Origin of the sequence: Saccharothrix sp. AJ9571 (genome assembly GCF_021725495.1) — a bacterium.
In the GTDB taxonomy this organism is placed as follows: Bacteria; Actinomycetota; Actinomycetes; order Mycobacteriales; family Pseudonocardiaceae; genus Amycolatopsis; species Amycolatopsis magusensis.
On sequence record NZ_CP091382.1, the window covers coordinates 57,672 to 283,355 of the forward strand.

The window sequence follows — 225,684 nt, forward strand, 5'->3', positions numbered from 1 at the left end:
CGTCGGCCAGCGCCTCGCGGAACTGGGCGGCGAACTCGTTCGGCGTGGGCCTGGAAGTGGTGACGATGCGCCGCTGCCCCAGCGCCTCGGCGAGGGCGGCGGGCCCCACGTCCGTGCCGTCCAGTGCGGACACCCCGTCGATCAGCACGTGCAGGGGCACCACCCGGATGGCATGCCGGTCGGCAAAACCCTCCGGCAGATGGGCGGTCGAATCCGTCACTACGGCTACCGGCACGGCACCAGCCTACGGGCCCGCGGGTGGTTCCCCGGTGAGCAGCAACCCGCTGACGAGTTTTGCCATTTCGGCACCCACGGAGGCGTGTCCCTCCCAGCCCCAGTGCATGCCGTCCGGGTTGCCGTGCCCGCCGAGCACGTGCTCTCCGACCACCTCGGCGAGGTCGAGCATCGGCACCTCCCGCCGCTGCGCCCACTCGGTCATCGCGGCGGCGGCAGCCGGGCGAGCGGCGTGCACCCGGCCGTACGACTCGGCGCGATGCACTGACGGCAGCATTCCCACGATCGGCAGCGAAGGCCGCAGGGCACGCAGCGCTTCGACCGACATGTCCAGGTACCGCACGGTCAACGCGGCGGGCAGCACCGCGGGCCTGCCGCGGAAGGCGACCGCGAGACGCGGCTGGGCGGCGAGGTAGGCCTGCCGGGCGACGCGGCGCAGGCGGTCCGGGCGCAGGTACCGCAGCCCGGTGCGGAGGTAGGTGGGCAGCGGCGACGGCAGGGTGTCCATGCTGCCGATCGCGAGGATCACCACGTCGGCGTGGTGCAGGTCCGCCCAGACGCGCGGGTCGCCGGTCAGCGACCACCACAGGTCGCGGGCGTTCCAGCCGAAGCCGGCGACCAGGTCGGCGGTGCCGCCGAGCGCGTCGGCGGCGCGGTTCGGCCAGAGCCGGGGTTCGTCGGCCGCGTACTCGTGGTCGGGGCCGTGGAAGCTCAGCGAGTCCCCGAACACCAGCAGCCGCGGGCTCACCCCGTGATGCCGGCGTTGTACACGTGCAGCCGCCACATGTCGTTGCGGCGCCCCAGTTCCACCCAGTGGCAGTTGCCGATACCGCCGAGCGTGGGCCACACCTCGACCGGCAGCCCGAGCAGCCGGGCGGTCAGCGCGATGATCAGGCCGCCGTGCGCGGCCAGCAGCACGGTGGGCCCGGTGCCGGCGGCCACCAGGTCCGCGACCACCTCGTAGGCGCGGTCGGCCACGTCCACGCGCGACTCGCCGCCGGGCGGGGCCCAGGTGGCGTCGGTGCGCCACAGGTCGCGCTCACCGGGGTACGCGGCGTCCACCTCGGCGCCGGTCAGCCCCTGCCACTCCCCCAGGTGGGTTTCGCGCAGGCGCTTGTCGATGCGCAGCGGCACGCCGATGGCCTCGGTGAGCACGGTGGCGGTGTCGGTGGCGCGGTGGAGGTCGGAGGCGATCACCAGGTCCGGGGAGAACCGGGCGAGCGCGGGCGCGGCGAACCGCGCCTGGTTCCAGCCCACCTGGGTCAGCGCGGAGTCGAGGTGCCCCTGCATGCGGCCGGCGGCGTTGTAGTCGGTTTCACCGTGCCGCCACAGCACCAGCCGCTGGGTCACGGGCGCTCCTCGGCCGGTTCCCCTTCGGCGCCGCCCACGGTCAGGCCGTCGACCTCGATGCGCGGGCAGTCCTTCCACAGCCGTTCGAGGCCGTAGAAGGAGCGTTCCTCGTCGTGCTGGACGTGCACCACGACGTCGACGAAGTCGAGGAGCACCCAGCGGCCTTCCCTGGCGCCTTCGCGGCGGACCGGCTTGTGCCCGGCTTCGCGCAGCTTCTCTTCGACGTTGTCGACGATGGCGCCGACCTGGCGTTCGTTGGGGGCCGAGGCGATCACGAAGGCGTCGGTGATGACGAGCTGGTCGGAAACGTCCAGCACGACCACGTTCGAGGCCTTCTTGTCCGCCGCCGCGTGTGCGGCGGCGACGGCCAGTTCCCTGGCTTCGGACGTGGCGGTCAACAGGGCTCCTTCGGGTAAACGGATGCGCCCGATGAGGGTACCCGGATCAATCACGGCACCAGGCGAGCACCCGGGATGCCCGACCGGTTATGGCGTAGGCCACCGCGCGAACGGGGTGCCGGGATCACTCCGGCGCGTCGCGGTAGAGCCCTCGTTTGTCGATGTAGCGGACCACGCCGTCGGGCACCAGGTACCAGACCGGTTCCCCGCGTTCGACGCGTTCGCGGCAGCCGGTGGACGAGATCGCCATCGCGGTCACCTCGACCAGGCTCACCTTGCCGCTGGGCAGGTGGTGGTCGTTGAGGTGGTAGCCGGGGCGGGTGACGCCGATGAAGTGGGCCAGGTCGAACAGCTCCTCGGCGTTGCGCCAGGTGAGGATCTGCTCGAGCGCGTCGGCGCCGGTGATGAAGTGCAGTTCGTCGTGGGGGTAGTGGGCGCGCAGGTCGCGCAGGGTGTCCACGGTGTAGGTCTGCCCGCCGCGGTCGATGTCCACCCGGCTGACCGAGAACACCGGGTTCGACGCGGTGGCGATCACCGTCATCAGGTACCGGTCCTCGGCCTGGGTGACCACCCGGTCGGACTTCTGCCACGGCTGCCCCGTCGGCACGAAGATGACCTCGTCGAGCCCGAAGCGCGACTGCACCTCGCTGGCCGCGACGAGGTGCCCGTGGTGGACGGGATCGAAGGTTCCGCCCATGACCCCGATTCGACGCCGTTCTGGCATGAACAGGCAGGGTACGTGGCCTGTGCCGCGGACGCGGTGCGCGGGTCCGCCCGCACCGGGGCGCCCGCGCACCGCGCTGCGACGGCCTGGGGGAACCGCCGCGTACCGGCGTCTCCCGGGAACGGAGGCGGTACACCCAGGACAGAGGTGCGCGGCCGGGTGACATGACGGCCGGGGCACCGATCGAGTAGTGACCTGCGTCACATGCACTGCCCGCGAACCTGTCGGTGCCATGGGGTAGAGGTGGTGGCGTGAACGCCGAAACCCTGCGCCCGCGCGCCGACGAACTGCTCCGCGCCCTTGCCGGAGAGCACGCCGTCCTGCGCGAAGACCAGTGGACCGCCATCGAGGCGCTGGTCGCGCAGCGGCGGCGCGCGCTCGTCGTGCAGCGCACCGGCTGGGGCAAGTCGGCGGTGTACTTCCTGGCCACGGCGTTGCTGCGCGAGCAGGGCGCCGGCCCGACGGTGATCATCTCGCCGCTGCTGGCGTTGATGCGCAACCAGATCACCGCGGCGAACCGCGCAGGCATCCACGCGGCCACGATGAATTCGGCCAACCAGCAGGACTGGGACGAGGTGCAGGCCGACATCGCGGCCGGGCGCACCGACGTGCTCCTGGTCAGCCCCGAACGGCTGAACAACCCGGACTTCCGCGACACCGTGCTGCCGAAGCTGACCGCCACCGCCGGGCTGCTGGTGGTCGACGAGGCGCACTGCATCTCCGACTGGGGCCACGACTTCCGCCCCGACTACCGCCGCCTGCGCACCCTGCTCGGCGAGCTGCCCGAGGGCGTGCCGGTGCTGGCGACCACGGCCACGGCGAACAACCGGGTGGTCACCGACGTGGCTGAGCAGCTCGGCGTCGGTTCCGGGGATGCCCTGGTGCTGCGCGGCCCGCTCGACCGCGAAAGCCTGCACCTGTCGGTGGTCCGGCTGCCGACCGCCGAAGCCCGGCTCGCCTGGCTGGCCGAACGCCTCGGCGAACTGCCCGGCTCCGGCATCATCTACACGCTCACCGTCGCCGGCGCCCACGACGTGGCGCGGCTGCTCAACGAGCACGGCTACCCAGTCACCGCTTACACCGGCAAGACCGATCCGGCCGAGCGCCAGGCCGCCGAGGACGACCTGCTCGGCAACCGCGTCAAGGCACTGGTCGCCACCTCCGCGCTGGGCATGGGTTTCGACAAGCCGGACCTCGGCTTCGTGGTGCACGTCGGCGCGCCCTCCTCGCCGATCGCGTACTACCAGCAGGTCGGCCGCGCGGGCCGTGGCGTGCACCGCGCCGAGGTCGTGCTGCTGCCCGGACACGAGGACGTGCAGATCTGGCGCTACTTCGGCTCGCTGGCCTTCCCCGGCAGGCGCGTGGTCGACGAGCTGCTCGACGCGCTGGCGATGGCCGACCGTCCACTGTCGACAGCCGCGCTGGAGCCCAAGGTGGAGCTTTCGCGCACTCGCCTGGAAATGGTGCTCAAGGTGCTCGACGTGGACGGCGCGGTGCGCCGGGTGCGCGGTGGCTGGGAAAGCACCGGGCAGCCGTGGGAGTACGAAGCCGAGCGCTACGAGCGGGTTCACGAAGCACGCAACGCCGAACAGCAGGCGATGCTCGACTACCAGAACACCGCCGGCTGCCGGATGGAGTTCCTGCTCGCCCAGCTCGACGATCCGCACGCCGCGCCGTGCGGCCGCTGCGACAACTGCACCGGCAAGCACCTCTCCGCCGAGGTGTCGGAGTCCGTTGTGGACAAGACCGCGCGGGACCTCCGGCGGCCAGGGGTGGAGCTGACCTCGCGCAAGCAGTGGCCGACCGGGATGGCCGGGCTGGGCATCAAGGTCTCCGGCAAGATCGCGGCCGGCGAGCAGACCGAGCCCGGCCGCGCGCTCGGCAGGCTGACCGACATCGGCTGGGGCAATCGTTTGCGCGAGCTGGTCGGCGACTCGGCCGCGGACGGCGAGGTGCCCGAGGCGGTGTTCCAGGCCTGCGTGCAGGTGCTCGCCGCCTGGGACTGGGCCGAGCGCCCGGTCGCGGTGGTCTCGTTGCCTTCGAGCAGCCGTCCGATCCTGGTGCGCGATTTCGCCCAGCGCATCGCGCGGATCGGCAGGCTCGACTACCTCGGTTCGCTCGCCGCCGCGAGTGAACGGCCGCGCCGGGCGAACAGCGCGCAGCGCGTGGCCGACCTGTGGAACCGGCTTTCGCTGCCGCCGGAACTGGCGGAGGCGGTGGCCGGGCTGTCCGGGCCGGTGCTGTTGATCGACGACGTGACCGACACCGGCTGGACGATGGCCATCGCCGCCCGGCTGCTGCGTCAGGCGGGGGCGCCCGCCGTGCTGCCGTTCGCCCTCGCCGCGACCTCTTAGCCGCCCAGGAAGTCGTCGATCAGCGGAGCCATTTCGGGCAGTTTCTCCTCCAGGGCGAAGTGCCCGGTGTCGAACAGGTGCATTCGCGCGTCCGGTAGGTCACGCAGGTACGCCTTCGCGGCGTCCGCACCGAAGAACGGGTCGTTCACGCCCCACAGGATCAGCGTCCGCGGCTGGTGCCGCCGCAGATACTCGTGCCACTCGGGGTAACGCTCCACATTGGACTTGTAGTCGAGCGCCAGCTCGATCTGGATCTCCTCGCGTCCCGGCAGATCCAGGAAGTACTGGTCGAGGATCCAGCCGTCCGGCGCGACGACCGAAACGTCGCCGGTGCCGCCTTCGTACTGGCCACGAGTGGCTTCCAGCGTGAGCACCTCGCGGATGGCGCTGACGTCCTCGCGCCGGCTCGCGATGAAGCCGCGCGCCAGCTCGGTGAGCCCTTCCTCGTAGGCGTTGCTGTTCTGCACCACCAGATCGGTGATCCACCCGGGATGCCGCACGGCCATGCGGAAACCGACCGGCCCGCCGTAGTCGAAGACGTACATCGCGAACCGGTCCAGCCCGAGCGCCACGCAGAAGCCTTCGACGATCTCGGACAGCCGGTCGAAGGTGTAGGTGAACCCGGCGGGCACCTCCGTGTGCCCGAATCCGGGGAGGTCCGGCGCGATCAGCCGGTACCGCGTGCCGAGCACCTCCATCAGCCGCCGGTACTGGTGCGACGCCGACGGGAAGCCGTGCAGCAGGAGGACCACGGGCGCGTCCGGCGGCCCCGCCTCCCGGTGGAACACCCGCACCCCGGCCACCTCGGTGAACCCGTGCCGCACCTGGACGATCGTCATTTCACATGCCTCCATCACTCGAAGATGCATTAGGTATAGCCGTCACCAACCTAATGAGTCAACCCCGTGATGTAGCATTAGCCCATGTTTCCGCTGCTGGGCGAACCGCTGGCGCTGGACCTGGTCAACACCCGGGACTCGACCGGCGAGCTGCTGCCGACCACCGGCGCGCTCGCGACCTGGCTCGACGCGCAGGCCGGACGGCTCACCGCCGCCCCCGCCACCGAGGCCGCGCTCGAGGCGGTCACCGGCATCCGCGCGCACATCGCCACGGCCGTCGAAGAAGCGCGGCACGGCAGGCGTCCGCCGGCGTCCGCGTTGCGCGCGCTGACCGAAGCGCAGCGCGCGGCGCCCGCCTACCGGGAGCTGACCTGGGACGGTTCGACGGTCGTCGTCCGCTCGCGCCGGGACGGCGACCGCGTCGCCCAGCTCGTCGCCGAACTCGCCGAAGCGGCCGCCGACCTGCTCGGCAGCGACTCGATCACCCGTGTCACGAACTGCGAGGCCGAGGACTGCCTGCTGCTGTTCCTGCCCGCGCACCCCCGCCGCCGCTGGTGCTCACCGGCGGTCTGCGGCAACCGGGCCCGGGTGGCGCGGTACTACCAGAAGCACAAGAACTGACTCCGGGCCGGAACGGGGATCTTCCAACTCACCCATCCGTGTGGCAAGGTCCTGCCTCAACCGGACCGAGCGCGGAGGTCAACATGGTCGAGTCGAATCCCCAGGTGCAGCACCGCCTCCCGGTCCGGAAGCTGTTCGCCGCGAGCGTGGGCAACGCGCTCGAGTGGTTCGACTGGACCATCTACGCGACCTTCAGCATCTACTTCGCCGCCGCCTTCTTCCCCGGCGAACTGTCCCAGGTGAACACCTTCGCCACCTACGCGCTGGCGTTCTTCTTCCGCCCGCTGGGCGGCTACCTGCTCGGCCGGTTCGCCGACCTCAAGGGCCGCAAGCCGGCGATGATCCTGACCATCGTGCTGATGGCGGGCGGCTCGGTGATGATCGGCGTGCTGCCCACCTACGAGCAGGTCGGGTGGCTGGCGCCGATCCTGCTGCTGCTGGCCAGGGTGGCGCAGGGCCTCTCGCTCGGCGGCGAGGTGTCCAACGCCTCGGCCTACCTCGGCGAGATCGCCCCGGCCCCGCGCCGTGGCCGGTACTCCTCTTTCTTCTACATCTCCACCGGCACCGCGGTGCTGATCGCCTCCGTGCTCGGTTACGTGCTCGCCGAGACGCTGACCAAGGACGACCTCAACTCGTGGGGCTGGCGCATCCCGTTCCTGCTCGGCGGGGTGATGGGGCTGATCGGGCTGTGGCTGCGGCGCAGCCTCGTGGAGACCGAGCAGTTCGAGCAGAACAAGTCGACCGCGCGCCGGGTGGAGCGCCCGCTGCTGACCACCCTGCGCGAGCACCCGAAGTCGGTCGGCAGGCTGATCGGCTTCACCATGCTCTCCACGCTCTGCTACTACACCTTCTTCAGCGCGCTGACCCCGTTCGCGGTGAAGACCCGCAAGGCCGACGACACCGAGGTGTTCCTGGCGCTGTCGATCGCCACCGCGTTGTTCGTCGCACTGCAGTACCCGATGGGCGCGCTGGCCGACCGCTACGGCCGCAAACCGCAGCTCCTGGTGTGGTCGGCGGCCATCGCGGTGCTGATCATCCCGCTGTCCACTTTGGTCCGGCCGGGCTTCGGGAACCTGCTGGTGGTCTTCTGCGTCGGCCTCGGCCTGTACACCGCGATGACCTCCATCGCGCCCGCGATCATGTCCGAGCTGTTCCCGACCGAGTTGCGCGCGCTGGGCATCGGCGCCTGGTACAACCTGACCGTCGCGATCTTCGGCGGCACCGCGCCACTGCTGATCAGCTGGCTGGCCACGATCGGGCAGCCGAACCTGTTCTTCATCTACGTGGCAGGCGGCGCCGCGGTCGCCTTCCTGGTGATCCTGACCCTGCCCGAGACGAAGGGCAGCGAGCTGCGCTGATCACTCGCGTGCGGCCACCAGCGAAACCGGTGACGGGCGGGTCGCCAGCACCGTGGTCCACACGCTGGTCACGCCCACCGCGGTGAACGCACCGGCGGCGAGGAAACCGAGCAGCCGCCACGGCACCGCGACCACCGGCATGCCGACCAGCACCCCGGCCAGGGTGAGGCAGCCGAGGCCCAGCCCGATCACGGTCACCGCCCACGCCTCGATCAGCGCCATCCACACCACCTGCCGCCGGGTCAGCCCGGTCACCCGCGCGGCGGCGAACTCGACCCCGCGCTCGGCCCCCGCCATCACCACCGCGTTGACCACGGCGACCGCCGCGTAGAGCCCGGAAAGTCCCATCAGCGCGGCCAGGAACGCGGTGTTGTCGCGCTGCTGCTCCTCCACATCGGCGGTGATCCAGTCGTCCAAAGTGGATACCTGTCCGACGTTCACCACGGCCGGGTCGGCGCCGGGCGCCAGCCGGACCAGCGAGACCGCGGGCGCCTCGGCGACGACTTCGGCGGGCACGGCTTCCCTGGGCAGCAGGAAGCTGGCGCCCTCCGCGACGGTCTCCGGCATCACCGCCACCACCCGCAACTGCTTCTCGCCGCCGGGGAACGTGGCGCGCACCGAATCGCCGACCCGGATGCCTTCGCCCACGAGCGCGGGCCCGACCGCGATGGTGTCTCCGCGCAGTTCGGCCAGGTCACCCGCGCGCGGCCGGATCAGGTGCGCCTCGCGGTAGGCGGCCGGATCGACCACCGTCAGGCCGTCGTAGTAGTTCTCCGTGCGTGACCAGCCTTGTTCGCGCAGTCCGGCCTGGATGTGGATGGGCACCGAGACCTCCACCGAAACCCCGGCCACCCCGGGGAGCGCGGCGATCCGGTCGGCCTCGGCGCCGGTCGACTCGACCACCAGATCACCCACCGTGGTGCGCTGCTGCTCCTGCTCGCTCAGCTCGGTCAGCGAGGCCATCGTGCCCGCCAGCCCCAGCACCAGCCCGGTCAGCACGATCAGCGGGGCGGCGGTCGACGCGCTGCGGCGCACGCCGTCGCGCAGGTTCGCCTCGGCGACCTGGCCGAGCACGGTGGACCTCAGCAGCAGCCCGAGCACGCGCCCGGCCAGCGGCACCACCAGCGGGCTCAGCACGCTCAACCCGGCCGCGCCGACGATGGCCACCAGCATGGACATCGCCAGCGCCCCGGCCAGTTCCACCCGTTGCGCGAGCACCACCAGCCCGGCGCAGAAGGCGACCATGGACAGTCCGGTCAGCCAGCGGCCGACGGTCATCACCCGGTGCACGGAACCGCTGTCCCGCAACGCTTCCAGCGGCCGGACCGCGGCCGCCCGGCGAGCCGCGCTGAGCACGCCGAGCAGGGACACCCCGATGCCGACGAAGCCCGAAACCCACAGCACGCGGGGATCCCACGTGGCCGAGAAGTCGTCCGGCACCAGGCCGAGCGCGTTCAGCAACCACGACTGCGGCCAGGTCGCCACCACGCCGAGCGGCACCCCGAGCGCGGTGCCGGTCACCCCAAGCAGCAACGCTTCGGCGAGCAGCAGCCGGTACAACTGCCCGCGCCCGCCGCCGACCAGCCGCAGCAGCGCGAGTTCACGCCGCCGTTGCGCCACGGTGAACGCGAACGTGGAGCCGACGATGAAGAAGCCGAGGAAACCGGACAGCAGCACGGTCATGCCCATCAGCGTGGCCGCGCCGTCGAACCCGGACCGGACGCGATCCGCGGTGGCCGGATCGAGCCCGTCCGGGATCCGCGCCCGTGCCGTCGACCCCATCAGCAGCAGCGAGGACTGCACCAGCGCCACCCCGAGCGCCACGGTGAGCAGCGCACCCCCGAACAACCTGCGCTTGTCCCCGAACGTGCTCACCGAAAGCCGCAGCATCACGACTCCAGGCTCGCGAGCCGGTCGGCCACCTGCCGGGCGGTGGGCCGGTCCAGGCGGTCGACGAGCCTGCCGTCGGACAGGAACACCACCGCGTCCGCGGCGGCCGCCGCCATCGGGTCGTGGGTCACCATCACCACGGTCTGCCGCGCGTGGTCGACCATCTCCCGGAGCAGCCGCAGCACCCCGCGCGCCGACTTCGAATCCAACGCCCCGGTGGGTTCGTCGGCGAACAACACGGCGGGCCGGGTCACCATCGCGCGGGCGATCGCCACCCGCTGCTGCTGCCCGCCGGACAGCTCGCGCGGCCGGTGCCGGATCCGGTCACCCAGCCCGACCGACGCCAGCACCGCGTGCACCTCGTCCTTCGCCACGCGGGCTCCGGCCAACCGCAACGGCAGCGCGACGTTCTGCTCGGCGGTCAGCGCGCCCAGCAGGTTGAAGCTCTGGAAGACGAAGCCGATGGCACTGCGGCGCAACGCGGTGAGCGCGCTGTCGGGAGCGAGGGTGATGTCGTTGCCGAGCAGCACCACCCGCCCGCCACTGACCCGGTCCAGCCCGGCGGCGCAGTGCAGCAGGGTGGACTTGCCCGAGCCGGACGGCCCCATCACCGCGGTCCAGGTGCCCGGCGGGAAGCCGATGCTGACCCGGTCGAGCGCACGCACCCTGGCCTGCCGCTCGCCGTACTCCCTGGTCACCTCCCAGAGCTCGATGGCTGGCACCACGCGTATCCCGGCTTCCGCACTCACCCGCCCAGCAAACCGGGCGGACCGGGGTGCGGGCACTACCGCCAGCGCCCGGATCGGGGGTATAGCCAGGTATACCTACTCGGCGCTGCTCCGATGAGTCCGCTCGGCCTCGCACTGCCCCCGCCCGCGCGCCCCGGCAATGCTATGAGTGGGGGGTGGTCTCAACCGATGGTTGCAACTTAGGTTGGTTGGGATAGTAGTTCACGTAGGCATCGGGCTGGTGTGTGCCAGCCCAGTGTCTGGCGTGGGCGGTTGTTGAGTTCGGTGGCGACGTGGGCGAGGTCTTGGGCGGTGTGGGTCGTCAGGTTGGTGTGTTTGGGGAAGTACTGGCGGAGTAGTCCGTTGGTGTTTTCGTTGGAGCCGCGTTGCCAGGGGCTGGCGGGGTCGGCGAAGTAGATGGGCATCCGGGTGGCCAGGGTGATGTCGGGGTGGCGGGCCATTTCGTTGCCGCGGTCCCAGGTCATGGAGCGGCGTAGATGCTGGGGCAGGGCGGTGATGGCGGGGATCATCGCGTCACGGACCTGTTCGGCGGTGTGCCCGTCGGGCAGGTGGAGCAGGATGACGAAGCGGGTGGAGCGCTCGACCAGGGTCCCGATCGCGGAGGTGTTGGCGCTGCCGAGGATGAGGTCGCCTTCCCAGTGTCCGGGTACTGCGCGGTCGGCGGCTTCGGCGGGGCGCTGGGAGATCGGGATCGGGTGGCCCAGTTTCGAGGTTTGCGCGCGGGCGCGGGCCCGGTTACGCGGGACCCGCAGTGCCCGCCCGGTGCGCAAACAGGCGGCCAGTTCCCGCCGCAGCGCACCCCGGGCCTGGACGAACAGTGATTGGTAGATCGCTTCCGGGCTGATGCGCATGCCGGGGTCGTCGGGGAACTGCTCGGGCAGGGTGGCGCTGATCTGCGCGGGGGACCATTTCTGGTTCAGCCCGGCCTGGACCTGCTCACGCAGTTGCCGGTGCACGGCCAGTTTCGCCGGTTTCGGCCGTTTGCCGCGTTCGCGGGCCAGTTCGTGCGCGACCGAGGCCCGGTAGTGTTCTCGCGCATCGGTGCCGGCGTGTTCGGTGCCCAGCACCCGGCCCACGGTGCGGTCGATCTCCCGGCCGATGGTGGACTTGTCCCGCCCCAGCCGGGCGGCGATCTGCGTGTTGGACTCACCCCGGGCGATCCCCACCGCGATCTCCTCCCGCTCGGCCAGGCTCAAAAACCGGCCCGACCCCGGCCGGGGAATCCTCGCGTTCGCACTCACCCCACCAGCCTGAGCGAACCACCGCCGCCCTGTCTCGTGCGACACGCCCACCACCCGCGACGCCGCCCGCACCGACAACCCCGCCCGCACCCCCTCCCAAAACCCCGCCACCACACCCACCGGCAACAACCGACGACCCATCACAACCCCTCCTCACTCAGGAGTTGCAACCACCGCTAGACACCGCGGGGCATTACTTGCATTCAACGCTAGTAATGCCCCACTCATAGCGTTCGGCCGAGGGAACAGGCGAGGTCGCTTGGGCGCGGAGAGCGCGACCTTGGCTTACCGGAGGAGCGGCTAGGGTCGGCTCGTGACGACGGCGCTCGACGCACTGGGCACGCGGCGGTTCCTGCTCGGCCGCTGGCCGTGGCGCGCGGCTGCCTACCTGCTCAGCTCGCTGGCCACGGCTTCGGCCGCCGCGGGCGCGCTCTGCCTGCTCTGCCTGCCGTGGCTGGTGCTGGTCGCCGAGTCCTTTTCGGACCGCACGGGACCGGCCGCGGTGCTGCTCGCCCTCGGCGCGCTGACCTTCGGCCTGGGCGGGCCGCTGGTGGCGCTGCCGCTGGCCGGGCTGGAACGCCGGCGCCTGCGGCTGGTGGACCCGCGCCCGGTCACCTCGGGGCATCGGCGGCCGTCCGCGCCGGGGCTCGATTCCTGGGTGCGCACCCGGTACACCGAGGCCGCCACCTGGCGCGAACTGGGTTACGCGGTGCTGCTGGGCACGGTTGTGCTCGCCGCCTGCGGGGCGGTGGTCGTGTTCGCCGTGCTGGCCGGGGCGTTGCTGACGAGCCCGCTGCTGGTCGGCGGTGGCGCGGTGTCGGTCGGCTTCCTGACCATCGGCACGCTCGGCGAGTCCGTCTGGGGCGCGCTCGCCGGGCTCGGGCTGCTCGTCGCGCTCGCCTACCTCGGCAGCCTGGTCGCCGGGTTGCACGGCATGCTGGCCAGGACGTTGCTGCAGGGCGATCAGCTGGTCGAGGTGGCGCGGTCGCGCGCCCGGCTGGTCGACGCCTTCGAAGCCGAACGGCGGCGCATCGAGCGCGACCTGCACGACGGCGCCCAGCAGCGGCTGGTGAGCCTGACCCTGCGCCTCGGCCTCGCCCGCCTGGACCTGCCGGCGGATTCGCCTGCCGCGCGGCAACTCGCCGACGCGCACGACGAAGCCAAGTTGCTGATGGCCGAGCTGCGCGAGTTCATCCACGGCATCCGCCCGCAGGTGCTCACCGAACGCGGTCTGCCGGCCGCGCTGGGTGAGCTGGCCGACCGCTCGGCCGTGCCGGTGACCGTCCACAGTGCACTGCGAGGGCGGCTGCCCGGCTCGGTCGAGGGCACCGCCTACTTCGTCGCCTCGGAGGCGCTGGCCAACGCCGCCAAGCACAGCGGGGCCACGGCGGTCGAAATCGACGTGCGGCTTGAACGCGGTTCACTGCTGCTGGAGATCCGGGACGACGGGCACGGCGGAGCCGATCCCCTGCGCGGCACGGGATTGACCGGCTTGGCCGACCGGGTCGCGGTGCTCGACGGCAGAATGGTCCTGTCCAGTCCGGCCGGTGGGCCGACCATTGTGCGTGTGGAGCTGCCTTGTCCTTCCCAGTAGGGGGTCGTCCCCCGTGCGGACCACACCAGGTGGTGCTCGCCGAAGACGGCGTGCTCCTGCGCGAGGGCCTGGCCGGACTGCTCACCCGCTTCGGTTTCGAGGTGGTCGCCGCCGTCGGGGATGCCGGCGAACTGGCTCGCGCGGTCGCCGAACACCGCCCCGACCTGGTGGTCACCGACATCCGGATGCCGCCGGACTTCACCGACGAAGGCCTGCGTGCCGCTGTCGAACTGCGCCGGGCGCATCCGGGGCTGGCGGTGCTCGCGCTGAGCCAGTACGTCGAGCGCAGCGGCGCCGCCGAACTGCTGGACTCCGGGGACGGGCGCGGCGTGGGGTACCTGCTCAAGGACCGCGTGGTCGACGTCGAGGAGTTCGCCACCGCGCTGCGGCAGGTGGTGGCCGGGGGCACGGTGGTGGACCCGCAGGTGGTGCGGCAGTTGCTCAGCCGCCACCGCGACCCGCTGAACCGGTTGTCCGCCAGGGAGACCGAGGTGCTGGCGCTGGTCGCCGAGGGGCACTCCAACACCGAGATCGCGCGGCGGCTGGTCGTCTCCGAGGCGGCGATCGCCAAGCACGTGGGCAACATCCTGACCAAACTGGACCTGCCGCCCGCCGCGGACACCAACCGGCGGGTGCTCGCCGTGCTCGCCTATCTACGGAGATAATCGCGACACTGTTTCAATGACACTGTTTCGATTATGGACAAATCGGCGGACATAGGGGAACGTCCAGGCTCACCGTACGTCTGAGCAGTTACCACCCCTGGCGAGAGGCAGCTGTGAACCACCCGAGCGACCCACCCACCGAGCGTGAGCTGAAAGCCGCGGCCGGGCTGCTCGAAGACGAGCTCGACCGGCTCGTCGACGAGTACAGCCGGATCTCGGCACAGGACCCGGCCGTCGGCGTGCAGCCGAGCCTGGCCAACTACCTGGTGCGGAGCACCGAACCGCCGATCCTGGCCGCGTTGCTGGCCGCCGCGATCGCCCGCCTGGCCTGAGTCAGCGGCCGAACGGCACCAGATCGTCGGCGTGCACGACCTCCCGCCGTTGTTCGGCGGGCAGGTCGTGGCTCGAGCGGCCGATCATCTCCGGCAGTTCCACCGCGTCGAAGGCGACCACCCCGCGCGCGACCACCCGCTGCGCCGGGTCGACCAGGTCCACCACGTCCCCGGCCTCGAAGTCACCGTCGACGCCGGTGATCCCGGCGGCGAGCAGGGACCGGCGCCTGCGCGCCACCGCGGCCACCGCGCCGTCGTCGAGGTGCAGGCGGCCACGGGCGTCCGTGGCGTAACCGAGCCAGAACCGCCGTGCCGAGAGACGACTGTTCGCGGCCGCGAACGCGGTGCCCACTTCGGCTTCACCGAGCGCGTCGGCCGCCTGCGCGGCCCCCGCGAGCAGCACCGGGATGCCCGCCGCGGCGGCGGTCCTGGCGGCGGCCAGCTTGGACACCATGCCGCCGGTGCCCAGCCCCGAACTCGACATGCCGACGGTGATGCCGTCGACGTCGGCCTCGCCGGTCACCTCGTCGATCCGGCGGGTGGCCCCGGAACGCGGGTCCCCGTCGTAGAGGCCGTCCACATCGGACAACAGGACCAGCGCGTCGGCGGCGACCAGGTGCGCCACCAGCGCGGCAAGCCGGTCGTTGTCGCCGAACTTGATCTCCTCGGTGGCCACCGTGTCGTTCTCGTTGACCACCGGGACCGCGCCGAGCGCGAGCAACCGCGAGAAGGTGCGCTGCGCGTTGCGGTAGTGCGCGCGGCGGACCACGTCGTCCGAGGTGAGGAGCACCTGGCCGACGGTCAGGGAGTACCGGCCGAACGACTCGCCGTAGGCGTGTGCGAGCGCGAGCTGGCCCACGCTCGCCGCGGCCTGTTGCGAAGCGAGGTCACGGGGGCGCTTGGCCAGCGACAACGGCGCCAGGCCCGCCCCGATCGCGCCGGACGAGACCAGCACGATCTGGCTGCCCGCGCTGATGCGTGCGGCGATCGCGTCCACCAGCGCGTCGAGCCTGCGCACGTCGAGGCCGTCACCCGCGGTGGTCAGCGCCGAGGAACCGACCTTGACCACCAGCCGCCGGGCGCCCGAAACCGCCCGCCGCGTCTCACTCACCTTCGGACTCCTCGTCCGGGCCGTCACGCCGGACGCGCCGGGCTTCCTTGCGCTCGGACGCGCTGATCCGGTCCGTGCCTTCGAGCCGCACATCGGTGCCGCGGCCGGAAAGGTGCACCGCCGCGCCCGGGGTGGAGGGCTGCCATTCGAACGAGATGTCGCCGATGGTGACCTGGCTGCCCGGCACCGCACCCTTGCGGGCCAGCGCGTCTTCGACGCCGAGCCGGTTCAGCCGGTCGGCGAGGTACCCGACGGCTTCGTCGTTGCCGAAGTCCGTCTGCCGGATCCAGCGCTCCGGCCGGACGCCGTGCACGACGAAGGCACCTTCCTCCTCCGGATCGGGCTCGACGGTGAACCCGCTGTCGTCCACCGCCAGCGGCTTGAGCACCACCTTCTCCGCCTCGGGCGGCGGCTGCTCGGCCCGGTAGCGCTCGACCACCGCGCCGAGCGCGTAGGTCAGCTCGCGCAGGCCCTTGCGCGACGCCGTGGAGACCTCGAAGACCGCCAGGCCGCGCTCCTCGAACTCCGGGCGCACCAGTTCGGCGAGGTCGGCCGCGTCGGGCACGTCCACCTTGTTCAACACCACCACGCGCGGCCGGTCGGCCAGATCGCCGCCCAGGCTCGGGGTGTAGCGGGCCAGCTCCGCCTCCAGCGCGTCCACATCGGACACGGGATCGCGGTCGGGTTCGAAGGTGGCGCAGTCGACCACGTGCACCAGCACCGCGCAGCGCTCGATGTGCCGCAGGAAGTCCAGGCCGAGGCCCTTGCCCTGGCTGGCACCGGGGATCAGCCCCGGCACGTCGGCCATGGTGAACACGGTGTCGCCCGCGGTGATCACGCCGAGGTTCGGCACCAGCGTGGTGAACGGGTAGTCGGCGATCTTCGGCTTGGCCGCCGACAGCACCGAAATCAGCGAGGACTTGCCCGCCGAGGGGAAGCCGACCAGGCCGACGTCGGCGACCGAACGCAGCTCCAGCACCAGATCGCGGGCCTCGCCCGGCTCACCGAGCAGCGCGAACCCGGGTGCCCTGCGGGCCTTGGACGCCAGCGCGGCGTTGCCGAGCCCGCCCCGGCCGCCCTGGGCCGCGACGAAGGTGGTGCCGGGGCCGATCAGGTCGGCGAGCACCTCACCGCGCTCGGTCATCACCACCGTGCCGTCCGGCACGTGCAGTTCCAGGGTCTCGCCCGCGGCCCCGGACCGGTTGCTGCCCTGGCCGATCTTGCCGTTGCCCGCCCGCGCGTGCGGGCGGAAGTGGAAGTCGAGCAGGGTGTGCACGTTGGGGTCGACGATCAGCAGCACATCACCGCCGTTGCCGCCGTTGCCGCCGTCGGGACCGCCGAGCGGCTTGAACTTCTCACGGTGCACCGAGGCGCAGCCGTTCCCACCGTTGCCGGCGGCCAGATGGATCACCGCACGGTCGACGAACCGGGACGCCATTGCCTGCCCTCTCCAGAAAACTGCTGTCTACATGCGAACGGGCGGCGCGGTCCGCGTATGACGCAGACCACACCGCCCGGTGGTGTTCGCTCGGTCGGAGGCTCAGGCCTCGACCGGCACGATGTTGACCGTCTTGCGGCCGCGCTTGGAACCGAACTCGACCGAGCCGTGATCCAGCGCGAACAGGGTGTCGTCACTGCCGCGACCGACGTTCACGCCCGGGTGGAACTTGGTGCCGCGCTGGCGGATGAGGATCTCGCCCGCCTTGACGACCTGGCCACCGAACCGCTTGACGCCGAGGTACTGCGGGTTCGAGTCACGACCGTTGCGGGAGCTGGACGCGCCCTTCTTGTGTGCCATGGCTGCCTGAACCCCTTACTTGGTGATGCCGGTGACTTCGAGGCGGGTCAGCTTCTGCCGGTGACCCTGCCGCTTGTGGTAGCCGGTCTTGTTCTTGAACTTGTGGATGCGGATCTTGGGACCCTTGGTCTGCTCGACGACCTTGCCGGTGACCGAGACCTTCGCGAGCGCGTCGGCGTCCGTGGTGACATCTCCGCCATCCACGTACAGCACGGCGGGGAAGGTGAGTTCGGTGCCCGGCTCGCCCTCGAGCTTCTCGACCTCGACGACGTCGCCGACGGCCACCTTGTACTGCTTGCCGCCGGTCTTGACGATCGCGTACGCCGACACGGGTGTCTCCTGCTAACTCGACAATAGGGTGGGGGCTTGTACGCGCCGCCCGCGAGCTACCGCGTGCTGGTGGGCGCACAATGCTGGCCTGCCACTACGGGCTGGCCGTCTTACAGGTTACGTGCCACCCCGGATCACGGGACAACCGGGGTGGCCTAACCCTGTCTTCTAGCTGTTCTCGTTGGCCGTGACCGGCGGACCCGCCGGCCGGGAGGCCACCCGGCGAGCACGCCGCCGGGTCGTCTTCGCCGCCGGAGCGGGCACGGACACCTCAGGCACCTCTTCGGCGGCCTGAGCGGCCTGGGGCGTCTCAGTTTCGGCCTGCACGGTCGCGGGGGACTCGGCGGGCACTTCCTGTGCCTCCTCGTCCTTCACGGCCTCGGCAGGCTCAGCTGCCTCCTGCACGGCTTCGGGCTGGGCTTCAGGCTGCGCTTCGGGCTGCTCGGCCTGCGCAGGCTCCTGCGCCGCCTCGGGCTGCCCTGCCGTCCCGGCCTTCACCGGCTCGTCGGCCTTCTCGGCCTGCGCTTCCCCGCCCGGCTCGGGCAGTTCGGCCTGCTGTGCCGCCGCGGCCTGCTCGGCCTGGGCGCGGCGCTCCGCCCTCGAAATCCGCTCACGCTTGCGCGTTCCCGGCTGTCCGCCCGTTCCCGCCTTGATCGGCTCGTCGGCCTTCTCGGCGAGCGCGCCTTCCTCGGCGGGCTGCTCCGGAGCGCGCCCGTTCAACGCGGGCGCGGCTTCGGTGCTCTCGGTGTTCTCGGTGCCTTCGGTGACTTCGCCGCCTTCGGACTCGCCGGTCTTCGGCTTCGAGGCCTTCGCCACCGCCTGCACGGCCGTGACCACCGACTCGCGCTGAGGCGCGGGGATCTCGGCCTTCGGGGCCTCGACCGGCTGCTCCTCGGCCTTGTTGCGGCCACGCGAGCGCCGGGACGGCCCGTGCTGGTGCCCGCCGCCACCGTTGTTGCCGCCGGAGGCGTTCTTCTGCTGGTCGGTGGAGACCACCACCCCGCGGCCCTTGCAGTGCTCGCAGGTGGTGGAGAAGGCCTCCAGCAGCCCGGTGCCGACCTTCTTGCGGGTCATCTGCACCAGGCCCAGCGAGGTCACCTCGGCGACCTGGTGGCGGGTGCGGTCGCGGCCGAGGCACTCGGTCAGCCGACGCAGCACCAGCTCGCGGTTGGACTCCAGCACCATGTCGATGAAGTCGATGACGATGATGCCGCCGATGTCGCGCAGCCGCAGCTGGCGCACGATCTCCTCGGCCGACTCCAGGTTGTTCCTGGTCACCGTCTCCTCGAGGTTGCCGCCGGAGCCGGTGAACTTGCCGGTGTTGACGTCGATGACGGTCATCGCCTCGGTGCGGTCGATCACCAGGTAGCCGCCGGAGGGCAGCCACACCTTGCGGTCGAGCGCCTTGGTGATCTGCTCGTCGATCCGGTACTCGGCGAAGACGTCCCCGTTGCCGGTGTAGCGCTTGAGCCGGTCGGCCAGGTCGGGCGCGACGTGGCTGACGTAGCCCTGGATGATCTCCCACGCCGTCGAACCCTGGACCTCGAGCTTCGCGAAGTCCTCGGTGAACAGGTCGCGGACCACCTTGACCAGCAGGTCCGGCTCTTCGTAGAGCAGGGTCGGCGCGCCGGACTTCTTGCCCTTGCTCGCGTCCGCCTTCTCCTTGATGACGTCCCACTGCACCTTCAGGCGGCGCACGTCGCGGTCCAGCTCCTCCTCGACGATGCCCTCGGAGGCGGTGCGGATGATCACGCCCGCGTCTTCGGGCACGATCCGCTTGAGGATGTCCTTGAGACGGCGGCGCTCGTTCTCCGGCAGCTTGCGCGAGATCCCGGTGGCACCGCCGGCTGGCACGTAGACCAGGAAGCGGCCGGGCAGCGAGATCTGCGTGGTCAGCCGGGCGCCCTTGTGCCCGACCGGGTCCTTGGTGACCTGCACCAGCACGCTGTCACCGGTGGACAGCGCCTGCTCGATCTTGCGCGCCTTGCCCTCCAGGCCGGCGGCGTCCCAGTCGACCTCACCGGCGTAGAGCACGGCGTTGCGGCCGCGGCCGATGTCGATGAACGCGGCCTCCATCGAGGGCAGCACGTTCTGCACGCGCCCGAGGTAGACGTTGCCGACGATCGAGCCGCTGCCCGACGAGGTGACGAAGTGCTCGACCAGCACGCCGTCCTCGAGCACGCCGATCTGCGTCTCTTCGCCCTTTTCGGCGACGACCATGGTGCGCTCGACGGCTTCGCGGCGGGCGAGGAACTCGGCCTCGGACAGGATCGGAGCGCGGCGGCGGCCTGCCTCGCGGCCGTCACGGCGGCGCTGGCGCTTGGCCTCCAGCCGGGTGGAGCCGCGCACGCTGCGCACCTCGTCCCTGGCCGGCTTCTCGCCACCGGAGGAGTCGCCGCCGCCCTTGTCCGCCTTGCTCTGGCGGACGTGGACCACGGTGTTGGGCGGGTCGTCGGCGCTGGCGGCGTTCTCGCCGTCCTCCTCGCCACTGGCCTTGCGGCGACGGCGACGACGGCGACGCGAACGGCTGCTTTCCTCGCCTTCGGTGTCGTCGGCGGCCTCGTCGGCTTCCTCGGCCTTCTCGGGCCTGTCAGCCTTCTCCGCCTTGTCGGCGGGGGCTTCCTCGGCCTTGGCCTTCTTGCCGTTGCCGGTGTCCTTGGGCTCCGGCTTGGCTTCGGGCTCGTCGAAGTCGCTGTCGTCCCTGGCGTCGTCGCCACCCTTGCCGCGACCACGGCCGCGACGGCCACGGCGGCGGCGACGGCGACCGGCGGCCTCGTCGTCCTCATCGCCGTGGAGACCCTGGTCCCCGGCGGTGTCCTCGTCGGCCTCGGCCTGCTCCGGCTCGGGCTCCGGTGTGCGCTTGACCGGGGCCGCGGCGGGCTCCGGCGGCAGGAACACCGGCGACGGCGCCGCGAACAGCGGCACGTGCACGGCCGGGCGAGCCGGTTCGGGCTCCGGCTCGGGTTCCGGCTCGGGAGCGGCTTCGACGGCGGTCACCGGGGCAGTGGGTGCCACGGGTGTCTCGGGGGCCTCGGCCACCGCGGCCACCTGCTCCGGCGCGACCTCGTCGGCGGTGACCCCGAGGGCCTCCGCGACCTGGACCGCGACCTCCTTGGGCACGCTGGACTGCGCACTGCGCGCGCTGACGCCCAGCTCCACGAGCTGCTTGAGCACCTCACGGCTGCTCGACCCGAGCAGCTTCGCCAATGCGTGCACCCGGATACGGGCGGGCAGGTCGGCCAGCGGGCCGTTCTCCGATGCGGTCGCAGGTGTGGCGGGATTCCCGCCGGTGTTCTCGGCGGGTGTGTCCGCGTTCGACATATATCTCCTCCGCCCCCGGGCGCGTCTGCCAGCCTCGAACGGCTGGAAGGACGCGGCCGCGCAGGGGCCCCTTCCTGTGCTGTTCCGCCGTGGTGGGCACCGACGGCGGGAATCCTTGCTACCTGGAACGGCGCCGGAACCCGCCCGGCTGCCCGTCCTCGGCAGTCTGCTCGGCGACGCGCCGGCTGGGCACGGGGCGGTCACGCCCCCTGTTTCAGATCGTCTAGCCGCCGGTGGAGGCGGCGACGACGGGCTCGTTCAGCAGGTCACCGGGCCACCGCGCCGGTGGACCCCGCGCGGCGCGCGGCGACTCCCGGCCCAGGGGCCACCCCGAGTATCCCACACACCGCGGTGGATACCGCGTACTCGGTACCAGCTCATCGGGTTACGGCTGGCTGAAGCCCGGCCGGACCCGCGACACGCCAGGTAGTGTGAAAACGGCCACTACCACTTCCGGGCAACCAGCCGGGGGAACTTCGGCCGACCGCTTGTCCGGGGTCGCCGCCGGTGATTACCGTGCGGATCGTGAGGTCGGGGGACCCGCTGAGCTGAACCTTTTTCGCCGAGATGGAGGTACCCGTGCGGCTGCGTGCGAGCACGGTCCTCGCGGGCGCGGTGCTGGTGCTGACCGGCCAGGCGCTGCTCCCGGTTCCCGCCGTGGGCGCGGAACCGGAGTGCGCACCCGGTGCCCGCAACCTGCGCTACGTCGTGCTGTTCGACCGCGGCACCCCCGCCGAGGAAGCCGCGGCCGAGGTGAAGGGCGCGTGCGGGCGGAGCACGGCGTACTACCCGCAGGTCGCGATCGGCGTGGCCACCTCGGCCGACGCCGGGTTCGCCGAGCGGCTGGGGCCGGGCCGGGCGTTCAGCGCGCAGGCCGTGCGGGGGTCCAAGTCGCGGTCCGAAGCGAAAGCCAAGGTGACCACCACCGATCCGGACGCGGTGCCGCGTGCCGACCGCACCGCCGAGCAGTGGGACATGCGCGCGACCGGCGCCGACCGCGCGCGCCGGATCTCGCCGGGCAGCCCGGACGTGGTCGTCGGCGTGCTGGACAGCGGAATCGACGCCGCGCACCCGGACCTGGCGCCCGCACTGGTCCCCGAGGAGTCGGTGAGCTGCCTGACCGGCGCCGCGGACACGAGCGAGAAGGCCTGGCAGCCGACCACGTCCACGCACGGCACGCACGTCGCGGGCACCATCGCCGCCGCGGACGACGGCCGCGGCACCACCGGCGTGGCGCCGGGCGTGCGGATCGCGTCGATCAAGGTCATCGACGACCGCGGGTACGTCGACCCGGAAGCCGCCGTGTGCGGCCTGCTCTGGGCGGCGGACCACGGGATGGCGGTGACGAACAGCAGTTTCTTCGTGAACCCGTGGTCGCTGTCGTGCACGGCCGGGGACCGGGTGCTGCAGGAGGCGCTGGCGCGCACGGTCGAATACGTGGACGGCCAAGGCACCCTGAACGTCGCCGCCGCCACGAACGAGGCGGTGAACCTGGTGCCGTCGCCACGCAACGGGCGGGCCAAGCGGGGTGGCTGCTCAGCGCTGCCCGCGGGCCTGCGGGACGTGGTGGCGGTCTCGGCGGTGAGTTCGGGCGGGGTGAAGGCGGGATACAGCTCGTACGGCCTCGGGGTGATCGACCTGACCGCGCCGGGCGGCGAGGCGGGCGAATGCGTGCTGTCGACCGTGCCGGGCGGGTATGCCCCCTTGTGCGGCACCTCGATGGCGGCCCCGCATGTGACGGGTGTGGCCGCCCTGCTGGCCTCGAACCACCCGGGCTGGGGCCCGGCCCCACTGCGGCGGGCGCTGCAAACGCAGGCGACCCCGATGAACTGCCCCGCCGACTACGACCTCACCGGCGACGGCACCCAAGACGCCTACTGCTCCGGCTACGGCGCCTTCAACGGCTTCTACGGCCACGGCCTCGTAAACGCCCACGCCGCCACCACCCCCTAACCCCCACCCCGCGCCGCTCGGCCCCGCCCCCGCGCAAGTGGGGAACTCAGCTGCACGAGTGCGGAGTTCAGGCGCCCGAACGTGGAACTCGGCTGCACGAACGTGGGGTTCGGGTGCACGAGTGTGGGACTCGCGGCGGCCCCGGCTTCGGCGAACCCCACACTCAGGCAGCCGAACCCCACGTTCAGACACCCGAACCCCACACTCAGGTAGCCGAGTCCCACGTTCCGGCAGGCGAGTCCCACACTCGGGTAGGCGGGCCCCACGTTCAGGCAGCCGAGTTCTGCACTCGGGCACGCGAAGTCCACGTTCGGGCAGGCGAGTCCCACAGTCAGGCGGGCGAAGGCCACGTTGGTGCACCCGAGGTCCGCGTTCGGGCAGCCGAACCCCACGTTGGTGCGGCCGAGTTTCACGTTTGGGCGGGCGGGTCCTCACTCGTGCGGGCGAAGGCCACGTTGGTGCGGCCGGGGTCCGCGGTCGGGTGGGGGGTTAGCGGAGGAGCATTTTGTGTAGGCGGGTGGAGGCCAGCCAGAGGCCGGCGGCGGCCATGGTGAGCAGGTAGGCGAGGTGGCCGAGCATGGACCAGCCGACGAAGCCGGTGGCGAGGCCGCGCATGAGTTCGATGCCGTGGTAGAGCGGCAGGCAGCTGACGACGTACTGCAGGGCTTCCGGGTAGACGCTCAGCGGGTAGAACGTCGTGGAGAACAGGAACATCGGCATCAGCACCAGCTGGATGTAGTCGAACTGGCTGGTGGACCGCAGGAACGTGGCGCACCCCATGCCCACCGCGGCGAAGCCGAACGAGATGAGGATCGCGGCGGGCAGCAGCAGGACGGCCCAAGGCGAGGTGAGCAGGCCCATGGTGCCCATGACGGCGACGAAGGCGGTCGAGTACGAGGCACCTCGCAGGACGGCGAAGCCGATTTCGCCGAGGGCGATGTCCAGCGGGCCGATGGGGGTGGCCAGCATGGCGTCGTACAGCTTCGCGTACCGGAAGCGGAAGAAGACGTTGTACGTCGAGTCGAAGACGGCACCGTTCATCGCCGATGCCGCCAGCAGGCCCGGCGCCACGAAGGCGACGTAGCTCATCACCTGCCCGCCAGGCCCGACCACTTCCCCGACCAGCCTGCCGAAGCCGATCTGGAACGCCAGCAGGTAGAACAGCGGCTCCAGCGCCCCGGAGGCGAACACCAGCCACGCCCGCGAGTACACCAGGATCGACCGTTCGAGCAGGAACTTCGCCCGCCCCGCGTAGAGCGAAGGCGGCAGTACCCGCAGCAGCAGGCCCTTCGACGGGACCTCCGACGACACCACCACGCCTCACACCACCAGCCGCTTGTAGAAGTACCGGCGGGCGAGCACGAAGCCCCCGGCGAACAACGCGATCAGGAACGCCGCGTGTCCCAGGCCCGGCAGCAGGTCCAGCGTGCCGAGCGTGACCCCGCGCGCCAACTCCGTGCCGTGCCACAGCGGGGAAATCCACGCCAGCCACCGCAACGCCAGGGGGATCTGGTCGATCGGGAAGAACGTGCCGGCGAACAGGGTCATCGGCATCACCACGAAGCGGAACAGCGTGGCGAACCGGGTGCCCTCGTCGTAGGTGCTCGCGGCGAACGCGGACACCGGTGCCGCGCACGCCAGCCCGGTGGCCACGCCGACCACCACGACCAGCAGCGCCCCCGCGTTCAGCCAGCCGCCCAGCAGCAGCGCCATCAGCGCGTAGACCGCGCCCGCCAGTGCCAGCCGCAGCGCGACCCACAGCAGGTGCCCGCCGAGCACCTGGCCCGGCGAGATCGGCGTGGCGGTGGCCGCCAGGTAGTCCTTCTGCCACTTGAACCCGGACAGCACCGGGTAGGTCGACTCCCCGACAGCCAGCATCATCGACGCCGACACCAGCAGCGCCGGCGCGACGTAGTGCAGGTAGGACAGCCCGCCGGTGGCCGTGCCCGGCTGCACCTGCGAGCCGAAGCCCAGCCCCATCGCGGCCAGGAAGAACAACGGCTGCAAGCCGGTGGAGTACAGGTTGGACCGCCAGTACCGGCGGTACCACAGCCAGTGCCCCTCCACCCGCAGCACCGCGCCACGCCACGAACCCACCACGCGCCCGGTGGACAGCACCTCGGTCATCAGTCCACCAGCGTCCGGCCGGTGAGCTTGAGGAACACGTCCTCCAGCGTGCTGCGGCGGACCAGGCTCGACACCGGCCGCACCCCGCGCGCGTGCGCCTGCTCCAGCGCGGCTTCCCCGGCCGAGGTGTAGAGCAGCAGCCTGTCCGGCAGCACCTCGATCCGCTCGGCCAGCGACTCCACCTCGGGCACGGCGGCGGCCTGCTCCCCCGGCGCGAACCGCAGCTCGAGCACCTCCCGGGTGGAGAACCGCGCGATCAACTCCGCGGGCGAGCCTTCGGCGGCGATGCGGCCGCCGTCCATCACCACCAGCCGATCGCACAACTGCTCGGCTTCATCCATGTAGTGCGTCGTGATGATGAGCGTGACGCCCTGGGACTTCAGCCGGAACAGCCTGTCCCACAGCAGGTGCCGGGCTTGCGGGTCGAGCCCGGTGGTCGGTTCGTCGAGCAGCAGCAGTTCCGGGTCGTTCACCAGCGAGCGGGCGATGGTCAGCCGGCGCTTCATCCCGCCGGAAAGCGCCTCGACCTCACCGTCGGCCTTCTCGGTCAGCTGCGCGAACTCCATCAGCTCGACCGCCTTCTTCCGCACGTGCGCACGCGAAAGCCCGAAGTAGCGGCCGTAGACCTGGAGGTTCTGCCGGACGGTGAGCTCGGCGTCGAGGTTGTCCAGCTGGGGCACCACGCCGATCCGCGCGCGGATGCGCGGGCCCTCGGCATCCGGATCGAGCCCGAGCACCTTCAGTTCGCCGTCCGAGCGCGGGGAGACGCTCGCGATCATCCGCATGGTCGACGACTTGCCCGCGCCGTTCGGCCCGAGGAAGCCGAACGCCTCCCCGCGCCGGACCTCGACGTCGATCCCCCGGACGGCCTCGAACTCGCCGAAGCGCTTCACCAGCGCCTTGGCCTGGACCATCGGCCCGTCGAAAGTGCTTTCTCCCACACCAGGCACTGTGCCACGCGGCACCGACAGTTTTCGAGCGGTTATCGCAGGCGCTTGCTCATCACCACGTTGGTCTCGGCGTACCCGGCGCCCCGGTAGAGCGCCCGCGCGGTGGTGTTGTCGCCGAAGACGTGGAGCTGGATGGAATCCAGCCCCAGCGCCGTCACCTCGGTCTCGAGCGCGGCCATCATCGCCTTGCCGTAGCCCTTCCCGCGCTCGGCCTCGGCGACCTCGATGTTGTAGAGGTACGCCGAGCGGCCGTGGTCACCGTCCCGCTCGGCGAGCCACAGCGTGCCGACCACGCGGCCGTCGTCCCGCGCGACGAAGAAGTGGTGCGCCGGGCTGGCCAGCCCACCGGGCAACAGGGTCTGGTGCGCCTCTTCGGACAGCCGTTCCGCGTCCGCGGCGGGCCAGTTCCCGGCCTGCACCTTCGCTTCGGCGTACGCCACCACCAGGTGCTCGCGGTAGATCGCGAACTCCTCTTCGGTCATCGGTACGAGCGCGAACCCCAAACCCGGCCCCCAGCGGTCACAGGGTCACCGGGATGGTGACCGTCCGGCGCACCCCGTTGACCTCCAGCGTCAGTTCCGCCGACCCCGGCCGCAGCCCGGTGAGCAGGCCCGTGCCCGGGTCGAACGACGCGACCGCGGCCCCGGCCGGGCCGCCGCCGACGTGGGTGCCGGTGCCGCCGATCCAGTCGGCGCTCACCGGGTAGGCCACCGGAACGGCCCGTCCACCCTGGTTCACCGTACCGAAGACCGCCGCCCGGGTGCCGATCGCGAGCGAAGCGGGCGCGGTCAGCGTCAGGTCGTCCACGTGCGGCCGGGTCTGGATCTCCACCTCGGCACCCAGGTGCAGCAGGGTCCAGCCGGTGAACCCGCCCACGCCGGGGGCCGCGGCGGGTGCCTTGCCCGCGTTGCCGTTGATCAGGAACGGCACACCGTCCACTCGGGACACGTGGAACACCCCGGCGTGGGAGGCGACCGCCGCGGCCGGCTTGCCGGACCGCTCCTCGAACGCGGTCATCCAGGTACGCAGCAGTTCGGCTTCCTTGGCGTCGGCGAGCTGCGAATTCCCGGTCGGGCTCGGGTCGCGCGTCGGGTGGTGCATGGCGACCACGACCCCGCGCACGGCGTTGTCCGTTTCGGCGCTGTCGAGTGCTTCGCGCAGTATCCGCACCTGCTCGAACCCGCCGGCACGCAGGCTGCCGCGCGAGGAGTCGAGCAGCACCAGCCGGACCCCGTTGAGGTCGGTGACCCGGTGCGGGGCCCCGAATTCCGCCTGGAACTCGGCCAGTCCCTTGCCGCCGTCGGCTTCGTGGTTGCCCGGCACGTAGTACCAGGGCACGCGCCCGTCCAGTTCCTCGGTGATGATCCGCCGCGCCAGGTCGAAGTCGGCGGCCAGGCCGCGGTCGACGAAGTCACCGTTGATCACCACGACGTCCGGTTCCGCCGCCACCGCCTCGCGGAGCGTGCGCCGGGCCTGGGTCACCAGCGGACCGGTGGGCGCGTCCGCGGTGAACTGCGCGTCGCTGACCACGGCCACCTTCAGGCCGTCGTCGCCGAGCACACCGTCGGTGAGCACCGCGGGGTCGCGCTCGGCCGGGTCGCCCGGCGCCTCCGCCGAGGCCGCCACCTTCAGCGTCAGGTCGTCGAACACCAGCCTGCCTTCGTACTGCTGGTCCGGCACGTTCTCCACGGCGTAGAACCGGGTCAGCCGCTGCCCGGACGGCAGCCCGGCGGGCAGGCTGCCCTCCACGTACCGCCAGCCGGTCCAGTCCACCGCCAGCGTCAGGTCCACGATGGACGCCACGTTCGAAGCATCCCGCAGTTCGGCGCGCAGCCAGGCGCCCTTGCCGTCCCCGTTGACCCACACGCCGACCTTCTGCGTACCGGCGGGCAGGCTGAACGGCGTGGTCGCGTTGACGTAGGCCGCGCGCGTGGCGGTGGTGCCGCTGAGGCGGTAGTCCAGTGCCAGGCCGCGACCGCCGTCACGCCCCTCGGCCTCGCTCAGCGCCGCGCCGACCGCGGCCGGGTACACCGACGGCGACCACCCGGCCGGACCATCCAAAGGCGACAGTGCGCGCGACTCGCTGCCCACCGAGATGACGAAGTGCGTGACCAGCCCGGCCGCCTTCGCGGTCACCACGGTCGCACCGGCGGGCACCAGCGCGGTCACCGCGAACCGGTCACCGGCGGGGTCGACCCGGACCACCGCCGGGTCGAACTCCAGCCGCACGTCGGCGGGATCGATCCAGGTGCCGTAGCCGTCCGCGTCGTAGCCGTAGACCTGGAAGTCACCGGCCGCACCGGCACCGGACAACGCGACCTGCTCGGTGCTCGTGCCCAGCCGGACGGGCTCGCCCAGCACGGTCAACTCGGTGCTGCCCCGGGTGCCGCGGTAGCTCGCCTCCACCTCGACCCTGGCGCGTTCTCCGGGCGTGGCCAGGAAAACGCCGTCCCGCACGATGCCGCGCGAGCTGCGCCAGATCGGCTTCACCGGCACGGCGGCGCCGCTTTCGTCGTGCGCGCCCGCGACCAGCCGCCGGGACAGGCCGGGCAGCACGCGGTCGGCGTCCTCGGTCTCCTGCTCAGGGTGCGGCGCGAAACCGGTCAGCTTGCCGCTTCCCGGCGTGGTCGCGAAGCCGATTCCGTTGGGCACGGTTCGCTCGCCGCCGTCGGACGGCGAGTTGCGCACGGATGCCGCCGCGTCACCCTCCTCGCGCGCGAGCAGCGTGGACGAGCCACCGCCGTCGAGGTTGATCGCGTCGTCCGCGCCGAGCGACCGCATGTGCCGCGCGAGTTCCAGTTCCGTCATGCCGCGACTGTCCACCTGCCGTCCATCCACTGTGGACAGCCACATCCGGCTGCCGTCGGCGGAGAAGCCGACCGCCGTGCGCGGGTGCATGGCCACCGCGTCGACCGCCTGCACCTGACCGTCGCTCAGCAGCACCTTGTTGCCGCCGACCGCGACCGCGATCTCACCGGCGTCACTGCGGGGTGCGTACGCCACCGGAACGGGGTCGCCGACGGCGAGCCCGGCCAGTGCGTCCACCCCGGCGTCGCGGGCGAGCAGGATCGTGCTGCCCGCGGCGATCGGGCCGTCCACCGGCTGCGGGCGGAGCTGGGCGACCACGCCGTCGCGCAGTTCGACCTCCAGCACCTTCGCCGCTCCGGCGACCGAGGTCTTGCGGGAAGCGCTGCCCCACAACGGGGTGTAGACGCCGATGCCGTCCGGCGGCAGCACCGCGCCGTTGAAGTTGGTCGCCCGCACGGGACCGGCGGGCAGGGTGATCGTGGCGTCGAGGAACACCGAAGCGAGCCGCGCCTTGCCTTCGGCGGTGATCGCGGCGGTGAAGTTGTGCCCCTTCGCGGGCGCGGTGTGCAGCTGCCCGTCACCGATGCCGACGCCCAGCGGCGCGCCGGTCGCGTTGATGTCGAAGAAATCGCCGTTCACCCCGGCGACCGCACCCGCGGACGCGAGTTGCCCGGACAGCGGCGCGCGAGCGCTCACCGAACCGGGACTGAGGTACGCGGGTCTCAGCGAGCCCGTGGCGAGGTCGACCTCCAGCGTGTCGCCCCGGATCCAGCCGAGCGGGTCGAAGCGGTCGAACTCGGTGAGGCTGAGCCCCGGCGCCACCTCGCTGGTCGCGGAGCCGGTGACCAGCCCGTCGTCCGGCGCGGCCGTCGCGACGCGGGCCGTGGCTTCCCCGGACGACGAAGCGGCCGGGGCAGATTCGACCGGCACCGGGCCGAGCGGCGCGGCCAGTGGATCGGCCGCCGCCACCACCGGCGGCATCGCCAGCAGCCCGGCGAGCACCAGCACCGCACCCGAACGTGACTTCCCCACGAGCCGCACCCCTGTCCAGTCGATGGTCTGGACCTCAGCTCAGCGCATGGAAATCGCCAGGGGAAGACGCCGAGGTGAACGTCAGCCGAACCGCGCAGCCGAACCGGACACCCTGGCGCGGATCCCGCGGAAATGCGCCTCCACGGCCGCGTGCAGCGCGGGCTCGTCACGGCGGCGCAACGCTTCGAGGATGTCGCGGTGCCACCCCGCGATCACCGCCGGTGTCTCGCCTTCGCTGCGCGGCAGATCGTCGTCGAGGGAGCGGAAGACGCGCCAGAACACACGCAGCAGTTCGAGCACCAGGTCGTTGCCGAGCGGGCGGTAGAGCGTCTCGTGGAACAGCCAGTCGGCCTCGGGCGCGAACTCCCCGTTGTGCGCGCGCTCTTCCATGGTCCGGACCGCCGATTCCAGCACGTCGAGCTCCACCGCGTCCCCGGCGGCGAGCACCCGGCTGGTCAGCCCGGCTTCGAGCACCTCGCGGACTTCCAGCAGCTCACGGATGTCGGTGAGGTCGCCGCGGACCGACAGCGCGCCGCGGAAGGCCAGCCCCGCCTCCAAACCGGACAGCGACACCCCGCCGACATAGGTGCCGTAACCGTGCCGGATGTCGACGATGCCCTGCGCTTCCAGCGCCTTCATCGCCTCGCGCAACGGGTTGCGGCCGACCTCCAGTTCCCGCATCAGCTCGAGCTCGGTGGGCAGCAGCGCGCCCGGTGGCAGGCCGCGGTCCACGATCAGCCGTTTGACCGATTCACGCAGCGCCCGCTGGTTCGCCGACATTTTGCCCTCCCCTCACCGCGGCACTACCTTACCGCTGAGATAGGACATCCTATGTCCAGTGGCGGAGGAGGGTCGGATGGCGGTCTCGCGCGCCCAGCGCCGGGCGTTCTTCGCCGCCTGGCTCGGCTACCTGCTCGACGGCTTCGACTTCATCCTGATCACCCTGGTGCTCACCGACATCGCCGCCGAATTCCGCCTGGACCTGCCCCAGGCGGCGACGCTGGTCTCGGCGGCCTTCGTCTCGCGCTGGCTGGGCGGGCTGGTGCTCGGGGCGATCGCCGACCGGTACGGCCGCAAGCCCGCGATGATCCTGGCGATCCTGGCGTTCTCGCTCGGCAGCGGGCTGTGCGGGTTCGCCTGGGACTACTGGTCGCTGTTCGCCTTCCGCGCGATCGTCGGCGTCGGCATGGCGGGCGAGTACGGGTCCAGCGCCACGTACGTGATGGAGTCCTGGCCGAAGCACATGCGCAACCGCGCCACCGGGTTCCTGCTGTCGGCCTACCCGGTCGGGACCGTGCTCGCCGCGTTCGCCTACCAGCTGATCGTGCCGTCCGGCGGGTGGCGCTGGCTGTTCTACGCCGGGCTGGTGCCGATCGCGCTGACCCTCTACCTGCGGCGTTCACTGCCGGAGGCGGCCGAATGGGAACGCGAGGGCGGCGGTTCGTCCGTCCTGTTCGCGCCGGGTCGGCGGCTGGTGAACGCCCTGCTCGCGGCGGTGATCACCACGGCACTGGTGCTCGTCTTCAGCCGGACGGCCACCGGCTGGCCGCTGATCGTGCTGGTGGTGGCCGGGCTGTTCGTGCTGACCGTGCAGCTGGCGGGACGCCGGTGGCCGGTGGTGCTCGGGGTGATCGCCACGGTGTTCTGCGCGTTCCTGTACTCGTGGCCGATCCAGTCGCTGCTGCCGACGTACCTGAAGACCGGGCTCGGCTACGACCCCGGTGCGGTGGCGACCGCGCTGACCTGGGCGGGGCTGGGGTACGCGGCGGGCTCGTGCCTGGCCGGGGTGCTCGGCGACCGGCTCGGGACGCGGCGGGCGTACGTGCTGGGGCTGTTCGCCTCGCTGGCGTTCGTCTTCCCGGTGTTCGCGCTGCCCGCGGGGAACGTGGTGCTGCTGTGGGTGCTGCTGTTCGGGATGCAGGCCACCAGTCAGGGCATCTCGGGGCTGCTGCCGAAGTACATCGCCGACCACTTCCCGACCCGGATGCGGGCGGCGGGTCTCGGCTTCTCGTACAACGTGGGCGCCTTGGGCGGGGCGGTGGCGCCACTGGCGGGCGCGGCGATCGCGGAGGACATCGGCCTCGGCAACGCCCTCACCCTGCTGGCCGTGGTGCTCACGCTCGTGGTCGCCGGGCTCATCGGCTTCAACGTCCCGGCCCGGCTGGAACGCTATGAGTGGGGCATTACTTGCAAATAGAAAACCGCGCGCAGCTCCGTTGAGGGTGGAGGTGGGCGACGGGAGGGCGCAAGTAATGCCCCATTCCTAGCATTGGGATCAGTTCGGGAACCAGAGCTTCAGCTCGCGCTCGGCCGACTCGGCGGAGTCGGAGCCGTGCACCAGGTTGTACTGGACCTCGAGCGCGAAGTCGCCGCGGATGGTGCCCGGGGTGGCCTTCTCCACCGGGTCGGTGCCACCGGCGAGCTGCCGGAACGCCGAGATCGCGCGGGTGCCCTCGACCGCGATGGCGACCAGCGGGCCGGAGGTGATGAAGTCGACCAGCTCGCCGAAGAACGGCTTGTCCTTGTGCTCGGCGTAGTGCTCCTCGGCGACCGAACGCTCGACGGTGCGCAGCTCCAGCTGGGCCAGGGTCAGGCCCTTGCGCTCGATCCGGGAGATGACCTCGCCGACCAGTCCGCGCTTGACGCCGTCGGGCTTGACCAGAACAAGGGTGCGCTCACTCACGGGTGATTCTCCTTTAATAGCGTGTTACTTGACGCGAACTGTAGCGACCGGCTTCAACGCCGCTCCGGCCGCAGGGTCTTCGACCACAGCGAAGTACCGGCCGCGTCACGCAGGTCGACGGTCAGCTCGCCGCTCGCGCCGTCCACGTTGACCTCGCCGAAGTGCTGGAAACCGTCCAGCGGCGAGCTGTTCGCCGCGGGCGGCGCGTGCACGAAAACGGCCTCCGGCCCGAACGTCGGATCCAGCGCGTTCGGCCCGAAACCACCGGCGTTGAGCGGGCCGGAAACGAACTCCCAGAACGGGTCGAAGTCGCCGACCGCCGCCCGATCCGGTGAGTAGTGGTGTGCCGCGGTGTAGTGCACGTCGGCGGTCAGCCAGACCACGTTGCGCACCCGCCGCCGCGAGATCTCCCGCAGCACCCAGGCCAGTTCGTGCTCACGGCCGCCGGGCGCGCCGGGCAGCCCGTTGGCCACGCCTTCGATCGCGGTGCCGTCCGGCACGGTGAGCCCGATCGGCAGGTCGGCGGCGACGATCTTCCAGGTCGCCTGGCTGCGATCCAGCCCGCGCACCAGCCACCGCGCCTGCTGCTCGCCGAGGACGTGCCCGACGCCGTTCGGGTCCGAAGTGTTGGCGTCCTTGTAGGTGCGCATGTCCAGCACGAAGATCTCGACGTGCCTGCCGTAGCGGAAGCTGCGGTAGACCCGGCCGTCCACGGCCTGGCGCGCGTCGATCGGCTGCCACTCGTGGAACGCCTGGAACGCCCGCTCGGCCAGCACGTCCACCCGCTTCTCGGTGTACTGCGGCAGGTCGAGGATCTCGCCCGGGTACCAGTTGTTGGTCACCTCGTGGTCGTCCCACTGCACGTAGGCGGGCACTTCGGCGGCGAACCCACGCAGTTTGTCGTCCAGCAGGTTGTAGGCGAACTGCCCGCGGTACTCGTCGAGCGTCTCGGCCACCTTCGACTTCTCCGGGGTGACGAGGTTCCGCCAGGTGCGCCCGTCGGGCAGGGTGACCCGCTCCTGCAGCGGGCCGTCGGCGTAGACGGTGTCGCCGCTGTGCAGGAAGAAGTCCGGGCGCCGGTCGGCCATCGCGCGGTAGATCGGCATGCCGCCGCGGTCGGGGTTGATACCCCAGCCCTGGCCCACGGTGTCGCCGGACCAGAGGAACCGCACGTTCTCGCGGCCGATCGGCGCGGTGGCGAAGCGCCCGGTCAGCGGCTCGCTGGCGGCGCGGCCATCGAGGTCCTCGGCCCGCACGCGGTAGTGCAGTTCGGTGCCGGGCACGAGGCCGGCGACCCGCACCTTGCCGGTGCCGCCGGTCTCCGGGCTGAGCACCGGGCCGGTGATGCGGCGCGCGTGCCGGAACGAGGGGTCGCGCGCCACCTCGACGAGCATCCGCGACGGGCGGTCGGCCCTGGTCCAGACGATCGCCGAGTGGGAGGTGACGTCGCCGGACTGCACGCCGTGCGTGAGCACCGGGCGGTTCTTGCCGAGGGCGAAGGCGGGGGCGGCGCCGAGGGAACCGGCGGCGAGCACACCGGCGCCGAGCACACCGGCGCGCAGCACGGTCCGCCGGTCGTGGTGGTGGGATTCGGTCATTCCGGTGTTCTAGCCGCCATCGCGGACCAGGGGGCCAACTGGGCCTTTCGGCGGGGTGAACGACGGCCTAGGTTGACAGAGGATCACCGGGCGCTCACGGAAGGCGGTCACATGGGGGGACGCAGCAGGTTCAGCCGGATACTCACCGTGGCACTGGTGACCGCCGGGGTGGTCACCACCCCCGCCGCGGCGGACGCGGAGGGCGGCCGCGCGCTGATCCGGTACACCGAACACGGCATCCCGCACATCTCGGCGAGGTCATTCGACGGCCTGGGCTACGGCTACGGCTATGCCGCCGCGAAAGACAACCTCTGCGAGCTGGCGAACGGCTACCTGACCGTGGAAGCGAAGCGGTCGAAGTACCTCGGTCCCGACGGCGCCGCCAACCCCGCGCTCAGCTCGGCGAGCACCAACCTGGCCAGCGACGTGCACTTCCAGCGGATCAACGACGCCGGGGTGGTGGAACGGCTGCTCGGCCAGCCGCGCCCGGAGGTCAAGGAGATCGTCGGGGGGTACGCCGACGGCTACAACAAGTACCTGGAGCGGCACGGCACGCGGGACCCGGCCTGCCGCGACGCGGAGTGGCTGCGGCCGATCACCGAACTCGACGTCTACCGCCACCTGTACGCGATCGCGAGCATTTCCGGGCAGGGCGAGCTGGCGGACGGGACGGTCGGCGCCCAGCCTTCCGGCGCCACCCCGCCCCAGGACACGCTGCCTGGAGACGTCGCAGCACGCATCAGTGCCGCGCTCACGCCCGCCGATTCACCGGCCAGCAACGGGATCGCGGTCGGCAGCGCGGGCACCGCCGAAAGCCACGCCAGCGTGCTGCTCGGCAACCCGCACTTCCCGTGGCAGGGCGGGCGCCGGTTCTGGCAGGCGCAGCTGACCATCCCGGGGCGGTTCAACGCTTCCGGCGCCAGCCTGCTCGGCGTGCCGCTGATCCAGATCGGGCACACGCGGGACGCCGCGTGGACGCACACCTTCTCCACGGCACGCACCTTCGGCCTGTTCGAGGTGCAGCTGGTCCCCGGCGATCCACTGTCCTATGTGGTCGATGGACAGCCGGAGAAGATGAGCGCGCAGAAGGTGTCCGTGGAGGTGAAGCAGCCGGACGGCTCGCTCGCCACGGACACCCGGACGCTGTATTCGACCCGCTACGGCCCGATCATCACCGGCATCGAGGACATCCCGCTGCCGTGGACGCAAACTTCGGCGTACACCCTGCGCGACGGCAACGCGACCAATCTGCGGTCGCTGAACACGTGGTTCGGCCTGAACGAGGCCCGTGACGTCGAGGACGTCTCGAAGGCGCTCAAGTCCACGCTCGGCGTGCCGTGGGTGAACACGATCGCCACCGACCGGCACGGCAAGGCCCTCTACTCCGACGTCCAGGTGGTCCCGCACGTCACCGACGAACTGGCCGAGCGCTGCTCGACCCCGTTGGGGCGCCAGCTCTTCCAAACCGCCCAGGTGTCCGTTCTGGACGGTTCGCGGACCGACTGCCAGTGGGGGTCCGACAGCGACGCGGTGGAGCCGGGCCTGCTCGGCCCGTCGCGGCTGCCGCACCAGGTCCGCGACGATTACGAACTGAACGCGAACGACAGCCCGTGGCTGGCGAACGCCGCCGAGCCGATCACCGGCTACCCCTGGATCGTCGGTGACCTCGGCACCGTGCGCTCACCGCGCACCCGGGAAGCGTTGATCGCCACCGAAGAGCACCTCGGCGAGTTCACCCCGGAAGTGATGAAGGACGTGCTCTTCGGCGACCGCAGCCGGCTCGCGGTGCTGATGGCCGACGCGGTGGCCGAGCTGTGCGGCACCGGCCCGGCCTGCGACGCGCTCGCGTCCTGGGACCACACCTTCCGCCTGGAGAGCCGGGGCGCGCTGCTGTTCCACCGGTTCGCGTTCCGGCTCGGGAGCGCCGACATCTGGAAGGTGGAGTTCGATCCCGCCGACCCGGTCGGCACGCCGAACACCCTCGACGTGCAGCACCCCCGGGTGCGCCAGGCGTTCGACAACGCGGTGGCCGACCTGACCGCGGCGGGCATCCCGCTGGACGCCGAGCTCGGCGACCACCAGTCCGTCACGCGCGCCGGGAAGCGGATCCCGATGCACGGCGGACCCGGGCAGCTGGGCATCCTCAACGCGATGGCCACGGTGTGGGACCCGGCGGCGGGCAACGTCGACGTGGTGCACGGGTCGAGCTTCATCCAGGTGGTGGGACTGAGCGGGAAGGCCTGCCCCGACACCTCGACGCTGCTCACCTACTCGCAGTCCACCGACCCGACGTCCCCGTACTTCGCCGACCAGACGGAACTGTTCTCGCGTGGTGAGTGGGTGCGCGGCCGCTTCTGCGAAGGCGACATCCTCAGCTCACCGGCGCTGAAGGTGGTCGTCCTGCGTTGATCAGCTCGTGCGGTAGGTCATCAGCGCGACCCCGCTGCCGAACACCCGACTGTCCGTCAGGTGGAAACGCGCGGGCGCGAACTCGCCGGTGAACAGCGGGATGCCCGCCCGCGCGATGACCGGGTGGATCTTGACCACGACCTGGTCGATCTCGGGCAGCAACTCCTCGGCCAGCCCGCCGCCACCGCACAGCCAGATGCCGAGGCCGTCCTCGGCCTTCAGCTCGCGCACCCGCGCCGGCGCTTCGCCGCCGATCAACTCGACGTCCTCGTGCGGGGAAGCGGTCATGCTGCGCGAAACGACGAACTGCCGCAGGTGCGAGTACGGACTGGGCGCGCCCGTGGCGACCCCGGCCTCATACGTGCCGCGGCCCATCAGGACGGTGTCGAACTGCTTCGGCGGTACGGAGTCGCTCCGCGACACTGTCCGGACTGCTACAGGTAGAAGTCCGCCTGCCCGGCCGGGCCCGCGATGAAGCCGTCGAGGCTCTGGCCGACGTAGTAGGTGAGTTCGCGCACCCGGGCAGCTTATTCGGCGGGCTGCTGCTGGCTGGGCAACCGGCCCTCGGCCATCCGGCGCGCCACGTCCCGGCGGAGCCAGAGCAACCACAGCCACAGCGCCAGGAAGACGAACCCGATCACCGCGACCGCGGGCAGCAGGAAGAAGAACGCGATCAGCGCGACCTGGAGCACCAGGATCGCGGGCACCGCCCACGGCTTCGACAGGAAGCCGCACAGCACGCCCATCACCACCGCGATGGCGATCACCGCCCAGCCGGTCCCGCTGGTCAGCCCGCCGCCGAGCTGCGCGACCACCGGCAGCGCGAGCGCCACCACGATCGCCTCCATGATCAGCGTGCCCGCCATCACCCCGCGGAAGGACTTCAGCGGGTCCTTCGCCGGGGGTTTCGGCTGCTCGGTCATGCCGGTTCCTTCCCGAACAGGGTGCGGGCCTCACCCGCGGTGAACACCGAGCCGGTGATCAGCACGCCACCCCCGGCCAGCGGCTCCTCGGGATCCTCGGACTCCTCGGCCAGCGCGACCGCGGTCTCCACCGCGGTGTCCAGCCGCGGCGCCGCGTACACGCGGTCCTCGCCGAAGACCGACTTCGCCACCTCGTCCAGCTCCTCCAGCGGCATCGCGCGCGGCGAGCTGTTCTGCGTGACGACCACGTCGGAGATCACCGGTTCGAGTGCTTCGAGGATGCCGTACGCGTCCTTGTCCGACATCACCCCGACCACCGCGACCAGGCGGCGGAAGGCGAACTCGTCGGTGACCGTGGCGGCCAGCGCGCGGGCGCCGTGCGGGTTGTGCGCGGAGTCGAGCATGACCGCCGGTGCCGCGCGCACGCGCTCCAGCCTGCCGGGGTTCTGCACCTCGGCGAAGGCCTCGCGCACCGCTTCGGCCACCAGCTGGCGGTCCTTGCCCGCGCCGAAGAAAGCCTCGACCGCGGCCAGCGCGAGCACCGCGTTCTCGGCCTGGTGCTTGCCGTGCAGGGGCAGGAAGATCTGGTCGTAGACACCGCCGAGGCCCTGCAGCTTGAGCAACTGGCCGCCGACGGCGATCTCGCGTTCGAGCACGGCGAACTCGCTGCCCGCGCGCGCCACCGAGGCGTCGACCTCGATCGCGCGCTCCAGCAGCACGCGCTGCACCTCGGGCTCCTGCTCGGCGATGACCACCACGCTGCCGGGCTTGATCACCCCGGCCTTCTCCCTGGCGATGTCGCGGACGTCGGTGCCGAGGTAGTCGGTGTGGTCGATGGAGATGGGCGCGATGGCGGCGACCTGCGCGTCGGCCACGTTGGTGGCGTCCCAGGTGCCGCCCATGCCGACCTCGAGCACCACGGCCTCGGCGGGCGCGTCGGCGAAGGCGGCGAAGGCCATGCCGGTGAGCACCTCGAACTTGCTCATCCGCAGCTCACCCGCGTTGTCGACCATGGTGACGAAGGGCGCGACGTCGCGGTAGGTGTCGACGTACTTGGCCGCGGAGATCGGGGCGCCGTCGATGCTGATGCGCTCGGTGACCAGCTGCAGGTGGGGGCTGGTGTACCGGCCGACGCGCACGCCCATGCGGGTGAGCAGGGCGTCGATCATCCTGGCCGTGGACCCCTTGCCGTTGGTGCCGGCCACGTGCAGCACGGGGTAGGTGTTCTGGGGGTCGCCGAGCAGGTTGACCAGGGTCCGGATCCGGTCGAGCGAGGGCTCGATCTTGGTCTCGGGCCAGCGCTCGTTCAGCTCGGCCTCGACCACGCGCAGCTCGTAGCGGGCCTCGGGGCCGTTCTCCGCGGGGAGTTCGTCGCTGCCCTGGTCGTCCAGCTCGTGGGTCCCGTCGGTGGACGGCAGGTCGGGCACCGGTCCCAGCGCGAGGTTGTCCCCCAGCTGACCGACGCCACCGACGCCCGCCCCGGCCCCGCCGCCCGCCTCGAAGGCGTGGTCGGTCGCGTGGAAGGTCCCGTCCGGGTTGTCCGGATCGGTGTTGTCGGGATCGTCGATCGCGCCCAGCTCGTCGATCCCGGCGAAACTGTCGAGATCACCCAGCTCAGGCCGCTTCTCCGGCTCTTCTTCGCCTCGCGGCACCCGTGCTCCCAACTTGTGCTGCTACCAACCACCCGAGTCTACGACCGGCCGTCGGAGCAGCTCAGCGGGTGCCGCCAGGAGGGGGGTGGGGCCCAGGGGTCGCCAAGGGAACAGGAAGTGCCGTGAATGTGGCTTTCACGGCGGAATGTGCCGTGAAAGCCACATTCACGGCACCCCCACCGGAGCAACCGCCCACACCCCCCACCCCATCACCCGATCGAGGGGCGGAGTGCACTGAGTGGGGCATTACTGGCGTTGAACGCCAGTAATGCCCCACTCCTGCCACTCACGGGTGGCCGTGTTCCGCCAGTTCTCCCGGCAGGCCTTGGGTGGGCAGGAACACGTGTACGTGCCCCAGGCCCGCCTTGATGCCCGCCAGGTCCAGTTGGTTCGCCGCGACCGACCAGGCCACGACGGCGTCCCGGCGCAGCTGCTCCCCCAGCTCCGCCGAGACCGGGTAGGCCGTCACCGAACGCTGCAGTATCGAGACCGCGCCCGCGAAGCCCGAGCGCGCCAGGTTCACTTCCGTCCCGCCGGAGGGACGGTCGGCGAAGCGCGTCGCGGCCTTGTCGACCGAGGTGCGCCACGCGGTCAACTGCTCCGGGGTGGGCACCGCCGTGGCGGAGACCATCTCCGTGACATCCGTCCGCGCCTGCTCGGCCAGCGAGACCAGGTCCTTGGTCAGCGAGGTGTCCCTGGCCGCGTACTCCTGCTGCAGCTCCTCGACCCGCGAAGGCGAGTCGAACCAGCCGGGCACGACCAGCGCGCCCAGCACACCGAGGACCAGTCCGAGCAGGACCCCGCCGGAACCCCACACCCCCGGAGAGGTGTGGGGCCGGCGCGGGGAGCGATCCGGCAACCGCCCCCGCGACTTGGGGGATCCCATCAGGCGCGCAGCCCGTCGATCAGGGCCTGCGCGTCACGCGCCAGCACCGTGCGAACGGCCGGGTCGGTCACCTTGCGCTCGACCGTGTGCTTGAACAGCGACAGCACCGCCGCCGCGCCCTGCGGGGAGTTCTTGTCCTGCAGGAACTTCGCCGTGGTCAGGGTCAGCTTCAGCTGCGCCGCGGTGAACTGGTCGATCTTGCCCGCCGCGGTGAACTCCTCGACCAGCGCACGCACATCGGTCAGCGAGGTGGTCACGGTGAAGCCGAACTTCTGCGTCACCACGTTGCCCGCCTTGTCCTTGGCGGTCACCACCAGCTCGTGCGCACCCAGGCTGAGGGTGTGCAGCGCGACCGGCGCGCCGTTGGCCACCGGCTTCCCGTCGAGCGCGGCCGCGGCGGTGTCCAACCCGGACACCGGGTCGCCCGCCTCCCAGGAGAAGCCGAGCACCTCCGAGTCGCCGTAGCTGCCACCGGCCTGCACGCCGCTGACGGTCAGCGCGGGCGCACCCGCGTCGATCTTCAGCACCGAGCTGCCTTCGGCCTCGACGTTGCCCTTCTTGTCGGTGGACCGGTACGCGACGACCTGCTCACCTTCACCGGGGACGGCGAACGGTGCGGTGTACGGGGTCCACGCACCGTTGCCGATGCGGTACTCCGTGCCCGCCACGCCGGAACCGGCACCGTCGTCGGCGGTCAGGGTGACCGTCGGGGTGGTGCGGTACCAGCCGTTGGCGCCGTCGGCCGCGGTGAACGCCGCGGTGGTCTTCGGCGCCTGCGCGTCGACCACGGCGACACCGTTCCCGATGAACTTCATCGAGTCCAGGTCGAACGGGCCGACACCGCCGCGGAACACCATGAACAGTTCCGTGGTGCCCTCGAAGTCGGCGAGGTCCACCGGCGGCAGCTGGACGTAGTTGTCCCAGCCACCGGTGCTCGGCACCGGCACGTTCGCCAGCAGCGCGCCGTCGACCGCTCCGGCCCGCAGCTCGACCGAGCCGCCCGCGCCGTCCGGCGCCGAGGCCCGCAGCGAGACCTGGTCGATCCCGGTGAAGTTGACCGGCTTGAACGAGATCCAGTCACCACCGTTGATGTCCCCGATGCGGCGGCCGGATTCGGCCCCCGCCTGCGAGACGATGCGGATGCCCGACGAGCCGGTGAAGAACTCCGCCTGCTTGTGCTTCGGCTGCAGGATCGCGGTGTCGCGGCCGTTGAGCGCCGGAACGCCCTCGGTGCCCTTGTCGGTGTAGCTCGCGTCCACCGAGTAAAGGATGTTCGCGTCCGCGTGCCCATCGTCCACAATGGTCTGGAACTGACCCTCGCAGGCGTTGATCGGGTCGAGCGGGTGCCCGTGCGAGTCGTGCCCGAGCGCCGGCTGCACGACGACGGTGGAGCAGTCGATCGCGCCGTCCTCCGGGTCGGTCACGTTGACGTCGAACGCCACCGTGTCCCCGAAGTCGAACATGCCGCCTTCCACCGGCCAGGCCACGTCCACCGTCGGCGCGGTGTTGCCCACGGTCACCGTTATGTTGGCCACGCCGGACTTCCCGGTCGAGTCCGTGACGGTCAACTGGGCGTTGTAGGCGCCCTTCGCGGCGTAGGTGTGCGTGGGGTTCGCCTCGGTCGAGGTGGCCCCGTCACCGAAGTTCCACGAGAACGTGACGTCGGTGCCCTCCGGGTCCACGGAACCCGCGCTGGAGAAGGTAACCTCCAGCGGGGTCTGGCCGGACGTCGGTGAGGCCGTCGCCTTGGCCAGCGGGGAGCGGTTGCCCTGCGTGTGCTCGATCCGGTACAGCCCCGAGTCCGGGTTGTCGCGGCCGTAGCCGCCACCCCACTCGAGCAGGTACATCGCGCCGTCCGGGCCGAAGCGCATGTCCATCGGCGCCAGCGTGGTCTGGCTGGCGAACCAGGGCGCGATCTCGAGGATCTTGCCTTCGCTGTCGGACGAGAAGGTGTAGACCTTGTTGCGCGCCCACTCGTAGAAGAACGCCTTCCCGTCGTAGTACTGCGGGAACTTGATGTCCGAAGCCAGGTTCGGGTCGAACCGGTAGACCGGGCCCGCCATCGGGGCCGAGCCGCCTTCACCCAGTTCCGGGAAGTTCTCCGACGGGCCGTAGCCGTACCAGACCTCGGCCACCTTCGACGGCGGCAGCTGGGTCAGGCCGGTGTTGTTCGGCGAGGTGTTGACGACGTTGGCGCAGTCGAACTTCGGCCCCGAGGTGCTCGTCGCGAAGTCGAAGTCGTTGTACGGGATGTTGTTGCCGGTGCAGTACGGCCAGCCGTAGAAGCCCGGTTCCTTGATCACGTTCCACTCGACCTGACCGTCCGGCCCGCGGTTCGGGTCGGCGGTGCGGGCGTCGGGACCGTAGTCGGCGGCGTAGATCGTGCCGTCGGTGTCCACGCTGAATCGGAACGAGTTCCGGAAGCCCATCGCGTAGATCTCCGGCAGCGTCTTCTCCGTGCCGGGCGCGAACATGTTGCCCTCGGGCACGGTGTAGCCGCCGTCGGCCTTCGGCGTGACCCGCAGGATCTTGCCGCGCAGGTCGTTCGTGTTCGCCGAGGTCTTCTGCGCGTCGAACAGCTCGCGGCCCACGCGCTCGTCGATCGGCGAGTAGCCGCTCGAGGCGAACGGGTTGGTGTCGTCGCCGACGCCGATGTAGAGGTCACCGGTCGGCCCGAAGGTCAGATAACCACCGGTGTGCCCCGGTTCCTCGCGCCGCGACGCGGGGATGTCGAGCAGCTTGCTCTCCGAACCCGGCACGATCACGTCACCTTCGACGGTGAACCGCGAAACGCGGTTGATCTCTTCGGTGCCCGGCGGCGAGTAGTACAGGTACACCCAGCCGTTGTCGGCGAAGTTCGGGTCCAGGGTCAGCCCGACCAGGCCGTCCTCACCACCGGAGTAGACCGGCAGGTCCAGCGCGGTGGTGGTGCCACCGGTCGCCGGGCTGAACAGCTTCACCTGGCCGAGGATTTCGGTGTAGAACACCCGGCCGTCCGGCGCGATGTCCATCGCGGTCGGTGCCTTGGTGTTGGTGTCCAGCGGCACCTTCTCGAACGCGGTGTCCACGGTGGCCGCGCAGTCGGCGGGTACCACCTTGGCCGCGGTCCGCACGCCACCCAGCAGGTGCTGGATGAACTCCGGCTCGCTGTAGGAACCGATGGGGTGGCCCATCGCGGTCGACCAGACGCGCGAGGTGCCCACGTCACGGCACCAGGAGATCGGGTGGTCGGCCCCCATCGCGTCCTGGCCGGGGTTGTAGGTCTTCTCGTCCGCGGTGACCAGCACGTGGGCCTTGCCGCGGATGCTCTTGTCGAAGTTGTACCACTCTTCGGCGCGGTTCCAGCGTTCCGGCAACCCGGCCGTCGACGGGTGCTGCTTGTCGACCACCTTCGCCGTGCCCTGCAGCACACCCGGCGAGTGCGACGGCATGTGCGTGCCGGCGTTGACCAGCTCGTCCCACCACGGGAACTCGTTTTCGATCCCCATGTCGGTGGCGTTGTGGATGGCCGCGACACCGCCGCCGTCCGCCACGTACTTCTGGATCGCCGCGCGCTCGGCGTCGTTCTGCCACACCATGCCCGAGGTCTGGAACATGATCACCACGTCGTAGGTGGCGAGCGCGGCGTCGTTGAAGACGGCAGAGTCCTCGGTGTGGTCGACCTCGAAGTGGTTGTCCGCGGCGAGTTGCTCGAACATCGCCACACCGGCCGGGATCGAGTCGTGCCGGTACCCGGCTGTCTTGGTGAACAGCAGGGCCCGGAACTCGGGGTCCTGCTCGTGTCCGGGGTGCGCCTGCGCGGCGGCGGGCACCAGGCCCAGCGCGAGCAGCCCGGCGAGCAGGGACCCGCCTACCTTCGGCAGTATTCTTCGTCGAATACTCATGGATTCCTCACGGTTCGGGGTGATGGAGAGGAAAACGTGCTTTCGGCGTGCCGGCGCCGACGAGTGGTCTAGCCCCCTTTCTGAAGCTTCCGCAAGAACGCCAGGCCGTCGGCGGCCAGTGCGTCCTGGCTTTCCGCGAGCGGGCGCCAGATCGACGCCGCGGTGGCGATGCTCGCGTTGTGCGCGGTGAAGGACTCGATGCAGAGCGGGCCGGTGTAGCCCGCGTCCGCGAGCGCGGCGAGGATGCCCGGCCAGTCCAGGTGGTCGGTGCCCGGCGTGCCGCGGTCGTTCGCGCAGACCTGCACGTGCGCGATCCGGCCGGTGGCCGCGCGGATCGCGGCCGGGATGTCGGTCTCCTCGATGTTCTGGTGGTAGACGTCGATCGCCACACCGCAGCCGTCAAGATCGGTAAGCGCTTCCAGAGTTTGCGCGACGGTGTTCAGCAGGCTGGTTTCGTACCTGTTCAGCGGTTCGACGGCCACCGTGACCCCGGCGGCGCGAGCGTGCTCGGCCACCGGGGAAAGGTTGTCCCGCAACTGCTCCAGGCAGTACGCACGGTCCTTTTCGGACATCTTCCAGGTGCGTCCGACCGAGCTGTAGGCCGGCCCGGCGATCACCGGTGAGCCCACCTCCGCGGCGATGTCGGCGACCGCCCGCAGGTAGTCCTGGGTGGACTTGACCGTGGCGTCGCCGGCGGCCACCAGCTCCCGCCCCGGCGGCATCACCAGTGCCACCGAGGCGGACAGGCCGTGCTCGGCCAGCAGCCGGGCCGCCGCACCGGGCTGCCAGTCGCCGAGGTTCTCGACGGGCAGCTCGATGCAGTCGAACCCGGCCGCGGCCACCTTGGGCGCCAGCTCGGCCAGGGCCGCGTCGTCCAGCGGGGACGTCCAGACCCAGGTGTTGACTCCGATGGCGTGCATCAATCCCTTACTTCCACTTGTCCGGGAATCCGGGCATCTCCTTGCAGCCGCAGAGGCCGTAGTGCAGCGGCGGCATGCCCGCGGTCAGGTACTGGTCCAATGTGGAGGTCTCGATCACCGGCTGCGGCAGGATCCACTCCTTGGGCACCTGCTCGCCCTTGAGGATCTTCAGCGCGGCGATCACCGGGGTGCGCCACTGGTAGGTCGGGTAGGTGGGGGCGAAGGCCTTGAGGTTCTCCGACTTCCACTTCTCCAGGAACTGCTGCTGGTCCTCACCGGAGATCGCGGGCGCCTCGGCACCGGCGTCCTCGAAGGCCTCCAGCACCGGCACCGCGGCGGTGCCGTCGTCCATCCAGATGCCGTCGATCTTGCCCTCGCGCTGGAGGTAGTCCGAGACGATGCTCTTGGCCTTGGCGCTGTCGTTGCCGGTGAACTCGGCACCGACCACCTGCACGCCGTTGGCGGCGAAGATCTTCTCCGCGGCGGCCCAGCGGTGCTCCAGCACGTCCACGCCCGGCAGCACGCGCAGGCCGAGCACCTTGCCACCGGCCGGGATCGACTTGGCCAGGAACTCCGCGGCGCTGGCCCCGAAGGCGTAGCCGCCGATCGGGTGGATCGCGGTGACCGGGCACTCGGTGTTCACGCCGCGGTCGAAGGTGATCACCGGGATGCCGGTGGCGCAGGCCTGCTCCACCGCCGGGGTCAGCGTGGCGGTGGTGTTCGGCGAGACGATCAGCGCGTTGCAGCCCTGCGAGGTCAGCGACTGGATGTCACTGATCTGCTTGTCGTCCTTGGCTTCGGCGTCCAGCGTGGTGAACTTGGCGATCTCCGGGTGGAGCTCCGCCTCGGCCTGCATGGTCTTCCAGCCGACCTGGCGCCACGGGTTGTCCACCGAGGCGTTGGAGAAGCAGATGTTGTACGGGCCGTCCTTCTTGTACTTGGCCGTGTCCGTCATCGCCGGCTCGAGCGCCTGCTCCCACGGCTTGTCGGCGGGCCCCTGCGGAGTGGCGGACCGCAGGGCCAGTTGGCGGTCGTACTCGGCCTGGTCGAAGAACTCCGAGTCGGCCGGGGCACCGGCCGCCGTCGTGGTGCCGGTCTGCCCGCCGGTGTCGGCGGGCAGGTCGCTCGAACACGCGGACAGGGCGAGCACGCCCGCGGCCGCGAGGGCGAAGCTACTGCTGCGCAGCAGTTTCTTCTTTGACATTCTTTTTCTCCTGGTTCACCACTTTGTGCCGGAAAAGGTTGCTGCCCGCCGAGGCGTAGGCCACGGCGGCGATGATGATCACGCCCTGCACCGCGGACTCCAGGCCACCGGAGACACCGAGCAGGTTGAGCAGGGAGAACAGGGATTCGAGGGTGAGCGCGCCTGCCATCGCCGCGACCACCGAGCCGCGGCCGCCGCCGAGCAGCACGCCACCGAGCACCACCGCGGTGATCACCCGGAACTCCAGGCCGTCACCGACCTGGGCGGACACCCCGGCGAACCCGCCGAGCAGCACCGCGGCCACCGCCGCGGACAGTCCGGAAAGGACGAAGGCGAGGGTGCGCAGCCACTCCACCCGGCCACCGCCGAGCCGCACGGCCGTCTCGTTGTCGCCGACCGCGACCAGCGTCCGGCCGGTGCCGCCGCGCATGAAGAACACGGCCGCCACCACGATCAGCGCGAGCAGCACCACCGACCAGGGCACCTGGCCCAGCAGCGGCACCTCGAACCCGGACCGCCCGACCGTGCGGAAGGCGTCGGACAGCGCACCCCGCGGCGCGCCACCGGTCCACAGGAACACCGCGCCGTCGAGCACCAGCAGCATGCCCAGGGTGACGATGAACGAGGGCACCAGCAGCCGCGTGGTGATCAGCCCGTTGACCAGGCCGACCAGCGCGCCGAAGCCGAGCATGAACAGCAGCACCCAGGCGGTGGCGCCCTCTTCGCCGTCGATCAGCCGCGCGGCGATCACCACCTCCGCGGTGACCAGCGAGCCGACCGAGAGGTCGAAGCCACCGCTGACGATCACGAAGTACTGCCCGATCGCCAGGATCATCAGCGGGGCCGCGCGCTTGAGCAGCGCCAGGTACCCGGCGGGCTCGCTGTACGCGGGACCCGCGAAAGCCAGTGCCACCAACAGGATCGCGAGCACCACGAGGACCGGCAGGGTGCCCTCGGTGAGTTTGAGCCGGCGCGTCACTTGCCCCTCCTGGAAAGCTGGCGGCGGGCGTAGAGCGCCACGGCCACGATGAGCACCACGCCGCGCACCACGTCCTTGAAGAACGGCGTGACGCCGAGGTCGTCGAAGATGGTGTCCAGGGTGGCCAGGATCAGCACGCCGCCGATCGTCCCGGCGACGCCGCCGCGGCCACCGGCCAGCAGCGTGCCGCCGAGCACCACGGCCGCGATCGACTCGAGGTCGTAACCGGCGTCGGTGCCGACGTACGGCGCGCCGGAGCCGAGCCTGCTGGCCAGGAAGATCCCGGCGAGCCCGGCGGCGACCGAGCACAGCACGTGCGCCTTGACGATGGTGCGGTTCGTGCGCACGCCCGACAGCCGCGCCACGTCCTCGTCACCGCCGACGGCGTAGATGTGGTACCCGCCGCGGGTGCGGCCGAGGTACCACCACGCCAGCCCGGCCAGCGCGAGCATCAGCAGGGTGGAGATCGGGATCGGGCCGATCCGGTCGTACCCGAGGTGCTGGAAGGCCCGCGGCACCTCACCGGCCGGGCCTTCGTAGCCGTTCTCCAGGTAGCCGCGGATGATCAGCGCGGTGCCGAGCGTGGCGATGAAGGCGTTGACCTTGAGCCGGGTGATCACCAGGCCGTTGACCAGGCCGACCACCGCGGCCACCGCCAGGGTGAGCGCCACCGCGAGGACGATGTTGCCCGGGTCGCCCGCCATCGTCTCGGCGGCGATCAGCGAGCACAGCCCGATCAGGTAGGCCACCGACAGGTCCAGCTTGCCGGTCAGGATCACCAGCGTCTGCCCGATCGCGACCAGGCCGAGCGTGGTGCTGCGGGTCAGGATGTTCAGGATGCCGCCCTGGTCGAGCAGCATCCCGCCGTCCACCGCGACCAGCACGCTGCCCACGATCAGCAGCACCACCAGCGCCAGGTAGACCGACACCACCGGCGTCAGCTTCTGCGTCCACTTCGGACGGTCGTGCGCCGGCGGCTTCGGCGCCGCCGGGCGCTCCGCCGCGCCCTCCCGGGGGGAGCCCCCCGGACCCCCCGCCACGGTCCGAGTCATGCTGTTCCCGCCAATTCGTGTCCGGTGGCCAGCGACATCACGGCTTCCTCGGTGGGCCCGGCGGGCAGTTCCCCGGCCAGGCGGCCTTCGTGCATGACCAGGACGCGGTCGCTCATCCCGATCAGCTCGGGCAGTTCCGAGGAGATCATCAGGATGGCGACCCCGCGCCCGGCCAGTTCGCGGAGCAGGTCGTAGACGGCCCTCTTCGCGCCCACGTCGATGCCCCGCGTCGGTTCGTCGACCACGAGCACCTTCGGCTCGACGGCCAGCCACTTCGCCAGCACCACCTTCTGCTGGTTGCCGCCGGAGAGGAAGCGCACTTCCTGGTCCTCGTCGCGGGCCACCACGGTGACCGACTTCAGCAGCGCGGGCAGGTCGAGCTTGCCCAGCCGCCTGCCGAAGGCGGACCGGCGGACGAGCAGCGCGTTGTCCTTGACCGACTGGCGCAGCGCGAGCCCTTCGCCCTTGCGGTCCTCGGTCACGTGCGCGATCCCGCGCCGCACCGATTCGCGCGGCGAGCGCAGGCGTGCGGCCTTGCCGTCCACCTCGACCGTGCCGCTGGTGAACGGGTCGATCCCGCAGACCGCCCTGGCCACCGCCGAGCGCCCGGCGCCCTGCAGCCCGGCCAATCCGACGATCTCGCCCGCGCGCACCTCGAAGTCGATGCCGGTGAGCCGGTCGTTGCCCGCGCCGCGCACGACCAGGCGAACGGCGCCGAGGTCGGATTCCTCGGCCCGGTCGGGGAAGAACGCGTCGAGCGGACGGCCGACCATGTGCCGCACCAGCCGGTCGCTGGTCAGGTCGGCGGTGTGCGCCGAAGTCACCAGCGCGCCGTCCTTGAGCACGGTGATCCGCTGGCTCAGGTCGAACACCTCGCGCATCCGGTGCGAGACGTACAGCACCGCGATCCCGCGTTCGCGCAGCCGCGCGATCAGGGCGTAGAGCAGTTCCACCTCGTGCCCGGCGAGCGCGGCGGTCGGCTCGTCCATCGCGATCACCCGCGCGTCGGTGGAGAGCACCTTCACGATCTCGACCACCTGCTGCAGGGCCACCGGGAGGCGGCGCACGGCGGTGCGCGGCGAGATGTTCTTGACGCCGATGCTGTCGAGCAGATCGGCGGTGTCGGCCTCCATCTTGCGGCGGTCCACCTGGCCGCGGCGGACCGGTTCGCGCCCGAGGAAGACGTTCTCCGCCACCGTGCGATCGCCGAGCAGGTTGAACTCCTGGTGCACGATCGACACCCCGGCGGCCTGCGCGTCCCGCGGTGAGCTGAAGTGCACCTCGTTGCCGTCGACCTCGACCGTGCCCTCGTCGGGGCGGTGGACCCCGGCCAGCACCTTCATCAGCGTCGACTTGCCGGCGCCGTTCTCGCCGACGAGCGCGTGCACCTCGCCCTCGTGCAGTTCCAGGTCGACGCCCTTGAGCACCGGCACGCCGAAGAAGCGCTTGGTGATCCCGGTCAGCCTGACCTTGGCCGGTGCGCTCACCCGGGCACCTCCGTCCACTGCCCGCCCGCCGCGGCGGAGGTCAGCACGGCTTCGGTGAGCCGGGCCGCGCGGAGGCCGTCGGCGAAGGTGGGCAGGCCGTCGGCGATCGGCTCACCGCGCACGGCCGCGTAGGTGTCGGCGATGAAGGAGTCGAAGCAGTCCTGGTAGCCCTGTGCGTGCCCGGCGGGCAGCCGCGAGTAGCGCGAGGCCGCCGGGGAGAGCGTCTCCGGGTCGCGGACCAGCAGCGTGCTGCCGTCGCGACGGCCGATCCACAGCTGCTCGGGCACTTCCTGGTCGAAGCCGAGGCTGGCGTCGGTGCCGGAGATCTCCAGGTGCAGCCGGTTCTTGCGCCCGGCCGCGACCTGGCAGATGACGCCGGTGCCGAGCACGCCGCGCGCGGTGCGCAGGTGCAGGGTCACCAGGTCTTCGGTGGACACCGGGGCCGCGCCGCGGCGCTCCCGCACGGTCGCGCTCTGCGCGGACAACGCCTGGATGCGCTCGCCGAGCACGAACTCCAGGAAGTCGCACCAGTGCGAGCCGATGTCGGCGAAGGCCCGCGAGAGCCCGCCGACCGCGGAGTCCACGCGCCAGTTGTCGTCTTCCGGGCGGGAGAGCCAGTCCTGCAGGTACCCGCCGTGCACGACGGACACCGCGCCTGGCTCCCCCGCCGCGACCCGCGCCCGCATTTCCCGCGCCATCGGGTGAAAGCGGTACACGAATGGGACGGTGGCCACGCGGCCGTGCTCGGCCGCGGCGTTCGCCAGCCGCTCCGCGTCCTCGGCGGAGGTGGCCAGCGGCTTCTCGCAGATCACGTGGGCACCGGCGGCGAGTGCCGCTTCGGCGGCCTCGGCGTGCACCGCGTTGGGGGTGCAGACGTGCACCACGTCCGGCGCCGCGTCGGTCAGCATCGCCCGCAGCTCGGAGTAGCCCTGAGCAGCACCGACGGCTTCCGCGGCGGCGGCCGCGCGCTCCGCGCTGGAGCCCACCGCGCCGACGATCTCGGCACCCGCGCGCCGCGCCGCTTCGGCGTGCACGCGGCCCATGAAACCGCTGCCGACCACGGCCACCCGGGGCCGGGGAACAGCGGAGGGGGTTATCGACGAGGCCTCTGCGGAGAGGTCGGTCACAGCCATGTTTCGGGACACTACGGAGAACTTACGTTCATGGCAAGCAGAAGTATGTCCTTATTGATCTCATTTTGGGTACCGGTGTCCAAATGTCCACCAGTTGGCAGACTTGACAGCGATCCAGGCAACCCAGTGCGATCACATTGTTACGCCAAAGTGATTACCTGCCGTGATTGTCAGCTCACCGAAGTTCACCAGGTGCCGCACCCCATCGGGGGCATCCACATCCCCGCACCCCGGACTAAGCACTAAGGAGATGCCGCGGCGCGAAAGGACCCGCTGATGAGATGGCGACGAAGTACCGGGCTGGCGGTGACGGCCGTGGCGGTCGCCACCGCGCTGACCGCGGCCCCCGCCGGGGCCACCCGGGCGTTCCAGCACTACGTGGCCCTCGGTGACTCCTACACCGCCGGGCCGCTCATCCCGTGGCAGCGCGGCGATCCACCAGGCTGCCGCCGGTCGAGCGCCAACTACCCCGCGGTGCTGGCGAAACAACTCGGTGTCCGGTCCTATGTGGACAAGAGCTGCAGCGGGGCGGACAGCACGCACCTGACCCAGCCGCAGCGGCTGTCCTTCGGCGGCAGCCACCCGCCGCAGGCCGACGTGCTGCGGGCGGAGACGGACTTCGTCACCGTCGGCCTCGGCGGAAACGACTACAACCTGTTCAGCCGGATCACCGAGACCTGCCCGCAACTGCGGGAGGTCAACCCCGCCGGTTCGCCGTGCCAGGAGCACTTCACCGTCGACGGCATCGACACGCTCAAGGCGACCACCGGGCAAATCGAAGGCAACCTCCGCTTGGCGTTCGAGACCGTGCGCTCGAAGGCACCGCGGGCGACGGTGCTGGCCATCGGCTACCCGCGGATCGCCCCGGAAACCGGCTACTGCCCGTCCGTCCTGCCCTTCGCCGACGGCGACTACGCCTGGGTGAACGACATCCAGGAGGCGCTGAACGCGGCCATCGCCACGGCCGCCGGCGCCACCGGTGTGTCCTATGTAGACACCTATGGCCCGTCGCTGGGGCACGACGCGTGCGCCGGCGACGCGGCCTGGATCAACGGGAAGCGGCAGCTGCTGGCCCAGGCCGCGCCCTACCACCCGTTCGCCGCCGGGATGCAGGGCATGGCCGGTGTCGTCCAAGCCCATCTGCGTGGAAGGTGATCACTTGAGGAAGTCGCTCTACGCCGGACTGGCGGTCCTGCTGGCCGCCGTGGTGCCCGCCGCCCCGGCGAACGCCGTGCACGCCTACCAGAACTACGTGGCACTCGGCGACTCGTTCACCGCCGGGCCGCTGATCCCGGAGCAGCGCCTCGACCCGGCCGGCTGCCACCGGTCGTCGGCGAACTACCCGTCGCTGCTGGCGGGCCTGCTCGTGGCGCGCTCGGCGGTGGACGCCAGTTGCAGCGGCGCGGACACCACCCACCTGACGCAGCCGCAGGAGGTGGGTGACGACATGAACCCGCCGCAGCTGAGCGCGCTGCGGCCCGAGACGGACCTGGTGACCGTCGGCCTCGGCGGCAACGACTACAACCTGTTCCAGCGCATCGTCGAAACCTGCCCGGTGCTGCGGGCGCAGAACCCGACTGGCGCGCCGTGCCGCCAGTACTTCACCGTCAACGGCGTGGACACGCTGCGTGCCATCGTCACGCAGACCGAAGGGAACCTGACCGATTCGCTGCGGCGGGTGCGCGAGCGCTCGCCGAAGGCCAGGGTGCTCGCGGTCGGCTACCCGCGCATCGTGCCGGCGAGCGGGTTCTGCGCCGCGATCCTGCCCTTCGCCGACGGCGACTACGCGTGGATCGCCGAACTGGAGGCCGCGCTCGCCGGTGCCACCGCCAACGCCGCGGCCGCCAGCGGATCGTCCTATGTAGACGTCCACGGCCCCTCACTCGGCCACGACGCCTGCGCCCAGGGCGGTTCCGCCTGGGTCAACGGCGCCGTCGACCGCGACGACGCCGCCCGCTTCCACCCCGTCCGAGCCGGCATGCAAGGCGTCTCCGGCCTCATCTACGCCCACCTACAAACCCCCTAACCCCCGCCCGAACCCCACACTCACGCACCCGACTTCCACACTTAGGTTCGCGAGTTCCACATTCAGGCACCCGAGTCCCACACTCACGTACACGAGCCCCACGTTCAGACAGCCGAACCCCACACTCACGCAGCCGAGTTCCACACTCAGGTAGCCGAATCCCACGCTCGGGCATGCGAACTCCACACTCGAGCACTCGCGGATGCGGAAGTCACGAACCCGAACGCGCCTGCGCCAACGCGGAACCGGCCTGGCTTCAACGTGGAACTCGATTGCCTGAGTGCGGAACTCGCGTGCATGAACGTGGAACTCGGCTGCACGAGTGTGGAGTTCGCATGCACCAACGTAGAACTCGCTCGCGCGAACGTAGGACTCACGAACCCGAAGTGGGCCCGCCTGTCCGAACGTGGACCTCGCCAACCTGAGTGTGGGACTCGGGTGCGCGAACGTGGGACTCGGCTGCCTGAAAGTAGAACTCAGCTGCACGAGTGTGGAGTTCGCGCGCACCAAGGTGGGGCTCGCCCGCGCGAACGTTGGGCTCGGGTGTTCGAGGGTGTGGGGGGCGGGGGTGGGCCCGGTTCACGTTGGGTGGGGTGAACCGGGGCCACTGGGGTCAGGGGGTGGGGAGGGCGGCTAGGCGGGTGGTGATGCGGTCGATGTCGCTGAGCGCGGTTTCCCGGCGCAGTTTGATCTTGTCGACCACCGCGTCCGGGGCCTTGTCCAGGAAGGCCTGGTTGCCCAGCTTGCCTTCGGTCTGCTTCAGCTCCTTCTCCGCCAGCCCCAGGTCCTTCTCCAGCCGCTTGCGCTCGGCCACCACGTCGACCGCGCCGGAGAGGTCCAGTTCCACTTCGGCGACCCCGCCGGAGAGCCCGACCTCCAGCGAAACGCTCGCGGTGAAGTCGTCGCCGGCGTCGGTCAGGCGCACCAGCGAGCGGATCGCGGCGTCCTGCGCGGACAGCGCGGCGTAACCGGCGCCCGAGACCCGTGCGGCCACCTTCTGCCCCGGCTTCAGGCCCTGCTCGGACCGGAACCGCCGCACCTCGGTGACCAGCTTCTGCACGTCGGCGATCCGCTGGTCCGCCCCCGCGTCGGCGTAGCTCGCCGAAGAAGCCGACGGCCACGAAGCGATGACCAGCGACTCCCCGCCGGTCAGCGCCTGCCACAGCCGGTCGGTGACGAACGGCATGATCGGGTGCAGCAACCGCAGCACCGCGTCGAGCACGTGCCCGAGCACCAGCCGCGCGTTTTCCGCGCCCTCACCGGAGAACTGCACCTTCGCCAGTTCCACGTACCAGTCGCACAGCTCGTTCCAGACGAACTGGTAGAGCACCCCGGACAGCTTGGCGAACTGGAACCCGTCGAACAGTTCGTCCACTTCGGACACCACCGCGCCGAGCCTGCCGAGGATCCAGCGGTCGGCCTCGGTCAGCTCCGAAGCGGGCGGTAGCGGCGCCGACACGTTGGCGCCGTTCATCAGCGCGAACCTGGTGGCGTTCCACAACTTCGTGCCGAAGCTGCGCGAACCGGCCGCCCACTCCTCGGCGATGGCCATGTCGTTGCCCGGGTTGGCCCCGCGCGCCAGGGTGAACCGGGTGGCGTCCGCGCCGAACCGGTCCAGCCAGTCCAGCGGGTCGATCACGTTGCCGCGCGACTTCGACATCTTCTTGCCCTGCGCGTCGCGGATCAGCCCGTGCAGGTACACGTGGTCGAACGGCTGCTTGCCGTCCATCGCGTACAGCCCGAACATCATCATCCGGACCACCCAGAAGAACAGGATGTCGTAGCCGGTGGCCAGCACGCTGGTCGGGTAGAACTTGCGCAGGTCCGGCGTCTCGTCCGGCCAGCCGAGCGTGGACAGCGGCCAGAGGCCGGAGGAGAACCACGTGTCCAGCACGTCGGTGTCCTGCGACCAGCCCTCGCCCGAGGGCGGCTCCTCGTCCGGTCCGACGCAGACCACCTTGTCGTTCGGGCCGTACCAGACCGGGATCCGGTGCCCCCACCACAGCTGGCGCGAGATCGTCCAGTCGTGCATGTTGTCGACCCAGTCGAAGTAGCGCTTGGCCAGCTCCGGCGGGTGGATCTTGGTGCGGCCGTCGCGCACGGCTTCGGCGGCGGCCTTGGCCAGCGGCTCGACCTTGACCCACCACTGCAGCGAAAGCCGCGGCTCGACCACGGTGTTGCACCGCGAGCAGTGCCCGACCGAGTGCAGGTACGGCCGCTTCTCCGCGACGATCCGCCCCTGCTCGCGCAGCGCGGCGACCACCGCGGGCCGCGCCTCGAACCGGTCGAGCCCTTCGAACGGACCGGACGCGGTGATCACCGCGCGCTCGTCCATGATCGTCAGGTTCGGCAGGTCGTGGCGGCGGCCGATCTCGAAGTCGTTCGGGTCGTGCGCCGGGGTCACCTTGACCGCGCCGGTGCCGAACTCCGGGTCGACGTGCTCGTCGGCCACGATCGGGATCATCCGGCCGGTCAGCGGCAGCTCGACCTCGGTGCCGATCAGGTGCTTGTACCGCTCGTCATCGGGGTGCACCGCGACCGCGGTGTCGCCGAGCATGGTCTCCGCGCGGGTGGTGGCCACCACGATGGCGTTGTCGCCGTCGCCGTAGCGGATCGAGACGAGCTCACCCTCGTCCTCGGAGTGCTCGACCTCGATGTCCGACAGCGCGGTGCGGCACCGCGGGCACCAGTTGATGATGCGCTCGGCGCGGTAGATCAGGCCGTCCTCGTACAGCCGCTTGAACACCGTCTGCACCGCGCGCGAAAGCCCGGCGTCCATGGTGAAGCGCTCGCGGCTCCAGTCGACGCCGTCGCCGAGGCGGCGCATCTGGCCGAGGATCTTGCCGCCGTACTCCTCCTTCCACGCCCAGACGCGCTCGACGAACTTCTCGCGGCCCAGGTCGTGGCGGGAGACGCCCTCACCGGCCAGCTCGCGCTCCACCACGTTCTGCGTGGCGATGCCGGCGTGGTCCATGCCGGGCAGCCAGAGCACCTCGAAGCCCTGCATCCGGCGGCGGCGGGTGAGCGCGTCGGTCACCGTGTGGTTGAGCGCGTGGCCCATGTGCAGGCTGCCGGTGACGTTCGGCGGCGGCAGCACGACGGTGAACGGCGGCTTCTCCGAGCTCGAATCCGCCTTGAAGTAGCCCGCGTCTACCCAGCGCTGGTAGATCGCGGCCTCTTCGTCGGCCGGGTTCCAAGCGTTGGGCAGGTCGGACTGGGGCAAGGCGTTCTCGGTCACATTGTCAAGTCTAGAAAACCGGCCGGGGTCGCGGCGTCGCGGGGCAGGGCGCACGATGGAGGTGTGACGGAGAAGGCACCACAGCAGGACATCGACGAAAGCCGGCTGGCCGTGGGCAAGCCGAAGAGCTGGGCGGCGGGCCTGCCCGGGGTCTTCGTTTCCCTCAAACGGGGGCAGGAGCAGATGGGCGCCGGGCGGACCGTCCGTGCGCTGCGCGTGCTCAACCAGCGCGAGGGGTTCGACTGCCCCGGCTGCGCCTGGCCCGAGCCGCGCGAGGACGACGGTGAGCACCGCAAGCTGGCCGAATTCTGCGAAAACGGCGCGAAGGCCGTCGCCGAAGAAGCCACCAAGCGCCGCGTCGGGCCGGAGTTCTTCGCCGCCCACCCGCTCGCGGAGCTGGAGGAACGCACCGAGTACTGGCTCGGGCAGCAGGGCAGGCTGACCGAGCCGATGGTGCTGCGCGAGGGCGGCACCCACTACGAGCCGATCAGCTGGGACGACGCTTTCGACCTGGTCGCGAGCCACCTGCGCGGGCTGGACAGCCCGGACGAAGCGGTGTTCTACACCTCCGGGCGCACCAGCAACGAGGCCGCGTTCCTGTACCAGCTGCTGGTCCGCTCCTACGGCACGAACAACCTGCCGGACTGCTCGAACATGTGCCACGAGTCCTCCGGCGCCGCGCTCTCGGCCACCACCGGCATCGGCAAGGGCTCGGTGAGCCTGGCCGACATCCACAAGTCCGACCTGATCGTGGTGGTCGGCCAGAACCCCGGCACGAACCACCCGCGCATGCTCTCCGCGCTGGAGGAAGCCAAGTCCCGCGGCGCGAAGATCATCGCGGTGAACCCGCTGCCCGAGGCCGGGCTGATGCGGTTCAAGAACCCGCAGAACGTGCGCGGCCTGGTCGGCAAGGGCAGCCAGCTGGCCGACGAGTTCGCGCAGATCCGGCTCGGCGGCGACCTGGCGTTCTTCCAGGCCATCGGGCACCTGCTGCTGGCCTGGGAGAAGGCCGCGCCCGGCACCGTGCTGGACCACGACTTCATCGACTCGCTGACCGACGGCTTCCCCGCCTACGCCGAGCGCGTCGGCGACCTGGACTGGGACCGCGTCGACGAGGCGACCGGCCTGCCGCGCGAGCAGATCGTCAAGGTCGCCAGGATGATCGCCGAGTCCGAGCGGACCATCTACTGCTGGGCGATGGGCCTGACCCAGCACAAGCACGCCGTGCCCACGATCAAGGAGATCGCCAACGTCGCGCTGCTGCGCGGCATGATCGGCAAGGTGGGCGCCGGGCTGTGCCCGGTGCGCGGGCACTCCAACGTGCAGGGCGATCGCACCATGGGCATCTGGGAGAAGATGCCGGAGGAGTTCCTCGCCGGGCTGGAAGCCGAGTTCGGCATCCCGGTGCCGCGCAAGCACGGCCTCGACACGGTGGGGTCGATCCGCGCGATGCGCGACGGCCGCGCGAAGGTGTTCTTCGGCGTCGGCGGCAACTTCGCCGCCGCGACCCCGGACACCGAGCTGACCGAGCGCGCGCTGCGCTCGTGCGAGCTGACCGTGCAGGTCTCCACCAAGCTCAACCGCTCGCACATCGTGCACGGCCGGACCGCGCTGATCCTGCCCACGCTGGGCCGGACCGAACGCGACGTGCAGGCCAGCGGTGAGCAGGTGGTCACCGTGGAGGACTCGATGTCGGCGGTGCACACCTCGCGTGGCCGCCTGGAACCGGCGAGTGAGCACCTGCTGTCCGAGGTGGCCATCCTCTGCCGGCTGGCGATCGCCCTCCTCGGCGACGAGCACCCGGTGCCGTGGCGCGGTTTCGAGGCCGACTACGACCGCATCCGCGACCACATCTCGAACGTGGTGCCGGGCTGCCACGAGTACAACAAGCGCGTACGCCAGCCGGACGGCTTCGTGCTACCGCACGCGCCGCGCGACGCCAGGGAGTTCAACGGGACCCAAAACGGCAAGGCCAACTTCACCGCCAGCGAGCTGGAGTACCCGGTGGTGCCGCCGGGCAGGCTGCTGCTGCAGACCCTGCGCAGCCACGACCAGTACAACACCACCATCTACGGCCTGTCCGACCGCTACCGCGGGGTGGAGGACGGCCGCCGGGTGGTCTTCGTCAACGCCGAGGACCTCACCGAACTCGGGGTGGCCGACGGCTCGCTGGTCGACCTCGTTTCGGAGTGGACGGACAGCGACCGCCGGGCCCCGAGCTTCCGCGTGGTGGCCTACCCGACCGCGCGCGGCTGCGCGGCGGCGTACTTCCCCGAGGCGAATTCGCTGGTGCCACTGGACTCGGTGGCCGACGAGTCGAACACCCCGGTGTCGAAGTCGATCGTGGTGCGCCTGGAGCCCGCGGGCTGAACCGGGGTCAGCGCGCGGTGGTGGTGACGATCGCGGGGATCATCACCGCGGTCATCACCGCCGCGGTGAGTTCCTCGACGGCCTTGCGGGTGGCCACCGATCCCCAGTTGCCCTCGGCGATCTCCTTGGCGCGCCGGTCGACAGCCTTGCGGTCGGCGCGCTCGGGCAGGTCGAGCACCTTGCTGGCGGCCTTGATCGCGGCGAGCACGGCGATCAGCGCGGCCGTGCGCTCGTCCGGGTCCTGACCGTCGACGAGCACCGCGTTCAAGGTCTCACGCAGCTTGAGTTCGTGCGCCGAATCCTCGGCGGGCCAGCGGGTCACCGGGAAGAGCTTGAGCACCTTGCCCTCTTCACGCCGCAGCACCCCGCGCTCGGCCAGGCCCTCCAGCAGCCGCTCGGTCAGCTTCTGCCCGGACAGCGGCGCGATCGCGTCCTTCGGCTTGCGCCCCTCGTACTTCTCCAGTTTGGCCAGCGCGTCGTCGAGCGCCTGCCGCCCGGTCGGCGTGCGGTCCAGCAGCTCCAGCCGTCCCTTGCTGCCTTCGCCGACCCCGATCCGGTTCTCGATGCCGAGTTCGATGAGCAGCGCGCCGGCCAGCGCGTACGCCAGGTTGGTCACCGTGCTGTCCGGCTTGCCGGTCTCGTCGTCGAACACGAGCAGTACCAGGTCTTCCGCGATGAGCATGCGCCCCACCTTAACCACCGGGCACGGATCGCGCCGGTCGCCCGTTGAGCCGGTATGACGCAGACGTTGGTGCACCGAGTGGGGCCGGAAGAACTCGACCGGGCGGCCGAGGCCGTCGCGGAAGCCTTCTTCGACGAGGTGGTGACGGAATGGGTCATCCCGGATCCCGTGCAGCGGAAGCAGCTCATGCCGATCCACCTCCGCGATCTGGTGGAAAAGGCGCTGCAGCAGGGAGAAGTGCTCGCCACGGCGGACTTCGGCGCGATCTCTCTGTGGCTGGACCGGGCAGCGGGCGAAGGCGGGGACGCGTTCACCGGCGGTGAGTTGGAGATCCCACCGGAGATCGCCGAGTTCGTCCGGCGGGGCCTGATCGTCGCGGAACTGACCGAGGCCAGGCACCCGACGCACACCGCGCACGTCTACCTGCCGTGCATCGGCGCGCTCCCGGCCCACCGCGGGCAGGGGCTCGGCAGCGCGTTGCTGCGCGACAAGCTTGAGCGCGCCGACGCCGCGAACCTGCCCGTGTACCTGGAAGCCAGCTCCACGCGCAACCGCGCGCTGTACGCCCGCCACGGGTTCGAAGCACTCGGCGACCCGATCCGCTTCCCCGAAGACGGACCGGAGATCCACCCGATGTGGCGGGAGCCCTCAGCGCAGGTGTGAGGCCCCGTTCAGGTCGAGCACCGCACCGGAGGCCCAGGCCGCCTCGGCGGAGGCGAGGTAGACCACCGCCGCGGCGACCTCCTCCGGCTTGCCCACGCGCCCGAACGGGCTCTGCTCGCGCAACTGGTCGCCCTGCGCGCCGTCCAGCCGGTCCGCGACCCGATCCGTGGCGGTGAACCCTGGCGCCACCGTGGCGACCGCGATCCCGTGTGGCGCCAGGGAAACCGCCAGCGACTGGCCGAACGCGTGCAGTGCCGCCTTGCTGGCGCCGTAGGCCGGGTGGTCCGGCTCGCCGCGGTAGGCCCCGCGCGAGCCGATGGTGACCACCCGACCCGGCGCACCCCGGTCGATCATGTGCCGGGTCACGCAGTACGTCAGGTTGGCCGTGCCGAAGACGTTCACCCCGACCATGCGCTGCCACACCGCCTGCCAGTCCGCATAGGACACCCCGGCCACGGTGTGCGCGTTCTCCGGCCCGGTGGCCACGGCCGCGTTGTTCACCAGCACGTCGACCCCGCCGAGCGCTTCCTCGGCCTCGTCGGCGAGCCGCTGGGCCGCTAGCGGATCGGCCAAGTCCCCGGTCACCAGCACGTGCCCGGAACCGGGGAGCTCGGCCAGTGTCTTCTCGGCAGCCGTCCGGTTCGCTCCATAGTGGACGGCCACGCGGTCGCCGAGCGCGGCGAAGGCGGTCGCCACCGCCCTGCCGATCCCGCTCGACGCCCCGGTGACCAGTACTCCCCGGCTCATCGGGTGGTCGCCCAGAACACGGCCCGGCCCACCTGGGCGTACAGACCCTTGGGGTGCGCGCGGAACAGCGGCTCGGTGCCGAACAGCACCGCCTTCGCCCCGCTTTCGTCCACTCCGGACACCACGGCCGCCGCACCCGCCGCCTGCGCCGGGCCCTGGCCGTCCTCGTTCGGCAGCCAGTGGCCCGCGGCCAGCGGGTTCTGCTCGGCGTAGCGCTGTTCGGCGGTCACACCCGCGCCGAGCTCGGTGAACCACAGCGGCGAGTAGACGAACGAGCTTTCCGGTGCGCCGGTGGCGATCGGCCCGGTCCCGTTGGTCACCGAGACCACGCCGTTGGCGTCCTCCCGGCCGGCCACCGCGGTCACCGGCAGCAGTCCGGCGGCCGCGTTGAACGCCGCGCCGGTGGCACCGCGCGTGACCACGCCACCACGGGCGAGGAAGCCCTTCACCCGCTGCTGCGCCGCCGGATTCAGGCCCGGGTAGGAAAGCCCGGACGAGACGAACAACGCGTCCACCCGGCTCAGGTCGAACCCGTTGTTGAGCACCTGCGTGGACACCGGGCGCACCTCGAAGCCGAGTTCGCGCAGCACCAGCAGTTCGTCGGCGGCGACCGCACCGGCGATCACCGGCTTGCGCAGCACCGGACCGCGCTCACCGGCGGGTGCCGCGGTGAACCGCACGCCCAGGTTCTTCGCCACCTCCAGCACGGCCACGCGTTCCGAAGCGGGCACCACCACCGAGCCGTCGGCCTGCTGGTGCACCGGACGGCCCTGGCCGAGCAGCGTGTTCACCGCCAGCACGTCCTTGCCGTCGGTGACGCTCAGCGCCAGGTCCTGCCCCGGCGCCGCGTCCACCGCACCGGTCGGCGCGGCGACGGTCACCGGCGTGGTGCGCACGTCCGGCGCCTCGGCCTTCGAGATGTCCACCGAAGCACCCCAGAGCAGGCGGTGGCTCCAGCCGGAGATGTCGTACATTACCTCGACCTTGCCGGAGATGTCGGCGCCGGTCTCCAGCATCACGTTCGCCAGCGCGCGCTTGGGCTGGTGCATGTCCACGATGTACGAACCGGCCGGGTAGCTCTTGCCCGCCAGCCGGAAGTCCCGTTCAGCGCGCTGCACGCGCACGTCGTTGGCCACCAGGTGGTCCACCAGCCGCGCCGCGGCGGGCGCCGAACGCTGGCCGGCCCCGGCCGGGAGCACGTAGGCACGCGGGAACTCCGTGGTGTAGCGGTCTTCCGGGCCGAAGCCCGGCACGAAACCGTCCGGCAGCTGGCGCTGCGGCTCGCCCGCGGCACCCCGGCGGAAGATCTCGATCTGGTTGTCGATCAGCTCGGAACGGTGGGTGTTCGCGTAGTCGATCGTGGTGCGGATGGTCGCCTCGACCACGTCGGTGTTGATCTTCGACCGCCGCTGCAGTTCGGCGGCTGGCAGGTTGTAGGCGTCGTTGTTGACCCGCTGCGGGATCTCGATCGTGTAGGACACCGCGCCGTGGTACATCGCGTACTGCGCGGTGTAGATCGGCGCCCAGCCGTCCCAGACACCCGGCTCGTAGTCGCGGAACGGGATCTCCGGCTTCGCCGCTTCGGGGTGCCCGAGCGCCTGCACCGCCTTCTCCATCGCCAGGCCGTTCGCGTAGCCGTGCTCGATGTAGAGGTCGAAGTCGTAGTTCTGACCGTGCGGCGGCGTGGTCGGCTCGATCAGCGTGTTCTCCACGTAGCCGTGCTCGTCGAGCATCATCACCGGCTGCTTGCCCAGCATCATCTCGCGCATCGCCCTGGTTTCCGGCTGCGACGCGGTGACGAAGTCGCGGTTCATGTCGAACCCGCTCGCGTTCGCTCTGGTGCCCGCGACCCGGCCGTCCGGGTTGGCGGTCAGGTTGAGGTACACCCGGTTGCGCTTGAGCAGGTCCAGCGCGGCCTTGTCGGTGGTGGTGGCGAGGTACTCGATGACGCGCAACGCGCCGTCGGTGCCCTCCCACTCGTTGCCGTGGATGTTGTTGTTGATCCACACCGGCGTCTTGTACCCGGCACGCAGCGCCGCGTCGCGGGCCGCGCGGCCGGGGTCGTTCTCGATCTTGTCGCGCCAGTGGTCCTGGATCCAGCTCTGCGCGGGGTGCTCGGGCGCGGTCAGCGTGACCAGGTACAGGTCGCGGCCAAGCCCGGACTGACCCGCCAACTCGACGGAGATGCGGTCGCTGCGCTGCTGGAGTTCGTTCAGCTTCGGCGCCAGCGCGTGGTACGGCGAGAGCCCGAGCTTGATCGACTTGTCCGCGGGATCGGCCGGGTAGGTCCGCAACTCGGTCTGGCGCGGGTAGCCCTTGTGGTCACCGCGCTGCCTGTTCTCCCCCGCCGTCGCCGCGCGCAGTTGCGGCGGGGCGTCGGTCGCGGCGACCTCGTTGCGTTCCGGGCCGTAGCCGGGTTGCCGGTGGGACTGCCCCGGAGGCGGCGGCTCCGGGGCGGCCTGCGCCGGGGCGGTGGTCACCGCCAAGCCGGTCACCAGGGCCAGCACAGCCAGCACCCTGACACGAGCGGAACGCGAAAACGACACGGGCCACCTCCACGAGCGGAAAGTCCGGTCAGTCTTTCGGCTCGCTAACGAGTTGGCAAGGGTGTTTCCTCAGCCGCCGAAGAGCTGGGTGACCTTCCGGACCAGCTCCACCACGCCGTAGAGGAACGGCAGCCCCACCCAGACCCAGGCGAAGATCAGCAGCCCGGTGCGGTTGGTCTTCATCACGCCTCCTTGCCAGCGCGCGCCGGGGCGGCGGCCGGTTCGTGGAACTTCTCGCTGACCGGGCGGACCAGTTCGTTGGCGACGAAGCCGAGGACGAGCAGCCCCATCATGATGTAGAGCGAGGTGCTGTAGAGCGCCGGTCCGTCCTTGCCCGCCGACTTCTGCCCGTCGGCGATGGCGTTCACGATCAGCGGCCCGAGCACCCCGGCGGCGGACCACGCGGTGAGCAGCCTGCCGTGGATGGCGCCGACCTGGTAGGTGCCGAACAGGTCCTTCAGGTACGCCGGGACGGTGGCGAACCCGCCGCCGTAGAACGACAGGATGACCATCGCGCAGAGCACGAACACCAGCTTCGACGAGTTCGTGGTCAGCGCGATCACCAGGTACATCAGCGCGCCGGCGCCGAGGTAGAGCCGGTAGATGTTGCGGCGGCCGACCAGGTCCGAAGTGGACGACCAGACGAACCGGCCGAGCATGTTGGTCAGCGACAGCAGCGCCACGAACCCGGCGGCCGAGGCCGCGGCGATCGGGGTGGCCGTCGACTCGAAGAAGTCCACGATCATCGGCTGCGCCTTCTCCAGGATGCCGATGCCCGCGGTCACGTTGAAGCACAGGACCACCCACAGCAGCCAGAACTGCGGGGTCTTGATCGCGTTCTTCGCCGACACGTTCGCGGTGGTGATCATCCGTCCCGCGGCGGCTCCCTTCGGCTGGTACCCGTCGGGCTTCCAGTCGTCGGCGGGCACCCGGACCAGCAGCACGCCCAGCGTCATGAACAACGCGTAGACCACCCCGTGCACGGCGAAGGTGGTGGCGATGCCGCCGGTGGTGTCGCCGAAGGTGCGCAGCATCTGCGAGGACCACGGCGAGGCGATCAGCGCGCCGCCGCCGAAGCCCATGATCGCGATCCCGGTGGCCATGCCCGGCCGGTCGGGGAACCACTTGATCAAAGTGGACACCGGCGAGATGTAGCCGATGCCGAGCCCGATCCCGCCGAGACCGCCGTAGCCGAGCACCACCAGCCAGTACTGGGAGGTGGCCACGCCGAGTGCGGAGACTCCGAATCCGCTGGAGAAGCAGATCATCGAGACGAACATCGCCCAGCGCGGGCCGTTCTTCTCCACCAGCGTGCCGCCGAAGGCCGCGGACAGCCCGAGCATCACGATGCCGAGCTGGAACGGCAGCGCGCTCTGCGTCCCGGTCAGGTCGAGCGACTTCTCCAGCGGCGGCTTGAACACGCTCCAGGCGTAGGCTTGACCGATCGAGAGGTGCACGGACAACGCGGCGGGCGGGATGAGCCAGCGGCTCCAGCCCGGCGGGGCGATGGTGCGGGAGCGGTCGAGGAAGCCGACGGCCATGGTGGAGCCTTCCCTAGACTCAATACTTAGCCGCCGCAATCTATTACCGATCGGCGCCGAGCGCACTACTGGTATTCCACCGAACGCGGGAGGCAGGAATGGGACGTGTGACCGTGCGTAAGCCCGTGGTGAAGTTGACCACGCGCGGTGAGCGGACCCGGCCGGACGCGCTGGCCGCGGAGGAGCCGCTGGAGCTCCGGGTGGACGGCCGCGCGCTGGCGGTGACCATGCGCACCCCCGGGCACGACGTGGAGCTGGCCCACGGTTTCCTGCTGTCCGAAGGCGTGCTGGGCTCCCGTGAGGACATCCGGAGCGCCCGGTACTGCGACGGCACCGACGACCAGGGGCGCAACACCTACAACGTGCTCGATCTCACGCTGGCCGAGGGCGTGCCCGCCCCGGACACCGGCGTCGAGCGGAACTTCTACACCACCTCCTCCTGCGGGGTGTGCGGCAAGGCCGCGCTCGACGCGGTGAAGCTACGCACCCGCTTCCCACCGGGCGACAGCGACTTCTCGGTGTCCAGTGACCTGCTGGCGAAGCTGCCCGACCAGTTGCGTTCGCGGCAGAAGGTCTTCGAAGCGACCGGCGGGCTGCACGCGGCGGCGTTGTTCGACGCCACCGGCGAGCTGCTGGTCGTGCGGGAGGACGTGGGCAGGCACAACGCGGTGGACAAGGTGCTCGGCTGGGCGCTGCTCGAAGGCCGGGTCCCCCTGCCGCAGGCCGGGCTGCTGGTCTCCGGACGGGCGTCGTTCGAGCTGGTCCAGAAGGCGTCGATGGCCGGGATCCCGCTGCTCGCGGCGGTGTCGGCGCCCTCATCGCTGGCCGTGGAACTGGCCGCTGAGCAGGGCATCACGGTGGTCGGCTTCCTGCGCGGCGACAGCATGAACCTCTACACCCGCGACGAGCGCGTCCGGCGTCACTGAAATCGGCCGATCCCGGGCGAAACACTCGCGGCACCTGCGACGATGCAGAAGTCGAGGGTCGGCTCCGCACTCGACGCGTCCGCGTCCTGGCGTCCGGCTGGGGGCAGGGAACGGCAGGACGGCGAGTGGACGGCGGGGCAGGCTCAACCGGGCGAGGGCCGGCTGAGCACGACGGTGGCGAGCGGCGCGGGAGGCGCCGGTTCAGCCGCCGTTCGGTGCTGCTGACCGGCGGCTCCGCGCTGGGAGTCGCCGGCGTGGCCGCCGCGGGTGCCACCGGCGTCCTGCCGTTCAGCGAAGCGATGCAGCGCGCGCTCGGCGTGGCCTCCTCCACCCCCGCCACCGAACTGGGCGTGACCAAGGTCGAGCGGGTGTACTCGGCGGCCCGCGGCCGCGAGGTCGACCTGGTGCTCATGCTGCCGTCGAAAACCCCGCAGCGTGGCCTGCCCATCTCCCTCTACCTGCACGGCCGCGGCGGCTCCGCCCGCCGGTCAGCCCCTGGCGGCCTGGTCAACCAGCTCAGCGGTGAGGTCGCCCGGCGCGCGGTCCCGGCTTACGGCTTCCTCTCCGTCGACGGCGGGCCGACGAACTACTGGCACGAGCACGTGCCCGGCGACGACCCGATGCGGATGCTGCTGGAAGAGGTCCCGGTCTGGCTGCGCGAACGCGGCCTCGGCGGCGCGGACGGCGTGCCGTTCGCCTGCGCGGGCACCTCGATGGGCGGTTTCGGCGCGCTGCTCTACGCCCGCCGCCGGGCGCAGCGCCGCCAGCCGCCCGCTGCGGTCGCGGCCGTCTCCCCCGCGCTGATCACCTCGTGGGACGAGATGAGCAAGCGCAACGCCTTCCACGACGCCACCGACTGGGCCTCGATGGACCCGCTGAAACACCTCGGAGACCTCCAGGGCATTCCGACCGGCGTCTGGTGCGGCACCGAGGACGCGTTCATCACCGGCGTCCGCCGTTTCATCACCGAAGCCCGGCCGAAGGTCGGCCACACCGCCCGCGGCAAGCACGGCGAAGCCTTCTTCCGCAGCGTGGTCCCCGGTGTGGTCAGCTTCCTCGGGAAGCACGTGCCGGCCGCGCGCCCGGCTTGAGATCGAAGTACACGCGGGTCTGCGTGCCCTCCGGCGCGGTGTGGACCCGGACCAGGTCGGCGAGGTAGTTGACCATCAGCAGGCCGCGCCCGCCGAGCTGGGTGGGTGACGCGGGCCGCCGCCCGGCCAGCGGGTCGGTGATGTGCCCGGCGTCGCGGACCTCGCAGACCACCGCGCCGTCCTCGCGCCAGGTGCGCAGCACCCCGGACCCCTGTCCGTAGCGCAGGCTGTTCGCGCAGAGCTCACCGACCACCATGGTCAGGTCCAGTACGCGTTCCTCACCGAGGCCGTACGCCGCCGCGCGATCACCGGCGAACCGGCGCACGCCACCCAGGCCGGTCCGGTCGAACGAAAGCACCCACGGGATCTCGACCGGCACCGGGAACGGCTGGTTGTAGCGGTCGACCACCTGCTCCGGGGCGAACGACCGGCTGCTCCAGCTGCCGTAGTGATCCCTGAGTTCGGGGTGGGTGCACGCGGCCTCGTCGAGGACCCACGGCTCCAGGCCTTCGGCGTCGTAGGGGCACAGCACGGTGACCGGGCGCCCGGTGAAGGCGAAGTTGATCAGTGCCTCGTGCTGCGCGCAGGCCTCGTACTCGACCGTCGTGCGGCCGGGCCAGATCGGCTCCCCGATCAGCCGGACCCGGCCCTCGTGCCGATCGGCGAACTCCCGCAGCACACCGGGGATGATGTGGCCGGGGTTGCGGCCCGCCTCGGTCATGTCGACCAGGTGCACCTGCTGCCGGGCGTCCTCGTCGAGTTCGCCGGAAAGCCAGCTCAGGTGCTCGCCGGGCAGGGCGACGCCCACCGGCTCACCGGCGGCCAGGCCGTCGAGCACGAAGGGCACGGTGCCGGTGAGGAACTCGTCGCGGCCGCGGTAGAACAGGGCCGGATGGGTGAACACACTCAAGATTCCACCAAAGGGGGAGCCAGTCGTACGCCGGTTGTCCAGCTTAGCCGGATGTTCCCCGCGTGCTACCGATCCAAGGCGTTCGCGATGAAGCCCATCAGCCAGAAACCCCCGAGGGTTCCACTGAGCAGCACGACCCACCACCCGAGCAGGCGCGGTGGCGCCGAAGTGCGGCGCACCTGCCACAGCCCGAAGGCGCCGAGCAGGTACAGCGGGATCGGCGCCAGCGTCAGCAGGGACGACCGGGTGGCCGTGGCGATCACGCACAGCACCACCAGCACGAACAGCACCACCGCGAAGATCCGGTGGTTCAGCGGGTTCGCCAGCCTGCCGGTGTCGACGATCCGCCGGGGCAGATCGTCGAACACCGCAGGTTGGGGCCTTTCCGGGCTGGTCAGGCCGACTTCTCCCCGCGCTCGCTACGCTGCCGGCGCGACGGCTGGCGGGACACGATCGTCGGGTTCACGTTCTCCCGGACGGTCTGCTCGGTGATCACGACCTTCGCCACGTCGTCGCGGCTCGGGATGTCGTACATCACCGGCTGGAGGACCTCTTCCATGATGGCGCGCAGGCCGCGGGCACCCGTGCCGCGCAACATCGCCTGGTCGGCGATGGCCTCCAGCGCCGTCTTGGTGAACTCCAGCTCCACGTTGTCCATCTCGAAGAGCTTCTTGTACTGCTTGATCAGCGCGTTCCGCGGCGTGGTCAGGATCGAGACCAGGGACTCCTTGTCCAGGTTCGTCACGCTGGCCACCACCGGGAGCCTGCCGATGAACTCGGGGATGAGCCCGAACTTGATCAGGTCCTCCGGCATGGTGTCGGAGAAGATGTCGCTGTTCTCGATCTCGGACTTGGTGCGGATCTCCGCGCCGAAGCCGAGGCCGCGCTTGCCGACCCGCTCGTTGATGATCTTTTCCAGCCCGGCGAACGCGCCGGCCACGATGAACAGCACGTTCGTCGTGTCGATCTGGATGAACTCCTGGTGCGGGTGCTTGCGCCCGCCCTGCGGCGGCACCGAAGCGGTGGTGCCCTCGAGGATCTTCAGCAGCGCCTGCTGCACGCCCTCACCGGAGACGTCCCTGGTGATCGAGGGGTTCTCCGATTTGCGGGCGATCTTGTCGACCTCGTCGATGTAGATGATGCCGGTCTCGGCGCGCTTGACGTCGTAGTCGGCCGCCTGGATCAGCTTGAGCAGGATGTTCTCCACATCCTCGCCCACGTAGCCCGCCTCGGTCAGCGCCGTGGCGTCGGCGATCGCGAACGGCACGTTCAGCAGCTTGGCCAGGGTCTGGGCCAGGTAGGTCTTGCCGCACCCGGTCGGCCCGAGCATCAGGATGTTGGACTTGGCCAGCTCCACCGGCTCGTCCTTGGAATCCTTCGGCCCGGTCTTGTCATCCGACTGGATGCGCTTGTAGTGGTTGTAGACCGCTACCGCGAGCGTGCGCTTGGCCTCGTCCTGGCCGATGATGTAGCGCTCGAGGAAGTCGTGGATCTCGGCCGGTTTGGGCAGTTCGTCGAGTTTGACGTCACCCGCTTCGGCCAGCTCCTCCTCGATGATCTCGTTGCAGAGATCGATGCACTCATCGCAGATGTACACGCCGGGGCCGGCAATGAGCTTTTTCACCTGTTTCTGGCTCTTCCCGCAGAAAGAACACTTCAGCAGGTCTCCGCCGTCACCGATCCGTGCCATGACCGTGGACCTCGTCCCCTCCGGTGCGCTCGGGTGCACCTGACTTCTCTAGCCTGCCCGTCGCGACGGGACTCTGACGCGTTTCCACTGACGGTACCCGCCCGGCGCGTCCTACGGGAGGACCTGAGCGGTACTAGGCGCGCCGGAAGAGGCCACCGGCCGGAACGCCGGTACGATCACGCGCTCGCGTCGCACCGGTGGACCGGCCGGTCTCGGCTCAGTTCTCCGCCGAGGCCTTGCGGTAGGGCAGCACCTCGTCGATGATGCCGTACTCCTTGGCCTGGTCGGCGGTGAGGATCTTGTCCCGCTCGACGTCTTCGCGCACCTGCTCGAGCGACCTGTTCGTGTGCTTGGCCAGCGTGGTCTCCATCAGCCGGCGCACGCGCTGGATCTCCGCGGCCTGGATCTCCAGGTCCGAGACCTGCCCGTAGGTGCCCTCGGTGGCGGGCTGGTGGATCAGCACGCGCGAGTTCGGCAGCGAGAACCGCTTGCCGGGGGTGCCCGCGGCCAGCAGCACCGCGGCGGCCGAGGCCGCCTGGCCGATGCACATGGTGACGATGTCCGGCCGGACGTACTGCATCGTGTCGTAGATCGCCATCAGCGCGGTGAACGAGCCACCGGGCGAGTTGATGTAGATGGTGATGTCGCGGTCCGGGTCCTCGTGCTCCAGGTGCAGCAGCTGGACCATCACGTCGTTGGCCGAGGCGTCGTCCACCTGCACGCCGAGCATGATCTGGCGCTCTTCGTAGAGCTTGTTGTACGGGTTCGACTCCTTGATCCCGTAGCTGGTCCGCTCCACGTAGGACGGCAGCACATACCGGGACTGCGGAAGGTGAAAGTTGCTCATCTGAAGTTCTCCTCTACCTTCCCGGCTCAGCTGGTCGAACCCGGCAGCGGGTTCTCGCGGGTCAGCACCTGGTCGACGAAGCCGTACTCCCTGGCCTCCTCGGCAGTGAACCAGCGGTCCCTGTCGGCGTCCTTGGTGATCTGCTCGAAGGTCTGTCCGGTCTGCTCCGCGGTGATCTTCGCCAGCTCCTGCTTCCACTTGCCGAAGACCTCGGCCTGGATCGCGATGTCGGAGGCGGTGCCGCCGACGCCAGCGGAGGGCTGGTGCATCAGGATGCGGGCGTGCTGCAGCGCGAAGCGCTTGCCGGGCGCGCCGGAGGAGAGCAGGAACTGCCCCATCGAGGCGGCCAGGCCCATCGCGTAGGTCTGCACGTCCGGCTTGATCAGCTGCATGGTGTCGTAGATCGCGAAGCCCGCGGTCACCGAACCACCCGGCGAGTTGATGTAGAACCGGATGTCGGACTCGCCGTCCTCCGCCGAGAGCAGCAGCAGCTGCGCGGTGATCCGGTTCGCGACCTCGTCGTTGACCTCGGAGCCGAGCACGACGATGCGCTCGGCGAGCAAACGCTCGAACACCGAGTCGGTCAGGTTGAGCCCCGCGGTGCTGGTCCGCGCCTCGGGCAAGTGGTGCGTCACGTGTGCCTGCCTTTTCGCCGGTTCAGATCTTGTAATCGACCCTAACGAACTCGGGCGGGCCGGAATGCCCGACACCGCCCAAGTTCGCTCAGAGCATTACTTCTGGTTTGCGGTCTCTTCCTGGGCCGCAGGAGCCTCGGCGTTCTCGGGGGTGTCCGAAGCCTGAGAAGACTCAGAACCCTCGTCCGTGTTCTCCTCGCCGCCGCCGAACAGATCGCTCAGGTCCACCTCGGCCCCGTCCGCACCGGTGACGGTCGCGCTGCGCACCACGGTGGCCAGCGCCTTGCCGCGGCGCACGTCGGCGTAGATCGCGCCGAGCTGGCCGGACTGCTGGGCCCGCTGCACGTACTCGTCCGGGCTGATGCCGAAGCGCTGGGCCTGGTAGATGATGCGCTCGGTGAGTTCGCCGTCGTTGACGTCGACGCCCTCCTTCTCGGCGATGGTGTCCAGCAGCAGCTGCGTGCGGACGGCCTTCTCCGATTCCTCGCGCGCCTCGGTCTCGAACTGCTCGACCGTGGTGCCCTGCGCCTCGAGCGACTTCGCCCAGGCTTCCTCGTCGTGGTCGAACGGGTGGATCGCGTCGTGCTTGCGGCTCTCGATCTCGCCCTCGAGCACCTTCTCCGGCACGGGCACCTCGGTGCCTGCCAGCAGGGCCTCGAGGACCTTGTCGCGGGCCTGCACGCCCTGCTGCATCCGCTTCATCCGGGACAGCCGCTCACGCAGGTCGGCCTTGAGCTCGTCGATCGTGTCGAACTCGCTGGCCAGCTGGGCGAACTCGTCGTCGGCTTCGGGCAGCTCGCGCTGCTTGACCGTCTGCACGGTGACGCTGACCTCGGCGTCCTTGCCGGCGTGCTCGCCGGCCACCAGCTGCGTGGTGAACGTCTTGGTCTCGCCGGCGCTCGCGCCGATGATCGCCTCGTCGATGCCGTCGACGAGCTGACCGGAGCCGATCTCGTAGGACAGGCCGGTGGTGGAGGCGTCGGGCACCTCTTCACCGTCCACGGTGGCGGACAGGTCGACCGAGACGAAATCGCCGTTCTCCGCGGGCCGTTCGACGCCGTTCAGGGTGCCGAAGCGCGCGCGGAGCTGGTCCAGCTCGGCGTCGACCTCGTCGTCCGCCAGCTCGACCTCGTCCACGCTGACCGAGATGCCGCTGTAGTCGGGCAGCTCGATCTCGGGACGGACGTCGACCTCGGCGGTGAACTCCAGCACGTCGCGGTCCTCGAGCTTGGTCACCTCGAAGTCGGGACGGCCCAGGGTCCGCACCTCGCCGGCCTGCACGGCCTCCAGGTACTTGGCCGGGATGACCTCGTTGACGACCTCGTCGAGCACCGGCGCGCGGCCGATCCGGCTCTCCAGCACGCGGGCGGGTACCTTGCCCGGCCGGAAACCGGGGATCCGAACCTGCTGCGCGATCTTCTTGTAGGCGCGGTCGAAGTTCGGTTTGAGTTCGTCGAACGGCACCTCGACATTGATCTTGACTCGCGTCGGGCTGAGCTGCTCGACGGTGCTCTTCAACTTCTTCTCCTCGAGCCGTGACGGTGTTGGACGGTGTAGTGAACGATCCTTGACGGATGCCCCCAGGTCACAGGTGGACCGGGACGCCCGAGTCTAGGCCAGCGTCCGGCCGCCGCTGTGGGCGGGCGGGACCTACCGGCCAACTCGCTCTTGTCCGACATCACCCATTCGGGTCACAGTTAGCGGTGTCGTAACACTGTTGTGCCGCTGTGCGGGTGGCGAGGGGGGTGGAAGGTGGCCGGAACCGGCGGTCCGGGGGCGCGTGAGTTGCCCGCTCCCGGGGTGAGCCTGCCGTCGATCGCGGGACCGACGGTGGCGCTGTTCGCCGGCGGCGGGGCGGTGTGGGCGCTGGGTGCCTGGCTGGCCCTGGCCGGGCTGGCGCCGCTGTGGCTCACGATCGGGTTGCAGAGCCTGGCCACGGTGCTCCTGTTCGCCGTGGCGCACGAGGCGATGCACCACGCCGCCGGACGGCTGACCACGGTCAACGCCCTGCTCGGCCGTCTCGGCATGCTGTTCGTCGCCGCCTACGGTGCCTTCCCACCGGTCCGCCACCTGCACCTGGAGCACCACCGCAACCCCGGTGGCCGCGCCGACGTGGCGGGCTGGACCGCCCGCGCCCCCGGCTGGCAGCTGCCGCTGCGCTGGCTCACCGTCGACTTCTGGTTCATGTGGCACTACCTCGGCCGGTTGCACCACCGCCCGGCGCGCGAGGTGCACGAGACCACGGCGGTGGCCACGCTCGCCATCGCGGCGATGTGCACGGCGATCGCCAGTGGCCACGGCTGGGAACTGCTGGTGCTCTACCTCGTCCCGCAGCGGATCGGGCTGGCGCTGGTGGTCGCGCTGTTCGACTGGTTCCCCCACCGCGGGCTCCCGGCCTGCCCCGGGCCGGACCGGCTGCAGGTGGCCTGGGTGCACGTCGGGCGGGAACGGCTCGCCGGGGCGCTCACGCTCGGGCAGAACTACCACCTGGTGCACCACCTGCACCCGGCGATCCCGTTCTACCGGTACCGCCAGGTGTGGCGGCGCAACGTGGAGGCCTACCTCGACCTCGGCGTCCCGGTGCGCACCTTCGGCGGCCGGGAACTGAGCGCCGCCGAGTACCGCGCCTCACGCTGGTTCCCGCCGCGACCGGCCGCCGTACCACCCGCGGAGCCGCCACCGCGGCGGTTGCGCGTGTTCCACTCGCTGCTGGTGACCGAGGTGGAGCGGGTCGGCGCGGACGCCGCGGCGGTCCGGTTCGCGGTGCCCGAGGAGCTGGCGAGCACCTTCGACTACGTGGCAGGCCAGCACGTGACCGTGCGCGCGCTGGTCGACGGGGTACCGCTGCGCCGCAGTTACGCGCTGTGCCCGGCGCCGCCGGGTGAACTGCGGATCGCGGTGAAGCGGGTGGAGCGCGGGCCGTTCTCCACCGTGGTCACCCACACGCTGCGCCCCGGCGACCGGCTCGACGTGCTGCCCCCGTCCGGTGACTTCACCCTCGAACCCGATCCGCGGCGCTCGCAGCACTACGTCGGACTGGCCGCGGGCAGTGGGCTGCCACCGATCCTGACCATGTTCGCCACCGCGCTGGACACCGAACCGCACAGCCGGGCCACGCTGCTCTACGTCAACCGCAGCGGCTCGACCACGATGCTCGCCGAAGAGGTTTCCGCACTGGCGAAGCGATTCGACGGCAGGCTGCGGGTGGTCCACTACCGCACCGACGAGCAGGACCCCGAACTGCGCAGGGGCCGTGACTTCCAGCCGGTGGACGCGATCAGCGAGGTGCTCGCGGTGACCCACGAGCAGTTCGTGCGCGGCAGGCTGGACACCGCCCGGCTGTCCGCGCTGCTCGACGGGCGGTTGCACCCGGCGAAGGTGGACGAGTGGTTCGTCTGCGCGCCGCGGACGCTGGCCGAGCACACCCTGCGCGTGCTCGCCGAGCACGACGTGCCTGCCGAATGCGTGCACCACGAACCGTTCGATGTGGACACCCAGCCGGAACCGGTGGCCGAACTGCTCACCCGCCGGGCCGATCCGCCGATCCGGTTGTCGTAGCTCCATCCGGGTGCTTCGCGCCGGACACGGGGTTCGCGGGCACCGGATGGCCGTACCCTCATCGCGCCACATCGGCAGCCACACCATTCCCCCTGCGGAAGGGGCCCGTCATGCTGGAAACCTCCGATCCGACGGTGGGTGGCGCGGAAACCACCACGCTCGACCGGCCCACGCCCGCGGAAGCCACGCCGGAGGTGGCGGCCGACGACGATCCCGTCCTCCCCACGGCTGCGCCGCGGCCGATCCCGACGGCCGTCGCGGACCGGCGGGCGGTGCACGGGCGCTATCGCGGCACGAACGGCAGTTGGCTGCTGACCCTGCGCGTGGACGTGGACGGGAATCGGCCGACCCGCCGGATCAGCGGTGACTTCTTCACCGTTTCCGGCTCCACCACGGCCTATTTCGGTTCGTTCATCGTGCCTTCGCCGACGGTGACCACCACGGCGGCCCAAGTTTCAGCCGAAGGCGCGGGCACGTTCACATGGGCTGCGGGTGCGCCGAAAATCCGACTGGCCGTCAAACGCGCGGAAGGCGTCGAATCCCCGCATCCGGCGACGGTGGAATTCCTGACCGGCTCGGGTGCGGTGGGTGCGCTGTTTTCCTGCGCCTTCGAATCCGGTTTCTTCCGGACCGTTTCCTACGAACAGGATTCCGTCGCCGGCGCGGTGCCTTTCCTCGCCTACGACACCGGTTCGCTGCCGCGGCCGTCCGGCAGCCCGGCGCGGGTGCTGACCGTGCCCGGCGCGTTCGCCGAAGCCGGCGTCGAACTGCTGACCACCGGTGACACCAACGTCATCCCGGTCATCGGCGCGGGCGCGAACGCGAAGTGGAGCGACGCCGAACTGCACGCGGCCATGGTCAACCACTTCAGCGTCTTCAGCGAAGCACCGCGCTGGCAGGTGTGGATGCTGGTCGCCACCGCCCACGACGGCGGGGCTCGCGGCATCATGTTCGACTACGGCGACGCCTTCCAGCGCCAAGGCGCGGCCGTGTTCCACGACGCCATCGGCGGCACGGACGCGGCCACCCAGCGCTCGCAGTTGCGCACCTACGTCCACGAACTGGGGCACGCGTTCAACCTGCTGCACTCGTGGCAGAAGAACCTCGGCGTGCCACCGGGTCCGCTCGGGCCGAACGGCGGCCTCGGCGACCTGTCGTGGATGAACTACGACTGGAAGTACCAGCAGGCGGCCGGTGGTCCCGGCGGCGCGGCGGCGTACTGGGCGGCCTTCCCGTTCCAGTTCACCGACAACGAACTGGTGCACCTGCGCCACGGCTTCCACCGCGACGTGATCATGGGCGCCAACGCCTTCGGCACCGGGGCCGCCGACATCGACCCGAATCTGTTCGACCAGCCGGTGGTCGACAACTCGGGGCTGGCACTGGAACTGCGCTCGCCGAAACCCGGGTTCGCCTACGGGGAGCCGGTGGTGGTCGAACTGAAGCTGTCGGGCACCGAACTGCGCGGCCGGTCGACGCACGGCTACCTGCACCCGAACGACGACCTGGTGTCGATCGCCGTGCAGCAGCCGTCCGGGCGGACCACGCTCTACCGGCCGTTGCTGCGGCACTGCGTCGACGAAGCCCGCTCGGTCCGAGTGGGCGTGGAAACCCCCGCGCTGTACGAAAGCGCGTACATCGGCTTCGGTGCCGACGGCTTCCTGTTCGAAGCACCCGGCACGTACCGCCTGCGCGCCACCTACATCGCGGGCGACGGCTCGCGGGTGCTGTCGCCGGTGTTGCGGATCCGCGTGCGCCCACCGGTTTCGCGCGAGGACGAGGCCGCGGCCGAACTGCTGCTCGGTGAGGAACAGGGCCAGTTGCTCGCGCTGCTCGGATCCGACGCGAGCCAGCTCAGCAAAGGCGTATCCGCGATCGACACCCTGCTCGACGACTTCCCGGACCACCCGCTGGCGGTCTACGGGCGCCTGGTCAAGGGCGTCAACCAGCAACGCGACTTCAAGGAGCTGACCGCGGACAAGGTGCTCCACCTGCGCGAGGCGAACGGCACCGAGGCGGCCGCGCTGCTCGGCCAGGTCGCCGAAGCTTCACTGGCGGACGAGGAAGGCGTCGACAACCTCACGCTCAACCTGGCCATGCGCACGCAGGCCATGGCCGAGGCGAAGGCCGGTCATCCGGAGCAGGCCCGCGACGTGCTGCGGCAGCTGGTCAGGACGTTCGAGAGCAAGAGCCTCCACCCGTCGGTGCTGGCGGGGATCCGGCGACAGGCCAAGGAAACGCTCGAAGAGATCGAAGCGGAGGACTGAGCCGGGTAGCCTCGCGCACATGGAACCAGGACAGCCAAGCGACCGCGGTCCGGGGCCGAGCATCGGCTGGCTGTCCGTCCCGGACGGCGAGGTCGTACGCGACGAGGCCACACTCGCTTTTGCCGCGCAGGATTTCGGGCACCTCGTGCACCGGCGGCCCGCGGCCGTGGTGCGCCCGGCTTCGCTCGCCGACCTCACCGCTGTGATGACCTTCGCCGGTGAGCACGGCCTGCCGGTTTCGGCGCGCGGCGCCGGGCATTCGCCGTTCGGCCAGGAGCAGGCCGAGGGCGGCATCGTGCTGGACATGCGGACCATGCCGGCCGTGCGCGAACTCGACGGCGAGACAGCGGTCGTGGACGCGGGCGCGCACTGGTGCGAGGTCCTCGACCTGACCCTGCCGCACGGGCTGACCCCGCCCGTGCTGACCGACTACCTGGAGCTGACCGTCGCCGGCACGCTGGTGGTCGGCGGCATCGGCGGCGCCGCGCACCACCACGGCACGCAGACCGACAACGTCCTCGAACTGGAAGTGGTCACCGGCTCCGGCGAGGTGGTGACCTGCGGGCCGGGTTCGGAACTGTTCGACGCGGTGCGTGGCGGGCTCGGCCTGTGCGGGGTGATCACCAAGGTGCGGCTGCGCCTGGTGCCCGCGCCGCCGACCGCCCGGCGCTGGAAGCTGTACTACCGCTCGCTCGACGCCTTCCTAGCCGACCAGCGCACGGTCGTGCGCGACGGCCGGTTCGACTACGTGGAAGGCCAGTCGCTCCTCGACGAAGGCGAATGGACGCACCTGCTCGAAGCGGTCACGTATTCGACCGCTTCCCTGGACGACCTGCGTTTCGAGCGGATGGAGGTCGAGGACACCACGTACTTCGACTTCCTGAACCGGATGGCGGAAGGCGAAGCCGCGTTGCGCGCGGAGGGCAGCTGGTTCCACCCGCACCCGTGGCTGAACGTCTTCCTGCCGGACGAGGTGGTGGGCCCGGTGGTCGCGGACACGCTCGCCACGACCCGGCGCGAGGACCTCGGCGGCACCGGCCTGGTGATGCTGTACCCGGTGCGGGCGAGCGCGCTGAACACGCCACTGCTGCGTGTGCCCGCCGGGGAGCTGGTGTGGCTGTTCTCGTTGCTGCGCACCGGAAAGCCCGCCGACCCGGTGGAAAACGCGCGGCTGACGACGTTGAACATCCGGCTGTACCAGCAGGCGAAGGCACTGGGCGGCACGGTGTACCCGTCGAACTCACTGCCGATGACCCCGGCGGACTGGGCCGACCAGTTCGGCCCAGCCTGGGACGCACTCACCACCGCCCGCCGAACCCACGACCCACACACCCTCTTCGGCTCCGGCCAAGGCCTACGCACCCCCCTACCGTAACCGTCACGAATGTGGAGTTCAGCTGCCCGAACGTGGAACTCGGCTACCCAAGTGTGGAACTCAGCTGCTTGAACGTAGAACTCGGCTTCCTGAACGTAGAACTCGCCAGCTCCCGAGATTCGCCGAACCCCACGTTCAGGAAGCCGAACCCCACGTTGGGGAAGCCGAGTTCTACGTTCAGGCAGGCGAGTCCCACATTCAGAAGCCGAGTCCCACACTCGGGCAGGCGAACCCTACGTTCGGGTGGGCGAGTTCTGCGTTCGGGGCCTTGAACCAGCCGAGTGGGGGTGCCGTGAAAGCCACATTCACGGCAGCCCGGCGAGGAGTCAGCGGTCCCCGAGCATCTCTCGTAGGTGTGCCAGTAGTTCCGCCCGGCTCCCCGCCCCCAGTCGCTGGCGCATGCGCGCCATGTGGTGCTCCACGGTCTTCGCCGAGATGAACAGCCGCGCGCCGACTTCCTTGTAGGTCATGCCACCCAGCACCAGTTCCGCGACCTGCAGCTCCCGGTCGCTCAGCCGCGCCGAGCCGGGGCTGTCGTCGGCCGCGGCGCCTTCGGACGGCGGCGCCACGGTCGTCGCCGCGCCTTGGAGCAGGCGCGCGCAGTCGAGCAGCGCGACCATCGCCTTCCGGTCCGTGGTGCGGATCGCCGCCTGACCGGCCAGCCGCGCGCCGTCCCACCACAGGCCGCAGCCGCGCAACGCGTGCGCGGCGGCTTCCACTTCTTCGGCGTCGATGTCGCCCGCGAGCACCTTCAGCCAGCAGGCCGCCGCGTCCGACACCGCGGTGAAGTACGCGCCGTGCCCGGAGCAGGCCGCCAGCGCGGCCGCGTGTTCCTCCGCCTCGCCCGCCCGCTCGGCGATGATCGCGGCGTGGAGTTCGCTCCAGTGCAGGGAAGCCGTCCACAGCGGCGGATCCCCGAGTCCTTTGAGGACGGAGTGCGCCTGCGCCAGGTGCGGTGCCAGCCGGTCGCGTTCCCCCAGCCGCGCGGCGGCCATGGCGAACTCGCCGAACGGCAGGAACGAGAACAGGTCGACCGGGTGCCGGATCACCGCTTCGCAGGCCACGCCCCAGATCCGGCGCAACGCGGTCAGATCGCTGGTCCGCCGGGCCAGGCCGACCTCCAGGCCGACCGCGAACAGCCAGTCACGCGGCTGGCGCACCTCTTCGGCCGCGTTCAGCCGTTCCACGGCCAGTGTCGCGTCCCCGCGCACCATCGCGACCCACGCCAGCAGCAACTGGTGGCGTGCCCGCAGGGTGACCCCGCCGGTGCGCGCGGCGATCGCGCGTTCCAGCAGCGGTTCGGCGATGGTCAGCTCACCGCTGTGCAGCGCGACCAGCGCGCCGAGCGCGGCCGGGCTGTCGGGCAGCAGCACCGCACGGCCGACCGGCTCCAGCATCTCCGCCGAGCTGACCAAAGTGGACAGTGCGAGGGTCGGGGCGCCGCCGACCGACTCCACGACCCCGCGTGCCACCGAGGACAACGCCCCCGAGAGCAGCGTCGGCGGCTCGTCGCCACCGCCCTCGGTCGCCTTCTCGAGTTCCCGTTCGGCCTCGGCACGACGTCCGGTGGCGATCAGGCTGATCGCCGCGAACGCACGCGAACGCCGGGTCCCGGACCACTGCAGCAGTTCCGCGCTCCGCCCGAGCTGACCTCGGTGGGTCAACGCGGTCGCGGCGACCCGGGCGCCGTCCGGTCGTCCGGTCGCGCCCGCGGTGGCGATCACGTCGTCGGCCAGGCGCAACGCGCCGTCCAGGTCACCGGCCAGTGCGACCGCCTCGGCCCGCCGCGCACCCAGTTCCGCGGCCGGGCGCCCGGCCGCGACAGCAGCCTCCAGCAGCCGGGCCGCCAGCGCCGGGTCCGCGCCCAGCGCCTCGTCGGCCGCCGCCTCGAACGCCTTCGCCACGCTCGGCCCGGCGATCGGCTTCCCCAGCCAGGGCCGCACCAGGCGCAGCACCGGCGCACCCCGTTCCAACTGCAGTTCGACCAGCCGCTGCCGGACCGCGGCGTGCCGTTCGGCGGGCACCAGCGCGCGCAGGGCGCCGAGCGTGATCGGCAGCAGTCCGCCGTCCGCGCCGAACAACCCGGTCGCACGCGCCAGGTCGATCACCGCGCTGACGCCGTCGGGGTCACGTTCGAGCAGCCCGCCCAGCAGGTCGATGTCCGGTCCGGCACCCGCCTCCACGGCGAGCAGGAACCGCAGGACTCCGGGCTCGGCCCCGTCGAGTTCCTGGCGGATGCCTCCGAACGCGGCGAGCGGCAGTTCCCCGCGTTCGGACGGCGGAACGGCGGCCAGCGCGGTCACCACCCGGTGCACGTGCCCGGGCACCCCGCCGGTCTGCGCGCGGACGAACTCCGCCAGCTCGGTGGAGACGCCGTGCGTGCCCAGGTGTTCGGCGACCTGCGCCTTGTCCAGCGGGCGCAACAGGATCTGCCCCCGCAGGCGGCCGAGCACGGCGTTCAGCCCGGCGGGACGCGGGCGCGGGCGCGCGGCGACCACCAGGCCGGTCCGCTCGTCACCGGCCAGCCGCGCGAGTTCGGCCAGTTCCGCTTCGCCGTAGGTGTGCGCGTCGTCGGCCAGCACCAGATCGGCGGGCTCGCCGACCCGCGCCGGGTCGAACCGCGCGACGGTCAGCCCCGCGTTCGCGCAGAGGGTGCGCAGGTGGTCCAGCAGGTTGGTCTTGCCGTACTCCCCGGCCGCGACGACGGCCAGGCGGACCTGGGTGAGCCTGCGTTCCGCGATCGCGGCGCACAGCTGCCGGGTCGGTTCGTCCAGTACCGGCTCGACGCCCCGGGTCGACACGGTCAACGGCTGTCCTCTCGCTCAGGTTCTCGGGTGGATCGCCTGCGCAGCGGGTTGGTGAAGCGTTTCGGGGCCTCCAGCGGGGTGACCTCCACCGGTGGCCGGGGCGGCGGCGGGCCGAGCTCGGCGTCCTCCTCCCCCGCCGCCGGTTCGAGCGCCCGCGGGATCAGCGCGGTCGACTCCTCCACCACCGCCTGCCGCGGCCGCGGTGACGGCTTGCGGCCTTCACCGGCCAGGCGGGGCCGGGCGACCAGTGCCGCGCCGCGGCAGACCGCCGCCGCCGGATCCGGGTCGACCAGCACCGGGCAGCCCAGTGCCGATTCGGCGAGGAAGGTGACCAAGGGTATCCGCGCGCCTCCGCCCACGAGCAGGGCGGCGGCCAGTTCCCCGTCCGGCACCGGTTCGACCAGCCGGTCCAGCTGCGCCACCGCGGCGGCCAGCACCGGCCTGGCCAGCTGTTCCAGCTCGGCCCTGGTGACGTGCACCTCGCCGGTCACCTCGGGCAGCGGCACGGTGAGCGAGGCCGATGGCGCCACCGAGAGCCGTTCCTTGGCCAGCACGCTCGCCACCCGGAACCCGGCCATCGGCGCGCGCAGGGCCGGGTCGGCGTGGTCGGGCAGCTTCGCCCCGGACCGCGCGAGCACGTGCTCGGCGAGCAGGTCGTCGATCCGCGCGCTGCCGCGGCCGGCCCCGCTGTCGGTGTGCGCGAGCAGGTCGAAACCCGTCTGCGTGCGGCGCACCAGTGCCGATTCGACGTGCTCACCGCCGATCCGGCACACCGCGAGCACCGAACCCGGCTCGAGTTCTTCGCCGTCCTCGGTGGCCAGGTGGTTCTCCGCCGCGGCGACCGGCTTCGGCAGCAACAGCACCCCGGGCAGGCCCGCGGCTTCGAGCCCGGCCCGCAACGCCGAACGCCGGTGCGGTCCCCAGCCGGCGGGGTGCGTCACGACGATCCGGTCGGCCGGGCCGCCGAACGACTCCGCCACCTGGTCGGCCACCCAGCCCGCCAGCGAGGCGGTCAGCACTTCGGCGGTGTAGAGGTGGTGCCCGAGCACCAGTGGCACCGAATCACCCGAGCGGCCGAGGAAGCCGCGGGCCGCGCTCTGCGGTTCGGCGATCGCGCGCCGGGCGGCCTCCTGGCCGAACAACACCGAGCCGTCGGGCGCCACGTGCAGCACCGACTCGACCCAGCGGGCGTCCCCGTCGAGGGCCACCACCTGGGGCTCACCCCAGGAGGCCCCCACCCGGCGGCAGACCGCGGCGGTGGTCCGGGTGTGCCCGAGGTCGATCCCCAAGACGTACGGCATGCGGACGGATTCCCTCACGAGCTGGTGCGGACGGTGTTCCTTCCTACCAAGAACACACCCTGTGCGGATGTCCCCCATGCGGAAGAGTGAACCGGCCCCTAATCCCCTAACCGCCACGGGGGCGCCGGACGTGCGCGTTAGGGCGGCGGGACCGGTGTCATCCCCGATGCGGCAACCCATCCCCCTTACCTAGCGTGAACCTCGCAGAACCCCCCGCCCTAGGAGTAACGAGTTGTCCCCCTCAGGCCAGACCCTCCACGACTTCGTGCTGAACCTGCTCACCGATGAGGCAGCTCGGTCCGCCTTCGGCACCGACCCGGCCGCCGCCCTGTCCGGCGCCGGTCTGCAGGACGTCACCGCCCAGGACGTCCAGGAGGTCGTCCCGCTGGTCCTCGACTACGCGCCCGGCGGTGTTTCCGTGGAGTCCCCCGAGTCCGGCCTCGCCGCCCTGCCCGCCGCGAACGACGTGACCGGCACCGAAGGCGCCATCGAGCAGCTGCAGGCGCTCGCCCAGGTCGCCGAGGGCGGCGGCCTCACCGGTCTTCCCGGCCTGGACGACCTGACCCGCTCCTCCTTCGCCGAGGACACCCCGCTCGGCTCCGTCGCCGGCGCCCACCAGATCACCCCCGACGGCATCGCCGCGACCGGCGCCTACGCCGGTGAGCAGCTCGCCGGTTCGATCGCCGGTGACGCCGGCCCCCAGGGTGCCGCCGGTTCCCTCGCCGCCGACAGCGAAGCCGTCGACCTCGGCAGCTCGATCTCCGGCTCCGCCGAAGGCGCCGCGGCCGCCACGGGCGTCGGCACCGAGGCGCTGTCCGCCGGTGTCGCCGGCGCGGGCGGCGTCCACGGCGTCGACGCCGCGTTCGCCGGTATCTCCCCGGTCGGCGACTTCGACGGCGACCTGTTCGCCACCACCGACAGCTTCGCCGGTTCGCTGAACATCGCGGGCCAGCAGTACTCGATCGACAGCGGCTCGCTCGGCGACCTCGGCGGTGGCCACCTCGCCGGCCTCGGCGACCCGGCCACCGTGCTCGACTCCACCGCGCTGCCGCGCAGCGGTGAGGAGGCCGCTTCGGCCACCTCCGGCACGCTCGCCGGGTACGTCTCCACCGGTGGCGAGTGGCTGGCCGGCGGTGTCGCCACCGGCGGCACCACGCTCGGCGGTTACCTCACCGGCGTGGCCCCGGCCCCGGCCGACCAGTCGGTCGTCGACAGCTCCGGCACGATCTCCGACCAGATCGCCGCCGGTTCCGGCCAGCTCGCCGGCCACCTGGAGAGCCTGCCGATCGACGTCCCGGCCGACCTGCCCGCCGACCTCCCGGTGGACGCCCCGGCCGCCGCGCCCGGCGACCTGCCCACCGACCTCCCGGTGGACCTGCCCGCCGAACTGCCGACCGACCTCCAGGTCGACCTGCCGGAGCTGCCCGAGCTGCCGATCGTCAACCCGCTGCCCAGCGGCGGCCACGACGGCGGCGCCTCGGAAAGCCCGCTGGGCCAGCTCGGCAACGGGCACCACCTGCCGGACCTGGGTGACATCACCGGGGGCCTGCTCGACTTCTAGACCACGGCGACTACCTCCCCTGTCGAGCCCGCGCCAGCTACACCCGCTCGGCGGTCGCCTCCCCGTGGCCCGGCCCGTTCACCTGAACGGGCCGGGCCACTTTTGCATTTCGATTCGGACACGGCACACTCCTTCGAGTGATGGCTTCGCCCTGGCTCCAGCTGATGGACGACACCATCCGGGCCTGCGCCGCGCACGGGACCCCGGATCTGCTCCGTCGCCTGCGTGAAAGACGCGCGCAGCTGATCGATCCGAAGCTGCGCATCCTGGTCATCGGCGAGACCGGTCAGGGCAAGAGCCAGCTGGTGAACGCCCTGGTCAACGCGCCGGTGTGCGCCACGGGCGACGACCTGACCACCACCGTGCCCGCGGTGGTGGAGTACGCCGAAGCGCCGAGCGCGGCGGTCGTGCTGAACCCGGCCGTCCGCCATGACCGGATGATCGAGAGCGGCCCGTCGAGCCAGCTCGTCCCGGCCGCGGTCGACTCGGTGACCGCGGACGCCAACCGCGAGGCCGCGCAGCCCGGCACCGAGATCGCCCGCGCGCACATCGGCCTGCCGCGGGCGCTGCTCGCCACCGGCCTGGTGCTCATCGACACCCCGCCCGCCGGGGGCGCCGCCCGCACCGCCACCGCGCTTTCGGAGATCCTGCAGGCCGACGCCGTGCTGATGGCCACCGACGCGACGAGCGAGTTCTCGCCGAGCGAGCTGGAACTGCTCACCCAGGTCGCCAGGGTGTGCCCGACGGTGATGGTGGCGCTGACCAAGATCGACATCGTGCCCGGCTGGCGCGTGGTCGCCGAACGCAACCGCGCCCGGCTGGCCAAGGCCGGGCTGAACGCCACCGTGGTGCCGGTGTCCGCGGCGCTGCGGCTGGCCGCCGCCAAGGCGGGCGATCGCGACCTCAACGCAGAATCCGGGTTCGAGGAGCTGATGCACCGGCTCAAGCACGAGTGGCTGGACCAGGCCGACGTGCTGCACACCCGGTCCGTGGCCGCGCTCGCCGGGATGACCGTGGACCAGCTCGTGCCGCCGTTGCAGGACGAGTTCTCCGCCACCCAGCGCGGTGACTCGCCCGAAGCCGTCGCGCGCTGGCAGGCAGCCGGGCGCAAGCTGGAGCAGCTCCAGCAGGACTCCGCGCGCTGGCAGACCCTGCTCGGCGACGAGATCTCCGACCTGATCGCCGACCTCGAGTACGACCTGCGCGACCGCACCCGGCAGATCCTGCGTGACGTGGACGAGTACTTCGACGCCGCCGACCCCTCCCGCGACTGGGAGACCTTCGAGGACTGGCTGACCGACAACCTGGCCACCGTCGCCGAGACGAACTTCAACTGGCTGCTCGAACGGTTCGACTGGATCGCGCACAAACTGGCCCGCCAGGTCGCGCCCGGCGACGAGAACCTGTTGCACGAGCTGCTGGTCGCGGACGCCCCCGACGACCACGCGAGCGGGGTGCGCAAGCCGCGCGTCGAGCGGTTCTCCGTGGGGCAGAAGCTCTTCGTCGGCATGCGCGGGTCGTACACCGGGCTGCTGATGTTCGGCCTGGCGACCACGGTGGCCGGGATGCCGCTGATCAACCCGATCTCGCTCGGCGCGGGTGCCGCGTTCGGCGCGAAGAGCGTGTTCGAAGAACGCGGCAACCGGCTCAAGCGGCGCCAGGCCACCGCGAAGACCGCCGCGCAGCGCCACGTCGACGACTTCTTCCTGGCCTACGGCAAGGAGAGCAAGGACGCCGCACGGCTGCTCCAGCGCGCGCTGCGCGACCGGTTCACCGCCTACGCCCAGCAGCAGCGCCAGGAGATCTCCGCGTCGGCCAAGGCGATCAAGCAGGTCATCGACACCGAGGCCGCGCAGCGCAAGCAGCGCGCGCAGGAGATCAGGACCGCGGTGAACGAACTCGCCGCGATCCGCCAGCGGCTCAAGACGATGGCCGCGGCCCGGATCACGCCCAGCTCCCCGCGGGGGCTGATCGCGTGATCGCCGAGGCAGCGGGCGAACTGCTGCAGCGCGCGCTGGCGTTCTACCAGGACAGCCCCCGCGCGACGAGCTGGCTGGAGCGGCACCTGGCGCGGTTCGCCGAACCGCTGCGGCTGGCCGTGGTCGGCCCGGCGGAGACCGGGAAGTCCACCCTGCTCAACGCGCTGGCCGGGGACGAGGTGGCGCCGCTGAAGCTGGGCGACCGCCAGGTGATCACCTGGTACCAGGGCGGCTCGGCCCCGCGTGCGCTGGCGTACCCGCCGGGCGGGGCCGCGCCGTGGGAGATGGGGGCCGAACGCACCGAACGGCGGCTGCGGGTGGACCTCGCGCCGCTGGCCGGACAGCAGGTGGACCGGCTGGTCGTCGACTGGCCGAGCCGCCAGCTCCGCGACGTGGTGCTGCTGGACACGCCCGCGCTGGACCCCGAAGCCGGCCCGCAGGCGCTCGCGGGCGGGCTGACCGACGCCGATGCCGTGCTGTACCTGGTGCGGCGGCCACACGGGCCCGAACTGGACGCCCTGCGCACGCTCCACGGCCCGCCGAGCCCGTGGGCGCCGCCCGTGCACGCGATGGTGGTGCTCTCCCGTGCCGACGAACTCGGCGCCGGCCGGGTCGACGCGCTGATCTCCGCCCGGCAGGTCGCCCGTCGTTACCGGCGGACCGACGAGGTGCAGGACCTGTGCCAGGACGTGGTCGCGGTCGCCGGACTGGTGGCGAGCGCGGGCCGCACGCTGAGCGAGCCGGAGTTCACCGCGTTGACCGCGCTCGCGCAGGTGGCCCGGCCGGAGCTGGAAACCAGGCTGCTCTCGGCGGACCGGTTCGTCCGCGCCGACGCGCCCCTGCCGTTGAAACCCGGCGCCCGCGAGTGGCTGCTGGGCCGGTTCGGCCTCTTCGGGCTCCGGCTGGCGACCGCGCTGATCCGCCGTGGCGCGAACACCGTGCCCGCGCTGGCGGGACAACTGGTGCAGCGCAGCGGCCTCGGCGAACTGCGGGACGCGATCGCCCAGCAGTTCAGCGCACGCGAGGACGTGCTGAAGGCTCGCGCCGCGCTGCTCGGGTTGGAAGTGCTGCTGCGGCGCGAACCGCGTCCCGGCGGTGAGCAACTGGCCCTCGAACTGGACCGTCTGGTCTCCGGTGCGCACGAATTCGCCGAACTGCGGGTGCTCGCCGCGTTGCGCGGTGGCCGGTCCGAGCTGCCGGAGGAACTGGTCGAGGACGCCGTCCGCCTGACCGGTGGCCTCGGCGTGGGCCTGCTCGAGCGCCTCGGGATCGAGGAGGAGGTCGCCCCGGCGGAACTGCAGGAGGCGATCCAGGACGCGCTGTGGCACTGGCGGGAGCAGGCGGTGAACCCGGCGCTGAGCGGCACCGCCCGGCGAGCCGCGGAAGTGGTGCTGCGCAGCTGCGAGGCGATGCTGTCGGGGAACCCCGCCTACGCCTGAGCGTCAGTAGTCGAACTGGTCGACGTTGTCGTTGGTGATCAGCAGCGGGTCGCCGAGCACCAGGGTCTTGTCGGCGCCGTTGTAGCGCACGGCCGGCAACTCGGGGCTGACGTTGTTCAGCGGCTCGGGCACCTTGCCGTCGGCGGCCTGCTTCCCCGCCCACGCGGTCAGGTAGCCGAGGTTCTCCACGTCCCACAGCACCGACGCCGACGCCGAACCGTCGCGCAGGTACTCCTTCATGGACTGCGGGGTGCCGACGCCGACGGTGAACACCTGGCCGATGCGCCCGGCCTCCCGCACGGCCTTGGCCACGCCGGGCGCCGAGGTGGTGCACTCGCCGACGAGCCCGGTCAGCTGGGGGTGCGCGGCCATCAGCTCCTTGGCCTTGGCGACCGCGGCGTTCTGGTCCTCCCCGACGTGGACGATGTCGACGATCTGCGCGCCGGCGTAGTTCTGCGCGGTGTAGGCCTTCTGCACCGCGATCCAGGCGTTGAGGTTGGCAGCGGTGGGGCCGCAGGACACGATCGCGTACTGCCCGGTGCCGCCGGTCTTGCGCATCAGCTCGTCGGTGAGCGCCCGGCCGATGCTCTCCGCGCTCGCCTGGTTGACGAACAGCTCGCGCCCGGAGTTGGGGGCGTCGGTGTCGGTGGTCAGCACGCGGATGCCCTTGGCCTTGGCCTCGGCGACCACGGGCGCGATGGAGTCGGGGTCGTTCGGTGCCACCACGATCACGTTGACCCCGCGGGCGACGAACTCGCGCACGATGGCGGCCTGCTCGGCGGCGTCGGCGGTGAGCGGGCCGCGGTAGGTCCAGCGCACGCCGAGCACGTCGGCCGCGCGCCTGCCGCCCTCGTTCATCGCGTCGAAGTAGGCGATGGACTGGACCTTGGGCACGAAGGCGATCTCGATGGACTCCGCCGGTGGCTCGGCGGGGGGTTCGGCGCCGCACCCGGACAGGACCAGGCAGGCCGCGGCCGCGATCACGGCGAGCCGTCTCGGCAGCCTCATCGAAGGGTCCTTTCGTCGGGCGCACGCGCGGAACAGAACGAACGTCCACCACGTGGGTTGCGAGCGAGTAACCAAATCGCCGCGGTCTGGTACAGGGTTCACCGTCCACCTGACCGGGCACGCGCGAACACGGAGTGTACGCGGACGGGCTCAGACCGCCGCGTCCCGGCCCCGACTCGGGAGTGACCGGGCTCACGCCCATCCGGGCTAACCGGAGGCCGGGTCGACTACTGTCCCCGTGACCCTGTGCTTCTCCGGAAAGGACCGTCATGGCTGTCGCCGCTGACCTCGACCACGCCACCGACTCGCCGTGGGACTGGGTCGCCGAGCAGACCCGCAACTACCTGGCGTCGGGTGGTGTGGAAGGCCACGAATCGAACGGCGTCCACACGCTGGTGCTCGCCACGACCGGCCGCAAGACCGGCACCCCACGCCGCACCTGCCTGATCTACGGCAAGGCAGGCGAGGATTTCGTCGTCGTCGCCTCGAAGGGTGGCGCCAACGACGACCCGGCGTGGTTCAAGAACCTGGAAGCGAACCCCAGCGTCGGCGTCCAGGCAGGCACGCGCCGCTTCACCGCCCGCGCCCGCGTGGCCACCACGGTCGAACGGACACCGCTCTGGTACCAGATGGCAGCCATCTTCCCGCTGTACGACGAGTACGCCGAGAAGACCGCCCGCGAGATCCCGATCGTCCTACTGACCCCGTCCGGGTCCTGATGAGCACCTCGAACCCGCAGGTCAGAGGCTCTGTGTCGGGATGACAGGATTTGAACCTGCGACCCTCCGCTCCCAAAGCGGATGCGCTACCAAGCTGCGCCACATCCCGTAGAACCAGCCACCGTCGGGTGGCTTGCACCCAGCTTAGCGGCAACCGGTAAGCTGCCTGTGCACCCGGTCCTCCGGGGGCGCGCGGGCGTAGCTCAATGGTAGAGCCCCAGTCTTCCAAACTGGCTACGCGGGTTCGATTCCCGTCGCCCGCTCAGCTGCATCATCGCAGGTCAGACACTACGAAGCGGCGGCCTCCCGAGTCCGGGGAGGCCGCCGCTTCGTCGTTCGTGCCATTAGCTCCTCGGCGATCTGCCGGTCATGTGCGCTGGTCGCGTGCTGGTAGATCAGCGCGGCCCGGAGGCGCCACGCCTCGGACGCCGACCGCGGACCAGGTCGGCCGATGCTGACCTCTCCGTCCTGCGCCTGCGCCGCCCGGCCAGTCATCGTCTTCGTGTTGATTGTCGCCGCACGACCCATCGGACACCTTCAATTCATTCTTTGTGGACAGTCTTATTCGGTCACTTCACCGTCCTTTCCCGGCACGCCGGTCCGGTCGAGGTGGTTGGCCAGTTCATCCGCTCCGTCGCGGAGCTGGCGAAGGAGGGAAACGAACCTGGGCCACTGGGAAGGGTCGGGCGGGGGCATGATCGCCAGGCTGTCGGGATCGAGGTAGATCACCAGGGCCGCCAGCTCCCGCGCTGAACCAATCTGCTGCATACCCGCGACCGCTTCCGGCCCCGGATGCCATGTCGCGTTGAATGCCATGAGCTTCTTCCTGCTGTGAGCGGATGTGCCATTGCTGCGCTTGGGCGTCGAAAGCCTGGGCGGCGGTCTCGACAGCCGCGATGACCCACCAGGGTTGGTCAGGCTCATCGGCAAGGACTCGCCACGCGTACGCCACCGCGTTCGACAGTCGTGCCATCTCCGCAGCTCCCTCGGCTGAGTGATCACTACTGAGGTCGCTGTACCGCCGGTAGACCTCCTCCCAAGCGCGAACCGCCTCACTGCTCACCATCGGCAGCACCTTCCGGACGAGCCGACACGACCTCCAGCCCAGCGCGGGCCTCGGCGAGCGCAGTGGCGAAGTGGTCCAACGCGTCACCGTCGATCAGCAGGGCCACGGGGAACGCCTTGCCGAACCGGACCTCGACCCGGTTGGCGTAGGTCAGGGCGCGGGCACGAATCGGCAGGTCCGCACTCACGTGAATCTGCACCGTGTCGCGCATGACAGGCCCTATGCCGCTGCCTGCTGCTGCGACGCGGCCGACTTCCCGCCGCTGGACTTCTGCGCCGTGCTAGGCATCCCTTTCGCGCGCACGTCATCGACCGGGAACCGGTATCCACCCGAAATCGCCATGGACTTGCCTCCTTGGGCTCGGTCACCGGGCCAGTCCCGGCAACGTGACACCCAATCTCCGCCAAATCACCGGACGTGATCACCACGTGGCGGGACATCTGGGGACGTCCTTGGTACGGTCGAAGTCGTCCCTACTAGTCCCCGGCGGGGTGCAGATGGCGAACGAGCGGCTCCGAGACGCACTCCTGCGCAACGGGCTCGACCCCGAACAGGTCGCCAAGGCCGTCGACGTGGACCCGAAGACGGTAGAGCGCTGGATCACCAAGGGACGCACGCCGTACCCGAAGTACCGGCACAAACTGGCAGCCCTGGCGCGCGAATCGGAGAACTACCTGTGGCCCCAGGCAGTAGCCGCGGAACGCAAGGCCGAGACCGCAGCGGCCGAGGTGGTCAGCGTGTTCCCACACCGCAACGCCATCCCTGCGGACCTCTGGGACAGGCTCATCAAGGATGCCGGCCAGACCATCGAGATCCTGGTCCACGCCGCGTTGTTCCTGGTCGAACGGCCGCGCTTCGTGAAAGACCTGGCGCAGAAGGCCGCCAACGGTGCCCGCATCCGGCTGGCGTTCGGTGACCCTGAAGGCGACAGCGTGGCCCTGCGCAGCGAGGAGGAGCAGCTTGGCGAGGGCACGCTAGCCGCCCGCATACGCAACGCCCTGGCCTACTACCGGCCGCTTGTCGACATGGACGGCATCGAGATGCGGTTCCACAACACCACGCTCTACAACTCGATCTTCCGCCTGGACGACGAGATGATCATCAACACCCACGTCTACGGCTTCCAAGGCGCCCACGCCCCCGCACTGCACCTGCGCAGACTCTCCGCCGGGGACCTGTTCGAGACCTACTCCGAGAGCTTCGAAACAGCCTGGAACTCCGCCCGCCCAGCCACCCTCTAGGAGGCACCATGGCCCGCCGCGACTACTACTACGACCCGAACGCCCCCGCCGCCAACAGCATCGCAGTCGCAGTCTCCGCCTTCATCCAGGACGACGAAGGCCGCATCCTCATGATCCGCCGCACCGACAACGACCTCTACGCCCTCCCCGGCGGACAGCTCGAACTAGGCGAAACCCTCACCGAGGCCGCCGTCCGCGAGGTCCGCGAAGAAACCGGCATCGAATGCGAGGTCACCGGCCTCATCGGCATCTACTCCAACCCCAACCACGTCATAGCCTACGACGACGGCGAAGTCCGCCAAGAGTTCTCCATCTGCTTCCGCGCCAAATACCTGAGTGGCGACCTTCATACGAGCAACGAGAGCAAAGAGGTTATTTGGGTTTCGCCAAAACGACTCACAGAAGTCGCCGCACATGAGTCAATAAAAATGCGCATTGAACATGCACTTGCAGCAGAGAGAAAACCTTTCTATTCCTGATCCAGTCTCGGCGACTCGTCCCTATCCACCGAGGGAATGGGGGCATACTCGACCATTTCTGCGAAGGTTTGGTAGATTTGCCGATTCGCACTTGCGGTAGCAGCGATCAACTGGCCGAAAGTAGCAAGACATGCACGAACCTTCTCGCCATTGTATAGATCGCGATCGCAGGCACCTTCAAGCGTCGCACTGAACGGAAGGCAGGTCGTTACGACTGGCTTCCATCTAATAGACGCCTCGCGAGGCGAGCAATTGTCGGCGAACCTTATGCCGAACCTGTTCGGTATCGCTCTATCGACGATAGATTCGATGCTCTGAGCTATAGCCGACGCTAGGACCGGGATAGAGCCCCTCTTCCGAAAGTAGGACATGGCGTTCTTCTGCAACTGGGTTCGATCACCGTCGGCCACATCTACTATCTCCTGCTTCGCTTCCTCAATGGAACGAATTAATGAAAAACAGAACACTATATGACGCGCCGTAGTTCTATCGGAAAAATAGTCGGCGTAGATTCTATCTTGCACCCATATTAATCTAGTGTCATTGTACGCCAAATTGGGCTTTCCCTGGAACGCGGCGAGCGCTTGTGCGACAGAATTGTTGGCAAGCAAGTTCTTCTTGCGCTCAATGGCTTCGCGCACCCCACCACGTCGCCCTCCGCGATAGTCAGCATCGGGAATCAGTTCGAATTCCCTGCGAAGACGGTTCTGAACCGCATCATTGCTCCGAAAGTCGGCTGCTTCGACCTTATTTTGAGTATTATTAAACTTCACTATATTTTGAAGCACCTCCGGGTCGGAACACTTAACGAAACGCGCCATTATCCAAAGACTGTCGAGGCTTGCCGCTTCGGGGCCGCTGAGCACACCTAAGGTTCCTGTCGTTTGAGCACCATTAACGACCCCCAAACCGTACACAATAATCTTATCCGACTCAGACGATTCGAAATCCCTGGAGTCTATTTCATTCACGATGATTGTCAAACCATTATTGTAAATCCAGAACTGGTCAGCCTCTCCTGTGGCTGTATCACGTATCCCGTTGTTGATATTCTTTGCGGATTTAACAATCCCGAGAAAATCTCGCACATTGGGCGAGAACAAGTCTCTCTCGTGCTTCATCCACACATCACGTAGCCACGATCCGCGGATTGACGTACAGAAAGCAGACCATTTTTCTCCAACCTGGGTAAACCCGCCGTTCACGGGCACAACAAACTTGTCAGTAACCGATATTGCAACCTCCGTCCGCGCATACCAGTTGTCCAGAGTCTCACGCCCAACCTCGCGACCAAGAACGGTTATCGAAGAGGAACTCTCGTAAGCATTCCTAATAATATGCGCCGCCGTGTTAGTGGCTTGAGTTATCTCTCGACCCACGTTTTGCGATTCTGGACAATTATGCACGTACCAGATTTCGAAGGATCCGAATTGGCCAGACTCCAGCGCTTGACGCACTTCGACTGCCGCCGAACGCAGATTGATCGGCATCTCGTTCAATTCGCCGCTAAGTAGCCAAGAGGTAGCCGTATTTAGATCGCTCGCCTTTCCAGCATTCGCTTCAGCCTTTGCCGTTCTGGACATATAAGACTGCGCAATGATAACTTTTCCTTGATCTCGATCAACATGCACAAGATCACATTTCTTGTCATTTGGCCCATCAGTCAAGGAGGTGGCCGCAACCGACTCAACATCTTCGATGCCTAAGTCCAACTGCAGCGCAAAAAGCAAGAGCCCGTTAGGGCCATATTTAATCAAGTCGCTGCGAGCTGAGAACGACTCAAGCGCAGGGCTGTACAACATGCCTCCCGATCGATCAATTCTGCCGAATTTGGCTCTATGGGATCAAGGCGCGCCGCCGTCGGCGGCGCGCTGGTGCGGTTCCGGCCCGCCGCCCGCGCGGCGGGCGCATTCATACCGACACACCGGGCTCCCGCTCCGCTTCGCCCGGCGGCCGGGCGGTGCGCCCGCCGAACGCGTGGGTGGAGCCCGGTAGCTGGCAGCGGTGTGGATTGGCATCGGAGCCACCCCCGTAGAGTTCTGTTCAGCGGGAGTCGATCAGCGGGCACGCTCCGTTACGGAGATCACGGACAGCGCTGCCATCCCGACGCCTGATCGTGACAACGGCCGGTCGCACCGGCCGCGTTCTGGGTTTCGTGTCGGGAAGCAGGGTGGGGTGTGGCGGGCGCCTGGAGTCGTGCCATTAGCGTGCCATTAGAGGCGGTCAGCGACGGTCAACCGGGGCAGCTCAGGACCGCAGCCGTGCCAGCCCAGCAAGGACGAAAGCCCAGGTCAAGCAGTCTTCCAAACTGGCTACGCGGGTTCGATTCCCGTCGCCCACTCAGCTGCAAAACCGCAGGTCAGGAACACCGAAGCGGCGGTCTCCCCAGTCCAGGGAGGCCGCCGCTTCGCCGTTCATGCCATGGGGGCCAAGCCGCCCCTGGACCGTGAGGTCAGTCCGGCTTCACTTCGCGGGCTGTCGCCATGGCTCGGTCTAGTTCCCAGTAGGCGCGCATGGAGCGGATGAGGCCGTCCGGGCCGACGCGGTAGACGAAGACGCCATCCGTGTCCACGCGGTAGTTGCCTGGTAGGTACGTGGTGATGGTGCCGACGTTGGCGACCTCGTCCCCTGCGGCGTGCGAGTCGCGGATGGTGAATTCGAAGCGGGTGACCTGGGCGATCGCTTTGTCCCAGAATGCCGCGATGCCTTCGTGGCCGTGGTGGCCGTTGCCGTCCGGGTCGAAGTGGGAGGGGCCTACCGGGTCTTCGACGGTGGCATCCGCGGCGAACAGGTCCAGCCACTCCTCCTTCGCCCCGCGGGTGACCGCTTGCATCGAGCGCCACGCGGCCAGGCGGGCGGGTGGCTGGTCGGCCTCGGTGTCCCAGCTGACGGTGATGCTCATCGCCCCTCCCCCACGGCCGCGATGACCTCATCGCCGAACTTGCGGATCGAGTCCTTCTTGGCCGACAGCTCGCCGTCGAAACCGATGCCGTCGAACATCCAGGGCATGGTGATCACGTCCGTCACCCCGATCTCCGCCTGCTGCCGGTAACCGTCCACACCGAACCGGTCGATGCACACCGCCTGGTATTCGAACGGGACGTCCGCGCGGCCTGCCTCCGCCAGCAGTTCGCGCAGCCTTGTGATGGTCGACCGCAGGTCGTCGAACTTCATCATCGCCGACGACCAGCCGTCCCCGTACTTGGCCGCGCGGCGAAGGGCGACCTCGGTGTGCCCGCCGATGTAGAACGGCACCCGCGCCGGCGGCGTCGGGCTCATCCGCAGCTTGCCGAAGTCGAAGAACTCGCCGTGGTACTCGACCATCCCGCCGTCGAGGATCAGGCGCAGCACCTCGATCGCCTCGTTCACCCGCGCCCCTCGCCGGGCGTACGGGGCACCGCACCACTCGAACTCCTCCGGCGACCACCCCACCCCCAGCCCCAGGCCGAACCGGCCGCCGGTCAGCGCGGCCACCGAGTTCACCTGCCTGGCCAGCAGCACCGGGTTCCGCGACCCGAGCTTCAGCACCGAGGTGTAGAACTCGATGTTCGTGGTGACCGCGCCCATCGCCGCCGCGGCGACCAGCGGGTCGGCCCACGGGGTCTCCTCGTTCCAGAACCTGTTCCCGTCCGGGGTGTACGGGTAGTCCGCCGACACCTCCTCGGAGTAGAACAGCGAGTCCGGCAGCACGACCGAGGAAAAACCGCTCTCCTCAGCCGCGACCGCCAGCTCGGTGAGCTGGTCCAGCGGGCTCATGGCAACCGAGAGGGAGAACTTCACAGCGCAGAACTATAACGTGTTCTAGTCCCGCTGGCTATCCCACGTCACGCCGCCGGAAGACCGCCGCGGCCACCGCGAACGACCCCGCCACGTACGCCGCGAGCACCAGTGCGGCGACCGGTCCGCTGGTCGTCTCGACCACGCCGGGCGCCTCCCGCACGCCGAAAGCCACGGCCAGCGAGCCGGAGTTCGCCCCGAGCAACCCCGTCCGCAGCGCGTCCACCAGCGGCAGCGACGCGGCGGGCGCCGAGAGCTGGTCGAGCACCACGGTCACCAGCAGGCCGACGCCGATCCCGGCACCGACGTTCCGCACCAGGATGCCGACCGCGAACCCGGTCGCCGCCCACGCCGTGAGCACCAGCCAGATCGCGGCGAACACCAGCAGCACCGGACCCGGGCCCGGCAGGGCGAAGGACCGCCCGGAAGCGACCGCCACGCCCAGGCTGCCGACGAGGCTGGCCAGCAGCGTGGCCACCGAGAGCACGAAGCCGGCCACGAACACCGTGAAGAACTTCCCGCCCAGGAAGGAAATCCGCGAAGGCCGTCGCATCAGCAGCGTGCGCAGCGTGTCCCAGCGGTAGTCCGAAGTGGACAGGATCACCCCGAGGATCAACGCCATCGGCCCGCCGAACGCCGGCAGGCCACCGAGGATGTAGCGGTCCAGCCCGGCGGGCAGCAAAGCGCCGAGCAACGCCTCCGAGTCCGATGAGGACAGTCCACCACGCAGCAGGTAGACCAGCAGGTAGCTGAACCCGAGGATCTGCACGAACCAGATGCCGCTGACGATGAACAACGCCGGGTGGCGGCGCAGCGCGAAGAGTTCGGCGCGGACCGCGACGGTGCTCATGCCGTCCTCCGCTCGGCCGCCCAGTCGTCGGCGCCGGTCAGCTCGAAGAACCGGTCCTCCAGCGAACGCCCGCCCGCGGTCAGTTCCGCCAGCGTGCCGTCGAAGACCAGTCGCCCGTCACGCAGCACACCGACGCGATCGCAGACCTGCGCGACCTCGGCGAGAAGGTGGCTGGACAACAACACCGTCCCGTCCATGGCCCGGATCAGCTCCCGCAGCGCCGCCATGCTCGCCGGGTCCAGCCCGTTCGCCGGTTCGTCGAGCACCACCAGTTCCGGCGAGCCCAGCAGGGCCGACGCCACACCGAGCCGCTGCTTCATCCCCAGCGAATAACCGCGGTACCGATCACCCGCCCGGTCCGCCAGCCCGACCCGCGCCAGCGCTTTGTCCACTTCGGACTCGGGTACGTCCGAATACCGTGCCAGCAGGCGAAGGTTGTCGCGGCCGGTCAGGTGCGGGTAGAAGGCCGCGCCCTCGATCAGTGCGCCGACGCGGCCGAAGACAGCGGGGTCGCCCGGTGCGTGCCCGAGCACGCGCACGGTGCCCGAACCCGGCCGGACCAGGCCCAGCAGCGTCCGCATCAGCGTGGTCTTACCAGCCCCGTTGCGGCCCAGCAGCCCGTACACCTGTCCCTTTTCGACGCGCAGGTCGACGCCGTCGAGCGCGGTCGTGCGCCCGTAGCGCTTCGTCAGCGCGCTGACCTCGATGGGTCTCATCACTCACTCCCGTTCAGCAGCGCCTTCAGCGTCGCCGTGTAGTCCTCGAAGGCCAGCCGCCCGCGCCGGGTGAGCGACACGTAGGTCACCGGGGTGCGGCGCTGGTGGGTCTTGGTGATCTCGACGTACTCCGCGTCTTCGAGCTTGCGCAGGTGGGTCGACAGGTTCCCGGCGGTCATGCCCAGCAGGTCCTGCAGTCGCGGGAAGGAGATCGAGTCGCCGTCGGCGAGCGCCGCCAGCGCGACGGTCACCCGGAGCCGGGCCTGCGCGTGGATGACCGGGTCCAGTTCCACGGTCATCGGCACCGCCGGCGCTGGACCAGGGCAGGCACGCCGAACCCGAGCAGCCCGCCGAACGCCATCACCGCGGCCTGGTAGTCCATCCCCACCAGCACCGAGACGACCGCGGTCACCAGGAACACCACCCCGGTTCCGTAGAACGTCGTGTCGCGGAACATCGCGCCACCGGCCAGGCACAACGCGCCGGTCAGCCCCATCGTGCTGCCCGCCCACAGCGGGCCGATCAGTTCCACCGGCAACCCCTTGGCCATCAGCAGCAGGTTCACCGTGACCAGCGCGGCGAAGCCGAGCGGCCAGGTGAAGCCGTACATCGCCCCGGCTCGCGAGGACGACCCCTTGACCCCCTTGCCCGAGCGGATACCGATGACCGCGGAGACCACCGAGCCGAAGCCGACCAGCACGGTCATCACCACCCCCGGCACCCACAGCGGGAAGAGCGGCCCCGGCCAGCCCTGCCCGGCGAGGTGGAAGGTGAGGAAGGCGACGAACCACAGCACCGCCCACATGGCGCCGATGTGCTCACTGCCCCCTTGCAGGCGTTTCGCCACCACCGCCGACTCGCGGTCGATCAGCTCCAGCGACTCCTGCGCCGACAGGTTCGGCGGACTCTCTCCCGGCACCGTGACCACGTCCCCTCAGCTTTGCGTTGCAAAGTACTTGGACTTTGTACCGCAAAGTAGTCGGCAAGAGCAAGTTCACTACGGCATCTGGCCCTCCCGCCAGCCGCGGGAAAGGATCTCGGCAGCCGTCTCACCAGGGGTTTGCCGCGACGAATCGAGCCAGAGCCCGAACTGCGGGGTGTTCCGGCGGAGTTCCGCGTCCATCATCTCGGGCGTGTAGCCGACGTACGCACTCTTGGCCCGGCCGCGTTCGCGCGAGCCCACCACGGCCGGATCGGGCGCGAGCACCACGACGATCAGCGGCCGGCTGCGCAGCATGCCGATCACCTCGGTCAGGTACGGGCCGAGGATGACGTCCTGGTAGACCACGCTGAACCCGCCTTCGAAGTACCCGTCGGCGCAGGACGCGGCAAGCCGGTAACGCAGCCTGAGCTGCGCGATCGCCTCCGGGGTGGGCTCCGCCGACATCTCGTGCCTGCCGGTGACCACCATCTTGCGGAAGAGATCACCTCGCAGGTGCACCGCGGACGGCAGCGATCCGGCGAGTTCCTGGGCGACGGTGGACTTGCCCGCGGCGGAGATGCCGGTGAGCAGGTAGACGGCTTTCGACATGCACCCGATGCTCCCAGCCGCCCCGATCGCCCGCAGCTGAATTTATTGCGGTCGCGGGATTTCGCCCACCACAATCAGCCGCATGAGCACGCAGGGGGTATTCGACGGGGCCATCGCCGACGACTACGCCGAATACCGCCGTGGTTATCGGCGGACCGAGATCGAATTCCTCGCACGGGAGTTCGCCCTGCGCGAACGGTCGAAGGTGCTCGATCTCGGGTGCGGGACCGGGCAATTGACCGTGCCCTTGGCCGCGCACGCCGGATGCGTGCTCGGGATGGATCCGTCCGCGGACATGCTCACCCACGGCCGGAAGCGGGCCAAGGAAGCCGGTGTCGGCAACACGTCGTGGCTGCTCGGTTACGACAGCGATATCACCGATCTGGACGCATTGCTGGGCGAGGAAAGCCTGACCTTGGTGACCATTGGTCAAGCACTGCACTGGATGGCTGCCGAAACGGTGTTCACCACGCTCTGGCCCCTGCTCGAGCCCGGCGGGGGAATCGCCGTGATCGCCAATGGGACGCCGGTGTGGACGCAGGACGAGCCCTGGGCGGACGCCCTGCGCGAGACCGCGTCCCAGTGGCTCGGCCCACCGAGCTTCCCGGCCTGCGGAAGCAGCCGGGAGGAACGCGCCACCTACGCCGAACTGCTGGTCAGGACCGGGTACACCGGGGTCGGCGAGCACCGGTTCGACTACCGCGAAGAGGTCGGGATCGACGAGTTCATCGGTTCCTTCTACTCGGCCGCGCCCCGCGACCGGCTGACCGCGGAGCAGTGGAGACTGTTCGACCACGATCTTCGCCAGGCATTGACCGCCGCGCAACCGGAAGGCCGATTCTCCGAAGCCGTACCGGTGCGAATACTGATCGGGCGTAAACCGAAGGGGTGATCGAGAACACGGCCACCCCGTGATCCGCATCACCCATTTTACGGTAATCCCAGCGGACCGTTTCCCGCTTCGAGCTGGGACGTAGTTCCGATATCTGGTCGTGATCTGTAGCGTGAGTCACCGGATACGGGCGAAGTTCGATTTAGGAATCCGGCGTCTTGCGTGTTTATCGTCCGGTGGTCGGCTATTCGGTCGACGACCCCGACACTCGCAACACCGCTTGGAGGACGAAAGTGTCCACCGCTTCGTGGCCGGCGTCCGGCCGCAAACACCGGATCGGCACCGTGACCGCGGCTTTCGCCGTCGGCGCCGGTGCGTTCCTCGCCCTGCCGGGCACCGCTTCGGCAGCCCCCGCCCCCGTCACCGCCTCGGCCCCCGCTCCCCCCGAATTCAGCGGGACCACCCATACCGAGGCCGCGAAACCTGCCGGGCAGAGCCTGGTGGAACTCGCGGCCGAGCAGCAGGGCAAGCCCTACAGCTACGGCGCCACCGGCCCGGACAGCTTCGACTGCTCCGGCCTGACCCAGTTCGTGCACCGCCAGCTCGGCATCGAGCTGCCGAGGACCTCCCGCGACCAGCGCGCCGCGGTGGCCACCGTGGACCGCGCCGCCATGCGGCCCGGCGACCTGGTCTTCTTCGCCAACTCCCGCGGCAACGTCTACCACGTGGGCATCTTCGCCGGTGACGGTCAGATGTGGGCCGCGCCGGAGTCCGGTGACGTGGTGCGCCTGCAGCAGATCTGGACCGACTCCTACACCGTCGGCCGCGCCTGGTGAGCCCGGGTGGTCCGGTTCACCCCCCCGACGTGAGCCGGACCACCCGACTGGGGGAACCTCACCCCCGCCGTCCGCGTTGTCCGATTCAGGAGACCGACAACGCGAGGAGTCACCATGGGCACCGCGATCGTCCTGATCGTTCTCGTCGTTCTGGTGGTCGGCGGCGGGGTCTACCTCGCCAAGAAGAACGCGGCGGCCAAGCAGCAGCGCCTCGAGGACGCCAAAGCCGATGCCCGCCGCCTGCTCGAGCGCCTCGGCGGGCAGGTGCTCAACCTGACCGGTTCGGACACCGCGTCGCAGCAGGCGATGGCCGACGCGGCCGAGCGCTACAACGCCGCGGGCTCGCAGATGGAGCAGGCGCGGACCGAGGAACAGGCCCGGCTGGTCAAGGAAACGGCCGTGGAGGGCCTCTACTACGTGCGCGCGGCGCGCGTCGCGATGGGCATGGACCCCGGTCCGGACCTGCCGCGCGACGTCGAGCGCGAGAACGCGGGCAAGGTCACCGAATACCGCGCGGTCGACGTCGAGGGCCAGCACTACGAGGCCTCGCCCGACCCGACCTCGAACACCCCGCACTACTACCCCGGTGGCCGCGTGGCCGGACGGCCGGTGCCGCAGGGCTGGTACAGCGAACCCTGGTGGAAGCCGGCGCTCGTCGCGGGCGCCTGGGGCCTCGGCTCCATGCTGCTGTTCGGCGCGATGTTCTCCGGCATGGCCGGGATCGCCAGCGCCGGGGCCTGGGAGTCCGGTTACGACGCCGGCCAGGAGGACGCGGCGGCCGAAGCGGACGCCGGTGGCGGCGATGCGGGCGGCGACGCCGGAAGTGACGCCGGCGGCGGTGACTTCGGTGGTGGCGACTTCGGCGGCGGCGGGGACTTCGGCGGGGGTTTCTGACCCCGGCTCAGGAAGGCTGGCAGGCAGGGCACCAGTAGAGCTTGCGGCCTGCCAGCTCCGCGAAGGCGACGGGCGTGCCGCAGACCAGGCACGGCTGCCCGGTGCGCCGGTACACGTAGACCTCGCCGCCGTGCCGGTCGTTCCGCGGCACGCGGCCGGTGACCTCGGGCCGGTGCTCGTGGGCCACCGTGTCGATCCGGCCGACGCGCACGCCGTCCTTCATCAGCACCACCAGATCCGCCCACATCTCGTCCCACAGCGCGCGGTCCAGCGCCTTGCCGGGCAGCATCGGCGCCACGCCGTGGCGGAACAGCACCTCGGCGCGGTAGACGTTGCCGACACCGGCCAGCACCGACTGGTCCATCAGCAACGCCGCGATCGACGTCCGTGAATTCGAGATGCGGTCCCACGCCTGCTCGGGCTTGGCGTCGCGGCGCAGTGGATCGGGTCCGAGCCGCGCCTTGATCGCGTCGGCCTGCTCCTCGGTGAGCAGTTCACAGCGGGTCGGCCCGCGCAGATCGGTCCAGTGGGTGCGGCCGACCATCCGCATCCGCACCTGCCCCACCGGTTCCGTGGCGGGCAGTTCCGCCTCGCCGAAGGTGCCGTACAGGCCGAGGTGCACGTGCACGATCCCGTGTGGACCGTAGTCGTGGAACAGGTGCTTCCCGTGCGCCTCGGCGGTTTTCAGCACCTGACCGTCCACAACGGACGCCTCAGCGGCGAACCGGCCCTGCGGGCTGGAGACCTCGACCGGGGCACCGCCGTAGCGCCGCTTGTGCAGCCGCGCCAGGCGGTGCAGCGTGTGCCCCTCGGGCATCAGGGCAGCGCCGGCGGGGTTCCGGTGCGTTCGTAGTCCAGCAGTTGCCGCACGCGCCTGCCGTGCCGCTCGTCCGGCGAGGGCTCGGTGGCGAGGAACGCCTCGACGATCTCGACGGCCTGCTCGGTGGTGTGCATCCGCGCGCCCACGCCGATCAGCTGGGCGTGGTTGTGCTCACGGGTCAGCTTCGCGGTCTCCACGCTCCAGGCCAGCCCGGCGCGCGCGCCGGCGACCTTGTTCGCGGCGATCTGCTCGCCGTTGCCCGAGCCGCCGATCACGATGCCGAGGCTGCCCTCGTCGGCGACCACCCGGCGGGCGGTCTCCACGCAGAAGGCGGGGTAGTCGTCGGCCGGGTCGTACTCGGCCGGACCGATGTCGGTCACTTCGTGGCCCTGCTCGCGCAGGTACTCGACCAGGTGGTTCTTCAGTTCGAAGCCCGCATGGTCGGCTCCAAGGTAAACGCGCACGGGGCTGAGTCTGCCATCCGGCGAGGCGTCGCCCGCGCCCGCCCGGCATGCTGGCCCGATGAGCATCTTCGGGCAGCCGGGCCACGACATCAGGCTCGAATGGGGCGAAGAAGGAATCACCGCACTCGGCGCGGAATGCGCCGTCCTGGTCATCGTGGACGTGCTCTCGTTCTCCACCACCGTGGACATCGCGCTCAGCCGCGGCGCGCGGGTGCTGCCGCTGCGCTGGCGCGACGAGCGGGCGGTGCAGACCGCGCGCGAGGCCGGCGCCATCCCGGCGGGTGAATGGGAGTGGAACCTGCGACCGGCTTCGGTGCGGACCATCCCGGCGGGCACGCTGCTGGCGCTGCCGTCGCCGAACGGCGCGACGCTGTGCGCGAAGGCGGCGAACGCGGACACCCAGGTGCTCACCGGCTGCCTGCGCAACGCCAGGGCGGTGGCCCGGATGGCGCGGGTGCTGGCGCAGGGCGCGCCGATCGGCGTGGTGCCCGCCGGTGAACGCTGGGGCGTGGACGTGCTGGCGAACCTGGGCTCGACCGGCACGCTGCGCCCGAGCGCGGAGGACCTGCTCGGCGCCGGGGCCGTCGTGGACGCGCTGATCACCGCGGGCGCCCAGTGGCCGTCGGCCGAGGCGAGCCTGGCGGCGCGGGCCTACCGGGCGGCAGGCCCGGACGTGGGCGCGGTGGTCGCCAGTTCGTCGTCGGGCAAGGAGCTGAGCCAGGCCGGGCACATGCGGGACGTCGACCTCGCGATCGCGGTCAACTCGTCCCAGGTGGCCCCCTACCTGGATGAAGGCGTCTTCGTGGACGTGACGCCGAGGTGACCGCGCGCTGGGACGAACTCGCAGACGGGGTGTTCGCTCGCCGCTACCCCGAATGGGACCTGACCGTCGGGCTGGTCGTCGGCGACGGCGCCTGCCTGGTGATCGACACCCGCGCCGACGCGGCCGAGGGCGCGGAACTGGCGAGCGCGGTACGTGAGGTGACCCCGCACCCGTGGACCGTGGTGCTCACGCACGACCACTTCGACCACTCGTTCGGCGTCTCGGCGTTCCTGCCGTGCGAGGTCTGGGCCCACGAGAACTGCCATCGCGAACTGGCCGCACGCGGCAACCCGGAACTGGCCCTGCCCGACCGGTTGCTCACCGATCGGGCCGAACTGGACATCGGCGGCCGCCCCGTCGAACTGGTTCACCTGGGGCCGGCGCACAGCGACAACGACGTGGTGGTGCACGTGCCCGACGCTTCGGTGGTCTTCGCCGGGGACCTCGTCGAAGTGGCGCCGCCGGGTTCGTTCAGCGCCGAGTCCTTCGGCACGGACACCACGCTCAGCGGCTGGCCCGGCGCCCTCGACGACCTGCTCGCGCTCGGCGCGGCGGTGGTCGTACCCGGCCACGGCGCCGCGGTCGACCGAGAGTTCGTATTGGCGCAGAAGGGAATCCTGCATCGGCTGATCACTTTGGACAGTGCGGTCCGCGCGGGCGAGATCGACGCGGTGGCCGCGATCGCGGCCTCACCCGTGGCCGAGGACGTCACACGGGCCGCCCTACGACTCGGTTAGGTCGCCCTTCCGAATGCTATGAGTGGGGCATTACTTGCGTTCAATGCAAGTAATGCCCCACTCATGGCGTTCGGCCTACCCGGTCAGGTCGCTGCGGTAGGTCTCCTTCAGCAGCGCCACGCACAACGCGGCCGCCAAGGAAATGCCGACCAGGTAGAGCGAAATCGGCCAGGACGACTTGGTGGCGTCGTAGAACTCGGTGGCCAGGATCGGCGAAACCGCACCGCCGATGATGCCGCCCATGCTGTAAGCCACCGACGCCCCGGAATAGCGGTACCGCGTGGCGAACAATTCCGGCAGGAACGCGCCCATCGGCCCGAAGAACAAACCCATGATCACCATGCCGCCGGACAGCGCCACGGCGATCAGCACCGGGTTCGCGGTGTTCATCAGCCAGTACATCGGGAACGCCCAGAGCACCGAAACCGCCGCCGCGCCGAGGCACACCCGCTTGCGCCCGAGCCGGTCCGACAGCCGCGCCGAAGCGAGCGTGGCCACCCCGAGGCAGACCGCGGCGATCACCGTGCAGGTCAGCATCGCGCTGTAGGACAGCTTCAGCACCGTCGTGCCGTAGGACAGGTTGAAGGTCATCACCGTGTAGAAGAGCGTGTGCGCGAGCACCATCGCGCCCGACGCCAGCAGCAGCACCCCGCCCTGCCGCCGGACCACCTCGAACAACGGCACCCTGGCCCGTCCGGCGCGTTCCATCGCCTGCCGGAACACCGGCGTCTCGGCGATGGTCGTCCGGATGTAGTACCCGACCACCACCAGCACCGCGCTGAGCAGGAACGGGATGCGCCAGCCCCAGGCGCGGAAGTCCTCGGTCGAGAGCACCGACGTCAGCAGCAGGAAAACCCCGCCGGACAGGAAAAACCCGACCGCCGGACCCAATTGGGGGAAGCTCGAATACAGCCCGCGCTTGCCCTCGGGCGCGTATTCGACCGAGAGCAGCACGGCGCCGCCCCACTCGCCGCCGAGCCCGATGCCCTGGAGGAAGCGGAACACGGTGAGCAGGACCGGCGCGAGCACGCCGAGCGTGGCGTAGCCGGGCACCAGGCCGACGGCGACCGTGCTCAGCCCCATCAGCAGCAGGGACACGATCAGCATCCGCTTGCGCCCGACCCGGTCGCCGAAATGTCCGAAAAGGACGGCTCCGAGCGGGCGGGCGATGAAGCCGACGCCGAAGGTGGCCAGCGACGCGATCGTGCCCGCCGTGACGGAGAACTTCGGGAAGAAGACGTCCCCGAAGACGAGCACGGCCGCCGTGCCGTAGATGTAGAAGTCGTAGAACTCGATGGTGGTGCCGATGAACCCGGCGATGGCCACCCGTGACCGCGACACCGGCGTCGCAACGGCTCCCATGCCGGAGCACCCTACTCATCGGAGCCGGGCGATCACAGTGCCGACTGACAACAGGGCCGGACTGACAACAGTGCCCGGATTACTCGAAGTTCAGCGTGTCCGTGCTCGTCCGGGTGCGCTTCAGCTCGAAGAAGTCGGGGTAGGAGGCGAGCAGGTGCGCGCCGTCGAACACGCGCAGCGCGTCCTCACCCCGCGGGATCGAGGTCAGCACCGGGCCGAAGAAAGCCACCCCGTTGATGTGGATGGTCGGCGTGCCGACGTCCGAGCCGACCGGGTCCATGCCTTCGTGGTGGCTCTTGCGCAGTGCTTCGTCATATCGGGTGGAATTCGCGGCCTCGGCCAGCTCCTCCGGCGCACCGATTTCGCGCAGCGCCTCGCGGATGACTTCGTCGCCGAAGCCGCGGCCCTGGTTGTGGATGCGGGTGCCGATCGCGGTGTAGTACTCACGCAGCACGGCCTCGCCCTGCGCCTCGGCCACCGCGACGGCCACGCGCACCGGGCCCCAGGCCTGCTCCAGCAGCGCGCGGTAGTCCTCCGGCAGGTCCTCGCGGTTTTCGTTGAGCACCGCCAGGCTCATCACGCGGAACTTCAGGTCGATGTCCCGGTGCTTTTCCACCTCGAGGATCCAGCGCGAGCTGATCCAGGCGTACGGGCAGGCAGGGTCGAAGTAGAAGTCGACTTCGGCCGGTTTCGCTGCGGTCATCACGTCTCCCTGCTCGGGGTGGGGCACTCCTGTCCTCGGCAACAGCACGGGCACGGCTGTTGTTCCCCATCGTCAGCGAGGCCGCTCACATGATTGGATGCCGTGGTAAGCGAACCGATAACCGATATCAACGACCAGAGGTGCCTGTGCCCGCCCCGAACCTGACGCGCGACCAAGCCAAGCAGCGAGCCGCACTGCTCGAGGTCGAGTCGTACGACATCGAACTCGACCTGACCGACGGCCGCGGCGGACCTGGCGAGAAGATCTTCGGCTCGAAGACCACCGTCCGGTTCACCAGCTCCCGGCCCGGCGAGGGTTCCTGGGTCGACATCGTCGCCGAGCAGGTGCGCTCGGCCACGCTGAACGGCGGCAAGCTGGCCATCGAGGACTACCGCGAGGAAGACGGCGTCGCGCTGCCGGAGCTGGCCGCCTCGAACGAGCTCGTCGTCGAGGCCGACTGCCGGTACATGAACACCGGCGAGGGCCTGCACCGGTTCGTCGACCCGGTCGACGAGGGCGTCTACCTCTACACCCAGTTCGAGACCGCGGACGCCAAGCGCATGTTCGCCTGCTTCGACCAGCCGGACCTGAAGTCGGTCTACCGGCTCACGGTCATCGCGCCGCAGGACTGGAAGATCATTTCGAACGCGCTCGTGGAGTCCACCGAGGACACCCCGGAGGGCGCGGTCCGCACGGTCTTCGCCACTTCCGAACGAATTTCCACCTATCTGGTCGCGTTGATCGCCGGGCCGTACGCGGAATGGCACGACTCCTACGCCGACGACCACGGCGAGATCCCACTGGGCATCTACTGCCGCGCCTCGCTGGCCGAGCACATGGACGCCGAACGACTGTTCACCGAGACCAAGCAGGGCTTCGGCTTCTACCACGAGAAGTTCGGCACGCCGTATCCGTTCAGCAAGTACGACCAGCTCTTCGTGCCGGAATTCAACGCGGGCGCGATGGAGAACGCCGGAGCGGTCACCTTCCTGGAGGACTACGTCTTCCGCAGCCGGGTCACCCGCTACGCCTACGAGCGGCGCGCCGAAACGCTGCTGCACGAGATGGCGCACATGTGGTTCGGCGACCTGGTCACCATGCGCTGGTGGGACGACCTGTGGCTGAACGAGTCGTTCGCCACCTTCGCCAGCGTGCTCGCGCAGGCCGAGGCCACCGAGTACACCAACGCGTGGACCAGCTTCGCCAACATCGAGAAGTCGTGGGCCTACCGGCAGGACCAGCTGCCCTCCACGCACCCGATCGCCGCGGACATCGTCGACCTGCACGCGGTCGAGGTGAACTTCGACGGCATCACCTACGCCAAGGGCGCGAGCGTGCTCAAGCAGCTCGTCGCCTACGTCGGCCAGGAGAACTTCCTCGCCGGGCTGCGGTTGTACTTCGGCAAGCACGCGTGGGGCAACGCCACGCTCGCCGACCTGCTCGCCGCGCTGGAGAAGGCCTCCGGGCGCGACCTGTCGTGGTGGAGCGCGCAGTGGCTGGAGACCACCGGGCTCAACTCGCTCACCCCGCGGTTCGAGGTGGACGGCGAAGGCCGGTTCAGCTCGTTCGAGGTGGTGCAGTCCGGCGCGAAGCCGGGTGCCGGTGAGCTGCGCACGCACCGCATCGCGATCGGTGTCTACGACGAGGACGACGCGGGCCGGATCACCCGGACGCAGCGCGTGGAGCTGGACGTCACGAGCGAGCGGACCGCGGTGCCGGACCTGACCGGTGTGGCGGCGGGCAAGCTCGTGCTGGTCAACGACGACGACCTGACCTACTGCACGATGCGGCTGGACAGCGGTTCGCTGGTCACCCTGATCGACCGGATCGCCGACATCACCGACCCGCTGCCGCGCACGCTGTGCTGGTCGGCGGCCTGGGAGATGACCCGCGAAGCCGAGCTGAAGGCCCGCGACTTCGTCATGCTGGCCTCGCGCGGCGTGCACGCGGAGAGCGAGGTCGGCGTGGTGCAGCGGCTGCTGCTCCAGGCGCAGACCGCGCTCAACTCCTACGCCGAGCCGGAGTGGGCGATGTCACAGGGCTGGCCCACCTTCACCGGCAAGCTGCTGGAGCTGGCGAAGGCCGCCCAGCCGGGCTCGGACCACCAGCTGGCGTTCGTCAACTCGCTCGCCGGCGCGGTGCTGGACGAGACCGCGCTGACCGCGGTGGCCGGCTGGCTCGACGGTTCGGCGCCGCTCGACGGCCTGACCGTGGACACCGACCTGCGCTGGCGGCTGCTCCACGCGCTGGTCGCGCACGGCAAGGCGGGCGACGACGAGATCGACGCCGAACTGGCCCGCGACAACACCGCCACCGGCCGCCGCCAGGCCGAGGGCTCGCGGGCGCTGCGCCCGACGCCCGAGGCCAAGGCGGAGGCGTGGCAGCGCGCGGTCTTCGACGACGAGCTGCCCAACGCGGTGAGCAACGCGCTGATCAGCGGTTTCTCGCACCCGGGGCAGAAGAAGCTGCTCGCTCCCTACGTCGAGAAGTACTTCGCGCAGATCGACGAGGTGTGGCAGCGCCGCTCCAGCGAGCGGGCGCAGCCGACGGTGATGGGGCTGTTCCCGTCGTGGGCGGTGGAAGCCGGCACCGTCGAGGCGGCCGACGCGTGGCTCGCCGGTGAGCACCCGGCGGCGCTGCGGCGGCTGGTCACGGAAGGCCGGGCGGGCATCGTGCGCGCGCTGGCCGCCCGCGAGTTCGACCAGCAGACCTGACACACGAAAGAGGGGCGTAACCACCGCGGTGGTTACGCCCCTCTTTGTGCCAAGTTCAGTGCCGCGGAGCCGGGCCCGCCTGGTCGGTCATCATGCGCAGGCCGCTGACCAGGCCGCCGATCAGGTCACCCTCCTTGAAGGAGGCGACCATGCTCATCACCGCGAGCTTCGCGCCGCGGTCCGGCAGGCGCTGGAAGGCCTGGTGCCCGGTGATCACCTCGACCACGCGCTCACCCGGTGAAACGGCGACCAGCACCGCACGGGTGGCGCCCTCCCCGATGGAGGCGTGCAGCCGTTCGGCCGCGGCGCGGGTGTCGGCACCCAGTTCGCCCAGGTAGACGCTGAAGTCCAGGCCCGTTTCGCGGCTGGCCAGGGTGAGGGCCTCGTCGAGGCGGGCCAGCTGGACGGCGCTGAAGGGGCCGGTCGGCCCAGCGGGCTCGTACATCCTGGCGGCCGAGACGCGCCCGGTCGGCAGCACCACGGTGCCGGTCGGCAGGTCGCGCTCGTCGTCCGCGGCCGACACGGCGGTCGCGCCGCCGTGCGTCAGTTCACCAGCTCCCACGAGCCCCTCCTCGTGCCGTGCCGGTGGCGTCACCGGCTTCGTCGGCCCCGGCGTGTGCCAGGCGCCCGGTTCCCTCGGGGTTCGCGCTCCACCAGATCGGGGCGTACTCCCAGGGCTGACCCGGGCGGTACCTGGGTGCACCGGCGAATTTCGACCGCAGCGTCCACAGGCTGACCACCAGGTAGATGGCCAGCGGCGCCGCCGCGAAGACCAGAAGCGTCTCGACCAAGTTCACGCGCGCAGCGTAGCTGATGGCTCAGTGTGGCGCGGCGCGACGCCGGGGTTGGCCAACCGTTCACCAGCCGTCCCCCGCTTGCCTCGTCGGCAGACCGCCAACAGGGCGAAAGGAAATAGCCGAAAGGTTGCAACTCAACGTACGTGCGGCGGTACTCACCGCTGTTGCCTTGTTCCGGCGGTGAAATGCTCGTACTTTTTTCACCTGTACGGCCCTTGCCGCCCCGCTTCCCAGCTTGAAATGTCACGGAACGGTCCCAGGAGGACACGTCATGAAGAGCGCCCCCACCCCCGCCCAGGCGACGTACGACCGTTTTTCGTCACTCAACGACATGGTCCGGCTGGTTCTTGACTCGGACGGGCGTGGCACAAGGGTGACGCGTGGCACACGCGTCACGGCCGGTACCCGCGTCACCCGTGAACAGCAGGGCACACGGGTCACCTGCGGCACCCGGGTCACGCGGGGCACACGAGTCACCGCAGGCACACGGGTCACCCGAGGCACGCGCGTCACCCGGGGTCAGCAGGGCACGCGGGTCACGGCGGGCACGCGCGTCACCCGAGGGACCCGGGTCACGCGGGGCACCCGGGTCACCTGCGGCACGCGCGTCACCCGCTGAGCGCGACCCACCCGAGACGCAACAGCGCCCCGGCAGCCCTCAGGCGGCCGGGGCGCCGAGGTACTGGCGCCAGACCGGATCCGCGTCCGTGGTGTGGGCGAGCAGCCGCCAGTGCGGGCCGTGCGGCGCCCGCGGGATCACCGGCAGTCGCCAGCCGATCTCGCTGAGCAGCGAATCCGCCTTGCGGTGGTTGCACCTCGTGCAGCACGCCACGCAGTTCTGCCAGCTGTGCTCGCCGCCCTTGCTGCGCGGGACCACGTGGTCGATGGTCTCCGCCCGGCCGCCGCAGTACACGCAGCGGTACCGGTCGCGGTGCATCAGCCCGGCCCTGGTCAGCGGCACCTGCGCCCGGTAGGGGACCCGGACGTAGGTGCTCAGGCGGATCACCGAGGGGACCGGCACCGTCATGGTCGCCGCGTGCAGGATGAGCCCGGCGGGATCACCGTGCACCACCTCGGCCTTGCCGCAGAGCAGCAGCACCACCGCGCGCCGCAGTGGCAGCGCGGTCAGCGGCTCGAAAGTGGCGTTGAGCAGCAGAACCCGACGTCGTCCGCCCAGCGGGGCGGCCGGTCCCGAACCCCCTGGATCGCGTCCCTTGCGCTGGCCGTGTACGCGGGTCACACGCCCGCCACGGCTCGGCGGCCCACTGGGCTGGGGCCCCTTGGGCCCGCCCGAGTGCGCACAGGACACAACCTCCGGCGCCTGCCCGGCCAATTCGAGGCCCGGCGCGCCGAAGGGGATCGGTTGTCGGTCTGGCACTCGACCACCTCCACCGGTTCAGCCATAGTCGACCACAGATCACACCCATCGCGCACGTGTGTTATCCGACGTGTCACCGACCGGTACCGTGGTGGCCGGTTCCGGCGTCCCCGAACGTGCGCATCGCCGCCTCCCGCCGAACCCTCGCCGGAGCGCGTGAAATCCACGTGATCAGGGGCGAAACCCCACGGAAAAGGAGTACTTCTCAGCCGTGATCGCAATGCTCAGCCAGCAGCCACCGACCCCGTTGCCGCTCTGCACCCAGGAAGCGGGCAGCTGGTGCCGCTGGGTCTACGAAGTGACCGGGAACGCGTGGCTGGCCGGTTCCGCGGACTGGCTGCTCGAAAAGCCGATCCGCATCCTGATGATCCTGATCATCGCCTGGATCTTCCGGCTGCTCGCCCGCAGGCTGATCGACAAGGTCACCACACTGCCGGAGAACAACGGCGGCAGCGGCAAGCTCCCCGCCATCCTGCGCCCGCTGCGCGAACGCGCCCCCGAGATCCTCGGGCCGCTGGTCGCCGAACGCCGCCGCCAGCGCGCCAAGACCATCGGCTCGGTGCTCAAGTCGCTGACCACGTTCCTGGTCTACGGCCTGGCGGCCATCCTGGTGCTCGGTGAGCTGGGCATCAACCTCGGCCCGATCATCGCCTCGGCGGGCATCGTCGGGGTCGCGCTCGGATTCGGCGCGCAGAACCTGGTCAAGGACTTCCTGTCCGGCATGTTCATGATGCTCGAGGACCAGTACGGCGTCGGTGACGTGGTCGACCTCGGTGAGGCCAGCGGCACCGTCGAGGCGGTCGGCCTGCGCATCACCACGGTGCGCGACCTGAACGGCACCGTCTGGTACGTCCGCAACGGCGAAGTGCTCCGGGTGGGCAACTCGAGCCAGGGCTACGCCGTCGCCGTGGTCGACGTGCCGCTCAACTACAACGCCGACGTGGGCCGCGCCACCGCGCTGCTGGCCGAGGTCGCCGAAGACGCGGTCAAGGTCGAACCGCTGGCCTCCGACGTGCTGGGCTCCCCCGACGTGCTCGGCGTGGAAGCCGTCACGCCCGAGGGCATGCAGCTGCGGATGACGGTGAAGGTCCGCCCCGGCAGGCAGTGGGCCGCCCAGCGCGCGCTGCGGGCCCGGATCATGAGCGCGCTGGAGGACGCCGGCTTCGAACCGCCGCTCGGCCGGTTCTTCGGCGGCTCGAGCTCGGCGGCCTCGAACAGCCAGCAGGCATGATGGAGTGGTGGAGTTGACCCCAGTGACCCCGGAAACCCCGGATACCTCCGACCCGAAGACGTTCTACGAGGCCGTCGGCGGCGAGCCGACGTTCCGGTTCATCGTCGCGCGGTTCTACCAGCAGGTCGCCGAGGACGAGATCCTCCGCCCGCTCTACCCGGAGGAGGACCTCGGCCCGGCCGAAGAGCGGTTCCGGCTGTTCCTCATGCAGTACTGGGGCGGCCCGCACACCTACTCCGACCAGCGCGGACACCCCCGGCTGCGGATGCGGCACGCGCCGTTCAAGATCGGCCCGATCGAGCGCGACGCGTGGCTGCGCGCGATGCGGGTGGCCGTGGACGAGGCGAACCTTCCGAAGCCTTACGCCGAACAGCTCTGGGCGTACCTCGAAATGGCCGCACAGAGCATGATGAACAGCTGGATCTGAGGCGGCGCAAGAGAAAAGCGGACTCTGCCGGGCAGGGCGGGTGAAGCGGATGGAAGGATTGCGCCTTGTGCGCAGAGCTGCCGACAGCAAGGCGACCGACGCGGTCGACGCCCAGTGGTGGCGCGACAGCGTCTTCTACCAGGTCTACGTCCGCTCCTTCGCCGATTCCGACGGCGACGGGATCGGTGACCTCGAAGGGATCCGCAGCAGACTCGGCTATCTGGAGCTGCTGGGTGTCGACGCGCTGTGGCTGACGCCGTTCTACCGCTCACCGATGGCCGACAACGGGTACGACATCTCGGACCCGCGTGACGTCGACCCGTTGTTCGGCGATCTGGCGACCTTCGACCAGCTGGTCTCCGACGCGCACGCGCACGGCATGAAGGTCACCATCGACCTGGTGCCCAACCACACCAGCGCCGAGCACGAGTGGTTCCAGGCCGCGCTCGCCTCGCTGCCGGGCAGCCTCGAGCGGGAGCGCTACATCTTCCGCGAGGGCCTCGGCATCACCGGTGAGCACCCGCCGAACAACTGGGTCAGCGCGTTCGGCGGTCCGGCGTGGACCCGCGTGCCGGACGGGCAGTGGTACCTGCACCTGTTCGCCCCGGAGCAGCCCGACCTGAACTGGGGCAATCCGGATGTGCACGCCGATCTCGAGCGCACGCTGCGCTTCTGGCTGGACCGCGGCGTCGACGGCTTCCGCATCGACGTGGCCCACGGCATGGCGAAACCGCCCGGCCTGCCGGACATGGACCTGCGGGCCGCCGGGGCCGACGCGCTGATCAGCGGTGAGTACCGCGACATCCCGGACCGCCGCTTCGACAACGACGGCGTGCACGAGATCCACCAGAAGATCCGCAAGGTGCTCGACGAGTACCCCGGCACCATGGCGGTCGGCGAGATCTGGGTGTCCGACGAGGAGCGGTTCGCCCGCTACCTGCGCCCGGACGAACTGCACCTCGGCTTCAACTTCCGCCTGGTGCTGACCCACTTCGACGCCGACGCCCTGCGTGCGTCGATCGAGCGGTCACTGGCGATCGCCGGCAGCGCCGGGGTGGCGGCCACCTGGACACTGTCCAATCACGACGTCTGGCGGCAGGTGAGCCGCTACGGCGGCGGCGAGCAGGGCGTGCGGCGCGCGCGGGCGATGGCGCTGGTGGAACTGGCCCTGCCCGGCGCGATCTACCTCTACAACGGCGAAGAGCTCGGCCTGGCCAATGTGGACCTGCCGGTGGAGGCGATGGTGGACCCGCGGGCACGCACGGCGGGCCCGGACAAGGGCCGCGACGGCTGCCGCGTGCCGATCCCGTGGGAGGGTGACAAAGCCCCGTTCGGCTTCACCACCGCGGACACCGCGTGGCTGCCGATGCCCGAGGACTGGGCGGACCTGACCGTGGAAGCACAGCTGGAGAACACCGACTCCACGCTGTCGCTCTACCGGCACGCGCTGGAACTGCGGCACCAGCACCCGGCCTTCGACGGCGACGAAGTCGAGTGGTACGGCGCCCCGGCGGGCTGTTTCGCCCTGCGTCGCAAGCCGGGCGGCCTCGTCTGCGCCCTGAACACCTCAGCGGCCCCGGTGGACCTGCCGCCCGGCGAAGTCCTGCTGTCCAGCGCCCCGCTGGTCGACGGCAAACTACCGCCCGACGCCGCCGCCTGGCTCGTCTGAGCCCTCACCCAGCGAACGCAATGAGTGGGGCATTACTTGCGAATTCCGCAAGTAATGCCCCACTCATGGCATTGGGCTGAGCCGTCAGCGGCCGTAGCGCGGCTGCGTCTGGGCGTTGAACACGTCGTACTTCACGGACTTCGCGGGCGCGGTGGCGCGGTCACGCACATCGAGCACGTCGAGGCCCTTCTGGATGTCCGACGAGTAGATGTAGCCGTTGTAGTAGTACGCCGACCACGAGCCGCCGGTGATGTTCTCCGTGGCCGACACCGGGCCGCGCTCCCACCAGGCGATCTCCTTCGGGTTCGCCGAGTCGGTGAAGTCCCACACCGAGATGCCGCCCTGGTACCAGGCCTGCACCATGATGTCGCGGCCCTTGACCGGGATCAGCGAACCGTTGTGCGCCACGCAGTTCTCGGTGTCCGCCTGGTAACGCGAGATCTTGTAGTAGCTGCGGAACTCGAGCTCGCGGTCGTCGCCGGCGCCGGTGATGTCGTAGATGCCGTTGGCGCCGCGGTTCGGGCCGATCTTCGCGTTGCAGGTGGCCACGCCGCCGCCACCGAGCTCGTCGGTGAAGATGACCTTGGTGCCCTCGTTGTTGAAGGTGGCCGAGTGCCAGAACGCGAAGTTCACGTTGTCCTGCACGCGCTCGATCACCCGCGGGTTGAACCGGTCCTTGATGTCGATCAGCACCCCGTCACCCATGCAGGCACCCGCCATCAGGTCCTTCTCCGGGTACGCGGTGAGGTCGTGGCAGCCCGTGGTGGCCGAGCGGCGCGTGCCGTCCGGGTTGTCGCCGCCGACGTTGCCGCCGTCCGGGAACAGCACCGGCTCGGCGACCAGCTTCGCGTCCTGCGGGGCCTTGTTCGGCACCTGGACGATGGACACCTTGTCGTGCGGGGGCTGGCAGTCCGGCAGGTTCGCGGCCGGCGCGTAGGACGAGATGTAGAGCAGCGTGGAGTCGGTCTTCTCGTCCGGCAGCAGCGTGTGGGTGTGCGAGCCGCAGTCGGTCTCCACCGCGGAGACGTAGCGCGGGTTCGCCAGGTCCGAGATGTCGAAGATCTTGATGCCCTCCCACGCCTGCGCGTTCGAGGCGGGCAGCGCGGTGCTCGTGCAGGAGTCGTCACTGCGCGAGGAGTCGGTCGACAGGAAGAGCAGGTCGCCTGCCACCGAGACGTCGTTCTGCGCGCCGGGGCAGAGCACCTGGCTGACGATCTTCGGCTTCGACGGCTGCTTGACGTCGTAGATGACGAAACCGTCGTAGTTGCCGACGATCGCGTGGTCCTGGGTGAAGGCGATGTCGGTGCCGAGGGCGGCCGTGGTGTTGAACGGCGCCTGCTTCGGGATGTTGGCGATCTGGCGGATGTTCGGGCTGTGCACGATCTGGTCCACCGGCGGGATGCCGGTCTGGGCCGCCGCGGGAACTCCGGCCACGCCGGTGAGCACGAGCCCGGCCGCGCCGGCGGCCGCCACGAACACACGGGACAGGCGCCGGGTCCGGAAAATTCTCGTCACGATACGGGCTCCCAATCTTTGCTGGTCAACGGAGATTATTACTCCTTCGCGCAAGTGGTCGATAGCTACTTAAGACGGGGCCCACCCGGCGGGACGTTGACGAAGGGCACGGCGAGCCTGTTCGCTGGCGCCATGACACGAACAGTGACCGCCGCGGTCCTCGCGGGGCTCGCCTGCGCGGTGCTGGCGGGGTGCTCGAACGAGCCGGTCCCGGAGCCCCAGCCGTCGGCGGGCGTGCTCATTCCCGGCAAACCCGGCGAGAGCGCCACCGTGGTACCCCCGGGTGAGGCCGCGCGGCATCAGCAGAACGTGACCCTCTCCGAAGCTGACGTGACCTATGTCACCAACATGATCCCCCATCACCGCCAGGCGCTGGTGATGACCGCACTGGTCGCCGACCGCGCGAGCGACGAGCGGGTGCGCGGGGTGGCCGGCCGGATCGACGCCGCGCAGGGCGGCGAGATCGCGATGATGTCCGGGTGGCTGACCGAACACGGCAAGCCGGTCCCGCCGGAGGACACCGGCGGCCACGCCGGGCACGGTTCACACGGCGGGCACGACCACGCCACGATGCCCGGCATGGCCACGCCCGAGCAGCTGGAGGCGTTGCGCGCGGCGAAGGGCACCGACTTCGACCGGCTGTTCCTGGAACTGATGATCCGCCACCACGAGGGCGCGCTGACCATGGCCGAGCAGCAGCTCGCCGGCGGCATCAACGACCGCGCGCAGGAGATGGCGCAGGAGGTCGTCACCGGGCAGACCGCCGAGATCGAGCGGATGCGCGCGATTCAGCTGCCCTAGCTCTCGCCGCCCGCGCCCGCGTCGAACCCCGCTTCGTAGCCGTCCTCGTAGTCGTCGTCGTTGTCGGACAACGCCGCGCCGGCCACCCAACCGGCCACCGCGCCCGCCTGCAGGTACGGCGCGGCCCGCCGCCACCGCGACGGCTTCTCATACGCCGGTTCGGGCCGCTCCTGGTCCGCGGGGCGCTCGGTCCGCCACGGGGTCTCCTCGGCGCGCACGCCGTCGAGGAACTCCCTGGTGGGATCCGGTTCAGCGGGCTTGTCGCGCTCGGTCATGCCCCTACGATGACACCAGGGCCGTCCCGGATCCACCGGAACGGCCCTGGTAATACGCCGGTAAGAACTCTCAGTGCGCGCCGAACAACAACGGCAGCAGCGCGTGCCGCCGCCGCACGATCGCGCCGTACCGCGCGTCCATCCGCAGCCACGAGTCGGTCGCGGTCACCCGCACCACGTCGTCGCTGATCGACGAGTCCAGGAAGCCCATGCCGGACAGCGCGAACAGGCAGCGCATCTGGACCTTGACCTCCAGCTCGCCCCCGCTGACGGTGAGCACCGCCTGGTCCATCAGCGAAGCCGGCGGGTTGCCGTGCGGCCCGGCGTTCTCCCTGGCCAGCGACACCCCGCGGTCGGCGAGGTCGGCGACCACGGTGACCGGCAGGTCGTCCACCGGCTGCCACCGCCCGGTGGCGGGCAGCTCGGAATGCCACATCAGGTCCCGCGACGGTCCCGGATCCATCCGCTCGCCACCGGCCACGGTCAGCGCGGCGAGCAGTTCGGCCCCGGGCACGGTGATGTCCGACGGGCTGATCTGCCCGGCCACCGCCCTGGTCGCCAGCACGTCGAACGGCGTGGCGACCCAGGCCTCGACCACGCCTTCGGTCCGGTTTCGCAACCGGACCGCCACCTGGCCGTCGAGCCGGACGGCCCGGGCGACGAACGCGCCGAGTGTTTCGCGGTCCGCCGGATCAGCGATCCGCAGTTCAGGCATCGGGCTCCCCTAATCCACGCCTCAGGAAATCGCGCTCGTCCTCGGTGAGCCGGCGCGGGCGCTCGGTCTGCACATCGTAGGGCGCGAGCCTGGTCTCCGCGGTGACGGCCACCTTGTCCGCCTCATCGGGCCCGGTGTGCACCCGGTAGGCGATGGTGAACGAGGAGTACCGCAGGTCGGTCAGCGTCATCTCGACCAGCACGTCCTGGTCGCCGACGACCACCGGCGCCCGGTAGTCGACCTGCAACCGGACCACCACGATGCCCTTGGCCAGCTGGGTCAGCCCGGCCGCCGCCGACTCGCCGAACAGCAGCGGCACCCTGGCCTCTTCGAGCAGCGTGACCATGTTCGCGTGGTTGACGTGGCCGTAGACGTCCATGTCCGACCAGCGCGGCCGGACCAGTGCGCGGTGTGGCATCAGCGGACCGTGCTCCGCATCTGCCGGGCGGCCACCGAAAGCGTCGCCAGGTCGAGCCGCCCGGAGCGCTGGATCTCGTCCAGCGAGACCCGCGCCCGCGCCAGGCGCGAGGCGTTGGTCTGCTCCCACTGCTCGATCTTCTGGTCGGCGGTGTCGTCGGAGTCGCTGTGCCGCAGCGCGTCCAGGGTGATCGCCCGCAGCGACGCGTACAGGTCGTCCCGCAGCGCCAGCCGCGCCAGCCCGTGCCAGCGGTTGCCCCGCTCCAGCGCGCTGATCGAGGTGAGCATCTTGTCCACGTTCAGGTGCTCGGACAGCGCGTAGTACAGCTCGGCGGTCTCGTCCGGGCTGCGCTCCACGTCGATGCCGACCTCCTGCTCGGCCAGCTCGGCGACCTCGGTGACGTCCAGCAGGCCGAAGGTGTGCAGCAGCACGCCCACCCGCCGGGCCAGCGGCTCCGGCACGCCGTGCGAGGTCAGCCGCTGGACGTCCTCGCGGACCGACTCCAGCTCACGGCCGCGCAGCAGCCTGCCGACCTGGCCCGCCAGCCGGGCGACGGTCTCGCCGAAGCGGTTGATCTCCGCGCCGACGGCCAGCGGCTGCGGCCGGTTGGTGAGGAACCAGCGCGCGGCCCGGTCGAGCAGGCGCCGCGTCTCCAGCATCATCTCGTCGGCGAGTTCCGAAGGCACGACGTTGTCGAGCGCGTCGATCTCCCGCCACAGCGAAGGCAGGTCGTACACCGAGGTGACCACCGCGTAGGCACGCACGGCGTCGGTCGCGGTCGCGTTCATCTCCTCGGCGAGGCGGAACGCGTACGACAGGCCCGCCCCGTCGACCACCTCGTTGACCAGCAGCGTGGTGATGATCTGGCGGTGCAGCGGGTGCTCGGCGATCGCGTCGCCGAAGCGCTCCCGCAGCGGCTTCGGGAAGTACTCGGGCAGCCGCCGCGCGAACACCTCGTTGTCCGGCAGCTCGCTGGCCAGCAGCTGGTCCTTGAGGTCCAGCTTCACGTGCGCCAGCACGGTGGCCAGCTCGGGCGAGGTGAGGCCCTTGCCCGCCTTCTCCAGCGCCTTGAACTCGGCCGGGCTCGGGAGCGCCTCCAGTTTGCGGTCGAGCTTGCCCTCGGCCTCGAGGTGGGCGATCAGCCTGGCGTGCACCGACACCATCGGCGCCCGGTGCGCCCGGCTGACGCCGAGCACCGCGTTCTGCCGGTAGTTGTCCGCGAGCACCAGCTCGCCCACCTCGTCGGTCATCTCCAGCAGCAGCTGGTTGCGCTGGCCGGTCTCCAGCGTGCCCGCCGAGATCAGGTGGTCGAGCAGGATCTTGATGTTCACCTCGTGGTCGGAGCAGTCCACCCCGGCCGAGTTGTCCAGCGCGTCGGTGTTGATCTTGCCACCGGCGCGGGCGAACTCGATGCGGCCGAGCTGGGTCAGGCCCAGGTTGCCGCCCTCGCCGACCACCTTGACCCGCAGGTCCTGGCCGTTGACCCGCAGCGCGTCGTTGGCCTTGTCGCCGGCGTCGGCGTGCGACTCGTTCTCCGCCTTGACGTAGGTGCCGATGCCGCCGTTCCACAGCAGGTCGACCGGGGCCAGCAGGATCGCGCGCATCAGGTCGGCCGGGGCCAGCTTCTGCACGTCGTCCGGCAGGCCGAGCACCTCACGCACCTGCGGGGTGATCGGGATGGTCTTCGCGGCCCGCGAGTAGATCCCGCCGCCCTCGCTGATCAGCGTCCGGTCGTAGTCCTCCCACGAGGACCGCGGCAGGTCGAACAGGCGGCGCCGCTCGGCGTAGGAACTGGCGGCGTCGGGGTTCGGGTCCAGGAAGATGTGCAGGTGGTTGAACGCGGCCACCAGCCGGATGTGCTCCGAGAGCAGCATGCCGTTGCCGAACACGTCCCCGGCCATGTCGCCGATGCCGACGACGGTGAACTCCTCGGCCTGGGTGTTCACGCCCAGCTCGCGGAAGTGGCGCTTGACGCTCTCCCAGGCACCCTTCGCGGTGATGCCCATGGCCTTGTGGTCGTAGCCGACCGAGCCACCGGAGGCGAAGGCGTCGCCGAGCCAGAAGCCGTAGCTGATGGCCACCTCGTTGGCGATGTCGGAGAACTTCGCGGTGCCCTTGTCCGCGGCGACCACGAGGTAGCTGTCGTCGCCGTCGTAGCGCACCACGTCCGGCGCGGGCACGGTCCTGCCCTCGTTGAGGTTGTCGGTCAGGTCCAGCAGGCCGGAGATGAACATGCGGTAGCAGGCGATGCCCTCGTTGAGCTGGGCGTCGCGGTCGATCCCGGCGTCACCGGTCGGCGCCGGCGGGCGCTTGACCACGAACCCGCCCTTCGCGCCCACGGGCACGATCACCGCGTTCTTCACCGCCTGCGCCTTGACCAGCCCGAGGATCTCGGTGCGGAAGTCCTCGCGGCGGTCCGACCAGCGCAACCCGCCACGCGCGACCGAGCCGAAGCGCAGGTGCACGCCCTCGACGCGCGGTGAGTAGACGAAGACCTCGAACTTCGGCCGCGGCTGGGGCAGGTCGGGCACACCCTGCGGGTCCAGCTTGAGCGCCAGGTACGGCCGCGGCACGCCGTCGGCCGAGGTGACGTGGTAGTTCGTGCGCAGGGTCGCCCCGATGACCGCCATCAGGCGGCGCAGGATGCGGTCCTCGTCCAGGCTGGTCACGTCGTCGATCAGCTTGGCGATCTCGGCGGCCTTCGCGGCGGCCTCGTGCTCACGCTGCTCGGCCTCGATACCCAGGTCGAATCGGGTCTCGAACAGCCTGACCAGCGCGGTCGCGATGTCGGTGTGGGCGAGCACGGCGTTCTCGATGTACTCCTGGGAGTACGGGCTGCCCGCCTGGCGCAGGTAACGCGAGTAGGCACGCAGCACCGCGGCCTGCCGCCAGGTCAGCCCGGCGCGCAGCACCAGCGCGTTGAACCCGTCGACCTCGCATTCGCCCTTCCACGCGGCGGCGAAGGCGTCCTGGAAGCGGACGCGCACGTCGTCGACCTGTTCCTCGGACACCACGTCGAGCGCGCGCTGGTCCATGAGCAGGCCGAAGTCGTAGATCCACGAGCGCGAGCCGTCCTCGCGGTGCAGCTCGTACGGCCGCTCGTCGACCACCTCGACACCCATGCGCTGCAACAGCGGCAGCACGGTCGACAGGGTCACGCCCGCGCCGAGCAGGTACAGCTTGAACCGACGCTCCCCCGGTTCGGCGTCGGCCGGCAGGTAGAACGACATCGCCAGGTCGTCCGGGCTGGTCAGCGACTCCAGCCGGCGCAGATCGGCGAGCGCCTCTTCGGCGGTGTAGTCCTCTTTGTACGCCTCGGGGAACACCGAGGCGTAGCGCTGGCCCTGCTCGGTCGCCGACTCCTCGGCGATCGGGCCGCTGTCCCCGTCGCGCCCGCGGCGCTCGGCCAGGATCGCCTCCACCATGAGGTCGTCCCAGCTGCGCACGGCGTCGTTCAGCCGCTCCTGGATGCGCAGGGTGTCCGGCTCGGCCCGGTTGCCGGGCTCGGTGTGGACGGTGAAGTGCACCTGGGCCAGCAGGGTTTCCCCGACGCGCGTGCTGAATTCGAGGTGCGTGCCCTCGAGTTCGTCGAGCAGCACCTCCTGCATCGCGACCCGGGACTTGGTGCTGTACCGGTCACGCGGGAGGAACACCAGGCACGAGAAGAAGCGGCCGTACGGGTCGCGGCGCACGAACACCCGCAGGCGACGGCGGTCGGCGAGGGTGATCGCGCCGGTGGCGGTCGCGTACAGCGAATCGACGTCGGCGGAGAACAGATCCGCCCGCGGCCAGTTCTGCAGCACCTCCAGCATGCGCTGCCCAGAGTAGGACTCCATCGGGAACCCGGCGCGGTGGATCACCTCGCGCACCCGGGAGGCCACCACCGGGATGTCCAGCACGTTCTCGTGCAGCGCGGTGGTGGTGAACATGCCGAGGAACCGGTGCTCGCCGGTGACGCCGCCCTTGGCGTCGAAGGTCTTGACGCCGACGTAGTACGGGTAGATCGGGCGGTGCACGGTCGACGGTGCGCTGGCCTGGGTGAGCACCAGCAGCGACGGGTCCAGCGCCACGGCGGCCGAATCCGGCCCGGCGGTCAGGCTCCGCGCGGCGAGGCTGTCCTGGCGCAGCACACCGAGGCCGGAGGCGAGCACCGCGCGCAACGCGGGCTCCTCACCTTCCACAGTGGTCGCCTCGACCAGCTCGTACTGCCGGTAGCCGAGGAAGGTGAAGTGGCCGTCGGCCAGCCAGCGCAGCAACGCGGCACCTTCGCGGACCTCGGCGTCGGGCAGCGACGGCGGCTCGTTCTCCAGCCCGGCCGCCAGCGACAGCGCCGCCTCGGCCATCTTCTCGGCGTCCTCGACGACCTCACGCACGTCGCCGAGCACCGAGGTCAGCCGGTTGTCCAGCTCACGGGCCCGCTGTGGGTCGGTGATGCAGTCGATCTCCAGGTACATCCAGGATTCCGCGGCCGCGCCCTCGGGCGGCTGGGCCACGTCGGCGTTCGCGTGCACCTCGCGCAGTTCGCCGGTGATCTCCCGGTTGACCACGACGATGGGGTGCACGATGCGCTGGACCTGCACCCCGGTGCGCGCCAGCTCGGCGGCCACGGAGTCGACCAGGTAGGGCATGTCGTCGGTGACCAGCTGGACCACGGTCGCTTCCCGGGTCCAGCCGTCCTCGGCGGTGGTCGGGTTGAGCAGGCGGACCACCGGGCGCCCCGGGACCCGCTGCTGGGCGAGCTGCAGGTGCGTGCGCACCGCGCCGACCAGGTCCGCCACCTCGTCGTCGGCGATCTCCTCGGCCGGGGTGTGCCGGAAGTACAGCCGGAGCAGGTCCTCGATGTCCGGCGCCAGTGCGGCGGCCGCGTCGACGAGCTCATCCCGGATCTGCTCGGGGCTGGCCGAGCGCCGCTGGCTCGCGCGCTGGGAGCGGTCCAGCGTGGTGCTGGTGCCCGCTCCGGACGGGGAGGATGCCCCGCCCACGCTGATCGAAGACGCCGTCGAACTCATTGCAGGCAACTCTCCCGTTCCCGACACCACGCTGTGTCTTTCGCTCGCCCCAGTATGGGCCTTACGCAGCAAGAGAATATGGCCTTCGCCAGAACGCGGGACGACCACGGTCGGCGGGGAAACGAGCGTTCCCCGGCGTAGGCTGGCGGCGTCGATTCAGCCTTCGATTCAGTTGGTGGCAAGAACGATCCCCGGTGCGCGAAACCACACCGAGGTTTAGCGAGGCACCTAGGCTTCGCCACCGGCCTGGCGGCGTCCGTGGTCGTATTCGCCGCGGCGGGAACTCCCGTTCACCGGCTGCGCCGGCTCCCCGTCGGACTGCGGCCCCAGCCGCTTCACGAGCGCCGCGGCACTGGACGTCCCCGCCCGGTGCTCGGCGAGCGCGAGCGCCAGCAGTTCGGCCAGCCCGGCGTCCGGCGGCGGGTCTTCGGACGGAATCACGAAGTCCGCGGGCGGCTCGGGTGGGGTGTACTCGCCGTTCGTGAGGTTGTAGTTCGGCTTGCCGTATTCAGAGGTGTACTCGTCCACTGGCGCGAGTGACGGTGGCAGCCGCAGTTTGGGCAGCCAGCCCTCTTCCTGCGCGGGCTTCTCGGGCTCCGGCTCCGCACGCGGAGCCTCCTCGGGCTGCTGCTGTGGTTCCGCCGGCTTGTCCCCCGCCCGGCGACGCCCTCCACCCCCGGTTCCGGAGGAGGACACCCCGAGCCGATCGAGCACGGACCGAGCCGCCACCGACCCATGCTCCGAGTCGTGGCGAGTCGTGATGTGCGGCTCCTCCACCTTGCGCGGCTCAGGTTCGGGTTCGGGCTGGGGTTGAGGCGCCGTCGCCGTCATCGCCGGCTGACGCTCCTCCGCAGGCGGCGGCGCCAACATCGTCTCCGGCGGCAGCACCCGCTCATACCGCGGTGCCTCCGCGGGAGCCTGCTGATACCGCCCGGCCTCCGCCGCGGGTTGCCCATACTGCTCGTACCGTGGCGCTTCGGCGGGAGCCTGCTGATAGCGACCAGCCTCGGCCGCAGGCTGGCCGTACTGAGCCGACGCTTGGTGATACGTCCCTACACCAGCCGACTGTTCGTAGCGCGCCGCCTCAGCAGCAGGCTGCCCATACTGCGCCGCGCCAGGCTGCCCACCAGTCGCGGGCTGCTCATAACGCCGCTCAGCGACAGGCTGCTCATACCGCACCGGCTCACCCGCAGGCTGCTGGTACCGCGCCACCTCAGCGCTGGGCTGCACACCCTGCGGCGCCTGCTCATACCGAGCCACCTCGGCGACATGCTGCCCGCTCTGCGGCGCTCCAGCCGCGGACTGTTCGTACCGCCCAGCCCCAGCCGACTGCTCATACCGAGCCGCTTCAGTGCCCGGCTGGCCATACTGCGCCTCGGCTACCTGCGCGTACACGGCAGGCTGCTGGTACCGCGGCTCGGCGGACCGCTCATACCGCACCGGCGCCGCCTCAGCAGGCTGCTCATATCGCACAGGTTCACCCGGTGCCTGCTGGTACCGCGCCGCCTCAACGGGCTGCTCATATCGCACAGGTTCACCCGATGTCTGCTGATACCGCACCGCCTCGGGGGGCTGCTCGTACCGAGCCTGCTCGCTCGCAGGCTGCTGGTATCGCGCCTGCTCAGCGGACTGCTCGTAGCGCACCGGCTCACCCGCGGGCTGCTGGTACCGCGCTTCCGCGGCCGCCTGCTGTTCGTATCGCGGAGCCTCCGCGGCAGCCGCAGCCGCCGCCTCGTACCGGACCGCGCCATATGCTTGCTGGTACTGCGTCGCCACGGGCTGTTCAGCAGCGGGCTGCTGATACCGCACCTGCTCGACGCGTGCTGCCTCCGCGGGCTGCGGCTCGTATCGCGGCAGGGTCTGCGTCATCTCCTCCGGCGCCAAGCGCGGAGCCTCGACGCGGATGGTCTGCGGCCGCGGCGTCTCCACACGCTGTTGTTGCGCAGGCGGCCGGGCCACCTCCCGTCCCGGCGGCGGCGTCGAATCGGTGATCCGCGGGATCACCGTCGTCTCCGGCCCAGAGGCCGCGCGCGGCGAACGAGCGAGCACGTCGGTCAGATCGACCGGCGCCTGCTCCCCGCCACCGAACTCCCCGCCGAGCACGGCACAAGCCTGCCGGCGCATGCGCAGGTGCACCTGCTCGGCCGCACGCGACCGCCGCAGGCACTCCAACGCGTCGGCCGGCCTGCCCAGACGTTCCTCGACGTGCGCCAATTCCAGCAACAGCTTCGCGGTCAGCGAGTGCAACCCGTGCCGATCCGCGTCATAGACCGCTTCGCGCAACAGTGCCCCGGCCGCCTCGGGCGCGCCCGTGCTCAGGTGCACCCGAGTCGCCACGGCGAGCCGCAGCCAGCTCGCCGGGCCGATCCCCCCGGCGCGAGGCGGTGAGTCGAGCACCGGCTCGGCGAGTTCGAGCGCCATCTCGATGTTGCCGCGGTCCAGCAGCGTGCAGACCAGCTGCAACACCAGCCGCGACCTCGCCAGCCCGCCATCGGCCGACGGGTCACGCAACTGCTCGATGAAGCCCAGCCCGGTGCGCGCCGCGTCGGCGGCCCCGGTCAGGTCACCGTGCCTGCGCCGGTGCCCGGACATGCCCACCCGCACCAGCGAGCGCATCACCAGCCGCGAGTCGCCGTCGGAATTCTCGTCGGACAGGCACAGCCGATCCGCTTCGAGCAGTACCCGGTCCAGCTCCTGCTTGCGCCCCAGCTGGGCCATGCAGCCCACCAGGTGGCACAGGGCCGTGGCCCGCTCGCCCGGCGTCAGACCGGGCTCGGCCAGCACCGGGCGCAGCAACGCCAGCCCGGTCAACGGCATGCCGACGCTGCGTGCGCACACCGCGAGGTCGGTCCGCAACCGGGCCGCGAGCAGCGAGTACCCGAGGTGCTCCGCCGACCGCAGCGCCGCCACGGTCCGCGCGGTCACCGACGCACGATCACCCAGCCGTACCCGCGCGAAGACCACCAGCGACTCCGCACGCAGCCACGCCTGGTCCGAACCGGCGGCCTCGGCGAGCGAGGCAGCCCGCTCGCCGAGCACCAAAGCGAGTTCGGGCGCGCGCAACCGCAGCTCCGAGGCCCGGTCGAGGAGTTGCTCGACCGGCCGGATCTGGTTGCTGGCTACCACGGCACTCTCCGGTCGGTTGATCGCGGCGGTCGGGCTCGCCTGGTGCGGACTTCAGGCCTATCACGAACCACTCAGTCGCGGGTCAGCTTCCGGTGGGTGACCCGGTGCGGACGAGCCGCTTCGGCGCCCAGCCGCTCGATCTTGTTCGTCTCGTAGCCCTCGAAGTTGCCCTCGAACCAGAACCACTGCGCCGGGTCCTCGTCGGTGCCTTCCCAAGCCAGGATGTGCGTCGCGACGCGGTCGAGGAACCACCGGTCGTGCGAAATCACCACGGCGCAGCCGGGGAACTGCTCCAGCGCGTTCTCCAGCGACCCCAGCGTCTCGACGTCCAGGTCGTTCGTCGGCTCGTCCAGCAGGATCAGGTTGCCACCCTGCTTCAGGGTCATCGCCAGGTTCAGCCGGTTGCGCTCGCCACCGGACAGCACGCCGGCCGGCTTCTGCTGGTCAGGCCCCTTGAAGCCGAACGCGCTGACGTAGGCCCGCGACGGCATTTCGGTCTGCCCGACGTGGATGTAGTCGAGCTTGTCGGACACCACCTCCCACACCGTCTTCTTCGGGTCGATCCCGGCCCGGTTCTGGTCCACATAGGACAGCTTGACCGTTTCACCGATCTTGACGCTGCCCGCGTCCGCATCCTCGAGCCCGACGATCGTCTTGAACAGGGTCGTCTTGCCGACGCCGTTCGGGCCGATCACGCCGACGATGCCGTTGCGCGGCAGGTCGAACGACAGGCCGTCGATCAGCACCCGGTCGTCGAAGCCCTTGCGCAGGTCGTTGACCTCGACGACCACGTTGCCCAGCCGGGGCCCCGGCGGGATCTGGATCTCCTCGAAGTCGAGCTTCCGCGTCTTCTCCGCTTCGGCAGCCATCTCCTCGTAGCGGTCGAGACGGGACCTCGACTTGGTCTGGCGCGCCTTGGCGTTGGACCGGACCCAGTCGAGTTCGGTCTTAAGCCGCTTGGCCAGCTTCGCGTCCTTCTTGCCCTGCACCTCGAGCCGTTCGCGCTTCTTCTCGAGGTAGGTGGAGTAGTTGCCCTCGTAGCCGACGACGCGGCCCCGGTCGAGCTCCATGATCCACTCGGCGACGTTGTCCAGGAAGTACCGGTCGTGGGTGACGGCCAGGACGGCACCGGGGTAGCCGGCCAGGAACTGCTCCAGCCACAGCACGCTCTCCGCGTCCAGGTGGTTGGTGGGCTCGTCGAGCAGCAGCAGGTCCGGCTTCGACAGCAGCAGCTTGCACAGCGCCACCCGGCGGCGCTCACCACCGGAGAGGTGGGTGACCGGCTCGTCCGGCGGCGGGCAGCGCAACGCGTCCATCGCCTGCTCGAGCTGGGAGTCCAGTTCCCACGCGTCGCCGTGGTCCAGGTCCTCCTGGAGCTTGCCCATCTCCTCCATCAGCGCGTCGCTGTAGTCGGTGGCCATCAGCTCGGCGATCTCGTTGAACCGGTCGAGCTTGACCTTGATGTCGCCGAGGCCCTCCTCGACGTTCCCGCGGACCGTCTTCTCCTCGTTCAGCTGCGGCTCCTGCTGCAGGATGCCGACGGAGGCGCCCGGCTGCAGGAAGGCTTCACCGTTGCTCGGCTGGTCGAGTCCGGCCATGATCTTGAGAACGGTGGACTTACCGGCACCGTTCGGGCCCACCACGCCGATCTTGGCTCCGGGGTAGAAGGCGGTGCTGACGTCGTCGAGAATGACCTTGTCCCCGACGGTCTTGCGCACCTTTTTCATGGTGTAGATGAACTCGGCCATGCAAGCGATCGTAGAGCCGTCGTGCTGGCGCCTCGACGCCGGTCACCTCGGGGCGTGCTCGGCTGACCACCCGGTCAAGCCGCGCTCATCCCCTCTCCGGGGGAGAGTGCCCTGCTCACCTCGCCTTCTCCGTTCTCCTCCCACAACGGCTCCGGCTGCTCCGGCCTGCCCTTGCGGCGGACCAGCGCGGTGCAGCGGGTCAGGTTCGGTCCGACCGCGTGGGCTTCGAGTTCGGCGATGGACTTCGACTGCCCGTCGGCGACGAACTCCCGGGTGTACAGCCTGCCGGAGACGATCACCGGATCCCCCTTGACCAGACTGCCGCCGACGCTTTCGGCGAGCCGGCGCCAGCAGGTGACCCGCACCGTCAGCTGTCTGCCGTCGACCCACTCCATGGTCTCCTTGTCCCGTCTGCGCTCGTGGCTGCGCAACCAGAAACTCGCCACGTGGTGCCCGTGCTCGCCGACCGCTCGTGTGCTCACCTCGCTCAGCACCGTGCCCACGATCGTCAGCGGGGTTTCCCCAAGAGCCATGTCCTTCGCCCTCCTCGTTCGTCCGTGCTTCCAGGATGCGGCGAACCGGGCGGGCGTGGGTGGGGTGAGTGCGGATCTGTGGACAACCGGGGTCGGTGTGGACAATCAGTCCCGGGACGAGCGCTCTTCACCGTGTTCTGACAACTGCTTGAGCATCGCGTTGTACGCGACCAGGTCCGCCTCACCGGAGGCGTCGGACCGCCGGTCCGACCGCTTGGCCTCGCGCTCGTCCGCCCGCGCCCACTGGACCAGCAGCGCGACCAGCACCAGGAGCACCGGCACCTCGCCCGCGGCCCACGCGATCCCGCCGCCGAGCCGCTGGTCGGTGAGCAGATCACCGGCCCACGGCAGCTTCAGCGCCTGGTAGAAGGACTCGCCGAGCACCGTCTGCGTGTTCATCAGGATCACGCCGAAGAACGCGTGGAACGGCATCGAAGCGAACATCATGCCGAGCCTGCCCAGCGGCGGCATGCGGCGCGGCGCCGGGTCGACGCCGATCACCGGCCAGTAGAAGACGTAGCCCGACAGGATGAAGTGCGCGTTCATCAGCAAGTGCGCCCAGTGGTAGTTGAGCGCGGCGCCGAACAGCCCGGAGAAATACAGCACGTAGAACGAGCCCACGAATAGGACCAGCGCCACCACTGGATGGGTGAGCGTCCGCGAGACCGGTGAATGCACGAACGCGAGCAGCCATTCGCGTGGCCCGGGCGGGCCGTCCTTGCCGGCCGGCGGCAGGGCCCGGAGAGCCAGCGTGACCGGCCCGCCGAGCACCAGGAGCACCGGCACCACCATGGACAGCAGCATGTGGCTGCCCATGTGCACGCTGAACATCGCCGGGGCGTACCGGCCGATGCCCGACGAGGTCGCCACCAGCAGCACCGCGCACCCGGCCACCCAGGCGACCGTCCGGCCGACCGGCCAGGCGTCCCCGCGCTGCCGCAACCGGCGCACACCCAGCAGGTAGAGCACCGCCAGCGCGAGCGCGAGCGTGCCGAAGACCAGGTCGAACCGCCAGTCCAGCAGCAGTCGCAGAGCGCTCGGCGAGCCGCTGAGGTCGTACCCGATGAGCAGTTCGGTGTTGGACGGCTGGGTGGTCACCTCCTGCGGGGGCGGTGTCCTGGCCAGCGCGGTGGCCAGCCCGATGGTGACGAACATGATCAGGATCTCGACGGAAGCGAGCCGGAGCAACTGCCCGCCGCCCGCGCCGTCGACGAGCCCGCGCACCCCGCGCTGCCGTTGCTGGTGGCCGAACACGCCGAGCACCAGCAGGCCCACGACCTTGGCCAGCACGAGCAGGCCGTAGTCCGTGGCCAGCAGGTCCGCGGGAGCCACCCGGATCAGCGCGTTGACCACGCCGGACACCGCCATCACCAGCCAGCACACCAGCGCCAGCCGCGAGAAGCGCTGCGCGGCCAGCGACAGGTGCGCGCCGCGCCGCCAGCCCAAAGCCAGCAACGCGACCAGGCCGCCGACCCACAACGCGGCGGCGACCAGGTGGTACAGCAGGCTGTTCGTGGCCACGTCGTGCGCGCCACCGCTGGCCGAGTGCCCGGTCACCGCCACCGGCACCAGGCCGCCGACAGCCAGGAAGAACAGGGTCGCGGTCCAGCCCCAGGACAACGCGAGACGACAACCGAGCGCGAGCAGCAACGCGATCAGCGCGGTGAACACCCAGGCCTTCGGCTGCTCGATCGCGTCGACCATCTGGAGCAGCGCCTGCGGGTCGAGCAGCTCGGTGACCGGGCGGCCTGCCGCGTCGGCCGCGGAGAAGTAGATGGAGGCCACCGAGGCGAAGAACCAGCACCAGGCGGCGATGCCCGCAGTCCGCAACGCGGCATAACCCTCCGGGCCGAGCACGCCCGACTTCTGCGGCGGCACCAGGAAGGCGGCGAGCAGCAGCGAGCCGACACAGAGCACTGAAGCGGCCTCGGCGAGCACCCGGACGACGGTGATCCCGTAGCGCGTGACCACGCCGGGATCGGCCAGCCCGATGATCACCGATCCGGCACCGCCGGTCAACGCGACGAGCCCGGTGCCGACCACGACGGCGAGCAGGACCCCCACCGTGACCAGCGGGCCGACGTTACCTCGTGAAGCCGGAGCCTTGCCGGTCGTCTTGGTCGCGGTGGATTCTTCGGGCACGACACGAGCGTAAGTGCAACGCTTCGCGGCCAGCTATCCGCCATCTGCTCGTCAGCGGCACGGCAGGATGGCGGGGTGCGGATCATCCTCCTGCGTCACGCCGAGTCGCTGGGCAACGTCGACGAACTGGCCTACACCCGTATCCCCGACCACTCGCTGCCACTGACCGACCTCGGCCGCGAACAGGCCAGGCGGGCCGGTCCGGCGATCGCCGAGCTGGTCGGCGAGGAACCGCTCGCCGTCTACGTCAGCCCGTACGTCCGGACGCGGGAAACCCTGCGGCTGCTCGGACTGGCCGCCGAACGGCTGGTGCACGAGCCGAGGTTGCGCGAGCAGGACTGGGGCAACCTGCAGGAGGCCGACGAGCAGGCCGTGCAGAAGCGGTTGCGGCACGAGTTCGGCCACTTCTTCTACCGGCTGCCGTTCGGCGAGTCGGGCGCGGACGTGGACGACCGGGTCGCCGCCTTCCTCAGCGAACTGGAGTCGCGGCGTGCCGATCCGCTGCACCCTAGAACTGTGCTGGTGGTCTCACACGGGTTGACCATCCGGTTGCTCTGCCGCCGCCTGTTCGGCTGGAGCATCGAGCTGTTCGAGTCGCTGTCCAACCCGGCGACCTGCGAATACCGAGTGGTCGAACGGGTGGACGGCCGTTGGAAGCTCGACCGCCCGTTCCAGCAGTGGCGCGATTCGCCGGACGGCGCTGTTCAGCAGTAACTCCGCTCCCGCTCGCGCCGACCGGCACGGAGAGCGGCCACGGTCGCCGGGGCGATCAGGGCCGCGACCAGCGCGACCACGATGAACGAGGTGGACAGCGAGGTCAGCTGGGCGATACCGCCGATGGCCGGCGGTCCGGCGAGGAAGCCGGTGTAGGCGACCGAGGTGACGAAGGCGATCTCACGTTCCCCGCCACCGCCATCGGCGCGTTTGCCCGCCTCCCCGGCGAGCCCGAGCGCCACCGGGAAGGAAGCCGCGAGACCCGCGCCGGCCAGGGCGAAGCCGACGAATCCGACGACCGGTGAACTGATCAGGGCCGCGGCGAGCAGGCCGGTCGCGGCGAGCACCGCGCCACCGGCGAGCACCGGCCGTTCGCCGAGCTTGGCTTGGAGCGCGCCCCCGGTCAGCCGCGCGATCGCCATGGCCAGGGAGAAGGCGGCGTAGGCGAGTGCCGCCGGACCCTCCCCCATGCCGTGCTCGGAGACCAGGAGCAGCGCCGACCAGTCGGCACTGGCGCCTTCGGCGATCGCCGAGCACAGCGCGATGGTGGCGAGCAGCCACAGCACGGGCCGCTTGATCGGCGTTACCGAGGGCCGCTTCTCGGTGGGTTCGTGACTCGGCTTGATGCCGGGCAGCGCGCGGACGACGGCGAACAGCACCAGGATCGCGGCGAGGGCGGCCAGGGTGAACTGCCTGGTGGGCGACCAGCCGTTCGACGCGGCGAGCCCGGCGAACAGGGCGCCAGCCAGCGCGCCGAAGCTGAATCCGGCGTGGAAGATCGCCATGAGCGGCTTGCCGGCCTCGCGTTCGACGAAGACCGCGCCCACGTTCATCGACACGTCGAGCACGCCGATCGCGGCACCCAGCGCGAACAGCGTGAGACCGAGCCACAGCACCGACGTGGCCAGCCCGAGCGCGGCGAGCATCAGCGCCGCGGCGACCGTGGACAGGGCCATGACCAGGCGCGCCCCCAGGCGCTCCACCAGCCGCCCGGTGATCGTGGCCGCGACCAGCAGCCCGACGCTCGCGCCGAGCAGGGCGAGCCCCAATGACCCCGGCACGGCGCCGACCTGCGTGGACATCGCGGGCACCCGGGGTGCCCACGAGCCGAGCGCGCAGCCGTTCAAGGCGAACACGACGAAAACCGCGGTGCGTGCGCTGACCATCCCGCTCCTTCTCCGGTGAACCTGTTGTCCCAGCGTCTCTTAAGCGCTTCAGAAAGTCCAGTGGCTTCGCCGGGATAGCAGGCGGGAGGGGCGTGCACAAGACCCTGTTTCCGGCCTGTGGACAGCCCCTACCCGTCCGGGTGACTGACCCCCACTTGTCCACAGATCACCGTTTCCCCACTGACAAAGCCCCCGCCCACCGGCCATCGTGGAGCCAACACCAATTCCACCGGAAAACACCGGAAAGCAGGGGGAAGAAATGACCAGGACCATCAAGTCACTCCGTTCGCGACTGCCGAAGATCCTGTTGCTGGCGTCGATCGGCGTGTTCGGCATGAGCAGCCTCGCCCACGCCTCGGCACCGACCGCACCGGAGCCGGGATCACCGCAGGTCACCTGCCAAAAGGGGGAGTTCTGCGTGTGGACCGAGGAGCACTACGGAGGCGAACTGGAGCGCATGGATCTGCGCACGGTGAATCCCGAGGAATGCGTTCCGCTGCTCACCGATTTCACCGCCTATTCCTTTGTCAATCGCATGGATCGCATGGTGACCGTGTACCAGGGAGAGGATTGTTCCACCGAAGGCGACTTCACCACCTATCCGGGCGGCGGCACCTATGTTCCGCAGGCTCCCTTCACCGTTCGCGCCATTCAGGTGTGGAACTGATCCGCGGCTCCCGCGGCGTCCCACGCCTGGGACCGCCCCGCCGCGGGTGAACCCCGGGCCGCCGACCCCGAACAGCGGCCCGGTGTGGCCCGCCGGCGCGCGTCGACTCGACTCCGAGGCGCGGCGCCGGCGGGACCCGAACCGGATCCCGGCGGACCACCAGAAGCAGTTCGCGTCCCCCGCACGCGAACGTCCGCCGGGATCCGGCCAGGGGTGATCTTGCTCTCCGGCTCGGGTGGCGCACAGTGCGTCGCCGAACGACCGTCCACCGTAGCCAACGGCGGAATATCGGCCGCCCACCCGCGTTACCGCGGCAGCCAGAATGCGGTTAATGTTTACCAATAGCAGGCGTGTGCTCGAAAATCGCGCACGCGAATCTGGCAGGAAGCCCCACCCGCACGGACAGGAGATCGCGATGCCTCACCGCACCGGCCGCGACCTCCGAAGACAGCTCCGACCAGCGAGAACCTAGTTCTCGGGCACCCCAGGAGCCGTCGGGCGGGCACTCGCCCGCGTAGTTCGTGCGAACACCCTGAAACGATTCGACTGCAACGAACGATCGAGAGGGTGGCGGCGACTAAGCTGCTGGCGTGCACGAGGCCAGCAGTGGCATCGACGCAGGCCCTCGTAGCTCAGCCGGATAGAGCAAGAGCCTTCTAATCTCTAGGTCGCAGGTTCGAGTCCTGCCGGGGGCGCTACCAGGGAAAACTCCCTGGAACGTACAGGCACAGCGCTTGTACAGCAAGAGACGTACAACTTAGGATCGGCGCCATGACGAGCCCCGATCCCGACGCGAGGGCGGCCGGTGAGGCCGCCCTCGTCGAGTTCCAGGACCTTCTCAGCGACTGGCGCAGGTCACTTCTGGCCGGGCGAAAGTCACAATCGACCGTCGATCTCTACATGCGGCACGTGAAATACCTCCTCGCCTGGCTCGGAGATCGTGGACAACTCACAAGCCCGGAGAAGATCACGAAGGCCACCCTCGAGGAGTACTTCGTCGACCTGCTTACCCGGAAGACTCGGCGCAACGGGCGCGAGGGCGAGACGGTCAAGCCGGCCTACGCCCAGGCGCAGTACCGCTCGTTACAGCAGCTGTGGGCGTGGCTGGAGAACGAGGGCATCCTGGTCGACCCGAACCCGTTCCTGAAGATGTCGCCCCCGGAGGCAGTCGAGCAGCCGGTGCCGGTGCTGCCGGACGACGCTGTGGCGTCGCTGCTCGCCTGCTGCAAGGGCGCCACGTTCGAGAACCTGCGGGACACCGCCATCCTCCGGCTGCTGCTCGACACGGGGATGCGGGTGGGCGGCCTGGCCGGCATCGAGCTGGACCACGTCGACTTCGACAACGACACCGTGGAGATCACGCTCAAGGGCGGGCGTCAGCACATACTCCCGTTCGGGGCGAAGACCTCGGACGCGCTGCGCCGGTACCGGCGGGCGCGCGCCAAGATCCCGGCCGCCCGCACCGAGTCCGGGTTCTGGCTCGGCGCCAAGGGCAAGGGCCGCCTGACCACCTGGGGCATCCGGCAGATGCTCGAGCGCCGCGCGGCCGACGCCGGGCTGGACATCACGAACAACCCGCACCTGTACCGGCACCTCTTCGCCCACAACTGGCTCGCCAACGGCGGCGCCGAGCAGGACCTCATGCGGCTGATGGGCTGGAAGAGCCGCGCCATGCTCGGCCGGTACGCGGCCTCAGCCGCTGACGAACGGGCCCGCGCCGCACACCGGGCGTCAGCCCCGGGTGACCGCTACTGAATCGCACCCGGCTTCGCAGGAGACCGGTTGAACGGGTTCACCCGGTCAGTGGACGGGTAGCCTGGGCCTGCACCTCTTCGCAGAGGAACGGCCCCGGTTTGGCCACCGGGGCCACGCGAAGGGGGCACTCTGCGAAGGTTGGTGGTTTCGTGATCGACGATTCGAACCCGGCCGAGATCGGCGCGCGGATCGAAAGGATCCGCAAGCGACGAGGCCTAAGCCTGGAACAGGCAGCGGGCCTAGCCGGAATCGGGAAGACCACGCTCGCCTACTACGAGTCTGGCGAGCGGCGTATCGGCAAGCGGAAGACGCTCGAAAACCTTGCCGCCGCCCTGACCTGCGCGGTCACCGACATCACCGGCGAGCCCTACCGCCGGGACGACGACCGTATGAGCGTCGAGGCGCTGGCGACCTTGCCGCCCATCTCCGCGGCGCTGCTGGACTGCACTTTCGACGACGTACCAGATTCCCCGGCGCGCCCCGTCGCCGTGCTCGCGCGGCTCGCGCGGACAGCGAACGCCGCAAGCGCGGATTCCCGGTACTCGATCGCTGGCCAGGACCTCGGCACGCTGCTCACCGAACTGCACATTCAAGCTGTCACAGGCAGCCCCAACGACCAGCGTGCCGCGCTGGCCGCGCTGGCCGAAGCGTGCATCGTCGCCGTAGGCACGGCCCGTTCGCTGGGCAACCCCGACCTTGCCGCCACCGCGGCGCAGCGCGCCCAAGACGCCGCGCAGCGCCTCGAAGACGCCGCCCTCGAAGGATTCACCGCGATGTCCGGCGCGATCGTGCTCGGGCGCCTCGGAGCCCGCCGACGCGCCCGCCGAGTAGCGGAGAAGGCACTTCAGGCTGTTGAACACGCCGATCCGACAGCGACGGACACCGCGCCGGCCGAGGCCGCGGGCATGTTGCACCTCGCCTCGGCGCAACTTGCGGCGAAAGCGGATGACCGCGACACCGCTGCGGACCACCTCCGGGCGGCCGAGGAGTTGGCCACGCGGACCGGAGAACGGTCGACCTTGTACTACGACTTCGGTCCCGCCAACGTGCAGGCCTGGAGTTTGACTCTGGCGGTCGAGGCAGACGAGGGCCCAGAACGAGCCGAGACGATCGTTAGCACCCCGGGATACGACGAGGCACTGGTCAGCGACGAGCGGAAGGCAGCGCTCTACTTCGATCTCGCGCGGGCGTTCGCCCAGGCCGAGGGAGCCCGCGACATCGAGGCCGGGCGGTACCTCGACCTCGCAGACCGCACTGCCCCGCTGCGGATTCGACACGACCCGCTAGCGCGGGAACTCGTCGATGCCCTTGAAGGCCGCGCACAGCGGCGCACCTGGGAACTCAGCAGCCTGAGCCACCGGATTAAGGCCCGTTCACAAATTGTGAACGACTAGCATCCTGTTGCACTTAGCGTCTGTTATGTGACGGACGGCAAGCAATTCCCGGTGAACGGAACACGGGTCACCCGGCCCGTGCTGGGCATCGTGCGTGAGGGAACCCACGAGCCTGTGGAGTGCGCGCTCGGCGTCGCCCGCGTTGCGGGGGGTCACTTCGAGACGTTCTTCCGGCTCGGCGGTGAGCGCGTGCTGTTGCTCGGGGATGCTGAGGCCACGCTCGAATCCCACCTGCGCACGGCCCAGGTCGAGAAGCGCAAGGCGAACCGGCAGCAGCCGCCGGGAGCGCAGGCATGAGCGCCCCAGCCACCGAACCCCAGCCGTTCCGCCGGCGCCCCGATGAGCCGCCAGCGGTTTTCGTGGCGCGGCTGTGGCACACCTGCAGGTGGTGCGGGACGGTCGACGCGGACCTGGTCTACGTCCTGCTGCACCAGCGCCGATGCGCACAGCGAGCGGAACCCGAGCAGCCGGACGTGCCGGAGCAGGAGCGGACCGAGCACACCGAGCCGTTCCCGCCGCCGCCTCCGTGGTTTCAGGCGCCGCCCGGTCCTGCACGCGGGTCGTACTCGGGGGCGCTGCCGTGAGCGGGGTACCGGGGCAGGCGCTCGGTGGCCTGATCTGGTCGCTGCGTTCGACGGTACGAGCGGCGGATCTTCAGGGGCGGCCGACGTACCTCACCTTCGGTCTGGTGGCGACCATGGACGGCCCGCGGCCGGGTTACAGGTTCGGGCCCTACGGCGTGACGCTGGTGCTGACCGACCCGGACGCGGTTGCGGGGGTGCTGTCCTGGCACCAGGACGCGGCCGACGTGGCTCAGGGCGGTTCCCGAGTCCGGTTCCACAGGGAGTTGGCGTACTGGCGTTACGGGTCCACAGTGCCCGCGATGGATGCCCATGGCGTGCAAACTCAGCTCACGATCAGGCTGGTGGAAGCGGCGGGCGTGCTGCGGCCGGTCTACACGTTCGGGCGGTACGGCGTGACGCTGACGCTGACCGACCCGGACGCGGTCGCACAGGCGGCGCGCTGGCACCGGGAAGCGGGTGGTACGGCGTGAGCACCGGTGACCTCACCCCCGACGACTGGAGCCCGGCGCCCGTCGATCCCGACTCGGACGGCTGGGTGGGCACGCCCCACGATCCGCGCGGCCCCATGATCGCCGACGCGCAGTCCGCGGTCGACGACCTGGTCAACCTGTACCGCCCACCCCAGCAGGAGGCGCCGGATGCTTGAGCACTACCGGGCCGAGATCGGCGCGAACGTCCGCACCGCCAGGTTGCGGGCCGGGTTGTCCCAGCAGCAGGCCGCGCAGCGGATGATGCCGCCAGCGTCGGCCGAGGAGCTCGAGGATTGGGAGACCGGCGCGGCGGTGCTGTCGGTGCGCCAGCTCGACGACCTGTGTCGCGTGCTCGGCGTGCACCTGGCCCTCGTGCTGCCCGCGCTGGAGATGGAATCGCCGCAGTTCGAGACGCTGATGGTGCGGGCCGAGTTGCTGCGCACCTCCGAGGCGGTGGATCTGGTCCCGCTGGCCGCGTGGGCGGCCGGCTACGGCGATGACGTCATCACGATCACGCCTGACGTGCTGCGGCGCGCCGCGCAGTGGTGCGGCATGACGCCGTTCGCCCTGCACCACGTGCTGACGATGCTCATGCGAGCCGGGCACCGCGGCAAGCCGGTGCAGTCGAGCGAAACCGCGCTGGTGCTCCAGAAATGGACCTGAAAGGACGGACGGAACCATGTGCGACCGCGAGCTGACCGACGAGGAATGGGAACAGGCCAGGAGCCACCGCGACCAGATCCTGAGCGACCTCGAAGAAGACTGATCTCCCCTGGCGGTCCGGGTGTACCCCCGAGCACCCCGGCCCGCCAGGGGTCCAACCTGCCGGGAGGCACCCCCGGCAGCGGTCCCAGGCGCGCGACTTCAGTGGAGCTGTGCCGCGCGACGGGACCGGCCGGGGACGGCCTGCTGATCAGCCAGGTCTCCCCGGCACCTATTCGTCCCTGCCGTGCTGCCAGCGGCGGGGCCGGTCTCGGTGACCCGAACATCGCCGAGACAGCCGGGGGTGGTCCCCTCGCAATCCCGAGGGGCCATCCCGGAGCCAGACCCTGCCGGGCGACTTGCCCCGGCAGCGATCCCCAGAGCGCGCGTGCCTTCCTGCTTGTAGTCCGCGCGCCGGGGATCGGCCGGTGGCGGCCCGACCTACTCACGGGCCGCCACCGGTGCCTACACCCTGCCGGGGCGGCGCCCCCGGCAGTGATCCCCGCGCGCACCGCACTCCCGCAGCGCGCGGGTAGATCGCCCGGAGACGGCTCGCTACACCGGGTGGGCGAGCCGTCTTCCGGCGCTCGAGCGTCCGGCCGCCACGAGCGGCCGGCGGGGTGACAGAGCGGCTGCAGCTCCCGTACCGGATCGGTGGGGGGCTGCAGCTTCACCGGTGGCGCCGCGCCGCCGCGCGGGCGACGATCGACCCCATGGCCGATGACGCGCTGGCCGAGCTGTTCGACTTCCTCGGCCGAAACCTGACCGCCGACGAGACCCGGGCGCGGCAGGCCAGCGACGGACCATGGAAGCTCACCCGGCACCACGCCCCCGATCCGTGGCTGGAGATCGTCGACCAGCGCGGCCAGCTGGTCGCCGGCATCCCCGGTGACCCGGGGGTGGAGCGCGGCCAGGCCGCGGCGGACGCGGCCTACCTCGTCACCCACGACCCGCGCGCCGACCTCGCGCGCATCCGGGCACACCGGCTCATCCTGCGCACGCTCCGCGCCCCCGCTACCGGCAGCCTCGAGGCGGGGGCGATCGTCCGCGGAATCAAGGCCGACCTGCTGCTGGCCATGGCCCAGCAGTACGACACCCGGCCCGGCTGGCGCGAGGAATGGCACCGCGACTACGGGCCCTAACGGGCCTGCTCGCGGCGTGCCTTCGATCGCTTCACGAACACCCCGCCCACTACCGCGATGGCGCCCACGGCTGCAAGAGGCCACGCCCAGAGCTGCCGGTCGGACACGGCGGCGGCGCAGTTGGTGAAGCCGTCGAACACCTGCCTTTCTTCGTCGTGGCCGGTGAACGCGATACCGCACGGGACCGTATTCGAGATCGAGCCGTCTTTGTTGCTGATGCCGTCGCCCTCGACGGTGGAGAACAGGGCCCAAATTCCGACCGCGAGCACGATCGCTCCGACGGCGGTTACGAACGTGCGCTTCACGGACACGGGTTCTCCTATCGTCCTCGCCAGATGCCTACTGATCTTCGCCGTCTCGGCCGCTTGCGTTACCCGCCGTGGGTATCTGACCAGAAAATGTCAACTCTCCCGCCCCCAGGCATGACGAGAGCCCCCGTACCCGGTTGGGGTACGGGGGCTCTCGGTCTTCGCGCGGGCCCGCTGCGGGCGGGCTGTATGGGTAGGCCTTCGATCCTACCCGGCCGAGTGGCGCGGTGGCTCGGCGTCGGTGACGACGTGCGCCTGGCCGTCCGCGCTGGGCGGGCTGTAGGTGGGCGGCACGGTCGAGCCGAGCAGCAGCGTGCCGAGCCAGGTCGGCAGCAGCGGCTCGAGCTTGCGCAGCGCGGCGAACACGGCGGCGAGCACGACCGGCACCACGAGTTCGTCGGCCGCGCCGGCGAGCAGCTGCGCGAACGACTCGGGCAGGCCGCGGCTGATCGCCCACGCGATCACTGCCGCCCACAGCGTCGGCACGACTGTGCGTACCCACGAACGAAGCACATCGGACATCGGCGGGTCCTCCTTACTTGCCGCGGAATGCGGCCACGGCGGTGTGCTGGGACTCGTTGCCTTCGGCGGCCTCGAGGCTGTAGAGCACTTCGGCGGTCAGCGCGCCGGCCGGAGCGGGCTTGACGTAGGGGCGGGCCGGATCGACGCGCTGTTCGCCATAGGCGGCCAGCTCGGCGTGGCCGGTCTCCGGGGTGGGCCCGAAGAACTTGATGTGGTGAACGGTGAACGACACGAATCCGAGGCTGATCACCAGATCGGACGGGTCGGACGGGCAGACCAGGGTCTTGGACACGTAGATGCCGGGGCTGAGTTCCACTGTGGACTCCTCGGTGATGTGGACGGATGAACTCTCGGGGGCGGCCGGTGTGCCGCCGATGAGCGCGGTGAACTGCGCGAGGCTGCCGCGGAAGGCGTTGCCGTCGAGCGGGGCGTACCCGGCGACGCTGGCCGAGCTGGTGAACTGCAGTACCGCGGTGGGCAGCCACCCGGCCGCGTTGTTGCCGATCGGGTCCCAGTAGTGCGCGGGCACGTCGGCGTACTCGTCGGCCAGGTCGTCGACGGAGTTGTCCGGGTATCTGCTCTTCCAGTTCGGCGGCAGGCCGTGCAGCGAGGGCTTGCCGATTTCCTGCCAGTACCAGCCGGGCAGGTACACCAGCGGCACCGTGTACCCGGCGCCGCGCAGCTGCGCGATGATCGCCCGAGTGTGATCGAGTGAGCCCGCCCCCTTCTCCACGTCCGGGATGATCGGGATGCGCTTGGGCACCACCTGCCGGATGCGGTCGACGTGCGCACCGGCCGACGCGCCCGCGCGCTGGTAGACGTAGGCGAGCACGATCAGCCCGGCTGCTTCGGCCCGCGCCAGGTTCTGCGCGAATCGCTTGTCGGTGAACGTGGCGCCCTCGGTGGCCTTGACGATGATGAAGCGGACGCCGGCTGCGTAGACCGCGTGGAACCACGCCTGGTCACGGTCGCCCTGGTGGTGGCTGATGTCGAGTCCGAACAGGACCATGGGATCACCTCGGGTTGACGGGGATGGATGGGACTTCGGGGACGGACACGATCGGGTCGGTGGTGCCGACCACGCACAGGAAGCCGCTGGTGGTGCCGCCGTCCGCGCTGCGCAAGCTGACCTCTTGCCAGGTGCCGAGTCCGGCGCACAGGGTGTCGCGCAGCAGCTCGGGGTTAGCGGTGACGAACTCGGCGAACGCGGCTTCGATCTCGGCCGCAGTGGGCGGGTCGCCCTTCTCGCCCTTGCACTGGTCCGGCTCGGCCATACACGGCGGGGACTGCCCCGGTGCGCCGTCGGTGCCGGGCTGGCCGTCCGCGCCGGGCTGGCCGTCCTTTCCGGGCGGCGGCGGGTTCAGCTGCAGGTACCCGGCCACCGACGCGGCGAGCGCCCCGGAGGACACCACCGGCGGGGAGGCGGCCATCTGCTCGGCGATCGCCTGGCCGAGCCGGGCCGGGGAAATCTCCGGCGCCGGGATGGAGGCGAGCACGCGGGCCGTGACCGAAGCGGTGATCACGTCCGCGTCCGGCGCGGTGCCCGGCTCGGGGATCGGCACCGGCGCGCGGCCCTGGTCGGTCAGCTCGCGGTTGGCTTGGTCGCCGCTGGGCTTGACCTGCTCGGCGGCCGAGCGCAGCGCGGAGACCTCGGCGCGCGTCGCGGCGTTGTCGGCGGCGACTTCCTGTCCGTACCAGGCACCGGCGACCGCGGCCGCCACGACCACCGCCAGGTTGACCACGGTCATCACCCGCCACAAGCGGCCGACCTCGGCGCGTGCCTCGGCGCGCGCGGTGGCCGGCACTTTGGACACCTCGCGGAACCCTGCCGCGATCCGGGCGCCGTCGCCCTGGTGCTCGTCGGCCTGGTGCTCGTCGGTGACCGGGATCGCCTCCCAGCCGTCGCCCTGGTGCTCGTCGGCCTGGTGCTCATCGGTCATCGGGATCGCCTCCCAAACGAATCACTTGCTCGCGTAGCTGGCCGCGCTCGACCTGCAGCTGGTCGATACGGGCGCGCAATTCCCGGATTTCCGTGCGGTACTCGGCGGTCTCGGTCTGCTCGGCCAGCAGCCGGTCCTGCAGGAACTCGCCGGACACCGCCGCACGCTCGAGCACCACGGGGTTGGGTGGCTCGACCTGTGCCGGTGGGGACTTCCTGGCGAACCTGGCTTTGACCCACTCGACCGCGGTGGGGCTGGTGAGCACCGGCACCACGACCAGGATCAGCACCGCGAGCACGATCAGCAGCCAGGGCGGCAGTCCGGCCGGTAGTTTGTCCACGGTGCACCCCGCTCATACGCGCAGCCTCCCGGGGCTGTAACTCCACAGTGGACTTCCCGGGTGTGCGAACACCGGGATATAGCGCCGGTCCGTCGTCCGGATCGGTCAGACCGGGATGGGCCGGGCGTAGATTTTGGTGAACGCGGCGTCCGAGAGCACCCAGCCGTCCGTCCCGCCGCCGCCCCACTTCGTCATCACCAGCGACACAGTGCGGTCCGCGCCGGGCGCGAGCACACCGGAGGTTCCGGCCACGGTGTACATGCGCAGAATGCTGCTTGCCCACGTCGCCTGACCGTGGCTGTAGATCGTGGTGAGCCGGGTGCCCGCCGGACCCGGCCCGTCGATAATGTCGAAATCGACACCCGTCGCGGTGCCGACACCGGCGCGCACGTAGCCCCAGAACTTCAACTTGTGCGACACCCCGGGGTCGGGCACCACCATGGTCGCGTGCACCGCGGTCGCCGTTTTCGGGGCGATGTCGACGACTCCGGTTTCGGCGAGGATGTTTCCCGCCTGCAGTCGCTGCGCGGTGATCCGTTCGCCAGCCAGCCAGCCCATGCGTTCTTTCCCTTCTACAGAGCCACGATCGCCGGATGCGCCAGGCGCACGTCAGCCCCGGCCGCGTGCGGCTTAGTGATGCCGTTGACCGAGCGGACGACGGTGAAGCTTTGCGGGGTGACCACGCGCAGGTCGTCCCACGCCACGGTCACCGGGGCGTTGGAGGACCCGCCGCCGAGTTGCTGGTAGCAGCCGACCCCGCCGGGGGCGGCCAGGGCGGTGTCGGTGGCGGTCAGCGTCCAGCCGACCGGCTCGCCCGCGGTGGCGGCCCAGACCTTGCCGCGCACCCGCGAGCCGATTACCTGCAGGCGCACCCCGTAGCGGGCGCCGGCCACGTGGGTCAGCCCCGGGACCACCACCGCGGTGAGCACGCTTTCGGCCCCGGCGACGCGCTTGACCAGATACAGCGTCACCGCGCCGGAGGTCTCGAACACCGGTCGGGCCAGGTAGTAGTTGGCCGTCGAGCTGGCGCGAGCCATCAGCCCCAGCAGCTGGATACCGCCCACGGCCGCCTTGTTCGTGCCGACGGTGGCGGTCACGTCCGCATCGGCCGCGCCGAGCGGCAGCAACGCCCACCTGTTCGCCGCGGTGGTGCCCTGCGACACCAACCCCTGTCCGCCCGACACGGAGAAGTCTGCCGCCGCACCGCCGGAGACCGTCCACACCTGACCGGACGGGGCGGTGCCCCACCCGGCCGCCACCGTGCGCGTGAACGCGTCAGCGGCGCCGTCAGCCGCCGCGACGGCGGTGACATGTTCCCCGCCCACCGCGAGATCGAACGGGAACTCGGCCGGGCTGGTGGTCCAGATGGGGCCGACCGTGGTGGATACCAGCAGCGACGTGGCCGAGCTGGTGACCGCGGCCGCGAGCTGGCTGCCCGCGGTGTCCGCGCGGGCGTCGTCGCTGTCGGTCTCGGCGACCCGCCACGCCGACGCCGGCGTGGTGTTCACCGTGATATCCCACTCGTGCGTTTTCAGCGTCTCGCGGTAGCCCTGCACGATCAGGTCCAGCGGGCCCGGCGGCATCCACGCGGGCAAGTTCTCGATCCGGATGAGGTCGCCCGTGTCCAGCGCCGTGACCGCATCGATCAGCTGCGGGTTGCGCTTGAGATCGATGTGGACGCTGGCCACGCGCAGCTCGTCGACGGTGCCCAGGTGCAGCCGCCACCCGGCGTGCGGCTCGAGCTGGCTGTCGGAGTGGGCGTTGATCGTGACGGATTCCTCGTAGCGGCCGACCCCTGCCGGGGGCGGCAGCACCGACACCGGCCCGGTCTCGGCCACCGCCCGCGCCGAGCTGCCTTGCTCGCGCTTGACGGTGATGTCGTTACGTAGCGCCTGGTCGTCGTCTTCCGGCTCGAATGGCTCGGAGATGTGGCCCTGCTCGTAGTCGAGCACCAGCCGCGGTTCCTGGTTGTACAGGCGAGCGCGCCCGAGATAGACCATGCCGAGCGCGTCGCGTCGCTCGGTCAGCATCCCGAGATCCACCGCGGCCGCGGCGTCGAGCAGGTCCAATACCTCGATCGGCCGTTGCGCGCCGACCCGGTCGGTGAAGTCCGGATCCAGCGCCAGAGCGAGAGGGATCTGTTCCTCGGTGGCGATGCGCTCCAGCCGCGCACCGGCGGTCTCGCCGCGCCACGCACGGAACCCGCCGGCCATCCTCCCCCACACGTCGGCCGTGTTGTTGTTGATCACGCCGACGTGCCCTATCGCCGTGCTGCCCAAGTCCCCGCCGTTGGCCACCAGCACCTTGGTCGCGTGCCCGAACGTGTGCGCTGGCAAGGTCTCGGTCCACACCTGGTTTTTCGTGATGTCGGTGTCGTAGGCGAACATTTGCCACTCGATCGCGCTGCCGACCTGCTTGAGCCAGAGCCCCGCCCACACGTCGCGGTTGTTGAGCTGGAACCCCACCCAGGTGCTGGTGTAGATCGTGGCGCCGTTGGTGCCGCCCGGGTCCTTGACCACCACCTGCATGGAACCGGCCGGGTCGACCAGCAGCTGCCATTCCCCAGTAGAGCCGGACGTACCGAGGTTGAGCACCTGCACGGTCTGCGGCACACCAGCCTCCGGGGTGTGCAGCAGCATGAACGCGCGCAGCTCGCCGGTGGCTGGCTGCGTGGGGATGCTCGCCCACGCGAAGGTGTTGTTCCACTGCGGAATTGGCTCGCTGCATTCGAACCCGGAGTACGCGCCGAGCGAGGCCTTCGCCGACGTGCCCGACACGAATGTGCTCATCTGCAGCGGTGGCACGCCTTCGACCTCGGACGCCAGCTGGGTGGCCCCGGACTCTTCCTCGCACGGCCAGTACGCCACCGGCGGCGCGTACGCCGCGTTGGTCACCGCCCGGAAGAACGTGCTCCGGAGCGGGGACGCGCCCTGGGACAGGCGCCGGCGGATCGACGCGGCGTCCAGCTGCACCGACACGTCAGTACCGGTCGGGTCCCAGCGGACCGGCCAGTTCGACACCTCGCCGGAGAACCGCACCGACTCGTCACTGATGCCGGTTTCGGTGCCGTGCATCGTCCACACCAGACCGGTCGAGTCGGTGAACGGCGTGTTCTCCCGCACCCGGCGCGCGCTGAAATCCGCCGCCGCGACCACGGTGCCGTCGATGCCGTTGCGCAGCTCGAACGCGTGCGTGCGCCCGATGAAGTTTGGGTACACCTGCTGAGCACCGGACGCCCCGGCGCCGATGGCCAGGGTCGCGGTGCCGTCCTTGACCGAGGTGACCCCGGCCGCGGTGACCGGCGCACCGAGCGGCGTCCAGGGCCCGGCGATCGTGGGCGCGGTGTAGAACGTCACCGTTCGCCCGCCGCCGCCGTTGTTCACGTCCAGGGTGGCGCGCACGGCCAGGCGCCGCGTGGACTCCGGCACCGCGACCGTGGACGCGGCGAAAAGCCGCGCGGCCAGCGTGCCGTCCGGCGACCACATCAGCTCGAGCTTTCCGGTGGCCAGCACCGCCAGCAGCCACGACCGTTGATCACCGGTGTTGAGGTACTTCGAGGCCAGTGTCTGCCCGCCGGTGAACTGCGGCCGCCAGCTGCGCGGGGTGACGTCGATCCGGACGTCGTGGTCCCCGGTGAACCCGAGCGACGGGGCGTCCGGTGTGGTCACCCCCGACCCTGCCGGGCGGCCCGCGGTGAGCAGCGCGCCCCGCGGTGGGCCCACCCTGACCTGAATCGGGGTGTTGCGCCCGATCAGCCCGTACAGCGGCGACGCGGGGTTGTGCCGCGAGTACCGGCCATCGGAGTTGTCCAGGATCAGGGTGCAGCGGCTGGGGTCGGCCGCCTTCGCCCAGTCCCCGCGGCCGCGGCTGTGGTTGATCGCGCCGCGGGCGAAGGTGTGCGTGGTGATGTCGTTCCACACACCGCCGTAGTACAGCTCCACGTACAGGTCGAGCTCGTCTTGCGGAAACGCCATCTCAGCCCCCCAGCACCTTCTGCACGTTCCCGCCCGAGAACTGGATCACGCTGCGCAGCCACCGCAGGAACAAGTCATCCGCACCCGGCACGAACCCGATCTGCAGCTGCGCGACGGTGGCGCTGCCGCCGCCGGCGCCGAGCACGCCGAGCGCCGCACCTTTGTTCCCGGCCTCGAGCGCCGCCTGATTTCGTGCGGTCGACGCGGCGGTGGAGATGAACTCCTTGTTGCTGGCCAGCAACGGAACCAGGTCTTCCTTGGGCCCGCCGGTGCCGTTGATCAGTCCGGCGTTGGCGAACCTCGGCAGCCCGCCGTGGGCGAACTTGCCGACCATGCCGCCGTTGGCCTTGAAGTTCATCCCGGCCACCTTCGCGCCCAGGCTCACGAACGCGTTGCCCACGTGCCCGGTGACCTTGGACAGCGACGCGAAGAAGCTGGACGTGTCGGCCTTGACGGTGATCGTCTTGCCGTTGGGCAGCTTGTACACCGCGTCTCCTGCGGCGTTGACCGACTTGGTGACGCCCTGGGCCTGTAGGTCGGTCGCCGAGAGCGTGCCCATGAACACCCCGAGGCTGTGATTACCGATGCCGTAGGCGTTCGCCATCTGCAGCGCGCCCTCGCGGGTGAAGCCCATTGCGATGGCTGAGGCGACGAACCTTTCCTGCTGGGTGGTCAGGTTGTCGTTGACCTGCATGATGGCCTGGCCGAGTGGCACGCTCTGCGCGGTCAGCTCGTTCACCGACGCGCCCGCGTTGGCGAATCCACCCTGCAGTTCCACGAGTTTGTCCTGCAGCGCCGAGCCGTTCACGGTGAAGGTGTTGATGGTGCCGTTGGCGTTGAGCAGCTTGTCGTTGAGCGCGCCCGCTCCCGCGCCGCTGGTGTCGAACCCCTCGCCGAGCTGACGGATTCCGTCGTTGATGGCCTGCGTGGCTTCCTCATAGGACGGTGTCCGCCCGGCCAGCTTGTCGAGAACGGCGATCATCGCTTCGCCCCGTTCCTCCACGGACTTGGTGATGTCGGCGACGGTGGCCAGAGCCTGCTGATACTGGCTGGCTCCCTGCTCGGCGATGCGGGTCGCGGTCGACACCTGGGCGAATCCGGCCGCGGCGTTGTTGGCGGTCACGGTCGCCTTGTCCAGCGCCTGCGACTCTCCCTCGGTGGCAGCTTTGAGGTTGAGCAGGGCCAGCAGTTGGTTTTCCTGCTCGGTGGTGAACTGCGCCGACGCGAGGATGCCGCCCTGGAAGATCCCGACCATGTCGTTTGCGGACTTGCCCTGTGCCTGCCACGCCAGCGTGCTGCCCTTGAGGCTGTTGGCCATGGTGTCGGTGCCGCCGGAGGCCTTCACGATCGCGTCAATCTGCGCGTTGATCGTGCCGTTGAGCGCGGACATCGCCGAGTCGCTGCCGGTGGCTGCGTCGCGCACCGTGCCGTACGAAATGCCCAAGGCCTTCGCGTTGTCGGCGGCGTCTTTCGACGCTAGCGCGGCGTCCACATTGGCCTTGGAGTGCTGGCCGATCGCGCCGCCGTCCTCCTGAATGGCCTTGGTCAGCGACCGGACGCGGTCCTCGTGTGCCTTGGCCGCGGCCGCGGCTTCCTGCTGACGCTGCCCGATCACGGCCAGGGCCAGGGCGCCGGCGCCGAGCGCGATCCCGAACGGCCCGCCGACCGCGCCGAGCAACGACCCGAACATGCCGCGCATTCGCTCGCCCTTGGTGGCTGCCCCGTCCGATGCCGACGCGAATTCCGCGACCCGCACGGCCACACCGGCGATCGCCTCGCGCGCACCACCGATGAGCTTCATCGCCGTCGACAGCGACATCCACAGCCCGATCAGCGGGCCGAGCGCGCCGGAGATGGGGCCGAGCACGCCGAGCACGCCGGAGAGCATGTCCAGCGCCACGCCGAGCGCGGAGGACATCACCGGCAGCGCGCCGCCGCCGAGCTGCCCGACCACGTCGAGGATCTGGCTCACGACCTGTACGACTTCGTCGCCGTGCTCGGCCCACAGCCCGGTGGCCGCGGTGACCCCGGCGCCTACCGCGGGCAGGATCTCCTCGACCAGGTCCCCGAAGTGACCGAGCCCCGTGCCGGCGTCCGCGCTGCCCTTGGATACCTCGGTGAAGAATCCGGACACACCGACGCCGGTGTCGGCCATCAGCGAACGAAGTCCGGTCATCACCGGCGCGGAGGCCTTGACCGCGTCGAGCATCCCGGGCATGGCGTTCTCGGCGAAGTCGGTGACCCCGCCCACGGTTTCCTTGATCGCTGCCGTGGTCGCCGGGTCGGCGAAGGCCTCGCGCATCTGCGGCCGCAACCGCTGGAAGCTCGCGCCCAGGTCGTCGGCCGCGCCCACGTAGGCGTCCCGCAGCGGCGCCGCGTCCGCGGTCAGCCCGGAACGGACCTCGCTGGACAGATCCCGAAACGACTGCTGAACCTGCGCGTTCTCCTTGAGCGCGAACGCGCCGAGCCCGGCGAACGCCAGCGGCATCGCCGCCACCGCCGCGGTGGTGACCGCCGCGGCTGCGGCCGACGCACCCGAGCTGAGCGCCATCGCCTTGACGGCCTTGACGCCCATGCGGTCGATCGAGTCGCCCACCCGATCGAAGGTGTTCGACGCCTTGTCGATGCCCAGCACCGTGAACACCAGGTCTTTGACCGCCACAGTCCACCCCCGGGAAGTGCCGGCTACCGCTGCGCGGCGGCCTGGTCCTGCTGGGCGACGATCTCGGCCAGCTTGTAGAAATCAGCGACGGGCAACCGCGCCACGTCGGCCGGGTGCAGCCCGAACCGGACGAGGAACGGGACCCTCAGCTGCGTGAGGTGGAACCGGATGCCTTCTTGCGGGTCGCCCGCGGTGCGCGTGACCGACCCGTTCCGCCGTTTCCCCGGCCTGCCGCTGGTGTGTCCTCGGCGCCGGCGTCCTCGGCCTCGGCGTCCCCGGTCCCGGTGTCCTCGGTCCCGGTGTCCTCGGTCCCGGTGCCCTCGGCGGGCGCGGGCGCCACGACGGGCTCGACCGGAGTCAGCCGAAACCGCATCATCGGGAACCCGAACTTGTCGAACGGGGTGGTGTCACCGGCTTTGCGCTTGGCCAGCCAGAAAAACGCCTTGATCGACAGGGCCGACGTCACCGCCCATTCCTTGAGCAGCTGCCCCCACACGACACCGGTGACCTTCTCCAGCTCGATCAGGTCACCGACGTCGATGTCGTCGAAGTCCAACATCCATGACTCGTCGGAGTCCTTGAACCCGAACCGGAATCGGTGGCTGTCCGACCGCAACGCGGCCACCAGCTGCTCGTCGATCATGTCCCTGTGCGTCCTTTCAGGATGAAACGAGTTTGTTGATCACGTTCACTGACTCGGCCGCCGAGTCGCGGATCTTGCTGCCGTGCTTGGCCATGGTCGAGTCGAACCAGCCGGGCGGGGTCACGGTCTGGGTGACCCACCGGTCCCGGTTGCCCATCACCGGATGCCGCCACTTCCCGGCGTTGAGGTAGAGCGGGAGCTTGCGCTGATCGGTCGGCAGCGTGGAGGACTGCACCCGGATCCGGACTCCGGCCGTGCGGCCGGAGGACTTCACCTGGGTCTTGACCGCGCGCGCCACGCTGTTGCGCAGCCCGCGGTTGGCGAACGCGGTCTTCCTCGCGGCCTGGGTTTTCTTCCGCCGGGCGAGCGTGTGTTCACGGCGGGCTTGCCCGCCGCCGCCGCGGGTCGAGCTGGTGGCGATCGCCCGCACCCGCTGCTGCGCCTCGCCCACCGCGGGCGCGGCGGCCTCGCGCATCCGGCGCGTCATCAGCCGGGACAGCTCCCCGCTCCCGGCTACCTGCTTGAGCTTGGCCGCGGTCGCCCGGAACTCCGCGGTGCCCCGAATCTCAAGCCGCGCCGGCATGTGCTGCTCAGCTGGTGGCGCGGGCGACCGCGCCCGAGGTGGGGAAGGACAGGTTCTTCATCGCCATCTCGTTGAGCGACCCGCCCACGCTGTGCTGCTGGATCAGCACCTGCCCGCTGTACTGCGGGTTGCTGGCCGACACCGGGCCCGCGTCCAGGCGCACGACGAACGTGGCGACCGTGCCGAACAGCGGCCACAGGATCGCGTCGATCTCGCCGGGGGCGGTGTCCTCGAGCGCTTCGAAGGTCAGCGTGCCGGACTTGAGACCGGCGGTCTGCTCGGTCCAGCCGTCGCCCATCGCGGTCGAGTCCAGCGCGGTCGCCTCGAGCGCGAGCGTCGCCTGCTTCATGTGGTCGGACATGTCGGTGCCGTTGAGCGACAGGAATTCGTTGAGCAGCGCCATCGTTGCCATGTGCGTTTCCCTTTCTGGGCAACAAAAAAGGCCCGTGCCGTACGGCAGGGCCTGCGTGGAGTGCGGGAGGTGGCGGGTTACTGCAGGGCGATCGCCCCGGCCAGCTGGGCGTCACCGGTGATCGCGGTGACCGTGAGCCGGTAGTAGGTGTCGGTGAACCCGCTCGCGTCGACCGGCGGCAGCCACAGCGCGCCGCGCGCGGTCAGCGCCGGGAACGTGGCCACGGTGGTCGGTGAGGCGAACCCGGCGGTGGTGTCGGACTCGACCGCCACGGTGACGGTGGTGCCGACCTCGAATCCGTGCACGGTGGCGTACAGCTTCTTGCCCGCGGCCCCGGCGCCGAGCTGCAGCGCGCCGCCCAGCGGCCCGGCCGCCGACGTCGGTTCCTCGTCCCAGGGCTTGGCCAGCTGACCGCGGATCACCCCGTGCGCGTCCGCGCCCTGGGCGGACACGGTGAACGGGGCCATCTCGTTGTACGTGCCGCCGACCTGGTAGCTGAACCGGCCGGCCTTCCACAGGTAGGCCACGGACCCGGCTACCTCGTCGAGCCCGAACGTGTGCACGCTCGGCGCGGCGCCGAGCGCGGCGAACAGCTCCGGGTCGACTGCAGTCGAGTCCTCGTCTTCGGGCGCCTGCCAGAACCCGGCCAGCTCGAACGTCGCGGACTTCGCTCCGCCCTTGACGCTGGTCCAGCCGCCGTTGCGGAAGGTGGTGGAGTCGAGCGCGGTCACCTCGGAATTCAGCGTGGCCTGGTTGCTCGAGCCGGTGAAGTCGTGCCCGCCGACGTAGCAGAAGACGTTGAGCAGCGCCTGTGTCGCCATCAGCCTTCACCCCCCTGGTTCTTCGCGCTGCCACCGCTCGGCTTCGGGGTGCGCTTGACCGGCTCGATCAGCCCGGCCTCGAGCAGCGCGCCGACGTTGAGCGGACTGTCCTCGGCAATCGTGACCGTGCCGCCGGGGGCGGTGTCACACACCCGGCGCGGCCCGACCACCCGGAACACCTGGTGTCCCATGCGGACTCACTTTCCTTTCACGGTCACGGGCACCGAGAAGATGCCGCCGAAGTAGCCGATGGCCCCGACCTCTTCCAGACCGAGCGCGCGGTAGCTGGCCACGTAGCAGGTTTCGGCCATACCACCCAGGGTCTGGTCCGCCTCGATCGCCAGCGGGATGGACTGATCGCCGGTGACGCTGGCGAAAGCTGCCAGCTTGCGCTGCCCCGGCCGGTCGAACGCGGCGGAGGTCAGCACGGTCACCTGGAACAGCAGCGTCATCCGCCCGCGGCCAAAGGTCAGCCGGTACTCGTCGATGTCGGGCGCGCCGACGATCGCTTCGGGCGGGTTGATCTTCCCCGGGCTGTGCGTGGACGTACGCAGTCCGGGAACCGTGGACAGGCGCGCCTCGAGCGCGTCCATCACGGCCTCAATGGTCGGTGCGGCCATCAGTCCCGCCCCCTGCTCAAGATCGGTGTGCGCACGAACGGCGCGAGCTTCTTCGCGGCCATCGGGTTGTCCCGCACCCGCACCGCGCCGAAGTCCCCGAACCCGGCCACCCCGAACGGGGCCTCGCGCAGTTTCAGGGTCTCGGCAGCCAGGATCTTGCTCGCCTGCGCGACCGGATCCGGTACTGCGGACCAGCCCCACCGGGCGGTCACCCGCACGGTGGCGTGGCGCCCGGCCGGGAACCGCCGGCCACCCACCGCGCGGATCGCCCAGAACGGCCAGCCCGGGTCCCCGTCCACCACCCCGTTGAGCGGTTCGAGCTGGTAGTCCGCAGGCGACCACACCGCCGAGTACGACCCGTCACCGGCGTCGTCGGTGGCCACGATCAGCCCGTCGGCGCTGGCGAAGTCATCGACGTACACCAGCTCGGTGTGCTCACGGTCGTAGATCCGGGCCGAGGCCTCGGCGGCCAGGTTGAACTGCCGTCCACAGTGGCCGTTGATCTCGCGGGCCACCGAGCCGATCGCGGCGTCGATCTCGGCGTCGTCGGCCTCGTCGTCGTCAGTGAGCCCGGTGTATTTCTTGATCACGTCCCGGTCGCTGTAGGGATCGCCGAGCGCCATCGCGCACCGCCTTTCCGTGTGGGGCTCGGGCTGCCCCCGGGGACGCATCCGGGAGCAGCCCGAGGTCTCTACTTACCGGTGGCCTTGCCGCGCCGGCGGGTGGCGGCCTGCTCGCCCTTGTCGCCGGAGGCCTGCGCGTCGCCGGTCTGCTCGGTGCCGTCGCCGGAGTTCGGCGGCTGCTCGCCGTCATCACCGGGCTTCGGCGGCTCCTGCGGCGGCGCTGCCTGCCCGCCGTCGCCGGGCTTCTGCGGCGGCTTCTCCGGCCCCTCCGGCGGGTCCTGCGGGGGTTCCGGTGTGGACGCTGCCGCGCGCACAGCGCTCAGCGTGCCGGGCGAGTCGCGGTTGACCCACTCGGCGTCCGCCTGGTCCAGCTCGACATCGTCCTTGGGTTCCCACGGGCCGAAGGCCTTACCGTCGCGGCGGGCGTGGTAGCGGTGTTTGACGCGGTAGCGCGGCATTACGCGCTCCTCTCCTTGGTCAGGACCAGACACGCCTGCACGGTGTCCCAGCCGGTGACCCGGTAGGTGACCTGCCCGGCCAGGGTGATGGTGCGGCCGGTGACCACCGAGGTCGCCGGGTCCAGGTTCGCCAGCATCTGCAGCGACATCAGCGCGGTGTCCGGCGCCTGGGTGATCTCCACGCGGCCATCGGCGCCGCGGGTCATCACCACTTCGCCGGTGTGGACGTGCCCGCCCATCAGGACTGCGCCCCGACCAGGCCGTACCAGCTGGTGCCGTCGCACCACACCAGCGCGGATTCGGCCTGGGTGGGGGTGACCACGGTGGCGCCGCTGGCGTTCTGCACCGTGAGGATCTCCGCGGCGTCGGCCGTGTTGGAGATGTACAGGAACACCCCGCGGCAGCCGGACGCCGCGGGCAAGATCACGTTGCGCCCGGCGCCACCGGGGTCGAACGCCATCGCCTGGTAGCGCTCGACCTCGAGCCCGCTGATCGTGCGGTGCGCGGCCAAGACTTCGACCGGCTTGATCGACATCCGCGACGCGCGCCCGGTCGGCGCGATCGCGATTTTTTCCCTCTGCGTCACGATCTGTCCTTTCTGGACGCACACGTGCGCCCGCCGGGATGGCGGCCGCACGCGAGTGTCCGGGTAGCTCGGTGGTCAGAGGCTGTTGTCGATGTTGGACAGCGTCGCCGCGGCCTCGATCCCCGACGCCGCGCCGGTCGGGGAGAACCGGCCGAACCCCAGCCGCAGGCTGTAGACGATCCGGGTCTGGTCGGTGGCCGGCAGCCGCTCGGACTCGACCATGATCCGGCGCCGCCACCCGGCCTTGAACCCGCGCGGGTTGAAGGTGGTCACCTGGCCCTTGGTGTTGTTCGCCGCGGTGGTCGACACCTTGCCGTCGGCCTCGGTCTTGGGCTGGGCGATCGAGCCGATGAGCGGGTTACCGAGCACCCGGGCCAGCTCGCCGTTGAGCACGGTGGCCTGCGGGCCGTACTTGTCCACGGTCAGCACCTCGTCCAGCATCGCCAGCCGGTCCGCGGTGTCCGGGTCGGCGACGTGCACCAGGTCGTTCGGGTCGATCGGGTGGCCCCAGTCGACCAGCCGCTGGTAGTCGACCATCTTGCCGCGCTGCCCGTTGAGCAGCGCCAGCGTCGGCGCCCCGGCGGCGTCGGTGTTGTTGGCGGTGTTGTCCACCAGCGCGGCGTGCCGGATCCCGTCGAAAGCCAGATAGTGCTTGGTGTTCGCCGGGTCGGCGTCATCGAGGTTGATGTTGCCGGTGGCGGCGTTGGTGGTGTCTCCGTTGAGCACCAGGCTGTCCGAGTAGTGCGCCACCGACAGCGCCGCCTGCCGCCGCAGGAACGGAATGAACGGGATGATGGAGTCCTCTTCCATCTCCCCGGACCACATCTGGTGGATCACGAACTTCTGCGCGTCGACCTGCACGCGCTGCGACCCGGTCTTGACCGTGTCGTAGTTCGACGCGTTGTTGCTCACCGACTGCGGCACCCACAGCATCTCCGGGATGTCCACCTCGACCGGGAGGTACGCGGTCGGGTCGGTCATCTCGAACGCGTCGATCAGCGGGAAGATCCGGCCCAGCTTGCGCGGGGCCTCCCACAGCTCGCCCACGTACTGCGCGCCGATGAGCTGCGCACCGAACCCCGATTCGGCGGTGTCCATCGCCAGCACCGCGCGCTGGTAGGCGCCGGTCAGCTCGTACTTGCCCTGCGCGGCCAGCGTGCGGTCCTTGCCGTGAAACTCGGTGATCGGGATGCGCGGGAACATCTCGTCGAGCGCCTTGCGGTCCAGTTCGCGCACCTTGTCCATCGGCAGGTAGCGCGCGAGGGTGATCGCCTCGAACGTCTTGGTCAGTTCCTCGGACGGCCCCTGGTAGGTGCCGCCCGAGCCCTTGCGCTGCCCGCGCAGGCTGTTCTGCAGGTCGTACAGGAACTCGACATCGGCCATGTTCAGGCCCCAGCGGGCGTACTTCGTGCCCACAAGCTCCCGCGAACCGCCGGCGTCCGGGCCGAACCGGAGCTTGCGGACGAACTCCTTGTCGTTCTCGACCAGCGTCGAGAGGTTCTCCTGAATCAGCGCGGACAGCTTGTCGTCGGACACCGACTCGGTGACCTTGGTGTCCACGGCGTCGAGCCGGGCGCGAATGTCCTTCGCCAGGTCCTCGAGCGTCAGCTTGTCGGTCACAGCGATATTCCTTCCTCGGTGGCGAACGCTGCGAGCACCGCGCTGGCAGCCTGCGTGTCGATCTCGTCGGTACCGGCCTGCTTGCCGGTGGGGTCGGTAGTGGTGCCCGCGGGCGGCAACTGCAGCCCGAGCCGGGCCAGCTCGTCGCGCACACAGGCGCGGACCTGCTCGGCGGTCGTGGTGCCGTACTCCTGCTCGTCGAACAGCTCGACGAGTTCGCGGCCGACCAGTGACAGCGCGCGGCGCGAGTGCTGCACCAGCGCGCGCGGGTCGGCCGGGATGGACACCGCGGAGACCTCGGCCAGGTCGTAGTGCGCCTCGTCGCGGATCTCCTCGAGCGACAGGCGCCACCAGTTCTCCAGCGGCTTGCCCTCGTCGTCGGTGAAGTCGAACCCGACCGACACCGCCGAGAGGAACCCGCGCCGGTACTTCGACTCCACCATGCGCGCGAGCTCGTCCTCGGCGTCGAACACGACCTGGTCGAGCACCACCGCGCCGTTCTTGCTCAGCGCGACACCGCGCGCGATCGGCGGCCGGTGCGGCTGGTGCATCCACAGCACGACGGGGTTGGCGTTGAAGTTCTCCAGCTGCCAGCCCTCGTTGCGCAGCGAATAGCCGTAGCGGTTCAGGCCGGTGCTCGAGGCCACAAAGGACAACGGCCCGTCCCCACCGGTGTCCAGCGCCGAGCGGTCCAGCTCGGCACGCCCGTAGGCCAGTTTCGTTTCCATCTAGGTGCCTCCGATGCTGTGGACGGTCTCGTAGTCGCCGCCGCTCTTGCGCGCCGAGCGCTTGAGCGCCTGCATCGCCTGGTGGCAGAACGGGCGCTCATCGGCCCGCGCGGTGGTGAAGATGCGGCCGGTGATCCGCAGCCCCTCCAGTGACCTGACGCTGTCCGGTGAGGCCAGCACCGCGTCCGGGTGGCGCACGCGCAGGTCGTTGGCCTCGGCGGCGTAGACGCACAGGATCACGTCACCCGCGCCTGGTGGTGGCTCGCTCATGACGTGATCTCCAGTGCTCGTACGTCGACCTCGAGCGCGGCCAGCACCTGGTCCCACGCCGCGGCGTTCTGCTCGGTGCCCGGCGCCGGCTTCTGCTCGTCGACGGCCTGACCCTCGTTGTCGTCCTCGGCCGGGTCGACCGCGGCCGGGTCGGTCCCGCCGCCGAGCACGCTGTTTTCGTCGTGCACGGCGGCCTTGTTCACCGGCGCCCACCACACGTCACCCCACGGCACGCGCGGCATCCCGCGCCGGGCGCGCCACTCGTTGATCGTGAGCCCGCCGACCTCGATCGCCTGGCGCTCGCGGTCCCACACCGCCGACTGCGACTCCTGCAGCGCGGCCACCCCGGACAGGTCCGCCTGCACGTGATCGGGCACGGCGGCCGAGCCGATGAGCCCGCGGCGGGCGCGCTTGCCGAACTTCGGCAGGAACTGCTCGCGGATCTCCTGCGCGCGCAGATCCAGATCCGGGACCAGGGCGTGTTCCCACAGTCCTTTCTGGAACTCGCGGATGTTGGCCAGCGTCGCGTGCTCGAGATCGTTGAGCAGCGGCGCCGGGATGCCGTAGGCGTTGGCCACCTGCCGCAGCGTCAACCCCAGCCCCAGCACGAATTCCGCGTCCTTGGGGCTGATGTTGACCGGCTTGAACTCCGCCTCGTAGCGCAGCACCGCCCAGCGGTGCGCCTTGTCCGCGCCGGAAAACCGCTTCTCTAGCCGCTCCTGCAGCTCGTCGGCCTGCGGCTGGCTGAAGGTGGTCGCCACCTTGCCCTGCCCGTGTGCCTTGGGCATCACCATGCCGGCGATCTGCAGCCCCTGCTTGTGCAGATTGTTGTTGGCCTTCATCATCGCCGACGCGGTGTCCGCGGCCAGGCGCGCCGCGGCCAGCGGCGAGAGCCCGGAGAACTCGTCGAGCGGGTTGGGGTAGCGGAACCACACGATCTCGTCCGCGGTGAACTCGAGCACCTGGCCGTTGACGTTCGACTCGTACAGGAACTTAGTCAGGTACTCCGTTTCGTGCGGGACCGGCTTGACCCGCGAGGCCTTGAGCCACCAGATTTCCGAGGGCTCTCCGCGTTCGTCGCGCTCGATCGCCCAGAACGACTGACCCCACACGCACATGGACAGCTCGTCCATGCGCGCCAGCCGCGCCGGTGTCCAGTGCGGATTGACGTAGTCGAGCAGCGTGGCCGGTGCCGAGTTCGGCAGCTCGATCTTGTCCTCGTTGCGGCCCTGGTAGACGCGCATGGGCGGCACGGACATCAGCCGGGCCCGCAGCTGCGCGGCCGAGAACACCTCGTTGCTGGTAACCAGATAGTCGCCGTAGGACTCTTCGGTGTACCGCTCGTCACGGTGGCCCCACACCTTGTCCGCCGGTTCGACCACGGCCGAGCCGACCGGGAACGCCAGCTGTGCCCCGCTGCGGGCGCGCACCGCTTCGATGCGCTCGAGCACGCCCATCACGGGCCCCGCTGCTCACGCGTGCTCGAGGCCTGCGCCGACGCGGCTTCCCAGCCCACCACCGCCGCCGCCCACAGCCAGGATGCGACCAGCCGCAGCAGCCGCCACAGCATGAACGCGGTCCAGCCCAGCACCAGGAACGGCAGTGCCAGCACGGTCAGCACCAGCCGCACCGGCTCGAACTCGCGGGCCTTCTCCTCGATGCGACTCGCGGTCGCCACCATGCTCGTCATGCCATTAACGCCCCTTCGATCTCGCCGGACTCCGGCTCGTTGAGCGCGCCGTCTTCGATGGCCTGACCGCGCGCGGCGTAAGCCAGCAGTGCGGCGATGAACGCGTCGATGAACACGCCGGCTTTCTTCTTCACCACGCGGAGGTAGAACTCGGTCTTCTCCCGCTCGCCGTCTTCGCGCGGCGGCTTGCGCTTGCCCTTGGCCAGCGCGGCGTTGGTGGCGTGCTGGGCCAGGACTTCGCTGCCATCGTGCGAGAGCGACCGCTCTTTGTAGGCGGTCAGGAACCGCTCGATCACGGTGTCCATGCGCCGCTCGACCGTGGTCGGGAACTCCACGACCCGGTCCGGCCACTCACCGGCCCAGGTGTCGAGGTAGTCCTGCCACTTGTACGGGTCGGCGAACAGGTACCAGACCTCGTAGGCCTCGAACGCCGCGCGCACCGCCTCGTCCACCGCGAGCCGGTCCACTTTCCACTCGCCGTGCTGGTCCTGCTCGGGCCACCAGATCCCGATCTCGAACAGGCGCCCGTCGCTGATGCGGCACGCCCACAGCGCGGTCCCATCGCGCGAGCGCGACCCGTCGAACCCGAGCACGATCCGTTCGCCCGGCCGCAGCCCGCCGGGCTCGGCCAGTGTCGCCCACACCGGCGCCGACACGGCGTCCTTTTCGCCGACCGTGACCTGGTCCAGGAAGTACCTGCGCGCCTCACCTTCGCCGGTGTCGGCGGCCTGGGTGTCGGCGTAGATGCCGTCCTCGTCGACCCATCCGCCGGCCGAGCGCGCCGAGTCGCCGTACTTGATCCGGATCCGCTCGCGTACCGCGGCCTCGTCGTCGAGGTCGACCGGCTCGAGGTCCGGGGCGATGTGGTCGAGGAACACCCGGGGGTTCTTCGCCTCGGCGGTCTGCTGCGCCACCGACTGCTCGGACGGGTCCCACGCGTTCGTGGCCTCGCTCCACGACCCGCCCATGCCGGTCAGGTTCCGCTTCATCGCCCGCGCCATGTCCAGCCCGCCGTCGGACTGGCGCATCAGGTGCGGCTCGGTGAACCCCGCGAAGGTGATCGGGGCACCCAGGCGCGACCGCGCGGCCGACGTGACCGGCTCGATCCAGCCGTCCCCCTCGGGCAGCTTGATCCGCGTCTCGCCCACGTCCAGGCCCGGGGTGTCGGCGATCGGTCCTTCCGAGAGCATCCGGTACAGCGGCCGGAACGTGTTCGCCGTCTGCTCTTCCGACGTGGCGGCCAGCTGCACCCAGGGCGTGTCCACCGGCCGCCCGACCGGTTCACCGTGGGCGTCCCAGCCGTCGAACTGCACCGGGCCGAGCGCGTGCGCCGCGGCCCGCGCGGCCAGCAGCGGGTCCTTGCCCCACTTCTGCGGGCGCCGCAGCTGCGTGCCGTGGTAGACGAACCCGTCCCGCGGGCGCGGGTACTTCGGGTGCGGCACGGCGTTGGGGAACAGCCGGTACACCCACAGGAAGTGCCGCCACATTTCGTTCGTGAGCAGGTACGGCGTCCCGCGCATCGGGCCGTCCGGGATGGTGAGCATGTCCTGCACCCAGGACCCGATCAGCCACCCCAGCGTCGGGAACTCTCCCGGCTCGTTAGGCCCCCGCCACGGCATCCGGATCGACCGCCTTGAGCTGCGGGCGCGACGGCACCGCCGACGCGGCACTCGACTCGGCCGGCGCGGGCTCGGTGCGCCGGTCCTCGAGTTCGTCCCCGGCGATCTCCCACCTCAGCCGCAGCATCGCCAGCGGCGTCAACCCGATCCGGTCACCGAGCTGGCGAGCCTCCGCCCCGGCCTTGAGTTCGCCGTTCTCGGCCAGCACTTTCCAGCGCACGTACTGCGCCACGTCCCGAGTCCAGCGCAGCCGCGCCCACGCCACCGCCTGCGGGGTCTTCCACAGCTCGCGCCACATCGCCCGCTCGGTCTTGGCCTGGATCGAGAGCACGTGCTCGAGCACTTCGACCCGCTCGAGCGCCCGCGTCAGCGCGGCCTCGTTGACCGCGATCCCCGCGTCGAGCTGTTCCTCGAGCCGCTCGGCCTTGCGCCGCGCGACGCGCAGCTTGGCCACGGTCTGAATGTCCTCGCCCAGCGGGAAACGTGGCGCCGGCTTCTGCCTTCCCTCGGCCGGGAGCTTGGTCATCCCGACCGTGGCGTTACGGCGGCGCCGGTGCTTCGCCGGTGGCGGCCCCATCCCGCCCATGCCACCACCCCCGAACATCACAAACAGTCACGACAATGGCGGGTTCGGGCTCCCACGAAAACGAGAATCCCAGACCCGTACAAACCGACAGGCACCTAAAGAACGGGGTCACATCACCGCAGGAAACGGCGTGATTTGGGGGCCCCTACCCCCTGCGAGGTGTCCACTGTGGACACCGCAACGACCCGACATCAGCGTTGGTCACTCTCTGTCGATGCGACAGACCGTCGTGCCCCTCGCCTCGAGTTGCACACGCGGCACACCACCTCGACATCGGCCACCGTGAGCGCGGGCCACCGAAGGTGATCACCACTCAGCGGGTTGTCCGCATCGCCCGTGGTTGCGCAGTCACAGCACCACGGATGCAGGCCGATGGCCTCGGCCACCAGCAGCTGCCAGTCCCTGCCGTAGCCCCGCGCCGTGGTGCTCGGCCGCACCCTGCCCGCTTCCCGCACGCGGTTGCGCTCGCGGGTGTGCGTGGCGCAGCGCGTGCCGTGCCCGAACCGGGAACACCCCGGCTCGAGGCACGGACGCAACCCCATCCCCGCTCACCACCACACCCGTGCCCCGGTACGGGAAAGCCCCCGGCGCTGAGGGGGGAGGTGCGCCGGGGGCTCTGTCCTGAACGGACACTGATCCGAATGTGGACACCCTACGCGTTCGCCCAGCTCAGCGACAAGCACCCCCGAACTGTCGGTGTGGGGTGCTACGCCACCCTGCATCAGGGGATCGGGACATTCGACAGTCGCTCACGTGCTACCTCGTAGTATCGGCGAGACAGTTCAATGCCCACGAATTCGCGGCCTGTGGCGAGCGCGGCCTCGCCTGTCGAGCCAGAGCCCATGAACGGATCCAGCACGGTGCCGCCCTCGGGGCACACCTTCACCAGTTCGGACAAGAGGCCGTCGACGGGCTTCTGGGTGATGTGCCTACGCTGCCGACCACCTGGCTGGCTAGCCGAGAAGTGGCCGGGCAGGTAGATCTCCCGGGTGTTGTCGTATGAGCCTTTGCTACCCCACAGGATGTACTCGCAAGCTGCGCGGAACCCGCCACGACGCGGCCGGTTGATCGGCTTGTACCAGCTCAGCGTTCCCTGCCAGGTCCAACCAGCGGCCTGCACGGCGTCCGACGTGGCCGGCATCTGCCGCCAGTCCGTGAACACCAGGCAATGTGCTCCATCTCGGCTCACGCGCAGGCATTCCGAGAGCACCATCGTGAGCCACGTGATGTATGAACGCTGGTCGCGGTTGTCGCCTGTGAAGTCGGGCAGGTCGTGCTGGGCATCACCACTGACGTACTTTCCGCGCGCGGACTGCGAATTGCGTTCCGAGTTCGTGCGGCCGCCCGAGTTGTAGGGCGGATCTGCGATCACCACGTCGACGGTACTGGCCGGCATGGACGAAAGCACGGCGAGCGCGTCACCCTCGTGGAGCTGAAGCGTCATCAGATTCCTTCTTTCTAATCGGCAGATCCGCACACACCTGCTAGTGGCGGCGGCACGTCGTGCGCCGGAACGAGGTTGTGGGGTAATGACCCCGGAAAGGAAAGGCCCCGGCGCAGTTGGGTTCTTCGCGCCGGGGCCGATGTCCGCAAGAGACAGCTCTCCGAATGTGAATAAGCTACGCGTTCGCCCAGGTCGCCGACAAGATCGATGTGGTCAACCACTCTCCTTCACGGTGTCGAGCACGTCGCGCACGTCGCCGATGCGGTAGCGGGTGTGCCCGCGCGGGTCGAGCGGGTGCGGCGGGTACTGCGCGAGGTGCCCGCGGTGGGCGTAGCCGCGGATCATGGCCGCGGTGACGGGGCGACCGAGCCCGGACAGGGCACGGCTGATCTCGGTCGCGGTGGCCAGCTGGTCATCGACGGCGTTGAGCAGGAACTCGCGCCGGTCGGCGGTCGCCCAGTGCGCGCCGCATCCGGGGCAGGCGGCCATGCGCGCGCCCGGGGTGGCGTAGATGTCGGCCTCACACGCGGTGTCCGGGTCGTCGTCGAGCGGGGCGCCGCACTGTCCGAGGTAGACCCCCGAGTCCGGCGAGTCGATAGCCCGCCGGATGCGGCGGGTCAGGTCGAGCACGTCGGCGTGCAGCTGCTTGGCGTCGGGCAGCACGGCGAGCCGGGCCGGGATGCCGGCCAGCCACCCGGCGGCCGCGGGCACGGTCAGCGGGTGCGGGGCTCGCAGGTGCCTGGCGTGGGTGAGCACCACTGCGGTCCAGCGGAACAGCGTGGCGCGCAGGTCCGCGGCCAGGTCCGATGCGCGTTCGTTGAACGGCAGAGGCAGGCCTTCGTCCGGATCGGCGGTGTGCCCGGCGCCGGGGGCGTGCCGGTGCTGGCGGGTCACCATCGTTTCCAGCTCGGCGGCCAGGCCGGGCCGGCGCTCGACGACCTCGCGGACCTCGATCACCCGCGTCCATCGTGGCGCGGGGTAGACCACGGGCACCGGTACCCGGCGTCCGATGTGGTGGGTGCGGACCCGAGCTGTTCCGCCGGTGGCGATCGCGCGCAGCTCGGCGGCGAGCTGATCGCTGCAGCGCACGCACAGCTGGGCCATGGCCGGGCGCCCGCAGGCCTCGACCGCGCACAGTGCCCGGCTCACCGGCGCACCTGCTCGGCGTACGCGGCCAGCGCCACATGCAGCCGCTCGAACGCCGGGATAGCCGCGGCCGCGAGCGCTGCCATGTTCGCCCCGCGCTTGGCGTCCCATGCCGGGGCCGCTACTCCGGCCGCCTTTGCCGCGCGGTCGGCCGCGCGGCAGCGCCTCGAGCAGTACTCCGGGTCCATCCACGTCAGCAGCGTTTCGGTGCAGCCCGCCCGCGCGCACTTCTTCGCCGAGTTCATGGCGCCATCCTGTGGGCCAGGGCCACCTGCACGTCCGAGCCGAGCATGGCGGCCACCCCGCTCAGGCAGGACAGCAGCGCGTCGGCGACCGCCTCGGCGCTGGTGTCCTCGTCCAGCCGTGCGCTCGCGGTGTACATCCCGCCGTCGAGCGGGAGCACGTTGAGGTGGATGTCGAACAGGGGGCGCTCGTCGCCACCGCTGTGCTGGTCGACCTCGGGCGGGTCCACTGTGGTCTCAACGTCGGTCATCGCTTCCGCCCTTCTGCTTGGTGTCGGTGTAGCGCTGCGGGTGCGCGGGCGCCCGCAACTCGTCGCCGGTGGTGGGGTTGATGCACGCTTGCCCGATGCCCTGCCCGCAGCCGCGGCACGGCACGGCCTGCAACCGCTCGCTCTCCTCGAGCAGGTCAGTGGTCGCGCGGTGGCGTCGCTTCTCGCCGGGGGTTCGGTGGATCACGGTCTGCTCACCGCCTCGGCCACGTCCTGCTCGACTGCTTCGGGTTGCGGTTCGGGCAGCGGGTTCGGGTTGCGGGTGTAGGGGTTGGGGTCGAGGTAGCCGCGGGGTGTGGTGGCAGGGCCGACCTGTGGGCGGTACCCGGTTGGACCGGCGTCACCGATGAGGTGTTTGTAGCCGGTTTCAAGAGCGGTACCCGTCCCGTTCCCGCCCCTACCCGTCCCGGTAGTCATGCCGCCGGTGGTCGCGTCGTGGGTCGTGCTGGATTGGGTCGCCACCTGCGTGTTTGCGTCCGGCTGCGGGCGTTCCGGGGCGCGTTTGGCGGCGCTCGGGTGGGGTGCGGCGTCCACTTCGGACCTGGATCCGGAGCCAGATTGGTCACCTGGTGGTTCTGTTGATCTTCCGTGGATCGGTGGTTGATCGGGGCTTGATCCGGCAGTGATCGACTCGGTGCCGTCTGGGGGCGGCAGCAGGACCATTCCGGCGGCGGCCGGGGTGCAGTCCTTTTTCTGCCCGTTGCAGCCGCGGCAGGCCACCACCAGGTTCGCGGCGCCCGCGGCGATGCGCGGGTCGACGTGGTCGAGCACGCCACCGGCCGTGGTCTTGCGGTCGGCCCACTTCACCGTGATCCCGCAGTAGCGGCACCGGTCGCCGTCGCGGTCCTTCACCGCGCGGCGCAGCTCCTTGTCCCGCAGTTCGCGGTTCTTCGCGCGCTGCACGTCGTTCTCCGCGCGGGACGGGTTGCGGTCGAGGAAGGCGTGCACCCAGTAGCCGCCGGCCATCGGCCAGGTCTTGCCGTCCAGGCACCGGCAGTCGTCGCCGGGGCGGTGCAGCATCGCCGGACGGTCGCCGAGCCGGGTGTCCAGCAGCGCGCGCAGCTCGGCGCGCGAGGCGATGTCGCGCGCCTTGCGGTCGGGCACCCACCCGTCCGTGCGCTGGGCCGAGCAGTACAGCTTGAGCCGCACCAGGGCGCCGTAGGCGCCGTTGCCGACCGCGTCCACCTGCGGGTCGTCGTAATCGACGTCGTCGAGTCGTAGCCAGGGCATCAGGACCGTCCCGGGGGTTGCCAGCCGAAGAAGTGCGGGCCGTCCTCGCGCAGGTAGGTGCCGAGCACGGTCGGTTCCGGGTGCGCGTCGGGGTTGATCACGCGCCCCCACCGGCCCTGTACGTGCACGTAGAGGCCCGGCGGTAGCCGCCGGGCCTCGGGGTGGGGGGTGACCTTGTCGCCGAGCGCGGGCGCCTGGTGCTCGCGCGCGTCATCCAGCCAGTCATCGGGCTGTTTGCCCTTGCTGGACCAGAACTCGGTGATCTTGCGCCGGATGCGGGGAAACACCCAGTCCGGCCACGGGAACGTGGCCCATGTGGACGGTGGCGGCGCGGCCGCGGTGGTGTGCGTGATGGGCACGCTGCCCCCTCTCGCTGTCCCGGCGGGCTCGCCGGGCTCGGTGGTGGTCGTGGTGTCGGGCTGCAGGGTGAGGCGGCGCAGCCGGGCCGCGGTGTAGACGTGGGGGCCGCCGGGCGGGCCGAGCGTCCACGTCACGTAGAACTCGGTCCGGCCGCTGCGCCGGTCGAGCCCGGCCAGCAGGACGGTGCCGCGTCGTGCCGGGTCGGTGGCCGAGCCGACGCGCTCCCCGACTGCGAAGGGCAGCCGGGGAGCGGTCGAGAGCGCGGGTTGAGCGGGCATCGGGCTACCGGCCGCCCGCCTTGCGGCGCCGCTGACGCAGCGCGCGGGCCCGGTTGTCCTCGCGGGCGTAGTCGACACTGACCCACGCCAGCCGGGCCAGCTCATCGGGGCGCCAGTGCCGCCACACCGACCGGGCGGTGTCGAGGACCCGCCCACCGGCGGCAAGCACGGCAGCGACGCGCTCAGCCATCGCCGTGCCGCTTGGCGAGTGCGTAGGTTCGGCTGGTGGCGCGGTCGGTGACGATGAACCGTTCCTGCCGGAGTTCGCCGGCGACCGCGGTGACGGCGGGGAGGTGTTCGGGCGTGGTGTTGAGCACCACGCCCGGTTCGCGGTAGGTGCGCAGCACGCCGTCCACGCGGCGAGCGGACACCAGTTCGACGGGGTTCGACAGGCAGTGCTCGATCTGCGGCGCGGGGTGGACCGGCGCGCTTGGGTCGTAGCCCTCGCGCAGCCCGAGCATCACCAGCAGGTCCAACAGGTACGACCGACCGGGAGCCCACCCCTGGGTCCAGGACAGGGCCTGGGCGAACTTCTCGCACGCCTCCGGCCCGGGCGCTCCATGGGTGGTGCTGGGGTCGCGGAAGATCGTGATCTTCGCGGCGTAGCCGTTGATGTTGTGGACGGCGGCGGCCACCGGCATGTCGTCGGTGCAGGCGTTGGCCAGGACGCCGCGGGCCTCCCGCATCGACGGCAGGTTGCCGGGGTAGAAGCTCGCCGTCCACGCGCCGTCTGCCGACGCGGACTCGCGGTAGCCGCTCACGCGTCACCACCGGCGGGCTGGTCGGTGGCGGGCAGCACCTCGCGCAGCGGGGCGCGGGTGTCGCACAGCTCGCGCCACGGCAGGGTGCCGCCGGTGGTATCGCTGGTCCACTCGTCGGCGCCGGTGGTCTGCCGCCAGGTGTCCAGGGCGGTCACGCCGTCGGTCATGTCGAGCTCGTCGACCACGGTCACGCCGTCCGGGCCGGGGTCACCGCCGAAGAAGTAGCGCGGCTGCCTGTCCGAGGGATGCACGGCTTCCATGTCCACTGTGGATGTCCTTTCGTGGGTGAGGGCCGTCCGGTGCGGGTCGGCCGGTGGGGGCTGAGGTGCGCGGGCCGGGGTGGTCACCGGCGCCGGGTACGGGGGCAGCTGGGCCGGTGCCGGCTGCTGCCCCGCGGTGCCGAGCGCGACGAGCAGCGCGGCGGCCAGACCGCCGAGCACCGCGGCGACCGGCCCGCCGATGCGGCGCCAACGCGACACCGGCGCCGAGCTGATAGGGGTGGGCATGGCGCTCACCCGAGGTGGCGCGCGAACAGCGCGCGCACGTAGTCCGGCGGCACGTTCTCGTTGGCGTCGCAGGCGTCCGCCAGCTCGCTGGCGAAGGCGAACAGCGCCGACGCCGCGGCCGAGCGCGTCAGGTAGGGCGCGAGCGGGTGGCTGCTCTCGCCGTAGGCGGCCAGCAACTGGTGCGCCTCGTCCGGCCGCGGCTCGGTGTCCGGCTCGGCACCGGCGGCCGGAAGCTCTTCCAGCTCGCGGTGCAACCGGTCCATGAGGTCCGCCGGGATGGACTCGTTGAGCCGCCGCCCGAGATCGCCGGGGACCGCCGCGTGCCCGGGGCTGGTCACGAACCCCACCAGGTCGTTGTCGGGGCCGCCCGCGGCCGGGAGAGTGCCGCCGCTCGGCCGGCATGCGGCGGCCAGCAGGACATGCAGCTGCTCGAGCAGCGGGCCCACCACCGCGTAGGCGGCGCGCGCCTGCCACTGCTGGCCGCTCTCGTACCGGCCCGCGGCCTCGACGAACTGCCGCTCGACGAACTGCTCGGGGTGGGCCATCGCGGCCTGCAGGGCGTCGGTGATGTCCTGTGCAGACGGCTGGTCGGTGGTGAAGCGGACTGCGCTCGCGGACATCAGGAGTCCGTCCTTTCCGGATCGGTGGAGTAGGCGGCGCGGATCGCGGCCACGGTGATGTCGAGCTGGTCGGCGGGCACCAGCACGTCCGGCGTGCGCCCGCCCTCGGCGGTGGCGAGCACGCCGTGGTGCTCGAGCTGGTCGACCAGCCGCTGGGCGAGCGCGAACCCGATGCGCAGCTTGCGCTGCAGCATCGAGCCGGAACCGAACTGCGAGCTGATAACCAGCTCGGCGGCCTGGCACAACAGACCCACGTCGACCGCGGTGGCCGGTGCGGGACCGGCGGACACGGTCACGGTGTCGTCGTCCTCGGCAGGGGTGAGGTCGTCGAGCACCCGCTCGATCTCGAGCGGCAGCATGTCCTTGCCCAGCCGCCGGTCGAACGCGCGGCGCCACAGGCGCCGTACCTCGCGGGCGTCCTCGGTGCTGGCCGGAAACCCTTCGATGGCGCGAATGCGCATCGTGGGGACGATGTCCCCGGTGTCGATGTCGGTGGTGATCTTGGCGCAGTCGACCAAGGCCACGATGACGTGCACGGCCTCGGGGCTGTCGACCATCGCGGCCGAGAGCGCACCGGCGCCGTTGCGCTCGTCCTTCGGCAGCTTGCCGGACATGGACACGCTCACGCCGCGCCCGCCTCGTGCTGCTCGGCGGCGGCCACGGCCGGAGCCAGCGCCGCGTGGAACCGGGCCAGGGCCAGCTGCCAGTCGGCTTCGTCGAAGTGCCCGCGGCGGTAGGCGTCGGCGGCCAGGCGCCCGAGGTCGACCGCGGTCGTGACGTGGTCGCGCGGGGACATGCCAGCCGGGTCCGGGGCGATGCTGCCCGGCTCGGCGCGCCGGTGCTCCGCCTCGCCCAGGGCGTGCGCGGCGCCGCGGCGGCGGGTGTAGGCGGCGTGGCGGTGCGCGGCCTCGGGCGAGACCAGGTCGGGGTCGGCGGTGTGGCCGGGCTGGCTGCGCGCGAGCGGGGAAATCCACTCCTCGTCGTTGTCGAATGCCTGGTGCATCAGGGCGACCCCGTACGGGTTCGCGGCCAGCTGCGCGACCGCCTTGAGCGCGTAGGCGAACCCGGACTCGGCCCCGAGGTGGAACGCGCACGGCCCGCCGGTGCTGACGCGGTTCATGTAGCCGCAGGCCTCACACAGCTCCGGATCAGGGTGGAAGTTCAGCGCGGGATGGGTCACGGTCAGTCCTTTCTGGACAGTCGCAGCGCCACGGCCGCCGCCACCAGGGCGGCGGCGACCAGGCGCGCGAGGCACGACGGAGCGGTGGGCACGGTCGACATCAGCGCGGGGTGATCCGGGCGATCAGGCCGTCGACGACCTCGAAGTGGTCGCCCTTGTGGTTCATGTCCAGCGAGCACGGAGCCGCGTTCGAGGTCTTGCGGTAGACGTAGCCGCAGTACAGGCTGTCGCGGACGTTGGCCACGTCGAGCGGATCACCGACCTTGAGCGCGGCGCGCGCGTCGGCTTCGGCGAACAACTTGTTGTCCTTATCCCAGGCCGCTTGCGCGGCGGTCAGTGCCTCGTCCAGCTCGCGGTCGGTGCGCTGGCGTCTGATGACCAGCTGCCGGTCGTCGGTCAGCTCGGACATCACCGACCCGGCCAGCTCGGGCACCGCCTGGTAGGAGGCGATGAGCCGGTCGGCGGCGGCGAGCACGCCACCGGCGGGCATCAGCTGCATCCGAGCCAGCTCGACCGGGCCGGTCTGATACCCGGGCAGTTCCTCGTGCGTTTCGGGACGGGGCTTGCGGTTCTCGCTCACTGGGGACGTCCTTTCTGGACGGACTCGGCCAAGTGGTTCAACTCGACGGATGCGCGGCGGCGCACGATGGACTGCGACGGCATGACGCCTTTGATGGCGCGCACGGCCAGGCCGAGCGGCAGGCGCGGGTAGACCAGCCGCCACCAGCGCGACTGACCGGGGTGCTCAGCGACGTGCAGGGCACGGACCTCGACTCCCTCGCCGGGCGTCGGCATCACCTGCACCAGCCCGGCGTCCTCCCCTGCCGGTTCGCCCATGCCGGTGATGAGCAGGTCGACCGCGAACACCCACCGCGGGCCGAACGAGCCGAGCATGTCGACGGTGAGGGTCACGGCGAGCGGGTCATCCGTGCTGTAGGCCAGCACGGTGTGCACCCGCTGCCTGATGGGGGCGGACGCGCCCGGCCACACGGCGGTGGCGGTGATCGGGGTGACCAGCGGCAGGCTCACAGGACACCGACCAGCAGCAAGACGCCGAGCAGCGGCAGGGACAGCACGCCAGCGGCGAACAGGAACAGATTCGCCGTCTCGGCCACGTCGTGGCGGCTGGGCAGACGGCCGGTCAGCTCGGCCAGCAACGTCGGCGGCGCCGGCGTCCGGCGCGGCACCGCGGCCGGGATCGGGACGGTGGCCATCACGCACCACCGCCGAACGTGGCCGCGCGGGCGGCCAGCAGCCGGGCGGCGTGCGGGGTGCAGAACGCTGACGGCCAGATCACCCACCGGCCGGTGCCCTGGCAGTTGTGGGCCTTGCACTGCTGGCGGTCTGCCTCGGGGACCTCGACCGCCCCGGCGGCCCGCACGTAGAGCACGGCCGGGTCCTCCACGGACACGGCGGGCAGCACGGCGGTGTCCTCCAGGGACACCGGCCGTTCGACCCGCACCCGACGCCAGGACCTTGCCGGGCGGATCACCGGCTGCCCGGCAAGGTCCGCACCGCGGCGGGTGCCGCGCACGTACCGGCCGAACAGGTGCACCGAACGGTGCGCCGGGATGACCGGACGCACCAGCTCGACCTGCCACGCGCAGCGGGGGTTGTCGTGGACCACGTCGCCCGGCTGCAGCTTGGCCACCGGCAGCCGCATCGAAATGCGGTCGGCCGAGTCGTCGTCCGGGCGAGCGTGGCGGCCCACCACCGGGAGCGGCAGCGTGCCGGTGATCAAGCCGCGGTCGGAATCGGGCAGCGTGCTGGTCATCGGACCACCACCGCCGCCGCCAGCGCACCGGCCGCCAACCCCACGGTGACCACGCCGAGCACCACCCACACCGGGTGCACCACCCAGCCCGGCGGCGGCCCGGCCAGGTCCGCGCGGCTGGGCACCGAGCCGCGACCCGGGACCTCGGAGATACGGACCGCCATTGGCGCCAGCACCACCGCCGCGTCCGCGGCCATCGTCTGCAGCGGCCGGGTCAGCACGTCGGCCAGCCACTGCAGCCACAGCAGCAGCGGCGCCTGCCTCACGGACTCGGTCCGCAGCACGTGCGGGCTGTCGCTGCGCCGGTGCTGTCCGCCAGCGTTCTGCTGGCGACTACCCTTAAATCTGGTCACGAGGGTCTCCTTCATCACTAGTTCTCGTGGCTGGCGCGGTCCGGTGGTTGCGACACCGGGCCGCGCGACTTTTTGTTGATGCTTAAGGGGTTTGGGCGGTATCGCCCCCTCTACGCGGCCTTGCGCCGCTTCTTTCCGCCCGTCTTCGCGCGGGCCTTGGCCGATGCCATCGCCATGCGCGTGAAGTGCGCCCGCTTGGCGTGCTCTGCGCGGACGGCGCGCTCGTGGGGATCGAGCTCGCCGTCCGGGTCAACCTGGCGTTCCCACCGGTCGTTGAAGGCCTGCCGGGCTTTTGCGGTCGCTGCGACGCGGTCGGGCTCTTGAGCCCACCGGGCGTGGGCGCCGAGCCGGGAGCGCAGAACGCGCTGTTCGGGGGTCACGAGGCGCTCGCCAGCAGGTCGCGGATTTCTACTGCGAAGACCTCGGCGTACCCCTTGAGCACCTTGGGCCGGGGCTGGCTAAGGCCGCGTTCGTGCTTGGAAATCTGGCTGTCGCTGATGGGCGTTCCGGCCTGCTGGCACTTCACGGCGAGGGCGCGCAGGGACATCCCACCGCTGGTGCGTCGCTCTCGCAGGCCAGGGCCATCGAATTCGTAGGTCGACTTGCCGTGCATGTGGACAGATTATGGCCAGATAACGCAGAAAACAACAGATCACCACAGATCTGTGGTGACGGAGTGGTAACGGCCGTCTGCGTGATCCTTTGCTTACTACTGGTGATCTGCGTTATTCTGCGTTACTCTTCGGGCGATCGAGTGCCCAACGGGGAGGGACCAGGCATGGAACCCATCGACGAGGCTGCGCGCGCACGCCTCGCCGCCGAGATGGAATTGCAGCGGGCAGCTCTCAACAAGCGGTGGCGGCACATTGCGGCCGAGGCCGACATCGCCTACGAGACCCTGCGCGCCGTGCGCAAGGGGCCGGGGGGCATCCCGCCATTCACGCGTCGGCGCATCGAAATAGCGCTGCAATGGCCAGTCGGCAGGATCGACGAAATCCTCGGCGATAGCACGACTGCCACCGAGGCGACCGAACGCGCACGGCTCGCCGACATCGCAATGCTTCTCGATCCCGAACGCATCATCGAGAAAAAGTTGCGAGACGATCCCGTTGAGCACGACATCGCGTCGGTGCCGGACGCACCCGAGGACTTCGTGTGGGCAGCGATTTTCCGGTATCGCACCAGGCTTGCGAATGAGTATCGCGCCAGGTTGGAGGCGCAAAACCACCCAGATGCGAGCGCAGGTTAGGCACGCCTTTGCACCACTCGGGTGGACTATGGCACGAACTTAGTTGCGCGTAGCAACGTCACCTGCCATTCGGACGATGCTCCCGGGTATGGGGACCATAACGACCGTGATCTTGGGAGCAACGGCGCTCCTCTTGGTAGGGGTAATCGGCTGGCTCGTAGCCAAAGTCGGATGGCTCGTGGCGAAAGTCCGGCGCCTCGAGCGCGAGGCTCGCGCACGCGACCGGATTGCCATGCTCGAAGCTGGAGCACAGGCCGCACTCGTCCCTGAAATCCCGCAGAGACGGCGCCTCACCCTCATTCGCGGCGGCCGGGTCGGTGCCATGCTCGCGGCGATCGCTGCGGGCGCGCACTGGATCCGCCGGCGTCCTGGCACGGCTGGCGTTGCCCTCGCTGGTGTCACGGCCATCGCCCTTGGGGGCACAGCCAGTCGTCCTGGAGTTCCACCCACCCCACCGCGGCCCTCGATCGCCCTGCCGCCGAGCGACCGGCCACTCGCGCCAGAACCACCGCAGCCGGAGACGACGGCCCCACCCGACGGTCCTGCCGTCGTGCCGACGACCCCGCCAGCGCCCGTGACCGACCTCGCTGAGCGGCGCGAGCGCCGAGCTGCCGCGCCGAGCACACCCCCCGCGACACCGCCCGGCACCGAGCCGGGACCCGGCGAGCCCAGCACGCCACCGGTCGACCCGCCCACCGACGAGCCCGGCCCCGATCCGGAGCCCGCCCCGGTCGTCTGCCTCCAGCTGCCCGGCTCGCCGATCATCGACCTTCCGGGCTGCCTCCACCTCGTCGACGGCCTGCTGGACCTCGACGAGGTCCTCGACGACATCGTGAGCTGACCCGGCCCGCCGCCTGCTATCCGCAGCCGCGGCTGGCGTCGAGGATGTCGGCCTGGTGCTGGTGCTCGGTGGTCGGTTCGCCGTGCTCGACGATGTAAGGCGCGTAGGTGTTGCCCCACCGGCGAGCGAGCGCGTCGGCCACCAGCTCCAGGTCGCGGCCGGCGGGAACGTCCGCGCCGAGTAGGCGACGCTGGAGGACGTGGACGTACTCGTGCCGGAGGGTGTCGTCGACCAGCTCACACGGCGTGTGGGGGCCGACGTGGATCCGGCCGTCAGCTCTCGTCATCGCGCCGTAGTTCGGCAGGTTGTGCGAGCCCGCGCGGGTGACGTGAGGGCTGCTGCTGCGCAGCACGGTAATCGGCGTGAGGTCCTCGCCAAGCTGGGCGGAGACCTGGTCGAGGATCGCGCGGTCGTCGGCGCAGGCGTAGACCGCCGGCGCGCGGGCGGGGGTGGTGCTGGCTGTCTCGAGGAGGAGGAAGGCGGCCAGCAGGGTGACCATGACGCCGTACAGAACGAGTTCGATCCTGCGCCAGAAAGCCGCGGAGTCGCGGCCGGCCGATTGGCGTGGGCGGGTGGGAGAATGGTCCGCAGCGGATTCGGAGCGTTGCTCCAACTGGGTGATGAGTGGCATGTGACAGTCCCTGGGTCCACAGTGGAATGATCTTGTGGAACACAGCAAGAGATTTCGCCGTTAGGCTTGATCCCCAACTGCGTTTTCCCAGGTAGGCACACCGCTCAGGGGCTAGAATCTTCTAATCTCTAGGTCGCAGGTTCGAGTCCTGCCGGGGGCACACGCTTCACCTGCGGTTTCGCCCCGTCCACCAGGACGGGGCGAAGCCGCATGACATCAAACGTGACGCGAAGTTACCTACACTCATGTCATGGCGACCTACACGCGCTCCAAGACACGGGCCCGCGGCAGTATCGACGTACTGGCGAGTGGCGCCCTCCGTGTGCGCGTGTTCGCCGGTTACGACACGGTCACAAAAAAGCGCCTCTACCTCACCGAGATCATCCCGGCCGGACCAGACGCTGAAACCTTGGCCGAGAAGGCGCGCGTCCGGTTGGTTCATGACGTCGACGAGCGGCGACACCCGCGCACCACCGCGACCCTCGGCCAGCTCATCGAGAAGCACATCGCCACAGCCGAACTCGATCCAGGGACTCGCCGCCTCTATCAGCGCGACCTCAGAAACCACATCCAGCCTCGTATCGGCAAGATCAGCCTCGCTTCGCTCGACGTCCATCAACTGGAGTCGTTCTACGCGGAGCTACGACGGTGCCGAGCCCACTGCAACGGCAGCGCACAGGTAGATCACCGCACACCTCGTGAGCACACGTGCGACGAGCGTTGTGGCCCACATCGCTGCCAGCCCCTCCAAGCATCGACCGTTCGGAGTATGCACTTCCTCATCAGCGGGGCGCTCAGCCGCGGTGTCAGGTGGAAGTGGGTTTCGGTGAACGCGGCCCAGGCCGCAGAGCCACCGCCTGCGCCGAAACCGAACCCGGATCCGCCTACGGCCGCCGATGCGGCGCGGATCTTGAATGCCGCCTGGCAAGACCCTGATTGGCACGCGTTTCTCTGGCTCGCCATGACCTCCGGCGCGCGACGAGGAGAGTTGTGCGCGCTGAGGTGGAAGCATGTCGACCTCGAGCGTGGCACGTTGACTGTCAGATACACCATCGACCAGCACGGCGCCACTCTGACCGAGAAGCTCACGAAGGATCACCAACGGCGCCAGATCGCCCTCGACCTGGAGACAGTGGCTGTCCTCGAGGCATTGCGCCAACGCAGCCTCGACACCGCCAGCAAGCTCGGCATCACTCTGAGCCTGGATGCCTACATCTTCTCTGGGCTGCTGAGTACAACGACGCCTCCCCAGCCCGACACCTGCACGCAACGGTACGGGCGCCTGGTCAAGCGATTGAACATCGCTACCTCACTACACAAGCTCCGGCACTACAGCGCGACCGAACTCATCTCGGCAGGCGTGGATGTACGCACCGTGGGTGGGCGCTTCGGCCATGCTGGCGGCGGAACAACCACCCTCAAGGTCTACGCCGCCTGGGTAGCCGAGGCGGACCAGCGGGCCGCCGCCACACTCATTGGCCGCATGCCCGAACGGCCCACGGTCCCATTCGACAAGGTCGAACATGCGAAGACAGACCCTAGGACCCCGTACGAGCAGGTCGCCGCCGACATTCGCAGCAGAATCCTCGCTCGTGAGCTCCTGCCAGGGCAGCCCGCACCTACACAACTTGACATCCGCTCTCAATACGAGGTCTCGGCCGGCACCGCTAACCGGGCCGTGGGCCTCCTCAAGAAGTGGCATCTAATCAGCACGTCCAGAGGCCGGCGAGCAACCGTTCTTGGGCCACCAGTCAATGCTTCGATAAGCCGGAGCGAAGCGCCTCCCGAACCGAAGCTGCAGGATGGCCCCGAGGGCATGGCAGACCCAGACTCCGATCCCCTCATCAACGCTCCGAAGGCCGACACCTCTACACGTCCCGAGTTACACGAGGTGCGACTACTTGAGCTGGGCTCGGTAGTCAAGGTGTTCACAGCTCAGATCGACTCCAGTGACGCTAATCAACTGACGCGCGTCCTTCGAGGCGCGATACGACGCCACCGGGGCCCTGACGCCGACATCGATGACTTCGAACTCGAAGTGCGCCGAACTGATAGCCAGGAGCTGATCACGACCTTTGCCACCTTCTAGGGCTCTTCCAACGTGGGCGGCAACCCCCGCCAGTTACGGCGGGTACCAGGCGAAGCCCCCAGCTGCGCCGCCCCGGCCGGGTCGCCGTGCCGAACCGGGACCGGCCGGAGGGGCGGTGCAGTACAACACCGCGCGGTTCCGGCTTGTGCCTTCGCTGGCCAAGGCGCCGCCGTCGCCACGCCCGCGCTGCGCAAGCCTTATAGGACCTGGATCGAACTGGCGCGCCCCTCAGCCGCTGGCGCCGAGCCGGCCGGGCACGCCGGATCGGCTACGCCCGCGCCTGCACCGCGCGCCAGTCCAGCTTCTCACCGGCGAACTGCAGGGCTCCCACGACCCGACCGGGACCGTGTTCACCCTCCTGGCTGCCCTGTCAGGGATGGAACGCGCGTCCCGCGCGCGGCGGCGCGTGCGGGACGCGCGGCAGCGGTGGTCGACCCCGGGACCGTCCGGGTGGTCGCCACGGCCGACGAGATCACCGGCGCCCGCCGGGTGCTCGCGGGCAGTGTCACCAACCCGGTCACACTCGGGTTCATGCAACCAGCTCCGACCACGGCACACGCCGCTGGAGTGACGTCCCGCAGTACTCGACGGTGAAGTCGTCGACCTCGACGAGCGGTCCCGCCCGGAGCTCGGCCACCTCCGAAGCTTCGGACCGGGCTTAAGCGGCTAGCCGCTCAGCCACCCGTGCATTTCAGTTCTCACCTGCAACATTCCGCCAGTGCGCGAGATCGCGGCGGGTCTTGAAGGTGTTCGGATGATCGGGCCCCAGAACTTGCACCTGGTCGGTGAGCAACTGCTCGAACGCGGCGACCGCACCCGCCAGATCCCCGGTCTCCCCACGCCAGTAGGCGAGATTGTGGCGGGTGACCAAGGTATCGGGGTGCTCGGGCCCCAGAACTTGCACCTGGTCGGTGAGCAACTGCTCGAACGCGGCGACCGCACCCGCCAGATCCCCAGTCTCCCCACGCCAGTAGGCGAGATCGTGGCGGGTGACCAAGGTATCGGGGTGCTCGGGCCCCAGAACTTGCACCTGGTCGGTGAGCAACTGCTCGAACGCGGCGACCGCACCCGCCAGATCCCCAGTCCTCCCCCGCCAGTAGGCGAGACTGGAACGGGTCGTCAACGTCTCAGGGTGCTCTGGCCCCAGCACCCGCAGCTCGTCGATCAGCAACTGCTCGAACGCGGCGACCGCACCCGCCAGATCCCCGGTCTCCCCGCACCACGTAGCGAGACTGGAACGGGTGATCAGGGTATCGGGGTGCTCGGGCCCCAACACCCGCAACCGGTCGGTGAGCAACTGCTCGAACGCGGCGACCGCACCCGCCAGATCCCCAGTCCTCCCCCGCCAGTAGGCGAGACTGGAACGGGTCGTCAACGTCTCAGGGTGCTCTGGCCCCAGCACCCACAACTGGTCGGTGAACAACTGCTCGAACGCGGCGACCGCACCCGCCAGATCCCCGGTCTCCCCGCACCACGTAGCGAGACTGGAACGGGTGATCAGGGTATCGGGGTGCTCGGGCCCCAACACCCGCAACCGGTCGGTGAGCAACTGCTCGAACGCGGCGACCGCACCCGCCAGATCCCCAGTCCTCCCCCGCCAGTAGGCGAGACTGGAACGGGTCGTCAACGTCTCAGGGTGCTCTGGCCCCAGCACCCACAACTGGTCGGTGAGCAACTGCTCGAACGCGGCGACCGCACCCGCCAGATCCCCGGCGTCCCCACGCCAGGTGGCGAGACTGGAACGGGTTGTCAACGTGTCAGGGTGATCGGGCCCCAGACGGATGGATGCTTGGTGGTGCAGTCGGCTCGAGACCGTGATGGCTGCATCTAGTAACTGGGCGTCTCCGAGGCTCTCTGCAAGACGGAACAGCACCGGGTGCCCGACGGGTTGCCAGAGGTGTTCTTCGGCGGTGTCCTGCAGTGTTCGGGTGTTCGACTGTAGCGCTTGACCCAATGTTTGATCGACTTCAATGTCTGGCCACACCTCGTGCAGGGCACTAGCGGCGGCGCGCCCGAGGCTGCCGTGGGCGTCTGGGGTAAGCGCGTCGCGAACGGCGCGTTGGACCAAGGCATGCACACGGACCCCGCGGTGAGGCTGGGCGGGATCAAGGGTGAGTAGGCTGAAACGCCGTAGGCATTCCAGCCCTCCCTGGAGGTCTTCAGCGGTGAGGTCGCGGTCCATCTGGGCCTTGAAGTGAGTTGCGACGGCGTCGGAGATGAAGACCGCGATAGGGATACCGGCGGGGTCGAGCAGCGCTGCCAGATCCAGTAAGGGGCGGGCGAAGCCAGCGGGGTCGAGTTGGTTGGCGGCCTCGATCGACAATGACCAGGTCGCGGCCACGGTCTGCTCGTGCTCGTCGGGCAGTTCCCGTGGTCGCGGCAGCACGTGTTCCAGTGTGGATTTCCGATCGGCAAGCCGTTCCCGGTAGTCCGCAGTGGAAAGAAGCGGTTTGTTGGTCAGGTACGCGGCAGCCTGCGCCAGTGCCAGCGGCAATAGCCCCAGCTCATCGGCGAGACTGTTCAGCTGTGAGGTTTCGGTGGCGCGAGCGGGAAGTTTCTCGACGAGGTATGTCAGGGCTTCGGGTGCGGTGAACAGGTCGACGTCGACGATATGTCTGCCGTCGCCGTGCAGGGCGGCGTCGCGGCATCGGGTGGTCACTACGACTTGCCCGCAGCTCGTGTGCGGTGGCCACAAGCCTGTCAGGTCTGCGGGGTTCTGGAGGTCGTCGAGCACGATCAGCCATGGTGTGAGGGTTTCGGCCAACCATTCCTGGAACCGGCGCCCCGCGCGTTCCGGGGCGGTGGGGTCCTGGCCGAGCCATTCGGCCGCGATTTCGGTGTAAGCGGTGGTGATGGCGTCGCGGGTGCGGGCGGAAATCCACACGAGCAGTTCCACCTGCTGGGAGTCCCACACGTTGTGAGCGTGGTCGGCGGCCAGCTGGGTCTTGCCCACTCCACCCAATCCGGTCAGGACGCTCGCCGGGGTGGCCGCGGCGCCAGTGAGCACCGCAGTTCCGCCGCTGCCCACGGCCCTAGTCAGGTTCTCGGCCACAGCACGGTGCTGGAACGCGCCAGCGCGCGGCGGCACCGCACCGAAACGACGACGCTTCGGCTCCGGGGTCGCCCGGCTGGCGGGGGCTGCATGCGCGGCCCGCGGCGGGGTCTGGTCGAGCGCAGTCGACAACGCTGCGTGGTGGTATCGCCACTGCTCAAGCAGCATGTCCCGTGGTGGCATCGTGAGGTTCTTGCTCCTGCCGATCTCCACGCACGCGATCACGAAGGCGCTGATCCGCTCCCATGGCGGGGGGCGTCTGAAGTTGTGATTGAGCAAGCTGGAGACGGTTTGCGGCACAAGCCACACTGGATCTTGGTCATGCAGCGCCGCCAGAGAGGGTTGACCGGCGAGTTCGCGTAACTGCTTGAGCTGGTCAACGAATCGCGCTCGCGGGTCCCGCCCCAAAATCGCATAGCCCCCTTGTTGCTTCTCCCGAGTTCTCCCAGCACCCAACCCGGGAACTGTAGTCCGAACTGCAGTAGCAGGTCAGGGTGTTCCAGGGTTATCCCGGAAAGACGTACCTGACTGGCTGAACGGCTCATCGTGATCACCAAGTCGCCCGCACTGCGACTTGGACATAGACGCGGTGCGTAGCGGTCCTGCGTGGGTGATCTGGTGGGAGGTGAGTGACGTGATCGAGTTCGTGGAGATCGAGCAGGAGCCGACCTGCAGCGACGTTGACGACAACAACTGACCGGAAAGGAGGGTGAGCGTCATGTGGCGTCCGCGGATCAAGTTCGAGCACCGGCCGGTGCGGTACGACGATGGGCTGGTGCGCATCGGCGGCAATGCGCCCGGCGTCGCACGCGGTCTGCGTGATCCGGACGGGTCGGTGTGGGCGCTGCTGGCGCTGCTGGACGGGTCGCGGACGGTGGGCCAGATCGTGGCCGAGCTGGTCCACCGTTTCCCTGCTCGCTCGCCGCGCGAGGTCCGGGAGGCGATCGGGGACCTGAACGAGGCCGGCTACCTAGAGGATGCCTCCGAGACGGAGCTGACTGAGTTCGAGCGGGAGCGTTACAGCCGGAGCCGGGCGTTCTGGCGATCGGTGGATCGCACGCCCGGCCGGGGCCGCTGGGATGCGCAGCTGCGGCTGCGGCAGGCCCGAGTCGTGGTGATCGGCGTGGGCGGGGCTGGTGGCGAGGCGGCGCTGGCGCTGGTGATGTCGGGGGTCGGGCAGTTGCACTGCGTGGATCCGGACGTGGTGGAGGTGTCCAACCTCAACCGGCAGGTGCTGTTCACCGAGCAGGACCTCGGTCGGGCGAAGGTGGATGCCGCGCTGGACCGGCTCCGGCGGCACAACTCCCACGTCGAGGTGACCGGAGCCAGGGAACGGATTGAGGGTCCAGACCAGGTGCGGGCGCTGGCGATCGCCTGCGACGTGGTGCTGGTAGCCGCGGACCAGCCCTCGGTGGGGGAGATTCGCTCGTGGGCGAACCAGGCGTGCCACGCCACGGGAACGGCGTGGGTGCACAGCGGGTACGACGGACCGCGAGTCAGTGTCGGGATGTACCTGCCTGGTGCGGGACCGTGCTACGACTGCGCTCGCGCCGCCGAGCAGTACCGGCTCAGCGTGGTGTCCCCGCGTACCGCGTGGGCACCTGCGGAGTCAATGGAGCGCGAGCACCCGGCCAACGCGTCAACGGCCAAGTTGGCCGGCGGGCTCGCCGCGCACGCGGTGATGAGCCTGATCACCGGCGCACCGGCGTTGCCAGTCGACCAGGTGTACGGCATGAACCTGGTGACGTTGCGCGACTATGAGACGCTGCGGCTGGAGCAGCCCTGGCCGACGTGTCCTACCTGCGGGCACGACGACGGTTAGGTACTCGGCAGTGCGGTGGCGCGGGCGGTGACTTCGCGCCACCGCTCCCGCGCGGCCTCCGCGGGAAGCCCGAGATCGGTGTACAGGGTGACGGCGCGCTGGAGGTAGTCGGCTGCACGGGCGAGGTCGCCGACCTGGTCGCAGCAGGTTGCGGCCAACTCCAGTGCCGGGGCAACCAGCTTGTCGGTGCCGGGCAACTTCTCGAACTCGGCTAGTGCCTGTTCGGTCAGCTTCAGCGCCGCGGCGTGGTGGCCTTGGGCGAGCCGTGCGGTCGCCGCGCGATGGGCGCTGTGGGCATAGCCCACCTGGTCTCCGGCTTGGTGCCGGAGATCGCGTTCGCGGTCGATGTGGGCCAGGGCCTGCTCGTGTTCACCCAGTCCGATGGCGATGGTAGCCAGATTGCCCTCGATCACCGCCTGGGTACGCGCCAGACCGCGGGTGCGTGCCAGTGGGAGCGCTTGCTGGTAGTAGTCGCGGGCTCGCCGCAGTCGTCCGCGCTTGAGGTTGACCCGGCCCAGACCAATGAACGCGCAGTACCGCTCGGGATTGCCGGGAGTATCGAGGCTGGCGAACCCGGCTTCGGCCTCGCCCCACCGCTCCAGAGCGCTCAGCGTTTCGCTGTGCGACTCGCGCAGGAAGAACTCGGCGGCGGAGTCTTCCAGGGCGCGGGCCGCGGTAATACCAAGCGTTTCGATCTCCAGCCGCACGGTCCACAACGGGCGCGGCAAATAGGTGAGGAAGCGCGCAGCGGCCGCCAGCGCCAGCACCGGGGCGTACATCTCGTACTCGAGCGCGGTCCGCGCCGCGGCATACAACGTGGGTTGCTCGGCCGTGAGCCAGGCCAAGGCCTGGCTGCGGTCTTCCAGGGTCGGTGCGACTCCGACCCGTTTGATCTCAACATCCAAGGACGGGAATCCTGGGTAGAGCAACTGGTCGGCGATCTGCGCGACGTAGGCGTACCAGGTCAGGACCCGTTCGCACGCGGCGTGCTGCTCGTCGGCGGTGTCGAGGTGGGCGCGGGTGCGAGCGTAGGCGTGCAGCAGATCGTGCATCCGGTACCGGTGGCGGCCAACTGGTTCGGCCAGGTGCAACTCGGCCAGCGTTTCCAGATATCTGTCCGTCTCGCGACGCCTGAGTCCGGCCAGCGCAGCCACCGCAAACGCGGAGAACTCCGTGCCCGGATGCAACCCGAGCCAGCGGAATACCTGTGCCTGCCCGGGGGTGAGGCGGGTGTAAGACCAGTCGAACACCGCCTGCACCGCTTCCTGCACCACCCCGCTGGTGCCGTCCTTGGCGAGTTGATCTTCCCTGATCTCGTCGACGACGTCGGCGATCTGCCACTGCGGGCGCGAGGCGACTCGGGTAGCCGCGACCCGGACGGCCAACGGCAACCCGGCACAGAGCCCAACCAGCTCCCGCGTGGCGCCTGGCTCCCGCTCAATGCGAGCAGGGCCGAGCACGGCCTGCAGCAAGGAGTGCGACTCAGCGGGGGCGAGCAGGTCGAGGCTGATGCGGTGGGCTGTTTCGGAGACGAACAGGTCGGTGAGGCTGCCGCGGCTGGTCACCACCGCCATGCACCCGGCCGCAATAGGCAGCAATGGGCGCACCTGCTCGGCCGTGGCGGCATTGTCCAGCACCACCAGAACCTGGCGGGTCGCCAACAACGAGCGGAACAACCCGACGGCGGCGGCGAGTTCGACGGGAACCTGATTCTGAGCCACACCGAGCGCGCTCAGGAAGGAACCCAGCACGACGACGGGGTCCAACGGGGCGCTCGGACCATACCCCCGCAAGTTCACGAAGAGCGTGCCGTCGGGAAACTGATCTTGAGCCCGGTGTGCCCAATGGGTGACGAGGCTGGTTTTGCCTACCCCGCCTGTGCCGTCGAGGACGACGACTGTGCTGTGGGTGGTGGTGTCGTGTGGCAGCAGACGGTCCAGCGTGACCAACTGGTGCTCGCGACCGGTGAAGTCCCGCACCGGGGCAGGCAACTGTTTCGGAACCGGCACGCTCGCCTGAACCGCGGCGGAGACGACGACCTGACCGATGCTGCCCGCTGGACCTACCGATCCGAATACGGACCCGTTGATCGTGTTGCTGACGCCGCTCCGGTCACCCATACGGCCAGTCTGACCAGGTGCCGAACACGATGCGATGCGCGTACCCAGCACCACACTGATGGAGCATCACCAGCGAAGTGGGCGCGTCTATCTCGCACTCTGACGGCGGTCAGTCCAACTCGCGAAGGTTCGACGTGCATGCAGATGCCGCGCCGAAGACGAGCTGGTCGTGCCGCCGGCACAGCAGCCGGACCTTGTGGCGGCGTCCGGGCAGCTTTTCGCCGGCCACCGCGGGGAGTCCGCACAACCAGCAGGGGCCGCCCTCGACGCTGGCCACGCGCACGACACCGGCGCGCGCCGAGCCGGTCACAGCAACTCGTCGTCGGGATCGTCCCCGGCCGCGCTGTTGCGGTCGTCGGCGTGCTGGGCCCGGTCATCAAACCCGCTGGTCGCGGTCGGCGAGTCCGGTTTCCGATCGGCGGCCGCGCTGATCCGGTCGGCCGCCTCGTGATCCATCGGCGTGCTCATGCTGTCCAGCATGCTGCCCATGTCCGCGTTCTGATCAGGGCGAACGCGCAAGTTGACCCGGTCTAGCGATGATCAGCGACCGGGCGAGCGGGACCTCGCGCGCCGACGAGGTGCCACCGGCGTGAGGTAGCCAGGCGGTGTGAACCCGGCCTCGTTCGGCCCGGCGCTGCCCGGAATCTGTCGGTGCCGCGTGTGAGGATCCTGGTCGTGGACCAGCCCGACTTCAGCCCTGATGACCTCGCCCAGCCCGGATCTTCCAGTTCTTCGACAGCCCCGATCGCTGGCTGGTCCTCACCGACGGGCGTCTGCTCTACCGGCGGCGCTCCGGTGATCCGCTGCGTCTGGCTATGACCGGGCTGGTGCCACTGGAGACCTTGGAGTCCTCTCCGTCGTGGGCCGAGGTCACCGACCAGGAAGAACCCGCCGGTCCCTGAGTATCGGCCGAACGCGTGAAAGCCACGCGGCGTCCGGCGGTCCACGACCGTCGCCCTGTCCGGCCCTCCATGCCCGAGGACTTGGGCTGGCCAGGCCACGTGCCGCCTGGCCAGCCCAAGCGGGTTGTGATGGTCGCGGATCAGCGCTGAACCACGACCGTGATCAACTGGGTCACGGTGTCCCCCGCGAAGACCAGCACCGAGGTGGTGGCCAGCACGATGAGCACGGCGACGAACCGCCGCCACAAGCGGCGGCTGCGCAGTACCTCCAGCACCACGTCCCAGCGGTTCATGCGGACGTCCCCCGCTCAACCACCGAAATAATCATCTTCTGTTCGGTCACGGCGAAACGTCGCAACCACCCGTCGCGCTGAAGCGACTCGTCACCGCTGCCTCGCACACCGACCTGGGCACGCTGCCGAGCCAGTTCTACTGTCACAAGTGCCTCCTTCCTTCTGATGAGGCCGGTTCGCCGAAGCTTCTGACACCGAGGCGAACCGGCCACTGACCACACGGGAATGAGGCGGCACCCGGCAACGAGGTGCCTGAACAGCGGGCGGCGTCTCCTACCCGAGACGCCGCCCGTTTCCGCCTGTCCGTGCACGTCTGAGCCTAGGGACGGCGTCACAGGCGCAGGAGCGTCGATCGACGACCGGTGTGAGTTCCACGACGAGCGGAAAGCCCGCTGCGGAGGGGGCGAATCTTCCCCGACCTGCGATGTGCACGTGCATTTGCACATCCGCGCGGAAAGGCAACGAGCAGGCCAGGCCCCTCTTCGACCCTGCAACGGGCAGTCGCGAGTCCACCAGACGGTGGGTCCGATCGCCCGACTCCAGGCAGGAATCCGGACCGTTTATCGCATGGGGTGGACCGTTCCTCCCGACCGGCCCCGGCGGCCCCGCGTCGCGGCCGTACACCAGGTCAACGGCGTGGCACGATAAGCGGTCACCGGTAAGCCGACCGGTCGGGTCCCGATCACGACTCGCGGGAGAGGGGACGAGGCCTCGATGGTCACGCCGTTCGACGAACACGGCCACGCCGTGCTCATCCACCTGGAAGAGCACGGCCCTGGTGAGATCAACAACGTCCTGGCCCGCCGCGGACTCGGGGACGATGACGCATTCCAGCTCGCCGAGTACCTGGGCGAACAGGGCCTGGTGACGAACTCGTTCTCTGGAGGTGGCGCGATCGAGACCACGCTGACCGGGGCCGGCCGCCGGCGAGCGCAGCGCCTGCTCGCCTCGCGCCCAGCGCGGCGGCTGACCGAGCTGCGCCGGCGCATGCTGACCTGGCTGGAACACCATGACCACGTCATCAACTGGGAGGACTTTCTGGGCAGCGATCAACTCCAGTACGAAGACTCCCACTTCACCGAGGACGAGGTCGACCGCGAAGCCGAATACCTCCTTGAATCCGGCCTGATCACCTCGCAGACGATGGACCAGGCCCCAAACGGCACGATCCAGCCCCAGCTCACGGCCCGCGGCAGGGATTGCTTGCTCTACAACGACGGCGACGTGCGCCGCTTTCTCACCGGCCGCAGCGACGAGGACTCCATGACCGACAACGACGGGATTAACAGGCAGGGCATCCAAGGGCTGGTCGCCGGGATCCAAGCCGAATTCGACAAGCAAGGGCCGATCCGCGTGCCCGTCGAAACCGGGCTGCCCCAACTCCCCGCCCTGGGCACTACGATCAACTACAACGGACCGGTGCTCCAGGGCGACATGACCAACGCGCAGATCGCCTGGAACGCCCAGCACGTAACCCAGAACCAGCAGCACACCACCAGCACCGTGGCTCCCGGCTACGAGGAGCTGGCCCGGTTCATCACCGACCTGCTGCAGAGCCTGCCCGCAGTGGGCCTGCCCGACCAGGACCGGGCCGACGCCGAGGAAGCCGCGCAGGAAGCCCTGGCCGAGATCACCGAGGCCGAACCGGAGAAGTCGAAGCTGCGCAAGTGCATCAACGTGCTCAAGGGCGTGTTCGCTCCGCTGGCCGCCGGGTACACGGCCGGCGCGACCGAGACGGCAACCGAGTGGTCGAAAACCGCCCTCGAAGCGCTCTCCGGCGTAGTCCTCTGACCACGCATCACCATCGCCGTGTAATCCGGTGCGGGCACCAGGTCGAACAGGCGATCGCGGTCATGCGATCGAGCGTAAATCAGCTGGCCGACGTTGACTCGTCATCGGCGTCGAGGAGATCGGCCGCGTTGTCGAGAGTTTCAGCTCGCTGGCTGAACTCGCCGGAGGTGTTACCGGCCCAGGTCTTGGCAGCGAGGTTCTCGTCGCGCTTCCGCAATGTCTCTGCCTGCTCGCGCAGATCGTCGCTCGTGCGCTCGCCGACAACTTCGCGCAGTCGCGCGACGAGCGACAGTGCCTCTTCGTTTGCCGCGTCGTCGCTGTCAGGCTCCACTTTCGGGAGCAGTTCGATCAGGCGTGCCACGATTCGCTGAAGTTCAGCGAACTCGGCGGGGCCCAGCGGGTCGGTCACGTGTATGTCCTTTCGCGGTGTGGAACAGCTCAGTCGCCCACGGAGTAGTCGGGGTTGATGCCCTCGTGGTGGATCTTCGACAGCTCTTGGGAGATCGATAGCAGCGCCTTGACTTCAGCGAGCTTCAGCTGCTGGTCGATCGTCAGCTCTTGGGGCGCGCTGTCGATGGCGTTCATTGCGTCGAACGCCTCAGCGAACATGTTCATCGGTGGGCCCTCTCTGCGGCTTGCTTGATCTTGTCGATGGGATGGCATCCACCGTTACGTGCAAGCGGTGGTTCGACGGGACATCTCGCCGAACCACCTGCCGCCATGACGTCGACGCTCCTGCTCCGCGGTCTCACGCGCGCGTCTCGTGGTACTGCAGAACTCGGGTTCTCTGTACACACTGAGTCTGTTGTGGACGGAGGTGACGGCGATGCCACGAGGTGCAACTCGCCCGGGTGCGGTACCCGCGGCGATCCCGCCGATGCTGGCCGAGGACGCCCGCACGCTGCCCTCCGGTGTGGGGTGGGTGTTCGAGTGGAAGTGGGATGGCTGGCGGGCCTGCATGGCCGTCGCCCCAGACGGGACCACCCGCCTGACCAGCCGCAACGGCAACGACCTCACCACGTACTTCCCCGAGCTGGCCGGCGTGCTGGGCCCTGTGCTCGGCGAGCGCCCGGCGATGCTCGACGGTGAGATCGTTGCGCTTAACGCCAAGGCTCGCCCGGAGTTCGGGCGGCTGCAGCGGCGCCGGACCGACCGCAGCGCCTAGTTAGCCGCTCAGCTGCCGGTGCACTTCTTCGCTTTCGACCTGCTCATGCTCGGCACCGAGACCCTGCTGGAGCTGCCCTACACCGAGCTCCGGAACCGGCTCGAGCAGCTCGATCCACCGGCCGGTGGCCGGGTGGTGATCCCGCCCAGCTACCCGGACGTGGACGGCGAGGACATGCTCAAGGCCGCGATCGACACCGGTATGGAGGGCGTGATCGCGAAGAAGGCGACCTCCCGCTACGTGCCCGGTCGGCGTTCGCCGGACTGGCGCAAGCATGCGGTGTTCCATAGCCACGAAGCCATCATCGGCGCGTGGCGCCCCGGGTCCGGGCGCCGTGGGGACACCATCGGCGCCCTGCTGCTCGGCGCCCACGACACCGCCGGCGACCTGGTCTACATCGGCGACGTCGGCACCGGCTTCACCGAAGCCACCCTCACCGACCTCCTCGTCCGCTTGCAGCCTCTCGAACGGCGGCGTAGTCCGTTCACCGACGAAGTCCCCCGCGACCGTGCCCGCGGTGTGCACTGGGTCGCGCCCCAGCTCGTCTGCGATGTCACTTATCGCAACTTCACCCCCGACCAGCGCCTCAGGCACACCTCGTTCCGCGGGCTGCGCTGGGACAAGGACCTCCAGCAGATCCTCATCCCCGGCCTGGCCAAGCCATGAGCACCGGCGAGCGGGTCACCGTGCAGGTCGAGCAGCGGCGGCTGACGCTGACGAACCTGTCCAAGGTCCTCTACCCAACCGCTGGTTCACCAAGGCCGAGGTCATCGACTATCACACCCGCATCGCCCCGGTCATGCTCCCGCACCTGGCCAGCCGCCCGGTCACCTTCCTGCGCTACCCCGACGGCGTCGGCGGCCAGCAGTTCTTCGAGAAGAACGCCCCCAAGGGCGCCCCGGCTGGCTGCCCACCGTCGTACTGCCCAGCAGCGGAAGCCGCGGCACCGGCGACTCGATCAGCTATGCCCTGCTTGACGAGTTGGCCGCGCTGGTTATCTGGAGGTGAGATGCATCCATGCACGTCAGGTGGCTGCGTTGACGTGAGGCATGCCAGGCATAGTAAGACCAGCCCACCTTCGGCAAGGCCTCCAGAAGGCGGGATTGTGCAGGACATGGATCACAGACCGCGCGCTATGCGGCATGAGAGTGCGTCGTCGAGGTGGCTGCGTCTGTCCTGGGCTCGGTTGGGTTACGGTCGGTTGTTGTGGGCTGCTGGGTGTAACGGGTTCGAGGGGTGAGGGGATCCTGTTTCTATGGATATCGAGTTGGCTGATGCGGTCGCGGTGATCCGGGATGAGTTGCTGGATGCGGCGAACCGGGCTTCGGACGCGGACGTGGAGTTTGTGGTGGGGCCGGTCGAGCTGGAGTTCAGTGTCGAGCTCAAGCGTGATGCGAAGGCGAAGGCCGGGTTCAAAGCCTGGGTGGTGTCCGCGGACGCCGAGGCCGGTGTGGCCCACACGCGCAAGCATCGGGTGATGGTGAGCTTGACCCCGCGGCGTCCGGGTGGCGGGGATCTGCTGGTCGCACGTGGCGGTGCTCGTGAGGCCGGGCCGGGAGACGTCACCGGGCACATCGGACGCTAACCAGCGGCGAGGGAGGTCCTGGTGGAGTGGGAGCGGGTCGCTGCGGTCACCGGAGCGGACCGGGCAGGGTCGGGTTATGTGATCGGGCCGTCGCTGGTGTTGACCTCGGCGCATGTGGTGGATGCCGAGGGTGTGGCGGTGCGGGTGTGCCGGCCGGGGCGGGCGGGGGATGTCGCGGGCCGGGTCGTGTGGTGCGGAACGCCGGGCGGGCGTGATGACGCCGCCCTGGTGCGGATCGAGGACCCAGCATGGGAACCGCTGGCCGATCAGCCCGTGCCGTGGGGCCGGTCGGTGACGTATCGGCCGGGGATCGAGTGTGTCTGCTGGGGCGCCCCGGAGCTGGTGCAGCGGGAGGGTGATCCGCTCGAGGTGTCGCAACTGGCGGGAACGCTCAACCCGGGTGACCGGATGGTCGGCGACCGCTACGTGATCAATCTGCACACCTATCCTCCTGCGGCACGCGCGGACGGGGGATCGCCCTGGGGTGGTTTGTCGGGCGCGGCCGTGTTCTGCGGTGATCTGCTGACCGGGGTGGTCGCGGTCGACCCCGCTGGGCGTCAGCACGCGGCCTTGGAAGCCGTCCCCGCCTACGTGCTGCTCGCCGACGCGCGGTTCGTCGAGATCGTGAGCGCTGAGGGAACGGTGCGGTGTGAGGCGATCGAGTTACACGGCCTGGTTGACACCGTCTCGCGGATCGGGCACACCGTGACGACGGGGTCGCCGGCGGCGCTGTTGACCGCGCGCCGCGCGGTGGTGCCGTTTCGCGGTCGCGCAGAGATCCTCGCCGAGCTGCATGCCTGGGCGCGGGCGCCTGGCTTGATCTGGCTGCTGCACGGACGGGGTGGTCAGGGCAAGACCCGCCTGGCGCACCAGTTCGGCGGCCAGCTGATCGGAAAGGGCTGGACGGTGCTGTGGCTTGACCCGGCCCGCAGCCACGGTGATGAGCTGGCGGTGCTGGCGGAGACGGTCACGCCACTGCTGGTGGTGCTCGACTATGCCGAAACCCGCACTGGACAGCTCCGCGAGCTGGTCCAGACGCTGGCTCGACGGCGACATGCCGCGCCGGTGAAGGTGCTGCTGCTGGCGCGCACCGCCGGAGATTGGTGGGCCGAGCTGGCCGAATCCAGCGACGTGGTCCGCGACTTGGTCGACACCACACGCATACGGCTGCTGGGAACATTGGACGAGACCGCCGCCGGTCAGGCGGACAGCTACCGGATCGCGGTTACTGCGTTCGCCGCGGCGTTGCCCGCGTTGCCTGGCCAGGCTGACGTTGCCTGGCACACCATCGCGGCCGGGCTCGGCGATCCTCCGGCGTCAGCCAGCGTGGACAGGCAGACGGTGCTGGCGGCGCAGATGAGCGCGCTGGCCGACCTGCTCGACCACGGACACCCAGAAACGGCCCATCCTGAAACGTCTGCCCCTGTGGGCGGGAAAGGTCCGGAAGATCGCATCCTTGATCACGAACGGGCCTACTGGCGCGCCACCGCCACCGCACAGGGCCTGCTCCCCGGACTGGGCCTGCCCACCCTGATCGACGTTGTGGCCGCGGCCGTGCTGCTCAGCCCCGCCGCGATGAACGACCTCGACGCACTGATCGCGAAAGTGCCCGGGATCGCTGATCAACCACGAGATCGCCGTGCCGCGGTCCGCAGCTGGCTAGGGCACCTCTACCCCTCTGCTGAGGGCGAGTTCGAAGGACTGCAACCAGATCGGCTGGGTGAGCGGCTGATCGGCAGACTCATCCTCGACCACACCCGCACCTGCGTCATCGACTCACTCGCCACCAACATCAACGACGACGAAGCAGTCACCCTGCTGACCGTCTGCACACGTGCCGCCGCGCACCCCGTCTTCGGCGACCAGGTGGCCGCTTCCCTGACCAGCTATTGCACCCGGCACGCGGACACCATGTTCGCCTCCGCGATCGAGACCGCCACCCGCGTTGAACGCCCGCACCCCCTCATCCGGGCCGTCGAACAACACGCTTCCGACGAAGGGTTGGACACCGAACAGCTGGAACGCTTGTCGTCGATGCTGCCGGAAACGAGCCAGGTCTGGGCATCCACCAGCGCCACCCTCTGGCAGGACCTAGTGCAACGCCGCCGACACACCGCAACCAGCGATCCCGAAACCGCCGACTCCCATCTTGCTCGCGGCCTGAACAACCTCTCGAACCGGCTAAGTGAGCTGGGGCGGCGGGAGGAGGCGCTGGACGCCATCACCGAGGCGGTCGAGATCCGACGCCGGCTGGCCGAGCAGCACCCCGATGCGTTCCTGCCCGACCTCGCAGGGAGTTTGAACAACCTCTCGAACCGGCTAAGTGAGCTGGGGCGGCGGGAGGAGGCGCTGGACGCCATCACCGAGGCGGTCGAGATCCGACGCCGGCTGGCCGAGCAGCACCCCGATGCGTTCCTGCCCGACCTCGCAGGGAGTTTGAACAACCTCGCGGTCCGGCTGGGTGCGCTGGGGCGGCAGGAGGAGGGGCTGGACGCCATCACTGAAGCGGTCGGTGTCTACCGCCGGCTGGCCGAGCAGCGCCCCGATGCGTTTCTGGCCGACGTCGCCATGAGTTTGAACAACCTCGCGGTCCGGCTGGGTGCGCTGGGGCGGCGGGAGGAGGGGCTGGACGCCATCACTGAAGCGGTCGGTGTCTACCGCCGGCTGGCCGAGCAGCGCCCCGATGCGTTTCTGGCCGACGTCGCCATGAGTTTGAACAACCTCGCGGTCCGGCTGGGTGAGCTGGGGCGGCGGGAGGAGGGGCTGGACGCCATCACTGAGGCGGTCGAGATCCGACGCCGGCTGGCCGAGCAGCGCCCCGATGTGTTCCTGCCCGACCTCGCAGGGAGTTTGAACAACCTCTCGATCCGGCTAAGTGAGCTGGGGCGGCAGGAGGAGGGGCTGGACGCCATCACTGAGGCGGTCGAGATCCGACGCCGGCTGGCCGAGCAGCGCCCCGATGCGTTCCTGCCCGACCTCGCAGGGAGTTTGAACAACCTCTCGATCCGGCTAAGTGAGCTGGGGCGGCAGGAGGAGGGGCTGGACGCCATCACTGAAGCGGTGGAGATCCGACGCCGGCTGGCCGAGCAGCGCCCCGACGTGCACGCCAACGAACTCATAAATTCTCGACGTGTCCACGATTGGCTAGTGAAGAACAGCCCGTCTGCGCCATGACGCATCGAAATCATTTCCATAAACCGTTAATCAGCATGTCGCGCAAGAACGAGCACTCGCTCATCGGCAAGACAGTGCATGGGGGTGTCAGGTTGCGGATGCCATGTATGCCGCCAGGATGTAGTTCGGGTGCCTGTCGAGGTTCTTGCGGGCGCGGTCGTAGCGCATGGTCGTTCGTGGGTCGGCGTGGCGGGCTGCGATCTGAACGTCGCGGAGGTCGACGCCCGCGTCGAGCATCGTGGTGACGAAGGTGTGCCGCAGCATGTGCGGGTGCATTCGCGGCAGCCGCACTACTGACGCTTCGGCTAGTCTGCGCAGCCGTCTGGTAGCGCAGTGCCGGTCCATGCGACCGCTGCGCCGGTTGAGCAGGGTCGGGCCCCGCTCACGGTCACCGACAGCTCGGTCGATCGCCCGTCCGACCGCCGGTGGCAGGGGCACCAGCACTGTTTTGCTGCCCTTGCCGATCACTCGCAGCACCCGGTGGCCGTGTTCCTCGCCGATGTCGCTGATGTCAGCGGCGCAGGCCTCGAACACCCGGAGTCCGAGTAGGCCGAGCATCGCCACCAGTGCGAAGTCGAATGGGTTGATCGATTCCCGCGCCGCGGTCAGCAGCGCTTCGAACTGCAGGTGTGACAGGCCGAGGGTCGGAGACTCGTTGGGCACCGCCGGTCGCCGGACGTACTCCGCTGGCGAGTGCTCGAGCACAGTGTCGATAACGCAGGTGCGGTAGAAGCCGGTGACCACTGACATCCTGCGTGACACCGTGGAGGGTTTGAAGCGTCGGACTTCCTGCATCCAGCGCACGTACAGCTCGATCTGCGCCCGGCGCGCTGCCAGCGGCGCGAGTTCGCGTTGTTGGCACCAGGTGAAGAAGATCCGCAGGTCCGACTCCGAATGCGTCCGTGAGACGCCGGTGTAGCGTCCGAGGTACGCCGCAGCCGCCAGGCGCAACCCCGTGTCATCCAGGTCTGAGGGCTCCATGAACTTCCATGCTGGATGGGAACACTCCAGGCGCAAAGCCGGAGGAGCAAGCTGTGCATGCTCCCTGACCAGTCATGTTCACTAGTGCGCCATCGCAGCATGAGCGGACGTCTGCGTGCTGGAGCAGTATGTAGAACACATCTTGCTGTCTGACACCATGTGCTGGTGGATGTCGCATGGCCTGGACGGCCTGAGGATGTGCTCTCCGCGCTCAGAACACTCGCCGCAGAGCCTCCGGCGCTGGACGGTGAGGGCGGAGACACGCGATGGTTCGACCTCACCAACGCTGTGCACTGGTCGGTCGATGACACTCTCTGGGATCTGGTGGATCCGGCTACCTCGATCGGGACGATCCTCCGCGACGGTCATGAGGCCGACGTGATCCGAGAGATCGTAACCGCAGTCGTCGCTGTGTCGGAGCGCCAAGGCACCACGGCTTCGGATGCGACCTGGTTCGGTGACAGTGGCTGGTGCGAGGTCCGGCGGCTCGCTGCGAACGGGCTCAACCGCCTGACGGGGTGAATGCCCTCAGCCGGGTCTCGGCAACATGTCGAGAAGGTTGGTGTCATGGTGTTGGGCCCCGGTGGTGACGTGGTTGCAGAAGGCCGCAATCGGGCGTATATCCCGCCCGGTGGCGATGACCTGTTGCAGGGCAGCCCGATCGCCCATGCGGAGATGAACGCGTTGGCCCGCATCGCTGACGACGCCGATCTGCCTACGATCACGCTATGGAGTCTGCGCCACCGTCTTTGATGTGCGCGGCATCGTGCGAGTACATATATTCCGATATGGACAATTGGCGGGTCAGTGGCACGCCCTGATAAGGCGAACTGCGACTGGTAGTCCGTTCTGGAAACTGAGACTCATCACCGATGCGGTCAGGTCCATTTGTTGGCCGGCTGCTCGATATCCTGCACGACAACCTGCCGCAAAGCGCTCAGGGGATTATCTGTGTCTGAACCAGGGGCGACTGGTGCTTTTCAAGCTTGATGCGTCCTCGTGCGCCCCTGCGGCGACAAGGGCTTTCGCGATCTTCTCGCGATGCAAAGGATTCTTCCTCAGTACATCGATCCATTTGTCCTTGAACTTCCGGTCCAGGCTCCCGAATTGGCGCAGAGAACGAGCGACCAACTCCGGTGGCGCCGAATATCCCGTGGCTTCCAGGATCCAATCGACATCATCTTTGAAATTCAAGTTCCAGAGCGCAAAGGTGATCTCGAATACTTCCTCCGGCTTCCTGAAGACAACCAGGTTGGCCAGAATCTTACCGACGTCCGCCCCGTCGGCGTGCTTGGTCTTGATCAGGTCGACCAGCTGAGTCTGCGTCAATCTTCTGGCGAGGTCCTCTACCTCAGTATTGATCGAAGTGCGAGGACGAGAGAAAATTTGGTTGGCAGCTTTGCTCGGCCGCTCACCTTGAGTGTCAAGGCCTCGATTTTCGTAACTTTCGACGACGTCCTGCCCCGCTGTTGGCGTCACCGCGACCTCCGGAATTACAACCGGTGACTCCACGTCCCGCACACTACCGTCCGACACCATCCGCCAATCGTCTCGAACCGGTGGCTTGTAAGACGGGTTCGGAGCGAGGACTAGCTCGTCGACGTCCTCCGACACCCGGCGCCGTGGGCGGGGAAAACCCTTAGATGGCAGAGTACTCGCCAAGTGCCGATAGGCGTCGCGGAGCGTCAGGTTCGGCCTACCCAACTGGTCGCCGTTGTTCAGGAAATGCAGAAGCTCTCCACTGAACGCGGTGTAGCGGTCCCCCGCCGGGGCCATCGCCAGTTCGTTCCGGGCAGAGGCCACCAGTACGCAGCCACCCGTCACCCTGGCCAGCTCCGCCGGTTCGTCTTCGGCGTCATCGCCAGCGAGCACGCCCAGAGCGCGCCCGGAGAAACAGCAGTCAAGGATCACGATGACCGAATTCGCGATGCTGTCCTGCAGTGAATCGCGAACGGCATCGTAATGAAGCGCAGTGTACGGTAGCAGCTTCGCTCGCCGATCCGTCGCCCCCATCGCCAGGTATAGGCTGCCTCCGATACTGACGAGACCATGCCCGACGTAGTAAAAGAGTAGAGCGTCCGTCGCTTCCTCCGCCACCTCGGCGAGAGCATGACCAACCTGAGACGGATGGGTCGGGTTGTCGAGAACCGTTATTTGCTCCGGCGAAACACCACATCGATTCGTGAAGGCAGCGGCCAGATCCGACAACGTGGCATCCACGGCCGGGACGCCGGGGAGTCCGGGAATGGAATACTTACCTACGCCGACGAGTAAGGCTCTGGTCCCCGGAGATTTCAAAGTCACCATGAGATGAGAAGTTGCCTATTCTTCGGAACTTTCTTCAAGCTCTTCATTTAGGATCCGGAGTATCCCCTCAAGCTCGTCCACGTCCGGATTCTTGATGCGCTTGGCCCGCAGTTCAACACTCGACCCCGTCGCGTTCTCGACACGCAGCGTTATGTCACTGCGCCGCTGCCTCAACCAGGCGATCAGCGCTCCCGACAGCACCGTCGCGGCGCCACCGGGAACCAGCGCGACCGATAGGATGTCCGAGACTCCGCCTAGGGCATCGGGTCGTGGATCATGCTCATCGAGGTTTACACGCCCACGCAGTTCGTCTTCTTCTGAGAGAAATTTGCGCAGCTCCCGAGCCTCGTCCGCCGACGCGTTACCGATCACTCGAATCGCTATCACCATACGACGACCTCCCAACCTGGGGCAAGAACCAGCTGAGTCTAGCGGACGACAAGCCGAGTATCACCGACAGCCGCTTCCAGGTCGGCAGTTCTCGCCCGCCACGTCCTGGCCTGCAACCGCTTGGCCATCCACGCCCTTACCGAGTTTGGCGATGTGCGTGTCCGGGTGCGGCGGTTCGCCGAGCCCTTGACCGCTCGTTCGACGCCGACCGAGTGCGCTGGTATTGCGAGGACTGGCTGGCGACCAGGCCCGACCATCGCCCCACCAGCAGAATCGTCAAGCCACGCCTGGGCCCCGAAGAGGTCAACCGCGAGCAGTCCTTGCAACAGCAACTCGACCCGCTCGGTCACAACACGGACGCGCACGAGCGCGCCGACTGCGCCCTCGTGCGCGCAAAACCCCGCACAGCCGATCAACTCTGGAGCAGACGCCTGCCCACACACCGTCGCCCGCCGCTGTCGTGGCGGAGCCGACTGCTGTCCAAGTACGTGACGAGACCGGCGAGGCACGTCCGGTGAAGCCGGCCGCGGCGAGCTCACCAGCCCGGCCGTCGCGCCGCCTTTGCCCTGCCGACGCCCGCGAAGTCCTCAGCAGACCAATGCGTCTCAAGGCCTGGCCAGTGCATTGCACCCTCTCTGTCATCTTCCCGCTCGGGTGTGCTCGCATCGTGACGACCGTGCGACCTCGTCATGCCTAAAGGCGGCGCAGATGGTGACGTCACGACCCTCGCCCAAGATCCTCTCCGTCGGCGATGGGGGCGCTGCGATTGCCATCGACCGGCTGACGCTGCCGTGCCGAACGGGGCTGCGGGTTCGCCCCGCGTGAGATTCCTGGCGGTAACGTCACGTCGTTCCTCGCGAAGCGGTTCAAGGGCTCCACCACGGCCGACGCTTGGCCGAAGTGATCATCGACCTGCCGGTCGCGGCGGCGGCGCCGTTGGCCGGTGACGGCGTCATCGAGGAGGCTGCCCGAGGGAAGGCAAGGTGCTCAGCGGCCTAGTGGTAGTCGGCGCTCGCCGCGAGCCTGGCTCGCTTCGAGCTCGAAGTGGCCGGCGTCGACTGCCCTGCGCGCGGCGTTTGCCGAATTGGTCGGCACGGCCCGCCCATGCGGCCGGGCTCAACGGCTGAGCACTCCGGCGCCGAGCCCGTTCCGAACACGGGTACTGGGCAGTTGCGCGTAGCGTGCCTCAGTCCCCTCGCAACCACGTCCGCTCATCGGCATGAGCGGACTATCGCGCGTCGGGACTGTCCGGGGGGTTGGTGTCGCGGATCATGCGGCGCAGACTTGTTCGGGCGGCGGCCAAGTCGTCTTCCAAGTCGGTGACTTGCTGGTGTAGCTGCTGGTTGTCGGCGGTGAACTGGCGATTCTGATCAGTCAGACGCTGGTTGTCGCGGGTGAGTTCGTCGATCCGGTCGACCAGCTCCCTGTGAGTGAGCGTGTCGAGTTGCCGGCCGAGTTGCCTCTGCAGGTTGCCGCGGAGCCTGTCCCGCTCGGCGCGTAGGTCGGTGATCTCGTGGAGGGCCAGCGCCAGGTCGGTACGCAGGCTGGCGGCGCTGGCCGACAAGCCGGCGCGTTCATCGCGGGCCGGCTGGGTCGCCTGGCGCTGGCGGGCGGCGTCAATGTGCTCACGAACGCCGTCGGCGTAGACCAGCCAGGTGGACACGTGCGCCGCGCGAGCGACGGCGGCGTAGGTGACTCGTTCGCGGTCGCGTTCCATCCGCTCCAGCGTGGTCAGCACGCGCTGCCGCTTGGTGAGGCTGTCCTGCCGCCGGGCCGCGCGCAGCAGCTCCGGTCGGCCCCGCGTGGCGGTCACCGCGGTGGCTCCGGGCGTCGGACCGGGGTGATCGGCAGCTTCAGATGGCCGCTGCCAGCGCGGGCCCTGCGCATGATGGCGCTGGCATCCTCGATCTCGGCGCGCTCGTCAGCGGGCAATTCGGCCAGCTTCGTGCGCATCTTGGTGATGACCTCGCCGTAGGCGTCGATCTGCTCAGTCAGGTTACGGATCACGAACTCGGCCGCGCCCATCGCCTGCGCGGTCTCCCGGTCCGCGCGCAGGTCGTTGATCTGCTGCTCGATCGCGGACAGGTAGGACGGGTCGGGCCGGTAGAACCCGCAGCCGGCGCACTGGAACCTGATCCGGCAAGCGTGCCCACCGGCCTTGACGTTTGACGGCTCGGTGCAGCCGCCGAACGGGACGGCCACCGCGCTACGCTCGTAGGCCAAGCCGGACCGAAATGGCGCCGGGTTGCCGTCCCGGTCCACGACCCGAGCGCTCAGGGTCTTCACTGCTTGTTGCTTGCGGCGCAGGGAAACCGTGTAGTAGCCCATCGTCGTGTTGACGTCGACGTGGTCCATCAGGTCTTTGAGCACGTCAACGGGGGTGCCTTCGTCGGCGTGGCGCTGGGCGTAGGAGTTGCGGAACGCGCGGGGAAAGATCCGTGTCCGGTCGAATGACAGCGGCTCGCCGTCTGGCCCGACGGTGTCGGTGACCAGCGCGGGCAGGGACCCGACCCACTCTCGGATGACGGCGGAGACGGTGTTGGGGTCGATGTGCGGAGCGCCGGCGCCGTGACTGATCGCCGGGAACAGGAACCCCGTGCTGTGCTCGGGAACGGGCAACGATCGGCGTCGGAGCTGCCACTGCCCGATGGCGTGGGCGGTATCGGAGGTGATTGGCAGACGGCGGCGCAGCCGCTTGCCCTTTCGGTTTTCCCAGACCAGCGAGGTTTCTCCGTCAATGGTTTCCAGGCAATCGTCGCGCAGGCACGCCACTTCGCCGGGCCGCCGACCGGTGTCACGCAAGACGATGTAGACGGTCCGGAACATCATCTGGATGTCGTCGCGGCTCAATCTGCCGTAGGGCATGTCTGCGCCGATGGAATGGAGCGCATCGTTGAGCTGGCGGATGACGAACTCAGGGATGGCCTTGCCGATCTCGCCCTCGTTTGTGTCTTCGACCACGATGCGATGCGAGCTGTGTCGAACGAAGCTGCCCGACATGTGGTCGAGCATGTCCGCTTTTCGGCCGAAATTCAGCAGGTCGCAGAACCTGCTGAACAGCGTATGGCGGGTTTTCGAGGTGTAGGGCTCGCCATCCAGGCGCAGCGCGGTGCGGAACTGGGCGGCGACAGCAGTCATGTCGGCGAACTGCAACGCGGCGACATCCTGTCCACCTCCGGGCCGACCGCTGAGCGCCTGGCCGGCCAGAGTGGCGGCGCGCAACGTGGGGCCGAGGTCACGCACGGCCGGGCGCTCGGCGTCCACCCAGACACGCACCAGTTCCCGAAGCCAGGGCTGGGGGATCTCGGTGAGGTCAGCGGTGCCTCGTGCGACGCGCTGCCTGGTCCAGCTGTGTGCTCGCAGCCCGATAGCGGGTAGGTCCAGCACGTCCTTGTCGGTGGGCGAGATGCCGCGGTGCTGGTCGTAGGCCAGGCTGATCGACCAGCGCAGCTGCCGCAACAGCGCGTCACTGGTGTTGGACAAGCTCAGCGATCCCACGCTGGGGTCCAGCAGCGTGGTCGCGTCTGCGAGGTGAAGAGCCAGGTTCCGGCACGTCGGCGGTAGCACGCTCTTGCCGAGCGTGTCGCGGTGTTGCAGCGCGTAGAGGAATTCGAGCTTAACCAGTGGTGCCAACCGAATGAGAGAGAAGCGGGAACCACCCAGGAAAGGAAGTTCGGCCGCGGCCCAGTCTCGTGCGTCCACCTTCTTGCCGGTCCGCACGTTGTGGTGTGACCAGCGACGCCAGTGGAAAGCGCAGAGCCCTCGGCTGTTCATGATCGGCCCACCGCAGCCGATGACGTGGCACGACACGGTGTCCAGGAAGGGAACCGCGAGGCTGGCCATCCACTCGCGGATTCCCAGCGTGGTGCGACCGCCCTTGACCTGCTTATGCCAGGTGCCGTAATGGGTGTCGCACGCGCCGACAGACACCGCCGGCCGGGTGCAACGTTGACCGTCCCGCTCGACCAGGCAGGAGGATTTCACCGTGGCACACCCCGCCCGGCGCTTCGGCACGTAGGTGGCGACGAACTCGTCCGCGTTCCCGGCATATTTCCCCAGCTCAATGGCGCATTGCTTGCAGAATCCGTGGCGGATGTGCAACTGGTTGACGCAGGCGCGCACCGAACACGGCCACAGCGACGTCCGGGGATTGTTGACATCCCCGGTGAACAGCCACGCTTCGTGGTTCCACTCCGTTGGACGCCAGTCGGTTGTGAGACGCTCTCGCAACCACATCTCCCAAGCCATGGCGTCGGCCGGCAGCCCGACCGCGGCGGCCCGCAGTGGCGCGGGACTGGCCAATACGGTCACCGGGTGCCCTCGTTCACCACGCCCACTCGGTCAACCGCATCGCGTTTCTCATGATCGGAGACGTGGATGTAGGGCTGCATGGACGCCTGGGAGACATGTCCGAGCAGTGCCTGCACAACATCGCGAGGAGTGCCATCGCGCAGCCACCCGGTTGCGGCACCATGGCGCAGCATATGCGGCCGGGCGGTGAACCCGGCAACGCGAGCCAGGCGCTCGAACATCTCCTTGGCGTTGTCGTAGGTCATCGGCCGGCCCAACGGCGGCCGATAGCAGTTGACGAACACCAGGTCGCAGCCGACGGCCTGCTCGATCTGGTCGCGGTCATAGCGGTAGTCGCTGTAGAACCCGACAAGGTTGGCCGTGACCGGGATCGACCGGGGCCTGCGGGCCTTGGCCAGCGCCTTGTTGGCGTTGTCAGGGCGACGCCGGATGTGCACGTGTGGTCCCTTGACCGGGCAACCCAGACCTTGAGAGTCCGCCAACAGGTGCATATCCTCCCTGCGCAACCCGAGCGCTTCCCCGATCCGGCAGCCGGTGCACCCCAGCAGGGCGACCAGAAACCGGTCCCGCGCGTTGCCGGCCAGTTCGATCATCTGGTTGACCTGCTTGGCGGTCAGCGCCTGGTAGCCGGGCTCGACCATCCGGAACCGGAATGTTGACTTCGCGACCACACGGAACTGATCGTCCTCGCCGGCGCTGAAGCCGGGTGGCAGGTGGGTGAGGTACTTCGGCTCGGCCAGCATCGCCACCGTGTTCTCCGGCACCCAACCGTACGGGCGGCCGAATCGCAGGAACTCGCACACCGCGGTCAGCACGGCATTCGCGGAGCCCTCCGAGCGGTACCGAGGTATGACCGGCCGCCGGGTGCGGGGCGCCACGGGTTCGTGGACCAGCCAGTCCTTGAACCGCTTCATCGGCAGGAATCCTGGAACCCGCCAGTCCAACCCGGCGTTCGCGCAGTAGGTCAGATACACCGCCACCCGGCCGGCGTAGGCCCGTGCCGTGTTCGGCGAGCAGTCCCTGGCGCGCAGGTTCGCGAGGAACGCCGTCGCCTCGACGTGTAGGTCGTAGCTCTCGGTGTCAACGACGACCCACTCAACCGAGCCGTCCTCGGCAACAGCGCGTTCTGCTTGGAATGGCACCAGGAAGGACTACTGCATCTCCTGTGCCTCGCACCTCCCGAATATTGACCAGTCACACGACGGAGATCAAAAGACCACTCGTATGGCTAGTCAGCTACGCCACCCCCAGATAACACTGGTGTGGGCGGCGAACATGGCCGCGCTCGAACTGCACGTCCCGCAATGGACCGCCACCACCGAGCCACCCAGACGCCGAGCACCAGACCGGCTGGTGTTCGACCTCGACCCTGGGCCCGGCAGCTCCACCGTGGACTGCTGCCGCGTCGCCGAACGACTCCACGACCTGCTGGCAGGTGACGGACTGACCGTGTTCGCCAAGACCTCGGGCTCCAAGGGCATGCAGCTCTGCAGCGCCATCACCACCGAGGTCTCCAGCGCCCCGTCGGCCTACGCCAAGCACCTCGCCCAGCAGTTGGCCCGCGAGACCCCGGAGACGGTGACCGCGGTGATGGCCAAGGTCCAGCTCCGACGTTGCTACGACAGCGCGCTTGGGCCTCCCTGAAGAGGGGCGCAGCGCTGAACTCAAGCAAGAATTAGGTAGCCAATTGGTCAACTCTTGGGCACCCTTGATGCCGTGAACCGGCTTGAGCGCCTCGTAGTGCATGTCGAAGAGGCGATCCGCTTCGGCACCGCCCACGATGAACCACACCTTCGCCTGGGCCTCATGATGATCGACTCTGCAGCTGAGCTGATGATGTATCGCGAGACCGACTATCTTTTGCGCCGAGGTGCGCAGTACGAACAAATGCTGAAGCAGGCCGAAAAGGCTTTAGCGCACGGGTTCGGCAACCAGCAATCCGTCGACAGGTTGCGCGCGGACGTCTTCTCAAAGACTCAACGCAGGAAGATCGAGCGCGAATTCAATGCCAAATGCGACCTGCTGACTCGGGAAGGCATTATCAACGCAACTCACGCACGAGTACTAAAAAAGCTCCACGAGTACCGCAACGAGACCTACCACCGCGACGAATTACGACCGGCCACATTAGCTAGCGCAACCAGAATCTTCATACATTTGGTTTGCACGATGATGACCGTCATGCCGGTACACGGCATGGGCTACTCGTCGGACCCGCCCGACGGATTAAAGAAATATCTCCAATCGAAGACCTTACCAAGCAATGACCCAATGGACATGCAGGCACGTATCGGCCACCAGCTACTCGCCGAGCTCGGCATTGGCGAACAGGGACAGATAGGCCAGGACCTCGCCGACCACGTCATCTATCGCCTCGGAGAAATCGAAGAGGCAGCCAAGGAATGCGTTTCCTACTTCAACGACATAAACAATCGCGGATGGGACTTTCAGTCAATACTCGGCCTACTTCAGGCCCCAGAGCCCGACGATCCGCACGATCACCTGCGTCGCACCGTCGAGAACTACCGACAGTGGGCAAGGCCGGTAAACATAGCAACGTTTCGAGCGTGGCAAAAAGGCGCGAATACACTCGCCAGGGAGACCGATGACCTCGCAGCGTTTGCCGCCTTTGCCGACCTTGAAGATGAGTTCGAGCCAATAGAGCAGCTAGTAATTAAACTGGCACTTGATGTCGACCGCTCAGTTCAGCATGAGATCGACGTCGCACTAGGCAAATAGCCGCGATTGGTCGCCCTGGGCGAACGATCGCGGAGAGCAGAATTAGGGACATCTACTCGACGTTGGGTCCGAACCGGAGAAGCGGGACGTCGTAGAGGTCGGGCTGGCGGACGCGAAGCATCTGTGGTTCAGCAACTTCGATAGCGAGCATCTCGGTAAGGAACTGGACTTGTGCGCTAAGCAGGTGGCTGGTGTGGCCGACGGCGCTGTATTCCCTGAGTCCGACGGCGACGTGGATGTGCGGGGCGACCCGGTTGTGGGTCTCGTCGTAGGCGAGGGTGCCGCCACCGAAGGCCTCGACGTTGGCCAAATCGACCTTGGTCCACACGGGTGCGTTCGGGTCATCGAGTTTCTCACAGGTGCCGACGATCTGGACGTGGCTGAATCCTGCAATGAAGGCCGGAACGTAGCCCTGGCGCACGTCGTTCTCACGGCAGAAGTCGGCCAGTGCGGTGAAGAAGTCGTCGCCGTGGTCGAAGGTGACGGCGAAGCTGCGACCGAGGGTCAGTTCGTGGCTACGCACGGGTGGCTCCCTCGACAGTGGTTTCGGATGGGCGGGGTTGCTTGGCGGGACGGGTGTAGCCGCCGGCGCGAGCGAATGCCACATTGATGCCGGTCTGGTCGTGCCCGCTGGCCAGCAGGCGATGCAGCAGGATGCGGCTTTTGAGCGGGTCGAGGAAGCCGTCGCGGATCAGGCCCCGGCCCAGCAGGTCGGACTCGGATCCCGGAAATGCGTAGGTGTGAGCGAGGATCGAGCCGGATCCGGTGCGGGAGGCCAGCACGACGGGCATCGCCGCAGCCAGATCGGTCAGGATGTCCACGACAGGAGCCGGGACGTGGCCAACGCCGAATCCGGCGACGACCAGCCCGTCGCAGTGGCTAACCGTAGCGCGCGGCAGGGCGCCAGTGTCACCGAGAGTCATCGTGACGAGGGCGACCTCAACCGGGCGGGATTCGGCGGCCGGGGAGATAGTGGTGCGGTGTGTCGGGTGGTTGAGGACGCGGGCCTCGCCTTCCACGACGTATCCCAGTGGTCCGCCGTTGGCGGAAACGAAGGTGTGGCCACTGGTGGAGTGGGCTTTGCGGACCCGAGCGGCGGCGTGGATCTCGTCGGCGAACACAACGAGCGTGCCGAGGTCTCGGGCATCAGAGCTGACAGCGGTCTGAATAGAGGCCAGCAGATTGCCGGGTCCGTCGGCCCCGGCGAGGGTGGGGTTGCGCATGGCTCCGGTGACCACGACGGGTTCAGGTCGGGTATGGGCGAGGTCGAGCAGGTAGGCGGTTTCCTCGATGGTGTCAGTGCCTTGGGTGATCACCACGCCGTCCGCGCCCGCAGCGAGCCGCGCTTGGACCGCAGTGGACAGCGCTGTGACGTCGTCGATGGACAGAGACGCGCCGGGGACGCGCCGGAAGTCTTCCACCTCGACAGAGATGCCCGACTCGGCCAGACCGGGCACCGCGGCGACGAGCTGGTCTGCCGACAGCGCGGGTACCACTCCGCCGCCCACGGCGGAGGTCATGGCGATGGTTCCGCCCAAGCCGAACACGACCACGCGCCGGGCCGAGGTGGTAAAAGATTCGGGCACAAGTGGTTCCTTCACAGAGCGGACGGGCGGTCGGTCAGGCAGCCTAGCGCGACATTCGGCGGTCGCCTGTCGGTGACGCTGCCGGTGCGCTTGGCGGCCCTCATCAGCTGCGCACGGCGGTTCAGCAATGAGCAGTTTGGGCGAGGAAGCGGCAGGCTTGGTCCGCGCCGTCGGTGGAGAGCAGGCGGCTGCGGGGCTGGGCGATTCCGCTGGTGCCGTACTCGCCGAGTTCGGCGCAGCGGCGGACGAGCCAGGTCCAGTCGAGGTCGAGATAGTTGGCCAACTCCCGGAGTCGTTCGTGTGGCGTGTCGGCCTCAGCAACGGAGTAGGCGCGGGCGTAGTGAGTCGCGTCGGCGAACTCGCGCAGGAGCGGTGAGGTATCGGTAACATCGACCTGCCAGATGCCGCCTGTACCGACCCAGTTCGCGACGATCGCGTGCTGGTGGCCGTCGAAGACGAATCCTGAGATAGCGGCGTATTCGGGTTCTGCGGTGATGTGGACGGTGATGCCGAAGGGCTCCATCAACGACAGGGCGAGCAGCAGCATGATCCGCTCGGGCCGACTGGAGTCGGCCACGACCGAGGGTGGGATGCAAAACGCTCGGGTAAGCGTGCTCTCCGCTCCGGGGGACGTGCCGCCGGATTGACGGAGGTAGCTGCACTTGTGGGCGAACAGGAGCCAGGTGCTGGCTTCTTCGCCGCGTTGCTCGCGGGTCCAGAACGCGGGGATCACCAGCGGGCACGTGCCGAAGACGGACGCCGTGACGACCTTGCGTGCAGTGGCTGACGCCCTGGAGAAGATCGACAGAGGATAATCGCTGACCGACGTGGCCGCGCGCCCCCGCTCCACCTCGGCGGTGCACGGCCCGCTCTCGGCCTGCTGGATCCCGCCGTGCCCCGACCCACGCACAGTGCCGCCCGGCGAACGTCACCCCGCCGGGCAGATACGCGGCGCAGGCGAGCCCTTCAGCCAGGGAGTTGAACACCTGAGCCGTCCGGGCCCAAGCGAGCAACTATTTACGGTAACGACGTAGCCGTTTCGGCGGCTTACCACTCGTGGGACGTACGCGCCAACCATTACCATGACTGTCAATAACCAAGTACTGGGTGACCAGAACAGACGACCCCGGGACACCCATGCCCGTCACCGCGGCAGGCCGAGGACGATCCTTCTCGACATCGCGCACTGCACGGTCGTATGCGCGGATAGTTTCACCGGGAGGCACGGTTGCCCCCTCCGCAGCTCCTTCTATCCTCACAGGATCAGATCGATACTCTTCAAGTATAGAATTATCTTCATCCACCTCAGCCCAGTATCCAACGACCAAGTAGCAGATATTCGAAACATGAACTGCTAGCGCACCCGAATTCTTTACTCGAATATCGACCGTCACATAATAGCCGTCAAATAAATGTTCATCTACTTCTTGCGCCGCGAACCCGTTACCCCACACGCTCACTTGGTCGACCTGTTGTCGAACCCTAATCATTCGGTCCCGCCAGATAACGAATGCCGCCGCAGAGAACGAAGCCGCAGAGAACCACGAAGGGACATTTCCCCAATCCCAGCCAAAAAGAGCCATGGATGTTCCCTCCCAACATACCTATGTCGATACTACCGCGCGACCAGCGGGGGCAGACCACTATATTGAGACATGGTTTGACGTTCCACCTTCTCCTCATCGCCTAGTACTGAGCGCGTGATGCTCACGACCGTCCGCGCGTGCTCGCCAAGACACATCCGAAGTGCCGCCCTGGCCCATTTCAAACTCGACACTCTGCTGGCTCCGACCAAGCCGAGCCGAGTACATGGCCTTCGCAGCGAGTCCCCCATTCAACAGAATACCGAACGCAAAGCCGGATAATTATCGGCGTGCAACGTTGCCGATGGCGCTGTTAGAACCTCCAGCCCTGCTCCTGGACGAAACCCACAAGGTTTAGGCAGGGCACGCTGACCGCCTGGCACACGTCGGGGATGCGCGGTTTGTTGAGGTTGCCGCTGAAGGTCTCGTCGGTGACGACGATGCCGGTGCGGGCGAGCGCCAGGCCGATGACGAACGGGTCGGCGCCGTTGCGGCCGCCGCCGGTGCCCATCATCTTGGGGTGGGTATTGAGGATCTGTTTGGTTGCGAGCTGGATGTCCTGGTCCAGCGGCACGAACAGGTCGCTTTGTGCTCGCGCCCAGGTGTTGGCGTCGTCATCGCGTTTGCCGAGTTCGTCGCGAACGACTTCGACGGCGCGAACCGTTCCTTCGGCGATCAGCGCTTCGATCCGCTGCCAGAGGGTGCTGAAGATCGCGGGCGGCAGCTGATCTCGGCGCCCGTTGAGAATCGCGCTGGTGTCGAAGGAGTACAGGGGCACCGGTTAGATCGCCTCCCGAACCGCGGCCGCTTCGGCAAGCTTGTCGATCTGCCCGGCCTTGGCGTTGAGGTAGGTCGCCGCGGTGTAGGTGTCGATCATGCGGCGACGGTGCGCGTCCGTGACCAGACGGACGTAGCCTTTCCCCAGGTCACGGACTGTGTTGCGGTACCAGTCCCCTCCGGCGGTCCGGGTAGCCGAGTCGGCCTCGTAGGCGCGGAGGAACTCCGCCCGGCGCGACTCGTAAAAGGCCTGGGTCACGCGCCCCAGGGTGAGCAGGCGGCGTAAGAAGGCTTCGGCGCTCGTGCCGAACGGGGCCGCCGCATCGCGCAGTGCCGCGTAGGTCCAGGTGTCCTGCTGCTCCGCTCGGGCCTGCACCTCGGGTCGCTGGAGCACCGCCGCGGCCGGCATGAGCATCGCCGCAGCCAGCGCGTTGCACCGTGCTTCCAACTGCCGCTCCGGCGTCGTCGACCGCAGGTCGGCGGTCACGTCGCACAGCCCCTGGGTGTGCAACATCAGGTGGCCGTACTCGTGCAGCAGGGAGAACAGCCTCCCTCGGGGACTGTCGGCACCATTGACCATGATCACGGGAAGCTGGTCAAAGTACAGCGAGAACGCCCGCATCTCCGCCGTTTGCACGCGCCCCCGGGACGTGGCCAGCACCAGCACGCCAGCCCGCTCGAGTCCTGCGCCCCAGGCGTTGAGGTGGTCGTACGGGGTCGACCGGGCCGTCAGCGTCAGCGGCGACAGGCCCAGAAGAGTCTCACGGGCCCGCTCGGCCAGGCGCTCGTCGGACTTCGCGCTGGCCAGGCGCCAGTCGCCGGGTGGTTCATCCTCGTCGAGTTCGTACAACTCCAGCAGGTTGTTTCGCTGCTCGTGCGCCCGCCGATACTCCGTGTGCAGCTCTGGAGACCACTCCCCGGCTTCTGCCTCCGGTAGCCGCCGAAAATCACGCAACGTGTCGAACGAGGCTGGCGGTTCTGCGAGGAAGAACACGCCCAACGCCCGGTTGTACACAGTCGCGGCCTTCTTGAGCTGCGCGATCGTAGGCTGAGCCGAACCCGACTCCCACTGCTCGACCCGGCCGTCCGGCACTCCGATCTTGCGCGCCGCCGCGACCTCAGTCAGCCCGATTGTAGTCCGGGCCCACCTCAGGACCGCGGGTTCAACCAGAGCGGGGATCGACGTCGGCACGCCCACCATCCTGACCCAACGTCACCGACACCGCTAGTCCTCCGACAACCCCCGCCGAGCAGTTCGGGAACCTCTCCTGATGCCCGCCACCTGCAAACCTGGCGCCCCCTTGAGCGCCGGCTAGCTCCAGGGACGACCCGCGCTCGGCCAGTTGACTCAGTTCCGGGTGAGCCAGGGACGCAGCAGCGAACTGCGCCAGCTGATGCCCGAACACGGGCAGGCTCCCGATCAGCGCGACGCCGACCCGTGCAGCGCTGACAGAACCGACACTGCCCGTGTCCTGTCCTCCGCTCGGCGGCCCGATCACGCTCGCATGGCGGGTTGCTCGGGTTGCCGTAGCGACATGCTCAGCGTCTGAGCTGCGGCGTGGGTTGCGTCGAGCAGGGTCTGCCGAAGCGGTTCCGGCATTGTTCTGATCCCCAGACCGGAAGCGTTCACCAGGCCGGTAAGCGCCGCGCCGCAGTGACCACCGGTCACCGCGGCCGGTATATCGCGGTACCGCAGTACTTCCCTGGCGGCGTAACCGTCTTCGGACTCGATCACCTCGTCGACCACCTGGGCGAGCACCCGGCTGGCCGCATCGGAGTCGATGGTGTCGGCGAGCGTGGTCACCGTGAGCCCGAGTTGAGCGCGGAAGAAGGCGTACCCGGGCATCGGCTGGCGCTCGACGAACCGCGTGATCATCGTGGCCACGTCCCCTCGTCTCGAGGTGCTGTCCGGGTTGGCGCACATCACCTTCAGGCAGGAGGCGACCTGGAGCTCCCACGGCTGCTCCGGGGTGCTTTTCGCCAGCGCAGCCGACGCCGCTGCCAGATCCGCGTTTACACAGTGGGCCACGATCGTGGCTTGGCGGCCCTCCATGAGGTGCAGGCCGATTCCCCGATGGGCGTGGGCGTGGGCAACCGCGTCGTCCCACCGCCCGGCGAGTACCAAGGCCCGGACGCCGTCCCCGATGAGGTGCAGCCACATCCATTCGCGCAGCTTGTGGAGTTCGGTGAGGGTCCCGGCCAGGTCGGTCAACGGCAGCGTGCGCCCGTCGACAACCAGGTCGGTGCTGGTCTTGATGGCCTGGAACATCGCGGTGAGCAGCTGTAGCGCCTGCTCACCGTCGCTGGCGCGGAGCTGGAGCCGGGCGAGGTTGAGGACGGGTTCGAGCATGTGCCGGGCTTGCAGGACGGTGAGCGATCGGTCGGCGCCGCGGTAGAGGTCGATGTGCTGCCAGCACAGGTCACGGGCCAGGTCCGGCAGGCCGCAGTCGCTAGCGATCAGCGCCGCCTTGTTCAGGACGTTCGCGCCGTCCGCCAATCCGTCGGCGTCGTCGTGGCCGGCGGCGCGGGCGATGTCGACGATCTCCTGGACCCGCTCGGGCAGAGAAGGGCAGGAGGGCCGGGGCCGGCCCAGCAGCGGAAAGCGGCGGACGGCGGCGGCCAGCGTGGTGGGGTTCATGGTCAGCTCCGGGGCAGCAGGGCCGTGGTCGCCGCGCGGGCGAGGATGCCCTGGCTGGTGGCCGAGAGACCGAATCGGTTCCAGTGGAAGATCACCACGTGGGTGAGGATCGCCCGCAGACCGCGGTCGAGGTGCCCTCCCACGGCGTGGTGACCAAGCTGCCGGCCGACGGTGCCGAACGCGGCGAGCCAAGGCCCGGCATGCGCGACCGGCCCGCCGGGGGTGAACAGCGCACTGTCGGCCAGGTCGGGGATCGACAGGAGCACGCGCACGTTGTCGACCAACGCGCTGATGCGCGCGGTGTCGGCGTCCGTAGGTGCGGGGCGTAGCCGGGCGACCCGGTCGAACACGTCGCCGCACTCGAACCTGTCAAGCCCGGTGGCACGCATCAGCCCGCTCAGCAGCAGGATGGACAGTTCCCGGCGGCCGAGGCCGGGGGCGTCCTGGCGCAGGTAGTCGAGCACGCCCGCGCTGTCGGCGCAGAACAGGTCGTGGACGGCGTCCATACCGGCCGGGCCGCCGAAGGCGGCGGTCTCCGGCTCGTACAGCGTCGGCCACCAGCGCGCGAGGACGCCTGCGCCGGTCAGCTCGTCGAGCACGCGGTCGACGGCCGCGATGTCCGCACGCAATAGGCGTAGCCGCCAGCAGGGGTGTTTGCGCAGAAACCACCAGCCGGCCACCGCTGCGTCGGCACGGAGCCGGTCCAGGGCCGGTCCGAGCATCGTGACCGCGACTGTCTCGGCGGCCGACCAGTCGGCGAACTGAACCCGCACCTGGTACCAGGCATCGGCGGCCTGTCGTTCCAGCGCGGCGAGCCCGGCGGCCTGGTAGGTCCGCACGGCATCGTCGAGGTGGACCGGGTCCACGTCGTGGTCGGCCGCGACGGTGTCCGGGTCGGCACCGGCGAGCACCGCGAGCACAGCGGCGGCGAGGTCGGTGGGCGTGGTCGTCCGGTGAGTCGTGGTGGTCAGGCAATCAGCAGGCATGCGTCCCATCCCGTGTGAGGCGGCGTGCTGTGCCGCGCGGTCTCGAGCGCCAAGTCCACCCCGGCACGTCCGGTCAGCAGCCCGGTGGCTTCCGCCTGGTCGCCGTCCTCGCTGTCCTCGTCGCCGAGCGACTGTGCGTGCAGGGCTAGGCGGTTGGCCAACGCCGGGAGCCGCCGGGCGAGGGCAGGACCGCGGGCGTCGAGGGATGCGCGGTAGGCGGTCTGGTAGAGCCCGGCGATGCCGTGGCACAGGCCCGGTTCGGTGATCCGGTCGAGCTGGGTGTCGGTCAGGCTCGCGGCCAGGGCGTCCTCGGCGACGCCCTGACGGTGCGGGTCGGCGGTGGCCAGGGCGGCCAGTTGCTGGGCGCGGGCGATGCCGACCGTCCCGTAGCACCAAGAAGGCCGGCCGGGCCCGGTGTGCTGGGGGCGGCCCGCGCGCAGCTCCTCGCGGGTGATCCACTGCGGCCACCACGGCCCGTCAGGTCCGTTCTGGCGCCACCGGTCGAACCAACCGGTGAGCAGGGCGATCGCCTCACGCTGGCCGTCGACCACGCGACCGCCCACGGCGGCCAGGGCGAGAAAGGCCAGCAGCCCGGCCGCACCGTGGGCCATGCCGAAGTTCGCGTGCCCGCCGGGGGTCGGCAGGATCTCGTCCGGGTCGTGCGGCACCCACCAGCCCGGCAGCTCGGCGCCGTCCTCGTGGCGCGGCCGGGTGGCCAGGGCGACCACGTACCGCAGAATCCCGGCCAGCTCGTCGCTGTCGGCGTGGTGGCGCAGCAGCAGCGTCCCGATGCCGGTGAGCCCGTAGAACAGGTCGTACTCGGCGAAGGTGGCGGGCTCTCCGCGGCCGATGCGGGTAGCGGCGGTGGCCAGACGCCGCCGGGCCAGGCGCAGCACGTGCTCGTCCATCGTCTGGCTGGCCGCGCGGTAGCGGGGATGGCGGTCGGCGGCGGTGTGCAGCAGGAACGCGACCGAGGGCGCCCCGTAGTAGAGGCCGGCGTGGTCGGCGGCGTCGACCGGCCCCGCCACCACCCGGCGGATGTGATCCTGTGCGGTGGTCCAGCGGCCGGAGCCGGTCCAGGCGCGTTCGACGTGCAGCAGCGCATCCGCGACCAAGCCTTGGGCCAGGGACTGGCCAGTCACCTCGTCGAGGGTCAACGTCACCTCGCCTCCGGCCGGGCTCGGGTTCGCCTCGGATGTCACCGGGCACCGGCCAGGGCGAGCAGGCGCAGCGCGACCGCGCGGGCGAGGCGTCCGGTCTCCTGCTCGAACGTCGGATCGACGCCGACGGCGCGGATGTGGTGCTCGTGCAGCAGCGTGCGCAGCACCACGCCCGGCTCTCGCCCCTGTTGGGCAAGGACACCGTGATAGGTGTGCAGCGCGGTGTCGCGGGCACGCCAGGCGGCGCCGACCGCATCGCCGCCCGGTAGTGCGCGCACGGCGCGGTACTGCGGGTCAGGGTCGGTCATCTCGAGCGCCTGGTCGCGCAGCTCCCGGTCCAGCGGCCCGTGCTCCTGCCGCAGGCATCCGAGCAGCGCCCGGTACCCGGTCTGGGGATCGGGCGCGAAGGACGCGGCCAGGTGCGCCATCGACGCCGCGGCCAGCGCTTGGGCGGGAATCCCGGACGCCTGCGCCGCGGCGAGCTGGGCGATGGCGGCCGTGGTATCGGTGGCGAACACCTGCTCGGCCGCCGTGAGCGCGGGGCCGTCGCCGTAGCGGGCGGGGTGCTGCGGCGCCGGAGCGAGGGTCAGCTGGCCGGGAAGCCCACGGGAGTCCAGGTCGGACGAGAACGCGGCCAGCCGGGCGGCGACGGCTCCGTAGTGCTGCGGGCCGGTCAGGCGCAGGAACACGGCGAGGTGCTGATCGGTCTCGGGCCGGATCATGTCGCGGTGCCGCCGCACCCACCACGACATGACCGGGCTGTCCAGGTTCTGCGGGTCGTGGAATTCGGCGACGAACCGGGGCAGGTGAGCAGTGAGGATCTCGTCGAACCGTGCCGGGTTGCCCACCAGTTGCGCGTGCACCACGGCGGCGTCACCGGGCTGCAGGGCGGCGCCGGGTGCCGCGGTGGCGGGCAGCGGCCGTGCGGGCGGGGAGATCGCGGTCATCGGGATCAGCAGCTCCGCCGGCCGTCCGATCCAGTCCCGCCCGTCGGGCGGGCCGTCCTCGTGCAGTTCGACTCTGTCGGTGCGCTGCAGGCGCGCGTGCAGCAGGGCGCGGTCGAGTGTCTGGTCGAGGTCCAGCGGCAGGCGCAGCTCCCCGTGGACCAGCACGACCCGGGCCGGTACCCGCCACCGCTGCCGCCATGATCGCAACGCCTCTTGCCCGCCGTGGTTCCCGGGCCGGTCGGCGGTGAGGTCGGTGCTGGAGAGGATCCAGCGCGCGGCGAACAGCACCGTGCGGCGGTAGCGGATGCGCGGGACGTAGGGCAGAACGCGGGCGGCGCCGAGATCGAATCCGCGGAACACGGCGCTGCGGGAATCGGCGACCTCGGCGAGGAACCGGGCCAGCGGCGGGCTCTGCACGGCGGTGTCCAGGGCATGCGGAATCTGCGGGACCACCCGCCGGCCGGTGGAGACCTGCACCAGGTACATCTGCTCGGCGTCGGCGGTGACCGCCAGGTCGTCCACCCCGACGATGGTGAGGTCCGGGCGCCCCGAACCAGGTGGCTCGGGGTGTTCCGAGAGCGACACGACGTCGTCGAGCAGCGGCGGCACCCGCACCACGTTCTCGTTGTGCGGGCGGCGCGGCGGGAAGGACAACTGCATCGCCACCACGCCCTCCAACGTGTCAGGTCCGTCCGGGGCAGCCGGAGAAGGCGCGGGTAGTACGGCGTAGGTCGCGGCCAGCCGCGCCTGGTCGGCCTGATCAAGCAGGTAGGCGAACCGTCCGGCCATGCTGGTGTGCGCGGGCGGAGCGGCGGTGACCCGCAGCCCGAACTCGCCGCGGTCGATCGCCGCGGTCGACGCGGCGTGCACCTCGACGCCCAGTTCGATCCGCTGGGGCGCGACGGCGTCGGCGTGTTCGCCAACGGTCAGCGCCTCGACGTCGGAGTCGGTCAGGACAATCTCCCGCGCTCCGGTCAGCGTGGTCTGCTGGATCAGTGCCAGCAGGGCGGCGTCACGGTCGGTCAGCACCCGCCAGACGGGCCGAGCGCGTGGGGCGCCGATGTAACCGGCGGGGTAGCCGAGGCCGGAGTCGGCGACCAGGTCCCGCACCGGGACCAGTGCGCCGGGACCGTAGCGGGCGCGGAACCGGGCGTGATAGTCCATCCACGCGGCCGTCCCGAACGGTTGCGCGCCGGTGCGCAGCAGCACGGTGGCTGCGCGCGCGGCCTCGTCGAGCACCCGCTCGGGTAGGGTGATCGTCGCGTCGATGCGCACGTCGGTGGCCAGCGCATGCCCCGTAGCGGGGGCCAGTGCGTTCATTCGGGCGGCGACCGCTGCCCGAATTTCCCTTGCCTGTTCAGGGTTGTCGCTGCGGTTGTGGTGGGCGAGGTCGGCGTTGATCGTGTCGAGGTCGCGCAGGTGGGCGGCGATATCGCCAGGACCGTCAAGAGTGTCCGCTTCGGCGGCGCGCAGGGCGTCGATCAGGTGCGGCAAGGCGTCGCCGGTGGTCATCGGGGACCGCAGGCTCGTGATCAGCACCCCGGCGTCGATCAGGCCGTGCAGCAGTGCGTGGATCTTATCCGGCGACGCCGCAGGGAACCCGGCCGTCATCCGCTCGGCGAGGGTGTCGAAGCGGACCGGCGAACCGGCCGTGGCCAGGACGAACCGCACCGGGCGGGTGAGCCGCACCGAGGACTCCCGCAGCGGCCCCGGCGTGGCTGCGCCGACGTCGGCGCGGCGGTGCACGATCACGCGCCCATCGCGCACGATCCGCGCGCCGTCCACCACGACGGTCAGGCGCCGGCGCAGGTCGGGGTTGCGTTCGAGCTGGTCGATCAGCGTGGTGAGCCATTCGCCGTCCACCCGTGCCACCGTCCGGTGCCGGGTTCCCACCTCGGCGGCCGCGGATCCGACTCTGGCCGCGGCGACGCCGGCGAACAGGCCGAACGGCGTGGCTCGCCGCTGCCAGCGCAGCAGGTAGGAGGCCACGGAGACAACGGCGCGGCGTAACTCTTTCGCCGTGCACCCGGTGGCGCCGTCGCCGAGGATCTGATCGAGGCGTGCGGCGAGGACGGGGCTGGCCAGCGCCAGTGCGTCCCGCGCCTCCGGGCGTGCCCACATTTTCGTCAGCCAGGCACGGCCGTCCTGTTCGACCGCGGCTGGGTCGGCCGGGTTCAGGTGCGGCGGCGGGTCGAGATCGCCGGGATCGGTGGCGACGCGGGCCAGGACAAGCCCGGTGTGCTGGTAGCGCGGGGACACGGTCATGGCGATTCGCTCTCCTCACCCGGTCACGATCAAGGGCAGCGCGTGGCCGTCGGCGCCCAAGCCAGGCTCGGACGCCGACGGCAGGGGTTGGATCAGAAGGGGTTGTTGGAGCCCGTGCTGCACGCGCTGGTGTTGCAGGTGTTGCCGCACCCGTCGCTGGTGTCGCACATCATGATCACGAGCTTGGTGGTGGACTCCACCACGCGCATGTCCAGTTCGAACTCCGCGTCGTCGACCACGTCGACCTCGGCGTCCGCGTGCTCGATAGCCAGTGCTGCCGACATTCGGTTCACTCCTCACTTTTCCGGGTTGTGCAGGACACCCTGGTCACCGGCGGTTTACGCCTCCGGTGACCAGGAGATCGTGGCCACGCCGTGCGTCTTGACCAGCACGGCTGTGTTCTCGCCGAACTCGGGACGGTCGGAGCTAGAGGGCCAGTAGGTGAAGGTGGGCTCGCGGTCGCGGCCTTGGCGGTCCCATGCCTGGATCTGGTTAACCATCGCGGTCGCGGCGGCCTGGCCGTGCGCTCCGTAGGCATGTGCGCCGAACTCCACTCCGCCGCCGTCGGGAAGGGGGCGGACGGCCAGGTAGGCGAACGAGTCGCCGTGCACGGCACCGAAGGGGAACCAGCTCTTGCGTTCGGCGGCCAGGTCGGTGCCCTCGTCCGCGGCCAGCTTGCAGAAGCCGGACAGGAACGCGGCGAACCACAGGTGCAGGTCGGCGAAGGACACGCCGTGCTTGATCGTGACGCCGGACCAGGCTTCGGCGCGCTCGGTCCCCAGCACTCCGTCCAGCAGGTTCACCTCGGCCGGCACGTCGCCTTCGAAGCGGAGCTTGACGTGGTGGCCGTTGCGGTCGGGCAGCAGGAAGACCCGTTCGTCGCGGGCGCCGTCGCCTTGCATCGGAACGAACCCGGCTACCTCGGCCGAGGTGCTCTCCAGGTGGTCGCCGTCGCGGCGGAAGCCGATGACGCGAGTGATCCCGTTCATCCGCAACGGAACGACGATCGTGCCGCCCTCGGACAGGTGCTCCAGCCACGCCGGTGCCAGGTCCCAGGCCCCGACCGTCACCAGGACCGCGTCCACTGACTGCTGCAGCCCCGGCAGCGGGTTCTCGGCGTCGGCGAGCACGACGGTGACACGGTTGCCGTATCCGGTGGCGTCCAGCAGGTCGCGGGCGCGGTCGGTCACGTCCTGGTCGATGTCCACGCTGACCACCCGGCCTTCCGGGCCGACGACCTCGGCCAGCAGGGCGGCGTTGAACCCACCGGACCCGATCTCCAGCACGCTCATGCCCGGACCGAGCCCGGCCTGCTCGATCATCCGGGCCTGGATGTAGGCCGCGCTGGTCGAGGAGATGATCACGCCATCCCGGTCGCGTTTGATCGCGACCGAGTTGTCGACGTTGTAGGTGACATCCAACGGAGTGCCCTCGGCGACGAACAGGTGCCGGGGCACCGTGCGGAACGCCCGCTCCACCAGCGGCGAGGTGATCATCTTGTTGGCGAGAAGCGTGTCCACCAGCGCATCGCGGAACTCCGCGGCGCTGGCGTCATCATGTCGGAGTGTGTTCACGTGGTTACCCTTTCAGAAGGGGGTGACAGTTTTGTGGCCTGTGCTGCTCGGCGGGCTGGGGGCGCGCCGCAGGCGGGGGACCCGGCGCGCCCCAGGTCAGGAAGCTTCCAGCGTTGCGATCCTCGACCGGCCGGTGACAGCCGCGTACCTGCTGATGCGGTTCGCGGGAGGACTGTCGGCGCCGATCAGGTGCTGGTGGGCGATGGTCCACACCGAACAAGGATGGCGACGGGGTCGGCGGCGGCTCGAGCATTCCGGGCACCGGCCGCGTTCGTCCGGCTGGTGCGCGTCGAGCACGGTTCGCCACGCCGAGGTCAGCCTGACGATCTCGGTGTCAGCCAGCGCCGCGCGGGATTCGCGGTCGGCGCCGGTGGCGAGTTTGTCCAGGTAATCGAGCCGGTCGTGGACCGCGCTGCGCAAGGTGAGGGCCAGGATTTCATCCATTGTGCTGCTCCTCGGAGATCGGAGGGTGAGAGCGCGGCGCTCGGGACCGGGGCTGCAGAACGGTCCGGCGGGCGAGGCTGCTCGGGGATCGGATGTGGGCGCGCAACAGCGGGCTGTCCGCGCACCGGTGTGCGAAGTCGCCGTTGTCGGTGCACACGTACAGCAGGCGTGCGTACCGATCGGCGTACGGCCAGATGCCGATGATCGGGGACAGCTCGCCGAGGCCGGGCAGCACCACGAGGTCGTTGAGCCGAATCTGGCCGGCGGGCACGGGTTCCAAGTGGACGGTCGGCAGGCGCCGGTCGCGGACCTCGATGATCGGCTCGGCGTCGTTCTCGAGTTCTCGTTCGGTGCGCCGGAGCCGACCATGACAGAACACGCCCGGCTGCTCGCCGGAACGCCGCGGCAGGGTCGGGTTCCACGACCAGAGGCGGCCGGTGCGGTCCAGGAGCATCCTGGTCGGCGTGGGCGCAGCGGGCGGGGTCACGACCGGACGCACCTCGCAGCGCCCATGGACTGGACATCGGCCTGCTCGGGTTGCCGGACGGGCCGCTCGACGCGCTCGGCCGCAGCGCCTGGCGGCCGGGCTGTGGACAGGGCGTCCAGGGCCGTCATGGCGGCGACCAGCAGCAGCACGACGGCCAGCACCACCGCGACCGCCCACAATGCGCTGGTCGAGGTGGCCTGAATCGCCGGACGGCGGTCGTCCTCGGGCATCGCAACGTTCTCCGTTTCTCGGTCATTGCCGCCGCAGACCGTCCAGCACCCGCTGGAGAAAGCTGCGTCGGTCCGGCGAGGGTTGTGCAACGCGTCCGCCGCGGCAGCGCAGACGACAGCGGTGTCGTCGGCTATTGCGGCCAGGTGGTCGATGGGGACGTCGATGTCGCCGATGACGGGCAGCACCTGCGTCGGTGGCTCGCGCTGCGATGGAGTTCATGGGTCATCGTCCGCACCGAGAGCAGGCATCGACACGGTCTGTTCGACCAGTGCCCCCAGGCCGGATCCGCCGACGCTGGCAGCCCTGCGCGGCAGCGGAGGTGCTGGCGAAGGCGGGAACGGCGGGTAAGAGGCGGCCATCGCCAGCACACAGCACTCCGGGCACAGGTGCTCGGGCGACGGCGGGCGCAATTCCCAGACCTCGTCCACGGGCAGGCCGCACAACCCGGAAGCCCGCTGAGCGGGATGCACGACGTGGGCGCGGCCGGCGTAGAAGCTGCTGCCGGGGCGGTTGGTACCCCACCACCATCCTGTGGCCGGTCCCGCGGGCTGCGCGGCTATCTTCTCGTCCATCAGCGACAGCACCCCGATCACATCCGCACGCCACGGGGGGCCACCTCGCCGACGGCTTCGGCCGTGCCGCCAGCAGTGTCGTCACCGGTCAGCAACGCCAGGGAATGCGGAAGGTGCGGTTGACGGTTCGACCAGTCCAGCAGTTGAATCCCGCTGACACTGAGCACCGCGACCGGCTGGCCGGGCCGGACGCACAGGTAGTCCTGGCGGTGCAGGGCGTCAAGCAGGGACAGCGCCTGCGGCGGCAGCACGTCGCTGTGGTGACGCAGCACGCCGTCCACGGAGACGATCTGGCCTCGCGCGATCCGCTGGAGAAGACTGCGGACCAAAGCCGGGTCCAGACACGTGCGCATCATCGGCTCCCCGAGCCGACACCGGTGCCAGTGCGGCCGACCTGGCTATGCACGCGCTCGCAGAACCCGCACACCATCCAGTGCTGGCGGCATCGGTGGCCGCCGGTGGGGCAGGTCAGCGTCAGGCGCGTGTTCGGCTGCGAGACGGTGGAAACCCGGTGGTCCGACCCAGGTCGGGGGTCCGGATCGGACCACCGGGAGCTTGCATCGGCCGCCGTCTTCGACAAGCCCGTCCCGCTCCCGCGGTAGCGCGGTCCGTCGGGCACAGACCCGACAGCGTTCTGGTCTGTGGTCGTCACCGTGCTGGCCATGACATTCACCGTCCTGGTCGGCGACGGCCTTTCCGATCCCCAACGGTGCTAGCCCCACTGGGGCTTGACCACACCGGGTGCGAACCGACCGACTGGTACCCGACGGCGGTCTACGCTGTGAACCTGCGCGAACACCGTCCGGGAACGGGAAGGCGAGCTATGACTGGTCAGAGGCGACAACGCTGTCGTTTCTGCGGCACCGCGCTGGCCGCTGCCGACCCGATGTGCGGGGTCTGCGCCCGCGCCGCAGGGTTCCGCAAGCCGATCCCGGACGGGTTCTACGAGGACGCGGACCTGCGCGCCGCGTTGGCCCGCTACGACTTCGGCGCGGTGTTCGCCGCAGTCCGCCAGCACACCGGACTCTCCCAACTCCAGCTCGCCGACCTGCTGGATCTGTCCCAGTCGCGGATCTCGGCCATCGAGCGGGGCGAGCGGCGGCTGACCCACGTCAAGCTCGCCGCCCGGCTGGCCGGTCTCCTGCGCATCCCACCCCGACTACTCGGCTTCCCCGCCGAGGCCACCGGTAGCGTTGTGGCGGCACCGGAGGAGGTGAGCTGGTTGGAACGCAGGGACTTCCTCGCCCTGGTCACGGCCGCCACGCTGGGCTCGAGCCTGCATCCCGAACTGGCCCGGCTCGGGTCGTTGCTGCCCGGCGAGGTCGAGCCGGTGACCCGGCCTCGCATCGGCGCCGCCGACGTCGACGCGATCGAGGCGATCACCGACGGCTTCCGCCGCTCGGACTTCGCCCACGGCGGCGGGCTCTGCCGCGCAGCGGCGATCACCCAACTACACCAGGTGCGCCGGCTGGAGGACGCCGTCTGCATGCCGCAGGTCCGGACTCGGCTGCTGGTCGCGATCGCCGAGCTGGCCAGCATGGCCGGGTGGATGGCCTACGACGTCGAAGACCACGACGCCGCCCGCAGACTGTGGACCTACGCCCTGGACACCGCCCGCCGCGCCGACGACCACCCCCGCGCCCCGGACCTCGCCGTGGACGTACTGCTGGACATGGCCCATCAGGCCCTGCACCTGCACGGCCTCGACCCGGCAGGCCAGGCCGCCCGCGCGGGCGAGGCGCTGCACCTGGTGCAACTCGCCTCGGCCACGGCCGCCAACCGCCGCCACCCGGTCTCCACGATCACCTCCGGCTACATCTGCGCCGTGCTCGGCTGGTGCCGGGCCTCGCTCGGCGAAGCCGAACCCACCCGCCGCGCCATCGGCGACGCCCAGGACACCTACGCCACCGCCGACCCGGCCAAGACCCCGCCGTGGGCGTGGTTCGTCACCGACGCCGAGATCACCGCCCAGCAGGGCCACTCGCTGTACCTGCTGTCGCTGACCCACCCGGAGTTCGCCCCGCAGGCCATCGAAAAGCTGACCACCGCGGCCAGCGGGTACGGCGCGGAGTACGAACGCAGCCGCGCGGTGATCCTGCCCCCGCTGGCCTCGGTGCAGTTCCAGGCCGGGGACGTCGCCACTGCCGTGGCCACCGGCTACGACGCGGTGAACGCGATCACCGGACTGTCCTCCACCCGCGGCTACGCCCGCCTGCGCACACTGGACACCATGGCCGCCCCGCACCACGACAAGCCCGAGGTCGCCGAACTGCGCGAACACATCCGCGGAACGCTGGCCACCACGGCCGCGTAGCCGCCGATGCCGCTGCACGCCAACCAGGACTCCGACCTGCCCGGCGTACCCGCGCTGCGGGAGGTCTGCCGGATCTTCGGCACTAACCCGGGCGGTGCCCGGCTGCTGCACCAGCGCTCCAACGCGGTGTTCCTGCTGCCCGATGACCACCTGGTCGTCCGGCTGGCTCCGGACACCCCGCTGCGCCGCCGCCGCGCCCAGACCTGTATCGACGTCACCCGATGGCTGGCCGGCCAGCCCGAACCGGTCGCGCTAGCCCCGGTGTCGGGCGAGCAGCCTGTCGTCGCCGCGGGTGCGGTCGCCACCTTCTGGCCCCACCGGCCCACCACGCCACCAGCCTCGCCGACCGACTTGGCGGTGCCGTTGCGGCGGCTGCACGCACTGCCCGTCCCGCCGTTCCCGCTGCCCCGATATCAACCCTTGCAACGCTTATTCGAGGCGCTCGACCTCGACGACGGGCGTCCGCACCCGGCCGTCACCGACGACGATCGGGCCTGGCTGCTCGACCGCGCCCACACGCTCGTCACCGCCTTCGCCGCCACCGCGTTCCCGCTCGGCGACGGGCTCGTACACACCGACGCACACACCGAGAACCTGGTCCACGACCCCGGCGGGCACTGGCTGCTGATCGACTGGGACGGCACCTGCCTCGGCCCCCGAGAATTGGACTTGCTCACCGGCATCCCCGACCACTTCCATGAACCCCAGGCCGACCGCACCCGATTCCTGACCGTCTACGGGTACGACATCCTCGGCTGGCCCGGATGGACCCTGCTGCGCGACGTCACCGAGCTGCACGCCCTCAGCGCCTACATCCGCCTGGCCCCCGGCAAACCCGCGGCGGCCACCGAACTGCACCACCGCATCCGGTCCCTGCGCAACGGCGACCGATCAGCCCGCTGGCGCGCGATCCCCTGACCGACGAGCACCCCACAACCAGGCCGCAGTCACCGGACGACTGAGAAGTGACCCATCACGACGTCGTGGGCGTGCGGTCGACAAAGCAGACGGGGCAGCCGCAAGGCGGCTGCGACGCTACGGCGGAGTTCGTCCAGGCGGTCACGCAGTCCCGGGTCTGCTCCAGCGTGCGCACCCTCGACCCAGCCAAGACTGCCCCCATCCGGCGACCTTGCCAGTTCAGCCGACGGCGGAGCTCTTCGAGCGCGAACTGGCGCAATTCCTCGGCGTCGCGGACGTGGTCGCGGTCGCGACCGGCACCGCGGCGTTGCACCTGGCGCTGCTGGCCGCAGGGGTCGGCCCAGGCGAAGAGGTGCTCGTGCCGTCGCTGACCTTCTGCGCCAGCGTGCAAGCCATCCTCGCCACCGGCGCACACCCCCGTTTCGTCGAAGTCGATCCCGCTAGCCTGTGCGTCACCGCCGAGCACATCGCGGACGCGCTCTCGGCTGCGACGCGCGCGGTCATGCCGGTGCTCTACGGCGGCCGCGCCATCGACCTCTCCCCCATCCAGAGCCAGCTGGCCGAGCGCAAGGTCACGATCGTGGAGGACGCCGCGCACGCCTTCGGCTCCTGCCAAGGCCCGCGCCGCGTCGGCGCGACCAGGGAGCATGAGGAAGCCGCGGGCAACCTCTGCAGACGTCCAAGCTCCCGGGTGGCGTGTGCGCAGCACGCTATCCGTGGTCTCAGCTGTCAGCGTAGAGTCGCCTCATGAGCAAGGGGGCCAGGAACCGCGCAGAGCGTTCAGAAATCAACGCCTTTGCGGACGTCGGCTTGCTGCGTCGAAAGAGAGATCAGGCGCGATGTGGCCTGTGTGGTGTCGTTGGCAAGCTGAGCCGAACCCACGTGCCGCCCCAGGCGGCGGGAAACGATCACGGCGTCCAAAGGAATTACCTTCAACTGATTACCAAAAGCGGCTTGCGAACACAGGTGACCGGAAGAAAGTCCGATGGCGGAATGCACGTTTATGGACTGTGTCAGGCGTGCAACTCTTCCGCCGGAAAATGGGACCCGTCGTATGTCGAATTAGCCCATGAGCTCCGGCACTGCCGGGCTTCTGGGTCTGTTTTTGTGCCAGGCGGTCGGATGCGAATCCCGAGTGCAGAGTTCAGCCCGAGCAAAGTGGCCCGGTCGATCCTTATGGGCATGTTCGGCGTAAACCATGTTCTTCGTGACAGGTTTCCAGGCCTAGCAGATGGACTGTTATCCGGAACTGAATCCCTTGCACTCCCACGCGAGCTTCAGCTGCGACTAGCCCTTGCGCGGGGCACGGTGGGGCGCCTCACTGGGGCTTTGCACTCCATGAAGGTCGCCAACACGCGAAGCGGCGTCATTGAATTCTTACTATCCGATGCCGCCGTCTATTTCCCGCCACTAGCCTGGAATCTGGTCAGCGAAGGCTCGACCTACCTCGACGGTCAAGGGTGGGCCGATGCAAGCTCTTGGCTGTCCATGCCTATCACGGAACGGCGAGACATCAGCGCGCTGTGTTCCTCGCTCCCCCTCGTGCAGGAGCCAAGTCAGGATGCGCGCGAGTGGGATAGTTTCCTGCAGCTATTTTCTGATGAAATTACGCCAATCGTAGAATGTAGCGGGTTGATGTTATGATGATTCCTCAATTGCTAGAGGGGTAGCATCCCGCGAGCACGGGCGGTATCTGACCGAACGTCAGTGGAAACCGGTACACGGCCTGGTAGGAGACGCCGCGTCATAGCCGAGTGACCAAACACTCGCGGCCGCGACCTCCTGTGCCAACCAGTGGCGCCAGAACGAATCGTTGGATCTCCCAGACCAATTCTTGTGAGCGTCGCCGTCGAGTGACCGCGTCGAGGGCGAGGTAGGTGCGGGTGAGGCTGGTCCGGGCGCGGGCCAGCAGCACGGTGTCGCCGAGTTTGCCGGCGAGGGTTTCCGCGCGGCGCAGGTGGGGCAGCGCTTCTGGGTGCCGGTCGGTGGCGGCCAGGGTTTCCCCGATGCGGCGTTCGGTGAGCACGATTCCGCGCCGATCGTGCAGGGTCTCGTTCAGCGCCAGCGCGCGCTCGAAGTGCTCGAGCGCCTCCTCGTGGCGGGCCCGGTCGCGGGCGACAAGGCCGAGGTGCTCCCGCGCGGTGGCTTGCGTGTGCGCGTCACCGGCGTCGTGTGCCAGGCGCAGGGCGTCGGCGAACAGCGGTGCGGCTGTGTCGTGATCGTGGAGGGTGAGGTGGGCGATGCCGAGCTGGACGCGGAGCCGGGCTTCGGCGACCGGGTCGCCCGCCGTGCGGGCGGCGTGGATACCGAGGGTGTGCGCGGCGATCCACTGTTCGAAGTGCTTGCGGTACAGGAACAGTCCCCACAGCGCTTCGCAGAGCTGCCAGACCAGCTGCCACCACCGGTGTGCGGTGGCCGCGTGCAGGACGGCCAGAAAATTGTTCAGGTGCGATTCCAGCCAGTCCAGTGCGGCGGAGCTGTCGGGGTAGGCGGGCGGGTGCGCGTGGGCGGCAGGGTAGCGAGGGCCGTGGCGGTGCCGTAGCGGCATCACCACCAGGTCCGCGGCGATGGCTGCGTCGAGGTACCACTCGGTGAGCCTGCGTACCGCGCCGGCGCGTTCGGCGTCGGAGTCGTCGATGCGGCAGCGTTGCGCGGCGTGGCGGCGCAGCAGATCGTGGAATCGGTACCGGCCGCCGTCGTCGTCGAGCAGGTGAGCGTCGACGAGGGTGGTGAGGTGGGTGGCGGTGTCCGCGACCGGCAGCGCACCGGCGGCGGCTGCGGCCGCGGTGCTGAAGTCGGGGCCGGGGCACATCCCGAGCAGCCGGTACAGCCGTGCGGAGCCCGGATCGAGCGCGTCGTAGGCCAGGTCGAAGATGTCCTGCACCGATACTCCCCCATCGCTGATGTTGCTCAGGTGCTCGCCGCCGTCGGTCACGGCGGTGACCGCGTGCGTGAGCGTCCAGCGGGGCCGGGTGGCCAGCCGGGCGGCGGTGATGGCCAGCGCGATCGGCTGGCCGCCGCACAGCGTGACCAGGCGGCGCGCCGCGTCCGGTTCGGCGTCGACCCGGCCGTCCAGGGCGGTGCGCAGCAGCGCCAGCCCGGCGTCGTCGTCGAAGACGTCCAGTTTGAGCATGGGCGGGTGGAGGGTGGCCAGCCCGGGGAGCCAGGACCGGCTGGTCACCAGCACGAGGCTGCCCGGGCACGCCGGCAGCAGCGGCCGCACCTAGGCGGCGTTGACCGCGTCGTCGGCCAGTACGGCCACCGCCCGCTCGGCGGTCATCGAGTGGAACAGACTGGTCTGGGCGGGCAGGTCGAGCGGTATCGACCCCGGTGCCGCGCCCAGGGCGCGCAGGAACTGGGCGAGCACGGTCGTCGGGGTGGCCGGGCCGCCGGGGCCGCGCGCACCGAGCTGGGCGTAGAGCACCCCACCAGGGAACCTGCTGGCGTGCTCGTGCAGCCACCGCAGAGCCAGCGCTGTTTTCCCGACGCCGCCCAGCCCGGTGAGGACCACCACCGCCGTGCTCGGTGGGGTGTGCGCGGCCATCACCTCGTCGAGCCGCTGCACATCGGCGGTCCGGTTGGTGAATTGGGCTGGTGCGGGCGGCAGCTGCCGCGGGCTGGGGCTGGGCATCGGCGCCGGGACTTTCTCCGAGGCGGCGAACACCACGGAGGTGCCGGGTGCGCCGGTGGAGTGAACTGGTGGCGTGGAGCGCCGGCGTGCGGCGGCACCGATCGCGAGCCCGAGCGCGAGGACCGTGGCCGGCCAGCTCAGGCCCTCCAGCACCGTGCGCACCGGGTGGTGCGCCGCGACCAGCCAGTCCAGGCCGCCGCTTTGGGCGAGCAGCCAGAGCAGCGGTCCCGCTACGACAAGAACAGGCCACCTCGCCCACCGCCGCATCGGCGGCCGCACGCTCGCGCGCCTGCCGCGCTCGCGGCCCGCGGTCGCATTCCGCGCGATCACGCCGGCGTGTCAGCAGACCCGGTGGGTGCCACGGAGCCGGGAAAGCAGCGTGATGCGGCGTCCTGGTGCGTCAAATCCACACACGCCTGGCCGTCGTGTACGGACCCGAGGACAGTGACGTATCCGGAATTTCCGGGCTGTCGCAGGAAGTCCACGGCGTCCTCCAGGCAGGAGGCGAGGGTGTCCGCTTGGAAACGGTGTGTCGTCATGGTCGAGCTCCGTTCATGATGGACTGGGCAGCGCGCGTACCGACTGGGTGCCGGGGCCACACGGGACCGGGGCAATGCGGGGGAAGCCGAGCAGGTGCGCGGGTGGCGGCTGGAACTGTGGTTGGTCCAGTGCGGCCTGCAGGGGTGCGGCGCGCGGATCGGCGGTGTGGGCGAACGCGGCCGCCGCGGCGCGGAACGACTCGGCCGCCAGCCGCGGCCGTCCGCACGCCCAACGGGCGTAACCGAGCAGCAGATCCACCAACGCAGCGTCCGCTGTGACCAGTGCTGGGTGGTCGATACAGCGGCGGTGCGCGGTGTGCAGCGCGTTGAGCGCTTCCTGCGACCGGCCGGCGGCGAGCAGCACGGCGCCGATACGCCGCAGTGCGCCCGCTTCCCGGATCGGCTCCTCCGCCGCGCGGTAGAGCTGGAGTGCGGCGCGATACGCATCCAGCGCAGCGTCCCGGCGATCACTGTTCTCGTACAGCTCGCCCAGCCAGCAGGCGCGGTCCCCGGCGGCGAGGGTGAGACGTGCCGCGCGCAGCGACCGGAACGCGGCTATCCCGAACCGCTCGGCGTCCTCGAGTTGTCCGTCGTCCGCGGCGGCGTCGGCGCGCCGCGCCAGCCGCCGGACGTACTGCCCGGCCGGGATGGCGGCCGTGTTCCCGGTGGTGGTCTGCGTGGTCATCGCTGGCCTTCCCGGCGGACACGCGCGGACTCCCGCACGATGGCATCAAGGAATTCCCTGGTAGCGCGCTCGGCCCGGGCGATGCAGTGGTCCACTACCTGGGTGGGGTCGGCGCACGCGAGATCAGTGGCGTCGCGGTACGAGGAGATGAGCCAGCGCAGGTAGGGCGGCCACAGGTCGTCGGCGAGGCCGGTGGCGTCGAGTCGGGGGGCGCGGGCTCGCTGCCAGAGGGTCACCAGCGGTTCCGGCCAGGTGTCGGTACTGGCCCGGCCGGCGCGTGCCTCCTGCTCGCAGTGCCGCGCGAGCCGGGGGAACAGGTCGGGCGGGGGCGGGTGCGCGGCGGCACCGGTGAGCGGAATGCGGGTGGCGGGCAGTGACGTGCGGAAGGCCGGGACAGCCAGTGCGCACAGCCGCACCGCCGCGGGCAGGACGGAGGCGCAGGCGTTCCGGTTGATGCTGGGTTCTGCAGCGAGCCGGGAGTGACCGGCTGGGGGTTGGCGTGCCTCCGTCTGGGACACGGTGAGCCCGGCTGTGCGAGCGGCGGTGAGGATGTCCAGTGCGTGCGGCACCAGGCTGGTGCTGTGCTCCAGGCCCCACCGCGGCTGCAGCGCGGCGGTCACCGCGGCCTGGGAGAGCACCAGCGTGGCCCCCAGTGGGTCGTCGGGGGCGAACCCGAGCGCGGGCAGGCACAGCGGCCGCAGCACGTGCAGCGACAGCGGATCCTGCCACCACGGCCGGGCCTGCGGACAGCACACCACTCCGGGTTTCTTCTGCGCCTCGAGCTGGGTCACTGCGGCCGCGAACACCGATGCCCCTGGTGCTGCGGGGTCATCGGCGGGCTCGTCGGCGGGTTCGGCGGGGTCGAGCACCAGCACTGTCTCGGCTCGCAGGTCGTGGGCGTAGGTCAGTCCCAGAGCCACCGCGCTGCACCAGGACGAGCCGGGCGCCACGAGCACCCGAACCTCGCCCCCACCGCTGCCGGTGCCGTGCACGGCCGCA

218 protein-coding genes, 3 tRNA genes and 1 pseudogene (2 of these 222 running past the window's edge) are annotated in these 225,684 nt (G+C 69.8%); 65 read left to right on the forward strand and 157 right to left on the reverse strand.

Translation table 11 applies throughout. The features are described from left to right. The 5 genes from L3Q67_RS00310 to nadD form a co-directional block, all read right to left on the reverse strand. Nucleotides 1-235 carry the 5' portion of a DegV family protein gene (locus L3Q67_RS00310; protein WP_499187581.1) on the reverse strand. Its footprint begins 608 nt before the window's first position, so 235 of the gene's 843 nt are visible here — the first part of the coding sequence; the start codon lies at nt 233-235; its stop codon lies beyond the left edge, outside the window. A gap of 9 nt (nt 236-244) precedes the next feature. Beyond that, the gene (gene octT / locus L3Q67_RS00315; RefSeq protein WP_499187582.1) at nt 245-982 is read right to left on the reverse strand and encodes an SGNH/GDSL hydrolase family protein; all 738 of its coding nucleotides are present in this window, start codon (nt 980-982) and stop codon (nt 245-247) included. Then, nucleotides 979-1,584 carry a histidine phosphatase family protein gene (locus L3Q67_RS00320; protein ID WP_499187583.1) on the reverse strand — a complete coding sequence of 202 codons (606 nt, stop codon included), beginning with the start codon at nt 1,582-1,584 and terminating at the stop codon, nt 979-981. Before L3Q67_RS00320 ends, octT begins: the two co-directional genes overlap by 4 nt. Next, nucleotides 1,581-1,982: an RsfS/YbeB/iojap family protein gene (gene rsfS, locus L3Q67_RS00325; RefSeq protein ID WP_499187584.1), complete on the reverse strand. Its 402-nt coding sequence runs from the start codon at nt 1,980-1,982 to the stop codon at nt 1,581-1,583. Before rsfS ends, L3Q67_RS00320 begins: the two co-directional genes overlap by 4 nt. 124 nt (nt 1,983-2,106) lie before the next feature. After that, entirely contained in the window at nt 2,107-2,679 is a 573-nt protein-coding gene (gene nadD / locus L3Q67_RS00330; protein ID WP_499187585.1) for a nicotinate-nicotinamide nucleotide adenylyltransferase, read from the reverse strand. Between the two features lie 278 nt (nt 2,680-2,957). On the opposite strand from nadD, the gene L3Q67_RS00335 reads away from it, so the two are divergent. Next, nucleotides 2,958-5,060: a RecQ family ATP-dependent DNA helicase gene (locus L3Q67_RS00335; protein ID WP_499187586.1), complete on the forward strand. Its 2,103-nt coding sequence runs from the start codon at nt 2,958-2,960 to the stop codon at nt 5,058-5,060. Here the strand turns inward: L3Q67_RS00335 and L3Q67_RS00340 are convergent. Beyond that, a complete protein-coding gene (locus tag L3Q67_RS00340; RefSeq protein ID WP_499187587.1) occupies nt 5,057-5,899 on the reverse strand; it encodes an alpha/beta fold hydrolase in 843 nt (280 codons plus the stop codon). The genes L3Q67_RS00335 and L3Q67_RS00340 overlap by 4 nt on opposite strands. An 84-nt stretch (nt 5,900-5,983) precedes the next feature. On the opposite strand from L3Q67_RS00340, the gene L3Q67_RS00345 reads away from it, so the two are divergent. Continuing rightward, nucleotides 5,984-6,520, forward strand: coding sequence for a CGNR zinc finger domain-containing protein (locus L3Q67_RS00345; protein ID WP_499187588.1), 537 nt, complete (start codon nt 5,984-5,986; stop codon nt 6,518-6,520). An 83-nt stretch (nt 6,521-6,603) separates the two neighbouring features. Next, nucleotides 6,604-7,878, forward strand: a complete 1,275-nt coding sequence (locus L3Q67_RS00350; RefSeq protein ID WP_499187589.1) for an MFS transporter — start codon at nt 6,604-6,606, stop codon at nt 7,876-7,878. Here L3Q67_RS00350 and L3Q67_RS00355 read toward each other — a convergent pair whose 3' ends face one another. The 3 genes from L3Q67_RS00355 to L3Q67_RS00365 all read right to left on the reverse strand — a co-directional run bounded on the left by L3Q67_RS00355 (nt 7,879) and on the right by L3Q67_RS00365 (nt 11,899). Then, complete coding sequence (locus L3Q67_RS00355; protein ID WP_499187590.1) at nt 7,879-9,768, reverse strand: ABC transporter permease family protein; 1,890 nt, start codon at nt 9,766-9,768, stop codon at nt 7,879-7,881. After that, nucleotides 9,768-10,499, reverse strand: a complete 732-nt coding sequence (locus tag L3Q67_RS00360) for an ABC transporter ATP-binding protein (RefSeq protein WP_372444218.1) — start codon at nt 10,497-10,499, stop codon at nt 9,768-9,770. The genes L3Q67_RS00355 and L3Q67_RS00360 overlap by 1 nt, the downstream gene beginning before the upstream one ends. A gap of 197 nt (nt 10,500-10,696) precedes the next feature. Continuing rightward, nucleotides 10,697-11,899 carry an IS30 family transposase gene (locus tag L3Q67_RS00365; RefSeq protein WP_499184553.1) on the reverse strand — a complete coding sequence of 401 codons (1,203 nt, stop codon included), beginning with the start codon at nt 11,897-11,899 and terminating at the stop codon, nt 10,697-10,699. 172 nt (nt 11,900-12,071) lie between these two features. Here L3Q67_RS00365 and L3Q67_RS00370 point away from each other — a divergent pair, with 172 nt between their 5' ends. The 3 genes from L3Q67_RS00370 to L3Q67_RS00380 all read left to right on the forward strand — a co-directional run bounded on the left by L3Q67_RS00370 (nt 12,072) and on the right by L3Q67_RS00380 (nt 14,349). Next, nucleotides 12,072-13,352, forward strand: coding sequence for a sensor histidine kinase (locus tag L3Q67_RS00370; protein ID WP_499187591.1), 1,281 nt, complete (start codon nt 12,072-12,074; stop codon nt 13,350-13,352). 32 nt (nt 13,353-13,384) lie between these two features. After that, nucleotides 13,385-14,017, forward strand: coding sequence for a response regulator transcription factor (locus L3Q67_RS00375; RefSeq protein ID WP_499191399.1), 633 nt, complete (start codon nt 13,385-13,387; stop codon nt 14,015-14,017). A gap of 113 nt (nt 14,018-14,130) precedes the next feature. Further along, nucleotides 14,131-14,349 (forward strand): hypothetical protein, encoded by a 219-nt coding sequence (locus L3Q67_RS00380; RefSeq protein WP_209664898.1) that lies wholly within the window; start codon nt 14,131-14,133, stop codon nt 14,347-14,349. 1 nt (nt 14,350) lies between these two features. On the opposite strand, the gene proB is transcribed toward L3Q67_RS00380, so the two are convergent. The 5 genes from proB to L3Q67_RS00405 form a co-directional block, all read right to left on the reverse strand. After that, nucleotides 14,351-15,460: a glutamate 5-kinase gene (gene proB, locus L3Q67_RS00385; RefSeq protein ID WP_499187592.1), complete on the reverse strand. Its 1,110-nt coding sequence runs from the start codon at nt 15,458-15,460 to the stop codon at nt 14,351-14,353. Continuing rightward, entirely contained in the window at nt 15,453-16,898 is a 1,446-nt protein-coding gene (gene obgE / locus L3Q67_RS00390) for a GTPase Obg (protein ID WP_499187593.1), read from the reverse strand. The genes proB and obgE overlap by 8 nt, the downstream gene beginning before the upstream one ends. Before the next feature lie 102 nt (nt 16,899-17,000). Continuing rightward, nucleotides 17,001-17,258 carry a bL27 family ribosomal protein gene (gene rpmA / locus L3Q67_RS00395; protein WP_499187594.1) on the reverse strand — a complete coding sequence of 86 codons (258 nt, stop codon included), beginning with the start codon at nt 17,256-17,258 and terminating at the stop codon, nt 17,001-17,003. A 15-nt stretch (nt 17,259-17,273) separates the two neighbouring features. Next, nucleotides 17,274-17,588: a 50S ribosomal protein L21 gene (rplU, locus tag L3Q67_RS00400; protein WP_209664894.1), complete on the reverse strand. Its 315-nt coding sequence runs from the start codon at nt 17,586-17,588 to the stop codon at nt 17,274-17,276. A 168-nt stretch (nt 17,589-17,756) separates the two neighbouring features. Beyond that, a complete protein-coding gene (locus L3Q67_RS00405) occupies nt 17,757-20,909 on the reverse strand; it encodes a translation initiation factor IF-2 N-terminal domain-containing protein (protein WP_499187595.1) in 3,153 nt (1,050 codons plus the stop codon). Between the two features lie 567 nt (nt 20,910-21,476). Between L3Q67_RS00405 and L3Q67_RS00410 the strand changes: the two genes are divergently transcribed. Then, entirely contained in the window at nt 21,477-22,862 is a 1,386-nt protein-coding gene (locus tag L3Q67_RS00410; protein WP_499187596.1) for a S8 family peptidase, read from the forward strand. Between the two features lie 489 nt (nt 22,863-23,351). Here the strand turns inward: L3Q67_RS00410 and L3Q67_RS00415 are convergent, their stop codons facing one another. The 6 genes from L3Q67_RS00415 to L3Q67_RS00440 form a co-directional block, all read right to left on the reverse strand. Beyond that, nucleotides 23,352-24,179 (reverse strand): ABC transporter permease, encoded by an 828-nt coding sequence (locus tag L3Q67_RS00415; RefSeq protein WP_499187597.1) that lies wholly within the window; start codon nt 24,177-24,179, stop codon nt 23,352-23,354. A 3-nt stretch (nt 24,180-24,182) separates the two neighbouring features. Next, the gene (locus L3Q67_RS00420; protein ID WP_499187598.1) at nt 24,183-24,989 is read right to left on the reverse strand and encodes an ABC transporter permease; all 807 of its coding nucleotides are present in this window, start codon (nt 24,987-24,989) and stop codon (nt 24,183-24,185) included. Then, on the reverse strand, nt 24,989-25,903 hold the full coding sequence (locus tag L3Q67_RS00425) for an ABC transporter ATP-binding protein (RefSeq protein WP_282770031.1): 915 nt from the start codon (nt 25,901-25,903) through the stop codon (nt 24,989-24,991). The genes L3Q67_RS00420 and L3Q67_RS00425 overlap by 1 nt, the downstream gene beginning before the upstream one ends. Nucleotides 25,904-25,971: 68 nt before the next feature. Then, entirely contained in the window at nt 25,972-26,421 is a 450-nt protein-coding gene (locus L3Q67_RS00430) for a GNAT family N-acetyltransferase (protein WP_499187599.1), read from the reverse strand. A gap of 37 nt (nt 26,422-26,458) precedes the next feature. Next, nucleotides 26,459-29,728 carry a phosphodiester glycosidase family protein gene (locus L3Q67_RS00435; RefSeq protein WP_499191400.1) on the reverse strand — a complete coding sequence of 1,090 codons (3,270 nt, stop codon included), beginning with the start codon at nt 29,726-29,728 and terminating at the stop codon, nt 26,459-26,461. A gap of 132 nt (nt 29,729-29,860) precedes the next feature. After that, nucleotides 29,861-30,559, reverse strand: a complete 699-nt coding sequence (locus L3Q67_RS00440) for a FadR/GntR family transcriptional regulator (protein ID WP_499187600.1) — start codon at nt 30,557-30,559, stop codon at nt 29,861-29,863. A gap of 76 nt (nt 30,560-30,635) precedes the next feature. On the opposite strand from L3Q67_RS00440, the gene L3Q67_RS00445 reads away from it, so the two are divergent. Continuing rightward, on the forward strand, nt 30,636-31,976 hold the full coding sequence (locus L3Q67_RS00445) for a sialate:H+ symport family MFS transporter (protein ID WP_499187601.1): 1,341 nt from the start codon (nt 30,636-30,638) through the stop codon (nt 31,974-31,976). Nucleotides 31,977-32,054: 78 nt separating this feature from the next. Here the strand turns inward: L3Q67_RS00445 and ndk are convergent, their stop codons facing one another. Then, nucleotides 32,055-32,462: a nucleoside-diphosphate kinase gene (gene ndk, locus L3Q67_RS00450; protein WP_209664887.1), complete on the reverse strand. Its 408-nt coding sequence runs from the start codon at nt 32,460-32,462 to the stop codon at nt 32,055-32,057. A gap of 53 nt (nt 32,463-32,515) precedes the next feature. Beyond that, nucleotides 32,516-34,060, reverse strand: coding sequence for an alkaline phosphatase D family protein (locus L3Q67_RS00455; protein ID WP_499187602.1), 1,545 nt, complete (start codon nt 34,058-34,060; stop codon nt 32,516-32,518). 111 nt (nt 34,061-34,171) lie between these two features. On the opposite strand from L3Q67_RS00455, the gene L3Q67_RS00460 reads away from it, so the two are divergent. Then, a complete protein-coding gene (locus L3Q67_RS00460; protein ID WP_499187603.1) occupies nt 34,172-36,469 on the forward strand; it encodes a penicillin acylase family protein in 2,298 nt (765 codons plus the stop codon). Here the strand turns inward: L3Q67_RS00460 and L3Q67_RS00465 are convergent, their stop codons facing one another. The 11 genes from L3Q67_RS00465 to L3Q67_RS00515 form a co-directional block, all read right to left on the reverse strand. Continuing rightward, nucleotides 36,470-36,892 carry a dihydrofolate reductase family protein gene (locus L3Q67_RS00465; protein ID WP_499187604.1) on the reverse strand — a complete coding sequence of 141 codons (423 nt, stop codon included), beginning with the start codon at nt 36,890-36,892 and terminating at the stop codon, nt 36,470-36,472. Between the two features lie 104 nt (nt 36,893-36,996). Further along, nucleotides 36,997-37,392 carry a DUF4233 domain-containing protein gene (locus L3Q67_RS00470; RefSeq protein WP_209664883.1) on the reverse strand — a complete coding sequence of 132 codons (396 nt, stop codon included), beginning with the start codon at nt 37,390-37,392 and terminating at the stop codon, nt 36,997-36,999. Beyond that, nucleotides 37,389-39,044, reverse strand: coding sequence for a bifunctional folylpolyglutamate synthase/dihydrofolate synthase (folC, locus tag L3Q67_RS00475; RefSeq protein WP_499187605.1), 1,656 nt, complete (start codon nt 39,042-39,044; stop codon nt 37,389-37,391). Before folC ends, L3Q67_RS00470 begins: the two co-directional genes overlap by 4 nt. Nucleotides 39,045-39,330: 286 nt before the next feature. Continuing rightward, a complete protein-coding gene (locus L3Q67_RS00480) occupies nt 39,331-39,930 on the reverse strand; it encodes a hypothetical protein (protein WP_499187606.1) in 600 nt (199 codons plus the stop codon). After that, complete coding sequence (locus L3Q67_RS00485; RefSeq protein WP_499187607.1) at nt 39,930-43,814, reverse strand: ThuA domain-containing protein; 3,885 nt, start codon at nt 43,812-43,814, stop codon at nt 39,930-39,932. Before L3Q67_RS00485 ends, L3Q67_RS00480 begins: the two co-directional genes overlap by 1 nt. A gap of 68 nt (nt 43,815-43,882) precedes the next feature. After that, nucleotides 43,883-44,734 (reverse strand): sugar phosphate isomerase/epimerase family protein, encoded by an 852-nt coding sequence (locus L3Q67_RS00490; protein WP_499187608.1) that lies wholly within the window; start codon nt 44,732-44,734, stop codon nt 43,883-43,885. A gap of 7 nt (nt 44,735-44,741) precedes the next feature. Continuing rightward, nucleotides 44,742-45,938, reverse strand: coding sequence for an ABC transporter substrate-binding protein (locus L3Q67_RS00495; RefSeq protein ID WP_499187609.1), 1,197 nt, complete (start codon nt 45,936-45,938; stop codon nt 44,742-44,744). Next, nucleotides 45,907-46,917, reverse strand: coding sequence for an ABC transporter permease (locus L3Q67_RS00500; RefSeq protein WP_499187610.1), 1,011 nt, complete (start codon nt 46,915-46,917; stop codon nt 45,907-45,909). The genes L3Q67_RS00495 and L3Q67_RS00500 overlap by 32 nt, the downstream gene beginning before the upstream one ends. Then, nucleotides 46,914-47,969, reverse strand: coding sequence for an ABC transporter permease (locus L3Q67_RS00505; protein ID WP_499187611.1), 1,056 nt, complete (start codon nt 47,967-47,969; stop codon nt 46,914-46,916). Before L3Q67_RS00505 ends, L3Q67_RS00500 begins: the two co-directional genes overlap by 4 nt. Further along, nucleotides 47,966-49,456: a sugar ABC transporter ATP-binding protein gene (locus L3Q67_RS00510; RefSeq protein WP_499187612.1), complete on the reverse strand. Its 1,491-nt coding sequence runs from the start codon at nt 49,454-49,456 to the stop codon at nt 47,966-47,968. Before L3Q67_RS00510 ends, L3Q67_RS00505 begins: the two co-directional genes overlap by 4 nt. Beyond that, nucleotides 49,453-50,589 (reverse strand): Gfo/Idh/MocA family protein, encoded by a 1,137-nt coding sequence (locus tag L3Q67_RS00515; protein WP_499187613.1) that lies wholly within the window; start codon nt 50,587-50,589, stop codon nt 49,453-49,455. Before L3Q67_RS00515 ends, L3Q67_RS00510 begins: the two co-directional genes overlap by 4 nt. Nucleotides 50,590-50,865: 276 nt before the next feature. Between L3Q67_RS00515 and L3Q67_RS00520 the strand changes: the two genes are divergently transcribed. Together L3Q67_RS00520 and L3Q67_RS00525 are read left to right on the forward strand one after the other, a co-directional pair. Next, nucleotides 50,866-51,744: an SGNH/GDSL hydrolase family protein gene (locus tag L3Q67_RS00520; protein ID WP_499187614.1), complete on the forward strand. Its 879-nt coding sequence runs from the start codon at nt 50,866-50,868 to the stop codon at nt 51,742-51,744. 4 nt (nt 51,745-51,748) lie between these two features. After that, nucleotides 51,749-52,615, forward strand: a complete 867-nt coding sequence (locus L3Q67_RS00525; protein ID WP_499187615.1) for an SGNH/GDSL hydrolase family protein — start codon at nt 51,749-51,751, stop codon at nt 52,613-52,615. A 613-nt stretch (nt 52,616-53,228) separates the two neighbouring features. Here L3Q67_RS00525 and L3Q67_RS00530 read toward each other — a convergent pair. Next, nucleotides 53,229-55,853, reverse strand: coding sequence for a valine--tRNA ligase (locus L3Q67_RS00530; RefSeq protein ID WP_499187616.1), 2,625 nt, complete (start codon nt 55,851-55,853; stop codon nt 53,229-53,231). A 63-nt stretch (nt 55,854-55,916) separates the two neighbouring features. On the opposite strand from L3Q67_RS00530, the gene L3Q67_RS00535 reads away from it, so the two are divergent. Then, entirely contained in the window at nt 55,917-58,223 is a 2,307-nt protein-coding gene (locus L3Q67_RS00535; protein ID WP_499187617.1) for an FdhF/YdeP family oxidoreductase, read from the forward strand. 7 nt (nt 58,224-58,230) lie between these two features. Here L3Q67_RS00535 and L3Q67_RS00540 read toward each other — a convergent pair whose 3' ends face one another. Continuing rightward, entirely contained in the window at nt 58,231-58,905 is a 675-nt protein-coding gene (locus tag L3Q67_RS00540; RefSeq protein WP_499187618.1) for a GOLPH3/VPS74 family protein, read from the reverse strand. A 54-nt stretch (nt 58,906-58,959) separates the two neighbouring features. Between L3Q67_RS00540 and L3Q67_RS00545 the strand changes: the two genes are divergently transcribed. Next, nucleotides 58,960-59,568, forward strand: a complete 609-nt coding sequence (locus L3Q67_RS00545; RefSeq protein ID WP_499187619.1) for a GNAT family N-acetyltransferase — start codon at nt 58,960-58,962, stop codon at nt 59,566-59,568. On the opposite strand, the gene L3Q67_RS00550 is transcribed toward L3Q67_RS00545, so the two are convergent. The 4 genes from L3Q67_RS00550 to L3Q67_RS00565 form a co-directional block, all read right to left on the reverse strand. After that, entirely contained in the window at nt 59,554-60,315 is a 762-nt protein-coding gene (locus tag L3Q67_RS00550; RefSeq protein ID WP_499187620.1) for an SDR family NAD(P)-dependent oxidoreductase, read from the reverse strand. The genes L3Q67_RS00545 and L3Q67_RS00550 overlap by 15 nt on opposite strands. Continuing rightward, the gene (locus L3Q67_RS00555) at nt 60,312-62,822 is read right to left on the reverse strand and encodes a M14 family metallopeptidase (protein WP_499187621.1); all 2,511 of its coding nucleotides are present in this window, start codon (nt 62,820-62,822) and stop codon (nt 60,312-60,314) included. Before L3Q67_RS00555 ends, L3Q67_RS00550 begins: the two co-directional genes overlap by 4 nt. Nucleotides 62,823-62,930: 108 nt before the next feature. Beyond that, nucleotides 62,931-63,044 (reverse strand): MFS transporter small subunit, encoded by a 114-nt coding sequence (locus L3Q67_RS00560; RefSeq protein ID WP_499187622.1) that lies wholly within the window; start codon nt 63,042-63,044, stop codon nt 62,931-62,933. Further along, the gene (locus L3Q67_RS00565; RefSeq protein ID WP_499187623.1) at nt 63,044-64,402 is read right to left on the reverse strand and encodes an OFA family MFS transporter; all 1,359 of its coding nucleotides are present in this window, start codon (nt 64,400-64,402) and stop codon (nt 63,044-63,046) included. The genes L3Q67_RS00560 and L3Q67_RS00565 overlap by 1 nt, the downstream gene beginning before the upstream one ends. A gap of 98 nt (nt 64,403-64,500) precedes the next feature. Here L3Q67_RS00565 and fdhD point away from each other — a divergent pair, with 98 nt between their 5' ends. Then, nucleotides 64,501-65,328: a formate dehydrogenase accessory sulfurtransferase FdhD gene (gene fdhD, locus L3Q67_RS00570; protein WP_499187624.1), complete on the forward strand. Its 828-nt coding sequence runs from the start codon at nt 64,501-64,503 to the stop codon at nt 65,326-65,328. A gap of 215 nt (nt 65,329-65,543) precedes the next feature. After that, nucleotides 65,544-66,419 (forward strand): alpha/beta hydrolase, encoded by an 876-nt coding sequence (locus tag L3Q67_RS00575; protein WP_499187625.1) that lies wholly within the window; start codon nt 65,544-65,546, stop codon nt 66,417-66,419. On the opposite strand, the gene L3Q67_RS00580 is transcribed toward L3Q67_RS00575, so the two are convergent. From L3Q67_RS00580 to tig, 6 genes are all read right to left on the reverse strand, one after another. After that, nucleotides 66,376-67,329, reverse strand: coding sequence for a sensor histidine kinase family protein (locus tag L3Q67_RS00580; RefSeq protein WP_499187626.1), 954 nt, complete (start codon nt 67,327-67,329; stop codon nt 66,376-66,378). The genes L3Q67_RS00575 and L3Q67_RS00580 overlap by 44 nt on opposite strands. A gap of 65 nt (nt 67,330-67,394) precedes the next feature. Further along, entirely contained in the window at nt 67,395-67,697 is a 303-nt protein-coding gene (locus tag L3Q67_RS00585; protein WP_499187627.1) for a hypothetical protein, read from the reverse strand. A 26-nt stretch (nt 67,698-67,723) separates the two neighbouring features. After that, nucleotides 67,724-69,019: an ATP-dependent Clp protease ATP-binding subunit ClpX gene (clpX, locus tag L3Q67_RS00590; protein ID WP_113696774.1), complete on the reverse strand. Its 1,296-nt coding sequence runs from the start codon at nt 69,017-69,019 to the stop codon at nt 67,724-67,726. 217 nt (nt 69,020-69,236) lie between these two features. Then, nucleotides 69,237-69,866 carry an ATP-dependent Clp protease proteolytic subunit gene (locus tag L3Q67_RS00595; protein WP_395905233.1) on the reverse strand — a complete coding sequence of 210 codons (630 nt, stop codon included), beginning with the start codon at nt 69,864-69,866 and terminating at the stop codon, nt 69,237-69,239. A gap of 26 nt (nt 69,867-69,892) precedes the next feature. Continuing rightward, entirely contained in the window at nt 69,893-70,501 is a 609-nt protein-coding gene (locus L3Q67_RS00600; protein ID WP_209664861.1) for a ClpP family protease, read from the reverse strand. Between the two features lie 96 nt (nt 70,502-70,597). Then, nucleotides 70,598-72,019, reverse strand: coding sequence for a trigger factor (tig, locus tag L3Q67_RS00605; RefSeq protein ID WP_499187628.1), 1,422 nt, complete (start codon nt 72,017-72,019; stop codon nt 70,598-70,600). A gap of 234 nt (nt 72,020-72,253) precedes the next feature. On the opposite strand from tig, the gene L3Q67_RS00610 reads away from it, so the two are divergent. The 3 genes from L3Q67_RS00610 to L3Q67_RS00620 all read left to right on the forward strand — a co-directional run bounded on the left by L3Q67_RS00610 (nt 72,254) and on the right by L3Q67_RS00620 (nt 77,701). Further along, nucleotides 72,254-74,059 (forward strand): fatty acid desaturase, encoded by a 1,806-nt coding sequence (locus L3Q67_RS00610; RefSeq protein WP_499187629.1) that lies wholly within the window; start codon nt 72,254-72,256, stop codon nt 74,057-74,059. Nucleotides 74,060-74,169: 110 nt separating this feature from the next. Beyond that, on the forward strand, nt 74,170-76,326 hold the full coding sequence (locus L3Q67_RS00615) for a hypothetical protein (protein ID WP_499187630.1): 2,157 nt from the start codon (nt 74,170-74,172) through the stop codon (nt 76,324-76,326). Between the two features lie 19 nt (nt 76,327-76,345). Continuing rightward, nucleotides 76,346-77,701, forward strand: coding sequence for an FAD-binding protein (locus tag L3Q67_RS00620; RefSeq protein WP_499187631.1), 1,356 nt, complete (start codon nt 76,346-76,348; stop codon nt 77,699-77,701). Between the two features lie 326 nt (nt 77,702-78,027). On the opposite strand, the gene L3Q67_RS00625 is transcribed toward L3Q67_RS00620, so the two are convergent. Together L3Q67_RS00625 and L3Q67_RS00630 are read right to left on the reverse strand one after the other, a co-directional pair. After that, nucleotides 78,028-80,502, reverse strand: a complete 2,475-nt coding sequence (locus L3Q67_RS00625) for a helix-turn-helix domain-containing protein (protein ID WP_499191401.1) — start codon at nt 80,500-80,502, stop codon at nt 78,028-78,030. Between the two features lie 2 nt (nt 80,503-80,504). Continuing rightward, nucleotides 80,505-81,809, reverse strand: coding sequence for an Hsp70 family protein (locus L3Q67_RS00630; RefSeq protein ID WP_499187632.1), 1,305 nt, complete (start codon nt 81,807-81,809; stop codon nt 80,505-80,507). Between the two features lie 232 nt (nt 81,810-82,041). Here L3Q67_RS00630 and L3Q67_RS00635 point away from each other — a divergent pair, with 232 nt between their 5' ends. The 3 genes from L3Q67_RS00635 (at nt 82,042) to L3Q67_RS00645 (ending at nt 86,788) form a co-directional block, all read left to right on the forward strand. After that, complete coding sequence (locus L3Q67_RS00635) at nt 82,042-83,370, forward strand: IniB N-terminal domain-containing protein (protein ID WP_499187633.1); 1,329 nt, start codon at nt 82,042-82,044, stop codon at nt 83,368-83,370. A gap of 140 nt (nt 83,371-83,510) precedes the next feature. Next, nucleotides 83,511-85,349 (forward strand): dynamin family protein, encoded by a 1,839-nt coding sequence (locus L3Q67_RS00640; protein WP_499187634.1) that lies wholly within the window; start codon nt 83,511-83,513, stop codon nt 85,347-85,349. Then, on the forward strand, nt 85,346-86,788 hold the full coding sequence (locus L3Q67_RS00645; RefSeq protein ID WP_499187635.1) for a hypothetical protein: 1,443 nt from the start codon (nt 85,346-85,348) through the stop codon (nt 86,786-86,788). Before L3Q67_RS00640 ends, L3Q67_RS00645 begins: the two co-directional genes overlap by 4 nt. A gap of 3 nt (nt 86,789-86,791) precedes the next feature. Here the strand turns inward: L3Q67_RS00645 and L3Q67_RS00650 are convergent, their stop codons facing one another. Beyond that, nucleotides 86,792-87,796, reverse strand: a complete 1,005-nt coding sequence (locus L3Q67_RS00650; protein WP_499187636.1) for an autoinducer 2 ABC transporter substrate-binding protein — start codon at nt 87,794-87,796, stop codon at nt 86,792-86,794. Between the two features lie 269 nt (nt 87,797-88,065). Here L3Q67_RS00650 and L3Q67_RS00655 point away from each other — a divergent pair, with 269 nt between their 5' ends. Beyond that, complete coding sequence (locus tag L3Q67_RS00655; RefSeq protein ID WP_499187637.1) at nt 88,066-88,515, forward strand: nitroreductase family deazaflavin-dependent oxidoreductase; 450 nt, start codon at nt 88,066-88,068, stop codon at nt 88,513-88,515. A 35-nt stretch (nt 88,516-88,550) separates the two neighbouring features. On the opposite strand, the gene L3Q67_RS00660 is transcribed toward L3Q67_RS00655, so the two are convergent. After that, nucleotides 88,551-88,624: transfer RNA gene (locus L3Q67_RS00660), tRNA-Pro, on the reverse strand. A gap of 83 nt (nt 88,625-88,707) precedes the next feature. On the opposite strand from L3Q67_RS00660, the gene L3Q67_RS00665 reads away from it, so the two are divergent. Beyond that, a tRNA-Gly gene (locus L3Q67_RS00665) sits at nt 88,708-88,778 on the forward strand. Nucleotides 88,779-89,076: 298 nt separating this feature from the next. Here the strand turns inward: L3Q67_RS00665 and L3Q67_RS00670 are convergent. Beyond that, on the reverse strand, nt 89,077-89,331 hold the full coding sequence (locus tag L3Q67_RS00670) for a hypothetical protein (protein WP_499187638.1): 255 nt from the start codon (nt 89,329-89,331) through the stop codon (nt 89,077-89,079). A gap of 236 nt (nt 89,332-89,567) precedes the next feature. Continuing rightward, a complete protein-coding gene (locus L3Q67_RS00675; protein ID WP_395905174.1) occupies nt 89,568-89,792 on the reverse strand; it encodes a hypothetical protein in 225 nt (74 codons plus the stop codon). Between the two features lie 286 nt (nt 89,793-90,078). On the opposite strand from L3Q67_RS00675, the gene L3Q67_RS00680 reads away from it, so the two are divergent. Both L3Q67_RS00680 and L3Q67_RS00685 read left to right on the forward strand, forming a co-directional pair. After that, on the forward strand, nt 90,079-90,822 hold the full coding sequence (locus L3Q67_RS00680) for a DUF5919 domain-containing protein (RefSeq protein WP_499187639.1): 744 nt from the start codon (nt 90,079-90,081) through the stop codon (nt 90,820-90,822). 8 nt (nt 90,823-90,830) lie between these two features. Beyond that, nucleotides 90,831-91,301, forward strand: a complete 471-nt coding sequence (locus L3Q67_RS00685; protein ID WP_499187640.1) for an NUDIX hydrolase — start codon at nt 90,831-90,833, stop codon at nt 91,299-91,301. On the opposite strand, the gene L3Q67_RS00690 is transcribed toward L3Q67_RS00685, so the two are convergent. The 8 genes from L3Q67_RS00690 to L3Q67_RS00725 all read right to left on the reverse strand — a co-directional run bounded on the left by L3Q67_RS00690 (nt 91,292) and on the right by L3Q67_RS00725 (nt 98,175). Next, the gene (locus L3Q67_RS00690; RefSeq protein WP_499187641.1) at nt 91,292-93,103 is read right to left on the reverse strand and encodes an AIPR family protein; all 1,812 of its coding nucleotides are present in this window, start codon (nt 93,101-93,103) and stop codon (nt 91,292-91,294) included. The genes L3Q67_RS00685 and L3Q67_RS00690 overlap by 10 nt on opposite strands. A 650-nt stretch (nt 93,104-93,753) precedes the next feature. Next, entirely contained in the window at nt 93,754-94,203 is a 450-nt protein-coding gene (locus L3Q67_RS00695) for a nuclear transport factor 2 family protein (RefSeq protein WP_499187642.1), read from the reverse strand. After that, nucleotides 94,200-95,081 carry an LLM class oxidoreductase gene (locus L3Q67_RS00700; RefSeq protein ID WP_499187643.1) on the reverse strand — a complete coding sequence of 294 codons (882 nt, stop codon included), beginning with the start codon at nt 95,079-95,081 and terminating at the stop codon, nt 94,200-94,202. Before L3Q67_RS00700 ends, L3Q67_RS00695 begins: the two co-directional genes overlap by 4 nt. 34 nt (nt 95,082-95,115) lie before the next feature. Then, the gene (locus L3Q67_RS00705; protein WP_499187644.1) at nt 95,116-95,928 is read right to left on the reverse strand and encodes an ABC transporter permease; all 813 of its coding nucleotides are present in this window, start codon (nt 95,926-95,928) and stop codon (nt 95,116-95,118) included. Continuing rightward, the gene (locus L3Q67_RS00710) at nt 95,925-96,644 is read right to left on the reverse strand and encodes an ABC transporter ATP-binding protein (protein WP_499187645.1); all 720 of its coding nucleotides are present in this window, start codon (nt 96,642-96,644) and stop codon (nt 95,925-95,927) included. Before L3Q67_RS00710 ends, L3Q67_RS00705 begins: the two co-directional genes overlap by 4 nt. After that, nucleotides 96,644-96,943: a helix-turn-helix domain-containing protein gene (locus L3Q67_RS00715; RefSeq protein ID WP_499187646.1), complete on the reverse strand. Its 300-nt coding sequence runs from the start codon at nt 96,941-96,943 to the stop codon at nt 96,644-96,646. Before L3Q67_RS00715 ends, L3Q67_RS00710 begins: the two co-directional genes overlap by 1 nt. Beyond that, nucleotides 96,940-97,563 carry a hypothetical protein gene (locus L3Q67_RS00720; protein ID WP_499187647.1) on the reverse strand — a complete coding sequence of 208 codons (624 nt, stop codon included), beginning with the start codon at nt 97,561-97,563 and terminating at the stop codon, nt 96,940-96,942. The genes L3Q67_RS00715 and L3Q67_RS00720 overlap by 4 nt, the downstream gene beginning before the upstream one ends. A gap of 78 nt (nt 97,564-97,641) precedes the next feature. Beyond that, the gene (locus L3Q67_RS00725) at nt 97,642-98,175 is read right to left on the reverse strand and encodes a nucleoside/nucleotide kinase family protein (protein WP_499187648.1); all 534 of its coding nucleotides are present in this window, start codon (nt 98,173-98,175) and stop codon (nt 97,642-97,644) included. 82 nt (nt 98,176-98,257) lie between these two features. Here L3Q67_RS00725 and L3Q67_RS00730 point away from each other — a divergent pair, with 82 nt between their 5' ends. The 3 genes from L3Q67_RS00730 to L3Q67_RS00740 all read left to right on the forward strand — a co-directional run bounded on the left by L3Q67_RS00730 (nt 98,258) and on the right by L3Q67_RS00740 (nt 100,737). After that, a complete protein-coding gene (locus tag L3Q67_RS00730; RefSeq protein ID WP_499187649.1) occupies nt 98,258-99,067 on the forward strand; it encodes a class I SAM-dependent methyltransferase in 810 nt (269 codons plus the stop codon). Nucleotides 99,068-99,300: 233 nt separating this feature from the next. Beyond that, on the forward strand, nt 99,301-99,843 hold the full coding sequence (locus L3Q67_RS00735) for a C40 family peptidase (protein ID WP_499187650.1): 543 nt from the start codon (nt 99,301-99,303) through the stop codon (nt 99,841-99,843). Nucleotides 99,844-99,957: 114 nt separating this feature from the next. After that, on the forward strand, nt 99,958-100,737 hold the full coding sequence (locus L3Q67_RS00740) for a hypothetical protein (protein WP_499187651.1): 780 nt from the start codon (nt 99,958-99,960) through the stop codon (nt 100,735-100,737). Between the two features lie 7 nt (nt 100,738-100,744). On the opposite strand, the gene L3Q67_RS00745 is transcribed toward L3Q67_RS00740, so the two are convergent. Next, nucleotides 100,745-101,554: an Fpg/Nei family DNA glycosylase gene (locus L3Q67_RS00745; protein WP_499187652.1), complete on the reverse strand. Its 810-nt coding sequence runs from the start codon at nt 101,552-101,554 to the stop codon at nt 100,745-100,747. Then, entirely contained in the window at nt 101,554-102,021 is a 468-nt protein-coding gene (locus tag L3Q67_RS00750) for an RpiB/LacA/LacB family sugar-phosphate isomerase (RefSeq protein ID WP_499187653.1), read from the reverse strand. Before L3Q67_RS00750 ends, L3Q67_RS00745 begins: the two co-directional genes overlap by 1 nt. 58 nt (nt 102,022-102,079) lie before the next feature. On the opposite strand from L3Q67_RS00750, the gene L3Q67_RS00755 reads away from it, so the two are divergent. Both L3Q67_RS00755 and L3Q67_RS00760 read left to right on the forward strand, forming a co-directional pair. Beyond that, nucleotides 102,080-102,844 (forward strand): 2-phosphosulfolactate phosphatase, encoded by a 765-nt coding sequence (locus L3Q67_RS00755; protein WP_499187654.1) that lies wholly within the window; start codon nt 102,080-102,082, stop codon nt 102,842-102,844. Further along, nucleotides 102,841-103,581, forward strand: a complete 741-nt coding sequence (locus L3Q67_RS00760; protein WP_499187655.1) for an MBL fold metallo-hydrolase — start codon at nt 102,841-102,843, stop codon at nt 103,579-103,581. Before L3Q67_RS00755 ends, L3Q67_RS00760 begins: the two co-directional genes overlap by 4 nt. A gap of 75 nt (nt 103,582-103,656) precedes the next feature. Here the strand turns inward: L3Q67_RS00760 and L3Q67_RS00765 are convergent, their stop codons facing one another. Both L3Q67_RS00765 and L3Q67_RS00770 read right to left on the reverse strand, forming a co-directional pair. After that, complete coding sequence (locus L3Q67_RS00765; RefSeq protein WP_499187656.1) at nt 103,657-104,943, reverse strand: MFS transporter; 1,287 nt, start codon at nt 104,941-104,943, stop codon at nt 103,657-103,659. A 79-nt stretch (nt 104,944-105,022) separates the two neighbouring features. After that, a complete protein-coding gene (locus L3Q67_RS00770) occupies nt 105,023-105,646 on the reverse strand; it encodes a thioredoxin domain-containing protein (protein ID WP_499187657.1) in 624 nt (207 codons plus the stop codon). A gap of 146 nt (nt 105,647-105,792) precedes the next feature. On the opposite strand from L3Q67_RS00770, the gene pepN reads away from it, so the two are divergent. Then, nucleotides 105,793-108,360: a M1 family aminopeptidase gene (pepN, locus tag L3Q67_RS00775; RefSeq protein ID WP_499191402.1), complete on the forward strand. Its 2,568-nt coding sequence runs from the start codon at nt 105,793-105,795 to the stop codon at nt 108,358-108,360. A gap of 55 nt (nt 108,361-108,415) precedes the next feature. Here pepN and L3Q67_RS00780 read toward each other — a convergent pair whose 3' ends face one another. Both L3Q67_RS00780 and ctaJ read right to left on the reverse strand, forming a co-directional pair. Further along, a complete protein-coding gene (locus L3Q67_RS00780; RefSeq protein WP_499191403.1) occupies nt 108,416-108,883 on the reverse strand; it encodes a DUF5130 family protein in 468 nt (155 codons plus the stop codon). Nucleotides 108,884-108,908: 25 nt separating this feature from the next. Further along, nucleotides 108,909-109,157, reverse strand: a complete 249-nt coding sequence (gene ctaJ, locus L3Q67_RS00785) for an aa3-type cytochrome oxidase subunit CtaJ (RefSeq protein ID WP_499187658.1) — start codon at nt 109,155-109,157, stop codon at nt 108,909-108,911. A gap of 331 nt (nt 109,158-109,488) precedes the next feature. On the opposite strand from ctaJ, the gene L3Q67_RS00790 reads away from it, so the two are divergent. Then, nucleotides 109,489-109,776, forward strand: a complete 288-nt coding sequence (locus L3Q67_RS00790) for a hypothetical protein (protein WP_499191404.1) — start codon at nt 109,489-109,491, stop codon at nt 109,774-109,776. A 39-nt stretch (nt 109,777-109,815) separates the two neighbouring features. On the opposite strand, the gene L3Q67_RS00795 is transcribed toward L3Q67_RS00790, so the two are convergent. Continuing rightward, entirely contained in the window at nt 109,816-110,535 is a 720-nt protein-coding gene (locus tag L3Q67_RS00795; protein WP_395905130.1) for an HNH endonuclease, read from the reverse strand. A 220-nt stretch (nt 110,536-110,755) separates the two neighbouring features. Here L3Q67_RS00795 and L3Q67_RS00800 point away from each other — a divergent pair, with 220 nt between their 5' ends. The 3 genes from L3Q67_RS00800 (at nt 110,756) to L3Q67_RS00810 (ending at nt 113,862) form a co-directional block, all read left to right on the forward strand. Beyond that, a complete protein-coding gene (locus L3Q67_RS00800) occupies nt 110,756-111,766 on the forward strand; it encodes a mechanosensitive ion channel family protein (RefSeq protein ID WP_499191405.1) in 1,011 nt (336 codons plus the stop codon). 13 nt (nt 111,767-111,779) lie between these two features. Continuing rightward, a complete protein-coding gene (locus L3Q67_RS00805) occupies nt 111,780-112,193 on the forward strand; it encodes a globin (RefSeq protein ID WP_499191406.1) in 414 nt (137 codons plus the stop codon). A 67-nt stretch (nt 112,194-112,260) separates the two neighbouring features. Next, nucleotides 112,261-113,862 (forward strand): glycoside hydrolase family 13 protein, encoded by a 1,602-nt coding sequence (locus L3Q67_RS00810; protein WP_499187659.1) that lies wholly within the window; start codon nt 112,261-112,263, stop codon nt 113,860-113,862. Nucleotides 113,863-113,946: 84 nt separating this feature from the next. Here L3Q67_RS00810 and L3Q67_RS00815 read toward each other — a convergent pair whose 3' ends face one another. Beyond that, a complete protein-coding gene (locus L3Q67_RS00815; RefSeq protein ID WP_499187660.1) occupies nt 113,947-115,377 on the reverse strand; it encodes an LVIVD repeat-containing protein in 1,431 nt (476 codons plus the stop codon). Between the two features lie 132 nt (nt 115,378-115,509). Between L3Q67_RS00815 and L3Q67_RS00820 the strand changes: the two genes are divergently transcribed. Next, a complete protein-coding gene (locus tag L3Q67_RS00820; protein WP_499187661.1) occupies nt 115,510-116,178 on the forward strand; it encodes a DUF305 domain-containing protein in 669 nt (222 codons plus the stop codon). Here L3Q67_RS00820 and L3Q67_RS00825 read toward each other — a convergent pair. From L3Q67_RS00825 to L3Q67_RS00860, 8 genes are all read right to left on the reverse strand, one after another. After that, nucleotides 116,175-116,453, reverse strand: coding sequence for a hypothetical protein (locus L3Q67_RS00825; protein WP_499187662.1), 279 nt, complete (start codon nt 116,451-116,453; stop codon nt 116,175-116,177). The two genes, L3Q67_RS00820 and L3Q67_RS00825, sit on opposite strands and share 4 nt — an antisense overlap. 70 nt (nt 116,454-116,523) lie before the next feature. Beyond that, complete coding sequence (locus L3Q67_RS00830; protein WP_499187663.1) at nt 116,524-117,168, reverse strand: DUF8010 domain-containing protein; 645 nt, start codon at nt 117,166-117,168, stop codon at nt 116,524-116,526. After that, nucleotides 117,161-117,586 carry an acyl-CoA thioesterase gene (locus L3Q67_RS00835; protein ID WP_499187664.1) on the reverse strand — a complete coding sequence of 142 codons (426 nt, stop codon included), beginning with the start codon at nt 117,584-117,586 and terminating at the stop codon, nt 117,161-117,163. The genes L3Q67_RS00830 and L3Q67_RS00835 overlap by 8 nt, the downstream gene beginning before the upstream one ends. Beyond that, nucleotides 117,586-122,574, reverse strand: a complete 4,989-nt coding sequence (locus tag L3Q67_RS00840; protein ID WP_499191407.1) for an NAD-glutamate dehydrogenase — start codon at nt 122,572-122,574, stop codon at nt 117,586-117,588. The genes L3Q67_RS00835 and L3Q67_RS00840 overlap by 1 nt, the downstream gene beginning before the upstream one ends. A 249-nt stretch (nt 122,575-122,823) precedes the next feature. Next, nucleotides 122,824-125,721: a hypothetical protein gene (locus L3Q67_RS00845; protein ID WP_499187665.1), complete on the reverse strand. Its 2,898-nt coding sequence runs from the start codon at nt 125,719-125,721 to the stop codon at nt 122,824-122,826. 71 nt (nt 125,722-125,792) lie between these two features. After that, nucleotides 125,793-127,469, reverse strand: a complete 1,677-nt coding sequence (ettA, locus tag L3Q67_RS00850) for an ABC transporter ATP-binding protein (protein ID WP_499187666.1) — start codon at nt 127,467-127,469, stop codon at nt 125,793-125,795. A gap of 74 nt (nt 127,470-127,543) precedes the next feature. Then, on the reverse strand, nt 127,544-128,002 hold the full coding sequence (locus L3Q67_RS00855; protein ID WP_499187667.1) for a single stranded DNA-binding domain-containing protein: 459 nt from the start codon (nt 128,000-128,002) through the stop codon (nt 127,544-127,546). A 105-nt stretch (nt 128,003-128,107) separates the two neighbouring features. Then, complete coding sequence (locus L3Q67_RS00860) at nt 128,108-130,144, reverse strand: bifunctional copper resistance protein CopD/cytochrome c oxidase assembly protein (protein ID WP_499187668.1); 2,037 nt, start codon at nt 130,142-130,144, stop codon at nt 128,108-128,110. Nucleotides 130,145-130,219: 75 nt separating this feature from the next. Between L3Q67_RS00860 and L3Q67_RS00865 the strand changes: the two genes are divergently transcribed. Next, the gene (locus tag L3Q67_RS00865; protein WP_499187669.1) at nt 130,220-130,858 is read left to right on the forward strand and encodes a histidine phosphatase family protein; all 639 of its coding nucleotides are present in this window, start codon (nt 130,220-130,222) and stop codon (nt 130,856-130,858) included. Here the strand turns inward: L3Q67_RS00865 and L3Q67_RS00870 are convergent. Next, complete coding sequence (locus L3Q67_RS00870; RefSeq protein WP_499187670.1) at nt 130,849-132,024, reverse strand: MFS transporter; 1,176 nt, start codon at nt 132,022-132,024, stop codon at nt 130,849-130,851. The two genes, L3Q67_RS00865 and L3Q67_RS00870, sit on opposite strands and share 10 nt — an antisense overlap. A 259-nt stretch (nt 132,025-132,283) precedes the next feature. Here L3Q67_RS00870 and L3Q67_RS00875 point away from each other — a divergent pair, with 259 nt between their 5' ends. The 10 genes from L3Q67_RS00875 (at nt 132,284) to L3Q67_RS00920 (ending at nt 138,738) form a co-directional block, all read left to right on the forward strand. After that, nucleotides 132,284-132,691: a peptidase inhibitor family I36 protein gene (locus tag L3Q67_RS00875; RefSeq protein WP_499187671.1), complete on the forward strand. Its 408-nt coding sequence runs from the start codon at nt 132,284-132,286 to the stop codon at nt 132,689-132,691. A 621-nt stretch (nt 132,692-133,312) separates the two neighbouring features. Further along, nucleotides 133,313-133,386: transfer RNA gene (locus L3Q67_RS00880), tRNA-Arg, on the forward strand. A gap of 76 nt (nt 133,387-133,462) precedes the next feature. Continuing rightward, complete coding sequence (locus tag L3Q67_RS00885) at nt 133,463-134,446, forward strand: tyrosine-type recombinase/integrase (protein ID WP_499187672.1); 984 nt, start codon at nt 133,463-133,465, stop codon at nt 134,444-134,446. A 149-nt stretch (nt 134,447-134,595) separates the two neighbouring features. Continuing rightward, nucleotides 134,596-135,840 carry a helix-turn-helix domain-containing protein gene (locus L3Q67_RS00890; protein ID WP_499187673.1) on the forward strand — a complete coding sequence of 415 codons (1,245 nt, stop codon included), beginning with the start codon at nt 134,596-134,598 and terminating at the stop codon, nt 135,838-135,840. Between the two features lie 27 nt (nt 135,841-135,867). After that, nucleotides 135,868-136,137, forward strand: a complete 270-nt coding sequence (locus L3Q67_RS00895; protein ID WP_499187674.1) for a hypothetical protein — start codon at nt 135,868-135,870, stop codon at nt 136,135-136,137. Further along, the gene (locus tag L3Q67_RS00900) at nt 136,134-136,424 is read left to right on the forward strand and encodes a hypothetical protein (RefSeq protein ID WP_499187675.1); all 291 of its coding nucleotides are present in this window, start codon (nt 136,134-136,136) and stop codon (nt 136,422-136,424) included. The genes L3Q67_RS00895 and L3Q67_RS00900 overlap by 4 nt, the downstream gene beginning before the upstream one ends. After that, nucleotides 136,421-136,894 (forward strand): hypothetical protein, encoded by a 474-nt coding sequence (locus tag L3Q67_RS00905; RefSeq protein WP_499187676.1) that lies wholly within the window; start codon nt 136,421-136,423, stop codon nt 136,892-136,894. The genes L3Q67_RS00900 and L3Q67_RS00905 overlap by 4 nt, the downstream gene beginning before the upstream one ends. Then, a complete protein-coding gene (locus L3Q67_RS00910; RefSeq protein WP_499187677.1) occupies nt 136,891-137,070 on the forward strand; it encodes a hypothetical protein in 180 nt (59 codons plus the stop codon). The genes L3Q67_RS00905 and L3Q67_RS00910 overlap by 4 nt, the downstream gene beginning before the upstream one ends. Beyond that, nucleotides 137,063-137,557, forward strand: coding sequence for a helix-turn-helix domain-containing protein (locus tag L3Q67_RS00915; RefSeq protein WP_499187678.1), 495 nt, complete (start codon nt 137,063-137,065; stop codon nt 137,555-137,557). The genes L3Q67_RS00910 and L3Q67_RS00915 overlap by 8 nt, the downstream gene beginning before the upstream one ends. A gap of 659 nt (nt 137,558-138,216) precedes the next feature. Further along, nucleotides 138,217-138,738 (forward strand): DUF6221 family protein, encoded by a 522-nt coding sequence (locus tag L3Q67_RS00920; protein WP_499187679.1) that lies wholly within the window; start codon nt 138,217-138,219, stop codon nt 138,736-138,738. Here L3Q67_RS00920 and L3Q67_RS00925 read toward each other — a convergent pair. The 45 genes from L3Q67_RS00925 to L3Q67_RS01145 form a co-directional block, all read right to left on the reverse strand. Further along, on the reverse strand, nt 138,735-139,049 hold the full coding sequence (locus L3Q67_RS00925) for a hypothetical protein (RefSeq protein WP_499187680.1): 315 nt from the start codon (nt 139,047-139,049) through the stop codon (nt 138,735-138,737). The two genes, L3Q67_RS00920 and L3Q67_RS00925, sit on opposite strands and share 4 nt — an antisense overlap. Nucleotides 139,050-139,253: 204 nt before the next feature. Continuing rightward, on the reverse strand, nt 139,254-139,568 hold the full coding sequence (locus L3Q67_RS00930; RefSeq protein ID WP_499187681.1) for a hypothetical protein: 315 nt from the start codon (nt 139,566-139,568) through the stop codon (nt 139,254-139,256). A 13-nt stretch (nt 139,569-139,581) separates the two neighbouring features. Continuing rightward, entirely contained in the window at nt 139,582-140,577 is a 996-nt protein-coding gene (locus L3Q67_RS00935) for a glycoside hydrolase family 25 protein (RefSeq protein ID WP_499187682.1), read from the reverse strand. A gap of 4 nt (nt 140,578-140,581) precedes the next feature. Next, nucleotides 140,582-141,508, reverse strand: a complete 927-nt coding sequence (locus L3Q67_RS00940; protein WP_499187683.1) for a hypothetical protein — start codon at nt 141,506-141,508, stop codon at nt 140,582-140,584. After that, the gene (locus L3Q67_RS00945) at nt 141,498-141,848 is read right to left on the reverse strand and encodes a hypothetical protein (RefSeq protein WP_499187684.1); all 351 of its coding nucleotides are present in this window, start codon (nt 141,846-141,848) and stop codon (nt 141,498-141,500) included. Before L3Q67_RS00945 ends, L3Q67_RS00940 begins: the two co-directional genes overlap by 11 nt. 105 nt (nt 141,849-141,953) lie before the next feature. After that, nucleotides 141,954-142,406, reverse strand: a complete 453-nt coding sequence (locus tag L3Q67_RS00950; protein ID WP_499187685.1) for a hypothetical protein — start codon at nt 142,404-142,406, stop codon at nt 141,954-141,956. A 14-nt stretch (nt 142,407-142,420) separates the two neighbouring features. Further along, the gene (locus L3Q67_RS00955) at nt 142,421-145,822 is read right to left on the reverse strand and encodes a hypothetical protein (RefSeq protein WP_499187686.1); all 3,402 of its coding nucleotides are present in this window, start codon (nt 145,820-145,822) and stop codon (nt 142,421-142,423) included. 1 nt (nt 145,823) lies between these two features. Beyond that, nucleotides 145,824-148,484, reverse strand: coding sequence for a hypothetical protein (locus L3Q67_RS00960; RefSeq protein ID WP_499187687.1), 2,661 nt, complete (start codon nt 148,482-148,484; stop codon nt 145,824-145,826). 145 nt (nt 148,485-148,629) lie between these two features. Further along, nucleotides 148,630-149,127 (reverse strand): hypothetical protein, encoded by a 498-nt coding sequence (locus tag L3Q67_RS00965; RefSeq protein ID WP_499187688.1) that lies wholly within the window; start codon nt 149,125-149,127, stop codon nt 148,630-148,632. Between the two features lie 16 nt (nt 149,128-149,143). Next, entirely contained in the window at nt 149,144-149,710 is a 567-nt protein-coding gene (locus L3Q67_RS00970) for a hypothetical protein (protein ID WP_499187689.1), read from the reverse strand. 7 nt (nt 149,711-149,717) lie between these two features. Then, the gene (locus L3Q67_RS00975; protein WP_499187690.1) at nt 149,718-150,122 is read right to left on the reverse strand and encodes a hypothetical protein; all 405 of its coding nucleotides are present in this window, start codon (nt 150,120-150,122) and stop codon (nt 149,718-149,720) included. 77 nt (nt 150,123-150,199) lie between these two features. Then, on the reverse strand, nt 150,200-150,943 hold the full coding sequence (locus L3Q67_RS00980; protein WP_499187691.1) for a DUF192 domain-containing protein: 744 nt from the start codon (nt 150,941-150,943) through the stop codon (nt 150,200-150,202). After that, nucleotides 150,943-151,134, reverse strand: coding sequence for a hypothetical protein (locus L3Q67_RS00985; protein WP_499187692.1), 192 nt, complete (start codon nt 151,132-151,134; stop codon nt 150,943-150,945). Before L3Q67_RS00985 ends, L3Q67_RS00980 begins: the two co-directional genes overlap by 1 nt. A 6-nt stretch (nt 151,135-151,140) precedes the next feature. Continuing rightward, nucleotides 151,141-151,563: a hypothetical protein gene (locus L3Q67_RS00990; protein ID WP_499187693.1), complete on the reverse strand. Its 423-nt coding sequence runs from the start codon at nt 151,561-151,563 to the stop codon at nt 151,141-151,143. Further along, entirely contained in the window at nt 151,563-152,186 is a 624-nt protein-coding gene (locus L3Q67_RS00995) for a hypothetical protein (protein WP_499187694.1), read from the reverse strand. Before L3Q67_RS00995 ends, L3Q67_RS00990 begins: the two co-directional genes overlap by 1 nt. Before the next feature lie 68 nt (nt 152,187-152,254). Continuing rightward, nucleotides 152,255-152,644: a hypothetical protein gene (locus tag L3Q67_RS01000; RefSeq protein ID WP_499187695.1), complete on the reverse strand. Its 390-nt coding sequence runs from the start codon at nt 152,642-152,644 to the stop codon at nt 152,255-152,257. Continuing rightward, nucleotides 152,644-152,883 carry a hypothetical protein gene (locus L3Q67_RS01005; RefSeq protein ID WP_499187696.1) on the reverse strand — a complete coding sequence of 80 codons (240 nt, stop codon included), beginning with the start codon at nt 152,881-152,883 and terminating at the stop codon, nt 152,644-152,646. The genes L3Q67_RS01000 and L3Q67_RS01005 overlap by 1 nt, the downstream gene beginning before the upstream one ends. Further along, the gene (locus L3Q67_RS01010) at nt 152,883-153,230 is read right to left on the reverse strand and encodes a hypothetical protein (RefSeq protein ID WP_499187697.1); all 348 of its coding nucleotides are present in this window, start codon (nt 153,228-153,230) and stop codon (nt 152,883-152,885) included. The genes L3Q67_RS01005 and L3Q67_RS01010 overlap by 1 nt, the downstream gene beginning before the upstream one ends. Nucleotides 153,231-153,305: 75 nt before the next feature. Next, complete coding sequence (locus L3Q67_RS01015) at nt 153,306-154,850, reverse strand: hypothetical protein (RefSeq protein WP_499187698.1); 1,545 nt, start codon at nt 154,848-154,850, stop codon at nt 153,306-153,308. Next, a complete protein-coding gene (locus tag L3Q67_RS01020) occupies nt 154,847-155,578 on the reverse strand; it encodes an HK97 family phage prohead protease (protein WP_499187699.1) in 732 nt (243 codons plus the stop codon). Before L3Q67_RS01020 ends, L3Q67_RS01015 begins: the two co-directional genes overlap by 4 nt. Continuing rightward, on the reverse strand, nt 155,579-155,848 hold the full coding sequence (locus L3Q67_RS01025; protein WP_499187700.1) for a hypothetical protein: 270 nt from the start codon (nt 155,846-155,848) through the stop codon (nt 155,579-155,581). Then, nucleotides 155,845-157,305 carry a phage portal protein gene (locus tag L3Q67_RS01030; RefSeq protein WP_499187701.1) on the reverse strand — a complete coding sequence of 487 codons (1,461 nt, stop codon included), beginning with the start codon at nt 157,303-157,305 and terminating at the stop codon, nt 155,845-155,847. The genes L3Q67_RS01025 and L3Q67_RS01030 overlap by 4 nt, the downstream gene beginning before the upstream one ends. Then, nucleotides 157,305-157,538, reverse strand: coding sequence for a hypothetical protein (locus L3Q67_RS01035; RefSeq protein ID WP_499187702.1), 234 nt, complete (start codon nt 157,536-157,538; stop codon nt 157,305-157,307). The genes L3Q67_RS01030 and L3Q67_RS01035 overlap by 1 nt, the downstream gene beginning before the upstream one ends. Next, nucleotides 157,535-159,082 (reverse strand): terminase large subunit domain-containing protein, encoded by a 1,548-nt coding sequence (locus L3Q67_RS01040; protein WP_499187703.1) that lies wholly within the window; start codon nt 159,080-159,082, stop codon nt 157,535-157,537. The genes L3Q67_RS01035 and L3Q67_RS01040 overlap by 4 nt, the downstream gene beginning before the upstream one ends. 55 nt (nt 159,083-159,137) lie before the next feature. After that, on the reverse strand, nt 159,138-159,743 hold the full coding sequence (locus tag L3Q67_RS01045; protein ID WP_499187704.1) for a hypothetical protein: 606 nt from the start codon (nt 159,741-159,743) through the stop codon (nt 159,138-159,140). A 721-nt stretch (nt 159,744-160,464) separates the two neighbouring features. Then, on the reverse strand, nt 160,465-161,187 hold the full coding sequence (locus L3Q67_RS01050; protein ID WP_499187705.1) for a DNA-methyltransferase: 723 nt from the start codon (nt 161,185-161,187) through the stop codon (nt 160,465-160,467). A 213-nt stretch (nt 161,188-161,400) separates the two neighbouring features. Further along, nucleotides 161,401-162,336, reverse strand: coding sequence for a hypothetical protein (locus tag L3Q67_RS01055; protein ID WP_499187706.1), 936 nt, complete (start codon nt 162,334-162,336; stop codon nt 161,401-161,403). Further along, nucleotides 162,333-162,578, reverse strand: a complete 246-nt coding sequence (locus tag L3Q67_RS01060) for a hypothetical protein (protein WP_499187707.1) — start codon at nt 162,576-162,578, stop codon at nt 162,333-162,335. Before L3Q67_RS01060 ends, L3Q67_RS01055 begins: the two co-directional genes overlap by 4 nt. Continuing rightward, the gene (locus tag L3Q67_RS01065; RefSeq protein ID WP_499187708.1) at nt 162,575-162,826 is read right to left on the reverse strand and encodes a hypothetical protein; all 252 of its coding nucleotides are present in this window, start codon (nt 162,824-162,826) and stop codon (nt 162,575-162,577) included. Before L3Q67_RS01065 ends, L3Q67_RS01060 begins: the two co-directional genes overlap by 4 nt. After that, nucleotides 162,813-163,031: a zinc finger domain-containing protein gene (locus tag L3Q67_RS01070; RefSeq protein WP_499187709.1), complete on the reverse strand. Its 219-nt coding sequence runs from the start codon at nt 163,029-163,031 to the stop codon at nt 162,813-162,815. The genes L3Q67_RS01065 and L3Q67_RS01070 overlap by 14 nt, the downstream gene beginning before the upstream one ends. After that, complete coding sequence (locus L3Q67_RS01075; RefSeq protein ID WP_499187710.1) at nt 163,028-164,074, reverse strand: HNH endonuclease; 1,047 nt, start codon at nt 164,072-164,074, stop codon at nt 163,028-163,030. The genes L3Q67_RS01070 and L3Q67_RS01075 overlap by 4 nt, the downstream gene beginning before the upstream one ends. Beyond that, nucleotides 164,074-164,712 (reverse strand): hypothetical protein, encoded by a 639-nt coding sequence (locus L3Q67_RS01080; protein ID WP_499187711.1) that lies wholly within the window; start codon nt 164,710-164,712, stop codon nt 164,074-164,076. The genes L3Q67_RS01075 and L3Q67_RS01080 overlap by 1 nt, the downstream gene beginning before the upstream one ends. Nucleotides 164,713-164,716: 4 nt before the next feature. After that, nucleotides 164,717-164,902, reverse strand: a complete 186-nt coding sequence (locus L3Q67_RS01085) for a hypothetical protein (protein WP_499187712.1) — start codon at nt 164,900-164,902, stop codon at nt 164,717-164,719. Then, nucleotides 164,895-165,473 carry a hypothetical protein gene (locus tag L3Q67_RS01090; protein ID WP_499187713.1) on the reverse strand — a complete coding sequence of 193 codons (579 nt, stop codon included), beginning with the start codon at nt 165,471-165,473 and terminating at the stop codon, nt 164,895-164,897. The genes L3Q67_RS01085 and L3Q67_RS01090 overlap by 8 nt, the downstream gene beginning before the upstream one ends. After that, on the reverse strand, nt 165,470-165,979 hold the full coding sequence (locus tag L3Q67_RS01095) for a hypothetical protein (RefSeq protein ID WP_499187714.1): 510 nt from the start codon (nt 165,977-165,979) through the stop codon (nt 165,470-165,472). Before L3Q67_RS01095 ends, L3Q67_RS01090 begins: the two co-directional genes overlap by 4 nt. A 5-nt stretch (nt 165,980-165,984) precedes the next feature. Then, complete coding sequence (locus L3Q67_RS01100; protein ID WP_499187715.1) at nt 165,985-166,599, reverse strand: hypothetical protein; 615 nt, start codon at nt 166,597-166,599, stop codon at nt 165,985-165,987. Beyond that, on the reverse strand, nt 166,599-167,225 hold the full coding sequence (locus L3Q67_RS01105; RefSeq protein ID WP_499187716.1) for a DNA translocase FtsK: 627 nt from the start codon (nt 167,223-167,225) through the stop codon (nt 166,599-166,601). The genes L3Q67_RS01100 and L3Q67_RS01105 overlap by 1 nt, the downstream gene beginning before the upstream one ends. Beyond that, on the reverse strand, nt 167,222-167,779 hold the full coding sequence (locus L3Q67_RS01110; RefSeq protein ID WP_499187717.1) for a hypothetical protein: 558 nt from the start codon (nt 167,777-167,779) through the stop codon (nt 167,222-167,224). The genes L3Q67_RS01105 and L3Q67_RS01110 overlap by 4 nt, the downstream gene beginning before the upstream one ends. A gap of 100 nt (nt 167,780-167,879) precedes the next feature. Further along, nucleotides 167,880-168,359, reverse strand: coding sequence for a DUF7432 family protein (locus L3Q67_RS01115; protein WP_499187718.1), 480 nt, complete (start codon nt 168,357-168,359; stop codon nt 167,880-167,882). Continuing rightward, on the reverse strand, nt 168,356-168,808 hold the full coding sequence (locus L3Q67_RS01120) for an SsgA family sporulation/cell division regulator (protein WP_499187719.1): 453 nt from the start codon (nt 168,806-168,808) through the stop codon (nt 168,356-168,358). The genes L3Q67_RS01115 and L3Q67_RS01120 overlap by 4 nt, the downstream gene beginning before the upstream one ends. Continuing rightward, a complete protein-coding gene (locus L3Q67_RS01125; protein WP_499187720.1) occupies nt 168,805-168,993 on the reverse strand; it encodes a hypothetical protein in 189 nt (62 codons plus the stop codon). Before L3Q67_RS01125 ends, L3Q67_RS01120 begins: the two co-directional genes overlap by 4 nt. Further along, nucleotides 168,993-169,553 carry a hypothetical protein gene (locus tag L3Q67_RS01130; protein ID WP_499187721.1) on the reverse strand — a complete coding sequence of 187 codons (561 nt, stop codon included), beginning with the start codon at nt 169,551-169,553 and terminating at the stop codon, nt 168,993-168,995. Before L3Q67_RS01130 ends, L3Q67_RS01125 begins: the two co-directional genes overlap by 1 nt. Beyond that, entirely contained in the window at nt 169,550-169,906 is a 357-nt protein-coding gene (locus L3Q67_RS01135) for a hypothetical protein (protein WP_499187722.1), read from the reverse strand. The genes L3Q67_RS01130 and L3Q67_RS01135 overlap by 4 nt, the downstream gene beginning before the upstream one ends. 110 nt (nt 169,907-170,016) lie before the next feature. Continuing rightward, complete coding sequence (locus L3Q67_RS01140; protein ID WP_499187723.1) at nt 170,017-170,286, reverse strand: hypothetical protein; 270 nt, start codon at nt 170,284-170,286, stop codon at nt 170,017-170,019. Continuing rightward, nucleotides 170,283-170,519, reverse strand: a complete 237-nt coding sequence (locus L3Q67_RS01145) for a helix-turn-helix domain-containing protein (RefSeq protein ID WP_499187724.1) — start codon at nt 170,517-170,519, stop codon at nt 170,283-170,285. Before L3Q67_RS01145 ends, L3Q67_RS01140 begins: the two co-directional genes overlap by 4 nt. A 165-nt stretch (nt 170,520-170,684) precedes the next feature. Between L3Q67_RS01145 and L3Q67_RS01150 the strand changes: the two genes are divergently transcribed. Together L3Q67_RS01150 and L3Q67_RS01155 are read left to right on the forward strand one after the other, a co-directional pair. Continuing rightward, nucleotides 170,685-171,155: a hypothetical protein gene (locus L3Q67_RS01150; RefSeq protein ID WP_499187725.1), complete on the forward strand. Its 471-nt coding sequence runs from the start codon at nt 170,685-170,687 to the stop codon at nt 171,153-171,155. 574 nt (nt 171,156-171,729) lie between these two features. Continuing rightward, nucleotides 171,730-171,996, forward strand: coding sequence for a hypothetical protein (locus tag L3Q67_RS01155; RefSeq protein ID WP_499187726.1), 267 nt, complete (start codon nt 171,730-171,732; stop codon nt 171,994-171,996). Between the two features lie 16 nt (nt 171,997-172,012). Here the strand turns inward: L3Q67_RS01155 and L3Q67_RS01160 are convergent, their stop codons facing one another. After that, nucleotides 172,013-172,495 carry a hypothetical protein gene (locus L3Q67_RS01160; RefSeq protein WP_499187727.1) on the reverse strand — a complete coding sequence of 161 codons (483 nt, stop codon included), beginning with the start codon at nt 172,493-172,495 and terminating at the stop codon, nt 172,013-172,015. 382 nt (nt 172,496-172,877) lie between these two features. Between L3Q67_RS01160 and L3Q67_RS01165 the strand changes: the two genes are divergently transcribed. After that, nucleotides 172,878-174,716, forward strand: coding sequence for a site-specific integrase (locus L3Q67_RS01165; RefSeq protein WP_499187728.1), 1,839 nt, complete (start codon nt 172,878-172,880; stop codon nt 174,714-174,716). A gap of 691 nt (nt 174,717-175,407) precedes the next feature. Here L3Q67_RS01165 and L3Q67_RS01170 read toward each other — a convergent pair. Then, nucleotides 175,408-178,224: a tetratricopeptide repeat-containing protein gene (locus L3Q67_RS01170; RefSeq protein ID WP_499187729.1), complete on the reverse strand. Its 2,817-nt coding sequence runs from the start codon at nt 178,222-178,224 to the stop codon at nt 175,408-175,410. Nucleotides 178,225-178,486: 262 nt separating this feature from the next. Here L3Q67_RS01170 and L3Q67_RS01175 point away from each other — a divergent pair, with 262 nt between their 5' ends. Next, nucleotides 178,487-179,590 carry a ThiF family adenylyltransferase gene (locus tag L3Q67_RS01175; protein ID WP_499187730.1) on the forward strand — a complete coding sequence of 368 codons (1,104 nt, stop codon included), beginning with the start codon at nt 178,487-178,489 and terminating at the stop codon, nt 179,588-179,590. Here the strand turns inward: L3Q67_RS01175 and L3Q67_RS01180 are convergent. The 4 genes from L3Q67_RS01180 to L3Q67_RS01195 form a co-directional block, all read right to left on the reverse strand. Next, nucleotides 179,587-181,710 (reverse strand): ATP-binding protein, encoded by a 2,124-nt coding sequence (locus L3Q67_RS01180; RefSeq protein ID WP_499187731.1) that lies wholly within the window; start codon nt 181,708-181,710, stop codon nt 179,587-179,589. The genes L3Q67_RS01175 and L3Q67_RS01180 overlap by 4 nt on opposite strands. Nucleotides 181,711-181,819: 109 nt before the next feature. Next, entirely contained in the window at nt 181,820-182,020 is a 201-nt protein-coding gene (locus tag L3Q67_RS01185; protein WP_499187732.1) for a hypothetical protein, read from the reverse strand. Further along, nucleotides 182,017-182,178: a hypothetical protein gene (locus L3Q67_RS01190; RefSeq protein WP_499187733.1), complete on the reverse strand. Its 162-nt coding sequence runs from the start codon at nt 182,176-182,178 to the stop codon at nt 182,017-182,019. Before L3Q67_RS01190 ends, L3Q67_RS01185 begins: the two co-directional genes overlap by 4 nt. A gap of 574 nt (nt 182,179-182,752) precedes the next feature. Continuing rightward, nucleotides 182,753-182,905, reverse strand: coding sequence for a hypothetical protein (locus tag L3Q67_RS01195; RefSeq protein ID WP_499187734.1), 153 nt, complete (start codon nt 182,903-182,905; stop codon nt 182,753-182,755). A 714-nt stretch (nt 182,906-183,619) separates the two neighbouring features. On the opposite strand from L3Q67_RS01195, the gene L3Q67_RS01200 reads away from it, so the two are divergent. Further along, nucleotides 183,620-184,696 carry a helix-turn-helix domain-containing protein gene (locus tag L3Q67_RS01200; protein ID WP_499187735.1) on the forward strand — a complete coding sequence of 359 codons (1,077 nt, stop codon included), beginning with the start codon at nt 183,620-183,622 and terminating at the stop codon, nt 184,694-184,696. Between the two features lie 79 nt (nt 184,697-184,775). On the opposite strand, the gene L3Q67_RS01205 is transcribed toward L3Q67_RS01200, so the two are convergent. Together L3Q67_RS01205 and L3Q67_RS01210 are read right to left on the reverse strand one after the other, a co-directional pair. Further along, the gene (locus L3Q67_RS01205; protein WP_499187736.1) at nt 184,776-185,105 is read right to left on the reverse strand and encodes a hypothetical protein; all 330 of its coding nucleotides are present in this window, start codon (nt 185,103-185,105) and stop codon (nt 184,776-184,778) included. 29 nt (nt 185,106-185,134) lie between these two features. Continuing rightward, complete coding sequence (locus tag L3Q67_RS01210; protein ID WP_499187737.1) at nt 185,135-185,311, reverse strand: hypothetical protein; 177 nt, start codon at nt 185,309-185,311, stop codon at nt 185,135-185,137. 262 nt (nt 185,312-185,573) lie between these two features. On the opposite strand from L3Q67_RS01210, the pseudogene L3Q67_RS01215 reads away from it, so the two are divergent. From L3Q67_RS01215 to L3Q67_RS01235, 5 genes and pseudogenes are all read left to right on the forward strand, one after another. After that, nucleotides 185,574-186,074, forward strand: a pseudogene (locus tag L3Q67_RS01215) (ATP-dependent DNA ligase); the annotation flags it as partial. After that, complete coding sequence (locus L3Q67_RS01220; RefSeq protein ID WP_499191408.1) at nt 186,063-186,527, forward strand: ATP dependent DNA ligase; 465 nt, start codon at nt 186,063-186,065, stop codon at nt 186,525-186,527. The pseudogene L3Q67_RS01215 and the gene L3Q67_RS01220, both read left to right, overlap by 12 nt. A gap of 133 nt (nt 186,528-186,660) precedes the next feature. Beyond that, the gene (gene ligD / locus L3Q67_RS01225; protein ID WP_499187738.1) at nt 186,661-187,101 is read left to right on the forward strand and encodes a non-homologous end-joining DNA ligase LigD; all 441 of its coding nucleotides are present in this window, start codon (nt 186,661-186,663) and stop codon (nt 187,099-187,101) included. A gap of 15 nt (nt 187,102-187,116) precedes the next feature. Further along, complete coding sequence (locus L3Q67_RS01230) at nt 187,117-187,446, forward strand: trypco2 family protein (RefSeq protein ID WP_499187739.1); 330 nt, start codon at nt 187,117-187,119, stop codon at nt 187,444-187,446. A gap of 21 nt (nt 187,447-187,467) precedes the next feature. Further along, nucleotides 187,468-190,620: a tetratricopeptide repeat-containing serine protease family protein gene (locus L3Q67_RS01235; RefSeq protein WP_499187740.1), complete on the forward strand. Its 3,153-nt coding sequence runs from the start codon at nt 187,468-187,470 to the stop codon at nt 190,618-190,620. 87 nt (nt 190,621-190,707) lie between these two features. Here the strand turns inward: L3Q67_RS01235 and L3Q67_RS01240 are convergent, their stop codons facing one another. Then, the gene (locus L3Q67_RS01240; protein ID WP_499187741.1) at nt 190,708-191,637 is read right to left on the reverse strand and encodes a tyrosine-type recombinase/integrase; all 930 of its coding nucleotides are present in this window, start codon (nt 191,635-191,637) and stop codon (nt 190,708-190,710) included. Between the two features lie 129 nt (nt 191,638-191,766). Here L3Q67_RS01240 and L3Q67_RS01245 point away from each other — a divergent pair, with 129 nt between their 5' ends. Continuing rightward, on the forward strand, nt 191,767-192,123 hold the full coding sequence (locus L3Q67_RS01245) for an SCO4402 family protein (RefSeq protein WP_499187742.1): 357 nt from the start codon (nt 191,767-191,769) through the stop codon (nt 192,121-192,123). A gap of 45 nt (nt 192,124-192,168) precedes the next feature. Further along, entirely contained in the window at nt 192,169-192,354 is a 186-nt protein-coding gene (locus L3Q67_RS01250) for a cytidine/deoxycytidylate deaminase family protein (protein ID WP_499187743.1), read from the forward strand. A 192-nt stretch (nt 192,355-192,546) separates the two neighbouring features. On the opposite strand, the gene L3Q67_RS01255 is transcribed toward L3Q67_RS01250, so the two are convergent. The 5 genes from L3Q67_RS01255 to L3Q67_RS01275 all read right to left on the reverse strand — a co-directional run bounded on the left by L3Q67_RS01255 (nt 192,547) and on the right by L3Q67_RS01275 (nt 199,751). Continuing rightward, nucleotides 192,547-193,821, reverse strand: coding sequence for a caspase family protein (locus L3Q67_RS01255; protein WP_499187744.1), 1,275 nt, complete (start codon nt 193,819-193,821; stop codon nt 192,547-192,549). Nucleotides 193,822-193,923: 102 nt separating this feature from the next. Next, on the reverse strand, nt 193,924-194,298 hold the full coding sequence (locus tag L3Q67_RS01260; RefSeq protein ID WP_499187745.1) for an effector-associated constant component EACC1: 375 nt from the start codon (nt 194,296-194,298) through the stop codon (nt 193,924-193,926). A gap of 1,228 nt (nt 194,299-195,526) precedes the next feature. After that, complete coding sequence (locus tag L3Q67_RS01265; RefSeq protein ID WP_499187746.1) at nt 195,527-196,111, reverse strand: hypothetical protein; 585 nt, start codon at nt 196,109-196,111, stop codon at nt 195,527-195,529. Beyond that, nucleotides 196,108-198,609 carry a site-specific integrase gene (locus tag L3Q67_RS01270; RefSeq protein ID WP_499187747.1) on the reverse strand — a complete coding sequence of 834 codons (2,502 nt, stop codon included), beginning with the start codon at nt 198,607-198,609 and terminating at the stop codon, nt 196,108-196,110. Before L3Q67_RS01270 ends, L3Q67_RS01265 begins: the two co-directional genes overlap by 4 nt. Further along, on the reverse strand, nt 198,606-199,751 hold the full coding sequence (locus L3Q67_RS01275; RefSeq protein WP_499187748.1) for a site-specific integrase: 1,146 nt from the start codon (nt 199,749-199,751) through the stop codon (nt 198,606-198,608). The genes L3Q67_RS01270 and L3Q67_RS01275 overlap by 4 nt, the downstream gene beginning before the upstream one ends. An 82-nt stretch (nt 199,752-199,833) precedes the next feature. On the opposite strand from L3Q67_RS01275, the gene ligD (L3Q67_RS01280) reads away from it, so the two are divergent. Together ligD (L3Q67_RS01280) and L3Q67_RS01285 are read left to right on the forward strand one after the other, a co-directional pair. After that, nucleotides 199,834-200,253 carry a non-homologous end-joining DNA ligase LigD gene (gene ligD, locus L3Q67_RS01280; protein WP_499187749.1) on the forward strand — a complete coding sequence of 140 codons (420 nt, stop codon included), beginning with the start codon at nt 199,834-199,836 and terminating at the stop codon, nt 200,251-200,253. A 72-nt stretch (nt 200,254-200,325) separates the two neighbouring features. Next, complete coding sequence (locus L3Q67_RS01285) at nt 200,326-201,348, forward strand: hypothetical protein (RefSeq protein ID WP_499187750.1); 1,023 nt, start codon at nt 200,326-200,328, stop codon at nt 201,346-201,348. A gap of 52 nt (nt 201,349-201,400) precedes the next feature. Here L3Q67_RS01285 and L3Q67_RS01290 read toward each other — a convergent pair whose 3' ends face one another. The 17 genes from L3Q67_RS01290 to L3Q67_RS01370 form a co-directional block, all read right to left on the reverse strand. After that, nucleotides 201,401-201,871 (reverse strand): PPC domain-containing DNA-binding protein, encoded by a 471-nt coding sequence (locus tag L3Q67_RS01290; protein WP_499187751.1) that lies wholly within the window; start codon nt 201,869-201,871, stop codon nt 201,401-201,403. Beyond that, nucleotides 201,864-202,934 (reverse strand): asparaginase, encoded by a 1,071-nt coding sequence (locus L3Q67_RS01295; protein WP_499187752.1) that lies wholly within the window; start codon nt 202,932-202,934, stop codon nt 201,864-201,866. Before L3Q67_RS01295 ends, L3Q67_RS01290 begins: the two co-directional genes overlap by 8 nt. Before the next feature lie 121 nt (nt 202,935-203,055). Then, nucleotides 203,056-203,784 carry a hypothetical protein gene (locus L3Q67_RS01300; protein WP_499187753.1) on the reverse strand — a complete coding sequence of 243 codons (729 nt, stop codon included), beginning with the start codon at nt 203,782-203,784 and terminating at the stop codon, nt 203,056-203,058. 163 nt (nt 203,785-203,947) lie between these two features. Continuing rightward, nucleotides 203,948-204,517, reverse strand: coding sequence for an AIR synthase family protein (locus L3Q67_RS01305; RefSeq protein WP_499187754.1), 570 nt, complete (start codon nt 204,515-204,517; stop codon nt 203,948-203,950). Nucleotides 204,518-204,830: 313 nt separating this feature from the next. Then, on the reverse strand, nt 204,831-205,295 hold the full coding sequence (locus tag L3Q67_RS01310) for a DUF4411 family protein (RefSeq protein WP_499187755.1): 465 nt from the start codon (nt 205,293-205,295) through the stop codon (nt 204,831-204,833). Nucleotides 205,296-205,298: 3 nt separating this feature from the next. Next, on the reverse strand, nt 205,299-206,486 hold the full coding sequence (locus tag L3Q67_RS01315; protein ID WP_499187756.1) for an XRE family transcriptional regulator: 1,188 nt from the start codon (nt 206,484-206,486) through the stop codon (nt 205,299-205,301). Between the two features lie 303 nt (nt 206,487-206,789). After that, on the reverse strand, nt 206,790-207,932 hold the full coding sequence (locus L3Q67_RS01320) for a hypothetical protein (RefSeq protein WP_499187757.1): 1,143 nt from the start codon (nt 207,930-207,932) through the stop codon (nt 206,790-206,792). A gap of 2 nt (nt 207,933-207,934) precedes the next feature. Further along, the gene (locus L3Q67_RS01325) at nt 207,935-208,918 is read right to left on the reverse strand and encodes a thiopeptide-type bacteriocin biosynthesis protein (protein ID WP_499187758.1); all 984 of its coding nucleotides are present in this window, start codon (nt 208,916-208,918) and stop codon (nt 207,935-207,937) included. Continuing rightward, on the reverse strand, nt 208,900-210,060 hold the full coding sequence (locus L3Q67_RS01330) for a lanthionine synthetase C family protein (protein WP_499187759.1): 1,161 nt from the start codon (nt 210,058-210,060) through the stop codon (nt 208,900-208,902). Before L3Q67_RS01330 ends, L3Q67_RS01325 begins: the two co-directional genes overlap by 19 nt. 56 nt (nt 210,061-210,116) lie before the next feature. After that, a complete protein-coding gene (locus L3Q67_RS01335; RefSeq protein WP_499187760.1) occupies nt 210,117-213,290 on the reverse strand; it encodes a lantibiotic dehydratase in 3,174 nt (1,057 codons plus the stop codon). A 92-nt stretch (nt 213,291-213,382) separates the two neighbouring features. Then, nucleotides 213,383-213,574, reverse strand: coding sequence for an FxLD family lanthipeptide (locus tag L3Q67_RS01340; RefSeq protein ID WP_499187761.1), 192 nt, complete (start codon nt 213,572-213,574; stop codon nt 213,383-213,385). A gap of 54 nt (nt 213,575-213,628) precedes the next feature. Further along, complete coding sequence (fxlM, locus tag L3Q67_RS01345) at nt 213,629-214,864, reverse strand: class I SAM-dependent methyltransferase (RefSeq protein WP_499187762.1); 1,236 nt, start codon at nt 214,862-214,864, stop codon at nt 213,629-213,631. A 96-nt stretch (nt 214,865-214,960) separates the two neighbouring features. Continuing rightward, nucleotides 214,961-215,308 carry a hypothetical protein gene (locus L3Q67_RS01350; protein ID WP_499187763.1) on the reverse strand — a complete coding sequence of 116 codons (348 nt, stop codon included), beginning with the start codon at nt 215,306-215,308 and terminating at the stop codon, nt 214,961-214,963. Continuing rightward, a complete protein-coding gene (locus L3Q67_RS01355; protein WP_499187764.1) occupies nt 215,301-215,795 on the reverse strand; it encodes a hypothetical protein in 495 nt (164 codons plus the stop codon). Before L3Q67_RS01355 ends, L3Q67_RS01350 begins: the two co-directional genes overlap by 8 nt. Then, nucleotides 215,792-216,211 (reverse strand): hypothetical protein, encoded by a 420-nt coding sequence (locus L3Q67_RS01360; RefSeq protein WP_499187765.1) that lies wholly within the window; start codon nt 216,209-216,211, stop codon nt 215,792-215,794. Before L3Q67_RS01360 ends, L3Q67_RS01355 begins: the two co-directional genes overlap by 4 nt. Nucleotides 216,212-216,241: 30 nt before the next feature. Next, complete coding sequence (locus L3Q67_RS01365; RefSeq protein WP_499187766.1) at nt 216,242-216,619, reverse strand: hypothetical protein; 378 nt, start codon at nt 216,617-216,619, stop codon at nt 216,242-216,244. Continuing rightward, nucleotides 216,616-216,951: a hypothetical protein gene (locus tag L3Q67_RS01370; protein WP_499187767.1), complete on the reverse strand. Its 336-nt coding sequence runs from the start codon at nt 216,949-216,951 to the stop codon at nt 216,616-216,618. The genes L3Q67_RS01365 and L3Q67_RS01370 overlap by 4 nt, the downstream gene beginning before the upstream one ends. Nucleotides 216,952-217,421: 470 nt before the next feature. Between L3Q67_RS01370 and L3Q67_RS01375 the strand changes: the two genes are divergently transcribed. The 3 genes from L3Q67_RS01375 to L3Q67_RS01385 all read left to right on the forward strand — a co-directional run bounded on the left by L3Q67_RS01375 (nt 217,422) and on the right by L3Q67_RS01385 (nt 220,581). Beyond that, on the forward strand, nt 217,422-218,912 hold the full coding sequence (locus L3Q67_RS01375; protein ID WP_499187768.1) for a helix-turn-helix domain-containing protein: 1,491 nt from the start codon (nt 217,422-217,424) through the stop codon (nt 218,910-218,912). A gap of 6 nt (nt 218,913-218,918) precedes the next feature. Next, on the forward strand, nt 218,919-219,830 hold the full coding sequence (locus tag L3Q67_RS01380) for an aminoglycoside phosphotransferase family protein (protein WP_499187769.1): 912 nt from the start codon (nt 218,919-218,921) through the stop codon (nt 219,828-219,830). 211 nt (nt 219,831-220,041) lie between these two features. Continuing rightward, nucleotides 220,042-220,581, forward strand: a complete 540-nt coding sequence (locus L3Q67_RS01385) for an aspartate aminotransferase family protein (RefSeq protein WP_499187770.1) — start codon at nt 220,042-220,044, stop codon at nt 220,579-220,581. Between the two features lie 29 nt (nt 220,582-220,610). On the opposite strand, the gene L3Q67_RS01390 is transcribed toward L3Q67_RS01385, so the two are convergent. Next, nucleotides 220,611-220,829 carry a hypothetical protein gene (locus L3Q67_RS01390; RefSeq protein WP_499187771.1) on the reverse strand — a complete coding sequence of 73 codons (219 nt, stop codon included), beginning with the start codon at nt 220,827-220,829 and terminating at the stop codon, nt 220,611-220,613. A gap of 339 nt (nt 220,830-221,168) precedes the next feature. On the opposite strand from L3Q67_RS01390, the gene L3Q67_RS01395 reads away from it, so the two are divergent. Then, nucleotides 221,169-221,474 (forward strand): hypothetical protein, encoded by a 306-nt coding sequence (locus L3Q67_RS01395; RefSeq protein ID WP_499187772.1) that lies wholly within the window; start codon nt 221,169-221,171, stop codon nt 221,472-221,474. A gap of 100 nt (nt 221,475-221,574) precedes the next feature. Here L3Q67_RS01395 and L3Q67_RS01400 read toward each other — a convergent pair whose 3' ends face one another. The 4 genes from L3Q67_RS01400 to L3Q67_RS01415 form a co-directional block, all read right to left on the reverse strand. Further along, entirely contained in the window at nt 221,575-223,053 is a 1,479-nt protein-coding gene (locus tag L3Q67_RS01400) for a tetratricopeptide repeat protein (protein WP_499187773.1), read from the reverse strand. Beyond that, nucleotides 223,054-223,791 (reverse strand): ATP-binding protein, encoded by a 738-nt coding sequence (locus tag L3Q67_RS01405; RefSeq protein WP_499187774.1) that lies wholly within the window; start codon nt 223,789-223,791, stop codon nt 223,054-223,056. A 222-nt stretch (nt 223,792-224,013) separates the two neighbouring features. Continuing rightward, entirely contained in the window at nt 224,014-224,685 is a 672-nt protein-coding gene (locus L3Q67_RS01410) for a tetratricopeptide repeat protein (RefSeq protein ID WP_499187775.1), read from the reverse strand. Further along, on the reverse strand, nt 224,682-225,684 hold the 3' portion of the coding sequence (locus L3Q67_RS01415) for a hypothetical protein (protein ID WP_499187776.1). It continues 341 nt past the right edge of the window; only the last 1,003 of its 1,344 coding nucleotides appear in the window; the start codon falls outside the window, past its right edge; it ends in the stop codon at nt 224,682-224,684. The genes L3Q67_RS01410 and L3Q67_RS01415 overlap by 4 nt, the downstream gene beginning before the upstream one ends.

What these genes read in the sequence shown, in the direction of transcription:
- nadD (WP_499187585.1), bottom strand. Translation starts at nt 2,679, where the DNA reads ATGGGCGGAACCTTCGATCCCGTCCACCACGGGCACCTCGTCGCGGCC.
- L3Q67_RS00340 (WP_499187587.1), bottom strand. Translation starts at nt 5,899, where the DNA reads ATGACGATCGTCCAGGTGCGGCACGGGTTCACCGAGGTGGCCGGGGTG.
- L3Q67_RS00345 (WP_499187588.1), top strand. Translation starts at nt 5,984, where the DNA reads ATGTTTCCGCTGCTGGGCGAACCGCTGGCGCTGGACCTGGTCAACACC.
- L3Q67_RS00350 (WP_499187589.1), top strand. Translation starts at nt 6,604, where the DNA reads ATGGTCGAGTCGAATCCCCAGGTGCAGCACCGCCTCCCGGTCCGGAAG.
- L3Q67_RS00355 (WP_499187590.1), bottom strand. Translation starts at nt 9,768, where the DNA reads ATGCTGCGGCTTTCGGTGAGCACGTTCGGGGACAAGCGCAGGTTGTTC.
- L3Q67_RS00365 (WP_499184553.1), bottom strand. Translation starts at nt 11,899, where the DNA reads ATGGGTCGTCGGTTGTTGCCGGTGGGTGTGGTGGCGGGGTTTTGGGAG.
- obgE (WP_499187593.1), bottom strand. Translation starts at nt 16,898, where the DNA reads ATGGCGTCCCGGTTCGTCGACCGTGCGGTGATCCATCTGGCCGCCGGC.
- rpmA (WP_499187594.1), bottom strand. Translation starts at nt 17,258, where the DNA reads ATGGCACACAAGAAGGGCGCGTCCAGCTCCCGCAACGGTCGTGACTCG.
- L3Q67_RS00405 (WP_499187595.1), bottom strand. Translation starts at nt 20,909, where the DNA reads ATGTCGAACGCGGACACACCCGCCGAGAACACCGGCGGGAATCCCGCC.
- L3Q67_RS00410 (WP_499187596.1), top strand. Translation starts at nt 21,477, where the DNA reads ATGGAGGTACCCGTGCGGCTGCGTGCGAGCACGGTCCTCGCGGGCGCG.
- L3Q67_RS00420 (WP_499187598.1), bottom strand. Translation starts at nt 24,989, where the DNA reads ATGACCGAGGTGCTGTCCACCGGGCGCGTGGTGGGTTCGTGGCGTGGC.
- L3Q67_RS00425 (WP_282770031.1), bottom strand. Translation starts at nt 25,903, where the DNA reads ATGGTCCAGGCCAAGGCGCTGGTGAAGCGCTTCGGCGAGTTCGAGGCC.
- L3Q67_RS00430 (WP_499187599.1), bottom strand. Translation starts at nt 26,421, where the DNA reads ATGACCGAAGAGGAGTTCGCGATCTACCGCGAGCACCTGGTGGTGGCG.
- L3Q67_RS00435 (WP_499191400.1), bottom strand. Translation starts at nt 29,728, where the DNA reads ATGCCGCCGGTGGTGGCGGCGGCCGATCCACTGGCCGCGCCGCTCGGC.
- L3Q67_RS00440 (WP_499187600.1), bottom strand. Translation starts at nt 30,559, where the DNA reads ATGTCGGCGAACCAGCGGGCGCTGCGTGAATCGGTCAAACGGCTGATC.
- L3Q67_RS00445 (WP_499187601.1), top strand. Translation starts at nt 30,636, where the DNA reads ATGGCGGTCTCGCGCGCCCAGCGCCGGGCGTTCTTCGCCGCCTGGCTC.
- L3Q67_RS00455 (WP_499187602.1), bottom strand. Translation starts at nt 34,060, where the DNA reads ATGACCGAATCCCACCACCACGACCGGCGGACCGTGCTGCGCGCCGGT.
- L3Q67_RS00460 (WP_499187603.1), top strand. Translation starts at nt 34,172, where the DNA reads ATGGGGGGACGCAGCAGGTTCAGCCGGATACTCACCGTGGCACTGGTG.
- L3Q67_RS00470 (WP_209664883.1), bottom strand. Translation starts at nt 37,392, where the DNA reads ATGACCGAGCAGCCGAAACCCCCGGCGAAGGACCCGCTGAAGTCCTTC.
- L3Q67_RS00480 (WP_499187606.1), bottom strand. Translation starts at nt 39,930, where the DNA reads ATGGGATCCCCCAAGTCGCGGGGGCGGTTGCCGGATCGCTCCCCGCGC.
- L3Q67_RS00485 (WP_499187607.1), bottom strand. Translation starts at nt 43,814, where the DNA reads ATGAGTATTCGACGAAGAATACTGCCGAAGGTAGGCGGGTCCCTGCTC.
- L3Q67_RS00490 (WP_499187608.1), bottom strand. Translation starts at nt 44,734, where the DNA reads ATGCACGCCATCGGAGTCAACACCTGGGTCTGGACGTCCCCGCTGGAC.
- L3Q67_RS00495 (WP_499187609.1), bottom strand. Translation starts at nt 45,938, where the DNA reads ATGTCAAAGAAGAAACTGCTGCGCAGCAGTAGCTTCGCCCTCGCGGCC.
- L3Q67_RS00505 (WP_499187611.1), bottom strand. Translation starts at nt 47,969, where the DNA reads ATGACTCGGACCGTGGCGGGGGGTCCGGGGGGCTCCCCCCGGGAGGGC.
- L3Q67_RS00515 (WP_499187613.1), bottom strand. Translation starts at nt 50,589, where the DNA reads ATGGCTGTGACCGACCTCTCCGCAGAGGCCTCGTCGATAACCCCCTCC.
- L3Q67_RS00520 (WP_499187614.1), top strand. Translation starts at nt 50,866, where the DNA reads ATGAGATGGCGACGAAGTACCGGGCTGGCGGTGACGGCCGTGGCGGTC.
- L3Q67_RS00540 (WP_499187618.1), bottom strand. Translation starts at nt 58,905, where the DNA reads ATGCTCATCGCGGAAGACCTGGTACTGCTCGTGTTCGACGACGAGACC.
- L3Q67_RS00545 (WP_499187619.1), top strand. Translation starts at nt 58,960, where the DNA reads ATGACGCAGACGTTGGTGCACCGAGTGGGGCCGGAAGAACTCGACCGG.
- L3Q67_RS00550 (WP_499187620.1), bottom strand. Translation starts at nt 60,315, where the DNA reads ATGAGCCGGGGAGTACTGGTCACCGGGGCGTCGAGCGGGATCGGCAGG.
- L3Q67_RS00560 (WP_499187622.1), bottom strand. Translation starts at nt 63,044, where the DNA reads ATGAAGACCAACCGCACCGGGCTGCTGATCTTCGCCTGGGTCTGGGTG.
- L3Q67_RS00565 (WP_499187623.1), bottom strand. Translation starts at nt 64,402, where the DNA reads ATGGCCGTCGGCTTCCTCGACCGCTCCCGCACCATCGCCCCGCCGGGC.
- fdhD (WP_499187624.1), top strand. Translation starts at nt 64,501, where the DNA reads ATGGGACGTGTGACCGTGCGTAAGCCCGTGGTGAAGTTGACCACGCGC.
- clpX (WP_113696774.1), bottom strand. Translation starts at nt 69,019, where the DNA reads ATGGCACGGATCGGTGACGGCGGAGACCTGCTGAAGTGTTCTTTCTGC.
- L3Q67_RS00595 (WP_395905233.1), bottom strand. Translation starts at nt 69,866, where the DNA reads ATGAGCAACTTTCACCTTCCGCAGTCCCGGTATGTGCTGCCGTCCTAC.
- L3Q67_RS00615 (WP_499187630.1), top strand. Translation starts at nt 74,170, where the DNA reads ATGCTGGAAACCTCCGATCCGACGGTGGGTGGCGCGGAAACCACCACG.
- L3Q67_RS00620 (WP_499187631.1), top strand. Translation starts at nt 76,346, where the DNA reads ATGGAACCAGGACAGCCAAGCGACCGCGGTCCGGGGCCGAGCATCGGC.
- L3Q67_RS00630 (WP_499187632.1), bottom strand. Translation starts at nt 81,809, where the DNA reads ATGCCGTACGTCTTGGGGATCGACCTCGGGCACACCCGGACCACCGCC.
- L3Q67_RS00640 (WP_499187634.1), top strand. Translation starts at nt 83,511, where the DNA reads ATGGCTTCGCCCTGGCTCCAGCTGATGGACGACACCATCCGGGCCTGC.
- L3Q67_RS00650 (WP_499187636.1), bottom strand. Translation starts at nt 87,796, where the DNA reads ATGAGGCTGCCGAGACGGCTCGCCGTGATCGCGGCCGCGGCCTGCCTG.
- L3Q67_RS00655 (WP_499187637.1), top strand. Translation starts at nt 88,066, where the DNA reads ATGGCTGTCGCCGCTGACCTCGACCACGCCACCGACTCGCCGTGGGAC.
- L3Q67_RS00670 (WP_499187638.1), bottom strand. Translation starts at nt 89,331, where the DNA reads ATGGCATTCAACGCGACATGGCATCCGGGGCCGGAAGCGGTCGCGGGT.
- L3Q67_RS00675 (WP_395905174.1), bottom strand. Translation starts at nt 89,792, where the DNA reads ATGCGCGACACGGTGCAGATTCACGTGAGTGCGGACCTGCCGATTCGT.
- L3Q67_RS00680 (WP_499187639.1), top strand. Translation starts at nt 90,079, where the DNA reads ATGGCGAACGAGCGGCTCCGAGACGCACTCCTGCGCAACGGGCTCGAC.
- L3Q67_RS00685 (WP_499187640.1), top strand. Translation starts at nt 90,831, where the DNA reads ATGGCCCGCCGCGACTACTACTACGACCCGAACGCCCCCGCCGCCAAC.
- L3Q67_RS00690 (WP_499187641.1), bottom strand. Translation starts at nt 93,103, where the DNA reads ATGTTGTACAGCCCTGCGCTTGAGTCGTTCTCAGCTCGCAGCGACTTG.
- L3Q67_RS00695 (WP_499187642.1), bottom strand. Translation starts at nt 94,203, where the DNA reads ATGAGCATCACCGTCAGCTGGGACACCGAGGCCGACCAGCCACCCGCC.
- L3Q67_RS00705 (WP_499187644.1), bottom strand. Translation starts at nt 95,928, where the DNA reads ATGAGCACCGTCGCGGTCCGCGCCGAACTCTTCGCGCTGCGCCGCCAC.
- L3Q67_RS00710 (WP_499187645.1), bottom strand. Translation starts at nt 96,644, where the DNA reads ATGAGACCCATCGAGGTCAGCGCGCTGACGAAGCGCTACGGGCGCACG.
- L3Q67_RS00715 (WP_499187646.1), bottom strand. Translation starts at nt 96,943, where the DNA reads ATGACCGTGGAACTGGACCCGGTCATCCACGCGCAGGCCCGGCTCCGG.
- L3Q67_RS00725 (WP_499187648.1), bottom strand. Translation starts at nt 98,175, where the DNA reads ATGTCGAAAGCCGTCTACCTGCTCACCGGCATCTCCGCCGCGGGCAAG.
- L3Q67_RS00730 (WP_499187649.1), top strand. Translation starts at nt 98,258, where the DNA reads ATGAGCACGCAGGGGGTATTCGACGGGGCCATCGCCGACGACTACGCC.
- L3Q67_RS00740 (WP_499187651.1), top strand. Translation starts at nt 99,958, where the DNA reads ATGGGCACCGCGATCGTCCTGATCGTTCTCGTCGTTCTGGTGGTCGGC.
- L3Q67_RS00745 (WP_499187652.1), bottom strand. Translation starts at nt 101,554, where the DNA reads ATGCCCGAGGGGCACACGCTGCACCGCCTGGCGCGGCTGCACAAGCGG.
- L3Q67_RS00755 (WP_499187654.1), top strand. Translation starts at nt 102,080, where the DNA reads ATGAGCATCTTCGGGCAGCCGGGCCACGACATCAGGCTCGAATGGGGC.
- L3Q67_RS00765 (WP_499187656.1), bottom strand. Translation starts at nt 104,943, where the DNA reads ATGGGAGCCGTTGCGACGCCGGTGTCGCGGTCACGGGTGGCCATCGCC.
- L3Q67_RS00770 (WP_499187657.1), bottom strand. Translation starts at nt 105,646, where the DNA reads ATGACCGCAGCGAAACCGGCCGAAGTCGACTTCTACTTCGACCCTGCC.
- L3Q67_RS00790 (WP_499191404.1), top strand. Translation starts at nt 109,489, where the DNA reads ATGGTCCGGCTGGTTCTTGACTCGGACGGGCGTGGCACAAGGGTGACG.
- L3Q67_RS00800 (WP_499191405.1), top strand. Translation starts at nt 110,756, where the DNA reads ATGCTCAGCCAGCAGCCACCGACCCCGTTGCCGCTCTGCACCCAGGAA.
- L3Q67_RS00820 (WP_499187661.1), top strand. Translation starts at nt 115,510, where the DNA reads ATGACACGAACAGTGACCGCCGCGGTCCTCGCGGGGCTCGCCTGCGCG.
- L3Q67_RS00825 (WP_499187662.1), bottom strand. Translation starts at nt 116,453, where the DNA reads ATGACCGAGCGCGACAAGCCCGCTGAACCGGATCCCACCAGGGAGTTC.
- L3Q67_RS00830 (WP_499187663.1), bottom strand. Translation starts at nt 117,168, where the DNA reads ATGCCTGAACTGCGGATCGCTGATCCGGCGGACCGCGAAACACTCGGC.
- L3Q67_RS00835 (WP_499187664.1), bottom strand. Translation starts at nt 117,586, where the DNA reads ATGCCACACCGCGCACTGGTCCGGCCGCGCTGGTCGGACATGGACGTC.
- ettA (WP_499187666.1), bottom strand. Translation starts at nt 127,469, where the DNA reads ATGGCCGAGTTCATCTACACCATGAAAAAGGTGCGCAAGACCGTCGGG.
- L3Q67_RS00855 (WP_499187667.1), bottom strand. Translation starts at nt 128,002, where the DNA reads ATGGCTCTTGGGGAAACCCCGCTGACGATCGTGGGCACGGTGCTGAGC.
- L3Q67_RS00870 (WP_499187670.1), bottom strand. Translation starts at nt 132,024, where the DNA reads ATGGTCAGCGCACGCACCGCGGTTTTCGTCGTGTTCGCCTTGAACGGC.
- L3Q67_RS00875 (WP_499187671.1), top strand. Translation starts at nt 132,284, where the DNA reads ATGACCAGGACCATCAAGTCACTCCGTTCGCGACTGCCGAAGATCCTG.
- L3Q67_RS00885 (WP_499187672.1), top strand. Translation starts at nt 133,463, where the DNA reads ATGACGAGCCCCGATCCCGACGCGAGGGCGGCCGGTGAGGCCGCCCTC.
- L3Q67_RS00900 (WP_499187675.1), top strand. Translation starts at nt 136,134, where the DNA reads ATGAGCGCCCCAGCCACCGAACCCCAGCCGTTCCGCCGGCGCCCCGAT.
- L3Q67_RS00915 (WP_499187678.1), top strand. Translation starts at nt 137,063, where the DNA reads ATGCTTGAGCACTACCGGGCCGAGATCGGCGCGAACGTCCGCACCGCC.
- L3Q67_RS00930 (WP_499187681.1), bottom strand. Translation starts at nt 139,568, where the DNA reads ATGTCCGATGTGCTTCGTTCGTGGGTACGCACAGTCGTGCCGACGCTG.
- L3Q67_RS00935 (WP_499187682.1), bottom strand. Translation starts at nt 140,577, where the DNA reads ATGGTCCTGTTCGGACTCGACATCAGCCACCACCAGGGCGACCGTGAC.
- L3Q67_RS00940 (WP_499187683.1), bottom strand. Translation starts at nt 141,508, where the DNA reads ATGACCGATGAGCACCAGGCCGACGAGCACCAGGGCGACGGCTGGGAG.
- L3Q67_RS00950 (WP_499187685.1), bottom strand. Translation starts at nt 142,406, where the DNA reads ATGGGCTGGCTGGCTGGCGAACGGATCACCGCGCAGCGACTGCAGGCG.
- L3Q67_RS00955 (WP_499187686.1), bottom strand. Translation starts at nt 145,822, where the DNA reads ATGGCGTTTCCGCAAGACGAGCTCGACCTGTACGTGGAGCTGTACTAC.
- L3Q67_RS00965 (WP_499187688.1), bottom strand. Translation starts at nt 149,127, where the DNA reads ATGATCGACGAGCAGCTGGTGGCCGCGTTGCGGTCGGACAGCCACCGA.
- L3Q67_RS00970 (WP_499187689.1), bottom strand. Translation starts at nt 149,710, where the DNA reads ATGCCGGCGCGGCTTGAGATTCGGGGCACCGCGGAGTTCCGGGCGACC.
- L3Q67_RS00975 (WP_499187690.1), bottom strand. Translation starts at nt 150,122, where the DNA reads ATGGCAACGATGGCGCTGCTCAACGAATTCCTGTCGCTCAACGGCACC.
- L3Q67_RS00980 (WP_499187691.1), bottom strand. Translation starts at nt 150,943, where the DNA reads ATGGCGACACAGGCGCTGCTCAACGTCTTCTGCTACGTCGGCGGGCAC.
- L3Q67_RS00985 (WP_499187692.1), bottom strand. Translation starts at nt 151,134, where the DNA reads ATGGGACACCAGGTGTTCCGGGTGGTCGGGCCGCGCCGGGTGTGTGAC.
- L3Q67_RS00990 (WP_499187693.1), bottom strand. Translation starts at nt 151,563, where the DNA reads ATGGCCGCACCGACCATTGAGGCCGTGATGGACGCGCTCGAGGCGCGC.
- L3Q67_RS00995 (WP_499187694.1), bottom strand. Translation starts at nt 152,186, where the DNA reads ATGGCGCTCGGCGATCCCTACAGCGACCGGGACGTGATCAAGAAATAC.
- L3Q67_RS01000 (WP_499187695.1), bottom strand. Translation starts at nt 152,644, where the DNA reads ATGCCGCGCTACCGCGTCAAACACCGCTACCACGCCCGCCGCGACGGT.
- L3Q67_RS01005 (WP_499187696.1), bottom strand. Translation starts at nt 152,883, where the DNA reads ATGGGCGGGCACGTCCACACCGGCGAAGTGGTGATGACCCGCGGCGCC.
- L3Q67_RS01020 (WP_499187699.1), bottom strand. Translation starts at nt 155,578, where the DNA reads ATGGAAACGAAACTGGCCTACGGGCGTGCCGAGCTGGACCGCTCGGCG.
- L3Q67_RS01025 (WP_499187700.1), bottom strand. Translation starts at nt 155,848, where the DNA reads ATGAGCGAGCCACCACCAGGCGCGGGTGACGTGATCCTGTGCGTCTAC.
- L3Q67_RS01030 (WP_499187701.1), bottom strand. Translation starts at nt 157,305, where the DNA reads ATGGGCGTGCTCGAGCGCATCGAAGCGGTGCGCGCCCGCAGCGGGGCA.
- L3Q67_RS01035 (WP_499187702.1), bottom strand. Translation starts at nt 157,538, where the DNA reads ATGACGAGCATGGTGGCGACCGCGAGTCGCATCGAGGAGAAGGCCCGC.
- L3Q67_RS01040 (WP_499187703.1), bottom strand. Translation starts at nt 159,082, where the DNA reads ATGCTCACCATCCCGGACGGCCCGATGCGCGGGACGCCGTACCTGCTC.
- L3Q67_RS01045 (WP_499187704.1), bottom strand. Translation starts at nt 159,743, where the DNA reads ATGGGCGGGATGGGGCCGCCACCGGCGAAGCACCGGCGCCGCCGTAAC.
- L3Q67_RS01050 (WP_499187705.1), bottom strand. Translation starts at nt 161,187, where the DNA reads ATGACGCTTCAGCTCCACGAGGGTGACGCGCTCGCCGTGCTTTCGTCC.
- L3Q67_RS01060 (WP_499187707.1), bottom strand. Translation starts at nt 162,578, where the DNA reads ATGAACTCGGCGAAGAAGTGCGCGCGGGCGGGCTGCACCGAAACGCTG.
- L3Q67_RS01065 (WP_499187708.1), bottom strand. Translation starts at nt 162,826, where the DNA reads ATGACCGACGTTGAGACCACAGTGGACCCGCCCGAGGTCGACCAGCAC.
- L3Q67_RS01075 (WP_499187710.1), bottom strand. Translation starts at nt 164,074, where the DNA reads ATGCCCTGGCTACGACTCGACGACGTCGATTACGACGACCCGCAGGTG.
- L3Q67_RS01080 (WP_499187711.1), bottom strand. Translation starts at nt 164,712, where the DNA reads ATGCCCGCTCAACCCGCGCTCTCGACCGCTCCCCGGCTGCCCTTCGCA.
- L3Q67_RS01085 (WP_499187712.1), bottom strand. Translation starts at nt 164,902, where the DNA reads ATGGCTGAGCGCGTCGCTGCCGTGCTTGCCGCCGGTGGGCGGGTCCTC.
- L3Q67_RS01095 (WP_499187714.1), bottom strand. Translation starts at nt 165,979, where the DNA reads ATGCCCACCCCTATCAGCTCGGCGCCGGTGTCGCGTTGGCGCCGCATC.
- L3Q67_RS01100 (WP_499187715.1), bottom strand. Translation starts at nt 166,599, where the DNA reads ATGTCCGCGAGCGCAGTCCGCTTCACCACCGACCAGCCGTCTGCACAG.
- L3Q67_RS01125 (WP_499187720.1), bottom strand. Translation starts at nt 168,993, where the DNA reads ATGGCCACCGTCCCGATCCCGGCCGCGGTGCCGCGCCGGACGCCGGCG.
- L3Q67_RS01130 (WP_499187721.1), bottom strand. Translation starts at nt 169,553, where the DNA reads ATGACCAGCACGCTGCCCGATTCCGACCGCGGCTTGATCACCGGCACG.
- L3Q67_RS01145 (WP_499187724.1), bottom strand. Translation starts at nt 170,519, where the DNA reads ATGCACGGCAAGTCGACCTACGAATTCGATGGCCCTGGCCTGCGAGAG.
- L3Q67_RS01150 (WP_499187725.1), top strand. Translation starts at nt 170,685, where the DNA reads ATGGAACCCATCGACGAGGCTGCGCGCGCACGCCTCGCCGCCGAGATG.
- L3Q67_RS01160 (WP_499187727.1), bottom strand. Translation starts at nt 172,495, where the DNA reads ATGGTCACCCTGCTGGCCGCCTTCCTCCTCCTCGAGACAGCCAGCACC.
- L3Q67_RS01165 (WP_499187728.1), top strand. Translation starts at nt 172,878, where the DNA reads ATGGCGACCTACACGCGCTCCAAGACACGGGCCCGCGGCAGTATCGAC.
- L3Q67_RS01175 (WP_499187730.1), top strand. Translation starts at nt 178,487, where the DNA reads ATGTGGCGTCCGCGGATCAAGTTCGAGCACCGGCCGGTGCGGTACGAC.
- L3Q67_RS01180 (WP_499187731.1), bottom strand. Translation starts at nt 181,710, where the DNA reads ATGGGTGACCGGAGCGGCGTCAGCAACACGATCAACGGGTCCGTATTC.
- L3Q67_RS01190 (WP_499187733.1), bottom strand. Translation starts at nt 182,178, where the DNA reads ATGAGCACGCCGATGGATCACGAGGCGGCCGACCGGATCAGCGCGGCC.
- L3Q67_RS01195 (WP_499187734.1), bottom strand. Translation starts at nt 182,905, where the DNA reads ATGAACCGCTGGGACGTGGTGCTGGAGGTACTGCGCAGCCGCCGCTTG.
- L3Q67_RS01200 (WP_499187735.1), top strand. Translation starts at nt 183,620, where the DNA reads ATGGTCACGCCGTTCGACGAACACGGCCACGCCGTGCTCATCCACCTG.
- L3Q67_RS01210 (WP_499187737.1), bottom strand. Translation starts at nt 185,311, where the DNA reads ATGAACATGTTCGCTGAGGCGTTCGACGCAATGAACGCCATCGACAGC.
- L3Q67_RS01220 (WP_499191408.1), top strand. Translation starts at nt 186,063, where the DNA reads ATGGAGGGCGTGATCGCGAAGAAGGCGACCTCCCGCTACGTGCCCGGT.
- ligD (WP_499187738.1), top strand. Translation starts at nt 186,661, where the DNA reads ATGCTCCCGCACCTGGCCAGCCGCCCGGTCACCTTCCTGCGCTACCCC.
- L3Q67_RS01230 (WP_499187739.1), top strand. Translation starts at nt 187,117, where the DNA reads ATGGATATCGAGTTGGCTGATGCGGTCGCGGTGATCCGGGATGAGTTG.
- L3Q67_RS01250 (WP_499187743.1), top strand. Translation starts at nt 192,169, where the DNA reads ATGGTGTTGGGCCCCGGTGGTGACGTGGTTGCAGAAGGCCGCAATCGG.
- L3Q67_RS01260 (WP_499187745.1), bottom strand. Translation starts at nt 194,298, where the DNA reads ATGGTGATAGCGATTCGAGTGATCGGTAACGCGTCGGCGGACGAGGCT.
- ligD (WP_499187749.1), top strand. Translation starts at nt 199,834, where the DNA reads ATGGCTAGTCAGCTACGCCACCCCCAGATAACACTGGTGTGGGCGGCG.
- L3Q67_RS01305 (WP_499187754.1), bottom strand. Translation starts at nt 204,517, where the DNA reads ATGGCTCTTTTTGGCTGGGATTGGGGAAATGTCCCTTCGTGGTTCTCT.
- L3Q67_RS01320 (WP_499187757.1), bottom strand. Translation starts at nt 207,932, where the DNA reads ATGAACCCCACCACGCTGGCCGCCGCCGTCCGCCGCTTTCCGCTGCTG.
- L3Q67_RS01325 (WP_499187758.1), bottom strand. Translation starts at nt 208,918, where the DNA reads ATGCCTGCTGATTGCCTGACCACCACGACTCACCGGACGACCACGCCC.
- L3Q67_RS01335 (WP_499187760.1), bottom strand. Translation starts at nt 213,290, where the DNA reads ATGACCGTGTCCCCGCGCTACCAGCACACCGGGCTTGTCCTGGCCCGC.
- L3Q67_RS01340 (WP_499187761.1), bottom strand. Translation starts at nt 213,574, where the DNA reads ATGTCGGCAGCACTGGCTATCGAGCACGCGGACGCCGAGGTCGACGTG.
- L3Q67_RS01350 (WP_499187763.1), bottom strand. Translation starts at nt 215,308, where the DNA reads ATGGATGAAATCCTGGCCCTCACCTTGCGCAGCGCGGTCCACGACCGG.
- L3Q67_RS01370 (WP_499187767.1), bottom strand. Translation starts at nt 216,951, where the DNA reads ATGCGCACGTGTCTGGACCCGGCTTTGGTCCGCAGTCTTCTCCAGCGG.
- L3Q67_RS01375 (WP_499187768.1), top strand. Translation starts at nt 217,422, where the DNA reads ATGACTGGTCAGAGGCGACAACGCTGTCGTTTCTGCGGCACCGCGCTG.
- L3Q67_RS01380 (WP_499187769.1), top strand. Translation starts at nt 218,919, where the DNA reads ATGCCGCTGCACGCCAACCAGGACTCCGACCTGCCCGGCGTACCCGCG.
- L3Q67_RS01395 (WP_499187772.1), top strand. Translation starts at nt 221,169, where the DNA reads ATGAAGGTCGCCAACACGCGAAGCGGCGTCATTGAATTCTTACTATCC.
- L3Q67_RS01410 (WP_499187775.1), bottom strand. Translation starts at nt 224,685, where the DNA reads ATGACCACGCAGACCACCACCGGGAACACGGCCGCCATCCCGGCCGGG.